General features: G+C 60.1%; 204 protein-coding genes, 2 tRNA genes and 3 rRNA genes (1 of these 209 cut by a window edge). 123 read left to right on the top strand and 86 right to left on the bottom strand.

Translation table 11 applies throughout. The features are described 5' to 3' along the window. The first annotated feature begins 124 nt into the window (after positions 1-124). The 5 genes from ACEN93_RS08635 to ACEN93_RS08615 all read left to right on the top strand — a co-directional run bounded on the left by ACEN93_RS08635 (position 125) and on the right by ACEN93_RS08615 (position 5,593). Positions 125-1,564, top strand: coding sequence for an aminotransferase-like domain-containing protein (locus ACEN93_RS08635; RefSeq protein ID WP_039770612.1), 1,440 nt, complete (start codon positions 125-127; stop codon positions 1,562-1,564). A gap of 74 nt (positions 1,565-1,638) precedes the next feature. Then, complete coding sequence (locus ACEN93_RS08630; RefSeq protein ID WP_039770611.1) at positions 1,639-2,118, top strand: hypothetical protein; 480 nt, start codon at positions 1,639-1,641, stop codon at positions 2,116-2,118. 166 nt (positions 2,119-2,284) lie between these two features. Beyond that, positions 2,285-2,539, top strand: a complete 255-nt coding sequence (locus ACEN93_RS08625; protein ID WP_007950870.1) for a YkgJ family cysteine cluster protein — start codon at positions 2,285-2,287, stop codon at positions 2,537-2,539. A gap of 41 nt (positions 2,540-2,580) precedes the next feature. After that, positions 2,581-3,186 carry an START domain-containing protein gene (locus ACEN93_RS08620; protein ID WP_039770609.1) on the top strand — a complete coding sequence of 202 codons (606 nt, stop codon included), beginning with the start codon at positions 2,581-2,583 and terminating at the stop codon, positions 3,184-3,186. Positions 3,187-3,499: 313 nt separating this feature from the next. Beyond that, the gene (locus tag ACEN93_RS08615) at positions 3,500-5,593 is read left to right on the top strand and encodes an LTA synthase family protein (protein WP_074688062.1); all 2,094 of its coding nucleotides are present in this window, start codon (positions 3,500-3,502) and stop codon (positions 5,591-5,593) included. Positions 5,594-5,654: 61 nt separating this feature from the next. Here ACEN93_RS08615 and ACEN93_RS08610 read toward each other — a convergent pair whose 3' ends face one another. Then, entirely contained in the window at positions 5,655-5,813 is a 159-nt protein-coding gene (locus tag ACEN93_RS08610; protein WP_169432680.1) for a DUF3309 family protein, read from the bottom strand. 256 nt (positions 5,814-6,069) lie between these two features. Here ACEN93_RS08610 and ACEN93_RS08605 point away from each other — a divergent pair, with 256 nt between their 5' ends. The 3 genes from ACEN93_RS08605 to csrA all read left to right on the top strand — a co-directional run bounded on the left by ACEN93_RS08605 (position 6,070) and on the right by csrA (position 7,606). After that, positions 6,070-6,885 carry an SDR family oxidoreductase gene (locus ACEN93_RS08605; RefSeq protein ID WP_039770605.1) on the top strand — a complete coding sequence of 272 codons (816 nt, stop codon included), beginning with the start codon at positions 6,070-6,072 and terminating at the stop codon, positions 6,883-6,885. 64 nt (positions 6,886-6,949) lie between these two features. Beyond that, positions 6,950-7,282 carry a YnfA family protein gene (locus ACEN93_RS08600; RefSeq protein WP_007950874.1) on the top strand — a complete coding sequence of 111 codons (333 nt, stop codon included), beginning with the start codon at positions 6,950-6,952 and terminating at the stop codon, positions 7,280-7,282. Between the two features lie 138 nt (positions 7,283-7,420). Continuing rightward, a complete protein-coding gene (gene csrA, locus ACEN93_RS08595; protein WP_039770603.1) occupies positions 7,421-7,606 on the top strand; it encodes a carbon storage regulator CsrA in 186 nt (61 codons plus the stop codon). Between the two features lie 6 nt (positions 7,607-7,612). Here csrA and ACEN93_RS08590 read toward each other — a convergent pair whose 3' ends face one another. From ACEN93_RS08590 to ACEN93_RS08575, 4 genes are all read right to left on the bottom strand, one after another. After that, positions 7,613-7,840 carry a YheU family protein gene (locus ACEN93_RS08590; RefSeq protein WP_003192759.1) on the bottom strand — a complete coding sequence of 76 codons (228 nt, stop codon included), beginning with the start codon at positions 7,838-7,840 and terminating at the stop codon, positions 7,613-7,615. A gap of 59 nt (positions 7,841-7,899) precedes the next feature. Continuing rightward, a complete protein-coding gene (locus ACEN93_RS08585; RefSeq protein WP_039770599.1) occupies positions 7,900-9,090 on the bottom strand; it encodes an osmoprotectant NAGGN system M42 family peptidase in 1,191 nt (396 codons plus the stop codon). A gap of 61 nt (positions 9,091-9,151) precedes the next feature. Beyond that, complete coding sequence (gene ngg / locus ACEN93_RS08580; RefSeq protein WP_495611307.1) at positions 9,152-10,897, bottom strand: N-acetylglutaminylglutamine synthetase; 1,746 nt, start codon at positions 10,895-10,897, stop codon at positions 9,152-9,154. Positions 10,898-10,900: 3 nt separating this feature from the next. Beyond that, positions 10,901-12,673: an N-acetylglutaminylglutamine amidotransferase gene (locus tag ACEN93_RS08575; protein WP_490841083.1), complete on the bottom strand. Its 1,773-nt coding sequence runs from the start codon at positions 12,671-12,673 to the stop codon at positions 10,901-10,903. A gap of 296 nt (positions 12,674-12,969) precedes the next feature. On the opposite strand from ACEN93_RS08575, the gene ACEN93_RS08570 reads away from it, so the two are divergent. Then, entirely contained in the window at positions 12,970-17,802 is a 4,833-nt protein-coding gene (locus ACEN93_RS08570; protein ID WP_495611306.1) for an NEL-type E3 ubiquitin ligase domain-containing protein, read from the top strand. Between the two features lie 18 nt (positions 17,803-17,820). Here the strand turns inward: ACEN93_RS08570 and mnmC are convergent, their stop codons facing one another. Continuing rightward, the gene (mnmC, locus tag ACEN93_RS08565; RefSeq protein WP_495611305.1) at positions 17,821-19,800 is read right to left on the bottom strand and encodes a bifunctional tRNA (5-methylaminomethyl-2-thiouridine)(34)-methyltransferase MnmC2/FAD-dependent 5-carboxymethylaminomethyl-2-thiouridine(34) oxidoreductase MnmC1; all 1,980 of its coding nucleotides are present in this window, start codon (positions 19,798-19,800) and stop codon (positions 17,821-17,823) included. A gap of 172 nt (positions 19,801-19,972) precedes the next feature. On the opposite strand from mnmC, the gene pap reads away from it, so the two are divergent. Both pap and ACEN93_RS08555 read left to right on the top strand, forming a co-directional pair. Beyond that, the gene (pap, locus tag ACEN93_RS08560; protein WP_064598472.1) at positions 19,973-21,487 is read left to right on the top strand and encodes a polyphosphate:AMP phosphotransferase; all 1,515 of its coding nucleotides are present in this window, start codon (positions 19,973-19,975) and stop codon (positions 21,485-21,487) included. 102 nt (positions 21,488-21,589) lie between these two features. Further along, positions 21,590-22,774, top strand: a complete 1,185-nt coding sequence (locus tag ACEN93_RS08555; RefSeq protein ID WP_102686488.1) for a thiolase family protein — start codon at positions 21,590-21,592, stop codon at positions 22,772-22,774. Positions 22,775-22,910: 136 nt separating this feature from the next. Here ACEN93_RS08555 and ACEN93_RS08550 read toward each other — a convergent pair whose 3' ends face one another. Beyond that, the gene (locus tag ACEN93_RS08550) at positions 22,911-23,105 is read right to left on the bottom strand and encodes a DUF6316 family protein (RefSeq protein WP_039770586.1); all 195 of its coding nucleotides are present in this window, start codon (positions 23,103-23,105) and stop codon (positions 22,911-22,913) included. A gap of 213 nt (positions 23,106-23,318) precedes the next feature. On the opposite strand from ACEN93_RS08550, the gene ACEN93_RS08545 reads away from it, so the two are divergent. Then, a complete protein-coding gene (locus ACEN93_RS08545) occupies positions 23,319-24,278 on the top strand; it encodes a DMT family transporter (protein ID WP_085668120.1) in 960 nt (319 codons plus the stop codon). A 36-nt stretch (positions 24,279-24,314) separates the two neighbouring features. Here the strand turns inward: ACEN93_RS08545 and ACEN93_RS08540 are convergent, their stop codons facing one another. Next, the gene (locus ACEN93_RS08540) at positions 24,315-25,709 is read right to left on the bottom strand and encodes a class II fumarate hydratase (RefSeq protein WP_085668121.1); all 1,395 of its coding nucleotides are present in this window, start codon (positions 25,707-25,709) and stop codon (positions 24,315-24,317) included. Positions 25,710-25,902: 193 nt separating this feature from the next. On the opposite strand from ACEN93_RS08540, the gene ACEN93_RS08535 reads away from it, so the two are divergent. From ACEN93_RS08535 to ACEN93_RS08505, 7 genes are all read left to right on the top strand, one after another. Next, positions 25,903-26,421: a DUF2059 domain-containing protein gene (locus tag ACEN93_RS08535; protein ID WP_085668122.1), complete on the top strand. Its 519-nt coding sequence runs from the start codon at positions 25,903-25,905 to the stop codon at positions 26,419-26,421. Between the two features lie 12 nt (positions 26,422-26,433). Beyond that, entirely contained in the window at positions 26,434-26,733 is a 300-nt protein-coding gene (locus ACEN93_RS08530; protein WP_007950896.1) for a BolA family protein, read from the top strand. Positions 26,734-26,850: 117 nt separating this feature from the next. After that, positions 26,851-27,792 (top strand): oxygen-dependent tRNA uridine(34) hydroxylase TrhO, encoded by a 942-nt coding sequence (trhO, locus tag ACEN93_RS08525; protein WP_011335384.1) that lies wholly within the window; start codon positions 26,851-26,853, stop codon positions 27,790-27,792. 35 nt (positions 27,793-27,827) lie between these two features. Then, positions 27,828-28,430, top strand: a complete 603-nt coding sequence (locus tag ACEN93_RS08520; protein ID WP_170928299.1) for a DsbA family protein — start codon at positions 27,828-27,830, stop codon at positions 28,428-28,430. Next, the gene (locus ACEN93_RS08515) at positions 28,423-30,240 is read left to right on the top strand and encodes an ABC transporter ATP-binding protein (RefSeq protein WP_039770577.1); all 1,818 of its coding nucleotides are present in this window, start codon (positions 28,423-28,425) and stop codon (positions 30,238-30,240) included. The genes ACEN93_RS08520 and ACEN93_RS08515 overlap by 8 nt, the downstream gene beginning before the upstream one ends. A gap of 361 nt (positions 30,241-30,601) precedes the next feature. After that, positions 30,602-33,064: an EAL domain-containing protein gene (locus ACEN93_RS08510; RefSeq protein WP_039770576.1), complete on the top strand. Its 2,463-nt coding sequence runs from the start codon at positions 30,602-30,604 to the stop codon at positions 33,062-33,064. A 46-nt stretch (positions 33,065-33,110) separates the two neighbouring features. After that, positions 33,111-33,905 carry an iron-containing redox enzyme family protein gene (locus tag ACEN93_RS08505; protein WP_039770573.1) on the top strand — a complete coding sequence of 265 codons (795 nt, stop codon included), beginning with the start codon at positions 33,111-33,113 and terminating at the stop codon, positions 33,903-33,905. A gap of 61 nt (positions 33,906-33,966) precedes the next feature. Here the strand turns inward: ACEN93_RS08505 and ACEN93_RS08500 are convergent, their stop codons facing one another. From ACEN93_RS08500 to ACEN93_RS08480, 5 genes are all read right to left on the bottom strand, one after another. Beyond that, a complete protein-coding gene (locus ACEN93_RS08500) occupies positions 33,967-34,893 on the bottom strand; it encodes a GGDEF domain-containing protein (protein ID WP_074688038.1) in 927 nt (308 codons plus the stop codon). Positions 34,894-35,255: 362 nt separating this feature from the next. After that, entirely contained in the window at positions 35,256-35,996 is a 741-nt protein-coding gene (locus tag ACEN93_RS08495; RefSeq protein ID WP_039770568.1) for a YciK family oxidoreductase, read from the bottom strand. Positions 35,997-36,085: 89 nt separating this feature from the next. Continuing rightward, a complete protein-coding gene (gene mupP, locus ACEN93_RS08490) occupies positions 36,086-36,757 on the bottom strand; it encodes an N-acetylmuramic acid 6-phosphate phosphatase MupP (RefSeq protein ID WP_039770566.1) in 672 nt (223 codons plus the stop codon). 4 nt (positions 36,758-36,761) lie between these two features. Further along, positions 36,762-37,460, bottom strand: coding sequence for a bifunctional 2-polyprenyl-6-hydroxyphenol methylase/3-demethylubiquinol 3-O-methyltransferase UbiG (ubiG, locus tag ACEN93_RS08485; protein WP_039770564.1), 699 nt, complete (start codon positions 37,458-37,460; stop codon positions 36,762-36,764). A 57-nt stretch (positions 37,461-37,517) separates the two neighbouring features. Continuing rightward, positions 37,518-38,852, bottom strand: coding sequence for a TRZ/ATZ family hydrolase (locus ACEN93_RS08480; protein ID WP_495611304.1), 1,335 nt, complete (start codon positions 38,850-38,852; stop codon positions 37,518-37,520). Between the two features lie 108 nt (positions 38,853-38,960). Here ACEN93_RS08480 and mtnA point away from each other — a divergent pair, with 108 nt between their 5' ends. The 32 genes from mtnA (at position 38,961) to fabF (ending at position 76,419) form a co-directional block, all read left to right on the top strand. Then, on the top strand, positions 38,961-40,037 hold the full coding sequence (gene mtnA, locus ACEN93_RS08475) for an S-methyl-5-thioribose-1-phosphate isomerase (protein WP_085668126.1): 1,077 nt from the start codon (positions 38,961-38,963) through the stop codon (positions 40,035-40,037). A gap of 425 nt (positions 40,038-40,462) precedes the next feature. Beyond that, positions 40,463-43,126: a DNA gyrase subunit A gene (gene gyrA / locus ACEN93_RS08470; RefSeq protein ID WP_039770558.1), complete on the top strand. Its 2,664-nt coding sequence runs from the start codon at positions 40,463-40,465 to the stop codon at positions 43,124-43,126. A gap of 64 nt (positions 43,127-43,190) precedes the next feature. Continuing rightward, positions 43,191-44,276, top strand: coding sequence for a 3-phosphoserine/phosphohydroxythreonine transaminase (gene serC / locus ACEN93_RS08465; RefSeq protein ID WP_085647505.1), 1,086 nt, complete (start codon positions 43,191-43,193; stop codon positions 44,274-44,276). After that, complete coding sequence (gene pheA, locus ACEN93_RS08460) at positions 44,276-45,370, top strand: prephenate dehydratase (RefSeq protein WP_007950913.1); 1,095 nt, start codon at positions 44,276-44,278, stop codon at positions 45,368-45,370. Before serC ends, pheA begins: the two co-directional genes overlap by 1 nt. A gap of 12 nt (positions 45,371-45,382) precedes the next feature. Next, positions 45,383-46,495 carry a histidinol-phosphate transaminase gene (gene hisC, locus ACEN93_RS08455; RefSeq protein WP_007950914.1) on the top strand — a complete coding sequence of 371 codons (1,113 nt, stop codon included), beginning with the start codon at positions 45,383-45,385 and terminating at the stop codon, positions 46,493-46,495. A 28-nt stretch (positions 46,496-46,523) separates the two neighbouring features. After that, positions 46,524-48,731: a bifunctional prephenate dehydrogenase/3-phosphoshikimate 1-carboxyvinyltransferase gene (locus tag ACEN93_RS08450; protein WP_239065558.1), complete on the top strand. Its 2,208-nt coding sequence runs from the start codon at positions 46,524-46,526 to the stop codon at positions 48,729-48,731. Further along, positions 48,728-49,417 (top strand): (d)CMP kinase, encoded by a 690-nt coding sequence (cmk, locus tag ACEN93_RS08445; RefSeq protein ID WP_495611303.1) that lies wholly within the window; start codon positions 48,728-48,730, stop codon positions 49,415-49,417. Before ACEN93_RS08450 ends, cmk begins: the two co-directional genes overlap by 4 nt. Positions 49,418-49,536: 119 nt before the next feature. After that, a complete protein-coding gene (gene rpsA, locus ACEN93_RS08440) occupies positions 49,537-51,222 on the top strand; it encodes a 30S ribosomal protein S1 (protein ID WP_039770554.1) in 1,686 nt (561 codons plus the stop codon). 208 nt (positions 51,223-51,430) lie between these two features. Then, on the top strand, positions 51,431-51,709 hold the full coding sequence (locus ACEN93_RS08435; protein WP_039770553.1) for a hypothetical protein: 279 nt from the start codon (positions 51,431-51,433) through the stop codon (positions 51,707-51,709). 151 nt (positions 51,710-51,860) lie between these two features. Continuing rightward, complete coding sequence (ihfB, locus tag ACEN93_RS08430; RefSeq protein ID WP_039770552.1) at positions 51,861-52,151, top strand: integration host factor subunit beta; 291 nt, start codon at positions 51,861-51,863, stop codon at positions 52,149-52,151. A gap of 30 nt (positions 52,152-52,181) precedes the next feature. Beyond that, complete coding sequence (locus ACEN93_RS08425) at positions 52,182-52,421, top strand: LapA family protein (RefSeq protein WP_039770550.1); 240 nt, start codon at positions 52,182-52,184, stop codon at positions 52,419-52,421. Positions 52,422-52,645: 224 nt separating this feature from the next. Then, positions 52,646-53,722: a dTDP-glucose 4,6-dehydratase gene (gene rfbB, locus ACEN93_RS08420; protein WP_495611302.1), complete on the top strand. Its 1,077-nt coding sequence runs from the start codon at positions 52,646-52,648 to the stop codon at positions 53,720-53,722. Further along, positions 53,719-54,612: a dTDP-4-dehydrorhamnose reductase gene (gene rfbD / locus ACEN93_RS08415; RefSeq protein ID WP_039770545.1), complete on the top strand. Its 894-nt coding sequence runs from the start codon at positions 53,719-53,721 to the stop codon at positions 54,610-54,612. The genes rfbB and rfbD overlap by 4 nt, the downstream gene beginning before the upstream one ends. Next, entirely contained in the window at positions 54,609-55,529 is a 921-nt protein-coding gene (rfbA, locus tag ACEN93_RS08410) for a glucose-1-phosphate thymidylyltransferase RfbA (protein ID WP_052266588.1), read from the top strand. The genes rfbD and rfbA overlap by 4 nt, the downstream gene beginning before the upstream one ends. A 61-nt stretch (positions 55,530-55,590) precedes the next feature. Then, complete coding sequence (locus ACEN93_RS08405; RefSeq protein WP_039770543.1) at positions 55,591-56,553, top strand: UDP-glucose 4-epimerase family protein; 963 nt, start codon at positions 55,591-55,593, stop codon at positions 56,551-56,553. Next, positions 56,550-57,560, top strand: coding sequence for an MraY family glycosyltransferase (locus ACEN93_RS08400; RefSeq protein WP_039770541.1), 1,011 nt, complete (start codon positions 56,550-56,552; stop codon positions 57,558-57,560). The genes ACEN93_RS08405 and ACEN93_RS08400 overlap by 4 nt, the downstream gene beginning before the upstream one ends. Before the next feature lie 527 nt (positions 57,561-58,087). Next, positions 58,088-58,942: a dTDP-4-dehydrorhamnose reductase family protein gene (locus ACEN93_RS08395; RefSeq protein WP_074688022.1), complete on the top strand. Its 855-nt coding sequence runs from the start codon at positions 58,088-58,090 to the stop codon at positions 58,940-58,942. Positions 58,943-58,958: 16 nt separating this feature from the next. Continuing rightward, positions 58,959-59,969, top strand: coding sequence for a polysaccharide biosynthesis protein (locus ACEN93_RS08390; RefSeq protein WP_039770539.1), 1,011 nt, complete (start codon positions 58,959-58,961; stop codon positions 59,967-59,969). Continuing rightward, positions 59,962-61,083: a non-hydrolyzing UDP-N-acetylglucosamine 2-epimerase gene (gene wecB, locus ACEN93_RS08385; protein ID WP_039770538.1), complete on the top strand. Its 1,122-nt coding sequence runs from the start codon at positions 59,962-59,964 to the stop codon at positions 61,081-61,083. Before ACEN93_RS08390 ends, wecB begins: the two co-directional genes overlap by 8 nt. 152 nt (positions 61,084-61,235) lie before the next feature. Beyond that, a complete protein-coding gene (locus ACEN93_RS08380) occupies positions 61,236-62,414 on the top strand; it encodes a methyltransferase domain-containing protein (RefSeq protein ID WP_495611301.1) in 1,179 nt (392 codons plus the stop codon). Next, the gene (locus tag ACEN93_RS08375) at positions 62,411-63,625 is read left to right on the top strand and encodes a glycosyltransferase family 4 protein (protein ID WP_495611300.1); all 1,215 of its coding nucleotides are present in this window, start codon (positions 62,411-62,413) and stop codon (positions 63,623-63,625) included. The genes ACEN93_RS08380 and ACEN93_RS08375 overlap by 4 nt, the downstream gene beginning before the upstream one ends. Beyond that, positions 63,622-64,845, top strand: coding sequence for a glycosyltransferase (locus ACEN93_RS08370; RefSeq protein WP_039770534.1), 1,224 nt, complete (start codon positions 63,622-63,624; stop codon positions 64,843-64,845). Before ACEN93_RS08375 ends, ACEN93_RS08370 begins: the two co-directional genes overlap by 4 nt. Then, a complete protein-coding gene (locus ACEN93_RS08365) occupies positions 64,842-65,639 on the top strand; it encodes an ABC transporter permease (protein ID WP_039770532.1) in 798 nt (265 codons plus the stop codon). The genes ACEN93_RS08370 and ACEN93_RS08365 overlap by 4 nt, the downstream gene beginning before the upstream one ends. An 8-nt stretch (positions 65,640-65,647) precedes the next feature. Beyond that, a complete protein-coding gene (locus ACEN93_RS08360) occupies positions 65,648-67,030 on the top strand; it encodes an ABC transporter ATP-binding protein (protein ID WP_490841091.1) in 1,383 nt (460 codons plus the stop codon). A 6-nt stretch (positions 67,031-67,036) separates the two neighbouring features. After that, positions 67,037-68,083: an acyltransferase gene (locus ACEN93_RS08355; protein ID WP_490841092.1), complete on the top strand. Its 1,047-nt coding sequence runs from the start codon at positions 67,037-67,039 to the stop codon at positions 68,081-68,083. 167 nt (positions 68,084-68,250) lie between these two features. Beyond that, positions 68,251-69,273, top strand: coding sequence for a glycosyltransferase (locus ACEN93_RS08350; protein WP_495611299.1), 1,023 nt, complete (start codon positions 68,251-68,253; stop codon positions 69,271-69,273). A gap of 5 nt (positions 69,274-69,278) precedes the next feature. Next, entirely contained in the window at positions 69,279-70,298 is a 1,020-nt protein-coding gene (locus ACEN93_RS08345; protein WP_495611298.1) for a glycosyltransferase, read from the top strand. Further along, positions 70,295-71,521, top strand: a complete 1,227-nt coding sequence (locus ACEN93_RS08340; protein WP_039770525.1) for a glycosyltransferase family 4 protein — start codon at positions 70,295-70,297, stop codon at positions 71,519-71,521. Before ACEN93_RS08345 ends, ACEN93_RS08340 begins: the two co-directional genes overlap by 4 nt. 147 nt (positions 71,522-71,668) lie before the next feature. Then, complete coding sequence (locus tag ACEN93_RS08335) at positions 71,669-73,663, top strand: polysaccharide biosynthesis protein (protein WP_039770523.1); 1,995 nt, start codon at positions 71,669-71,671, stop codon at positions 73,661-73,663. Positions 73,664-73,773: 110 nt separating this feature from the next. Then, complete coding sequence (locus ACEN93_RS08330; protein WP_039770521.1) at positions 73,774-74,109, top strand: ComEA family DNA-binding protein; 336 nt, start codon at positions 73,774-73,776, stop codon at positions 74,107-74,109. Between the two features lie 214 nt (positions 74,110-74,323). Further along, positions 74,324-75,118, top strand: coding sequence for an SDR family NAD(P)-dependent oxidoreductase (locus tag ACEN93_RS08325; RefSeq protein ID WP_085668130.1), 795 nt, complete (start codon positions 74,324-74,326; stop codon positions 75,116-75,118). Between the two features lie 26 nt (positions 75,119-75,144). After that, positions 75,145-76,419, top strand: a complete 1,275-nt coding sequence (gene fabF, locus ACEN93_RS08320; protein WP_495611297.1) for a beta-ketoacyl-ACP synthase II — start codon at positions 75,145-75,147, stop codon at positions 76,417-76,419. Here fabF and ACEN93_RS08315 read toward each other — a convergent pair. Then, complete coding sequence (locus ACEN93_RS08315) at positions 76,416-76,973, bottom strand: TetR/AcrR family transcriptional regulator (protein WP_085668132.1); 558 nt, start codon at positions 76,971-76,973, stop codon at positions 76,416-76,418. The genes fabF and ACEN93_RS08315 overlap by 4 nt on opposite strands. A 175-nt stretch (positions 76,974-77,148) precedes the next feature. Here ACEN93_RS08315 and ACEN93_RS08310 point away from each other — a divergent pair, with 175 nt between their 5' ends. Then, the gene (locus ACEN93_RS08310) at positions 77,149-78,000 is read left to right on the top strand and encodes an urea carboxylase-associated family protein (RefSeq protein WP_495611296.1); all 852 of its coding nucleotides are present in this window, start codon (positions 77,149-77,151) and stop codon (positions 77,998-78,000) included. A gap of 43 nt (positions 78,001-78,043) precedes the next feature. Here ACEN93_RS08310 and ACEN93_RS08305 read toward each other — a convergent pair whose 3' ends face one another. Together ACEN93_RS08305 and eat are read right to left on the bottom strand one after the other, a co-directional pair. Then, positions 78,044-78,211 carry a DUF2897 family protein gene (locus ACEN93_RS08305; RefSeq protein ID WP_007950938.1) on the bottom strand — a complete coding sequence of 56 codons (168 nt, stop codon included), beginning with the start codon at positions 78,209-78,211 and terminating at the stop codon, positions 78,044-78,046. Between the two features lie 119 nt (positions 78,212-78,330). Then, a complete protein-coding gene (gene eat / locus ACEN93_RS08300) occupies positions 78,331-79,695 on the bottom strand; it encodes an ethanolamine permease (protein WP_064598376.1) in 1,365 nt (454 codons plus the stop codon). Positions 79,696-79,997: 302 nt separating this feature from the next. Between eat and kdpF the strand changes: the two genes are divergently transcribed. The 6 genes from kdpF (at position 79,998) to ACEN93_RS08270 (ending at position 87,964) form a co-directional block, all read left to right on the top strand. Next, on the top strand, positions 79,998-80,087 hold the full coding sequence (kdpF, locus tag ACEN93_RS08295; RefSeq protein WP_007950940.1) for a K(+)-transporting ATPase subunit F: 90 nt from the start codon (positions 79,998-80,000) through the stop codon (positions 80,085-80,087). 8 nt (positions 80,088-80,095) lie between these two features. Further along, on the top strand, positions 80,096-81,790 hold the full coding sequence (gene kdpA / locus ACEN93_RS08290; RefSeq protein ID WP_039770510.1) for a potassium-transporting ATPase subunit KdpA: 1,695 nt from the start codon (positions 80,096-80,098) through the stop codon (positions 81,788-81,790). 10 nt (positions 81,791-81,800) lie between these two features. Beyond that, the gene (kdpB, locus tag ACEN93_RS08285) at positions 81,801-83,867 is read left to right on the top strand and encodes a potassium-transporting ATPase subunit KdpB (protein ID WP_414882186.1); all 2,067 of its coding nucleotides are present in this window, start codon (positions 81,801-81,803) and stop codon (positions 83,865-83,867) included. A gap of 57 nt (positions 83,868-83,924) precedes the next feature. Beyond that, on the top strand, positions 83,925-84,470 hold the full coding sequence (gene kdpC, locus ACEN93_RS08280) for a potassium-transporting ATPase subunit KdpC (RefSeq protein ID WP_414882187.1): 546 nt from the start codon (positions 83,925-83,927) through the stop codon (positions 84,468-84,470). A gap of 95 nt (positions 84,471-84,565) precedes the next feature. Continuing rightward, positions 84,566-87,217, top strand: coding sequence for a DUF4118 domain-containing protein (locus ACEN93_RS08275; protein WP_495611295.1), 2,652 nt, complete (start codon positions 84,566-84,568; stop codon positions 87,215-87,217). A gap of 48 nt (positions 87,218-87,265) precedes the next feature. After that, positions 87,266-87,964, top strand: a complete 699-nt coding sequence (locus ACEN93_RS08270) for a response regulator (protein WP_039770498.1) — start codon at positions 87,266-87,268, stop codon at positions 87,962-87,964. Here ACEN93_RS08270 and ACEN93_RS08265 read toward each other — a convergent pair. Beyond that, a complete protein-coding gene (locus tag ACEN93_RS08265; protein WP_011335324.1) occupies positions 87,961-88,998 on the bottom strand; it encodes a patatin-like phospholipase family protein in 1,038 nt (345 codons plus the stop codon). The two genes, ACEN93_RS08270 and ACEN93_RS08265, sit on opposite strands and share 4 nt — an antisense overlap. Positions 88,999-89,215: 217 nt before the next feature. Here ACEN93_RS08265 and ACEN93_RS08260 point away from each other — a divergent pair, with 217 nt between their 5' ends. The 3 genes from ACEN93_RS08260 (at position 89,216) to ACEN93_RS08250 (ending at position 91,255) form a co-directional block, all read left to right on the top strand. Further along, positions 89,216-89,494, top strand: coding sequence for a hypothetical protein (locus ACEN93_RS08260; protein WP_007950948.1), 279 nt, complete (start codon positions 89,216-89,218; stop codon positions 89,492-89,494). A gap of 77 nt (positions 89,495-89,571) precedes the next feature. After that, positions 89,572-90,339 carry a CHAD domain-containing protein gene (locus tag ACEN93_RS08255; RefSeq protein WP_495611294.1) on the top strand — a complete coding sequence of 256 codons (768 nt, stop codon included), beginning with the start codon at positions 89,572-89,574 and terminating at the stop codon, positions 90,337-90,339. A gap of 121 nt (positions 90,340-90,460) precedes the next feature. After that, on the top strand, positions 90,461-91,255 hold the full coding sequence (locus ACEN93_RS08250) for an acyl-CoA thioesterase (protein WP_074688002.1): 795 nt from the start codon (positions 90,461-90,463) through the stop codon (positions 91,253-91,255). Position 91,256: 1 nt separating this feature from the next. On the opposite strand, the gene ACEN93_RS08245 is transcribed toward ACEN93_RS08250, so the two are convergent. The 3 genes from ACEN93_RS08245 to ACEN93_RS08235 all read right to left on the bottom strand — a co-directional run bounded on the left by ACEN93_RS08245 (position 91,257) and on the right by ACEN93_RS08235 (position 94,139). After that, positions 91,257-91,622 (bottom strand): Mpo1-like protein, encoded by a 366-nt coding sequence (locus ACEN93_RS08245; RefSeq protein ID WP_039770492.1) that lies wholly within the window; start codon positions 91,620-91,622, stop codon positions 91,257-91,259. Between the two features lie 120 nt (positions 91,623-91,742). After that, positions 91,743-93,224 carry a methyl-accepting chemotaxis protein gene (locus ACEN93_RS08240; protein ID WP_210709606.1) on the bottom strand — a complete coding sequence of 494 codons (1,482 nt, stop codon included), beginning with the start codon at positions 93,222-93,224 and terminating at the stop codon, positions 91,743-91,745. Positions 93,225-93,332: 108 nt separating this feature from the next. Continuing rightward, positions 93,333-94,139 carry a TatD family hydrolase gene (locus ACEN93_RS08235; protein ID WP_495611293.1) on the bottom strand — a complete coding sequence of 269 codons (807 nt, stop codon included), beginning with the start codon at positions 94,137-94,139 and terminating at the stop codon, positions 93,333-93,335. 235 nt (positions 94,140-94,374) lie between these two features. Here ACEN93_RS08235 and ACEN93_RS08230 point away from each other — a divergent pair, with 235 nt between their 5' ends. The 3 genes from ACEN93_RS08230 (at position 94,375) to ACEN93_RS08220 (ending at position 96,897) form a co-directional block, all read left to right on the top strand. After that, positions 94,375-95,796 carry an MltF family protein gene (locus ACEN93_RS08230; protein ID WP_074687998.1) on the top strand — a complete coding sequence of 474 codons (1,422 nt, stop codon included), beginning with the start codon at positions 94,375-94,377 and terminating at the stop codon, positions 95,794-95,796. Positions 95,797-95,903: 107 nt separating this feature from the next. Further along, complete coding sequence (locus ACEN93_RS08225; RefSeq protein WP_007950955.1) at positions 95,904-96,338, top strand: DoxX family protein; 435 nt, start codon at positions 95,904-95,906, stop codon at positions 96,336-96,338. Positions 96,339-96,588: 250 nt separating this feature from the next. Further along, positions 96,589-96,897 (top strand): hypothetical protein, encoded by a 309-nt coding sequence (locus ACEN93_RS08220; protein WP_011335317.1) that lies wholly within the window; start codon positions 96,589-96,591, stop codon positions 96,895-96,897. A 3-nt stretch (positions 96,898-96,900) separates the two neighbouring features. Here the strand turns inward: ACEN93_RS08220 and greB are convergent, their stop codons facing one another. Genes greB through ACEN93_RS08205 form a run of 3 tightly spaced genes read right to left on the bottom strand, consistent with a single transcriptional unit; the run spans position 96,901 to position 100,620 of the window. Next, positions 96,901-97,398 carry a transcription elongation factor GreB gene (gene greB, locus ACEN93_RS08215; protein ID WP_039770483.1) on the bottom strand — a complete coding sequence of 166 codons (498 nt, stop codon included), beginning with the start codon at positions 97,396-97,398 and terminating at the stop codon, positions 96,901-96,903. A gap of 34 nt (positions 97,399-97,432) precedes the next feature. Continuing rightward, positions 97,433-99,937: an ABC transporter permease gene (locus ACEN93_RS08210; protein ID WP_495611292.1), complete on the bottom strand. Its 2,505-nt coding sequence runs from the start codon at positions 99,935-99,937 to the stop codon at positions 97,433-97,435. Next, positions 99,937-100,620: an ABC transporter ATP-binding protein gene (locus tag ACEN93_RS08205; protein ID WP_495611291.1), complete on the bottom strand. Its 684-nt coding sequence runs from the start codon at positions 100,618-100,620 to the stop codon at positions 99,937-99,939. Before ACEN93_RS08205 ends, ACEN93_RS08210 begins: the two co-directional genes overlap by 1 nt. A 10-nt stretch (positions 100,621-100,630) precedes the next feature. On the opposite strand from ACEN93_RS08205, the gene ACEN93_RS08200 reads away from it, so the two are divergent. The 3 genes from ACEN93_RS08200 (at position 100,631) to ACEN93_RS08190 (ending at position 102,668) form a co-directional block, all read left to right on the top strand. Next, positions 100,631-101,236, top strand: a complete 606-nt coding sequence (locus tag ACEN93_RS08200; RefSeq protein ID WP_007955652.1) for an arylesterase — start codon at positions 100,631-100,633, stop codon at positions 101,234-101,236. 57 nt (positions 101,237-101,293) lie between these two features. Then, positions 101,294-101,587: a hypothetical protein gene (locus ACEN93_RS08195; protein WP_003226812.1), complete on the top strand. Its 294-nt coding sequence runs from the start codon at positions 101,294-101,296 to the stop codon at positions 101,585-101,587. A gap of 109 nt (positions 101,588-101,696) precedes the next feature. Next, positions 101,697-102,668, top strand: coding sequence for a L,D-transpeptidase family protein (locus ACEN93_RS08190; RefSeq protein ID WP_039770479.1), 972 nt, complete (start codon positions 101,697-101,699; stop codon positions 102,666-102,668). Positions 102,669-102,791: 123 nt separating this feature from the next. Here the strand turns inward: ACEN93_RS08190 and oprI are convergent, their stop codons facing one another. Continuing rightward, entirely contained in the window at positions 102,792-103,043 is a 252-nt protein-coding gene (gene oprI / locus ACEN93_RS08185; RefSeq protein WP_025113130.1) for an outer membrane lipoprotei OprI, read from the bottom strand. 637 nt (positions 103,044-103,680) lie between these two features. Here oprI and ACEN93_RS08180 point away from each other — a divergent pair. Next, positions 103,681-103,962 (top strand): GNAT family N-acetyltransferase, encoded by a 282-nt coding sequence (locus ACEN93_RS08180; RefSeq protein ID WP_007955658.1) that lies wholly within the window; start codon positions 103,681-103,683, stop codon positions 103,960-103,962. Between the two features lie 68 nt (positions 103,963-104,030). Here the strand turns inward: ACEN93_RS08180 and ACEN93_RS08175 are convergent, their stop codons facing one another. Then, positions 104,031-105,107: a 3-deoxy-7-phosphoheptulonate synthase gene (locus tag ACEN93_RS08175; protein ID WP_007908583.1), complete on the bottom strand. Its 1,077-nt coding sequence runs from the start codon at positions 105,105-105,107 to the stop codon at positions 104,031-104,033. Positions 105,108-105,237: 130 nt separating this feature from the next. Further along, positions 105,238-105,681 carry a PilZ domain-containing protein gene (locus ACEN93_RS08170; protein ID WP_039770477.1) on the bottom strand — a complete coding sequence of 148 codons (444 nt, stop codon included), beginning with the start codon at positions 105,679-105,681 and terminating at the stop codon, positions 105,238-105,240. Here ACEN93_RS08170 and ACEN93_RS08165 point away from each other — a divergent pair. The 5 genes from ACEN93_RS08165 (at position 105,680) to cysB (ending at position 109,638) form a co-directional block, all read left to right on the top strand. Further along, complete coding sequence (locus ACEN93_RS08165) at positions 105,680-106,066, top strand: thioredoxin family protein (RefSeq protein ID WP_039770475.1); 387 nt, start codon at positions 105,680-105,682, stop codon at positions 106,064-106,066. The two genes, ACEN93_RS08170 and ACEN93_RS08165, sit on opposite strands and share 2 nt — an antisense overlap. Then, a complete protein-coding gene (locus ACEN93_RS08160; protein WP_495611290.1) occupies positions 106,066-107,019 on the top strand; it encodes a putative 2-dehydropantoate 2-reductase in 954 nt (317 codons plus the stop codon). The genes ACEN93_RS08165 and ACEN93_RS08160 overlap by 1 nt, the downstream gene beginning before the upstream one ends. Before the next feature lie 23 nt (positions 107,020-107,042). Further along, entirely contained in the window at positions 107,043-107,948 is a 906-nt protein-coding gene (locus ACEN93_RS08155; RefSeq protein ID WP_039770472.1) for a 5'-nucleotidase, read from the top strand. A 98-nt stretch (positions 107,949-108,046) separates the two neighbouring features. Continuing rightward, positions 108,047-108,550 (top strand): universal stress protein, encoded by a 504-nt coding sequence (locus ACEN93_RS08150; protein WP_007955683.1) that lies wholly within the window; start codon positions 108,047-108,049, stop codon positions 108,548-108,550. A 113-nt stretch (positions 108,551-108,663) separates the two neighbouring features. Further along, the gene (gene cysB / locus ACEN93_RS08145) at positions 108,664-109,638 is read left to right on the top strand and encodes an HTH-type transcriptional regulator CysB (RefSeq protein WP_003183769.1); all 975 of its coding nucleotides are present in this window, start codon (positions 108,664-108,666) and stop codon (positions 109,636-109,638) included. A gap of 8 nt (positions 109,639-109,646) precedes the next feature. Here cysB and ACEN93_RS08140 read toward each other — a convergent pair whose 3' ends face one another. Then, positions 109,647-110,129: a GreA/GreB family elongation factor gene (locus ACEN93_RS08140; RefSeq protein WP_074687988.1), complete on the bottom strand. Its 483-nt coding sequence runs from the start codon at positions 110,127-110,129 to the stop codon at positions 109,647-109,649. Positions 110,130-110,131: 2 nt separating this feature from the next. Then, positions 110,132-110,539, bottom strand: a complete 408-nt coding sequence (locus tag ACEN93_RS08135; protein WP_039770468.1) for a hypothetical protein — start codon at positions 110,537-110,539, stop codon at positions 110,132-110,134. Between the two features lie 124 nt (positions 110,540-110,663). Here ACEN93_RS08135 and earP point away from each other — a divergent pair, with 124 nt between their 5' ends. The 3 genes from earP (at position 110,664) to ACEN93_RS08120 (ending at position 113,762) form a co-directional block, all read left to right on the top strand. Then, on the top strand, positions 110,664-111,806 hold the full coding sequence (earP, locus tag ACEN93_RS08130; RefSeq protein WP_039770466.1) for an elongation factor P maturation arginine rhamnosyltransferase EarP: 1,143 nt from the start codon (positions 110,664-110,666) through the stop codon (positions 111,804-111,806). 48 nt (positions 111,807-111,854) lie between these two features. Continuing rightward, complete coding sequence (locus ACEN93_RS08125) at positions 111,855-112,424, top strand: elongation factor P (protein ID WP_007955690.1); 570 nt, start codon at positions 111,855-111,857, stop codon at positions 112,422-112,424. A 112-nt stretch (positions 112,425-112,536) separates the two neighbouring features. Then, positions 112,537-113,762 (top strand): IS3 family transposase gene (locus ACEN93_RS08120; protein WP_495611289.1). Its coding sequence is split into 2 segments (ribosomal slippage): positions 112,537-112,888 and positions 112,888-113,762, totalling 1,227 coding nucleotides; the frame shifts between segments, so codons are not numbered across the junction. A 40-nt stretch (positions 113,763-113,802) separates the two neighbouring features. On the opposite strand, the gene ACEN93_RS08115 is transcribed toward ACEN93_RS08120, so the two are convergent. From ACEN93_RS08115 to ACEN93_RS08100, 4 genes are all read right to left on the bottom strand, one after another. After that, positions 113,803-114,816: an alpha/beta hydrolase gene (locus ACEN93_RS08115; RefSeq protein WP_163976060.1), complete on the bottom strand. Its 1,014-nt coding sequence runs from the start codon at positions 114,814-114,816 to the stop codon at positions 113,803-113,805. Positions 114,817-114,849: 33 nt separating this feature from the next. After that, entirely contained in the window at positions 114,850-115,269 is a 420-nt protein-coding gene (locus ACEN93_RS08110; protein WP_034155242.1) for an organic hydroperoxide resistance protein, read from the bottom strand. A gap of 271 nt (positions 115,270-115,540) precedes the next feature. Further along, positions 115,541-116,005: a MarR family winged helix-turn-helix transcriptional regulator gene (locus ACEN93_RS08105; protein ID WP_085668139.1), complete on the bottom strand. Its 465-nt coding sequence runs from the start codon at positions 116,003-116,005 to the stop codon at positions 115,541-115,543. Positions 116,006-116,088: 83 nt separating this feature from the next. After that, positions 116,089-117,045: a LysR family transcriptional regulator gene (locus ACEN93_RS08100; RefSeq protein WP_074687984.1), complete on the bottom strand. Its 957-nt coding sequence runs from the start codon at positions 117,043-117,045 to the stop codon at positions 116,089-116,091. Between the two features lie 112 nt (positions 117,046-117,157). On the opposite strand from ACEN93_RS08100, the gene ACEN93_RS08095 reads away from it, so the two are divergent. Further along, a complete protein-coding gene (locus tag ACEN93_RS08095; protein ID WP_103386349.1) occupies positions 117,158-117,907 on the top strand; it encodes a sulfite exporter TauE/SafE family protein in 750 nt (249 codons plus the stop codon). Here ACEN93_RS08095 and ACEN93_RS08090 read toward each other — a convergent pair. Then, complete coding sequence (locus ACEN93_RS08090) at positions 117,897-118,751, bottom strand: LysR substrate-binding domain-containing protein (RefSeq protein ID WP_170844876.1); 855 nt, start codon at positions 118,749-118,751, stop codon at positions 117,897-117,899. The two genes, ACEN93_RS08095 and ACEN93_RS08090, sit on opposite strands and share 11 nt — an antisense overlap. Positions 118,752-118,848: 97 nt before the next feature. Between ACEN93_RS08090 and ACEN93_RS08085 the strand changes: the two genes are divergently transcribed. After that, positions 118,849-119,064, top strand: coding sequence for a DUF1127 domain-containing protein (locus ACEN93_RS08085; protein WP_039770454.1), 216 nt, complete (start codon positions 118,849-118,851; stop codon positions 119,062-119,064). Between the two features lie 64 nt (positions 119,065-119,128). Next, positions 119,129-120,355, top strand: coding sequence for a winged helix-turn-helix domain-containing protein (locus tag ACEN93_RS08080; RefSeq protein ID WP_039770452.1), 1,227 nt, complete (start codon positions 119,129-119,131; stop codon positions 120,353-120,355). A gap of 130 nt (positions 120,356-120,485) precedes the next feature. Here the strand turns inward: ACEN93_RS08080 and ACEN93_RS08075 are convergent, their stop codons facing one another. Then, a complete protein-coding gene (locus ACEN93_RS08075; RefSeq protein ID WP_039770450.1) occupies positions 120,486-121,832 on the bottom strand; it encodes a class II 3-deoxy-7-phosphoheptulonate synthase in 1,347 nt (448 codons plus the stop codon). 150 nt (positions 121,833-121,982) lie between these two features. Between ACEN93_RS08075 and ACEN93_RS08070 the strand changes: the two genes are divergently transcribed. Then, entirely contained in the window at positions 121,983-122,738 is a 756-nt protein-coding gene (locus ACEN93_RS08070; protein WP_039770449.1) for a spermidine synthase, read from the top strand. 3 nt (positions 122,739-122,741) lie between these two features. Here ACEN93_RS08070 and ACEN93_RS08065 read toward each other — a convergent pair whose 3' ends face one another. Further along, positions 122,742-123,533 (bottom strand): crotonase/enoyl-CoA hydratase family protein, encoded by a 792-nt coding sequence (locus tag ACEN93_RS08065; protein WP_495611288.1) that lies wholly within the window; start codon positions 123,531-123,533, stop codon positions 122,742-122,744. Positions 123,534-123,955: 422 nt separating this feature from the next. Between ACEN93_RS08065 and ACEN93_RS08060 the strand changes: the two genes are divergently transcribed. Further along, on the top strand, positions 123,956-125,629 hold the full coding sequence (locus ACEN93_RS08060) for a DEAD/DEAH box helicase (RefSeq protein WP_007955707.1): 1,674 nt from the start codon (positions 123,956-123,958) through the stop codon (positions 125,627-125,629). 77 nt (positions 125,630-125,706) lie between these two features. Here the strand turns inward: ACEN93_RS08060 and ACEN93_RS08055 are convergent, their stop codons facing one another. Beyond that, on the bottom strand, positions 125,707-126,474 hold the full coding sequence (locus ACEN93_RS08055; protein WP_074687976.1) for a DODA-type extradiol aromatic ring-opening family dioxygenase: 768 nt from the start codon (positions 126,472-126,474) through the stop codon (positions 125,707-125,709). 102 nt (positions 126,475-126,576) lie between these two features. On the opposite strand from ACEN93_RS08055, the gene ACEN93_RS08050 reads away from it, so the two are divergent. Beyond that, the gene (locus ACEN93_RS08050; RefSeq protein ID WP_103386346.1) at positions 126,577-127,233 is read left to right on the top strand and encodes a thiopurine S-methyltransferase; all 657 of its coding nucleotides are present in this window, start codon (positions 126,577-126,579) and stop codon (positions 127,231-127,233) included. Positions 127,234-127,289: 56 nt separating this feature from the next. Here the strand turns inward: ACEN93_RS08050 and htpX are convergent, their stop codons facing one another. Further along, positions 127,290-128,177, bottom strand: coding sequence for a protease HtpX (htpX, locus tag ACEN93_RS08045; RefSeq protein WP_074687972.1), 888 nt, complete (start codon positions 128,175-128,177; stop codon positions 127,290-127,292). 303 nt (positions 128,178-128,480) lie between these two features. Next, positions 128,481-129,692 (bottom strand): pyridoxal phosphate-dependent aminotransferase, encoded by a 1,212-nt coding sequence (locus ACEN93_RS08040; RefSeq protein WP_007955711.1) that lies wholly within the window; start codon positions 129,690-129,692, stop codon positions 128,481-128,483. A 225-nt stretch (positions 129,693-129,917) separates the two neighbouring features. On the opposite strand from ACEN93_RS08040, the gene msrB reads away from it, so the two are divergent. From msrB to ACEN93_RS08025, 3 genes are all read left to right on the top strand, one after another. After that, a complete protein-coding gene (gene msrB / locus ACEN93_RS08035) occupies positions 129,918-130,313 on the top strand; it encodes a peptide-methionine (R)-S-oxide reductase MsrB (RefSeq protein WP_495611287.1) in 396 nt (131 codons plus the stop codon). Positions 130,314-130,415: 102 nt separating this feature from the next. Continuing rightward, a complete protein-coding gene (locus ACEN93_RS08030; RefSeq protein ID WP_495611286.1) occupies positions 130,416-130,901 on the top strand; it encodes a glutathione peroxidase in 486 nt (161 codons plus the stop codon). Continuing rightward, positions 130,898-131,359 (top strand): MarR family winged helix-turn-helix transcriptional regulator, encoded by a 462-nt coding sequence (locus ACEN93_RS08025; protein ID WP_039770440.1) that lies wholly within the window; start codon positions 130,898-130,900, stop codon positions 131,357-131,359. Before ACEN93_RS08030 ends, ACEN93_RS08025 begins: the two co-directional genes overlap by 4 nt. Here ACEN93_RS08025 and ACEN93_RS08020 read toward each other — a convergent pair. Further along, a complete protein-coding gene (locus ACEN93_RS08020; protein WP_039770438.1) occupies positions 131,343-133,664 on the bottom strand; it encodes a hybrid sensor histidine kinase/response regulator in 2,322 nt (773 codons plus the stop codon). The two genes, ACEN93_RS08025 and ACEN93_RS08020, sit on opposite strands and share 17 nt — an antisense overlap. Before the next feature lie 166 nt (positions 133,665-133,830). Here ACEN93_RS08020 and ACEN93_RS08015 point away from each other — a divergent pair, with 166 nt between their 5' ends. Together ACEN93_RS08015 and ACEN93_RS08010 are read left to right on the top strand one after the other, a co-directional pair. Beyond that, on the top strand, positions 133,831-134,721 hold the full coding sequence (locus ACEN93_RS08015) for an ATP-binding protein (RefSeq protein ID WP_007955716.1): 891 nt from the start codon (positions 133,831-133,833) through the stop codon (positions 134,719-134,721). Continuing rightward, positions 134,718-135,200, top strand: a complete 483-nt coding sequence (locus ACEN93_RS08010) for a GAF domain-containing protein (protein ID WP_039770434.1) — start codon at positions 134,718-134,720, stop codon at positions 135,198-135,200. The genes ACEN93_RS08015 and ACEN93_RS08010 overlap by 4 nt, the downstream gene beginning before the upstream one ends. Here ACEN93_RS08010 and ACEN93_RS08005 read toward each other — a convergent pair whose 3' ends face one another. The 8 genes from ACEN93_RS08005 to ACEN93_RS07970 form a co-directional block, all read right to left on the bottom strand. After that, positions 135,201-138,143: an HD domain-containing phosphohydrolase gene (locus ACEN93_RS08005; protein ID WP_495611285.1), complete on the bottom strand. Its 2,943-nt coding sequence runs from the start codon at positions 138,141-138,143 to the stop codon at positions 135,201-135,203. 49 nt (positions 138,144-138,192) lie between these two features. After that, the gene (locus ACEN93_RS08000) at positions 138,193-141,837 is read right to left on the bottom strand and encodes a transporter substrate-binding domain-containing protein (RefSeq protein ID WP_495611284.1); all 3,645 of its coding nucleotides are present in this window, start codon (positions 141,835-141,837) and stop codon (positions 138,193-138,195) included. A gap of 8 nt (positions 141,838-141,845) precedes the next feature. Next, a complete protein-coding gene (locus ACEN93_RS07995; protein WP_039770429.1) occupies positions 141,846-142,472 on the bottom strand; it encodes a response regulator transcription factor in 627 nt (208 codons plus the stop codon). Positions 142,473-142,831: 359 nt separating this feature from the next. Then, on the bottom strand, positions 142,832-144,160 hold the full coding sequence (locus ACEN93_RS07990; protein ID WP_495611283.1) for a deoxyguanosinetriphosphate triphosphohydrolase: 1,329 nt from the start codon (positions 144,158-144,160) through the stop codon (positions 142,832-142,834). Positions 144,161-144,228: 68 nt separating this feature from the next. Continuing rightward, entirely contained in the window at positions 144,229-145,392 is a 1,164-nt protein-coding gene (locus tag ACEN93_RS07985; RefSeq protein WP_039770425.1) for an EAL domain-containing protein, read from the bottom strand. Between the two features lie 123 nt (positions 145,393-145,515). Next, positions 145,516-145,854: a hypothetical protein gene (locus ACEN93_RS07980; RefSeq protein WP_039770424.1), complete on the bottom strand. Its 339-nt coding sequence runs from the start codon at positions 145,852-145,854 to the stop codon at positions 145,516-145,518. Beyond that, on the bottom strand, positions 145,851-146,237 hold the full coding sequence (locus tag ACEN93_RS07975) for a phage holin family protein (RefSeq protein WP_074687963.1): 387 nt from the start codon (positions 146,235-146,237) through the stop codon (positions 145,851-145,853). The genes ACEN93_RS07980 and ACEN93_RS07975 overlap by 4 nt, the downstream gene beginning before the upstream one ends. Before the next feature lie 2 nt (positions 146,238-146,239). Next, positions 146,240-146,554 carry an ElaB/YgaM/YqjD family protein gene (locus tag ACEN93_RS07970; protein ID WP_007955729.1) on the bottom strand — a complete coding sequence of 105 codons (315 nt, stop codon included), beginning with the start codon at positions 146,552-146,554 and terminating at the stop codon, positions 146,240-146,242. A gap of 318 nt (positions 146,555-146,872) precedes the next feature. Here ACEN93_RS07970 and ACEN93_RS07965 point away from each other — a divergent pair, with 318 nt between their 5' ends. Continuing rightward, on the top strand, positions 146,873-148,081 hold the full coding sequence (locus tag ACEN93_RS07965; RefSeq protein ID WP_103386342.1) for an ammonium transporter: 1,209 nt from the start codon (positions 146,873-146,875) through the stop codon (positions 148,079-148,081). Here the strand turns inward: ACEN93_RS07965 and ACEN93_RS07960 are convergent. Next, the gene (locus tag ACEN93_RS07960) at positions 148,078-149,790 is read right to left on the bottom strand and encodes a cation:proton antiporter (RefSeq protein WP_495611282.1); all 1,713 of its coding nucleotides are present in this window, start codon (positions 149,788-149,790) and stop codon (positions 148,078-148,080) included. The genes ACEN93_RS07965 and ACEN93_RS07960 overlap by 4 nt on opposite strands. Positions 149,791-149,981: 191 nt before the next feature. Between ACEN93_RS07960 and ACEN93_RS07955 the strand changes: the two genes are divergently transcribed. The 3 genes from ACEN93_RS07955 (at position 149,982) to ACEN93_RS07945 (ending at position 151,664) form a co-directional block, all read left to right on the top strand. Next, positions 149,982-150,218, top strand: coding sequence for a glutaredoxin family protein (locus tag ACEN93_RS07955; protein ID WP_007955734.1), 237 nt, complete (start codon positions 149,982-149,984; stop codon positions 150,216-150,218). A gap of 165 nt (positions 150,219-150,383) precedes the next feature. Continuing rightward, positions 150,384-150,701 carry a hypothetical protein gene (locus tag ACEN93_RS07950; RefSeq protein ID WP_007955735.1) on the top strand — a complete coding sequence of 106 codons (318 nt, stop codon included), beginning with the start codon at positions 150,384-150,386 and terminating at the stop codon, positions 150,699-150,701. Positions 150,702-150,770: 69 nt separating this feature from the next. Beyond that, the gene (locus ACEN93_RS07945; protein WP_103386340.1) at positions 150,771-151,664 is read left to right on the top strand and encodes a pseudouridine synthase; all 894 of its coding nucleotides are present in this window, start codon (positions 150,771-150,773) and stop codon (positions 151,662-151,664) included. A gap of 81 nt (positions 151,665-151,745) precedes the next feature. Here the strand turns inward: ACEN93_RS07945 and ACEN93_RS07940 are convergent, their stop codons facing one another. Both ACEN93_RS07940 and mobA read right to left on the bottom strand, forming a co-directional pair. Then, a complete protein-coding gene (locus tag ACEN93_RS07940; protein ID WP_039770418.1) occupies positions 151,746-151,967 on the bottom strand; it encodes a YgdI/YgdR family lipoprotein in 222 nt (73 codons plus the stop codon). Between the two features lie 78 nt (positions 151,968-152,045). Next, positions 152,046-152,648: a molybdenum cofactor guanylyltransferase MobA gene (gene mobA / locus ACEN93_RS07935; protein ID WP_414881444.1), complete on the bottom strand. Its 603-nt coding sequence runs from the start codon at positions 152,646-152,648 to the stop codon at positions 152,046-152,048. Positions 152,649-152,729: 81 nt separating this feature from the next. Here mobA and moaB point away from each other — a divergent pair, with 81 nt between their 5' ends. Together moaB and ACEN93_RS07925 are read left to right on the top strand one after the other, a co-directional pair. Continuing rightward, positions 152,730-153,269: a molybdenum cofactor biosynthesis protein B gene (gene moaB / locus ACEN93_RS07930; RefSeq protein WP_064598275.1), complete on the top strand. Its 540-nt coding sequence runs from the start codon at positions 152,730-152,732 to the stop codon at positions 153,267-153,269. After that, positions 153,253-154,479, top strand: coding sequence for a molybdopterin molybdotransferase MoeA (locus ACEN93_RS07925; RefSeq protein ID WP_414881443.1), 1,227 nt, complete (start codon positions 153,253-153,255; stop codon positions 154,477-154,479). The genes moaB and ACEN93_RS07925 overlap by 17 nt, the downstream gene beginning before the upstream one ends. A 56-nt stretch (positions 154,480-154,535) precedes the next feature. On the opposite strand, the gene ACEN93_RS07920 is transcribed toward ACEN93_RS07925, so the two are convergent. Beyond that, positions 154,536-154,844 (bottom strand): hypothetical protein, encoded by a 309-nt coding sequence (locus ACEN93_RS07920; RefSeq protein WP_170844867.1) that lies wholly within the window; start codon positions 154,842-154,844, stop codon positions 154,536-154,538. 314 nt (positions 154,845-155,158) lie between these two features. Between ACEN93_RS07920 and yegS the strand changes: the two genes are divergently transcribed. Further along, positions 155,159-156,076 (top strand): lipid kinase YegS, encoded by a 918-nt coding sequence (gene yegS / locus ACEN93_RS07915; RefSeq protein ID WP_039770721.1) that lies wholly within the window; start codon positions 155,159-155,161, stop codon positions 156,074-156,076. Here the strand turns inward: yegS and ACEN93_RS07910 are convergent. The 3 genes from ACEN93_RS07910 to ACEN93_RS07900 all read right to left on the bottom strand — a co-directional run bounded on the left by ACEN93_RS07910 (position 156,060) and on the right by ACEN93_RS07900 (position 158,561). Next, positions 156,060-156,719: a response regulator transcription factor gene (locus tag ACEN93_RS07910; protein WP_039770409.1), complete on the bottom strand. Its 660-nt coding sequence runs from the start codon at positions 156,717-156,719 to the stop codon at positions 156,060-156,062. The two genes, yegS and ACEN93_RS07910, sit on opposite strands and share 17 nt — an antisense overlap. Beyond that, positions 156,716-157,609 carry a sensor histidine kinase gene (locus tag ACEN93_RS07905; RefSeq protein ID WP_039770407.1) on the bottom strand — a complete coding sequence of 298 codons (894 nt, stop codon included), beginning with the start codon at positions 157,607-157,609 and terminating at the stop codon, positions 156,716-156,718. Before ACEN93_RS07905 ends, ACEN93_RS07910 begins: the two co-directional genes overlap by 4 nt. 481 nt (positions 157,610-158,090) lie before the next feature. Further along, complete coding sequence (locus ACEN93_RS07900) at positions 158,091-158,561, bottom strand: hypothetical protein (protein WP_039770405.1); 471 nt, start codon at positions 158,559-158,561, stop codon at positions 158,091-158,093. A 453-nt stretch (positions 158,562-159,014) separates the two neighbouring features. Between ACEN93_RS07900 and ACEN93_RS07895 the strand changes: the two genes are divergently transcribed. Then, positions 159,015-159,950 (top strand): chemotaxis protein CheV, encoded by a 936-nt coding sequence (locus tag ACEN93_RS07895; protein ID WP_495611281.1) that lies wholly within the window; start codon positions 159,015-159,017, stop codon positions 159,948-159,950. A 90-nt stretch (positions 159,951-160,040) separates the two neighbouring features. Then, positions 160,041-160,847, top strand: a complete 807-nt coding sequence (locus tag ACEN93_RS07890; protein WP_074687955.1) for an MOSC domain-containing protein — start codon at positions 160,041-160,043, stop codon at positions 160,845-160,847. Between the two features lie 71 nt (positions 160,848-160,918). Here the strand turns inward: ACEN93_RS07890 and ppnP are convergent, their stop codons facing one another. The 8 genes from ppnP to ACEN93_RS07850 all read right to left on the bottom strand — a co-directional run bounded on the left by ppnP (position 160,919) and on the right by ACEN93_RS07850 (position 170,211). After that, entirely contained in the window at positions 160,919-161,203 is a 285-nt protein-coding gene (gene ppnP / locus ACEN93_RS07885; RefSeq protein WP_007940055.1) for a pyrimidine/purine nucleoside phosphorylase, read from the bottom strand. Positions 161,204-161,284: 81 nt separating this feature from the next. Next, the gene (locus tag ACEN93_RS07880; protein WP_039770400.1) at positions 161,285-161,827 is read right to left on the bottom strand and encodes a 3'-5' exonuclease; all 543 of its coding nucleotides are present in this window, start codon (positions 161,825-161,827) and stop codon (positions 161,285-161,287) included. A 69-nt stretch (positions 161,828-161,896) separates the two neighbouring features. Then, a complete protein-coding gene (locus ACEN93_RS07875; protein WP_495611280.1) occupies positions 161,897-163,858 on the bottom strand; it encodes an acetyl/propionyl/methylcrotonyl-CoA carboxylase subunit alpha in 1,962 nt (653 codons plus the stop codon). 79 nt (positions 163,859-163,937) lie between these two features. After that, entirely contained in the window at positions 163,938-164,735 is a 798-nt protein-coding gene (locus tag ACEN93_RS07870) for an enoyl-CoA hydratase/isomerase family protein (protein WP_495611279.1), read from the bottom strand. Next, positions 164,732-165,889, bottom strand: a complete 1,158-nt coding sequence (gene atuD / locus ACEN93_RS07865) for a citronellyl-CoA dehydrogenase (protein WP_007908685.1) — start codon at positions 165,887-165,889, stop codon at positions 164,732-164,734. Before atuD ends, ACEN93_RS07870 begins: the two co-directional genes overlap by 4 nt. 29 nt (positions 165,890-165,918) lie before the next feature. Beyond that, positions 165,919-167,535, bottom strand: coding sequence for a geranyl-CoA carboxylase subunit beta (gene atuC, locus ACEN93_RS07860; RefSeq protein WP_495611278.1), 1,617 nt, complete (start codon positions 167,533-167,535; stop codon positions 165,919-165,921). A 3-nt stretch (positions 167,536-167,538) separates the two neighbouring features. After that, positions 167,539-168,408 (bottom strand): SDR family oxidoreductase, encoded by an 870-nt coding sequence (locus tag ACEN93_RS07855; protein WP_039770395.1) that lies wholly within the window; start codon positions 168,406-168,408, stop codon positions 167,539-167,541. 12 nt (positions 168,409-168,420) lie between these two features. Beyond that, on the bottom strand, positions 168,421-170,211 hold the full coding sequence (locus tag ACEN93_RS07850) for an acyclic terpene utilization AtuA family protein (protein WP_495611277.1): 1,791 nt from the start codon (positions 170,209-170,211) through the stop codon (positions 168,421-168,423). 194 nt (positions 170,212-170,405) lie between these two features. Between ACEN93_RS07850 and ACEN93_RS07845 the strand changes: the two genes are divergently transcribed. The 4 genes from ACEN93_RS07845 (at position 170,406) to ACEN93_RS07830 (ending at position 173,977) form a co-directional block, all read left to right on the top strand. Then, positions 170,406-171,029 carry a TetR/AcrR family transcriptional regulator gene (locus ACEN93_RS07845; RefSeq protein ID WP_039770393.1) on the top strand — a complete coding sequence of 208 codons (624 nt, stop codon included), beginning with the start codon at positions 170,406-170,408 and terminating at the stop codon, positions 171,027-171,029. 91 nt (positions 171,030-171,120) lie between these two features. Then, positions 171,121-171,915 (top strand): substrate-binding periplasmic protein, encoded by a 795-nt coding sequence (locus ACEN93_RS07840; protein ID WP_495611276.1) that lies wholly within the window; start codon positions 171,121-171,123, stop codon positions 171,913-171,915. 149 nt (positions 171,916-172,064) lie between these two features. Further along, positions 172,065-172,874 carry a carbohydrate binding domain-containing protein gene (locus ACEN93_RS07835; RefSeq protein WP_039770391.1) on the top strand — a complete coding sequence of 270 codons (810 nt, stop codon included), beginning with the start codon at positions 172,065-172,067 and terminating at the stop codon, positions 172,872-172,874. A gap of 89 nt (positions 172,875-172,963) precedes the next feature. Further along, the gene (locus ACEN93_RS07830; RefSeq protein WP_163976030.1) at positions 172,964-173,977 is read left to right on the top strand and encodes a GNAT family N-acetyltransferase; all 1,014 of its coding nucleotides are present in this window, start codon (positions 172,964-172,966) and stop codon (positions 173,975-173,977) included. Between the two features lie 72 nt (positions 173,978-174,049). Here the strand turns inward: ACEN93_RS07830 and ACEN93_RS07825 are convergent, their stop codons facing one another. After that, entirely contained in the window at positions 174,050-174,604 is a 555-nt protein-coding gene (locus ACEN93_RS07825) for an RNA polymerase factor sigma-70 (RefSeq protein WP_011335256.1), read from the bottom strand. 380 nt (positions 174,605-174,984) lie between these two features. Between ACEN93_RS07825 and ACEN93_RS07820 the strand changes: the two genes are divergently transcribed. Together ACEN93_RS07820 and ACEN93_RS07815 are read left to right on the top strand one after the other, a co-directional pair. Further along, complete coding sequence (locus ACEN93_RS07820) at positions 174,985-187,974, top strand: non-ribosomal peptide synthetase (protein ID WP_495611275.1); 12,990 nt, start codon at positions 174,985-174,987, stop codon at positions 187,972-187,974. Between the two features lie 159 nt (positions 187,975-188,133). After that, positions 188,134-188,946 (top strand): alpha/beta fold hydrolase, encoded by an 813-nt coding sequence (locus tag ACEN93_RS07815; RefSeq protein WP_074687936.1) that lies wholly within the window; start codon positions 188,134-188,136, stop codon positions 188,944-188,946. A 31-nt stretch (positions 188,947-188,977) separates the two neighbouring features. Here the strand turns inward: ACEN93_RS07815 and dsbG are convergent, their stop codons facing one another. Genes dsbG through dsbD form a run of 3 tightly spaced genes read right to left on the bottom strand, consistent with a single transcriptional unit; the run spans position 188,978 to position 192,326 of the window. After that, a complete protein-coding gene (dsbG, locus tag ACEN93_RS07810) occupies positions 188,978-189,748 on the bottom strand; it encodes a thiol:disulfide interchange protein DsbG (protein ID WP_074687934.1) in 771 nt (256 codons plus the stop codon). Continuing rightward, positions 189,724-190,596 carry a TlpA disulfide reductase family protein gene (locus ACEN93_RS07805; protein ID WP_074687932.1) on the bottom strand — a complete coding sequence of 291 codons (873 nt, stop codon included), beginning with the start codon at positions 190,594-190,596 and terminating at the stop codon, positions 189,724-189,726. Before ACEN93_RS07805 ends, dsbG begins: the two co-directional genes overlap by 25 nt. After that, positions 190,596-192,326, bottom strand: a complete 1,731-nt coding sequence (gene dsbD, locus ACEN93_RS07800) for a protein-disulfide reductase DsbD (protein WP_495611274.1) — start codon at positions 192,324-192,326, stop codon at positions 190,596-190,598. Before dsbD ends, ACEN93_RS07805 begins: the two co-directional genes overlap by 1 nt. A gap of 153 nt (positions 192,327-192,479) precedes the next feature. On the opposite strand from dsbD, the gene ACEN93_RS07795 reads away from it, so the two are divergent. The 5 genes from ACEN93_RS07795 (at position 192,480) to ACEN93_RS07775 (ending at position 196,937) form a co-directional block, all read left to right on the top strand. Further along, on the top strand, positions 192,480-193,160 hold the full coding sequence (locus ACEN93_RS07795; RefSeq protein WP_011335250.1) for a response regulator: 681 nt from the start codon (positions 192,480-192,482) through the stop codon (positions 193,158-193,160). Then, a complete protein-coding gene (locus ACEN93_RS07790) occupies positions 193,160-194,482 on the top strand; it encodes an ATP-binding protein (protein ID WP_103386324.1) in 1,323 nt (440 codons plus the stop codon). Before ACEN93_RS07795 ends, ACEN93_RS07790 begins: the two co-directional genes overlap by 1 nt. A 107-nt stretch (positions 194,483-194,589) precedes the next feature. Beyond that, positions 194,590-195,075 (top strand): GNAT family N-acetyltransferase, encoded by a 486-nt coding sequence (locus tag ACEN93_RS07785; RefSeq protein ID WP_285413665.1) that lies wholly within the window; start codon positions 194,590-194,592, stop codon positions 195,073-195,075. A gap of 142 nt (positions 195,076-195,217) precedes the next feature. After that, positions 195,218-196,630 carry an aspartate aminotransferase family protein gene (locus ACEN93_RS07780; RefSeq protein ID WP_074687924.1) on the top strand — a complete coding sequence of 471 codons (1,413 nt, stop codon included), beginning with the start codon at positions 195,218-195,220 and terminating at the stop codon, positions 196,628-196,630. A gap of 82 nt (positions 196,631-196,712) precedes the next feature. Next, a complete protein-coding gene (locus ACEN93_RS07775; protein ID WP_038364139.1) occupies positions 196,713-196,937 on the top strand; it encodes an MbtH family protein in 225 nt (74 codons plus the stop codon). Positions 196,938-197,121: 184 nt separating this feature from the next. On the opposite strand, the gene ACEN93_RS07770 is transcribed toward ACEN93_RS07775, so the two are convergent. From ACEN93_RS07770 to ACEN93_RS07725, 10 genes are all read right to left on the bottom strand, one after another. Beyond that, positions 197,122-198,021 (bottom strand): metal ABC transporter substrate-binding protein, encoded by a 900-nt coding sequence (locus ACEN93_RS07770; RefSeq protein ID WP_163976016.1) that lies wholly within the window; start codon positions 198,019-198,021, stop codon positions 197,122-197,124. Beyond that, complete coding sequence (locus ACEN93_RS07765; RefSeq protein WP_003226663.1) at positions 198,022-198,921, bottom strand: metal ABC transporter permease; 900 nt, start codon at positions 198,919-198,921, stop codon at positions 198,022-198,024. Continuing rightward, a complete protein-coding gene (locus ACEN93_RS07760) occupies positions 198,921-199,664 on the bottom strand; it encodes a metal ABC transporter ATP-binding protein (protein ID WP_103386320.1) in 744 nt (247 codons plus the stop codon). The genes ACEN93_RS07765 and ACEN93_RS07760 overlap by 1 nt, the downstream gene beginning before the upstream one ends. Continuing rightward, entirely contained in the window at positions 199,661-200,590 is a 930-nt protein-coding gene (locus ACEN93_RS07755) for a metal ABC transporter substrate-binding protein (RefSeq protein WP_039770367.1), read from the bottom strand. The genes ACEN93_RS07760 and ACEN93_RS07755 overlap by 4 nt, the downstream gene beginning before the upstream one ends. Positions 200,591-200,624: 34 nt before the next feature. Beyond that, complete coding sequence (locus ACEN93_RS07750) at positions 200,625-201,191, bottom strand: DUF6162 family protein (protein ID WP_074687918.1); 567 nt, start codon at positions 201,189-201,191, stop codon at positions 200,625-200,627. Beyond that, a complete protein-coding gene (locus ACEN93_RS07745; RefSeq protein ID WP_039770363.1) occupies positions 201,188-201,529 on the bottom strand; it encodes a hypothetical protein in 342 nt (113 codons plus the stop codon). Before ACEN93_RS07745 ends, ACEN93_RS07750 begins: the two co-directional genes overlap by 4 nt. Continuing rightward, positions 201,526-202,065: a PA2404 family protein gene (locus ACEN93_RS07740; RefSeq protein WP_074687916.1), complete on the bottom strand. Its 540-nt coding sequence runs from the start codon at positions 202,063-202,065 to the stop codon at positions 201,526-201,528. The genes ACEN93_RS07745 and ACEN93_RS07740 overlap by 4 nt, the downstream gene beginning before the upstream one ends. Then, a complete protein-coding gene (locus ACEN93_RS07735) occupies positions 202,062-203,264 on the bottom strand; it encodes a PepSY-associated TM helix domain-containing protein (RefSeq protein WP_039770359.1) in 1,203 nt (400 codons plus the stop codon). The genes ACEN93_RS07740 and ACEN93_RS07735 overlap by 4 nt, the downstream gene beginning before the upstream one ends. A 252-nt stretch (positions 203,265-203,516) precedes the next feature. Continuing rightward, a complete protein-coding gene (locus ACEN93_RS07730) occupies positions 203,517-204,392 on the bottom strand; it encodes an alpha/beta fold hydrolase (RefSeq protein ID WP_210709576.1) in 876 nt (291 codons plus the stop codon). Positions 204,393-204,533: 141 nt separating this feature from the next. Next, a complete protein-coding gene (locus tag ACEN93_RS07725) occupies positions 204,534-204,992 on the bottom strand; it encodes a VOC family protein (RefSeq protein ID WP_074687912.1) in 459 nt (152 codons plus the stop codon). 283 nt (positions 204,993-205,275) lie between these two features. Between ACEN93_RS07725 and ACEN93_RS07720 the strand changes: the two genes are divergently transcribed. The 3 genes from ACEN93_RS07720 to ACEN93_RS07710 all read left to right on the top strand — a co-directional run bounded on the left by ACEN93_RS07720 (position 205,276) and on the right by ACEN93_RS07710 (position 208,003). Continuing rightward, a complete protein-coding gene (locus tag ACEN93_RS07720; protein ID WP_495611273.1) occupies positions 205,276-206,490 on the top strand; it encodes an SfnB family sulfur acquisition oxidoreductase in 1,215 nt (404 codons plus the stop codon). 2 nt (positions 206,491-206,492) lie between these two features. Beyond that, entirely contained in the window at positions 206,493-207,158 is a 666-nt protein-coding gene (locus ACEN93_RS07715) for a methionine ABC transporter permease (RefSeq protein WP_064598205.1), read from the top strand. A 74-nt stretch (positions 207,159-207,232) separates the two neighbouring features. Beyond that, positions 207,233-208,003 carry a MetQ/NlpA family ABC transporter substrate-binding protein gene (locus ACEN93_RS07710; protein ID WP_039770347.1) on the top strand — a complete coding sequence of 257 codons (771 nt, stop codon included), beginning with the start codon at positions 207,233-207,235 and terminating at the stop codon, positions 208,001-208,003. 31 nt (positions 208,004-208,034) lie between these two features. Here ACEN93_RS07710 and soxR read toward each other — a convergent pair whose 3' ends face one another. Continuing rightward, a complete protein-coding gene (soxR, locus tag ACEN93_RS07705) occupies positions 208,035-208,493 on the bottom strand; it encodes a redox-sensitive transcriptional activator SoxR (protein WP_039770345.1) in 459 nt (152 codons plus the stop codon). Positions 208,494-208,583: 90 nt separating this feature from the next. Between soxR and ACEN93_RS07700 the strand changes: the two genes are divergently transcribed. Next, complete coding sequence (locus ACEN93_RS07700) at positions 208,584-208,949, top strand: antibiotic biosynthesis monooxygenase (protein ID WP_085668152.1); 366 nt, start codon at positions 208,584-208,586, stop codon at positions 208,947-208,949. Here ACEN93_RS07700 and ACEN93_RS07695 read toward each other — a convergent pair. The 4 genes from ACEN93_RS07695 to msuE are packed head-to-tail and all read right to left on the bottom strand — an operon-like array spanning position 208,946 to position 212,991. Beyond that, positions 208,946-210,049 (bottom strand): sigma-54 interaction domain-containing protein, encoded by a 1,104-nt coding sequence (locus tag ACEN93_RS07695; RefSeq protein WP_039770342.1) that lies wholly within the window; start codon positions 210,047-210,049, stop codon positions 208,946-208,948. The genes ACEN93_RS07700 and ACEN93_RS07695 overlap by 4 nt on opposite strands. A 24-nt stretch (positions 210,050-210,073) precedes the next feature. Then, positions 210,074-211,261: an acyl-CoA dehydrogenase family protein gene (locus ACEN93_RS07690; RefSeq protein ID WP_495611272.1), complete on the bottom strand. Its 1,188-nt coding sequence runs from the start codon at positions 211,259-211,261 to the stop codon at positions 210,074-210,076. 10 nt (positions 211,262-211,271) lie between these two features. Continuing rightward, entirely contained in the window at positions 211,272-212,417 is a 1,146-nt protein-coding gene (ssuD, locus tag ACEN93_RS07685) for an FMNH2-dependent alkanesulfonate monooxygenase (protein WP_108562874.1), read from the bottom strand. 10 nt (positions 212,418-212,427) lie between these two features. Then, the gene (gene msuE / locus ACEN93_RS07680; protein ID WP_039770717.1) at positions 212,428-212,991 is read right to left on the bottom strand and encodes an FMN reductase; all 564 of its coding nucleotides are present in this window, start codon (positions 212,989-212,991) and stop codon (positions 212,428-212,430) included. 389 nt (positions 212,992-213,380) lie between these two features. On the opposite strand from msuE, the gene ACEN93_RS07675 reads away from it, so the two are divergent. The 4 genes from ACEN93_RS07675 (at position 213,381) to ACEN93_RS07660 (ending at position 217,603) form a co-directional block, all read left to right on the top strand. Next, positions 213,381-213,650, top strand: coding sequence for a hypothetical protein (locus ACEN93_RS07675; RefSeq protein WP_103386315.1), 270 nt, complete (start codon positions 213,381-213,383; stop codon positions 213,648-213,650). Between the two features lie 101 nt (positions 213,651-213,751). Next, positions 213,752-214,366, top strand: coding sequence for a LysE family translocator (locus ACEN93_RS07670; RefSeq protein WP_039770336.1), 615 nt, complete (start codon positions 213,752-213,754; stop codon positions 214,364-214,366). A gap of 206 nt (positions 214,367-214,572) precedes the next feature. Further along, on the top strand, positions 214,573-215,739 hold the full coding sequence (locus tag ACEN93_RS07665) for an aminotransferase class V-fold PLP-dependent enzyme (RefSeq protein WP_495611271.1): 1,167 nt from the start codon (positions 214,573-214,575) through the stop codon (positions 215,737-215,739). A gap of 55 nt (positions 215,740-215,794) precedes the next feature. Then, the gene (locus ACEN93_RS07660; protein ID WP_495611270.1) at positions 215,795-217,603 is read left to right on the top strand and encodes an aminopeptidase P family protein; all 1,809 of its coding nucleotides are present in this window, start codon (positions 215,795-215,797) and stop codon (positions 217,601-217,603) included. A gap of 89 nt (positions 217,604-217,692) precedes the next feature. On the opposite strand, the gene ACEN93_RS07655 is transcribed toward ACEN93_RS07660, so the two are convergent. Together ACEN93_RS07655 and ACEN93_RS07650 are read right to left on the bottom strand one after the other, a co-directional pair. Beyond that, a complete protein-coding gene (locus ACEN93_RS07655) occupies positions 217,693-218,283 on the bottom strand; it encodes a 2-hydroxychromene-2-carboxylate isomerase (RefSeq protein WP_039770330.1) in 591 nt (196 codons plus the stop codon). A gap of 33 nt (positions 218,284-218,316) precedes the next feature. Beyond that, positions 218,317-219,045, bottom strand: coding sequence for an SDR family oxidoreductase (locus ACEN93_RS07650; protein ID WP_495611269.1), 729 nt, complete (start codon positions 219,043-219,045; stop codon positions 218,317-218,319). 90 nt (positions 219,046-219,135) lie between these two features. On the opposite strand from ACEN93_RS07650, the gene ACEN93_RS07645 reads away from it, so the two are divergent. After that, a complete protein-coding gene (locus tag ACEN93_RS07645; protein WP_495611268.1) occupies positions 219,136-219,705 on the top strand; it encodes a TetR/AcrR family transcriptional regulator in 570 nt (189 codons plus the stop codon). Positions 219,706-219,715: 10 nt separating this feature from the next. Here ACEN93_RS07645 and ACEN93_RS07640 read toward each other — a convergent pair whose 3' ends face one another. After that, positions 219,716-219,997, bottom strand: a complete 282-nt coding sequence (locus ACEN93_RS07640) for a hypothetical protein (RefSeq protein WP_007955851.1) — start codon at positions 219,995-219,997, stop codon at positions 219,716-219,718. A gap of 168 nt (positions 219,998-220,165) precedes the next feature. Continuing rightward, positions 220,166-221,053, bottom strand: a complete 888-nt coding sequence (gene rhtA, locus ACEN93_RS07635) for a threonine/homoserine exporter RhtA (RefSeq protein WP_039770325.1) — start codon at positions 221,051-221,053, stop codon at positions 220,166-220,168. Positions 221,054-221,710: 657 nt separating this feature from the next. Between rhtA and ACEN93_RS07630 the strand changes: the two genes are divergently transcribed. The 6 genes from ACEN93_RS07630 to mrdA all read left to right on the top strand — a co-directional run bounded on the left by ACEN93_RS07630 (position 221,711) and on the right by mrdA (position 229,049). Continuing rightward, positions 221,711-223,247 (top strand): 16S ribosomal RNA (locus ACEN93_RS07630). Positions 223,248-223,370: 123 nt separating this feature from the next. After that, a tRNA-Ile gene (locus ACEN93_RS07625) sits at positions 223,371-223,447 on the top strand. Positions 223,448-223,457: 10 nt separating this feature from the next. Continuing rightward, positions 223,458-223,533 (top strand) — tRNA-Ala (locus ACEN93_RS07620). 238 nt (positions 223,534-223,771) lie between these two features. Next, positions 223,772-226,662, top strand: a 23S ribosomal RNA gene (locus tag ACEN93_RS07615). A 156-nt stretch (positions 226,663-226,818) separates the two neighbouring features. Beyond that, positions 226,819-226,934 (top strand): 5S ribosomal RNA (gene rrf, locus ACEN93_RS07610). The 16S, 23S and 5S rRNA genes sit together here with 2 tRNA genes alongside, the layout of an rRNA operon. Before the next feature lie 222 nt (positions 226,935-227,156). Then, on the top strand, positions 227,157-229,049 hold the full coding sequence (gene mrdA / locus ACEN93_RS07605) for a penicillin-binding protein 2 (RefSeq protein WP_039772833.1): 1,893 nt from the start codon (positions 227,157-227,159) through the stop codon (positions 229,047-229,049). Between the two features lie 12 nt (positions 229,050-229,061). Here mrdA and ACEN93_RS07600 read toward each other — a convergent pair whose 3' ends face one another. Next, positions 229,062-230,021 (bottom strand): LysR family transcriptional regulator, encoded by a 960-nt coding sequence (locus ACEN93_RS07600; RefSeq protein ID WP_064381145.1) that lies wholly within the window; start codon positions 230,019-230,021, stop codon positions 229,062-229,064. A gap of 144 nt (positions 230,022-230,165) precedes the next feature. Between ACEN93_RS07600 and ACEN93_RS07595 the strand changes: the two genes are divergently transcribed. Next, on the top strand, positions 230,166-230,686 hold the start of the coding sequence (locus tag ACEN93_RS07595; protein ID WP_495611267.1) for an MFS transporter. 781 nt of this gene lie beyond the right edge of the window; 521 of the gene's 1,302 nt are visible here — the first part of the coding sequence; its start codon is at positions 230,166-230,168; its stop codon lies off the right edge, out of view.

Genomic DNA, 230,686 nt, shown 5'->3' with positions numbered 1-230,686 from the left:
TACAGATTTAACCGACACAGCACTGTATGGTTGACTAATATGGCAACTGTCCCAGTACACTTCCAAACTGTTCCGGTATTGTTTCACACAAGAATAAAACGCCCGTGAAATCGAGTGCTGCGTCATGACCAATCTCTTGCTCTACCAACGTATTGCTCAACAGCTGGCCGAAGATATCCGCCGTGGCGTCTATCAACCGGGCGAGCGCGTGCCTTCGGTGCGCAAGATGAGTTCGCAGCTCAACGTCAGCCATGCCACGGTGTTGCAGGCTTACGCCAATCTCGAGGATCAGGGCCTGATCCGCGCGCGACCGCAGTCCGGCTACTACGTGCACCAGACTCCCGCACTGACCGCGCCCACACCGGACATTGCCCGGGTGGAACGGCCAGGCCTTGTCACCCGCAGCAGCATCATTCAGCAAGTATTGGTCGAATCCCGTCGTGAAGGCGTGTTCCCGCTGGGTGCGGCGGTGCCGAGTGTCGATTATTTGCCGGTGCGCGCCCTGCATCAGCAGTTGGCCAAGGTCACCCGGTTTCACAGTCCCAGGGCGTTCAGCTACATGTTCAGCCCCGGTTTCGAGCCGCTGCGCCGGCAGGTGGCGATCCGCATGCGCGATGCAGGCGTGGTGGTTGATCCCTCGGAAGTGGTGATCACCCACGGTTGCGTCGATGCATTGCAGATGTCGTTGCGGGTGCTGACTCGCCCCGGCGACCTGATCGCCGCCGAGTCACCGACCTATTACGGCCTGTTGCAATTGGCGGATCTGCTGGGCCTGAAAGTCATCGAGATCCCCAGCGACCCCGCCACCGGCATGAGCCTCGAAGCCCTGCAACTGGCGGCGAACCAATGGTCGATCAAGGCGCTGGTGCTGACCACGCGCCTGAGCAATCCACTCGGCGGCACCATGCCCGAAGAGCGGCAGAAACAACTGCTGCGCCTGGCTTCGGACTTCGATATCCAGATCGTCGAAGACGACATCTACGGCGAGTTGATGTTCGAGCAGGGCCGCACCAAGTCGCTCAAGGCCTACGACCGGCTCGACCGGGTGATCTATTGCTCGAGTTTCTCCAAGACGTTATCGCCCGGTGTGCGCATCGGCTGGATGATCGCCGGCAAGTACCAGCAGGAAATCCAGCGCTTGCAGACTTTCAGCACCCATTCCGCGTGCAGCGTCACCCAAATGGCTATCGCGGCCTACCTGGAAAACGGCGGCTATGACCGGCATTTACGGTACATCCGCCAGGAATACCGGAAAAATCTCAGCGCATTCCAGCTGGCGGTTCAGCAGCACTTTCCCGAAGGCACACAGATGACCCGGCCGACCGGCGGATTCATTCTGTGGGTCAGCCTGCCAGGACGGGTCAACACCCAGGAATTGCACGTGCGGGCGCTGCAACAGGGCATCAGCATTGCGCCGGGGTTGATCTTCAGCAACACCGAGCAATTCAACCACTGCATCCGGTTGAACTGCGGCATCCCGTGGAATCGCGAGGCGGAACGGGCGCTGATGACCCTCGGCATGTTGGCAACGCAGCTCTGCCAGGAGATGGCCGGCGGATTTTGAAACAATGGCGGAGCTTGTCATGTGACGTCCAACAGGCGAGCATATGGCCCTCTGCCGTTAGCTTCGTTGGGTTCATGAAAGCGAAATTTTCTGCCGCCTGGGTTGTGCTCTGCCTGTTGATGATGGGTCATGTGCCTGGTGCGATGGCGGCCGCGGCTCAGGAAAAGACACCGGCCACGGCCACCGCGAAAAAACCGGTCACGGCCAAGAAAACCGTTCCAGCGAAGAAAGCACCGCAGAAAAAGGCTGCTCCCGCCAAGAAGCGCGCCCCGGTAGCCTCCAAGTCGAAATCGGCGAAGGAGGTGGCCAAGACGCCGCTGCCGCCTGCGAAGCTCGATTTGAGCCTGCCGAAAGACATGGTTCAGGAATTGAAGCCTCCCGGTTCCGTGACGCTGCCCAAGCGTGAGCCGATCCTGCCGCAGATGTTCGGCGACAAGAACAGCGGGTTCCAGCTCAACGGCCGTTTGCTCAGCAACGAAATGCAGTTGCAGCTGCGTAACGAAGAGCGCCGCGAAGTCGAGGGCGCGGCGCTGGATTTCGAGTTCAAGCAATAAATCGTCCCCGTCGGTGACCCGCAGACCAGACGCTTTGTCGGAGACTGGTCAGTCACTTTCGTTTCTGCGTAAAAACCCCGGTTCAGGCAATTTAAAACAGCCGTTTAAGCGGTTACCCTGTTCGGCGTCCCTTTAACACATTGCCCGCTGCGAGGAACGCGTCGTCATGAAATGCCGTGAAGGCTGTGGCGCCTGCTGCATTGCCCCTTCCATCAGTTCACCGATTCCAGGCATGCCCGATGGCAAACCTGCCGGTGAACGCTGCGTGCAGTTGTCGGTCGATAACCTGTGCAACATTTTCGGCCGACCGGAACGCCCGGCGGTCTGTTCAGGATTCAAGGCCGATCCCGAAGTCTGCGGCAGCAGCCAGGAAGACGCGATCAGACTGCTCGGCTGGTGGGAGCAGATGACGGCGGCGTGATGTGTCAAACGAACGGAACTTCAACAATAAGGAATAAGACTATGGGTTCGCTGCATCGTATCGCTGTGTTGTGTGGTTTGACTGCCGTGCTGGCCACCTCGGCCGCCCAGGCTGAAGACTGGAAAGTCGCCAAGAACGAGGACGGCATCAAGGTCTCTCTGAGCGAAGTGCCGGGTTCGGACTACAAGTCTTATCAGGGCGTGACCATGATGAAGACCACCATCGCCAAACTGCGCGCCTTGCAGGAAGACGTTTCCGGTGCGTGCGCCTGGATTCACGAGTGCAAGACCCAGAAACTGCTCAAGCACGAAGGCGACCAGAGCTGGACCTACACCCAGTTCAACACGCCATGGCCGGTTACCCCGCGTGATTCCATCCTGCATGTCACCACCGTTGAAGGTGCCGATGGCAGCCTGACCCGTAATCTGGAAGGCGTGCCGAAATACCTGCCTGAAGAAAAGGGCTTTGTGCGGGTCGCTCAGGTCAAAGGCTTCTGGAAGTTCGTGCCAAAGGGCGATCAGGTTGAAGTGACCTATCAGGTTCACACCGAGCCGGGTGGCAGCGTGCCTTCCATGATCGCCAACAAGTTTGTGGTCGACGCACCGTTCAATACCCTGAAAGCCTTGAAAGAACGCGCCGAGAAGTAAACATCGCGTTCATCTGTAAACGCCCCGAAGAACTCGGGGCGTTTTGTTTTGCAGGTTTATTGTGTTTCCGAATATGCGTTGAACGAAATTTTCACAAAGTCTCCAAGACAATTCGCCCGCGCTGTTTGTACCTGTCCCGCCGCGCTGTGCCTTGAATGAAAGTGTCCGGCAGCGGGTACTAATCAATGGCAATGCCGCCGGTGATCGTGCAACATTTGCGCTCCGCGCAAGCCCCGGGGCCTGGAATGGCCAACAGAGGGCAGGGCGCAGCTGAATTTTTGCAACTTCAACTTCCAATGGGTCCTAAAACGACATGGCAAACCCGGACGCCCTGAGTCAGCAGCGATCTTCCAGTCGCCTGCTGCAACCGACCGTCAAATCGCATCTGGCCTACACGCTTCTGTGCGCGCTGGTCATGATGGTGATGTTTTCCGTGCTGCGCCTCGCGCTGCTGGTCTACAACCGCGAGATGATCCTCGACACCCCGGCCTCGACTTTCCTCGAAGCCTTCGCCAACGGCCTGCGCTTCGATATTCGCCTGGTGGTGTACGTCTGCATTCCGCTGGTGCTGGCGCTGTTCAGTGCCCGGGCCATGGCGGCGCGCGGGTTCTTCCGTCTGTGGCTGACCGTTGCTTCGAGCATCGCGCTGTTCCTCGGCCTGATGGAGATGGACTTCTATCGCGAGTTCCACCAGCGCCTCAACGGCCTGGTGTTCCAGTACGTGAAAGAAGACCCGAAAACCGTGATGAGCATGCTCTGGTACGGTTTCCCGGTGGTGCGCTACCTGCTGGCGTGGGCCGTGGGCACGCTGATCCTGACCCTGGCGTTCAAGGGCGCCGATCGTCTGACCCGTCCGCGTGGCCCGTTCAGCGGCGGTAACGTCGGCACCCGTCAAGTGGCGCCATGGTATGCGCGTCTGGCGGTATTTGTGGTGTGCCTGCTGATCTGCGTGGTCGCCGCTCGCGGCACCCTGCGTCAAGGCCCGCCGCTGCGCTGGGGTGACGTGTACACCACCGATTCGAACTTCGCCAACCAGCTCGGCCTCAACGGCACGCTGTCGCTGATCGCGGCGGCCAAGGACCGGATGGGCGAGGATCGTGACAACATCTGGAAAGCCACGCTGCCGCAGGATCAGGCGCAGAAAGTGGTGCGCGAGATGCTGGTGATGCCGGACGACAAACTGGTGGATGCCGATATCGCCGCCGTGCGTCGTGAATACACGCCGCCTGCCGACAAGACCCTGCCGATCAAGAACGTCGTCGTGATCCTGATGGAAAGCATGGCCGGTCACTCGGTGGGCGCACTGGGCGCGCCGGGCAACATCACGCCGTACCTCGACAAGCTGTCGAAGGAAGGCCTGCTGTTCGACCGCTTCTTCTCCAACGGCACGCATACCCACCAGGGCATGTTCGCCACCATGGCGTGCTTCCCGAACCTGCCGGGTTTCGAATACCTGATGCAGACCCCGGAAGGCAGCCACAAGCTGTCCGGCCTGCCGCAGTTGCTCAGCGCTCGCGACTATGACGACGTGTACGTCTACAACGGTGACTTTGCCTGGGACAACCAGTCCGGTTTCTTCAGCAACCAGGGCATGACCAACTTCGTCGGCCGCAACGACTTCGTCAACCCGGTGTTCTCCGATCCGACCTGGGGCGTGTCCGACCAGGACATGTTCGACCGTGGTCTGGTGGAGCTCAAGGCGCGGGAAAACGGCAAGCCGTTCTACGCGCTGCTGCAGACCCTGTCCAACCACACGCCGTACGCCTTGCCGACGCCGTTGCCGGTCGAGCGCGTCACTGACCGTGGCCCGCTCAACGAGCACCTGACCGCCATGCGTTACGCGGACTGGGCGCTGGGCCAGTTCTTCGAGAAGGCCCGCAAGGAGCCGTACTTCAAGGAAACCCTGTTCGTCATCGTCGGCGACCACGGCTTCGGCAACGAGCGTCAGATCACCGAAATGGATCTGGGCCGCTTCAACGTGCCGATGCTGATGATCGCACCGGGCATCCAGGAAAAATTCGGTACCCGTGACCACACCGTGGGCACTCAGATCGACATCGTACCGACCATCATGGGTCGCCTCGGTGGGGAAGTGCGCCATCAGTGCTGGGGCCGCGATCTGCTGAACCTGCCGCAGGGTGACACCGGTTTCGGTGTGATCAAACCGTCGGGCAGCGAGCAGACTACTGCCATCGTCACCGCTGACCAGATCCTGGTGCTGCCGAAAGAGAAGGAAATGGCGCCGAAGATCTATCAATACGAACTGGGTGCAAACCCGCACGCCGAAGTGGTACCGGATGCACCGCGCACTGCCGAGCTGAAACTCAAGCTCGAAGCGTTCCTGCAAACGGCCACCAAGAGCCTGATCGACAACACCGCCGGTGTGGTTAACGGCAAGCCGGACTGATCAGTCGGCACAATAAAAAAGAGGCCCTTCACAGGGCCTCTTTTTTTTGTCGGTCAAACAGTCATATCCGACCGAGTAACAACAGCACCAACAGGACTACCAGCACTACGCCGATAATGCCCGAAGGGCCATAACCCCAACTTCTGGAGTGCGGGAAGACCGGCAGACCACCGATCAGCAACAGGATCAGGATGATGATTAGAATTGTGCCCATGTCTATTTCCTTGTTGATAGTGTCTGTGAAGTCTTGGTGTTCAAGGGCAGCTGGAAGTTGAACTAAATCCAGCCGGCTTACAAATTCCGACTGGTGCGCATGAAAGAAAATTCAATGTTTTTTTAAGGTATTTGGCTCGCTCGCTTATTTCGTTTGTTGTCGCGGTTTGCCCTCGCCATTCAGCAATCTGATGGAGCGTGGGTCGCTGCGTATCCTTCGCTACACTCCGCGCATCTTCCCCGGAACAACAAGGCTGTCTGCTATGCAAAATCGCATGATGATCACTGGCGCGGGCTCTGGCCTGGGTCGCGAAATCGCGCTGCGCTGGGCGCGTGAAGGCTGGCAACTGGCCTTGTCCGACGTCAGCGAGCCCGGTTTGCAAGAGACCCTGAAATTGGTTCGCGAGGCCGGTGGCGACGGCTTCATCCAGCGCTGCGACGTGCGCGATTACAGCCAGCTGACGGCGTTCGCCCAGGCCTGCGAAGTGAAACTTGGCGGCATCGACATCATCGTCAACAACGCCGGTGTGGCCTCGGGCGGTTTCTTCAGCGAGCTGTCGCTGGAAGACTGGGACTGGCAGATCGCGATCAACCTGATGGGCGTGGTCAAGGGCTGCAAGGCGTTCCTGCCGCTGTTGGAGCAGAGCAAGGGCAAGATCATCAACATCGCCTCGATGGCCGCGCTGATGCAGGGCCCGGCGATGAGCAACTACAACGTGGCCAAGGCCGGAGTGGTGGCGCTGTCGGAAAGCCTGTTGATCGAACTGGCCCAGCAGGAAATCGGTGTGCATGTGGTCTGCCCGTCGTTCTTCCAGACCAATCTGCTGGATTCTTTCCGTGGCCCGACACCGGCGATGAAAGCCCAGGTCGGCAAGTTGCTGGAAAGTTCGCCAATTACCGCCAGTGACATTGCCGATTACATCTACAAGCAGGTCGCAGCCGGCGAGTTCATGATCCTGCCCCACGAACAAGGGCGCATGGCCTGGGCGCTCAAACAGAAGAATCCGCAGTTGCTGTACAACGAAATGACCGCGATGGCGGAAAAGATGCGCGCCAAGGCCAAACAGAACAACGGCTGAACTTGCCCGGGGTTCGCCGCATCGTTAGGGTGGCCGCAACAGTCACCCTGACGAGATGTCTTGCATGCTCAATTACCTGTGGTTCTTCCTCGCCGCGCTTTTCGAAATCGCCGGCTGTTTCGCGTTCTGGATGTGGCTGCGCCAGGGCAAGAGCGCCTTGTGGGTGATCCCGGCACTGATCAGTCTGACTCTCTTTGCGCTGCTGTTGACGCGCGTCGAAGCGACCTACGCCGGTCGCGCCTACGCCGCTTACGGCGGCATCTACATCATTGCTTCGATTGGCTGGCTGGCGGTGGTCGAGCGCATCCGCCCGTTGGGTTCGGACTGGATCGGTGTAGCGCTGTGTGTGATCGGGGCGAGTGTGATCCTGTTCGGGCCGCGGTTTTCCGCGAGCTGAATATTGCAGGCCTGAAGGAAACGTCTGAAGGCTGGCGCGCCTTGGCGCGTAGGGAATGACTGAATTGCCCGGCATGCATTGTAGGGCGCTCGAAAGCCGCGCATCTTCAAGGCTCGCAAACCTTGAAGGACACCTCCCATGCTTGTACTCAGCCGTGTTGTCGGGGAACTGATTTCCATCGGCGACAACATCACTCTGCGCGTTCTGGCGGTCAACGGATCCAGCGTGCGGTTCGGCGTCGAAGCGCCGGAGCAGATCGGCGTGCATCGCGCCGAGGTCTACGAACGGATCCAGCGCAAACAGGCCAGCGGCAAGGGCCGCTGACCGTTTTCAGTCGAACAGGTGCTTGGGCACGTCGTGCTTGAGCATCAACTGGCATTGCTCGCTTTCCGGATCGAAGACAATCAATGCCTGGCCTTTGGTCAGCGCCTGGCGAACCCGCAGTACGCGGGTTTCCAGCGGCGTATCGTCACCGTTGTCGGTACCGTCGCGGGTGACGAAATCCTCGATCAGGCGGGTGAGGGTGTCGACTTCGAGCGCGTCGTAGGGAATCAGCATGGGCACCTCGGCTAAATCAATGTCGGGATGCTACGGCGAATGACCGCCGAGGGCCAGACTCAACTGTCCGAGCGTTGCCCCACCAGGCTGTCCACCGACGGCACACGGGTGTCGCTCTCCATCTGCGTTTCGTGTTCGATCTGGTGACTGAAGCGGTCCAGTGATCCGGTGGCCGGTTGTGCATCGCTGGCGAACACCGGCGGACTCAGAATGTACGCCCCCAGCAAACGACTGAGCGCCGCCAGGCTGTCGATGTGCGTGCGTTCGTAGCCGTGGGTTGCGTCGCAGCCGAAGGCGAGCAGGGCGGTGCGGATGTCGTGGCCGGCAGTCACTGCCGAATGGGCATCGCTGAAGTAATAGCGAAACAGGTCGCGGCGCACTGGCAGTTCGTGCTCACCGGCCAGACGCAACAGGTGCCGCGACAGGTGATAGTCGTATGGCCCGCCGGAATCCTGCATTGCCACACTCACCGCATGTTCGCTGGAGTGCTGACCGGGCGCGACCGGGGCGATGTCGATGCCGACGAATTCGCTGACGTCCCACGGCAACGCTGCCGCCGCGCCGCTGCCGGTTTCCTCGGTGATGGTGAACAGCGGATGGCAGTCGATCATCAACTCCTGACCGCTGTCGACGATGGCTTTCAACGCCGTCAGCAGCGCGGCGACACCGGCCTTGTCGTCCAGATGTCGGGCGCTGATGTGGCCGCTTTCGGTGAACTCGGGCAAAGGATCGAAGGCCACCACATCGCCGACGCTGATGCCCAGCGAATCGCAATCGGCGCGGGTCGCGCAGTAGGCGTCCAGACGCAGCTCGACGTGATCCCAACTGATCGGCATCTCATCCACGGCCGTGTTGAACGCATGCCCGGACGCCATCAGCGGCAACACGCTGCCGCGAATCACACCGTTGTCGGTGAACAGGCTGACGCGGCTGCCTTCGGCGAAGCGGCTTGACCAGCAGCCTACCGGCGCCAGGGTGAGACGCCCGTTGTCTTTCACCGCGCGCACGGCGGCGCCGATGGTGTCCAGGTGCGCCGACACTGCACGGTCGGGGCTGTTTTTCTTGCCCTTGAGGGTGGCGCGGATCGTGCCGCGACGGGTCATCTCGAAGGGAATGCCGAGTTCTTCCAGACGTTCGGCGACATAACGCACGATGGTGTCGGTGAACCCGGTAGGGCTGGGAATGGCGAGCATTTCCAGCAGGACTTTCTGCAGGTAATTCAGATCCGGTTCGGGAATTTGGATGGTCATGGAAACTCCTGTTGCGGGGCGTCATTCGCGCGTTGAACGCGGGAATGACGCTGAAGAGAGATCAAACGGCCGGCTGACTGTGCGGAAACAACAGATCGACAAACCGCTCGGCTGTCGGTTGTGGCTCATGGTTGGCAAGACCCGCCCGCTCGTTGGCTTCGATGAACACGTACTCTGGTTGATCCGCCGCCGGCACCATCAGGTCGAGGCCGACCATGGGTATTTCCAGGGCGCGGGCCGCACGCACGGCGGCCTCGGCCAAGGTCGGATGCAGAATCGCCGTGACGTCTTCCAGCGTGCCGCCAGTGTGCAGATTCGCCGTGCGCCGCACGAACAGATGCTCACCGGCCGGCAGGATGCTGCTGTAGTCGTAACCGGCTGCGTGCAGGGTGCGCTGGGTTTCGTGATCCAGCGGAATCTTGCTTTCCCCGCTGGTCGCCGCCTGCCGGCGCCGACTCTGGGCTTCGATCAGGGCGCCGATGGAATGATGGCCGTCGCCGACCACTTCCGCCGGCCGGCGGATCGCCGCTGCAACCACCTCGAAACCGATCACCAGAATCCGCAGGTCGAAGCCTTCATGGAAGCTTTCGAGCAATACGCGAGTGTCGAACTGCCTGGCCGCTTCGATGGCTTGCTGCACCTCCTCGATGGTCTGCAGATCCACCGCCACGCCTTGGCCCTGTTCGCCATCCAGCGGTTTGACCACCACTCGCTGGTGTTCATCGAGGAACGCCAGATTGTCGTCCGCGTTCCCTGCCAACTGCTGCGACGGCACATTCAACCCGGCGGCTTTCAACACTTTGTGGGTCAGGCTTTTGTCCTGGCACAGGTTCATGCTGATGGCGCTGGTCAGGTCGCTCAGTGATTCGCGGCAACGCACCCGGCGCCCGCCGTGACTGAGGGTGAACAGCCCGGCATCGGCGTCATCCACTTGCACGTCGATGCCACGTCGATGGGCTTCCTCGACGATGATCCGCGCGTAAGGGTTGAACTGCGCCTCCGGGCCGGGGCCGAGAAACAGCGGCTGATTGATGCCGTTCTTGCGCTTGATGGCGAACGTCGGCAGGTTGCGAAAACCGAGTTTGGCGTAGAGGTTTTTCGCCTGCCGGTTGTCATGCAGCACCGACAGATCGAGGTAGCTCAGACCCCGGCTCATGAAATGCTCGATGAGATGGCGCACCAGCACTTCGCCGACCCCGGGGCGCGAACACTGCGGATCGACCGCCAAACACCACAGGCTGCTGCCGTTTTCCGGATCGTTATAGGCCTTGTGGTGATTGAGGCCCATGACGCTGCCGATCACCGCGCCGCTGTCGTCGTCTTCTGCCAGCCAGTACACCGGGCCGCCCTGATGGTGCGGGGTGAGCAGGGTGGCGTCGATCGGCAGCATGCCGCGCGCCTGATACAGCTGATTGATCCCCTGCCAGTCCGCGTCACTTTGCGCACGACGGATGCGGAAGCCGCGAAACACGCGGGTGGCCTGACGATAATCGCTGAACCACAAGCGCAGGGTATCGGACGGGTCGAGAAACAATTGAGTCGGTTCCAGCCCGAGAATCTGCTGCGGCGCGGCAACGTACAAAGCAATGTCGCGCTCGCCCGTCTGCTCGTTGAGCAGTTCCCGGGCAAGGCTGGCCGGATCGGGGAAGGTGTGACCGATGAGCAATCGGCCCCAGCCGCAATGCACCGCGATCGGTTCGGCGGCAGGCTCGCTGCCATCTTCGGCCAGGCGCGCCTGCAAGCGTTCGTAGGACGGCGTCTGACCGCGCAGCAGGCGTTGGCTGTAAGCCGTGGCGTGAGGTTTCATCGATCAGATTCCTTGTTCGCTGAGCCACAGGTTCAGGGCTGCCAGTTGCCACAGTTTGGAACCGCGCAGAGGCGTGAGTTGACCTTGTGGATCAGTGAGTAATTTGTCGAGCATCGCCGGGTTGAACAGGCCGCGATCCTGACTCGGGTCGAGCAGCAGTTCGCGCACCCAGTTCAGAGTGTCGCCCTGCAAATGCTTGAGTCCCGGCACCGGGAAGTAACCTTTCTTGCGGTCGATCACCTCGCTCGGAATCACCTGTCGCGCGGCTTCCTTCAGCACCTGCTTACCGCCGTCCGGCAGTTTGAACTGGCCCGGAATGCGAGCCGACAATTCCACCAGTCGATAGTCGAGAAACGGCGTGCGCGCCTCCAGGCCCCAGGCCATGGTCATGTTGTCGACGCGTTTGACCGGGTCGTCCACCAGCATCACCGTGCTGTCCAGGCGCAGAGCCTTGTCGACCGCCGCATCGGCGCCAGGCTGTGCGAAATGTTCCTTCACGAAGTCGCCGGCGGCGTCATTGGCAGTCAGCCATTTCGGCTGCACGGTCGCGGCGTAATCGTCGTAGCTGCGGTCGAAGAACGCCTCGCGATAGGCCGCATATGGATCGGCCGCGCCGTCCACCTGCGGATACCAGTGATAACCGGCGAACAACTCGTCGGCTCCCTGGCCGCTTTGCACAACCTTGCAGTGCTTGGCCACTTCGCGGGACAGCAGATAGAAGGCGATGCAATCGTGGCTGACCATCGGCTCGCTCATGGCGCGGAACGCGGCGGGCAATTGCTCGATGATTTCTTTTTCGTCGATGCGCAGTTGATGGTGCTGGGTGCCGTAGTGCTTGGCGATCAGATCGGAATACTGGAATTCGTCACCGCGCTCGCCCCCGGCATCCTGGAAACCGATGGAAAAGGTCGACAGGTTCTCCACGCCGACTTCGCGCAGCAGGCCGACGAGCATGCTCGAATCGACACCGCCGGAAAGCAGCACGCCGACATCCACCGCTGCCCGTTGGCGGATCGCCACGGCTTCGCGGGTGCTGTCGAGCACGCGGTCACGCCAGTCTTCCAGGGTCAGATTTTTTTCGTCGTCGTGTGGGCCGTAGGGTAGGGTCCACCAGGTTTTCTGCTCGGTGGTGCCGTCCGCTTCAATGCGCATCCAGCACGCTGGCGGCAGCTTTTCGATGCCCGCCAGCAAGGTGCGCGGCGCTGGCACCACGGCGTGGAAATTCAGGTAATGGTTGAGCGCCACCGGATCGAGGATCGGGTTGATGTCGCCGCCCTTGAGCAACGCCGGCAGGGCCGAGGCAAAGCGCAGGCGCTGACCGGTGCGCGACAGGTACAGCGGTTTCACACCGAGGCGGTCGCGAGCGATGAACAGGCGCTGGGCATCGCGCTCCCAGATGGCGAAGGCGAACATGCCGTTGAGTTTCGGCAGCAGCGCCTCGCCCCAGGCGTGATAACCCTTGAGCAGCACTTCGGTGTCGCCGCCGGAATAGAACGCATAACCCAGCGCTTCGAGTTCGGCACGCAGTTCCGGGAAGTTGTAGATCGCGCCGTTGAAGGCCAGGGACAGGCCCAATTGGCTGTCGATCATCGGCTGCGCCGAGCCGTCCGACAAGTCCATGATTTTCAGGCGTCGATGGCCCAGGGCAATCGGCCCCTGGGCATGAAAGCCCCACGCGTCGGGGCCGCGAGGCGCCAGGTGATGGGTGATTCGCTCGATGGCTGCAAGGTCTGCAGGTTGTTGATCAAAACGTAACTCGCCAGCTAATCCGCACATAAGGTCCTTACCGGTTTTTCCGTTGGGGAAGGTGTCGCAGTACCGCGCCGAAATGGCCGGTACCCAGAAACTGACCCGGTGCGGATGTGGGAGTTTTAGAACGATCAGTTATAAGTGCATCGGCCTGACCGATGGGCCATTAGCTTCCCGCTTCAGTTCATGGGTAGTAGATAAATATTGAAAACATGCAGATGTCTGCTTGTTTGCCGGCTTGATCACGTAGTTTTTCGTGTTTTTTTTCCAAGGGCCGGACCGGTAGGGTAATTGTTCCGAAGCGCAATAAAGGAATATTGCCCATGTCGAGTACGAAGTCGGACACCCCGACACCGTTGACCCAGAAACAGATACTGAGTTTTTTGCTGGAAGCTACCGGCGATCTGGATACTGCCCAGGCCTTGCAGAAAATCCTGCCCCCCAGCCTTCTCAAAGGTTCCAGCTCTACACTCGCCACGCTGGACCAGACCGCGCGTGAGTTACACGCCGCTCAGGCGAAGGTCGAAGCCGATCTTGGCCGCTTGCAACCTTTGAACAGCTTTTGCGCCGCGCTGTTGACCAGCGCCCTGAAAGCGCGCTGGCCAGTGGCGTTCGATGTTGAAAAAGACTACCTGGAGTTGCCGGGGGACTACTGCGGCTGTGAGCCCGTCACCCCGCCCGGCGGAGGACCACCGGTCACGCCGCCGGCAACCCCGACGCTGCTGGAAGCGGCGATGCAGAACTTCACCAAGCGTGAGGCGCAGGACGATTTCTTCCCCGCAGCCAGTGCGGTGCGCATCTCTGGACAGCCTGCAGGAATTGCGGGACTGACACCGACAGCGTTCGCCGCACTCTGTCGCGAGCTCGATCTGGGGAAAAAATACCAACAGCATTTTCAGCAGGTTTTCGGCATCAGTGAGGTTGATGGCAAAGCGGTTGCCACCGGTCCCATGGTCCGCGACATCACTGCCCTGAAAAAACAGTTGCTGCAACTGGATCTGCATCTGGCGCTATTGAAAGAGCACATCAGCCAGGACGCGTACGAAAGTCTGGAGCGCCTGCTCGCGGCCGGGGGTATCGCTGATGCAAAAAGCCTGAACTACAAGGGCCGGCCGTTGATCATGCAAGGCATCGAACTGCTCGACTGTTGCATCTGGGGTGTCGTGGTATTTTCCGAGCGCTCGGTCGAGTCGGACCCGGATCAATGGTGCTTGGTGTACATGCCCGGCGAGCCCTCTCAACCGTTGTACGAGTATGCGAGTTTCTCGGCGTTCCTCGTGTACCTGGAATATCAATTGGGGGTGGCCAGCTACAAGAGCTACTTCACCCATTGCATCGGCGAGGTCGACAAGGCGGATTTCTTCAAAAACTTCGCGGACGCTCGCAGCCTGGATCGCGCCAAATATTTGCCGATCAACGTTTCGCTGCTCGACTTCATGTACCAGAGCCATATCGGCAAACTGCAGATCGATGCTCGCGCGCTCGCTGTACCGACTGCCGATGTGGATGAGGAGGCACGCAAGAAGCGCCTGCTCGAGTATCTGGAAATCGGCCTGACGGTCGCCAATGTGGCCGGGATTTTCATACCGGTCGTAGGGCAACTGATGATGGGTGTTGCCGTGGGGCAAATGCTTGCGGAAGTTTATGAGGGCGTTGAGGACTGGTCGCGGGGAGATCGTGAGGAGGCGTTTTCGCACCTGCTCAGCGTGGCTGAAAACATCGTGCTGATGGTCAGCGTGGGGGCCGGTATCAGGGGATTGAAAACACTGGCGATCAAGACGGTGCGCAAGCATCCGGATTTCTTCCAGCCGTTCATGGCCATATTGGACCGTGACGGTCAGCCTCGATTGTGGAAACCGCAGTTACTCGGTTATGAACAGCCGCTTCCGACAGGTGCCGAACCAGAACCCGATACTGCAGGCTTGTTCCGGGCGAACGACAAACAGTTTGCCCATTTCGACAATCGGGCTTACGAGGTAGCGCTGGAGCCTGCATCCAATACCTGGGAAGTCCGACACCCTGTGCGTGCACAGGCTTATCAGCCGGTATTGAAGCGCAATGATCGCGGAGGCTGGCGTCATGACTTCGAACAGACCGAACGATGGAGCGGGGCGTACACGCTCAAACGCATTGATCCTGGTCTTGAGGGTTGGGAAGACAGTCGTCTGGAGATGGCCCGTCGGTTGACCGACACCCGGATCGATGAGCTGCATCGCCTGAGCGATGACAACCGACCGCTGCCGCCTCGCTTGCTGGACATGATCGAGCGTTTTGGAATCGAACGCAGAGTGCGCGACTACATTGCCGCCATGGAGCGTGGCGAGGCGAGCGATCGGCGTTACGTCAACGAACAGCTGCATGCATTACCCCGGCTTGCCAACTGGCCGGCCGATCGCTACGTCAAAGTCGTGGATGAACAAGGGCGGATCACCGCGACCTATCCGCCCGGATCGATTGACGACGATACCGTGAGCGTCATTGTGAAGCATGCGCGACTGGAGAAGGGCGAGCTGCTGCAAGCGGTCATCGATGTTCTGCATCCCAAAGAAGTGGATGCCTTGGTGGGGGCTGACGTAGCCCCGGCCGATGCCAGTCAGCAGTTGGCGAAAGTGATCGGGGCGGCGATCAAGGCCGATCGAAGGTCGACTTTCGACCATCTCTACAGCCGATACGATCAAGACGTTACCGGAGAGTTTCTCAAGTTGCGCAAGGCCTTTCCCGATTTGCCGGTGCGCGCTGCCCGAGAGCTGCTCAAACGGACGCCAAGCGTTGAACGGATGCACCTGCGCAGCTCCGGGCGGGTGCCCATGGGGTTGGCGCAGCGGGCGCGTCAGGCTTTGAGCGATGGGCGAGTGGATCGGGCATTGGCAGGTTTTTACCTGGCCGACATTGCCAATGCCGATACCGGGAAACTGGCGATCGGTTTGCTACCCCGTCTTGCTGGTTGGGATCCTGAGTTCTATCTGGAACTGCGGGCGAAATCCTTGAGCGGTCAGGTCCTGGAAACGCTGGGCGAAAAACCACTGGTTACGTCGAGTTCATGCACGCTGGTCAGAATCGACAATGGTTACGAGGTGTTTGGCAGCGACAGGAAGTCACTCGGCAAGATCGCGTCCGGACCGGAAGATTTCTATCAGGCGATTCTCAAAGGTCTTTCAGCGCAGCAGCGCAAGGCCATCGGATTTGTGCAACCGACGCCGGAAAATGGCGGGCGCCTGCGCGGCAAACTGTTGGAGAGTGCTCTGGATGAACGTGAGGCATGCGCCCGGGTGTTGGCAGGCGGTCAGGGGCAAACGGCGACCGCCGAGCCTGTGTGCACGCCTGCCGACTCTCCCGCCGGGTCGAACACTCATTCGCGTCGTTTATTGCGGCAGGTGAAAAAGCTCTATCCCTTGTTTACCGACGTACAAGCCAATGAGTTTCTTGACCAGTTGGGTAGCGACCATCTGACCAGGGCGATCCGGGTTCGGCAGTTGCGGGAGGATCTGAGCCGACTACAGGGCGTGATGGATACCTGGATCCAGGATGAGGCAGCCATGAAGGCCCTGGGCGGTGATCTGAACGAAATTCGTGAATGCCGGCAAATCGTTGCGTTTGAAATCGAAGACTGTTTTCGCCGTTTGATCTCCCTGCCCGATGAAGCGGGGCATCTCGTCTATGGTTTGAAGCTCGATGGCATGCGCTTCGGCAAGTTTCCGACCTTGCCGGTCGGTTTGACCTTTGATCATGTCAGGCAATTGTCTCTGCAAGACATGTTGCTGGATGACGATGCCGCTTATTTCCTCAAAGCGTTCACGAACGTCGAGTCCCTCGAACTGGATCGTAATCAGATCACCCGATTGCCCGAGATCATTTCGCATATGCCGAACCTCAGGCGGCTGAGCCTGGCCGGCAATCGGCTTCAACTCACCGAGCACGCCCTGGTGAAGCTGGCCGGGTTGCGCACCTTGCAAAGACTGAATCTGAGCGGGAACCCCCTCGGCGCTACGGTGGATGTGGGCAACCTGTTCGATCTGACTTACCTCTCCTTGCGTAATACCCGCGCCACGGAGCTGCCAAAAGGCCTGCAGTTTCTACCCAATCTGGATCGGGTGGATCTGCGGGATAACGAAATCCGTGAACTGCCTGCCTGGCTTTTTGAAACGCCCAGACGCTTCAGTGAAACGATCAATTTGCGGCGTAACCCGATTTCCGAAGTCAGCCGAACGTACCTTGAAAACTACCGCACGACGGTCGGCGTCGGCATGGGTTACCTGGATAACGATATCGCGCGACTGGACGAAAACCAGGCACGTACGATCTGGCTGACCCAAACGGGAGGAGAAAAGGGCTCCCGGCATCTGCAGATGTGGAACGCACTCAAGGATGACCCAAGGGCCGAAGGCCTGTTCGCGCTGCTGGCGGAGTTGGGCAATTCTGCCGAGTCAGCCAATGTGCGCGAGGATATGCACCGGCGGGTCTGGACGGTTCTGGATGCAACGCAGACCGATGCCGAATTGCGGGAGCAGATTTTCGATCTGGCGGCCAACCCGATCAATTGCACGGACAATGCGGCGTTGAACTTCAGCCACCTGGAAGTTGCAGTGCACGTCCACCATGTGACCCGTGGTCCCAGGGGGCAACGCCCTTCGACGAAGGCGCTGATGAGGCTGGCGAGGGGACTGTTCCGGCTTGAGCAGATTGACCGGATCGCCGCGGAACATGCGCAGGTCCGTGCGGCACCTGACCCGCTGGAAGTGACCCTTGCCTACCGCTCCGGTCTGGCGCAGGCACTCGAATTGCCCGGGCAACCTTCGCACATGCATTACGCCTCACTCGCGGACGTGACAGGGGCGGATCTGGTGGAGGCCATCAATCGAATCCAGACTGCTGAACTGTCTCCCGAGTGGCTGGCGTTTCTCGTTCGCCAGCCCTGGTGGAACGAATACATGAAAAGCAGTTTTGCCCAACAGTTCGACGATGCGCGCGCGCCTCACCAGGAAGAAGCCCTTGCGTTGTTCGAGAAAGCTGAAGAACTCAGCTCGGCCGACTATCTCAGCGAAATGAACCTGTGTGCCGCCCGGCAGGAACAGACGGAAAGCGCCTTGCTCGAGCGGTTGACCGAGCAAGTGCTACGACTGGTCGAGGGCAATGTCTGCCTGTTGCCCGGTGGTTGATTGCGATCCCGGATTCGGTCATTTGCCCCGGATCAGCCACCGCAAGGCAAACCGGTTCGGATGACACGCCTCTGCGACACCTCTGGGCAGGGGCAGCGGTTCGTTGTCCAGCCAGGCCGCCAGCAGTTCACCGGACAGTGGCGCGGTGATCAGCCCCCGGGAACCGTGGCCACTGTTGACGTACAGACCGTCCAGCCATGGGCAGGCAATGTCCGGCACTTGCCGGGCATCCTTGCTCAAGGCGCGATAGGCCTCGGAGAAGGCTTCGCGATCGGCGAGCGGGCCGACGATCGGCAGGTAATCGGGGCTGGTGCAACGGAAGGCTGCCCGGCCCTGAAGACTTTCGGCGTCGAGCTCGCTGACGTGCAGGCGCGCGACCAGATCGGTGGAGATCTCTTCGAGCATCGCCAGATTGCCCAGGTGTTCGGCGGTGGTCGGAGTCAGGTCGTCGCTGTTGAAATCGAAACTGGCGCCGAGGGTGTGTTCGCCCAGGCGTGCCGGTGCGACATAGCCTTCGGCGCAGACCACCGTGGTCAGTGCCTGGCTGTGCGTGGTCTGCGCCAGTCGAGTGATCTGCCCGCGAATGCGCTTGAGGGGCAGGTCGGCGCTCTGGGGGAAACGCTTGATGTCGGCGGCGCCGGCCAGCACCACGACGGGCGCTGTTGCGATCAATCGTTCATTGTCGAAGGCTTGCCACTGACCGTCGATCTTGCGCAACTCCACGGCTTCCTGATGGGGCAGCAGCGTGACGCCCGGTTGTGTCGATTGCGCCTGACACAACGCCGGCGGATGCACCCAGCCGCCCTCGGGGTAATACAAACCGCCATGAGCCAGACCGATCCCGGCGCGGGCCTGTGCTTCGGGTTGATCGAGCCACTGCAGAAGATCCTCGGGAAACGCGGCCGCCAGCTGCGCCTGACGCTCGCGTTCCTTTTCATTGAACGCCAGTTGCAGCACGCCGCAGTCATCCCAGTCGGTGCCGCGCTGCAGGGTTTCCAGCAGACGTCGGGTGTAGCCAAAACCGCTGACGATCAACTGCGACAGTGCGGTGCCGTGGGCGGACAGTTTCAGGTACAGCACGCCTTGCGGATTGCCAGAGGCTTCCTGCGCCACCGCGCCATGCCGTTCCAGCAGACTGACCTGCCAGCCCCGCGCCGCGAGGCTGGCCGCCGTGGCGCAACCGGCCAGACCGGCACCGATCACCAAAGCTCGACGGTCACCTGTCAACGGCGTCGGGCGGGCGAACCACGGTTTTGCCGCCGCAGGTGGTGCAACACCCTCGGGCCAGCCGAGAAATTCGCCGCGCAGGATCTCCCACTTGTGGCCGATGCCCGGCGTGCGTTTCATCTTGAAGCCGGCGGCATTCAGCAGACGCCGCACCCAACCGGTGCTGGTGAACGTGCTGATGGTCGAGCCGGGCGCCGCCAATCTCGCCAGCTCGGCGAACAGTTCGGCGGTCCACATTTCCGGGTTTTTTGCCGGGGCGAAACCATCGAGAAACCATGCGTCGATCTGCCCGTCCAGTTGCGGCAACTGCTCCAGCGCGTCACCGATCAGCAGCGTCAGGGTCACGCGACCGTTATCCAGAACAATGCGCTGAAAGCCTTGATGGATGGCGACGTAATGCTTGAGCAACTGATCCGAGAACGGCTTTAGTTCCGGCCACAGCGCCAGCGCCCGCTGCAGGTCGGCGGGGCTCAACGGAAACTTTTCGACGCTGACAAAATGCAGCCGCGCACCGGCCACCGCATGCTGTTCGAACAACTGCCAGGCGCAGAGAAAATTCAGCCCGGTGCCGAAGCCGGTTTCACCGATCACCAGTCGCCCACCCGCCGACAGCGCGGCAAAACGCTCGGCCAGACGGTTCTGTTCGAGGAACACGTAGCGGGTTTCATCCAGCCCCGACTGATCGGAAAAATACACATCGTCGAACACTCGCGAACGCGGGCGTCCCTGGTCATCCCAGTCGAGTTGGGCGTGGGGCATTACAGGTTTCATGGCAGGCTCGGCAACGGCAAGGCGGCCATTCTAGCCGATCACGCAGGCGGCGCTTGATCCATGGCAAGCCTTGCCGACGATCCCTCAAGGACAATCCGCCGCCGGCGGGAATTTCTGTGCCGCGTCAGAGCCCAATCCGCTAGTCTTGCTGAATCCTGGAAGGAGCCGTCCCATGTTCGAATCCGCTGAAATCGGTCACGCCATCGACAAAGACACCTACGAAGCCGCCGTGCCCGCCCTGCGTGAAGCCTTGCTTGAAGCCCAGTTCGAGTTGCAGCAGCAAAAGCGTTTCCCGGTGATCATTTTGATCAACGGCATCGAAGGCGCCGGCAAGGGCGAGACGGTCAAGTTGCTCAACGAGTGGATGGATCCGCGCCTGATCGAAGTGCGCACTTTCGACCAGCAGACCGATGAAGAGCTGGCGCGGCCACCGGCCTGGCGCTACTGGCGGATGCTGCCAGCCAAGGGGCGGATGGGGATTTTCTTCGGCAACTGGTACAGCCAGATGCTACAGGGCCGGGTGCATGGTTTGTTCAAGGATCCGCGACTGGATCAGGCGATTGCCGGCGCCGAGCGCATGGAAAAGATGTTCTGCGATGAAGGCGCGCTGATCTTCAAGTTCTGGTTCCACCTGTCCAAGAAACAGATGAAGGCGCGGCTCAAGGCGTTGGCCGACGACCCGCTGCACAGTTGGCGCATCAGCCCACTGGACTGGCAGCAATCTCAGACTTACGACAAGTTCGTCAAATACGGCGAGCGTGTGTTGCGTCGCACCAGCCGCGATTACGCGCCGTGGCATGTCATCGAGGGTGTCGACCCGCACTACCGCAGCCTGACGGTCGGCAAGATCCTGCTCGAAGGCCTGCAAAATGCCTTGAAGCGTCCCGATGTGCATCCCCATGAGGTCAACGCTGCCCCGCTGGGGACTTCCGTCGACCAGTTGAACCTGCTCGACAGCCTCGACCTGACCCAGCGTCTGGACAAAAAAGATTACGAAGAACAACTGATCACCGAGCAGGCGCGGCTGTCGGGTTTGATGCGTGACAAACGCATGCGTCGGCATGCACTGGTGGCGGTGTTCGAAGGCAACGATGCGGCGGGCAAGGGCGGTTCGATCCGTCGGGTGGCGGCGGCACTCGATCCGCGTCAATACAGCATCGTGCCGATTGCCGCGCCGACCGAAGAGGAACGGGCGCAGCCGTATCTGTGGCGGTTTTGGCGACATATTCCGGCGCGGGGCAAATTCACCGTGTTCGACCGCTCGTGGTACGGCCGGGTGCTGGTGGAGCGGGTCGAGGGCTTTTGCAGCACTGCCGACTGGATGCGCGCCTATGGCGAGATCAATGACTTCGAGGAGCAACTGGCCGATGCCGGAGTGATCGTGGTCAAGTTCTGGCTGGCGATCGACAAGGACACGCAGATGGAACGCTTCCAGGAGCGCGAAGAAATCCCGTTCAAGCGCTTCAAGATCACCGAAGACGACTGGCGCAACCGCGACAAGTGGGACGCCTATCGCGCCGCCGTCGGCGACATGGTCGACCGCACCAGTACCGAAATCGCGCCGTGGACCCTGGTCGAGGCCAACGACAAGCGCTGGGCCCGGGTCAAGGTGCTGCGCACGATCAATCGGGCGCTGGAAGACGCTTTCGAGAAATCCGACAAGCGAGCCAAGAAGCACAAGGACTGAACCGATGGGCCCGCATACGCGAGGTGAATGATTGTCGCGGTCGGCGATTGGGTGGACTTATGCTCGGTTCACTCTCAACCGACTGCAACAATGAGGTATGCCATGCGTGAAGTGGTGATCGTCGACAGCGTACGGACCGGCCTGGCCAAGTCCTTTCGCGGCAAGTTCAACCAGACCCGTCCCGATGACATGGCGGCCCATTGCGTCAATGCGTTGCTCTCGCGCAACGACATCGACCCGGCCAGCGTCGAGGATTGCATCGTCGGCGCCGGCTCCAACGAGGGCGCCCAGGGCTATAACATCGGCCGCAACGTGGCGGTGCTCTCGCAACTGGGCACCGGCACCGCCGGCATGACCCTCAATCGTTTCTGTTCGTCGGGTTTGCAGGCGATTGCGATTGCCGCCAACCAGATCGCGTCGGGTTGCAGCGACATCATCGTTGCCGGCGGCGTCGAGTCGATCAGCCTGACCCTGAAAAGCGTCAACACCGATCACCTGATCAACCCGTTGCTCAAGCAGCAGACGCCGGGCATCTACTACACCATGGGTCAGACCGCCGAAGTGGTGGCGCGCCGTTATGGCGTCAGTCGCGAGGCGCAGGATCGCTACTCGCTGCAAAGTCAGATCCGTACCGCCCAGGCGCAGGCTGCCGGCCTGTTCAACGATGAAATCGTGCCGATGGCGGTGAAGTACCGTGTTGAAGACAAGAACAGTGGGGAGGTGCAGATCCTCGACGGCCTCGTCGATCGCGACGACTGCAATCGCCCGGACACCACCTATGAAAGCCTCGCCGGGTTGAAACCGGTGTTCGCCGAGGACGGGTCGGTGACTGCGGGCAACTCGTCGCAGTTGTCCGATGGTGCCTCGATGACGCTGGTGATGAGCCTGGAAAAAGCCCTGCAACTGGGGCTCAAGCCAAAAGCGTTTTTCCGTGGGTTCACCGTGGCCGGGTGCGAGCCGGACGAAATGGGCATCGGCCCGGTGTTTTCGGTGCCGAAGCTGCTCAAGGCCAAAGGCCTGCAGGTGGCGGATATCGATCTGTGGGAATTGAACGAAGCGTTCGCCTCGCAGTGTCTGTACGCCCGTGATCGTCTGGAAATCGACAACGAGAAGTACAACGTCAACGGTGGCTCGATTTCCATCGGTCACCCGTTCGGCATGACCGGGTCACGGCAGGTCGGGCATCTGGTGCGCGAGTTGCAGCGGCGCAATCTGCGCTACGGGATCGTGACCATGTGCGTGGGCGGGGGGATGGGGGCGACCGGGTTGTTTGAGGCTGTGCGCTAGGCCTTGAACGATGCGTTGACCGGCAAATCGTAATCGCGGGCAAGCCCGCTCCCACAGTGTTCGAGTGTGCTCACAATTCAGTGGCCAACCCGGAACCTGTGGGAGAGGGCTTGCCCGCGATTGGGTTCAGCACGGCTTATCTGCCGGAATCCAGCAATTGCATCCGCGCGATGTACGCGCGGATTTCCTGCTCGGCTTTCTCGTGGCTGTCGAATGGCCCTTCGAGGGTGTTTTCCCGGGTGCTGAAATACAGTTCGCCGTTGACCCGGCACACGCGGTCGCTGCGAAAGTGCGTGGCGGGGGCGGTGTCCTGGGCGCGCATGCCTAACATGACGGGTCTCCTTGGTGAGTGATGTCCCGGGCTGGATCCAATGAGCTTATGCCTGAACCACTTATCCCGCCCGGCCAGCCGATCAACGGCCCAGCGTCAATTTTCTGCTGCGACCTGCACAGTTTCATTTGCGGCTGAAACGCAACTGTCCCTGTGTAGGGCTGGTCCGTACGCCTAGAATGAGCGCTCCTGTCTCTGGCGCTTGGGGTTCTCATGCACGTTTCATCGGGTCGTTGGGTGTACGGCATGTTCCTGGCGTTATTGACGGCGTTTCTCTGGGGAATCCTGCCGATCAAGCTCAAGCAGGTGCTGGTGGTGATGGACCCGGTCACGGTGACCTGGTTTCGCCTGCTGGTGTCCGGCGGTTGCCTGTTCATTTATCTGGCCGCGACCAAACGCTTGCCCAGTCGCAAGGTGCTCGGGCGGAAGGGCGGCTGGCTGGTGCTGATGGCGGTGCTCGGGCTGGTGGGCAATTACGTGCTGTACCTCATGGGCCTGAACCTGCTCAGCCCCGGCACTGCGCAACTGGTGGTGCAGATGGGGCCGATCATGTTGCTGATCGCCAGTCTGTTTGTGTTCAAGGAACGCTTCAGTATCGGTCAGGGCATTGGCCTGGCGGTGCTGCTGATCGGGTTCGCGCTGTTCTTCAATCAGCGTCTGGCGGAATTGCTCACGTCTTTGTCTGATTACACCGCTGGTGTGTTGCTGGTGCTGCTCGCTTCGACCGTCTGGACCTTCTATGCGCTGGGCCAGAAGCAATTGCTGACGGTGTGGAATTCGTTGCAGGTGATGATGGTGATCTACCTGTTCTGCGCCCTGTTGCTGACACCTTGGGTGCATCCGCTCGAAGCACTTTCGCTGAACCCGTTGCAGGGCTGGCTGCTGCTGGCGTGCTGCATGAACACCCTGATCGCCTACGGCGCATTTGCCGAGGCGCTGGCGCATTGGGAAGCTTCGCGGGTCAGTGCGACGCTGGCGATCACGCCGTTGGTGACGTTCGGTGCGGTGGCCGTGGCGGCGGGGGTGTGGCCCGAGTATGTGCATGCCGAGCAAATCAATCTGCTGGGGTATGGCGGGGCGGTGCTGGTGGTGCTGGGGTCGGCACTGGTAGCGCTGGGGCCTTCGCTGATTGCCGGGCTCAAGGCCCGGCGGGCGAAACTGTTGGTCGGATGACCTTCCCATGCCGGGCACGGGAAGGATCGGCATGACTCAGCCCTTGGCCCCGGCCTCGATCATGTTTTCCGGCCGCACCCAGGCATCGAACTCTTCATCGGTCAGATAACCCAGCTCCAGCGCCGCTTCGCGCAAGGTTTTGCCTTCGCTGTAGGCCTTCTTGGCGATTTCCGCCGACTTGTCGTAGCCGATGTGCGGGTTCAGCGCCGTCACCAGCATCAGGCCGCGTTCCAGATGTTTCGCCATGACTTCGGCGTCCGGCTCAAGACCGGCGATGCAATGCTGCTGGAAGTTGCTGCAGCCATCAGCGAGCAGGCGAATCGATTGCAGCAGGTTGTGGATGATCACCGGTTTGAACACGTTCAGTTGCAGGTGACCCTGACTGGCGGCGAAACCGATCGCCACGTCATTGCCCAGCACCTGACAAGCTAGCATCGACAACGCCTCGCACTGGGTCGGGTTGACCTTGCCGGGCATGATCGAACTGCCCGGTTCGTTGGCCGGCAAGCGCACTTCGGCAAACCCTGCGCGAGGGCCGGAGCCCAGCAGGCGCAGGTCGTTGGCGATTTTCATCAGCGCCACGGCGAGGGTTTTCAGGGCGCCGGAGAGGGTGGTCAGCGGTTCATGGCCGGCGAGGGCGGCGAACTTGTTCGGTGCGGTGACGAATGGCAGACCGGACAACGCCGCCAGTTCAGCGGCAATCGCTTCGCCGAAACCGTGGGGCGAGTTGAGCCCGGTACCGACGGCCGTGCCGCCCTGCGCCAGTTCGCAGACTGCGGGCAGCGCCGCGCGGATCGCCCGTTCGGCGTAATCCAGTTGCGCTATGAATCCGGAGATTTCCTGGCCGAAGGTAATCGGCGTGGCGTCCATCATGTGGGTGCGGCCGGTCTTCACCAGTTTCATGTGCCGCGCCGACAGCTCGGCCAGACCGCCCGACAGCTCGGCAATGGCTGGCAGTAGTTGCGTCTGCACCGCTTGCGCGGTGGCGATGCTCATGGCCGTGGGGAAGCAATCGTTGGAGCTCTGCGAGCGGTTGACGTGATCGTTCGGGTGCACCGGCGTCTTGCCGCCGCGCGGGTTGCCGGCCAGTTCGTTGGCGCGGCCGGCGATCACTTCGTTGGCGTTCATATTGCTTTGCGTACCGCTGCCGGTCTGCCAGACCACCAGCGGGAACTGGTCGTCGTGCTGGCCGTCGAGCACTTCGTCGGCGGCCTGTTCGATCAGGCGGGCGATGTCGGCAGGCAGGTCGCCGTTGCGGTCGTTGACCCGGGCCGCGGCTTTCTTGATCAGGGCCAGGGCGTGCAGTACCGGCAATGGCATGCGTTCCTGACCGATGGCGAAGTTGATCAGCGAGCGTTGCGTCTGAGCGCCCCAGTAAGCGTCGTCCGGGACCTCGATCTGGCCCAGGCTGTCGGTTTCGATACGGCTCATCGTGCACACTCCTGTTGGTCTGTTTGCGCAGTTTAGGCCGGTGTCGGCCCGGGTGGTTCCATCCGGTCGATTGTTGACCGGCAAATCCCCGCCAATCAAGCGCGGCAAGGGCCGGGGGTTGAGCCGCAGCGTTATTCAGGCGCAGAATGGTCGCCCTTGGGGTTTTACCTCGCCTAGCTGAAAAGGAAACTCGATGACTCGTCTTCGTGCCATCTGCACCGCGGTTGCCCTGGTCTGCGCCAGCGGCCAGGTGCTTGCCGATACCGCCAGCCACAACGCCAGTGCCGAAGCTTTCCTGACCCTGGCGCACGCTGACAAGCTGGGCACTCCGGTGTACATGCAGGTTCAGCAGATGTTCGCCCAGCGTTTTGAACAGACCAAGGCGCCGGAATCCAAGAAAGCCGTACTGGATACCTACCAGGCCAAGGCCAACGCCGCCCTGGACCAGGCCATCGGCTGGAACAAGCTGAAGCCGGACATGGTCAAGCTCTACACCAGCAACTTCAGCGAACAGGAATTGAAAGATCTGGTCGCGTTCTACCAGTCGCCACTGGGCAAGAAAGTCCTGGAAAAAATGCCGCAGCTGACCCAGCAATCGGCCCAGATGACCCAGGCCAAACTGGAAAGCGCCGTACCGGTGGTCAACAAGCTGCTGGACGACATGACCAACGAGCTGGCTCCGAAAGGCGCGGCTCCGGCCAAGAAGAAGTAAGCGGAGTTCGTGATGACCATGCAACAACGCATCGAATCGACGCTGGCGCTGCTTCAGCCTGAGCATCTGCAAGTGCTGGACGAAAGCCACATGCACAGTCGCGGGTTGCAGACCCACTTCAAGGCAGTGGTGGTCAGTGCGCAGTTCGAAGGCCTGAACCGGGTCAAGCGCCACCAGAAAGTCTACGGCACGCTCGGCGAGCTGATGGGCGAGTTCCATGCGTTGGCGCTGCACACTTACACCCCGCAGGAATGGGCAGAGACAGGCGTCGCTCCGGCGTCGCCGACCTGTGCCGGCGGCAGCAAGCATTGAGCCTTGCAGCAATGAACTGAGGTTTTTTGCTAGAATCCGCAACGCGCCGCTCACCCGGCGCGTTTTTTTTCGCATCCGGTTCACCCTTTACGAGGGTAGCCACCTGGAGAAATACCCATGACACAACCGATTGTCGTGGCGGCACTGTACAAGTTCGTCACCCTCGAAGATTACGTCAACCTGCGCGAGCCGCTGCTGCAAGCGATGGTCGACAACGGCATCAAAGGCACCCTGCTGATCGCCGAAGAAGGCATCAACGGTACGGTTTCCGGCAGCCGTGAAGGCATCGACGGCCTGCTGGCCTGGTTGCGCAACGATCCGCGCATGGTCGATATCGATCACAAGGAATCGTACTGCGATGAGCAGCCGTTCTACCGCACCAAGGTCAAGCTCAAGAAAGAGATCGTGACCCTGGGCGTCGAAGGCGTCGACCCGAACAAGAAGGTCGGCACCTACGTCGAGCCCAAGGACTGGAATGCGCTGATCAGCGACCCGGAAGTGCTGCTGATCGACACCCGCAACGATTACGAAGTGTCGATCGGCACCTTCGAAGGCGCCATCGATCCGAAAACCACCAGTTTTCGCGAATTCCCCGACTACATCAAAGAACACTTCGATCCGGCCGTGCACAAGAAGGTCGCGATGTTCTGCACCGGCGGCATTCGCTGCGAAAAAGCCTCGAGTTACATGCTCGGCGAAGGTTTCGAAGAGGTTTACCACCTCAAGGGCGGCATCCTGAAGTACCTCGAAGAAGTGCCGCAGGAAGAGACCAAATGGCAGGGCGACTGCTTCGTCTTCGACAACCGTGTGACCGTGCGTCATGACCTGAGCGAAGGTGACTACGATCAGTGCCACGCCTGCCGCACCCCGGTCAGCGTTGAAGATCGCGCTTCCGAGCATTACGTGGCCGGCATCAGTTGCCCGCACTGCTGGGATACCCTGAGCGAGAAGACTCGCCGCAGCGCCATCGACCGCCAGAAGCAGATCGAACTGGCAAAAGCGCGCAACATGCCGCACCCGATCGGCTACAACTATAAGCAAGCATCCACCGAGGCTTAATCATGTCTGCACGCCTGCTCTATGTGATGGATCCGATGTGTTCGTGGTGCTGGGGATTTGCCCCGGTGGCCAAGGCATTGGTGGAGCAGGCGCAGGCCGCCGGGGTGGAACTGCACCTGGTGGTCGGCGGGTTGCGCACCGGTAGCGGTTCGGCACTGGAGCCAACCACCCGGCGCTACATTCTCGAACACTGGCAGGCGGTCACCGAGGCCACCGGCCAGCCGTTCAAGTTCGAAGGCGCGTTGCCCGACGGTTTTGTCTACGATACCGAGCCTGCCTGCCGGGCCATCGTTACGGCGCGCAGCCTGGCGCCGGATTGCGCGTGGAAACTGGTCGGGCTGATCCAGCACGCGTTTTACGCTGAAGGTCGCGATGTCACCCAGGCCAGCGTTCTGGTGGAGCTGGCGGAGAAGGCCGGCGTCCCGCGTATCGAATTTGCTGCCCTGTTCGATCATGCCGATCAACACAAGGCGACCCAGGCCGATTTTACTTGGGTCCAGGATCTGGGCATCGCCGGATTCCCGACCCTGCTCGCCGAACGCAACGGCCAACTGGCGTTGCTGACCAACGGTTACCAGCCGCTCAGTGAACTGTCGCCGTTGCTCGGTCGATGGCTGGAGCGCGCGGCCTGTGTCTGACCCGGCCGATGACACGCCAGCCGTCAAGCGTGTCGACCGGCTGAGCTGGGCTGAAGTCCGGCGATTGGCACTTCATCACAAAAAATCCCTGTGGATTGCCAACGGCGTGGCCGTACTGGCGACGCTGTGCAGCGTGCCGATTCCGCTGCTGTTGCCGTTGCTGGTGGACGAAGTCCTGCTCGGCCATGGCGATGCTGCGCTGAAAGTCATGAACCACGTGCTGCCCTCAATGTGGCAGCAAGCGGCGGGCTACATCGGCCTGATGCTGGTGGTGACGCTGACCCTGCGCTGCAGCGCCCTGTGTTTTGGCGTGTTGCAGGCGCGGTTGTTTGCGCGGCTGGCCAAGGACATCGTTTATCGCATTCGCGTGCGTTTGATTGAACGACTCAAACGGATCTCCCTCGGCGAATACGAAAGCCTGGGCAGCGGCACGGTCACCACGCACCTGGTCACCGACCTGGACACCCTCGACAAGTTTGTCGGCGAAACCCTCAGCCGTTTTCTGGTGGCGATGCTGACGCTGGTCGGCACCGCCAGCATCCTGATGTGGATGCACTGGAAACTGGCGCTGCTGATCCTGCTGTTCAACCCGCTGGTGATCTACGCCACGGTGCAGTTGGGCAAACGGGTCAAGCATCTGAAGAAACTGGAGAACGACAGCACCTCGCGCTTCACTCAGGCGCTGAGCGAAACCCTCGATGCGATCCAGGAAGTGCGTGCCGGCAACCGTCAGGGCTTCTTCCTGGGGCGCCTTGGCCTGCGGGCTCAGGAAGTGCGCAACTACGCGGTCAACTCGCAGTGGAAGACCGACGCTTCGAACCGCGCCAGCGGCCTGTTGTTTCAGTTCGGCATCGATATCTTTCGCGCGGCGGCCATGTTGACGGTGTTGTTCTCCGACCTGTCGATCGGGCAGATGCTCGCGGTGTTCAGCTATCTGTGGTTCATGATCGGCCCGGTCGAACAGCTGCTGAACCTGCAATACGCCTACTACGCCGCCGGCGGAGCGCTGTCGCGGATCAACGAACTGCTGGCCCGCGCCGACGAGCCGCAATACCCCGGCGGCGTCGATCCGTTCAAGGGTCGCGATACCGTCGGGATTCAGGTGCAGGGTCTGAGCTTCGGTTATGGCGACGAACTGGTGCTGGATCAATTGAACCTGTCCATCGCCCCCGGTGAGAAAGTAGCGATTGTCGGTGCCAGTGGCGGCGGCAAAAGTACCCTCGTGCAATTGCTGCTGGGCCTGTACACACCGCTGGCCGGGACGATCCGTTTCGGTGGGTCGACCCAGCAGGAAATCGGCCTGGAAACGGTTCGGGAAAATGTCGCGGTGGTGCTGCAGCATCCGGCGCTGTTCAACGACACCGTACGCGCCAACCTGACCATGGGCCGTACCCGCAGTGACGAAGCCTGCTGGCAGGCACTGGAAATCGCCCAGCTCGAACCCACCATCCGCGCCTTGCCGGACGGCCTGGACAGCATCGTCGGCCGCTCCGGCGTGCGTCTGTCCGGCGGCCAACGGCAACGTCTGGCCATCGCCCGGATGATCCTCGCCGAGCCCAAAGTGGTGATCCTCGACGAGGCGACATCAGCCCTCGACGCCGCCACCGAATACAACCTGCACCAGGCCATGGCGCGCTTCCTCCATGGCCGCACCACGCTGATCATTGCCCACCGCCTGTCAGCGGTAAAGCAGGCGGACCGGGTGCTGGTGTTCGACGGCGGGCAAGTGGCCGAGGATGGCGACCATCAGCAACTGATTGCCGATGGTGGGTTGTACGCCAAGCTGTATGGGCATTTGCAGCGGTTGTAGGTCAGCCCTGCAACACCTTGAGTCTTTGACATATCGTTCGCATTACGCTTTTTTTGGTGTGCTGGCATTGGCGTGTGCCTGCCTGTCGAGCAATAACGAAGTGCTGATGCTGCGTCTGGGTGCGCAGCTCTGCCCGGGTAGTTTTGCGTGTAATTGAAGCTCGGTATGAGCGCCTGTAACGAAGGTCTGAAGTACCTGGTGAATCGTTCTCACCAGTGACCATGGCCATGCATAAGTCTATTCTGCGTTTGTCCTGAACTGAGGCGGATCCGTCGCTTGCCGGAACCCCGAACGCCTCCTAGTCTTGGGGGGATGCTCGCAAAGAGAAGGACGACCAGGCAGTGCTCATGCAAGGAATCCCATGAAGCAAAAGCGGACTCTCGGAACGCCACGGTTGTTGGGCATCGTCTGGCCATTCATTGCCGTCGTGTTGTTTCAAGCCTTGCTGGGGGGCGTGAGCCTTTACGTCCTGTCAGCCGTTCGCGGCTATGTCGCGGGCGAAAGTCTCTGGTCCAAGGGCCAGAAAGACGCGATCTATTACCTTAACCTGTACGCCGACAGTCGTGACGAGGCGATCTACCTCAAGTACCAGAACGCCATTGCCGTGCCTCAGGGCGGTCATCAATTGCGTCTGGCACTGGACAAGCAACCGCCCGACCTGCAGGCGGCACGCGAAGGCATTCTCAAGGGCGGCAACCATCCCGACGACGTTTCCAGCCTGATCTGGCTGTACCTGAATTTCCGTCACTTCAGTTATCTCGAAACCGCCATCGACCGCTGGACGCTGGGCGATGCCTATCTGGTGGAGCTCGATGGCGTGGCGCAGGAGATGCATCAGCGCATCACCGCCAATGCCGCCACCGAGGCCGATATCCGCCGCTGGAAGGACCGGATTTTTGCCATTAATGACGGGGTGACTCCGGCCGCCAAGGCGTTCAGCGATGCCCTGGGTGAAGGCTCGCGAATGATCCTGCGCCTGCTGCTGTTCACCAACCTCGCCACCGCGCTGGGCCTGATCGTGCTGGCGCTGCTGCGCACCCGCAAGTTGCTCAAGCAACGGCATGCCTTTGCCGAAGCGCTGCAACTGGAAAAGGACCGTGCGCACGTCACGTTGCACTCGATTGGCGACGGGGTGATCACCACCGACGTGAGCGGGGCCATCGAATACATGAACCCCGCCGCCGAAGCCCTGACCCACTGGAAAGCCGAACAGGCGGCCGGGCTGCCCCTCGCGGCACTGTTCAATCTGCTGGACGACAACGCCCAGACCGAGGGGCTGACCCTGATCGAGCATATTCTCAGCGGTCAGCTCAGCGGTGGCAGTGAACACTCCAAGCTGATTCAGCGGCTCGATGGCAGTACCGTGTCGGTGACTCTGGTCGGGGCTCCGATCCGCAATTCCGACAAGGTCAGCGGCACCGTGCTGGTGCTGCATGACATGACCCAGGAGCGGCAATACATCGCCAATCTGTCGTGGCAGGCCACCCACGATGCACTGACCGGGCTGGCCAACCGTCGCGAGTTCGAATACCGCCTCGAACAGGCCCTGCATAACCTGACGCGACAGGCCGGGCGGCATGCGCTGATGTTCCTTGATCTCGATCAGTTCAAACTGGTCAACGACACCTGCGGGCATGCGGCCGGCGATGAATTGCTGCGGCATATCTGCGCGTTGCTGCAATCCGGCTTGCGCGAGGGTGACACCCTGGCGCGGCTGGGGGGGGACGAGTTCGGCATCCTGCTGGAGAACTGTGCCCCGGAGGCCGCCGAGAAGATCGCGGAGAGTTTGCGCCAGACCGTACAGAACCTGCATTTCGTCTGGAAGGGGCGGCCGTTCCTGACCACGGTGAGCATTGGCCTGGTGCATGTGGCGCAGACGCCGACCACCCTCGAAGCCTCGTTGCGGGCTGCCGACATGGCCTGCTACATGGCCAAGGAAAAGGGCCGCAATCGGGTGCAGGTCTACCATGCCGACGACTCGGAACTGTCCCTGCGCTTCGGCGAGATGGCCTGGGTTCAACGTCTGCACATGGCACTGGAAGAAAACCGCTTTTGTCTCTACGCCCAGGAAATCGCGCCATTGGGCTCGGTTGCCGGTGGTACCCGCGGGCACATCGAGATTCTGCTGCGTCTGCATGATGAAGCGGGCCGGATGATTCTCCCGGACAGTTTCATACCGGCGGCCGAGCGTTACGGATTGATGACATCGCTGGATCGCTGGGTTGTGCAGAATGTATTTAAGGTTATTGCCCAATGTATTAACGATAAGTGTCAGGGTCCTCTGGCAATGTGTGCGATTAATCTTTCAGGCATTACTATCGGAGATGACGCGTTCTTGCACTTTCTGCGGGAACAGTTTGATAACTACGGCATACCGCCTGAAATGATTTGTTTTGAAATTACAGAAACCAGTGCCATTGCAAATCTGGGTAGTGCAATCAGATTTATCAATGAACTCAAAGGCTTGGGTTGTTACTTTTCCCTGGATGATTTTTGCGCCGGAATGTCTTCATTCGCTTATCTGAAACATTTGCCTGTAGACTTCCTGAAGATCGACGGGAGTTTCGTAAAGGATATGCTGGACGACCCGATTAACCGCGCTATGGTCGAAGTGATCAATCACATCGGGCATGTCATGGGTAAGCAGACAATTGCCGAGTTTGTCGAGACAGCGCAGATCGAGCAGGCATTGCTTGAAATCGGCGTGGATTACGCTCAGGGTTATGTTATTGAACGCCCGCAGTTGTTTACCTGTGACAGTTTGCAAAGTCGGCCCGCCAGACCGCAGCCGTTGTTGTTCAAGGCGCCTGGCACATTCCGTTGAAGTCTCTTGCCGATCCTTACAATCACAAATCAAAAGGAGCCGAACAGTGATCGACACATTCAACCGAACCGGACCACTCATGGAAGCTGCAAGTTATCCCGCCTGGGCGCAACAGTTGATCCAGGATTGCAGCGAGAGCAAACGCCGGGTTGTCGAACATGAACTTTATCTGCGCATGCGTGATAACAAGCTCAGCGCCAGAACCATGCGCCAGTACCTGATCGGGGGCTGGCCCGTCGTTGAGCAATTCGCGTTGTACATGGCGCAGAACCTGACCAAAACCAAATTCGCCCGCCACCCGGGCGAGGACATGGCGCGGCGCTGGCTGATGCGCAACATCCGCGTCGAACTCAACCACGCCGATTATTGGGTGCACTGGAGCCGGGCCCATGGGGTGAGCCTGGAAGACCTGCAAGCGCAACAAGTGCCACCGGAGTTGCATGCTCTGAGCCACTGGTGCTGGCACACCAGTTCGGCGGATTCACTGATCGTGGCCATCGCGGCCACCAACTACGCCATCGAAGGCGCAACCGGGGAGTGGTCGGCGCTGGTGTGTTCGACGGGTGTCTATGCCGCCGCTTTCCCTGAAGAAGATCGCAAGCGGGCCATGAAGTGGCTGAAGATGCACGCCCAGTACGATGACGCGCACCCGTGGGAAGCGCTGGAGATTATCTGCACCCTCGCCGGGCTAAACCCGAGCAAAGCCTTGCAGGCGGAACTGCGACAGGCCATCTGCAAGAGTTACGACTACATGTACCTGTTCCTTGAGCGCTGCATGCAGCTTGAGCTGTCGGAGCGGGTGTTGGTCGGGCGTGAGCGTCGGGCGCTGGTCGAGAGCTGATTTGGGCGACACCCATAAAAAACGGGAGCCTTGGCTCCCGTTTTTTGTTGGCGCAGAAAATCTAGCCTGCCATGGTCAGGCGATTGCGGCCTTCGCGCTTGGCGACATAGAGCGCGCTGTCGGCGCGACGCAACAGGCTGTCGGCGGATTCGCCCGGCAACAGGGTCGAGCAGCCGAGGCTCACGGTCAGTTCGATCAATTGATTATTGGCGTAGTAATCCTGGGTCTGCGCCGCCTGACGAAGGCGCTCGCCGACCATGGCGGCCGCATCGCGACCGGTGTTGGACAGCAGGATCAGAAATTCTTCCCCGCCATAACGGAACACCATGTCGACATTGCGCAACTGGCCCTTGATTGACGCGGCCACGGCTTTGAGGACGTCATCGCCGGCGCTGTGACCATGAAGGTCGTTGACCTGTTTGAAGTGGTCGATATCCAGCATCAGCACCGACAGTGGTTGCAGGTGCCGGCGCGACATTTCGATTTCTCGCAGCAGCGTCTGCTCCATCGCAATGCGGTTACCGGCTCCGGTCAACGGATCACGCAGGGCGCTCTGAGTGGCGGCGCGGTAAAGCAATGCATTGCGCATCGGGTACAGCAGGGCCGACAGCAGTGATTCGAGATAACCCAGTTCCTGTTCGTTGAAGCGCTGGTTGCGGCGGAACACCAACTCACCCATATGCTCGCCTTCGTGGCTGAGGCTATAGCTGGCCGAATGGTGCCCGCGAGCACCGAACTCCAGGCGCAGGTCGCTGCCGTCGTGCACGTAGGTCAGGGCGTCCAGGGGCACCAGGCGCTGAACTTCGCGGAAAAACAGACCGAGGATGCGTTGAGGCTCAAGGCTGGTTTGCAGTTGCAGGCTCATGTGCTGGCGCAATTGCGCCAGGCTGACAGGTCGCGCCAGCAGGGGAGGCTGCTGACCAAAGCCCAGGCGTTGCAATTTGGCACTGTCGAAGTCAATTGCAGTGGTCTGGGAGGGTGATTTCATATGGCGTGAGCCCCTAAGCAGTAAGTCTGTCTTACAGGCTGGGTGAGAGCGGCTATGGGCTGCGCGTCATACTGATCCATCAGTCCCGTAGGACATTTGGGGTAAGTTTAGTCTGCCCGATGACGATTAGTCAGCTATCGCATCAGGCCCTGCCCGGCTGCCTTCACACGGCGTGCTTTGAGGAGATGTAGAGCGAAAGTCATGCCATACGGTTCATATTTTTTGAAAACCGTTGAGAATCAATAGTTTGGATTTTTTAGAGCGGAGTAGGTGGTGGTTGTTTGACAGAGTTGGAGGTACTGAAGGCGGCAATTGCCTGCCGCGACGGGATTCCGTCACGGCAACAATTGCGACGTATGGCATTACTGGGCGTTGAAGGCCTGGCCATTGATACCCGTGCTGTCCGGGCCCATCAGGTACAGATAGACCGGCATGATTTCTTCCGGTGTCGGGTTGTTCAGTGGGTTCTCACCGGGGTACGCCTGTGCGCGCATGCTCGTGCGGGTGCCGCCCGGATTGATGCTGTTTGAGCGTACCGGCGCCACGCCGTCGATTTCATCGGCCAGAGTCTGCATCAACCCTTCAGTGGCAAACTTCGACACGCCATAAGCGCCCCAGTAAGCCCGGCCCTTGCGCCCGACGCTGCTGGAGGTGAACACCACCGAAGCATCCTGTGAAAGCTTCAGCAGCGGCAGCAGGGTGCTGGTCAGCATGAACATCGCGTTGACGTTGACCTGCATGACACGCATGAAGTTTTCACCGGACAACTGCTCGATCGGCGTGCGCGGCCCAATGATCGAGGCGTTGTGCAACAGGCCGTCGAGGTGGCCGAACTCGGTCTCGATCATCGCCGCCAGCTCATCGTATTGATGGGGCAGGGCGGTTTCGAGGTTGAACGGGATCACGGCGGGCTGTGGATGCCCGGCTGCTTCGATCTCGTCATAGACCTGGGTCAGATTGGCTTCGGTCTTGCCCAGCAGCAGCACGGTCGCGCCGTGGGCGGCGTATGTCCTGGCGGCCGCCGCACCGATGCCACGACCGGCACCGGTGACCAGAATGACCCGATCCTTGAGCAATTCGGGGCGAGCGGTGTAATCAAACATAAAAAACCTCATCAAGAGTCAGATCGTTCCCGCGCCGAACGTCGAACCGCCCGCGCGGGAATGCAGCCAACGACGCTCCGCGTCAGGTCTCAGCAGCTGCAGAGTGCGTTATCCAGCACCTTGCGCAATTCCAGCGGATGATCCACCACCACGTCCGCGCCCCAGTGCCGAGGGTTGTCGTCCGGGTGGATGTAGCCATAGGTCACGGCAGCGGTTTTGGTGCCGGCGTCACGGCCGGATTCGATATCGCGCAAATCATCGCCGATGAACAGGACGGTCGACGGATCCAGATCAAGCATCTTGCAGGCCAGGGTCAGCATCTCGGGATCCGGCTTGCTGTTCTTCACGTGATCCGGGCAGATCAGCAGTGCGGAGCGCTCGGCCAGCCCCAGTTGCTGCATGATCGGCTCGGCGAAGCGCAGCGGCTTGTTAGTGACCACGCCCCAGACCAGATTGGCCTTCTCGATGTCGGCCAGCAATTCGCCCATCCCGTCGAACAGCTTGCTGTGCACGGCACAGCCCTCCAGATAGCGCTCGAGGAACTCCAGGCGCAACTCCTCGAAGCCCGGCGACTCCGGATCCATCGAGAACGTCACCGCGACCATGGCCTTGGCGCCGCCGGAGATTTCATCGCGGATGTGTTTGTCGTTCATCGGCGGCAAGCCACGATCCGCGCGCATCGCCTGGCAGATGGCGATGAAGTCCGGTGCGGTATCGAGCAGAGTGCCGTCCATGTCGAAAAGGACTGCTCTGATGGCCATCGGCTTACTCCTCGCGCAGGGTCTGGATCATGTAGTTGACGTCAACGTCCGCCGCCAGCTTGTAGTGCTTGGTCAGCGGGTTGTAGGTCAGACCGATGATGTCCTTGACGGTCAGGCCGGCCATGCGGCTCCAGGCGCCCAGCTCGGACGGGCGGATGAATTTCTTGAAATCGTGAGTGCCCCGCGGCAGCAGCTTCATGATGTATTCGGCACCGATGATGGCGAACAGGTAGGCCTTCGGGTTGCGGTTGATGGTGGAGAAGAACACCTGGCCGCCGGGCTTGACCATGCGGAAGCAGGCGCGGATCACCGAGGACGGGTCCGGTACGTGCTCGAGCATTTCCAGGCAGGTGACGACGTCGAACTGCTCGGGCATTTCTTCGGCCAGGGCTTCGGCGGTGATCTGACGGTATTCGACGTTCACGCCGGATTCCAGCTGATGCAGTTGCGCGACCGCCAGAGGCGCTTCACCCATGTCGATACCGGTCACGGTCGCGCCGCGCTGGGCCATGGCTTCGCTGAGAATGCCGCCGCCGCAACCGACGTCGAGGACCTTCTTGCCGGCCAGATTGACACGCTCGTCAATCCAGTTGACCCGCAGCGGGTTGATGTCGTGCAGCGGTTTGAACTCGCTTTCGCGGTCCCACCAGCGATGGGCCAGGGCTTCGAATTTGGCGATTTCGGCGTGGTCGACGTTGCTCATGATTCAATCCTCTAAAACTTGAAAAAGGCTGTAGCCCCGGAGTTTGCGCCGGGGTGTTTACGATTCGGTGTGGCCGCTGATGCGTCGGCCCCAGGCCCGGGCGGTTTCGCCGAGCTGTTGTTCGTCCAGTCGGGTCAGGCGGCGGTCGTCGAGCAACTGCTTGCCGGCGACCCACAGGTGTTTCACGCAGTCGCGACCGGTGGCATATATCAGTTGCGAGACCGGGTCATAGACCGGTTGTTGCGCCAGGCCGGACAGGTCGAAGGCGACAATGTCGGCTGCCTTGCCGAGCTCCAGCGAGCCGGTCTCGGCTTCGATTCCCAGGGCTCGCGCGCCATTGAGCGTGGCCATGCGCAACGCCCGGTGGGCGTCCAGCGCGGTCGCCGAGCCGGCGACGGCTTTGGCCAGCAGCGCGGCGGTGCGGGTTTCGCCCAGCAGATCCAGGTCATTGTTGCTCGCCGCGCCATCGGTGCCGACCGCTACGTTGACCCCGGCCTGCCACAGACGCTCCACCGGGCAGAAGCCGCTGGCCAGTTTCAGGTTCGACTCCGGGCAGTGGATCACGCTGGTGTTGCTTTCTACCAGCAACGCCAGGTCGTCATCGCTGATCTGGGTCATGTGCACGGCCTGGAAGCGCGGGCCGAGCAGGCCGAGACGACCGAGGCGGGCCAGCGGGCGTTCGCCGTACTGTTCGAGCGCTTGCTGCACTTCGAAAGCGGTTTCGTGGACGTGCATGTGGATCGAGGCGTCCAGTTCTTCGGCGATCACGCGGATTTTTTCCAGGTTCTCGTCGCCCACGGTGTAGGGTGCATGAGGGCCGAAGGTGATCTTGATGCGCTCGTGATGCTTCAGGTCGCCGAACAGTTCGACGCCCTGACGAATGGCTTCATCGGCGCTGGCGGCACCCGGAATCGGGAAGTCGAGGATCGGAATCGCGATCTGCGCACGGATTCCGCTGTTGTGCACGCGCTCGCTGGCAACCTTGGGGAAGAAGTACATATCCGAGAAACAGGTGATGCCACCTTTTATCTGCTCGGCGATGGCCAGATCGGTGCCGTCACGCACAAAATCTTCATCGACCCATTTGCCCTCGGCCGGCCAGATGTGGTTTTCCAGCCAGGTCATCAGCGGCAAATCGTCGGCCAGACCACGGAACAGCGTCATCGCGGCGTGGCCGTGGGCGTTGATCAGGCCGGGGCTGAGCAGAACGTCCGGCAGTTCGCGGACTTCGGCGGCGTTACACTTCAGCGCTTCGGCACGCGGGCCGATGAACACGATGCGGCCGTCGCGAATGCCCAGGCCGTGCTCCTTGAGCACAACGCCTGCGGGTTCGACGGGTACCAGCCAGGTCGGCAGCAATAATAAGTCGAGCGCAATGGCAGGTTTCGGCATCGAGGGTCGGTTCCAGTGCTTTTGTAAAGGATGGCGAAGTATACCCGAGCGTCTTCGCGGGGGGATCGCTATAATCGGCGGCTTTTGTTCATGAGTGCGGGGTGAGGGATGCGCGATCGACTGTTGGCTGCGGAGAAAGTAAAGGCCATCGATTGGCGTGATGGCGCGCTCCACCTGCTGGATCAGCGCGTTTTGCCGTTCGAGGAAAACTGGGTCGCCTACACCAGCGCCGCCGGCGTGGCCGAAGCGATTCGTTCGATGGTGGTGCGCGGTGCGCCGGCTATCGGCATCAGTGCCGCCTACGGCATCGTGCTGGCGGCCCGTGCCCGGATTGCCGAGGGCGGCGACTGGTACGCGGCGCTGGAAGAGGATTTCATGCTGCTGGCCGATTCCCGGCCGACTGCGGTGAATCTGTTCTGGGCGTTGAACCGCATGCACGACCGGCTGGATCGTTTGAAGGAAAACGCCGATCCGCTGGCGGCGCTGGAAGCCGAGGCCATCGCCATCCATGAAAGCGATCGCGAAGCCAACCTGACCATGGCCCAGCTCGGTGTCGACCTGATCCGCAAGCATCAGGGCAATGCCCAGGCGATTCTGACGCACTGCAACACCGGCGCTCTGGCCACCGGCGGTTTCGGTACGGCGCTCGGAGTGATTCGCGCCGCGTTCATCGAAGGCATGGTCGAGCGCGTCTACGCCGACGAAACCCGGCCGTGGCTGCAAGGCTCGCGCCTGACCGCGTGGGAACTGGCCAACGAAGGCATTCCGGTGACCCTGAACGCTGACTCTGCCGCCGCGCACATCATGAAAACCAAAGGCGTGACCTGGGTGATCGTCGGCGCCGACCGGATCACCGCCAACGGCGATGTGGCGAACAAGATCGGCACCTATCAACTGGCGGTCAACGCCATGCACCACGGCGTGCGTTTCATGGTGGTGGCACCGAGTTCGACCATCGACATGAATCTGGCCAGCGGTGATGACATCCCGATCGAAGAACGCGACGGCGCCGAGTTGCTTGAAGTTGGCGGCAAGCGTGTCGGGGCCGACGTTGAAGCGTTCAACCCGGTGTTTGACGTGACCCCGGCGGATCTGATCGATGCGATCGTCACCGAAAAAGGCATCGTCGAACGCCCGGATACCGCGAAGATGGCGCAGTTGATGTGCCGCAAGCGCTTGCATTGATTGGCTTGATGTCCGCGTTGTCCTCTTCGCGAGCAGGCTCGCTCCCACTGGTTTTGTGATCGCCACAGAACTTTGTGGGAGCGAGCCTGCTCGCGATGGGGCCTTGTAAAGTCAATAAACATCCGCAATTTCGTCCCGAAATTTGCATTCAGGGAAGCTCTGAGCTTCTCTCGTCCCCGTTAAGCCTGTCATCGGTCATCTAACTATGCTCCATGCGCATCTGGGGGATAGGTGCGTGGCGGCTCTTGTGATAACATCCGGCGTTTTCCGAGGCAGTCCCACGGGGTTGTCTTCACTGCGCAAATCCAGGGTCAACTTGTCGATTTGTCGTAAGTCGGCGCATGGCACTCGGCCTGCATCGACGAGCTTCGTGCGTCCCCTATGGATATGGCGAAGTTTCACCAGAAAAAGGAATCAGGCTTCTCATGGGCGAACTGGCCAAAGAAATCCTCCCGGTCAATATCGAAGACGAGCTGAAACAGTCCTATCTCGACTACGCGATGAGCGTGATCGTCGGCCGTGCACTGCCGGATGCGCGCGATGGCTTGAAGCCCGTGCACCGTCGCGTGCTGTTCGCGATGAGCGAGCTGGGCAACGACTTCAACAAGCCGTACAAGAAATCTGCCCGTGTCGTCGGTGACGTGATCGGTAAGTATCACCCGCACGGTGATACCGCGGTGTACGACACCATCGTCCGCATGGCGCAGCCTTTCTCCCTGCGTTACCTGCTGGTCGACGGCCAGGGCAACTTCGGTTCGGTCGACGGCGACAATGCCGCGGCCATGCGATACACCGAAGTGCGCATGACCAAGCTGGCACATGAGCTGCTGGCCGATCTGCACAAGGAAACCGTGGACTGGGTGCCGAACTATGACGGCACCGAACTGATCCCGGCGGTCATGCCGACCCGCGTACCGAATCTGCTGGTCAACGGTTCCAGCGGTATCGCCGTGGGCATGGCGACCAACATTCCGCCGCACAACCTCGGTGAAGTCATCGACGGTTGCCTGGCCCTCATCGACAACCCCGAGCTGACCGTCGATGAACTGATGCAATACATCCCCGGCCCGGACTTCCCGACTGCCGCGATCATCAACGGTCGCGCCGGCATCATCGAAGCCTACCGCACCGGCCGTGGCCGCATTTACATGCGCGCCCGCTCGATCATCGAAGACATCGACAAGGTCGGTGGCCGTCAGCAGATCGTCATCACCGAACTCCCTTACCAGTTGAACAAGGCACGTCTGATCGAGAAGATCGCCGAGCTGGTAAAAGAGAAGAAACTCGAAGGCATCACCGAACTGCGCGACGAGTCCGACAAGGACGGTATGCGCGTCGTGATCGAACTGCGTCGCGGCGAAGTGCCAGAGGTGATCCTCAACAACCTCTACGCCCAGACCCAGCTGCAATCGGTATTCGGCATCAACATCGTTGCGCTGATCGACGGTCGTCCACGGATCCTCAACCTCAAGGACCTGCTGGAAGCCTTCGTCCGTCACCGCCGCGAAGTGGTTACCCGCCGTACCGTGTTCGAACTGCGCAAGGCGCGTGAGCGTGGTCACATCCTCGAAGGTCAGGCCGTTGCCCTGTCGAACATCGACCCGGTGATCGCCCTGATCAAGGCTTCGCCGACTCCGTCGGAAGCCAAGGAAGCGCTGGTCAGCACGCCGTGGGAATCCACTGCCGTGGTGGCGATGGTTGAGCGTGCCGGTGCCGATTCGTGCCGTCCGGAAAACCTCGATCCGCAATACGGTCTGCGCGACGGCAAGTACTTCCTGTCGCCAGAGCAGGCGCAAGCCATTCTGGAACTGCGTCTGCACCGCCTGACCGGTCTGGAACACGAAAAGCTGCTGGCCGAGTATCAAGAGATCCTCAACCAGATCGGCGAGCTGATCCGCATCCTCAACAGCGCCGTGCGCCTGATGGAAGTGATCCGCGAAGAGCTGGAAGTGATCCGCGCCGAATACGGCGACGTGCGCCGTACCGAAATCCTCGATGCCCGTCTCGACCTGACTCTGGGCGACATGATCCCGGAAGAAGAGCGCGTCGTGACCATCTCCCACGGTGGCTATGCCAAGACCCAGCCGCTGGCTGCGTACCAGGCCCAGCGTCGTGGCGGTAAAGGCAAATCGGCTACCGGCGTGAAGGATGAGGACTACATCGCTCACCTGCTGGTCGCCAACAGCCACACCACGCTGCTGCTGTTCTCCAGCAAGGGCAAGGTGTACTGGCTGAAGACCTACGAAATCCCTGAAGCATCCCGCGCCGCCCGTGGTCGTCCGCTGGTCAACCTGCTGCCGCTGGATGACGGTGAATACATCACCACCATGCTGCCGGTCGAGGAATACACCGAGGGTCACTACATCTTCATGGCGACCGCCAACGGCACCGTGAAGAAGACGCCGCTGGAATCCTTCAGCCGTCAACGCAGCGTCGGTCTGATCGCGCTGGAGCTGGACGAAGGCGACGTGCTGATTTCCGCAGCCATCACCGATGGCGAACGTGAAGTGATGCTGTTCTCCGACGGCGGCAAGGTGACCCGCTTCAAGGAATCCGACGTTCGCGCGATGGGCCGTACCGCCCGCGGTGTGCGCGGCATGCGTCTGCCGGAAGGACAGAAGCTGATTTCGATGCTGATCCCGGAAGAAGGCAGCCAGATCCTCACCGCTTCCGAGCGTGGCTACGGCAAGCGCACCGCGATCACTGAGTTCCCTGAGTACAAGCGTGGCGGTCAGGGCGTGATCGCCATGGTCAGCAACGAGCGTAACGGCCGTCTGGTCGGTGCGGTTCAGGTGCTCGACGGCGAGGAGATCATGCTGATTTCCGACCAGGGCACGCTGGTGCGTACCCGTGTCGACGAAGTCTCCAGCCTGGGTCGTAACACCCAGGGCGTGACCCTGATCAAGCTGGCCAAGGATGAAACCCTGGTCGGTCTGGAGCGGGTTCAGGAGCCTTCGGAAGTTGAAGGTGACGAGCTGGAAGGCGAAGAAGGTGTCGAGCTGGAAGAAGGCGTGATCGGCGCCGAACCGGACGATGCGGTCGACAACCTGCAGGCGGACGCCGCAGACGAAGAAGAGTCGCAAGACTAACCAAATCGTAGCAGGGCAGAGTGTTTGCTCTGTCCGCTACCGTGATTGCATAGCGAGAGTGGATGTGAGCAAACGAGCCTATAACTTCTGCGCAGGTCCCGCTGCGCTGCCTGAAGCTGTCCTGTTGCGTGCCCAGTCCGAGATGCTCGACTGGCACGGCAAGGGTCTGTCGGTCATGGAAATGAGCCATCGCAGTGATGACTACGTGGCCATCGCCGAGAAGGCCGAACAAGACCTGCGCGACCTGCTGTCCATCCCCTCCAATTACAAAGTGCTGTTCCTGCAGGGCGGTGCGAGCCAACAGTTCGCCGAGATTCCGCTGAACCTGCTGCCCGAGAACGGCACCGCCGACTATGTCGAAACCGGCATCTGGTCGAAGAAAGCCATCGAAGAAGCGCGTCGCTTCGGCAATATCAACGTTGCCGCCAGCGCCAAGCCTTATGACTACCTGGCCATCCCTGGTCAGAACGAGTGGAAGCTGACTCCGGGTGCGGCCTATCTGCACTATGCGTCCAACGAAACCATCGGCGGTCTGCAGTTCGACTGGGTTCCCGAGGCCGGTGACGTTCCGCTGGTGGTCGACATGTCCTCCGATATCCTCTCGCGTCCGATCGATGTGTCGCAGTACGGCCTGATCTACGCCGGCGCGCAGAAGAACATTGGTCCGAGCGGTCTGGTTGTCGTGATCGTCCGTGAAGACCTGCTGGGCCGCGCCCGCAGTTCGTGCCCGACCATGCTCGACTACAAGGTCTCGGCCGATAACGGTTCGATGTACAACACCCCGGCCACCTATTCCTGGTACCTCTCGGGCCTGGTTTTCGAGTGGCTGAAGGAGCAGGGCGGCGTCGCCGCGATGGAGCAGCGCAACAAGGCGAAGAAAGATCGCCTGTACGGCTTCATCGACAACAGCGATTTCTATACCAACCCGATCAGCACCAACGCCCGCTCGTGGATGAACGTGCCGTTCCGTCTGGCTGACGAGCGTCTGGACAAGGCTTTCCTGGCCGGCGCCGACGCTCGTGGCCTGCTCAACCTCAAGGGTCATCGTTCGGTGGGCGGCATGCGTGCCTCGATCTACAACGCCCTGGGTCTGGACGCCGTCGAGGCGCTGGTTGGCTACATGGCTGAATTCGAGAAGGAGCATTCCTGATGTCCGAGCAGGAGCTCAAGGCGCTGCGCGTTCGCATCGATAACCTGGATGAGAAGATTCTCCAGCTGATCAGTGATCGCGCGCGCTGCGCCGAAGAAGTTGCTCGAGTCAAGATGGCCAGTCTGGCCGAAGGTGAGCAGCCGGTGTTCTACCGTCCCGAGCGTGAGGCGCAGGTCCTCAAGCGCGTCATGGAGCGCAACAAGGGGCCGCTGGGCAATGAAGAGATGGCGCGTTTGTTCCGCGAAATCATGTCTTCGTGCCTGGCCCTCGAGAATCCGCTGAAAGTCGCTTATCTCGGTCCGGAAGGCACCTTCACCCAAGCGGCGGCCATGAAGCACTTTGGACACGCGGTGATCAGCAAGCCGATGGCGGCGATCGACGAAGTGTTCCGTGAAGTGGCGGCCGGTGCGGTGAATTTTGGCGTGGTGCCGGTGGAAAACTCCACTGAAGGCGCGGTCAACCACACCCTCGACAGCTTCCTCGAGCACGACATGGTGATCTGCGGCGAAGTCGAGCTGCGGATTCACCACCACCTGTTGGTCGGTGAAAACACCAAGACCGACAGCATCAGCCGCATCTATTCCCATGCCCAGTCGTTGGCGCAGTGCCGCAAGTGGCTGGACGCCCATTACCCGAATGTCGAGCGCGTGGCGGTGTCCAGCAACGCCGAGGCGGCCAAGCGGGTCAAGGGTGAGTGGAATTCGGCGGCGATCGCCGGTGATATGGCGGCCGGGTTGTACGGCCTGACCCGTCTGGCCGAGAAGATCGAAGATCGCCCGGACAACTCCACGCGCTTCCTGATGATCGGTAACCAGGAAGTGCCGCCGACCGGCGACGACAAAACTTCGATCATCGTGTCCATGAGCAACAAGCCCGGCGCGCTCCACGAGCTGCTGGTGCCGTTCCATGACAACGGGATCGACCTGACCCGGATCGAAACCCGTCCGTCGCGCAGTGGTAAATGGACCTACGTGTTCTTCATCGACTTCGTCGGCCATCACCGTGATCCGCTGATCAAGGGTGTACTGGAAAAGATCAGTCAGGAAGCAGTAGCACTCAAGGTGCTGGGTTCCTACCCGAAAGCAGTTCTTTAAGGGGTGGTAGCAATGAGTGGCAACTTCCTCGCTCTGGCACAGCCGGGCGTGCAACAACTTTCGCCATACGTACCGGGCAAACCCGTGGACGAGCTGGCTCGCGAACTGGACCTGGATCCGGCGAGCATTGTCAAACTGGCGAGCAACGAAAATCCGTTGGGCGCGAGTCCGAAAGCGCTGGCCGCAATCCGCGAAGCGCTGGACGAGCTGACCCGTTATCCGGACGGCAACGGTTTTGCCTTGAAATCCCTGCTGGCCGAGCAGTGCCGTGTCGAGCTGAACCAGGTGACCCTGGGTAACGGCTCCAACGACATTCTCGAGCTGGTGGCGCGCGCCTATCTGGCGCCGGGCCTGAATGCGGTGTTCAGCGAGCACGCGTTCGCGGTGTACCCGATCGCGACCCAGGCGGTCGGCGCTCAGGCCAAGGTCGTTCCGGCCAAGGATTGGGGGCATGATCTGCCGGCCATGCTGGCCGCGATCGACGCCAACACTCGCGTGGTGTTCATCGCCAACCCGAACAACCCGACCGGCACCTGGTTCGGCGCCGAAGCGCTGGACGAGTTCCTGCAGGATGTGCCGGAGCATGTGCTGGTGGTGCTGGACGAGGCCTACATCGAATATGCCGAAGGCAGCGATCTGCCGGATGGTCTGGATTTCCTCGCCGCTTACCCGAATCTGCTGGTCTCGCGCACGTTCTCCAAGGCCTATGGTCTGGCGGCGCTGCGCGTTGGTTATGGCTTGTCCACCCCGGTGGTAGCGGACGTGCTGAACCGCGTACGCCAGCCGTTCAACGTCAACAGTCTGGCCTTGGCTGCGGCGTGTGCGGCGTTGAAAGACGAGGAATATCTGGCGCAGAGCCGTCAGCTCAACGAATCCGGCATGCAACAGCTGGAAGCGGGTTTTCGCGAGCTGGGTCTGAGCTGGATTCCGTCCAAGGGCAACTTTATCTGCGTCGACCTCGGTCAGGTGGCGGCTCCTGTATTTCAGGGCCTGCTGCGCGAAGGCGTGATCGTGCGTCCGGTGGCCAACTACGGCATGCCGAACCATCTGCGGGTGACCATCGGTCTGCCGGCGGAAAACAGCCGCTTCCTCGAAGCGCTGCGCAAGGTTCTGGCTCGTGGGTGATGTCACTGCGCTGCAATCTGCTGCACCTATGATCGGGCGCCTGGTGGTGGTCGGTCTGGGGTTGATCGGTGGTTCGTTTGCCAAAGGCTTGCGTGAAAGCGGCGTGTGCCGCGAAGTGGTCGGGGTCGATCTCGACCCGCAATCGCGCAAGCTGGCGGTCGAGTTGGGCGTGGTGGATCGTTGCGAAGACGACCTGATGGCGGCTTGCCAGGGCGCGGACGTGATCCAGTTGGCGGTGCCGATCCTGGCCATGGAAAAAGTGCTGGCCCGTCTGGCCGGCATGGACCTGGGGCAGGCGATTCTCACGGATGTCGGCAGCGCCAAGGGCAATGTGGTGCGCGCGGCGACCGAAGCGTTCGGCGGCATGCCGGCGCGTTTCGTGCCGGGGCATCCGATTGCCGGCTCCGAGCAGAGCGGGGTGGAAGCCTCCAACTCAGAGCTGTTCCGCCGTCACAAAGTGATTCTGACCCCGCTGGAGCAGACCGATCCGGATGCGCTGGCGGTGGTGGATCGCTTGTGGCGCGAGCTGGGCGCCGACGTCGAGCACATGCAGGTCGAGCGTCACGATGAAGTGCTGGCCGCGACCAGTCATTTGCCGCACCTGCTGGCCTTCGGTCTGGTCGATTCGCTGGCCAAGCGCAATGAAAACCTTGAGATCTTCCGTTACGCTGCGGGCGGTTTCCGTGATTTCACAAGAATCGCCGGAAGCGACCCGGTCATGTGGCATGACATCTTTCTCGCCAACCGCGAGGCTGTCCTGCGCACTCTCGATACATTTCGCAGCGACCTCGACGCCTTGCGCGACGCGGTCGATGCAGGGGATGGGCACCAATTGTTGGGCGTCTTCACGCGCGCCCGGGTTGCCCGCGAGCATTTCAGTAAAATCCTGGCCCGCAGGGCCTATGTGGACGCTATGAATTCCAACGATCTGATTTTCCTGGCTCAACCTGGTGGCCGCCTGTCCGGTCGGATTCGCGTACCAGGTGACAAATCGATTTCCCACCGTTCCATCATGCTCGGTTCCCTGGCTGAAGGCGTCACTGAAGTCGAAGGCTTCCTCGAGGGCGAAGACGCTCTGGCGACCCTGCAGGCGTTCCGCGACATGGGCGTGGTCATTGAAGGCCCGCATCACGGTCGCGTGACCATCCACGGTGTCGGCCTGCACGGCCTGAAGCCTGCGCCGGGCCCGATCTATCTGGGCAACTCCGGCACTTCGATGCGCCTGCTGTCCGGCCTGCTGGCCGCGCAGGATTTCGACAGCACCCTGACTGGTGACGCTTCGCTGTCCAAGCGCCCGATGAACCGCGTCGCCAACCCGCTGCGGGAAATGGGCGCCGTGATCGAAACCGCTGCCGACGGTCGTCCGCCGATGACCATTCGTGGCGGTCACAAGCTCAAGGGCCTGACCTACACCATGCCGATGGCCAGTGCCCAGGTTAAATCCTGCCTGCTGCTGGCGGGTCTGTACGCCGAAGGCAAGACCACTGTCACCGAGCCGGCACCAACCCGTGATCACACCGAGCGTATGCTGCGCGGCTTTGGCTATCCGGTGAGCGTCAGCGGTGCCACGGCATCGGTTGAGTCTGGTGGCAAGTTGACCGCGACCCACATCGAAGTGCCTGGCGACATCTCGTCGTCGGCGTTCTTCCTGGTGGCCGCGTCGATCGCCGAAGGTTCGGAGCTGGTGCTCGAGCACGTCGGCATCAACCCGACACGCACCGGCGTGATCGACATCCTGCGTCTGATGGGCGCCGACATCACTCTGGAAAACCAGCGTGAAGTGGGTGGCGAGCCGGTTGCCGACCTGCGTGTGCGAGCAGCTAAACTCAAGGGTATCGAGATTCCGGAAGCGCTGGTTCCACTGGCCATCGACGAGTTCCCGGTGCTGTTCGTGGCCGCGGCCTGCGCCGAAGGGCGCACCGTGCTGACCGGCGCCGAAGAGCTGCGGGTCAAGGAATCGGACCGTATCCAGGTCATGGCGGACGGTTTGCTGGCGCTGGGCGTCAAGTGCGAACCGACCCCGGACGGCATCATCATCGACGGCGGCCAGATCGGCGGCGGCGAAGTGCATGGTCATGGCGATCACCGCATCGCGATGGCATTCAGCGTGGCCTCGCTGCGCGCCACGGCACCGATCCGCATCCATGACTGCGCCAACGTCGCGACATCGTTCCCGAACTTCCTGGCGCTCTGCGCGCAGGTCGGCATTCGTGTGGCGCAAGAGGCTCAGTCGTGAACAACATTGCACCGGTCATCACCATCGACGGGCCAAGCGGCTCGGGCAAAGGCACCGTAGCCGGGATTCTGGCCAAGCGTCTGGGCTGGAACCTGCTGGACTCCGGTGCGCTGTATCGCCTGCTGGCATTTGCTGCGCACAACCACGGTGTCGACCTGACCAATGAAGAGCTGCTGAAGAAACTGGCTGCTCATCTGGATGTGCAGTTCATCGCGGCGACCGACGGTCAACTGCAACGCATCATTCTGGAAGGTGACGAAGTCAGCGATGTCATCCGTACTGAAAGCGTCGGATCAGGCGCTTCCCAGGTGGCCGCATTGCCGGCTGTGCGCGAGGCGCTGCTGCAGCGCCAGCGTGCTTTCCAGGAATTTCCGGGTCTGGTGGCCGATGGTCGCGACATGGGCACAGTGGTGTTTCCCGATGCGCCGCTGAAGATTTTCCTGACCGCCAGTGCCGAGGAGCGGGCGCGCCGCCGATATTTGCAGTTGAAGGGCAAAGTCGAGGGTGTTAGTCTGTCGAGTCTGCTAGATGAGATCCGTGCGCGCGACGAGCGTGATACCCAGCGAGCGGTGGCCCCGCTCAAGCCGGCGGCTGACGCCATACAGCTGGATTCCACGGAGTTGTCCATCGATCAGGTGCTTGAACGCATCATGAGTGAGATCGCCATTAGCGATATCGCCGGGTGACCAAGAAGGCTGCAGGGGACCAGTCATAGTCCTGTGGCGCTTCTTTTAAATGAAACTAACCCACATTGTCTGGGATGTGGAGATGGGCGTATTTTTCGCCCTAATCAACAGGAATTAAAATGAGCGAAAGCTTTGCGGAACTCTTTGAAGAAAGCCTAAAGACCCTGAACCTTCAGGCAGGCTCCATCATCACCGGTGTTATCGTTGATATCGATTACCAGGCTCGCTGGGTAACCGTTCACGCTGGCCTGAAGTCCGAAGCACTGATCCCGCTGGAGCAGTTCTACAACGACGCTGGCGAACTGAACATCAACGTCGGTGACGAAGTTCACGTTGCTCTGGACTCGGTTGAAGACGGTTTCGGTGAAACCAAGCTGTCCCGTGAAAAAGCCAAGCGCGCTGAATGCTGGATCGTTCTGGAAGCAGCCTTCGCAGCTGAGGAAGTGGTCAAGGGCGTTATCAACGGTAAGGTTAAAGGCGGCTTCACTGTCGACGTTAACGGCATCCGTGCGTTCCTGCCAGGTTCCCTGGTTGACGTCCGTCCAGTGCGCGACACCACGCACCTGGAAGGCAAAGAGCTGGAATTCAAGGTCATCAAGCTGGACCAGAAGCGCAACAACGTTGTCGTTTCCCGTCGCAGCGTCCTGGAAGCCGAGAACTCCGCCGAGCGTGAAGCTCTGCTGGAATCCTTGCAGGAAGGCCAGCAAGTCAAAGGTATCGTCAAAAACCTCACCGATTACGGCGCATTCGTCGATCTGGGTGGCGTGGACGGCCTGCTGCACATCACCGACATGGCCTGGAAGCGCATCAAGCATCCTTCCGAGATCGTCAACGTTGGTGACGAAATCGACGTCAAGGTTCTGAAATACGATCGCGAACGCAACCGTGTTTCCCTGGGCCTGAAGCAACTGGGCGAAGATCCATGGGTTGCTATCAAAGCTCGTTACCCAGAAGGCACTCGCGTTACCGCTCGTGTAACCAACCTGACCGACTACGGCTGCTTCGCTGAGCTGGAAGAAGGCGTTGAAGGTCTGGTACACGTTTCGGAAATGGACTGGACCAACAAGAACATCCACCCTTCGAAAGTCGTACAAGTCGGCGACGAAGTGGAAGTCATGGTTCTGGACATCGACGAAGAGCGTCGTCGTATCTCCCTGGGCATCAAGCAGTGCAAGTCGAACCCATGGGAAGACTTCTCTGGCCAGTTCAACAAGGGCGACAAGATCTCCGGCACCATCAAGTCGATCACCGATTTCGGTATCTTCATTGGTCTGGACGGCGGCATCGACGGTCTGGTTCACCTGTCCGACATCTCCTGGAACGAAGTGGGCGAAGAAGCCGTACGTCGTTTCAAGAAGGGTGATGAGCTGGACACCGTTATCCTGTCGGTTGACCCAGAGCGTGAGCGTATCTCCCTGGGTATCAAGCAACTGGAAAGCGATCCGTTCTCCGAGTACGTCTCGGTTAACGACAAAGGCGCAATCGTGACTGGCACCGTGAAAGAAGTTGACGCCAAAGGCGCCATCATCGTTCTGGCCGACGATATCGAAGCGACTCTGAAAGCCTCCGAAATCAGCCGTGACCGCGTTGAAGACGCGCGCAACGTTCTGAAAGAAGGTCAGCAAGTAGAAGCCAAGATCATCAGCGTTGATCGTAAGAGCCGCGTAATTCAGCTGTCGATCAAATCGAAAGACGATGCTGAAGAGAAAGAAGCCATCCAGAGCCTGAAAGCAGCTCCGGAAGGCGAAGCAGCCGACACCACCATGGCGGCACTGCTGCGTCAAGCAATGGCCAAACAGAACTGAGTTCTGTCTGATCATTAAAAAGGGCGACTTCGGTCGCCCTTTTTTGTGCCTGCTATTTGGTGGGGGGGAGGGCTGCTTTCCGGTCAATCGGTGAAACCATTTCCTTAGCCGGGAGGTCTGTTTCTTTAATCGGATCAATCGTCTATTCGCGTCTAGGCTTAGGCTGAAGATCGCAGTAGTCGGGCAGGCGCCTGGCATAAGGAAGTGAATGAACAAGTTTATAGTTCTGTTGGGTTTGCTGGTGTTGGCAGGCTGTACTACCAGCGCCAAGACCCATGCGGTGCGCGGAGTGAGTGGCATCGAGGTTGACTGCTCCGGCTTGGGTTCAGGCTGGGAAAGGTGTCAGAAACGCGCTGCCAAGGAGTGCAAGGGGGCGGGTTACAAGGTGATCACGCGGTCTGATGATGCCCGGGAAGAGGATGAGTTTCCCTTTGGCTTCAATCCGGCAGGCTACGTCACCCGAACCATGTTGGTGATTTGTCGGTGAGGGAGCGTTGGCAGGCTTGTGATCCGATGCCCTGAAAATGGGCGTTTCGGCGAACGGAAAGATATGTCAAGCCCTGGGCTGTTCAAAATCTTCCGGGCGTGCTAAAACCTTTCAAGCGCTGACCTAGCTGCTTGAAAAAGAAGGGAAAAATATGACGAAGTCGGAGTTGATCGAACGAATTGTCACCCATCAAGGGCTGCTCTCATCCAAAGATGTGGAGTTGGCCATCAAGACTATGCTTGAGCAAATGTCCCAATGCCTGGCTACTGGAGATCGTATCGAGATCCGTGGTTTTGGCAGCTTTTCCTTGCACTATCGTGCTCCGCGGGTAGGGCGCAACCCCAAGACTGGCCAGTCTGTCAGTCTTGACGGCAAGTTTGTTCCGCATTTCAAGCCGGGAAAGGAATTGCGTGATCGTGTTAACGAAGAGGAGGAGGCGTGATCGCCGCCGTCAATAATCAAGGAGTCGCGCATGCGTAACCTCAAACGCATTCTTCTTGGCGTGCTTGTTCTTTTGCTGATGCTGGTAATACTGGCATTTGTTCTTGAAAACCAGCAGTCGGTTTCGTTGCTGTTTCTCGGCTGGGCTGGTCCACAATTGCCCGTGTCCCTGGTGATGGTCCTGGCGCTTTTGGCAGGGATGCTGATTGGTCCCGTGCTGGGGTGGTTTTTAGGGCGATCCTCCAGAGCTGCGCGCAAGCGCCTTGTCTGATGGGGCGGTTGGGGCGCACCCCTGAAATTGCGCCGCTTCCTGTCTGCATCCATTAGTAAAACGTTCATTAAGCTGTAAAATGCAACCCTTGTTCGATAGTGGCTAAATCCCACTTCGGCACAGACTGATTCCGGCAATGGCCCTCATCTCCAGACGGCTTGCGCATCCATGGATTAGACGGTGCTCCGATCGGTGCCGTCAGTGACTCAAGGGTATGTTCTTTCGTGAAAATTCTAGTGACTGGTGGTGCTGGATTTATCGGCTCGGCAGTAATTCGGCATATTATTGCCAATACTTCTGATGCGGTTGTAAACGTCGATAAGTTGACCTACGCCGGCAATCTCGAGTCATTGGCCGAAGTTAGCGATAGTCCCCGTTATGCGTTCGAGCAGGTCGATATCTGTGATCGGGAGCAGATTGACCGTGTTTTTCGTGAGCATCAGCCTGATGCGATCATGCACCTCGCTGCAGAGTCCCATGTAGATCGTTCGATCTCCGGTCCTTCGGAGTTTATTCAGACCAACATTATCGGCACTTACAATCTGCTCGAAGCGTCGCGTCTGTATTGGCAATGCCTGGAGCAGGGCCGCAAGTCGCTGTTTCGCTTTCACCATATTTCGACCGATGAAGTGTACGGTGATCTTGAGGGGGTGGATGATCTGTTTACTGAAACCACACCTTATCAGCCAAGTTCTCCTTACTCTGCCAGTAAGGCAAGTTCCGATCATCTGGTGCGCGCATGGAGTCGCACCTATGGGTTGCCGGTTCTAATTACCAATTGCTCGAACAATTATGGGCCTTGCCATTTTCCGGAAAAACTTATTCCACTGGTTATTCTCAATGCCCTTGAAGGCAAGGCGTTGCCTGTTTACGGCAAAGGTAATCAAGTGCGTGATTGGTTGTATGTCGAGGATCATGCTCGAGCGTTGTACAAAGTTGTGACTGAAGGTGTTGCAGGGGAGACCTATAACATTGGTGGGCACAATGAGAAGCAGAATATCGAAGTCGTTAAAATACTCTGCGCGTTGCTCGACGAGTTGTGCCCGGAGTCGCCACATCGTCCTCACGCTGGCTTGATCACCTACGTCCAGGATCGCCCGGGGCACGATCAACGCTACGCGATCGACGCAAGCAAGATCCAGCGCGAGTTGGGCTGGGTGCCATCGGAAAGTTTCGAAAGCGGTATTCGCAAGACTGTCGAGTGGTATCTGAAAAATACCCAGTGGGTCGCGAACGTGAAGAGCGGCAGCTATCAGCAGTACATCGACCAGCATTACCGTAACCGCCCGGTTCAAGCATGAAAATTCTGTTGCTCGGAAAAAATGGTCAGGTCGGTTGGGAGTTGCAGCGTTCTCTTGCCCCATTGGGGGAACTGATCGCGCTTGACCGGCTTGGCCAGGCTGGCTTGTCCGGGGATCTTTCGGATCTGCAGGCTCTGCGCGCAACGATTCGCCAGGTGGCTCCCGATGTTGTGGTCAACGCCGCGGCCTATACCGCAGTGGACAAGGCTGAATCCGATACTGAAATGGCTGACAGGATTAATGCGCGTGCAAGTCAGGTCATTGCCGAAGAAGTTGCATCCCTGGGCGCCTGGCTGATTCATTACTCTACCGACTATGTATTTGACGGGCAGGGTGATGCACCTTGGCGCGAGGCGGATCAGACAGCCCCTCTCAACTACTACGGCTTGAGCAAGTTGAACGGTGAGAACGCCATTATCGCCAGTGGCTGCCGCTATCTGATTTTTCGCACGAGTTGGGTTTACGCGGCACGAGGCAATAACTTCGCGAAAACCATGCTTCGGCTGGCCGCAGAGCGAGAGACGTTGAACGTTGTCTCTGACCAGATCGGTGCGCCTACAGGGGCTGACCTGATTGCCGACGTGACGGCCTTGGCGCTGCAAAAAGCACTGCGGCAGCCAGAATTGGCAGGTATCTATCACCTGGTGGCTGCCGGTCAGACGTCATGGCGCCAATATGCCAGCTATGTAATCGATTTCGCCCGGGCCCACGGCGAGAATGTTCTGGTCAAAAGCGTTGCCCCAGTGCCAAGTACTTCATTTCCGACTCCCGCTCGACGTCCCCTTAATTCCCGTCTGGATACTCAGAAAATCCGGGAGAATTTTTCTCTGAACTTGCCGGAATGGGAAGTCGGAGTTACTAGAATGCTGATGGAAGTTCTGAATAAATGATGGCTACAACTCGTAAGGGAATTATTCTGGCCGGTGGCTCGGGCACTCGTTTGCACCCACTGACGCTCGGTGTATCCAAACAGATGCTACCGATTTACGACAAGCCGATGATCTTCTATCCGCTTTCAGTGCTGATGCTTGCGGGGATGCGCGAGATCCTGATTATTTCCACGCCTGAAGATTTGCCGAGTTTTCGCAAGTTACTGGGCGATGGTAGTCGATACGGTATTTCGCTTTCATTTGCCGAACAGCCTAGTCCTGATGGGTTGGCGCAGGCTTTCATCATCGGCGAGGAGTTCATTGGTGATAGCCCGTGTTGCTTGATCCTCGGCGACAATATTTTTTACGGTCAGCATTTCTCCGACAAACTGCGTTCGGCAACCCATCAGGAGTCGGGAGCGACGGTATTTGGTTATCACGTTTCTGATCCGGAGCGTTTCGGTGTGGTCGAGTTCGATGCCGAAGGTCGTGCGCTGAGCATTGAAGAAAAGCCGGCCCAGCCAAAGTCCAATTACGCGGTCACCGGGTTGTATTTCTATGATAATCGGGTCGTTGAAATCGCTAAAAACATCCAGCCTTCTGCGCGTGGTGAACTTGAGATCACTGATGTCAACCTGGCTTATCTGCACCAGGATGCGTTGAAAGTCGAGTTGCTGGGGCGTGGTTTTGCCTGGCTGGATACCGGAACTCATGATTCGTTACTGGAAGCCAGTCACTTCGTTCATACCATCGAGCAGCGCCAGGGTTTGAAAGTGGCCTGTCTGGAAGAGATTGCCTACTACAACGGTTGGATTAGTGCCGATCAATTGCGGAGTCAGGCACAGACACTCGGTAAAACCGGTTACGGTCAATATTTAAGCAAGCTCCTGCCTCCTGCTGGAAATAAGGAAAATGCCCCGCCGAAAACCTCGAATTGATTGCATGTCGATTCGGGGCAGACACAAGCGCAGTTTCAGGATGAATATAAAGGGGAATTGAGTGAATAAATCCAGGGTGCTTGTGACAGGTGCAAGCGGATTTGTAGGGCGTGCGCTGAGCGAAAAACTGCTGGCGAGTGAAAGTTTCCTCCCTGTTTGCGCTGTTCGTGACCTGGCTTCGGGACCCTTGCAGGCCGAGCGAATTGTTTACGAGTTGGAAAGTGGGCTTTCGGTTGAGGCGATGCGTGGCGTCGACACTATCATTCATGCCGCTGCGCGCGTACATGTCATGAAGGCGGCGCAGTCCGATGATCTGACTGCGTTTCGCAAGGCAAATGTCGAAGGCACTTTGAAGCTCGCGCGCAGTGCTGCGCAGGCGGGGGTTCGACGGTTCATTTTTATCAGCTCGGTCAAGGTCAACGGTGAGCAGACCCTTCCCGGTAAACCTTATCTGGCCACTGATGTGCCCGCACCAGTAGATGCATACGGCATTTCCAAGTCGGAAGCGGAAACCGCGTTGCGCGATTTGGCCGCAGAGACCGGACTGGAAGTCGTGATTATTCGACCGCCCCTGGTCTATGGGCCTGGTGTGAAGGCCAACTTTCAAAAGATGCTGGGTTGGGTTGATTCCAGGCTGCCATTGCCGTTCGGCTCGATTACCAATCAGCGCAGTCTCGTTGCGCTGGAGAATCTGCTGGACCTGATCGTGCATTGCATCAGGCATCCGGGTGCGCCGGGCAACACCTTTCTTGTCAGTGACGGCGCAGATTTGTCCACGACTCAATTGCTTCAGGGCGTGGCTCGAGCGCTGGGCGTGCGTTCGGCATTGGTACCCGTTCCTCAGCGGCTGTTAGCCGCCGGGCTGATCCTTCTGGGTCGGCGAGCGCTGGCGACACGCTTGTGTGGGTCGCTGCAGGTCGATATCAGGCACACCTGCGAACTGTTGGGATGGGCGCCGCCGGTTGGAAGTCAGCAGGCGTTGGATCGTGTAGCCAAAGACTATCTGGAAACTAAAAAGAAATGAGTTGGTTATTGCTGGTTGGGGTATTCCTCGCTTCTTGGTCGCTCACGTTCGTCCTGCGCAGCTACGCACTGCGCAACAAACTCATGGATGTACCCAATGCGCGCAGTTCCCACAGCATCCCGACGCCCAGAGGCGGCGGTGTTGCCATCGTGGTTTCATTTTTGGCGGCGTTGTCGGTCTGTGTGCTGACTGGAGTGTTGCCTCAAGGGCAGTTCATTGGTTTGTTTGGTGCGGGTATCGCTGTCGCCCTGATTGGTTTTGCCGATGATCATGGGCACATTGCCGCGCGCTGGCGATTGCTTGGGCATTTTGCTGCGGCTATCTGGATTCTGATTTGTTTTGGTGGGTTGGCCCCGCTGGATATGTTCGGTTTCAAAATCGACCTCGGATGGTTTGGGGCGGTTCTGGCATCGATTTATCTGGTCTGGGTGCTCAATCTCTACAATTTCATGGATGGCATTGATGGCATCGCCGGCGCCGTGGCGATTTGCGTGACGGTGGCCGGAGCCATTCTGTATTGGTTGTGTGGGTTCACTCAGGAAGTCTGGGCGCCGCTGCTGCTCGCGAGTGCCTGTGCCGGATTTCTGGTCTGGAATTTCCCGCCAGCGAAGATTTTCATGGGCGATGCAGGGAGTGGTTTTCTCGGCATAGTGCTCGCAGGCATGGCGCTTCAGGCTGGCTGGGTCGAGCCGCAACTATTCTGGAGCTGGCTGATATTGATGGGGGTGTTCATCGTTGATGCCACCTACACCATGCTGCACCGACTGATTCGTGGTGAGAAAATCTACGAGGCTCATCGCAGTCATGCCTATCAATATGCTTCTCGCCAACACCTCAGCCACAAGAAGGTAACGGTGGCGGTCATTCTGATCAACGTCCTTTGGCTGACGCCTCTGGCTTTTTGGGTGGGGAAGGGCGGAATGGATGGCGTAAGCGGCCTTTTGCTCGCCTATCTGCCATTGATTGTGCTCGCGATCCGATACAGCGCTGGCAAAGCGGAAGCTTGACTGGGAGCGACGGGCTTGGCCGCCTATTCTTAAAGCGCTGCAATGGGTGTAACCACCGTGCAACACGGTGTGCTGCATGAATGGCAAGCGGTCGCCCGGCGCTCAATAATGGAAAATTGTATGGTAAACTTCGCTGGTTTTTATAAGGTGATGGCATAAGGCTAGCAGCTGGTGCGATTTTTTCCTTGTAAGACCCCGGCAGCGCCGCTGCCGGCATGGGTTTGTGTGTGTATTCGGCAGTACCTCTTTGCAGGCGTACTCGAAGCCTGAACCGCATTTCCTGGGCTGCATGGATGAACAGCGGGTTCCTGGCAGGCGTTTCCGGGGCGTGATTGACCTGAGTTCTGGTGTTTCCGGAGCCGGGTCGATTTTTTTGGTTACCGGATTTGCCGAGGGGGCTCTGCCTCGCATTGAGTAGAGATTCGCGATACGCCCTCCTTTGGAAGCAGCGCATCAAGACGTCCAACTGATGAGTAGGAACCAGGTCACGAACAGCAGTTCTGGCCTGGGAAGTGAGGAGTAAGGTAATGAAAGTTTTGGTGTTGGGTGTTTCCGGAATGCTGGGTAACGCAGCCTACCGAGTTTTGTCCGCTAATCCCGAGTTGAGGGTTTTCGGTACGGCTCGAAGTGAAGGTGCCCGCAAGTTTTTTTCACCGGCCTTGGCCGAGAACATCGTACTGGGCGTTGACGTCGAAAGTCAGGACTCTCTTATCAAGGCTTTCGGTACGGTCCGTCCCGATGTCGTGATCAACTGCGTAGGTCTGGTCAAGCAACTGTCCGATGCCAACGATCCACTGATGGCCGTGCCGATCAATACGCTGCTCCCGCATCGTCTGGCCGCATTGTGCAAGGCCGGTGGCGCCCGACTGGTGCACATCAGTACCGATTGTGTCTTTTCCGGGAAGAAGGGCGGCTATCTCGAATCCGATTTTCCGGATGCCTATGACCTCTATGGTCGCTCCAAATTGTTGGGCGAAGTGGATTATCCACACGCGATTACTTTGCGCACATCGATCATCGGTCGCGAATTGTCCGGCGCCCGCAGCCTTGTCGGCTGGTTCCTCGCGCAGCAAGGCAAGGTTGACGGTTTTACCGGTGCCGTGTTCTCCGGTCTGCCGACCATGGAGCTGGCGCGAGTGATCAACGAGTTCGTCCTGCCACGACCGCACTTGCACGGCTTGTACCATGTAGCCGCCAAACCGATTAATAAGTACGACTTGCTAAAGCTTGTAGCGAGCACTTATGGGAAAGACACGGAGATTGTCCCTTCCGATAGGCTGACAATTGATCGTTCGTTGAATGCAGACCGTTTTGCGGAGGCGACAGGCTACGTTGCCCCGGAATGGCCTGTATTGATCAAAAACATGCATGACTTCAATTAAGCGCAAGGTTTAGACAATGTTTGATAATAAAGTATTGATGATTACCGGTGGCACAGGCTCATTCGGTAATGCTGTTCTTAATCGTTTTTTGAAAACCGACGTCAAAGAAATCCGTATTTTCAGTCGTGACGAGAAAAAACAAGAGGATATGCGGATTGCGCTGAACAATCCGAAGCTCAAGTTCTACATTGGTGACGTTCGCAACTTCGACAGCATTCGTGGCGCGATGAAGGGCGTTGACTACGTTTTTCACGCAGCAGCATTGAAACAGGTCCCATCGTGCGAGTTTTACCCGATGGAAGCTGTGCGCACCAACGTACTCGGTACCGAAAACGTCATGCAGGCAGCGATCGAGAACAATGTCGAGCGCGTTATCGTGCTCAGCACGGACAAGGCTGTCTACCCGATCAATGCGATGGGCATTTCCAAGGCAATGATGGAAAAGCTCATGGTTGCCAAGGCGCGCATGCAGTCGGAAGGCGAAACCGTTTTCTGCGCTACCCGTTACGGCAACGTCATGGCTTCCCGCGGCTCGGTAATTCCGCTGTTTATCGAGCAACTGCGCGATGGCAAGCCGATCACCATCACCGATCCGACCATGACGCGCTTCCTGATGTCCCTGGAAGACTCCGTCGATCTGGTACTGCATGCATTCGAACACGGCGAACAGGGCGATATCTTCGTTCAGAAAGCGCCTGCATCGACCATTGAAGTGCTCGCACAGGCACTTAAAGAACTGTTCCAGAAAGACAACGAAATTCGCATCATCGGCACTCGTCACGGTGAAAAACTGTTCGAGTCGCTGGTTGCACGTGAAGAGTTGGCGAAAGCCGAAGACATGGGTCAGTACTACCGTGTGCCGGCCGACAATCGCGATCTGAACTACGCAAAGTACTTCGTGGAAGGCGAGGCCGAGGTTTCCGCGCTCGAAGATTACACTTCCCACAATACCGAGCGCCTGGATATCGAAGGCGTGAAGAAGTTGCTGTTGAAGCTTTCCTACATTCAGGAGCAACTTAATGCTTAAGGTAATGACGATTGTCGGGACCCGTCCTGAACTGATCAAGATGTCGCGTGTGATCGCCGAATTTGACGAGCACACGAAGCATATCCTCGTCCACACCGGGCAAAACTTCGACTACGAGTTGAACGAGGTATTTTTCGAGGAAATGGGTATCCGCAAGCCGGATCACTTCCTCGGGGCCGTCGGCGCCAACGCCGCGCAAACCATCGCACGCGTCATCGAGAAAGCCGATGAAGTGCTGGAAGCCGAGAAGCCGGACGCCTTGATGCTCTACGGCGATACCAATTCCTGCCTGGCCGTCATTGCTGCCAAACGCAGAAAAATCCCCGTCTTCCACATGGAAGCCGGTAACCGCTGCTTCGACCAGCGTGTTCCGGAAGAGCTGAACCGCAAGGTTCTCGACCATTTGAGCGACATCAATCTGGTGTTGACCGAGCATGCTCGTCGCTATCTGCTCGACGAAGGCATTCCACCGGATCGCATCATCAAATCCGGCTCCCACATGGAAGAAGTGCTTAATCACTTCATGCCACAGATCGAGGCATCGCCGATTCTCGACGAGCTGGGTCTGAAGTCGAAGCAATTCTTCGTCGTGAGCACTCACCGCGAAGAAAACGTCGACACGCCGGCAAACCTGCAGGATCTGCTGGACACCCTGAAGGCGCTGGTTGAAACCTACGACATGCCGGTTATCGTTTCCACCCACCCGCGTACTCGTCAGCGTCTGGAGGCTCTGGGCCTGGACGGCCTGGATTCGCGAATCCGGTTCCTCAAGCCGTTCGGTTTCTTTGCCTACATCAAGCTGCAGAAGGAAGCGTTCTGCATCCTGTCCGACAGCGGCACCATCACCGAAGAAGCTTCGCTGCTCGGTTTGACCGCAGTGACCATCCGCAACGCCCACGAGCGTCCGGAAGGCATGGACCAGGGCACGCTGATCATGAGCGGCCTGAAGTCGGAGCGGGTTCTCGATGCCGTGCGTATCGTGACCAGCCAGGATCAGGCAGGTGCCGTGCGTCGCGTGGTTCCAGACTACGAAGGTGGCCTGGTATCGCAGAAAGTTTTGCGAATTGTTTTGAGTTATACAGATTTTATCAATCGGACTGTTTGGTCGAAGTAAACGTGGGGGCATCTACTCCTGCTGTACATGTGACGTTGTAGATGCCCTGGTTTTTTGTTTGATGAGTTTGTACCGATCAACACTGATTAATAAGCAGCTCGGCAAGCGGTAGTGTTTGTTAAAGCTTGTTAGATGCTAAAGGATGAAGAAACGTGAATACGACTGTCGATGCAAGTGTTGTCTGGTGTGATCGGGATGAGTTCCATAACAAAGCTGCCGGTTTTATCAAGCCGGTGTCCACCGTGCTGGATATTGGTTGCGGTATCCGCCCGCAACAGTACATCACCCCAGAATTGCTGATCTGTGTTGAACCGCATCTTGAGTACGTTGAAGTGCTCAAGACAAGCCTCAAAGACGCGAATGCAGTCATTATTCCGCTGGACGCCAGCAAAGCGTTGGCCGGGATGCCGGATCGCTCGATCGATTCGATTTTTCTCATCGACGTTATCGAGCACATGGACAAAGACGTGGGCGCTCAAGTGCTGCTTGAGTGTCAACGTGTGGCGCGTCAGCAAGTCATTATCTTCACTCCCTTAGGCTTCATGCCTCAGGAAATTCACGCTGGCGATGTGGATGGCTGGAACCTTCACGGCGGTGAGTGGCAGGATCACAAATCCGGTTGGTACCCTGAAGAGTTCGCTGGCTGGGATGTCATTGCCTGCAAGCATCTTCATCTGCAGGATTACCTCGGACAGGACATTACTCCTCCGTATGGCGGTTTCTACGCTGTTAAAAATATCCAGAAAGTGGCCAATCACTTCAACGATCTTTATTCCAATGATGTGGTGGATAGTCAAACTTCTAACCTGCCTTGGTTGCTGGAGTCCTTTCCGCTTCTGGGTGAAAAGGTCGTGGCCCGTGACATCAGCACCAGCCATCTGAAATGTGGGATTGCATCCTGTCAGCGCACGACTGAGCTGTTCATAGAGCTCGGTGCAACCGAGCCTCAGGATGTCATTTTCGCGAAGGCCGCTCAGGAAAAATCTGAAGCGCTATTGCGAGAGACTCGTCAGCACAACGAACGTATCAAGGCGTTCTCCGAGCAATTCGCACGTTTGAATGACTTGGGGGCCGAATTCGCTGGTTTGTCTGCTCAGGCTGCAGAGTTGTCTGCTCAGGCTGCAGAGTTGTCTGCTCAGGCTACAGAGTTGTCTGCGAAGAGCGAAGAGCTTGCATTCAAAGAGAGTCAAATTCAGGCAAGAGAGAGTGAACTCCAGCAACAGACAACTGCATTGTCTGCACGCGCCGAGCAGTTAAACGCTTTGGAACGAGGCATTACTGAAAGCCTGTGTGGCAAGGTCAGCCGTAAAGTAAGAGCTCTGTTTAAATGAAAGTTCTTCAAGTCAATGGCTACGAGTCCCCTGGTCGTCGTTTTAATGGTCTTTCCATTACGCCGCTTCTAAAAAAATACGATGTCGAATCCCGGCATCTTATTTGGGAAAAGGACACTCAGAACCCGGACGTGCTGACGTTCGAGGGGAAAAATACAAGGAAAATCAACCGGATCCTCAATCGGGTTGAGCGTTTGACCTCGATGCAATCAGTGCTTTACACGAATGCCAGGCAGATGATGAAAATGCCAGCGTTCGAGGAAGCGGATGTGCTGCACCTGCACATTATCCACTCGGGCTATCTGAGCCTGGGCGACTTGCCCGAGATCACTCGGCGCAAGCCTACAGTGTGGACACTGCATGACCCGTGGGCCATGACAGGACATTGCGTCTATCCGTTCGAGTGCAAACGCTGGATGACCGGTTGTGGCAAGTGCCCCGACCTGGACATCCACTTCCCGCTGTTGATGGACACCACACGTTTTCTTTTTCAGTATAAAAAACGTGCGTACAACAAATCGAAGTTCGATGTCATCGTGGCCTCCAAATGGATGCGCGATATGGTCGAGGCTTCTCCTCTTTTCGAGGATGTTGATATCCATCAGGTGCCTTTTGGCCTGGATCTGGACTTTTTCAATCCGAATGCTTCGCCGGATGCACGCAAGCGCTTCGGCATTCCCGATGATGCCTTGGTCATTTGTTTCCGGGCGGTCGATAACCAGTTTAAGGGCTTGCCTTACATCATCCAGGCGCTGGAGCGCATCAGCGCCAACCAGCCGGTATGTCTGTTGACTCTCAACAGCAAAGGTTTGATGGAGCAATTCAAGGATCGATTCCAGCTTGTTGAGTTGGGTTGGACCAATGATGAAGAACTGGCCCGTGATGCGTTCGTTGCATCCGACATCTTCCTCATGCCTTCGATTGTGGAAGCCTTTGGCGTCATGGCCATTGAAGCGTTCGCCTGCGGCAAGCCGGTGATCGTGTTCGAAGGCACATCGTTGCCGGAAGTGACGTTTGCACCGGAAGTCGGGGTGTCGGTGCCGATGCACGATGGCGAAGGGCTTTATCGCGCTCTGCAGCATCTGATCGACAATCCGGCGGAGCGTGAAGAACGCGGTCGCAAGGGACGAGAGATCGCCGAAAAGCATTATGGCGACGACTTGTACGCACAGCGGCTGGCGGAGATCTATAAAACGGTTGCTGCTAAATGAAAGTACTGCTTTTAACTGATATACCACCGTGCCGTAACTTTACAGCAGGTCTGGTGCTGGATCGGTTGGTCGGCTTTTTGCCCAAGGATCAGGTTGCCATCTGCGCAGTGGTTAACCCTGCGCTGAACCCGGAGATTCCTGCGGAGCTCGACGAAGTCCCCAAGCTTCTTCTTCGCAAGCCGCGGGAAGCCGCGGTACGTGTATTGCCGCGCAAGGCCGGGATTCTCTCGGCTTTTCCGTTCGAGCTGGTCCAGGCCAATCGTGTTCAACGCGAGCTGCTTCCGCAGATCGTCGAATTTGCCAAAACGCAGAAAGTCGATGCTGTGTGGGTTGTTCTGCAAGGGCAGACCATGGTGCGCCTGGCTCGCCAGGTGACCCAGGCACTCAATGTGCCACTCCTGACTCAGGTCTGGGACCCGTTCGGCTGGTGGCTGCAAGCGAATCTCATCGACGGTTTTACCCGTCGCCGCTTGCTCAAGGAGTTCGACCAGGTCATCAAAGGCAGTGCGTCCTGTGCGACCGCATCGTGGGCGATGTCCGAGAATTACACGAACAAATACCGTGTCGTGAATGCTCCGGTTATTGCGGGGTTGCCTCGTGAACTGGCCTTGCAGCCGGCTACGAAAGTGCATGATCGCGATGAGTTCATCATTGCCATGGCCGGTCAGTTCTACGCGCAGACGGAATGGGAATGCCTGCAACACGCATTGAATGCCTGTAACTGGAAAGTTGCAGGCAAGCGTATTCGTGTGCGGGTGATGGGGGGCGCGTTCAAGGTGTTTACCCAAAGTCCTTCGAATTTCGAGTATCTGGGCTGGCAAACTCAGGACGAGACGATTCGACTGCTGGCCGATTCTGATCTTCTCTACATGCCTTACTGGTTCTCCGGTGAGTACCACGAAGAGTCGAGCAACAGTTTTCCATCGAAGCTTGTTACTTATTTCGCTTCAGGCCGGCCGGTGTTTTGTCATGCGCCGAGTTACGCCTCTCCGGCGAAGTACATCAAGGCCAATGATGCCGGTTTCCTGTGCGAGTCGCTGGATACCTCCGTCATCATCAGTCAGTTGGAAAGGGCTGTGCAGGACAGCGAGGCTTACGCTCGTTTTGCCGCCAACGGCTATTCATGCTTCATGAAGGATTTCACGCTGGAGCGCATGAAAGAGTCATTTCTTGCGTTTCTGGGAAATCACACCAAAGCATCAATAGGGCTTTCTAATTGAGTCAGAATATCTTTACTGCTCATTTCCGGCATTTCGATCTCATCAAGCAACTCATCAAACGCGATGTGGACATGCGATTCAAGGGCGCCCTGCTGGGTGTCCTGTGGCCGCTGATCACGCCGCTGCTGACGTTGGCGATGTACGCGGTGGTGTTCGGATATTTCCTGCCTTCTCGCTGGCCTGGCGTTGAGGGAATTACCGGTTTTGCATTAATGCTGTTTCCCGGTCTGATTGTCTTTACGTTCTTTGCCGAATGCGTAAACCGTGCGCCCAACCTGATCACGTCGAATCCCAATTTCGTCAAGAAAGTGGTGTTCCCGGTCGAATTGCTGGTCTGGGTTCCTATCGGCTCGGCGGTTTTTCAGTTGTGCCTCAGTATCGTTGCATGGGCGGCCATTGCACTGTTTGTAAACGGTAGCCTTCAGTGGACCATCGTATTTCTGCCAGTCGTCATTGCGCCGCTGGTGCTTTGCCTGTTGGGCATTACCTGGTTCCTGAGCGCGCTTGGTGTGTTCCTGAGAGATATTGCGCAACTGACGATTGTTATCACCCAGGCATTGATGTTCTTCTCGCCGGTTCTGTATCCGCTCGACAAGCTGCCGCAATGGGCCAGTCGTCTGATCATGCTCAATCCGCTGTCGTTCATTGTTGAACAGGCGCGGTTGGTGATGATCAACGGTGCGATACCCAATTTCCCGGGCCTGTTGATCTACACCTGTGTCAGTCTGGTCGTTTGCTGGCTCGGCCTGCGTTTCTTCAGATCTGTCAGACACGGCTTTGCGGACGTTTTATGAGTATGGACATGACTACAGAAGTAAAGCCGCAGCCGGTCATCGAAGTGGTTGGTCTGGAAAAGGCATACCACATCTACGATGCGCCACATGATCGTCTGAAACAGATCTTTCTGGGCTGGAAGCGCAACTACTATCGAGACTTCCTGGCGCTCAAAGATGTCAATTTCGAAGTCCTCAAAGGGCAGTCGGTGGGTGTTATCGGTCGAAATGGTGCCGGTAAAAGTACTCTCTTGCAGCTGTTGACCGGCACCCTGACACCCACGAAGGGCTCGGTGAAAATCAACGGTAAAGTTGCAGCAGTCCTTGAGCTGGGTTCGGGTTTCAATCCTGAATTCAGCGGGCGCGAGAATATTTATCTGTATGCCAGCCTGTTCGAGCTGAAGAAGTCGTGCATCGAAGAGCGCTTTCAGAAGATTGTCGATTTTTCTGAACTTGGCGACTTCATCGATCAGCCGGTAAAGGCTTATTCCAGTGGCATGCAGGCGCGTCTGGCGTTTTCGGTAATTGCCCATGTCGATGCCGATATTCTGATCATTGACGAAGCGTTGTCCGTAGGGGACGCATTTTTCGCACAGAAGTGCATGCGTTTCCTGCGTCAGTTCCAGGAGCGCGGCACCATTCTTTTCGTCAGCCATGACCTGGCCGCTGTCACCGCTTTCTGCGATCACGCGATCTGGCTGGAAGGTGGGGTTGTGCGCGATGCAGGCTCCGCGAAAGATGTCTGCGAAAAGTACTTTGCCCAGCTTTACATGCAGCATACCGGCGCCGAGGGCGCAGCTCCCGTTGCAGAAGTTGCAGTAGAAGATGAGGAGTTTGAAGAGGTCATCGAGGAGGAGCCGGAAGGCGAGATCATTGAGCAGCGAATCGTCATGCAGGATGATGAGACGATTTGCAACGGTGCTCAGGAAATTGAATCTTTCGGATTCAATCCGCAGTCATCGACGTTTGGCACAGGTGGCGCAGAAATTCTCAACGTCAGCTTTACCAATGCAAAAGGTCGTCAGCTGACCGTTTGTGAAGGTGGTGCGGACGTTGTGGTGAAAGTTACGGCCAAGGCCATTCACGACGTTGATTTGCCGATTATTGGTTTCATCATTAAAGATCGGCTGGGGCAGCCATTGATCGGTGGTAACACTTATCACTCCTACAAGGAGTCGCCTGTCAGAGTCCGGGCCGGCAAGCGGGTCGACGCTGCGTTTCATTTCAAGTTGCCAATACTGGCGGTGGGTGATTATTCGATCGTTGCAGCGATTGCCAACGGCACGTTGCATGAGCATGTGCAGCTGCACTGGATGCATGACGCGATCCTGTTCAAAGTAGTTGCTACCAGCATCGACGGCGTGATCGTCGGGGCGCCGCTGGAAAAAATCATTCTTACCTCTAAGGCTTAACAACGAATGACACAACAACAAGATTTGGGACGGTTAGCTTGGGCGGATGTTTGTCGACTGATCGCAACGTTTGGGGTTGTTGTCATTCATATAGCCGCGCCCCTGTTTTATAATTATAAAAATACCGGTCAGTTTGATTTTCTAATGGCGACCGTAATTGATAGTTTTGTAAGGGTTTCAGTTCCCTTGTTTGCGATGTTGTCAGGGGCGTTGTTGTTGGGGCGTGATACTTCCAAGGCTTTAGGGGGGGTATTTGGCAGGGTAATGAGGGTTGCTATCCCTCTCGCTCTCTGGAGTGTTATCTATGTATTCTGGATGAATCATTGGGAAGGTCGACCCTTAAGCTTTTTTGGTGCTTTAAAGCAAGCGTTGAATGGTCCCGTGATCTACCATCTCTGGTTTGTCTATATGATTATTGGGGTTTATTTGATTTTCCCTATAATTCAAGTTTTATCTGTCGCCATGTTAAATAACAAGCGATGGGCTGCTTACTTTTTTGGCGTTTGGTTTGCGATTAACTCGGTAACGATTTATTTTCCGCTAGAGGTTGTTCCTCATCTTACCCTGCTTGAGTTTCTGAGGTGGCCTGGATATTTTTTGCTTGGTTTCTATTTGGTAAAGTCTGATTTTCTTGATTTTTTAACTGCTAGGGCAAGTTTTTGCTTGTATGTGTTCGCGAGCCTTGCGACATTCTTGATTACTTGGAAGCTGAGTGAGGCTTCTGGCAGTGCTTCGGAAACAGCCTTCGAATATACCAGTCCCAATGTTTTGATAGCGGCTATTTTTGCATTCCATGCGATAAAGAAAGTTAAGTTGCATCCAGTACTGTATCGGCCGGTGGCATTCCTTTCCAGTATCATGTTTCCTGTTTATCTGATGCATTTGCTGGTGATTGAACTCATCAAGGGTGGCATGCTCGGATTTACCTTGAATCTTGCGTCGATGTCGGCATTCTCGGCGATTTTCAGCCTGTCCTTGTCCACGTTTGCGGTGTGCCTGATTTTGGCTGCACTGACTCGTGTGATACCGTACTCGGCAAAATTAGTTGGTTAGCTATTCGATCTGGCGAAAGCCGCGGTTAAGCGGCTTTATTTGAGAGAGCAATGTCCATAAATAAAACTATCATTGTTCTAAAAAACTGCCAGGCACCGTGCGCGGATGCACTCATATGAGTATTGGGCGCACTGGTTTCGAAGTATTGTAAAAATACGGGTAGCATGATGAGTTTTTCTGATGACGATAATTTGATAGCTGAAGAGTTTAACCCTCGGGTTTCAATTGTTATTCCCGTCTATAATGGCGCAGATTTTTTAGCCGAATCAATTCAGAGCGCTCTCGATCAGACGTATGCTGATGTTGAAGTGATTGTTGTCAATGATGGTAGCAACGATGCTGGTGCGACCGAGCGGATCGCTCGGTCTTTTGGCGATTCCATTCGTTATCTTGAGAAAAGCAATGGCGGCGTAGCGTCTGCGCTGAACCTGGCAATCCAGCATATGACGGGAGAGTATTTTTCCTGGTTGAGTCATGACGATTTATATGCCGAAGATAAAATCGCCAGGCAGATTGCTTTCTTGTCGAGGCATGAGCCCGAGCGAACGATTGTCTATTCAGACTATTTCATTTTCACAGGTGTTGAAAAGAACAAGGCCGTCCGGATCGACATGTCGACTGTGCAGCCGGAGTTTTTTCGATACTGGATCACTGCACAAAGTACATTACATGGTTGCAGTCTGCTGATTCCCCGCGAAGCGTTTGAGGTGGCCGGTTCATTTCACGAAGGATTGCGAACCACTCAGGACTACGAGTTGTGGTTTCGGATGGCGGGTATGTATCGCTTCCTTCATCTACCCGAAGCACTTGTCAGTGCCCGCAGTCATGTGAATCAGGATACCCACAGAATTGCCGATGTAGCGTTCGCGGAGGCGGGGGATCTGTACCTTGGTTTTGTTAAATCGTTGGTGCCTGCAGAGATTCCAGGGCAGTCGGCTTCAGAGATCGGGGCCAGTTATTTGCGCCTGGCCTCGAGTCTCTGGCAGCGTGGTTTTAATGATGCGGCGGCCTACAGTGTCAAGATGGCTCGTCAATACGGTGTTTCTTTCACCGAGGTGCTGGGTTCACAATTGGTGGCGGTGTTCGCCAGGACCTTGCGGCGATACGCCCGTGCCATGCTTACGCCTCAGAGCCGGCAGGTCATTCGCAAGGCCGTCACGTGTTTAGTGCCCTCCCACAGAGGCCGTTAGTTCTCTTGAATATTCCTAAAAGACTGTTTCTTCATGCACCGAATGTTCATGTCGGCGGGGGCCTGAACTTATTGCAGGCGTTCTATGGCGCGGCGGAGTCGAGTATTGATTTCGAGCAACTGGATGTCCGGGCAAAAGCCGGCCTGAAAGCGGGGCGCGCTGAACGGCATTGGGTGCGCCCGACGTTGTTTTCCCGGTTGGCTGCTGAGTGGCGTCTGCGCAACCGCGTGAAAGCGGGCGATGCAGTCTTGTGCTTTCACGGGTTGGTTCCGCTGTTTCCTTTGAAAGGGCAAGTGACGGTCTTCCTGCAAAACAGGATCCTTCTCTCCTCAGACAGCCTCAAATCCTATCCGATCAAAACGAGGGTTCGCCTCTGGGGCGAGCGCTTGATGCTGAGGGCGTTTACCACGCGTATCGACAAATTCGTTGTACAGACGCCATCCATGGCGGAGCAGGTTCGCGGGTTTCTGGGGGAGCAAACCCCGGTGGTCGTCTGCCCGTTTGTGCTTGCTGAAGTTGATCAGGCTGATGTGCCTGCTGAAAAAATCTACGATTTTGTCTATGTGGCCAGTGCGGAACCCCATAAAAATCATCAGAAACTGATTGCCGCGTGGTGCCTGCTGGCAGAACAAGGGCTGCGCCCGAGCCTGGCGTTGACCGTGCCGTTCGATACTGCTTTGTCATTCCAGATCGAGGAGTTGAAGCGGAAGTGGGACTTGAATGTTTTCAATCTTGGCCAGTTGAGTTCCAGCGAAGTTTGCGCGTTATACGACCAGTCGAGCGCATTGATTTATCCCTCTACCACCGAGTCCTTGGGATTGCCGCTGATCGAAGCCAATGCACGTCAGCTGCCGATCATCGCCGCCGAACTGGATTATGTCCGGGATATCGTCGAGCCAGTGCAAACATTCGATCCATCTTCGCGCACGTCGATTGCCCGGGCGGTAAGACGCCACCTCGAGTCTGACGAGCCTGCACAGTTGATACATGGGCCCGAGGTGTTTCTGAGAGAAGTCATGCAATGAAGGTTCTGGTATGGACACAGTATTTCTGGCCAGAAAACTTCCATATAAATGAAGTGGTGGCGGAGCTGACAAGCCAGGGAGCGGAAGTCACTGTGCTGACAGGGAAGCCCAACTATCCCGAAGGCAGGATTTTTCCCGGATATCGTTCGCTGGGTTGTCAGGCCGAGGACTACAAGGGCGCGAAGGTCATACGCTTGCCCCTTTTTCCGCGCGGGAAAAATTCGGCCAAGGGACTGATACTGAATTATCTGTCCTTTATTCTTTCCGGCTACTTGCTGGCTCCTTGGGTATTGCGCGGATTGAAGTTCGACGTTGTCTTCGTTTATGCGCCGTCTCCTTTGTTGCAGGCGTTGCCGGCCATTTACGTGTCATGGCTCAAACGTGCACGTCTGGCCTTGTGGGTTCAGGACATCTGGCCCGAATCCTTGAAGGCGACCGGGTTCATTAACAATGACAAGGTCCTCAAGGGTATTGAGTACGTTGTACGTTACATATATCGATACTCCGACTCGATCCTCATCCAGTCAGAAGGCTTTCGTGATTCTGTTCAACGCCTCTGCCGTGATTGGTCGAAGATCAGGTTCTTCCCTAACTCTGCGCTGGAACCGGTTACCTCAAAGACGCCGGATAACTTCAATGTCAGTCGTCTCTGCGGTCACTTTTCGGTGGTCTTTGCCGGCAATATTGGCGTGGCACAGTCTTGCCAGACGATTGTCGAGGCGGCGAAGATTTTGCGGGAATACTCCGATATTCGCTTCTTTCTGGTCGGAAGCGGCAGTATGGAAGCCACCATTGCGGAAAAGATTCGTGATGAAAGGCTGGATAACGTCGAGTTGACGGGGCGTGTTTCTTCTGAAGAAATCACCAGCGTTTATGCTGCGTCTTCTGTTTTGCTGCTAACGCTGCGAGACGATCCTATTTTCGCCCAAACCATCCCCAGCAAGTTCCAAAGCTACCTCGCCGCCGGCAAACCCATTATTGCCAGTTGCAATGGTCAGACCGCTTTGATGCTGGCCGAGGCGGACGCCGGTTTGAGTTGTACCGCGCAGGATCCACAAGCGCTGGCTGATGCGGTTCTGGCGCTCTATAACACCAATCAGCAACGCCTTGCCGAGATGGGGCAGCGCGGACGCGAGTTTTTCCTCAACCACTTTTACCTGCCCGGTCGGGTCTCCGAACTGATCGAGTACTTCAATGACCTTTCGCTGCGCAGGTCCCGCTGAGCTTCGAGTTTTGCTCTGCTTGTTCGAATGGCGGAATAACGGCGACCTCGACCTCTTGTCATAATATATCTGTGACGTCGATCCTTACCTACGTACAATGCGTTCACCGATTGATGCAAGGAGTGGGGCACATTGGAACAGGGGCTTATGGATAGACTGCGCATGTTTTTGCTGAAACTACCGCGGCGACAAAAGCGGTTGATCCAGGTGCTGACGGACGTCGTTCTTGTCTGGCTGGCGCTGTGGATGGCATTTATCGTGCGTTTGGGCATTGATGAAATGATCAATCCCTTCAAGGTCCATGTCTGGCTGTTTATCTGTGCGCCGATCGTCGCGATCCCCCTGTTTATCCGCTTCGGCATGTACCGCGCAGTGATGCGCTACTTCGGCAATGATGCGCTGGTGGCCATTATCAAGGCTGTCAGTCTGTCATCGCTGATTCTCGCGTTGGTGGTGTATTGGTACAGCAACCACGAAGCCGTGGTTCCGCGCTCGATCATTTTCAATTACTGGTGGCTGAGCCTGGTCATCATCGGCGGCTTGCGCCTGTGCATGCGACAGTACTTCATGGGTGACTGGTTCACGGCTGCCCAGCATGTGCCTTTCACCAATCGCGATGACGGGCTGACCAAAGTGGCGATCTATGGTGCAGGCGTAGCTGGCAACCAGTTGGTGGCGGCATTGCGTATGGGGCGGGTCATGCGTCCTGTCGCCTTCATCGATGATGACTCGAGTATTGCCGATCGCTCCATTTCCGGATTGCAGGTCTACAAACCCAAGCATATCCAGCAGATGATCGATGTCACCGGCGCGCAGGAAATTCTCCTCGCATTGCCATCTTCCACCCGCGCGCGGCGCAGGGAAATTCTCAATCTGCTGGAAGGCTTTCCGCTCCACGTGCGCAGCGTGCCCAACTTCACCGATTTGGCTAGCGGCCGAGTCAAGGTGGAAGATATCCAGGAAGTCGATATTGCCGACTTGCTCGGCCGCGATGCGGTGCCCGCGCAACATGATCTGCTGGAACACTGCATCAAAGACAAGATCGTCATGGTGACAGGGGCCGGCGGCTCGATTGGCTCGGAACTTTGCCGACAGATATTTTCACTGAACCCGACCACGTTGATTTTGTTCGAGCACAGTGAGTTCAATCTTTACAACATTCTTTCCGAACTGGAGCAGCGCGGGATTCGTGAATCGATAGGTGTTCGGTTATTGCCGATCCTCGGTTCCATTCGGCACGCGGACAAGTTACACGATGTCATGAAGACCTGGCGGGTCGATACTGTTTATCACGCCGCCGCTTATAAACATGTACCGATGGTTGAGCACAACATTGCCGAAGGCGTGTTGAACAATGTCATTGGCACTTTGAATACTGCGCAGTCGGCCCTCAAGAGTGGCGTTGCCAATTTTGTGTTGATCTCCACTGACAAGGCGGTACGTCCGACCAATGTCATGGGAAGTACCAAGCGATTGGCCGAACTCACCCTGCAGGCGTTGAGCCGTGAAATCGCTCCTGTGCTGTTCGGCGACAAGGCCAATGTGTCCAGGGTCAACAAGACCCGTTTCACCATGGTCCGTTTCGGCAATGTTCTGGGATCTTCCGGGTCGGTGATCCCGCTTTTTCACAAGCAAATCCGCTCCGGTGGGCCATTGACGGTCACCCATCCGAAGATTACCCGATACTTTATGACGATCCCGGAAGCCGCGCAGTTGGTGATTCAGGCAGGCTCCATGGGACAGGGTGGAGATGTTTTCGTCCTGGACATGGGCGAGCCGGTGAAAATTGTCGAACTCGCGGAGAAAATGATCCATCTTTCAGGTCTGAGTGTGCGCTCAGAGCGCAATCCTCAGGGCGATATCGCGATCGATTTCACAGGATTGCGTCCGGGGGAGAAGCTCTATGAAGAGCTGCTGATCGGCGATAACGTGTCTGCCACTGATCACCCTATGATCATGAGCGCTAGTGAGGATTACCTTTCCTGGGAAGTGTTGAAGGGCCGTTTGAGCGAATTGCTCGATGCCGTGGAGCTCGATGATTATGCGCGTGTCCGCCAGCTCCTGCGCGAAACCGTCAGCGGCTATACCCCCGACGGCGAGATCGTCGACTGGATTCACCAGCAGCGCCGTCTCGAACCCTGATTGTTTCACATCCTGTAACGGACGCATTTTTGACTTGTCCCGATCATCGCCTAAGTTTGGAGAGCAGCTTCGGAAAAGCTGCTTTCTCAATTGATGATGGAGCGTCACTTATGCGTACCGGATATTTCTACTCCCTGATTTTTGCCCTGCTGACCAGCGCCTCTATTGCTGCCATTGCTGCGCCTCTGGCTTCTTCAGAAGCGAACAAGGCAGCCGTGGTGATGGACGCGTCAGCCACTTCTGAAAATCAGAAGGTCGATCTGAACGGTGCCGACGCGGCCACTCTGCAAAAGGAATTGGCAGGCGTGGGCGAGGCCAAGGCGAAAGCGATTGTTGCTTATCGTGAAACAAATGGGCCATTTGCGTCCGTGGATGAACTGCTCGAAGTGAAGGGTATCGGCAAGGCGATTCTGGATCGTAATCGCGACAAGCTGGAAGTGAACTAAGCTGATTGTTCAACGCCAAGGGGCCGGTCATTGACCGGCCCTTTTTGCTTCCAGGTGGAGCACAACACAGGAGGGCTACAGCCTTTCCGTCGGGAAATAGAAAATTATGGCTGTCATATTGCCTTGAGATTATGCCTATAATAATTTCAGTCGCCACTGAAGCCTTCTGCTTTTCAGCGGTCGTTCATTCCTCACGCATCCCAGGAGTATCGTCATGAATTCCCCGAAATCCCAAGGCACGGCGCTGGTCACGGGCGCTTCTTCCGGCATTGGTGCGGTGTACGCCGAGAGACTGGCGGCGCGTGGTTTCGATCTGCTGCTGGTCGCTCGTGACAAGGCGCGTCTGGAATCGGCTGCGAGCAAACTGCGAGACGTCCATGGCGTTGAAGTTGAAGTGCTCAAGGCCGATCTGACGCAAAAGGATGATGTGATCAAGCTTGAGCAGCGTCTGCGCAGCGATTCCAGCATCACGCTACTGGTCAACAATGCTGGCGTAGCGTCCAACGGATTGCTGGCCAACGCCGATCCCGATGAACTGGAGAAGCTGATCCAGCTGAATGTCACGACCCTGACCCGACTGGCTTCGGCCGCCGCCGCTGCTTTCACCAGCGCCGGGCGCGGCACGATCATCAACATTGCATCGGTGGTTGCCCTGTTTCCTGAGCGTTTCAATGCCACCTACAGTGCCAGCAAGGCTTATGTATTGAGCCTCTCCCAAACGCTGAATGCGGAACTCGAAGGCACTGGTGTCAAGGTGCAGGCGGTTCTGCCCGGAGTGACGCGCACCGAAATCTGGGAGCGTTCGGGTCTGGATGCCACCAATATTCCGGCGGAAATGGTCATGGAGGCGGGCGAGATGGTCGATGCCGCGTTGTCCGGTCTGGATCAGGGCGAGCTCGTCACGATTCCTTCGCTGCCCGATGCCGGGGAATGGCAAGCCTTCGTCGCCGCACGCCATGTGATGGCGCCCAATCTGTCCCATAGCTCGGCCGCCAGTCGTTACAAGTAAAATAAGTCGAGAGAGGTCAACCCGATATGGATCAGCGTCGAGTAGTTGTCACGGGTATGGGCCTGGTATCGCCCTTGGGAAGCAGCGTCGAAGTGGTCTGGCAGCGCTTGCTGGCCGGGCGTTCGGGATTGCGAAACCTGCCGGACGCGGTCATCGCCGATCTGCCGACCCGGGTCGGCGGCGTGGTGCCGACGATGGAGGAGGACGCCGAAGCGGGTTTCGATCCTGACCGCGCCACGCCACCCAAAGAGCAGAAGAAAATGGACCGTTTCATTCTGTTCGCGATGGAGGCTGCGCGGCAGGCGCTTGAACAGGCCGGCTGGCACCCGACCGAATCCGGCGCTCAGGAACGCACCGCCACGATCATCGGCTCCGGTGTCGGCGGCTTCGGCGCTATCGCCGATGCGGTACGCACCACCGACAGTCGTGGTCCGCGACGGTTGTCGCCGTTCACCATTCCCTCGTTTCTGGTCAATCTCGCCGCAGGGCATGTCTCGATCCAGCACGGTCTCAAGGGCCCGCTCGGTGCGCCGGTCACCGCGTGTGCCGCCGGCGTGCAGGCGATCGGTGATGCGGCCCGGCTGATTCGTGCCGGTGAGGCCGACATCGCGGTGTGCGGCGGTGCGGAAGCCTGCATCGATCGGGTCAGTCTTGCCGGATTTGCGGCGGCGCGGGCTTTGTCCAGCGGCTACAACGACACCCCTGAACGCGCCTCGCGTCCATTCGACAGCGGACGTGACGGGTTCGTGATGGGCGAGGGCGCCGGGCTGCTGGTGATCGAGTCCCTGGAGCACGCATTGGCACGGGGGGCGCAGCCATTGGCTGAACTGGTCGGATATGGCACCAGCGCCGATGCCTATCACCTGACCGCCGGGCCGGAAGACGGCAGCGGTGCACGGCGGGCAATGGAATTGGCGTTGGCCCAGGCCGGTATCGCGCCGGATCAGGTGCAGCATCTGAACGCACATGCGACCTCGACACCGGTGGGCGACCTCGGTGAACTGGCCGCAATCAAATCAGTATTTGGTGTGCAAAACAGGATCGCCGTGACCTCGACCAAATCCGCGACGGGGCATTTGCTGGGGGCGGCTGGAGGTCTGGAAGCGATCTTCACGCTGTTGGCGATCCGCGATCAGATCGTTCCGCTCACCCTTAATCTGGAAAATCCCGATCCGGCCAGCGAAGGCGTGGATATCGTCCACTGTCAGGCGCGGTCGATGCCGATCGAGTATGCGTTGTCCAACGGGTTCGGCTTCGGTGGGGTCAATGCCAGCGTGCTGTTCAAGCGCTGGCAGGCTTAGTCTTCCGAGCGTTTGAGGTGTTCGCGGGTGACGTCCAGAATCTGCTGCGCAAATTCAGGATCCGCGACACTGCGTGACAGCAGGAGCGCCCCGGCCAGTGTCGCCATGATGACGATGCTGCGCTCGGCGGTGCTCTCGCCTTCAAGGGTGCCTTCGATCTGGCCCAGGCGCGCCTTGAGCACTTCATCGCTGGTCGGGCTCGGCTGGCCGCGCAACCCCAGCTCCGATGAAATGGTAACCAGCGGGCAGCCTTCATGCGGCGTGGTCTGATGCCACTCGGACAGGTAGGTGTCGATGAACAGCTCCAGCGGGTTTTCCTGGGCGAAGATCTCCGCACACAAGCCGGCCACTTGATCTCCGGCCGCTTGCAGTGCTTTTTCAACGAGTTCGTCCTTGGACTTGAAGTGCGAGTAGAAACCGCCGTGCGTCAGGCCCAGCGCTTTCATCAATGGCTGCAGTCCGGTCGCACCGATGCCGTCCTTGCGAAACCGCTCGGACGCTTCCTTGATAATGCGCTGATGGGTCTGGGCTTTATGATCCTGCGAGTAACGCATTTAAACTCTCCGCAACAAGATCGCCATCTTAACCAATGCAAATTGAATGGTGACTGTACTTCTACTTCTAAAAAAACGGCCGGTGACTCCGACATGTTCGTAACAGCCACTCGCGGTTGGCACGGATAGTGGTTGCAGCTTGCAAAGTTGCCATCGCTTGAGGAGCAGGAGAATCATGTACAAAGACTACCCGGCCGCCTATCAGGTCAGCAAAGGCTCGGCGTTACAGGTCAATACACCTTTCTACGAACGGATTCGCGACCGCAAGGACGGGCGCACGCTGATCGAACAATTCGAAGTGCCGATCCGCACCGGGCGGGCCTGGCACGTGCCGGCGGGGCATGTGTTTCGTGTCACCACACCGGTCGGGCCCCAGGTGGGCGATTTCAATGTGTGGAACGCACACGATCCACGTGAACGGATGTGGGCGGCGCGCACCCGGCAGCTGCAGGGCGCGCATGTCAGCACTCATGACCGGTTGTGGTCGAACCTGCCTTTTCTGCGTCCGCTGGTGACCATCACCGATGACAGCCTGGCCGACTATGGCATCGACGAGCACGGCGGGCGCCTGCACGATTTGCTCGGCACCCGTTGCGATCCTTATGTGAACAAAATGCTCACCGGCGAGGATTTCCATCATCACTGCCATTCCAACCTGACCCGCGCCGTGTTGCCCCATGGCCTCACCGAGTTCGATGTGCATGACGTGCTGAACATCTTCCAGTGCACCGGCCTGAATCACGATGACCTGTATTTCATGAAGGCCTGCCCAGCACAGAAGGGCGATTATCTGGAGTTCTTCGCCGAAATCGACTTGCTGTGCGCGTTGTCGACCTGTCCGGGTGGTGACTTGTCATTGGCGATGTGGGGGCCGGACGCGCAGGATCCGCTGACCGTGTGCCGCCCGCTCGGTGTGGAAATTTATCGTCTGGACGATACGTTGCTCGAAGGCTGGAGCCAGCCGGAACGTGCGGCGTACAAAGGCCTGCATGGCTTGCACATCGCCAAGGCCGACTGGGAAAAGTAATCGCCACAAAAACAAACCCCGCCAATTCAGGCGGGGTTTTCGTTCAGCGGTCCTGCGCGTCCTTGATGTCCGCTTCGGCATTGCGTTCAGCGACGCGCTTGCGTTGTTCATCGGTCAGTTCGACCTTGTTGGCGGTGTCACGCAACATCATCAAACCGCCGACGATCGAGCCGATTGCAACGACCAGAATCAACCAGGCATACCAGGGCATAACGGCTCTCCTTAAAGGCAGGTTGACGGGCGAGGGTTTCGCCGTGCAACGCTGCATACCACTTTGAGCGAAGTGCATTCGCAGTGGTTCCATTCTAGGCCGGTTATGCCCGTCGCGGTTTACAGTCCGGTGAGCATGGCGTCTGCCGGGGCGTTGGCGCGCAACTGGCCGGTCAACAGGAAGTAGCCGAAACCGACCGCCATGAAGCCGAGAAAGATCAGCCCGATCAGCGCATTGAACCAGGCCATCGCAACCAGGCACACCACGGCCAGCACCAGTGCAATCAGCGGAATCAGCGGATAGCACGGCGCACGGAAGGTGCGCTCCAGATTCGGTTCGGATTTACGCAGTTTGAACAGGCTGAGCATGCTCATGATGTACATCACGATCGCGCCGAACACCGCCATGGTGATCATCGCGGCAGTGAGGGTCATGCCGCCGAGGTTGATCAGGCCGTCGCTGTAGATCGCCGCGATGCCAATCACGCCGCCGGCGATGATCGCCCGATGAGGGGTCTGGAAGCGCGACAGTTTCGCCAGCGAGGCGGGCAGATAACCGGCGCGGGCCAGGGCGAAGAATTGCCGCGAATAGCCAAGGATGATCCCGTGGAAACTCGCCACCAGCCCGAACAGACCGATCCACACCAGCATATGCAGCCAGCCGGAGTTGTCGCCGACCACCGCTTTCATTGCCTGAGGCAGCGGGTCGTTGATGTTCGACAGGGTGCGCCAGTCGCCGACGCCGCCTGCAAAGAACATCACGCCCATGGCCAGCAACACCAACGTCAGAATGCCACTGATGTAGGCCTTGGGAATCGTGCGTTTCGGGTCCTTGGCTTCTTCGGCCGCCATGGCTGCGCCTTCGATGGCGAGGAAAAACCAGATCGCAAACGGAATCGCCGCGAACATCCCGGCAATCGCCGGAGCGCCGAAGATGTCCGAACCGGCCCAGCCGTTGAGGGCGAAGTTGCTGAAGCTGAACGCCGGGGCGACCACGCCCATGAACACCAATAGCTCGGCGACGGCCAGGACGCAGACGATCAACTCGAAGGTCGCGGCCAGTTTCACGCCAAGAATATTCAGACCCATGAACACGATGTACGCGCCGACCGCCGCGTGTTTCGGATCGAGGGCCGGAAACTGCACGTTCAGGTACGCACCAATCGCCAAGGCAATCGCCGGCGGGGCGAAGACGAACTCGATCAGCGTCGCCAGTCCGGCGATCAATCCGCCTTTTTCACCGAAGGCGCGGCGACTGTAGGCAAACGGCCCGCCCGCGTGGGGGATCGCCGTGGTCAGTTCGGTGAAGCTGAAGATGAAACAGGTGTACATGGTCGCGACCATGAACGAAGTCACCAGGAAACCCAGGGTTCCCGCGACGCCCCAGCCGTAACTCCAGCCGAAGTACTCCCCGGAAATCACCAGCCCCACCGCGATGCCCCACAGGTGCAACGTGCCCAGTGTGGGTTTGAGTTGTGTGTTCATGCGTTTGCTCCCTGAACGGTTTGGAAAGCTCGGGGAAGGGCGTGTGCAGTGGGCGTGCCATTTTGTATTGGCGGGTCGTAATGGGATGAAAGCTGTCGTATCGGGGATGTTCGCGGCTCGATGGCCACATTTGCGTGCGCCAGTCAGGTGCGCCGCCAGCCGGATACAGTCGTAAAGAAGGCATAAACCCACTCTTTACGCTTTCTTTATGCCCCGCCCACACCCTCGCTCTCGTTCCTTTACAGCCTCCTTTCCGACAATGCCTCCACACGCGGCAATACGCCGTAACACGGAGATCTTCCATGAGCGTTCTGGACGGGGTGTCACTGCTGCTGGCAGTGGGGCTGTTCATTTATCTGTTGGTTGCGCTGTTGCGCGCGGATCGGACTTAGGAGCGGCTATGCACAGTTATGACTATTGGCTGATCCTCGCTTTCTTCGCGGTGGTCTTGCTGCCGGCGCCGTTCCTCGGGCGCTTCTACTACAAGGTGATGGAGGGCCAGCGCACCTGGCTGACGCCGATTCTCGGCCCGGTCGAGCGCGGCTGTTACCGCATCGCCGGGGTCAATCCGCAGGACGAACAGAGCTGGCAGAAGTACACGCTGGCGCTGCTGGCGTTCAACCTCGCCGGTTTTCTGCTGCTGTTCGCGATCCTGCTGTTCCAGGATCACCTGCCGCTGAACCCGCAAAACCTGCCGGGTCAGGAGTGGACCCTCGCGTTCAACACCGCCGTCAGTTTCATGACCAACACCAACTGGCAGGCCTACAGCGGCGAAGCGTCGCTCAGCTACCTGAGCCAGATGGTCGGCCTCACCGTGCAGAACTTCGTCAGCGCCGCCACCGGCCTCGCCGTACTGGTTGCGCTGTGCCGTGGCATCGGGCGCAAGTCCACCAAAACCCTCGGCAACTTCTGGGTCGACATGACCCGCGCCACCCTCTACGGCCTGCTGCCGCTGTGCCTGCTGCTGGCGCTGTACCTGGTGTGGCAGGGCGTGCCGCAGACCTTCGCCCAATATGTGAATGCAGTGACGATGCAGGGCGTTGATCAGGTGATCCCGCTCGGCCCGGCCGCCAGCCAGATTGCGATCAAGCAACTGGGCACCAACGGCGGCGGATTCTTCGGCGTCAACTCGGCGCATCCGTTCGAGAACCCGACCGCCTGGAGCAACCTGTTCGAAGTCGCGTCGATCATCCTGATCCCGGTCGCGCTGGTGTTCACCTTCGGCCACTACGTGAAGGACCTGCGTCAGAGCCGCGCCATCATCGGTTGCATGCTCGCGCTGTTCATCATCGGCGGCGCCACTTCGCTGTGGGCCGAATATCAGCCGAACCCGGCGCTGAACAACGTTGCCGTCGAACAGACCGCACCGCTGGAAGGCAAGGAAGCACGCTTCGGCACCACTGCCACCGTGCTCTGGTCGGTGACCACCACGGCGGCGTCGAACGGTTCGGTCAACGGCATGCATGACAGCCTCAACCCGCTCAGCGGCATGGTCGCGCTGGTCAACATGATGGTCGGCGAAGTGATCTTCGGCGGCGTCGGCGCGGGGCTCTACGGCATGTTGCTGAACGTGCTGATCGCGGTGTTCCTCGCCGGCCTGATGATCGGCCGCACCCCGGAATACCTCGGCAAGAAACTCCAGGCCCGTGAAGTGCAGTTGCTGGTCGTCACCCTGCTGGTGATGCCGGTCGGCGTGCTGGTACTCGGCGCGATCGCTGCGAGCCTGCCCGGCCCGGTGGCGGCGGTGAGCAACCCCGGCCCGCATGGTTTCAGTCAGTTGCTCTACGCCTACACCTCGGCCAGCGCGAACAACGGCTCGGCGTTCGGCGGTTTCGGTGCCAACACTGCGTTCCACAACCTGATGCTCGGCCTGGGCATGTTGATTGGTCGCTTCGGTTACATCCTCCCGGTACTGGCCCTGGCCGGCAGCCTGGCGATGAAGAAAACCGCACCGATCGGCCAGAACAGCTTCCCGACCCACGGCCCGCTTTTCGTGACCCTGCTGACCGTGACCATTTTGCTGGTGGGCGGCCTGACCTTCTTGCCGACCCTCGCACTGGGCCCAATCGCTGAACACCTGAGCATGGGCTTCTAAGGAATCCATCATGAATATGCATGTTCCAGCTTCAAAACCAGCGGCAGCTGCCAAGTCGACAGAGGCGCCCAAAACCGCGATCAGCGCCCTGTGGCGTCCGGCGCTGGTGCAAGCGTTCGTCAAGCTCGACCCGCGCCAGTTGCAGCGCTCGCCAGTGATGCTGGTGGTCGAACTGACAGCGATCCTGACCACCGTGCTGTGCTTCATTCCCGACAGCAGCGTGCCGACCTTCGTTGCCGCGCAAATTGCCCTGTGGCTGTGGTTCACCGTGCTGTTCGCCAACTTCGCCGAAGCGCTGGCCGAAGGTCGCGGCAAGGCCCGCGCCGACAGCCTCAAGGCTGGCAGCGAAGGCCTCAGCGCCCGACGCAAACTGGCCAACGGCAGCTTCCAGGTCGTGCCGGCCACCAGCCTGCGCAAGGGTGATGTGGTGCGCGTCGAAGCGGGGGAGATGATCCCCGGTGACGGCGAGGTCATCGAAGGCATCGCGGCGGTCAACGAAGCGGCGATCACTGGCGAATCGGCGCCAGTGATTCGCGAGTCCGGTGGCGATCGTTCCGCCGTCACCGGCAACACCCGGCTGGTGTCCGACTGGCTGCTGGTGAAGATCACTGCCAACCCCGGTGAATCGACCCTTGACCGCATGATTGCGCTGGTCGAAGGCGCCAAACGCCAGAAGACCCCGAACGAAGTGGCGCTGGACATCCTGCTGATCGGCCTGACCCTGATCTTCCTGCTGGTGGTCGTGACCCTGCAGCCGTTCGCCCACTTCGCCAACGGCAGCCTGCCGCTGGTGTTCCTGGTGGCGTTATTGGTCACGCTGATTCCGACCACCATCGGTGGTCTGCTGTCGGCGATCGGGATTGCCGGGATGGATCGTCTGGTGCGCCTGAACGTGATCGCCAAGTCCGGTCGCGCGGTGGAAGCGGCGGGTGACGTGCACGTGTTGCTGCTGGACAAGACCGGCACCATCACGTTCGGTAACCGTCGTTGCAGTGCGGTATATGCCGCGCCGGGTGTGAACGCCCGTGAGCTGGCCGAAGGCGCGCTGTTCGCCTCGCTGGCTGACGAAACCGCTGAAGGCAAGTCCATCGTCGAGTACCTGCGCGGCACCAATCCGCAGCCGGAACCGGCGCCGGAAACCCTGACTGCCGTGCCGTTCAGTGCGGAAACCCGCTTGTCCGGTGTCGACTACCAGGGCCGTGTATTCCGCAAGGGCGCGGTGGATTCGCTGCTGGCGTTCCTTGGTCAGCAACGCAAGGATCTGGCCCCGGCGCTGTCCCGGGAAATCGACAAGATCGCCCAGAGCGGCGGCACCCCGTTGCTGGTTTGTGCCGACGGCAAATTGCTCGGTGCGATTCATCTGAAAGACGTGGTCAAGCCAGGCATCCGCGAGCGTTTCGCCGAGCTGCGCAAGCTGGGGATCCGCACGGTGATGGTCACCGGTGACAACCCGCTGACTGCTGCCGCGATTGCCGCTGAAGCAGGCGTCGATGACGTACTGGCCGAAGCCACCCCTGAGAAAAAGCTGGCGCGCATCCGTCACGAGCAGAACGACGGTCGGCTGGTCGCGATGTGCGGCGACGGCGCCAACGATGCCCCGGCACTGGCCCAGGCTGACGTCGGCATGGCGATGAACGACGGCACGCAAGCCGCGCGCGAAGCGGCCAACATGGTCGACCTCGACAGCGACCCGACCAAGTTGCTGGACGTGGTGCAGATCGGCAAGGAATTGCTGGTGACTCGCGGCGCGCTGACGACCTTTTCCATCGCCAACGACGTGGCCAAGTATTTCGCGATCCTGCCGGCCCTGTTTGCCGCGATCTACCCGCAGCTCGGCGTGCTGAACATCATGCAGTTGAGCAGTCCGCAGAGCGCGATCCTGTCGGCCATCGTGTTCAACGCTTTGATCATCGTGGTGCTGATTCCGTTGGCCCTGCGTGGTGTGCGGGTGCAGGCGGCGAGCGCGGCGGCGCTGCTGCGTCGCAATCTGCTGATCTATGGCCTGGGCGGGATTCTGGTGCCGTTCGTGGGGATCAAGGCGATCGACATGCTGTTGACGGCGTTGCATCTGGTTTGAACCTGAACAGCGGTGTGCCGGGCACACCGCTTCAAGCACGAATTCGAGGATTTTGAAATGTCCACACTGTTACGTCCGGCCCTGAGCCTGCTGGTGCTGATGACCCTGGTCACCGGCGTTGCCTATCCACTGGTGGTGACCGGCGTTGCCCAGGTCGCCTTCCCCGAGCAGGCCAACGGCAGCCTGGTGCGCGATGCCGAAGGCAAGGTGCGCGGCTCCTCGCTGATTGCTCAGGATTTTGTCGGCGATGCCTGGTTCCATCCGCGTCCATCGGCCGGTGCCTTTGCCACCGTTTCGAGCAGTGCGAGCAACCTGTCGCCAAGCAATCCGGCGCTGGCCACTCGGGTGATCGATGACGCCAACAAGCTGCAGGTGCCCGGTCAGGGCCCGGTGCCGCTGGCGCTGCTGACCACCTCCGGCAGCGGTCTCGATCCGCACTTGCCACCGGCCGCGATTGCCTATCAACTGGCGCGTGTCGCGGCAGCGCGCAATCTGCCGGTGGCGACCCTGCAGCAACTGCTCGACACGCACATCGAACAGCCGCTGGTAGGCCCGCCCGTGGTGAATGTGCTGGCGCTGAACATGGCGCTGGAAAAGTTGTAATGGATGGGACGCAGAGCGTCCCGGGCTGCATTCCCACGCAGACGGTTCGACGCCTCGACGTGGGAACGATCAACTTCAGGAAGAGAGCTTCAAGCATGAGTGACTCCGGCCGCGCCGACGCGCTGTTAGCAGACTTGCCCCGCGATGGACGCGGCCGGCTCAAGGTTTTCCTCGGCGCCGCGCCGGGCGTGGGCAAGACCTACGCGATGTTGCAGGCGGCTCACAGCCAACTGCGTCAGGGCGTGAAAGTCATCGCCGGGGTGGTCGAAACCCACGGCCGCGCCGAAACCGAAGCGCTGCTCGGCGGCTTGCCGCAACTGCCGCTGGTACGCTCTGAATATCGCGGCGTGACGCTTGAAGAAATGGACCTCGACGGCCTGCTCGCCGCCAAGCCGAAACTGGTGCTGGTCGACGAACTCGCCCACAGCAACGCTCCCGGCAGTCGCCACGCCAAACGCTGGCAGGACATTCAGGAGCTGCTCGCCGCCGGCATCGACGTCTACACCACGGTCAACGTCCAGCACCTGGAAAGCCTCAACGATCAGGTGCGTGGCATCACCGGTGTGCAGGTACGCGAAACCCTGCCGGACTGGGTGCTGCAAGAGGCTTACGAACTGCTGCTGATCGATCTGCCGCCCCGCGAACTGCTCGAGCGCCTGCGCGAAGGCAAGGTCTACGTGCCTGAGCAGGCGCGCGCCGCGATCGACGCATTTTTCACCCAGACCAACCTCACCGCGCTGCGCGAACTGGCGATGCAGACCGCTGCCGCGCAGGTCGATAACGATCTCGCTCAAGGCTATCGCCAGCTCGGTCAAGCCGCGCCGGCGGTACGCGGGCGCTTGCTGGTCGGCGTCGATGGCGATGCCCAGGCGGAACGGCTGGTGCGTCACGCCAGTCGCGTCGCCCAGCGTCGGCATCTGCCGTGGAGTCTGGTGCATGTCGACAACGGCAGCGTGCGCGACGAGCAATCGCGGCTGCGTCTGCAAAGCGCCCAGCAACTGGCCGAACGCCTCGGCGGCGAAGTGGTGCTGCTGCGGGCCGGTGAAGTGGCGAAAACCCTGATCCAGCATGCCGCTGAACGTCGGGCGAGTCTGGTGCTGGTCGGCCAGTCGCGGCCACGCCTGCGTAGGCATCTGTTCGGTGGCGGGCTGGCGGCACGTTTGCTGCGTCAGGCCCATGGTCTGGAAATCAACGTGCTGGACAGTGATCAGGAACAGCATCAACCGCGCCCGCGTGTAGCGCCGACGCTGGTGTGGTTCGACTATGCGCTGGCGCTGGTGGCGACAATTCTGGCCAGTGCGCTGGCGTGGGCGGTGTCCAGCGTGCTGCCGCTGCCGAATATCTCGCTGGTGTTCCTTGCGGCGGTGTTGCTGGTGGCGGTGCGCAGCAGTCTCGGCCCGGCGCTGGCCTGTGCGGCATTGTCGTTTCTGACCTATGACTTTCTGTTCATCCCGCCGAATTTCTCCTTCAGCATCCAGCGCGAAGAAGACGTGCTGACCTTGCTGTTCTTCCTGCTGATGGCGGCGCTTACCGGCAACCTCGCGGCGCGTCAGCGGCGGCAATTGCAGGCGCTGCGCGATACCCAGGAAGAAACCACCGAGCTGCTCGACCTGTCGCGCAAACTCACCGCCGCCACCGACCGTCAGGCCGTGGTCAGCGCCGCAGCCCAACACCTCAATGGCTGGAGCGATCTGCAACTGTGCCTGCTCAATCGCGACGGGCAGGGCGGCTGGAAAGTCGAAACCGGCGGGCCGCTGCAATTCACTGAATCCGAACGCGCCGCCGCCGACTGGGCCTGGCAACACGATCAGCCGGCGGGCATGGGCACCGGCACGTTGCCGTTCGGCCGCTGGTGGTGGTGGCCATTGTCGGTGGAAGACGGTCCGCTGGCGCTGCTCGGTGTGTGCGCCAAAGAGGGCCAGACCCTGAGCGGCCAGCGCCGTCGCTTGCTGACCGCGTTGAGCCAGCCTTTGGCTCAAGCATTGGCCCGGGCGCAACTCGCCGATGACCTGGAAGCCGCGCGCCTGCACGGCGAAACCGAACAACTGCGCAGCGCCTTGCTGGCCTCGGTGTCCCACGATCTGCGCACGCCGCTGACCTCGATGCGCGGCAGCATCGACAGCCTGCTGGCCCTCGGCGAAGCGATCCCGCTGGAGGATCGCCGCGAGCTGCTCGAAGGCACCCGCGATGAAGCCGAACGTCTCGACCGCTACATCCAGAACCTGCTGGACATGACTCGTCTCGGCCACGGCGCCCTGAAGCTGGCGCGGGATTGGGTGTCGCCGGCGGACATCGTCGGCAGTGCGCTCAATCGTCTGCGGGCGGTGTTGTCGTCGTTGCAAGTGAGCACCGATGTACCGGCCGAGTTGCCGCTGTTGTACGTGCATGCCGCGTTGATCGAGCAGGCGCTGGTCAACGTGCTGGAAAACGCCGCACGCTTCTCGCCATCCCACGGTCGTTTGCAACTGCGCGCCGGGGCGGATGACAGCGAAGTGTTTTTCTCGGTCAGCGACGAAGGGCCGGGGATTCCGGTGGATGAGCGAGCGAAGATTTTCGACATGTTCTACACCGCCGCCCGGGGTGATCGGGGCGGGCAGGGCACCGGCCTCGGGCTGGCGATCTGTCAGGGCATGGTCGGCGCCCATGGCGGGCGGATCAGTGTCGGCGACGGCATCGACGGGCGCGGCACCTGTATCACCTTGCACCTGCCGTTGCAGACGCAACCGGGGATGGACGGTGAAGCCTGATCCGCGCTGCGCTACTCTCTTGCCACTCTTTTGTGTTGATGTGAATTCATGAGCCAGACCGCGACCATTTTGGTCATCGATGACGAACCGCAGATCCGCAAGTTCCTGCGTATCAGCCTCGCTTCCCAGGGCTACAAAGTGCTGGAGGCCGGCACCGGCGCCGAGGGCCTGGCCCAGGCGGCGCTGAATAAACCCGATCTGCTGGTGCTCGACCTCGGCCTGCCGGACATGGACGGCCAGCAAGTGCTGCGCGAGTTTCGCGAATGGGCCACGGCGCCGGTGCTGGTGCTGTCGGTGCGCGCCAGCGAAGGGCAGAAGGTCCAGGCGCTGGATGGCGGCGCCAATGACTACGTGACCAAGCCGTTCGGCATTCAGGAATTTCTCGCCCGGGTGCGCGCGTTGCTGCGTCAGGCACCGGCCGGGGAAGCGCAGCAGGCCGCGTTGAATTTCGGCCCGCTGACCGTGGACCTGGCGTATCGCCGGGTGCTGCTGGACGGCGTTGAAGTTGCCCTGACCCGCAAGGAGTACGCGGTGCTGGCGCAACTGGCGCGGCATCCGGGGCGGGTAATCACCCAGCAGCAATTGCTCAAGGACATCTGGGGCCCGACTCACACCGAGGACAGCCACTACCTGCGGATCGTGGTCGGGCATTTGCGGCAGAAGCTGGCAGACGATCCGACCCGGCCACGCTTTATCGTGACCGAGGCGGGTGTCGGTTATCGGTTGTTGAGCGAGAGCAGTCTTTAGTTCTGCTCGCTCTCGTAGCGATCCAGCGTATCCCGGGCAATCTCCCGGCCCAGCGCGATCAATTCGGGCGCCTTGTAGAACTCGAAGAACCGGCACACTCGCTTCGGCACGTTGATCAGGATGTCCGGCGGATACCCGGCGATCTTGTACTGCGCCAGCGAGGTCTGCATCACCTCGAAACTCTGGTTGATCAGATCGAGCAATGAAGCCGGCCCGACGTTATCGACGATGAACGATCCGGTGGCGGATTTCGGTGCGCCGTCGCGTTCAGGCGCGGCGGCGGGTTGCTGGGCTTCCGGCTCGGCACTTTCGACCCACGGATTGATTTCCGCCGCTTCGGCACGCAACGCTTCCTGTTCCAGCAACAGCAATTGCTCGGCCTGTTTGCGGCGGAACGGCATCTTCGAACCGAGTGAACTGATCAGACTGTCGAAGCGCGTGCGGAACGCGGCGGGGCGCTGGATCACCGGCAATTTGTAATGGCGCTGGTTGGTCGAGTTGAGATTGACCGCGATGATCAGGTCGCAATGGCTCGACACCACCGGCACGATCGGCAACGGGTTGAGAATGCCGCCGTCCACCAGCATCCGGTTGCCCTGCATCACCGGAGTGAACAGGCTGGGAATCGCCGCCGAGGCGCGCATCGCCTGATGCAGGCAGCCTTCCTGGAACCAGATTTCCTGTTGATTGGTGAGGTCGGCGGCCACCGCCGTGTAGGGGATGCGCAGGTCTTCGATGTTGATTTCGCCGACGATCTTGCGGATCTGGCCAAAAACCTTTTCGCCACGGATTGCGCCGAGACGAAAGCTGACGTCCACCAGGCGCAGCACGTCGAGATAATCCAGGCTTTCGATCCAGTTGCGATACTCGTCGAGCTTGCCGGCGGCGTAGATTCCGCCGACCACGGCCCCCATGGAACAGCCGGCAATACAACTGATGTCATAGCCCCGTCGTTCGATCTCTTCAATGACCCCGATATGGGCATAGCCCCGGGCGCCACCGGAGCCCAGCACCAGTGCGACACGCTTTTTCATCAAACTTCCTCCCGGCAAGGTTGCACAATGCACCCATCGAGGGCCGGGCGACAATCGCCGGGGTCGTTCGGGGCGGCGATGGCGTCGTTTTTTCGATACTTCATGACCCGTCGGCGTTATCTTTTGCAGTGCGGTGCAATTGCGGGACGCAAGGCACTTTTTCCCTGCCGCACCGTCTTACCTGCACGACTGTTGACCTATCTCTGAGGTGTGAGTGATGAAAGCCTGGATCTGTGTGCCGTTGATGGCTCTGGCATTGGCCGGTTGCGCCGGCAAGACCGCTTATCGTGACAGCTGCGGCAGCCAACTCGACGCGGCGTGGCATGAACTGGATCTGGCCAAGGCCGAAGGTTTTGCCGGCACCGTCAGCTATTCCAAGGCGCTGTCGCTGTTGACGGCGGCCAAGACCCAGCAGCAATTCGAAGGCTTCGAAGGCTGCACCAAGAAAGCCGAAAAAGCACGTTTCTACATTCGCGAGTCCCGCGCCGGGCGCTAAGCTGCTGACGTAGCGCAAGGGCAGGTCGCTTGCGCCGGCGCACACTCGTGCAAAGTCATTGAATTCAGGAGCAAGCGATGTCTGCGTTGGTTGATCGGCTGGTGGCCCATGTCCTGAGCCTGGAAGTGCGGCTGCTGGCCTGTCAGGCGCGTCTGACCGCGCGGACCGACCCTGAAGCGCTGCACGACCTGCGCACCACCGTGCGGCGCTTGCGCAGTCTGTTGCGACCGTTACGCGGCTTGCCCGGTGTCGAACAACTGGAAAGCGCGGGGGCCAGCGTCGGGCAATTGACCACGCCGTGGCGCGACCGCGAGGTGCTGGCGGCCTGGCTGATCAAGCATGATCAGCCGGAAGCTGCACAGCGCCGGATGGCGCAAATGGCCGAGGCGTACCCGACGCTGGCGGCCAGCGCCGAAGTGGCGTCGCTGCTGATGATCCTCGATGCCTTTCCGCGTTTCCTGCGCGCGTCCCAGCGCCAGGGATTGCTCAAGCGCCTGGACAAGCGCATCGAAAAACGTCTGGGCAAACAATGGAAGCACCTCGACGTGGCGCTGCACGACCCGGCCCACGACCGCCATCGCCTGCGCCTGCTGATCAAGCGTGTGCGTTACGGCATCGAGGCCTATCCTGAACTGGATCGTTTGCCCGAAGCCGCATTACCCCGATTGAAATCCGCACAAGGCGCCCTCGGTGACTGGCACGATTGCTGGCAATGGCTGGCACGCGCCGAACTGGAGCAGGATCTGCAACCCTGCGTCGCCACGTGGCAGGCAACCATGGCCAAGGCCGAAATCAAGGCCGACCGGGTGCTGGATAAGCTCAGCGCGGCCTGCTTCAAGTCCTGAAACCCGCTGGCGCGCAGCACCGCTGTCTTATCTGTCAGTCTCTTTGACCGGAATGGACGCTGCGCCGCTCTGCGGCGCTGGTTAAGATCCGGTCATTCCCTTTTTCGTGTCCGAGGTTTCCATGCGCTTTTGCGATCTGATCGATGCTGTCCGTCGTCAACCGGAGGTCACGATTCCGGCGGAGTGGGGGCAGGGCCGGGCCAGTTTTGGCGGCTTGGTGGCCGCGCTGCAATTTGAAGTGATGCGAACCAGGGTGCCTGCCGATCGGCCGGTGCGTTCGCTGGCGATCACTTTCGTCGGCCCGGTGGAGCCCGAAGTGCCAGTGAGCTTTGAAGTCGAGGTGCTGCGCGAAGGCAAAGCGGTCAGCCAGGTGCTGGGGCGCGCCGTGCAGAACGGTCAGGTGGTGACGATGGTGCAAGGCAGCTTCGGGGCTTCGCGGTCGTCGGAAGTGGCGGTTGAAGCCTATCCCGCACCGGAGATGAAACACTGGGACGACTGCCAGGAGCTGCCGTACATCAAAGGCGTAACCCCCGAGTTCATGCGTCATCTGGCGATGCGCTGGAGTGTCGGCGGCATGCCGTTCACCGGCACTCAATCGCGGCTGATGGGCGGCTGGGTGCGTTTGCGTGGGGATGTGAAAGAAGAGCCGGTCAACGAGGCGCACCTGCTGGCGCTGGTCGATGCCTGGCCACCCGCGCTGTTGCCGTACCTGAAGAAACCGGCACCGGGCAGCACCCTGACCTGGACCATTGAATTCGTTCAGCCGTTACGGGATTTGAGCACGCTGGACTGGTGCCAGTATCTGGCGGACATCGAGTATGCGGCTGACGGTTACGGTCACGTCGCCGCCAAGCTGTGGAGCGCGAAGGGTGAACTGATTGCCATGAGTCGGCAGACGGTGACGATCTTCGCCTGACTTAATGGCGGCGATGGCGTTCACGCCAGGCGCGATACCAGCCGCCACTGAGGAAGAACCGCGGAAACGTCAGAAACTGCTCGACCAGCAGCCGCGAGACAGCGTCCTTGCGATCACTGAACGGCTCGGAGGCTTGCGCCTCCAGGCTGTGACCGTGACGCTGCAGACCCAGCGCCGCGATGATGCCGATCACGCCGATCGCAACGCTGGCCAGACTCAGGCTGAACACACCTGAGACGATCAACAGAAACGCAACGATGAACAGCGGCACGGCAATCAGGTGCAGCACCAGATTGGTTGGGTGCTGATGGTTGTTCGGGTACGCGCGCCATTGCCACGCGGGAAGGTTGGGGTGACGTTTGCCCATGTTGCTGCTCCTCGATCCATGTTCAGTACATGGTTGAAGAATAGGCCCGGGCAGCGAGGGCGGCGAATCAAGGTTGGCTATTGAAGTGATAGGGACAATGGCCAATCTTGATGTTGTCTCCTAGAGCTTCAATTGGCCGATCGCCTTGTTCAGTTCCCCGGCCAGCGTCGCTAACTCGTTACTGGTAGTCGCCGAATCCACGGTCTGTTGCACGGTGTTCTCGGTCACATCGCGAATGCTCACCACCGCGCGGTTCATCTCTTCAGCCACCTGGCTCTGCTGCTCCGCCGCCACTGCAATCTGCGTGTTGCTCTCGCGCATTTGCGCCACCGCTCCGGTAATTTCCGCGAGCGCTTCTCCCGCCTCTTGCGCCTGCTGCACGCAGTCGTCGGCCTTGTACGAACTCTCCTGCATGAAGTCCACCGCATCGCGGGTGCCCGCCTGCAATGCCGAGACCATGGTGGTGATTTCATCGGTGGAGGTCTGTACGCGTTTGGCGAGGTTGCGCACTTCATCGGCGACCACCGCGAACCCGCGACCCATTTCCCCGGCACGGGCCGCTTCGATGGCGGCATTGAGCGCCAGCAGATTGGTCTGCTCGGCGATGCTGTGGATCACGCTGACCACGCCGTTGATCTTTTGGCTGTCCTCGGCCAGGCGCTGGATCATCTCGGCAGTCTGCTGCACGCCGCTGGACAGGCCGGCAATCGAATGCTGGACGCGGGTCACCACTTGCTGGCCGCTGCCGGCCAGGCCGTCGGCGGTCTGCGACAGGTCGCGTGTGGCGCCGGCGTGCTGGGCGATGTGGTAGACGGTGGCGGTCATTTCGTTGATCGCCGTGGCGGCCTGATCGGTTTCGCTCTGCTGGCCGAGCATGCCGTGACGCACCTCGTTCATGCTCGATGCCAGTCGCGCGGCGCCGACGTCCAGTTGCCGCGCAGTGTTGGCCACGGTGGTCACCACGCGCTGATAACCGGCCTGCATCGCATTGAACGCGTTAGCCATCTGCCCGACTTCATCCTTGCAGGCCAGCGGCACCCGGGCGGCGAGGTCGCCGGTTTGCTCCACGTGCAGCATCACGTCCTTGAGGGTATTGAGCTGACTGAGCAGAAAACGGATCAGCAATTGCGAGGCACCTAGCATTGCCAGCATCAGGATGAACACCGCCACCGCGTAGTTGGCGAATCGCTCGCTGAACACCTGGCTGAGGCTGGGGGCGTAGGCGATCACGGCGACTTGCTGGCCATCGGCGCGGCTGAAGACCTCGGCGCCGAGCAGCGGGTTTTCGCCGAACAACGGCAAGTGACTGATCTCGATCCAGCCGCTGCTGTCGGTGATTTCCAGCAGTGGCTGATCGTTGAGGCGCGGCGCTTCACCCCGTTTGAAGGTCAGTACCTGATCGGATTTGGGCAGCGGCTGCCCGGCCGGCCAGGCCTTGAGCAATTGCGCCTGGGCCTGGGCCGAGGTTTGCGCGGCGTGGCTGCGGGCCTGTTGTTCGAGCTGCACGGCGTACAGCACCAGCAACAGGGTGGTGACAAAGGCGACCGCGTTGACCGCCCAGAATTTGTATTTCAGCGAGATATTGCTAAGCCAGGCACCCATGGAGGTCTTCTCTGATAGCGGAAACAGTTTTGGCAAGGTGCCATTATTGTGCCGCTACCCAGGTGCCCGGTTCTTGATGTGCATCAACAACCGATGCATCTGCCTCTTTCAGGGCAGGGTAGGTAAACCGTAGAACGCCCGCGCGCTGGCGGTGGTATGGGCCGCCAGATCTTCCTCGGTTTCGCCTCGATGCAGCGCAACCTCACGCAGCACTTCGGTCAGATACGCCGGCTCGTTGCGCCCGTTCTTCGGCTTTGGCCGCAGTGTGCGTGGCAGCAGATACGGCGCATCGCTTTCCAGCATCAGGCGACCGCGCTTGATCTCCTTCACAAGCGGATGCAAATGCGTGCCGCGACGCTCGTCGCAGATCCAGCCGGTGATGCCGATGTGCAGGTCCAGATCGAGGTAGCTGAACAAGGCTTTCTGCTCGCCGGTGAAGCAATGCACCACGGCGGCAGGCAATCGGTCGCGGAAGTCACGGAGGATTTCCAGCAGGCGCTGGCTCGCATCACGCTCGTGCAGGAACACCGGCAATTGCAGTTCGGCGGCCAGCGCCAGATGTTCTTCGAGGACTTTTTCCTGCTGCGGGCGCGGCGAGAAATCGCGGTTGAAATCCAGTCCGCATTCGCCCACCGCCACCACGTTCGATTCCAGCAGCAGACTGCGCAGACGCCGTGCGCTGTCGGCGTTCCAGTCGCTGGCCGAATGCGGGTGAATGCCGGCAGTGGCGAACATTCGCCGGCCGTCCGGATCCAGTTGCTGGCACAGTTCCAGCGCCTGTTCGCTGCCCTCGACACTGGTGCCGGTCAGCACCAGTTGGCAGACCCCGGCAGCGTAGGCGCGGTCGAGCACGGCCTGGTGTTTGTCGGCGAAACTGGGGTTGGTCAGGTTGACGCCGATATCGATGAGTTGCATGGTGCTACCTCGGGCCGAAGGCCGGAAAGCATATCAGAGCTGTAGATTTATAAGAAAAGCCAAGAACTACAACGGCTTATGGCTGTCTGTTGAGGCCGCGTAGCAGGCCGGGTTGGCAGAATTGCGATCACTGTGCCAGTCTCTCGCACTTTATCAGCGCTCCAGGCGCTCTGTTTTCGTCGGTGTTTTACGACCGCTCAGCGGTGAAACGCCCCGTATTCTTTCCGGAGAGTGGATGATTCGTCCCTCGGTTTTGCTCCTGCTGTGTGGTTCGCTGCTGTTGCCGATGACGGCGGTCGCGCGGCTGCCCGGACCACTGCAAGCCGTGCCGGCCGCCAAGGTTCGCGACCTGACCGAAATCCGCAGCAGCCGCGTCTTGCGGGTGCTGGTCAACCAGAGCCGCAACAGTTCCGGCGAAGTCCAGGGCCAGGCCATCGGCATCGAATACCACCGGCTGCGCGCCTTCGAGCAATACCTCAACGGCCACGCTCGCGACGGCCAGGAAATCACCCTCAAGATCATCCCCAAAGCCAAGGATCAATTGCTCGGTGCGTTGCAGCGTGGCGAAGGCGATCTGGTGGCGCCGGGCGAACTGCTCGAGCTGCAACCGGGCCACGCAGTCGCCAGCAGCGAGCCGATTGCCAGCAACGTGCCGCTGGTGCTGGTCGGCATCAAGGGTGAAAAGCGCTACACCAAGGTCGAGCAACTGGCCGGTAAAACCCTGGCGTTGCCCACGGGCAGTGCGGCGGGGGAGGCGGTCAGCCAGCTCAACCAGAAACTGGCGCTGCACAAACTGGCGCCGATCAAGATCGAATGGGTCGATCCAACGCTGGCGGTCGAGGATGTGCTTGAGATGGTTCAGGGCGGGATTTTCCACCTGACCATCGTCGAGCAACCGATTGCCGAGCGTTGGGGCAAGATCCTGCCCAAGCTGCGTTTCGACCGGCAGGTGATGATCAACGAGCCGGGCGAGGAATACTGGTTCGTGCGCCGTGATGCGTCGATGTTGCGGGCGAGCATCGACCGCTTCCTCACCGGCTACAAGAAGCCGGCGAACGAAGATGCGGCCTTCCTGCGGATCTACCGCCGTCTCTATCAAGTGCACTATCCGTTGGCCAAGGCTGACCGTCAGCGTCTGGAAAAACTGCGACCGACCCTGCAGAAGCACGCCGAAGCGCAAAACATGGACTGGCTCAACCTGGCGGCGCTGGCCTTCAAGGAATCGGCGCTGCAGCCCAACGCGCGCAGCGGCAGCGGGCCGACCGGGCTTATGCAGATCACCCCGTCGGCGGCACAGCGGGTTGGCGTCAACAACATCCAGAATCTCGATGCGAATGTGCAGGCCGGGGCCAAGTACCTGGCGATGATCCGCCGCAAGTTCTTCAACAGTCCGAAACTCAATGAGCGCGAGCGCATGGCGTTCACCCTGGCGGCCTACAACATTGGTCCGGAGCGAGTGCAAGGCATGCGTGCCGAAGCGCGGCGTCGCGGCCTGAATCCCAACCAGTGGTTCTTTCAGGTCGAGCGCATCGCCATGGAGCAGGTGGGAATGGGCCCCGTCAGCTATGTTAATAGCGTGAACAAGTATTACTTGGCGTTCGACCGGGAGCGGGAGTCGTTGGAGCCCGGGGGGCAGAAAGTTGTCTCACGCAAATGATCAAATAAGTTGATTGTTATGGCGGAATTTTTGCGCTTTTAACATGAAAATAACTGATTAATATAGCGGCCAACCAACAAGCACTTCTGACAACAAGGAAACGCAACATGAGCTCTCTGATCAACAAGGTTCTGTTCACCCGCGCCGGCTACGGTCTGACCATTCTGCGCATTGCCGTCGGCGTGATCTTCGCTGCCCACGGCTCGCAGAAACTCTTCGGCCTGTTCGGTGGCTACGGTCTGGCGGGCACTGCGCAATACATGGAAAGCATCGGCCTGACCCCGGGTTACCTGATGGCCACTCTGGCCGGCGGTACCGAGTTCTTCGCCGGTCTGGCGCTGATCATCGGCCTGCTGGTTCGCCCGGCGGCGCTGGGTCTGACCTTCCTGTCGCTGGTGGCGATCTTCACCGTACACATCAGCAACGGTCTGTTCATGGCCAACAACGGTTACGAGTTCGCCCTGGCTCTGCTTGGCGGCAGTCTGGCAGTACTGATCGAAGGCGCCGGCAAGCTCTCGGTGGATCGCGCCATCGCCGGTTGACCGCTCTGGCTCAAGCAAAAGGCCCGCATTCTGCGGGCCTTTTTTGTTGCGGCTGATTCTTGACACTGGCCGGTCACGTTCTCTAGGATGCCGCCCATGCGCCGATTTAAACAGCTACTTGCGGGGCGCCAGGTGACTATTCTTCAGTTGCCGTCAGAAGCCGGAACAGGGCTTCGAAATACCGCTAAAGCGCTGGTTCGGTGTTGCCTCTCACCTGCCATGCAGACTTTTGAGGCAGAGACACGACACGATGAATGCACTACGCCCTCCAGCACGTCCCGCGCCGATCACGGCACATATCACCCAGCGCAATCCGAAAATCCTGCTTGGCGGCAAACATCAGCCGACGCTGTTGCGTTATCTCGATGGCTGGCCACGTCGCAGCGGCGGTCCTGCCGCATTCCTGATCCAGTTCGTTGAAGACGGTGAGTCGCTGGCGCGTTTTGCCGATGACAGTTTCGATCTGGCCGTCATTCAGGCCCCGAGCCGTGAAGAGGCGCCGGAAATGATTCGCCAATTAACCCGCGTCGCACGCCAGGGCCTGATCACCCGGCGCTGAGTGTCAGGGATATTCGATCGCCACGATGTAGACGAACTGTTCGCCGGTTGGCGTCTGTACCCGAACTTCGGCATCCAGCGCCTTGCCGATCAGGGCGCGGGCCAGCGGTGAGTCGATGCTGATCAGGCCGAGTTTCAGGTCCAGCTCGTCCGGGCCGACGATGCGATAGCGCGACTGTTTGCCGTCTTCGTCTTCGATGGTCACCCACGCGCCGAAGTAGACCTTGTTCGGATCACTGGGTTTTTCGCTGACCACTTTCAACGCCTCAAGGCGTTTGGTGAGAAAGCGCACGCGGCTGTCGATCTCGCGCAGCATTTTCTTGCCGTAGGTGTACTCGGCATTTTCCGAACGATCACCCTGAGCCGCCGCTTCGCTGACCGACTGCGTCACCTGCGGACGGCGCACATGCCACAGCTCATGGAATTCGGCGCGCATCCGCGCTTCACCCTCGGGGGTGATCAGCGCGGTGCCGGCGGTGCGGGGAGGGCGATAACGGCTCATGGCAACTTCTTTTGATTAAGACGGCTGGAGTCTATCAACCCTCGCGCAACACTGTCAGCGGGCTGGCGTTCAGCGCACGTCGCGTGCCGAACACGCCGGCGCCACCGATCAGCGCCGCGCCGATCAACGGCAACAGCAGCAACCACGGATGGGGATGCCATGGCAGGTCGAAGGCGAAGCGATACAGCACCAGACTCACCACTTCCGAACCGATCGCCGCGAGCAACCCGCTGACCGCTCCGAGCAAGCCGAACTCGATTCGTCGCGCCTTGATCAGCAACTGGCGCTCGGCACCCAGCGCACGCAGCAGTGCGCCCTGGCGAATGCGTTCGTCCAGCGTTGCCTGCAACCCGGAAAACAGCACCGCCATCCCCGCCGCCAACACAAACAGCAACACATACTCCACCGCCAGGGTGACCTGGGCGAGGATGCTGCGCAGCTGTTCGAGCAAGGCTTCGACCTGCAGGATGGTCACCGCCGGGAATGTTCGCGACAGCTCGACGATCTGCTGATCGTGACCGGGCGCCAGATAGAAGCTGGTCAGGTAAGTCGCCGGCAGATCCTTCAGAGTGCCGGGCTGGAAGATCATGAAGAAGTTCGGCTGGAAGTTGTCCCAGTTGATCTCCCGCAGGCTGGTGACCTTCGCTTCACGATTGACCCCGCCGACGCTGAACACCATGTGATCGCCCAGTTTGAGCTTGAGGCTTTCGGCCACCTTGCCTTCCACCGAGACGCCCGGAACATCGTCCGAAGGCCGGCCGGTCCACCACGAACCGGCGGTGATCTTGTTGCCCGCCGGCAGATCCGCCGCCCAGGTCAGGCTCAGGTCGCGCTGGATCGCGCGGTCGCCGGCCGAATCCTTGCTGACAATTTGCTGCACCGCTTCGCCATTGATGCTGATCAGCCGTCCCGGTACCACCGGATACAACGGCGCGGCCTGGGCCGAGACATTGATCAGGTGATCGGTGAAGGCCTGTTTGTCCGCCGGCAGGATGTTCAGCGCGAAGTAGTTGGGTGCGTTTTTCGGCAACTGGTTTTGCCAGGTGTCGAGCAATTCGCCGCGCAGCAAGGCGATCAGCGCCATGGACAGCAGGATCAGCCCGAAGGCCAGTGACTGGCCGGCTGCCGCCAAAGGATGGCGCAACAACTGACCCAACCCGAGGCGCCACGGCAGAGACGCGCGTGCGAGCAGGCGACGCAGACTCTGCAGCAGCAAAAGCAGCAAGCCGCCGAGTACCAGCGCGGCGACCATACCGCCGCCGAGCAGGGCGAACGTCAGCAGCAGGTCCAGACTCAGGCGCCACATGATCAACCCGAGCGCGCCGAGTGCCGCGCCATAGACCATCCAGGTGCTCGATGGAATCGGCAGCATGTCCCGACGCAATACCCGCAACGGCGGCACGCGGCCCAGTGCGGCGAGCGGTGGCAGGGCGAAACCGGCCAGCGCCACCAGCCCGGTGCCGATGCCGGCCAGTGCCGGCAGCAAGCCACCCGGCGGTACGTCGGTCGGCAGCAGATCATGCAGCAGCGCGAACAAGCCCAATTGTGCGAGCCAGCCGAGCAGGGCGCCGCTGAGGCTGGCGAGCAGGCCGAGCACCGTCAATTGCAGACTGAACAGCACCAGGGTTTCCCGGCGTGACAGGCCCAGGCAACGCAGCAGGGCGCTGGCATCGAAGCGGCGACTGGCGAAGCGGTTGGCCGACAACGCCACCGCCACCCCGGCCAGAAGCACGGCGACCAGACTGGCCATGTTCAGATAGCGTTCGGCCTTGCCCAGTGCACCGCCGATCTGCCGGTTGCCATCGCGGGCATCTTGAATTCGCTGGTTGGCGGCAAGGCCCGGTTTGATCAGTTGGCGATAGGTTTCCAGCGCTTGCGGCTCACCGCGCCAGAGCTCGCGGTAGCTCACCCGGCTGCCGGGTTGCACCACGCCGGTGGCGGCGAGGTCGTCGAGGTTGATCAGCACCCGTGGCGTCAGGCTGTAGAAGTTACCGGCGCGATCCGGTTCGTAAGTCAGCACTCGCGTCAGTTTCAGCGTCTTCATGCCGACGTCGATGCTGTCGCCGATCTTCAGGTCCAGCGCTGTCAGCAGGCGCGCTTCGACCCAGGCTTCACCGGGCTGCGGCTCGCCACCGGCCTCCTCTGTTGCGTAAGGGGCGGGGGCGCTTTTCAGCTCGCCGCGCAGCGGATAGGCACGGTCGACAGCTTTGATACTGGAGAGCTGAATGCCGTTGTCCGTGGCGATGACGCTGGAAAACTCCACCACCTGCGCATGATCCAGACGCAGCTCGGTGCCGCTCCGGATTTGTTCCGGACGAGCCGGCGAGCTGCCTTCGAGCGACAGGTCGGCCCCGAGAAACTCGGTGGCGCGCAGCATCATCGCGCCGTTGAGGCGGGCGCCGAAATAGCCGATCGCGGTACTCGCCGCGACCGCCACCACCAAGGCGAAAAACAGCACCCGCAGTTCACCGGCGCGGGCATCGCGCAGCAGTTGGCGCAGGGCGAGACTGAACAGACGCAACAGCGGCAGACGTGCCATCAAGGCTCCAGAGGGGCGACCAACAGGCCGGCTTCAAGACGGATCAGGCGCCGGCAACGATGGGCCAGGCGTTCGTCGTGGGTCACCAGCACCAGGGTGGTGCCGCGTTCCTTGTTCAATTCGAACAGCAAGTCGCTGATGCGCTCGCCGGTGTGACTGTCTAGGTTGCCGGTGGGTTCGTCGGCGAACAGCACGTCCGGCTCGGCGGCGAAGGCCCGGGCAATCGCCACGCGCTGTTGTTCTCCACCGGAGAGCTGACGTGGCGAGTGAGTCAGGCGCTGGCCGAGGCCGACCCGTTGCAGCAGTTCGGTGGCGCGACTTCGGGCGTCTTTGCGGCCGTCGAGCTCCAGCGGCAACATGACGTTTTCCAGCGCGTTCAGACTGTCGAGCAATTGGAACGACTGAAAGACGAAGCCCACGTGCTCGGCGCGAATGCGCGCGCGCAGGTCTTCGTCGAGATTGCTCAGGCCTTGCCCGGCGAGTGTCACTTCGCCGCTGCTTGGCAGATCAAGACCGGCGAGCAGGCCCAGCAGGGTGGATTTGCCGGAACCGGACGCGCCGACGATGGCCAGGCTGTCGCCCTTGTTCAGTTCCAGGCTGAGTTCGTGCAGGATGGTCAGTTCACCTTCCGCGCTGGGAACCACTTTGCTAAGGTTCTTCGCGGTGAGAATGCTTGCGCCCATGGAGAATCCGATGCGTGTGTGGTTTTTGAGTGCTGGCCTGGCCTTGATGTGCATGGCCCAGAACGCAGCGGCGGGTACAGTCCTGATCGTTGGCGATAGTATCAGCGCCGGTTTCGGGCTGGATACCCGGCTGGGGTGGGTGTCGTTGCTCGAACAGCGGCTCAAGACCGAAGGTTTTGACGATAAGGTGGTCAATGCGTCCATCAGTGGCGACACCAGCGCCGGAGGCCAGGCGCGGCTGCCGGCGCTGCTTGCAGAGCACAAGCCGGAACTGGTGATCCTCGAATTGGGCGGCAACGACGGCCTGCGCGGAATGCCGCCGACGCAATTGCAACAAAATCTTGCTTCGATGATCGACAGCTCTCGCCAGAGCGGTGCCAAGGTGCTGTTGCTCGGCATGCAATTGCCACCCAACTACGGCAAGCGCTACACCGATGCCTTTGCCGAGGTCTACGGCAAGCTCGCCGAGGAGAAAAAAATCCCGCTGGTGCCGTTTTTCCTCGACGGCGTGGGCGGGCATCCGGACCTGATGCAGGCCGACGGTCTGCACCCGGCGGCCGGGGCTCAGGGCAAGTTGCTGGAAAATGTCTGGCCGACGCTAAAACCGCTGCTATGAGGCTTTTCTAGCGGCAGGCTTTCGGCTAATGTGGCGCCCCCTTATTTGGAGCCCCCGATGCCGCGTCCTGCCTGGTCCCTGTTCGCCTACCAACTGATCGAGCCTGACGAACAGCTGGATCTGTTCGCCTGCCAGGAAGTGCGGGTGCATCTGGTGACCCGTCAACTGGAGCTCGGTGGTTCGGCGGACCGCACCCTGTGCGGCAGTCTGCTGCCGGCGCAACCGCGCTGGTCGAGCGTGGATCGCCGGGTGTTCCAGGATCAGCGCCTGTGCTCGCTGTGCCGGGCAATCCTCGAATCGCAGAAGCGCGGCACCTCGCCGATCTGGCCTGAGCTGCGTTTCGAGCTCTGAGTCCTTTTTCGTCGATATCGCGGTCTATCGGCGCATCTCCCCGAATTCCCTGGGCGCGGTGTACAATCGCGCTCTTATACCCTTGTCGATCTTGCGAAGGATTCTCCGGATGTTGCCGCGTTTTCCTGCCGTCACCCGCTGCCTGTCTCTTGCCGCCCTGTGTGTGGCCGGTCCCGTTGCCGCACTGGAGTTTCCCCTGCCACCACCCGGTGAGGACATCATCGGCCAGGTGCAGGTGATCAAGGCCAAGTACGAAGACACTTTTGCCGATCTGGGCACCACCTACGATCTGGGTTATTCGGAGATGGTCGCGGCCAACCCGGGCGTCGATGCCTGGTTGCCGGGTGCCGGTACCGAAGTGGTTTTGCCGACCCGCTTCATCCTGCCGCCGGGGCCGCGTGAAGGCATCGTGATCAACCTGGCCGAATACCGTCTCTACTACTACCCGAAGGGCCGGAACGTGGTGTACACCTTCCCATTGGGAATTGGTCGTGAGGGCTGGGGTTCGCCGATTGCCCACACTTCGATCACTGCCAAGACTCCGAACCCGACCTGGACGCCGCCTGCCTCGATCAAGGCCGAGCACGCCGCCGATGGCGATCCGTTGCCGAACGTGGTGCCCGCCGGTCCCGACAACCCGCTGGGCCCGTTCAAGTTCACCCTGGGGACTCCAGGCTACCTGATCCACGGTTCGAACAAGAAGTTCGGCATCGGCATGCGCACCAGCCACGGTTGCTTCCGCATGTTCAACAACAACGTGCTGGAAATGGCCAGCATGGTGCCGGTGGGTACGTCGGTGCGGATCATCAACGATGCGTACAAGTTCGGTCGCAGTGGCGGCAAGGTCTATCTGGAAGCGCACACGCCGATTGATGACAAGGGCAACCCGTCGGTAGTCGACAAGCACACCGCTGTGATCAATGCGATGCTCAAGCGCGAAGACATCACCAACAATCTGCGCATGAACTGGGATGTGGTGCGTGATGTGGTGGCGGCCGAAGATGGCCTGCCAACTGAAATCGGCACGCCGAACACTTCGGCGCCGATGGTCTCCAGCGCACCGATCGACCTCCAGCAATAAGCTGTAAGACAGAACCCGCCGAGGCTATTGCATCGGCGGGTTTTTTGTCGCCCGTAGAAAACAGCGGGCACAAAAAAGCCGACCCAAAAAATGGGTCGGCTCGATAACAATCCCGGAGGATTATTACTTGCGGCTAGCTTTGTCCAGCATGCGCAGAGCACGCTCGTTAGCTTCGTCGGCGGTCTGTTGTGCTTTTTGAGCAGCAGCCAGAGCTTCATCAGCTTTACGGTAAGCTTCATCTGCACGAGCCTGGGCGCGAGCAGCTGCGTCTTCAGTAGCGGTCAGACGTGCTTCGGTTTCTTTCGATGCGCTGCTGCAACCGGTAGCCAGAACTGCGGCCAGAGCCAGAGCAGAGAATTTCAGAACGTTGTTCATCGTGTTCCCCTTCAAGGACTTTCAATTAAGTGGCTGTCTCCTCCGATTGAGGAAATAGCCGGCGTACATACTACCCATTACTTGTAGTAAGTAAACTGACGTAAGGCAAGAAGCAAAAAAAATTGTAGGCGTTGATTCTTTTTCGAGCAACTTTTAACTGCGCTGTATAAAAAATATCCAGCTGTAAGCCGCGAGATGAGCGAGTTAATGAGAAAAAGTTCCCGGTGCCGTGCGCTGTTTTGCAGGTAGTGGCCAAAGTCTGTCTATATGGATTCGTCCACACTTTTGTTGCGAATTTGCGCAGCGCCTCGCATATCTTTGTCCATGTTGAGGTGACTTTAAAACAGGCGGCTCGTCTTAAGTCTCAACATCCGGCGATGTTCAGCCTTTCGGCTCGGGAAGATCGTCTCCCGAACCGGCCCTGAGTCCACCGGAACTGCCCCGTCAATTCGCACGATGACGAGCGTACCTTGAGCATTTTCGCCAATGGTGCCTACTATTTGATACGTGCTCGGGTTGCGCGAGATCGGTGCAGTTCTTCTCGGTGTCCATCAGGCACGGGGTGGCGTAGATGTTCCTTCGCCGGGAAAACATCGGTAAGGTAGGGGTCAGAATTCGAGACCCGCGAGGAGTAGTGATGAGCGAGGCGTTGTCCATCCACCATGACCAGGCTGGTCATCAGTTCGAGACCAATGTGGACGGTCATCGTGCCTACCTGACCTACATGGATCTGGGGAAACAGACCCTGGATATCTACCGCACCTTCGTGCCCAACGCGCTGCGTGGCCGAGGCATTGCGGCAGCCCTGACCGAGCGGGCGCTGCAATACGCCGATGAAATGGGCTACACGGTCATTCCTTCGTGCTCCTACGTGGAGCGCTACATGGAGCGTCATCAGCGGCGCACCGCCAAGATCTGACTGACCTCACCGCACACACAAAAACGCCGGGCAATGCCCGGCGTTTTTTTATGCCTGCGAAACGGCTCTCAGCTGCGCTGACGTTTCGGCAGTACATCCTTGAGCTTGGCGTGCATGCTGCGCAAGGTGTTCTCGGTAGCAGACCAGTCGATGCAGGCATCAGTGATCGACACGCCGTATTGCAGGTCGGCGAGGTCTTTCGGGATGGCCTGGCAGCCCCAATTCAGGTGACTTTCGACCATCAGGCCGATGATCGACTGGTTGCCCTCGAGGATCTGGTTGGCGACGTTCTCCATCACCAGCGGTTGCAGGGCCGGATCCTTGTTGGAGTTGGCGTGGCTGCAATCGACCATGATGTTCGGCTTGATCTTCGCCTTGTTCAGCGCCTGCTCACACAGGGCGACGCTCACCGAATCGTAGTTCGGCTTACCGTTGCCGCCGCGCAGCACCACGTGGCCGTAGGCGTTGCCCTTGGTGGTGACGATCGACACGCCACCTTCCTGGTTGATGCCCAGGAAACGGTGCGGGCTGGAGACCGACTGCAAGGCGTTGATCGCCACGGTCAGGCCGCCGTCGGTGCCGTTCTTGAAGCCGACCGCCGAGGACAGGCCGGAAGCCATCTCGCGGTGGGTCTGGGATTCGGTAGTCCGTGCGCCGATGGCCGACCAGCTGATCAGGTCCTGCAGATACTGCGGGGAGATCGGGTCGAGGGCTTCGGTCGCGGTCGGCAGGCCTTTCTCGGCCAGGTCCAGCAGCAGCTGGCGACCGATGTGCAGACCGTCCTGGATCTTGAACGAGTCATCCAGGTACGGGTCGTTGATCAGGCCTTTCCAGCCTACGGTGGTCCGTGGCTTCTCGAAATACACGCGCATGACCAGATACAGGGTGTCCGAGACTTCTGCCGCCAGCACCTTCAGGCGATCGGCATATTCATGGGCAGCCTTGATGTCGTGGATCGAGCAGGGGCCGATCACCACGAACAGACGATGGTCGGTGCCATCGAGAATGTTGCGGATGACTTCGCGACCCTTGGTGACGGTGCGCAGGGCCGCGTCGCTCAGAGGGATATCACGCTTGAGCTGATCGGGAGTGATCAGGGTCTCGTTGGAAGCGACGTTCAGGTCGTTGATCGGTAAATCAGCCATCGTTTACTCGTCAGGTCACGGGTGCCGGCCGCCAGCGATCCCCGCGCGGCGGAGCACAGCGGATTTAAGCGCGTCGGGGAGCCGAACCTTATCGCGTTAGGCGCCTGCTAGACAATGGGCAAGTCACTGTTCAGTCCAGCACAGGCTGCGCGAAAGCCTTGCGAACGGTGTCGTGGGAGAACTCGTCGGCGTGTTGTTCGACCCATTGCAGGGCCAGGGCCTGAATATCCTGGAGGTCTTCGTGGGCGTAGTTGAGTCGGCAATAGCGTTCGATCTGACACACCTGCTCACCCATTCGGGCGCTGAACAGCGTCTGTTCGTCGGTGAAGGCGATGCCCACCAGATAGCCTTTTTTACGTCGCAGGCACCAGGCCACGTAGCCCGGATAACAGATGTCGGCGTTGAGGGTGGGCATGCGCACTTGCAATGCGGTGCCATGGCGCCAGGCACGGTGGTAATTGCAAGCGATGCCGCCGAGGCTGATAGTGTGCAGCCGTTGACGCGAAATACACTCCGGTGTGAGCAAGGTCAACTCAACGGGTACTTCATCCGGATGAGGAATAAACCGTCCCATGAGCACAGACTCCCTGTGTCGGCCATTTGACATTGTTTCCCCCAGTATAGTGGTCGAATCGCAGCTGACCGATTTCGACGCCGACCAGCGGCTGCTGACGATGAGCGGCGTTTCGCTGGTGATTTTCACCAGCGTCGGCTGCGCCAGTTGCCGCTATGCCCGCGAAGTGTTGCCGGGGCTCGATCTGGTCGTCGATCGCGTGTGCTGGATCGATGCCGGTGACAACGGCGGACTGGTCGAGCGTTATCAGGTCTTTCATTTGCCGGCGCTGTTTGTGGTGCGCGACGGCGAGTTCTTTGGGGCGGTACACACGCGCCTGAATGCCGATGAGCTGAACGCAGCCGTGGCGCAGGCGCTGGGTCGAATTGCAGAGGAGTTGCCGTAATGGGAGCAGTGAACAAACCGGTGGTGGGGATCATTGGCACCGGCGCCATCGGCGGGTTTTACGGGGTGATGCTCGCCCGGGCCGGGTTCGATGTGCACTTTCTGTTGCGCAGTGAATTTTCCGCAGTCGCCGAACGCGGCTTGCAGGTGGACAGTGCCGTGCATGGTGCGTTGACGCTGAGCCCGGTGCAGGCCTATTCGTCGGCTGAAGACATGCCGCCCTGCGACTGGCTGCTGGTCGGCGCCAAGACCACCAGCAATGCCGGGCTGGCGCCGTCGATCATTCAGGCGGCGAAACCCGGCGCGAAAGTGCTGGTATTGCAAAACGGCCTCGACGTCGAAGACAGCTTGCGGGCGTTGCTGCCCGATTCACTGCATTTGCTGGGCGGCCTGTGCCTGATCTGCGTCCACCGCGAAGGGCCGGGCCAGATCACCCACCAGGCGCTGGGGGCGGTGAACGTCGGCTATCACAGCGGCCCGGCAGCGGATGACGCGGCGCGCATGGCAATTGTCGAGGAGGGCGCCGGTCTGTTCCGCGCCGCCGGTCTCGATTCCCAGGCGATGCCGAACCTGCATCAGGCGCGCTGGCAGAAACTGGTGTGGAACATTCCCTATAACGGGCTTTCGGTATTGCTCGGCGCCGGCACCACGCCGTTGATGGCCGACAATGACAGTCGCGCATTGATTCAGGCACTGATGGCTGAAGTGGTGCAGGGCGCCAAGGCCTGCGGCCACGACATGCCGCCCGGTTACGCCGAATACCTGTTCATGATGACCGAGAAAATGCCCGACTATTGGCCGAGCATGTATCACGATTTCCTGCACAAGCGACCGCTGGAGCTGGAGGCGATCTACGCTCGTCCTTTGGCGGCGGCAAAAGCGGCAGGCTGCGAGTTGCCGCGTATCGAATCGTTGTATCGCACATTGAGCTTTATCGACCGGCGCAACGTTTAAACCGGTCGCATTGGGGGAAAGGCATGGCCAAGAACATCGATGACAAACTGGTGCTGGCGATCTCGTCCCGTGCCCTGTTCGACCTCAGTGAGAGTCACAAGGTCTACCTGTCGAGCGGCGTCGAAGCCTATCGGCAATATCAGATCGAACACGAAGACGAAATCCTCGCGCCGGGTGATGCCTTTCCGCTGGTGGAAAAACTGCTCAATCTCAACAGTCGCCTCGGTCGCGCCCGGGTCGAGGTGATTCTGGTGTCGCGCAACAGCGCCGACACCGGCCTGCGCGTTTTCAACTCCATTGGTCACTACGGCCTGGCGATCTCCCGTGCGGCGTTCGTTGGCGGGCGCAGTCCTTATCCGTACCTGAAGGCTTTCGGTTGCGACCTGTTTCTCTCCACCCATGCCGAAGACGTACGCGCCGCGCTGGATGCCGGTTTCGCGGCGGCGACCATTCTGTCCGGCGGCGCCAGTCGTGCGGCCAGCGACGAATTGCGCATCGCCTTCGACGGTGATGCGGTGCTGTTTTCCGACGAGTCGGAGCGCGTCTATCAATCCGGTGGCCTCGAAGCCTTCCAGGCCAAGGAGCGTGAATCCGCTCGCGAACCGTTGCGCGGCGGGCCGTTCAAGGGCTTTCTCGCGGCGCTCAATCTGTTGCAGCGCGAGTTCTCCGATGAGGAGTGCCCGATCCGCACCGCACTGGTCACCGCGCGCTCGGCTCCGGCCCACGAGCGGGTGATCCGTACCTTGCGCGAGTGGGACATTCGTCTGGACGAGTCGCTGTTCCTCGGCGGCCTGACCAAATCGGCGTTCCTCGAAGCCTTCGCCGCCGACGTGTTTTTCGACGATCAGGCCGGCCACTGCGAGCTGGCCCGGGAAGTGGTGGCGACCGGTCACGTGCCTCATGGCATCAGCAACGAACCGGCGGTCTAAAGCCCTCGTGGTTCAAGACGTTGCGCCGCACGTCGTACTCGCCAAGGCACTGCTAAGCTGAATCAAATCTCCGCCATGTTGGCACGCGAGGAGGTCATATGATTCGTTCGATGCTGTATGCCACTGACCTCGGTCTGTACGCACCGTTAGTGATGCAGCATGCCCTGGCGATGGCGCGAACGTTCAATGCCGATCTGTACGTGGTGCACGCAGTGGAGCCCATGGGGCTGTTTGCCGAATCGGTGTTGCAGAGCTATCTCGACGAACAGGCATTGAACGAATTTCACAGTCAGGGTCTGAAAACGGTCATTGCCAATATCGAGCAGCGGGTGCTCGACAGTTTTCGCGAAGAACTGGGGGACGAGGGCGAGCAGGACCTGCAGCGGATACGCGCAGTACGGGTGCTGCAGGGCGATCCGTCACAGGTGATTCTCGATCAGGTGCAGAAACTCTCTGTCGATTTGCTGATCGTAGGAAGTCACAGCCACGGGGTCGGGGCGGAAACACCTTTGGGGCGAACGGCGGCCCGGCTGCTGCAATTGTCCAAGGTGCCGGTTTATCTGGTGCCGCTGGTGGAGCGTCGGCGTCGAGAGGATCGCTGAAGCAGGAATAATGGCACTTTGATAAAAAAGTTCTAGATTTATTCTTCAAACCATTAATATAGTTATATACCGTCGCTGATGCCCGTGGCGTCTACCTGCTTTGAGGGATTCATATGAAGCTTCAACAACTGCGCTACATCTGGGAAGTGGCGCACCACGACCTCAACGTTTCCGCTACAGCCCAAAGCCTCTACACCTCGCAACCGGGCATCAGTAAACAAATCCGTCTGCTGGAAGACGAACTGGGCGTCGAAGTGTTCGCCCGCAGCGGCAAGCACCTGACCCGTGTCACGCCGGCCGGCGAGCGCATCATCACCACTGCCGGTGAAATTCTGCGCAAGGTCGAAAGCATCAAGCAGATCGCCCAGGAATTCTCCAACGAGAAGAAGGGCACCCTGTCGATCGCCACCACTCACACCCAGGCACGCTATGCGCTGCCGCCGGTGATCAGCAATTTCATCAAGCAATACCCGGACGTGGCGCTGCACATGCACCAGGGCTCGCCGATGCAGATCGCCGAGATGGCCGCTGACGGCACCGTCGATTTCGCCATTGCCACCGAAGCGCTGGAGCTGTTCGGCGATCTGGTGATGATGCCGTGCTATCGCTGGAACCGTTGCGTGGTCGTGCCTCAGGGCCACCCGCTGACCAAACTGCCGAAGCTGACCCTCGAAGCGCTGGCCGAATACCCGATCGTGACTTACGTGTTCGGTTTCACCGGCCGTTCGAAACTTGACGAAGCCTTCAGCCATCGCGGCCTGACGCCGAAAGTGGTTTTCACTGCTGCCGACGCCGACGTGATCAAAACCTACGTACGGCTGGGCCTGGGTGTTGGCATCGTGGCGAAAATGGCGGTCGACACCAAACTGGATAACGATCTGGTGGTGCTCGATGCCAGCGAACTGTTCGAGTCCAGCGTGACCAAGATCGGTTTCCGTCGCGGCACCTTCCTGCGCGGCTTCATGTGCGACTTCATCGAGAAGTTCGCGCCGCACCTGACCCGCGAAGTCATGGCCAAGGCCATTCAGTGCCACAACAAGCAGGAACTGGAAGAGCTTTTCGATGGTGTCGAACTGCCCGTCCACTAAGTCCCCGTCTACAGCACCTCGGTGACAGCAAACTGTTGCCGGGTGCCCGCCACCAGAATCTCCACCTCGTCACCCTCGAACTTGCCCAGCAGGCTTTTGCCCAGCGGCGAGCGCGGGGTGATGACGGTAATCGGCTGACCCACCACATCGACTTTCAGACCCGCCGCATCCGGCGCCAGAAACAGCCATTGCTCGCGACCCTTTTCGTCTTCCAGACCGAGCAGGGCGCCGATCTCAATCCCGCGTTGATCGTCATACGCGCGCAGCGTCAGGTTCTGGCACAGCGCCAGTGACTGACGAATTTCCTCGACCCGTTTCGCCTGGCCCGCCGCCAGATACGACGCCTCGAGGCCCAGAGTGTCGTACTTGTTTTCGGCGATGTTCTCTTCGTGGGTCGCGGTTTCGTAAGCGGTTTGCGCCGCGCGTTCGGCGATGTCGAGATCGACGCGCAGCTTGTCGAGAATCAGTTGGTGAACCGTCTGTTTATTCATGATCAATCGCAGAATTGCAGGACGTTGGCGCGGCTCTTTTCGCTGGGGGCCGTCTGATCCTGTTGCAGCCAGAACTGGCATTTGGGGTTCGACAGATTACGTGTGCTGCCACGGGCCTGGTCCAGGCGTGCCTGCTGTTCGTTCTTGCGCAGGTTTTCTTCGTACTGTTCGAACAGGCGGTTTTGTGGCTCAGGTTCTGGCTGCGGCTGGGCGGCTACCGGAGGCTTGCTCAGTTGTTGCACCGCTTCCGCCACCGGCTGCAATTGACGGCTGAACAACAGCGAGGCGAGCCAGCAAGTCAGTGCAATGGCCAGGAAACCCAGCCACAGACCCAGGGCAATGCTGCCAGTCAATTGCAGCGCGCTAAGCTGAACAGGTAACGGGCGACGCGGGTTGGGACGATAGGGCATGGCTGCCTCCTGGCGGATGTATGCGGGCGAGCAGCGATTGTCGCACGAAGATTAATTGCCGTCGGCTCTTCTGCGCGAAGACATTTATGCGGACAATCGGCGCTTTTGCCAACGGGAGCCTTGAATGCCGCCACTGAACACCCGCTGGGACATTTTTTGTACGGTCGTCGATAACTACGGCGACATCGGCGTGACCTGGCGTCTGGCCCGGCAACTGGTCAGCGAGCAGGCAATGACGGTGCGATTGTGGGTCGATGACCTGCGCGCTTTCGAACGCATTTGCCCGGAAATCGACATCGGCCTCGATCAGCAATGGCAGCAGGGCGTCGAAGTCCGGCACTGGCCGGCTGAGTGGCAGGAATCAGCAGCGGCCGACGTGGTGATCGCGGCTTTTGCCTGCCAGTTGCCGAGCATTTACATGGACGCCATGGCCGCACGGGAACAGTCGCCGTTGTGGATGAACCTCGACTATCTCAGCGCTGAAGACTGGGTGGTTGGCTGCCACGGTCTGCCGTCGGTGAAGTACAAGTCGGTGCAGAAGTACTTTTTCTTTCCGGGATTTCAGCCGGGGACCGGCGGCTTGCTGCGTGAGAGCGGTTTACTGGAGCGGCGTCAGCAGTTTCAACAGAATCCCGAGGCGCAGCGACAATTCCTGCACGCTCTGGGAATAGCTCCTGCGCCCGGTGCGCAGCTGATTTCGCTGTTTGCCTACGAGAATGCCGGACTCGCCAGTTGGCTGGATGTGCTCGCGGCGGACGCTACGCCTATCCATCTGCTGGTGCCGGAAGGACGGATTCTCGGCGATGTCGCCCGTTGGCTCGGAGTCGAGTCGCTGCCGGTCGGGGCAATGCACGTTCGTCAGTCGCTGACCTTGCAGGTGCTGCCGTTCGTCCGTCAGGATCAATACGATCAATTGCTCTGGTGCTGCGATTTCAATGCGGTGCGCGGCGAGGACTCGTTCGTTCGGGCGCAGTGGGCGGGGCGGCCGATGCTGTGGCACATCTATCAGCAGGACGAAGACATCCACCTCGACAAGCTCGATGCCTTCCTTACGCTTTACACAAAACGCCTTTCGCCCGCTGCCGCCGAGGCGATGAACGGTCTCTGGCGCGCTTGGAGTGCCGGCCAGCCTATCGGCGACCACTGGCTTGAGGCCCGTAAACACTGGCCCGAACTGCAGGAAAATGCCCGCGCGTGGTGTCTGGAACAAGCCTTGCAGGCCGATCTTGCGACGGCGCTGGTACAGTTTTACCGAAATTGGATATGATACGCGGCCTAGATTTTTGTAAATCCCATCCAAATTCGGATATTCGCAATGAAAACTGGTAAAGAACTCAAACCCGGTACCGTGATCCGTATCGACAACGATCCTTGGCTGGTTCAGAAAGCTGAATTCACCAAGTCGGGCCGTAACAGCGCGATCATGAAGACCAAGCTGAAGAACCTGCTGACCGGTTACAAGACCGAAACCGTTTACGGTGCGGACGACAAGCTGGACGACGTGATCCTGGACCGCAAAGAAGCGACCCTGTCCTTCATCAGCGGTGACTCCTACACGTTCATGGACACCACCGACTACACCATGTACGAGCTGAACGCCGAAGACATCGAAAGCGTTCTGCCATTCGTGGAAGAAGGCATGACCGACGTTTGCGAAGCCGTATTCTTCGAAGGCCGTCTGGTTTCCGTAGAGCTGCCGACCACCATCGTGCGTCAGGTTGACTACACCGAAGGTTCCGCTCGCGGCGACACTTCCGGCAAGGTGATGAAGCCTGCCAAACTGAAGAACGGTACCGAGCTGTCGGTTGCTGACTTCATCGAGATCGGCGACATGATCGAGATCGATACCCGCGAAGGCGGTTCCTACAAAGGCCGTGCCAAATAAGCACTGCTTTTTGCGGAAAGAAAAAGCCCGACCATTGAGTCGGGCTTTTTTATGCCTGATGTCTCGTCCTGAATAAGGTTTACACCTTCTGGCTTCTTATCAGGAGGGTGCAATGGATTCGGGCGCAAAACGCAGTCAGCGCGATTACACGCTGACTTTTAAATTGTCGGTTGTCGACCAAGTCGAAAAAGGCGAGTTGAGTTATAAAGAGGCTCAACGGCGCTACGGAATTCAGGGTCGGTCGACGGTGTTGGTTTGGTTACGCAAGCATGGTCGGCAAGACTGGAGCCAAGGCGCCTCCATTCGTTCCCAAAGGAACCGACCGATGGACGAGCCCACTTTGCCCTTAACTCCCGAGCAGAGAATCAAAGAGCTTGAGGAGCAGTTGGCGCTGGCGAATCAGAAAGCCAAGTTTTTTGAAGACGTGGTGGATGTACTGAAGAACGACTACGGCGTCTCTGTCGTAAAAAAGCGGCCCGGCAAGTCGTTGCGCAGACCCAAACCCTGAGTGTCAGCAGGGCTTGCCAGTTTATGGGGATCAGTCGCCAAGCCTTTTACAAACGTAATCGCGTCTATCGGGCTCGCATCGAGCAAGATCAGAAACTCATCCAGTTTGTGCAGACAATCCGAGTACGCCAACCCTGCATTGGCGCCCGCAAATTGCACTCGTTGATGCACGCGGAGCGTGAGAAACAGGAGCTGCATGTCGGCCGCGATCGGTTATTGGCGGTCTTGCGTGATTACCGCCAACTGGTCCGCAGGAAGCGGGCTTATCACAAAACGACCGACAGTCATCATCACTTCCGCTGCCATCCCAATCTGCTCAAACCAGGCCCGTCGCAAGTTGTCGCTACCGGTCCGGAACAGGTCTGGGTGGCCGATATCACTTATCTGTCCACCAAGCGTGACGATCCGGTTTATTTGAGTCTGGTGACGGATGCCTTCTCGAGAAAAATAGTCGGCTATCACGTGCATGGCAGCTTACATGCCGACTCGGTGGCTCAAGCCTTGCGCATGGCTTTGAAGACGCGTCGAACATGCCAGAAACTGGTTCATCACTCGGATCGAGGTGTGCAGTACTGCTCGGCGCTTTATCAAAAGCTCCATGCCAAGCATGGCATCACGTGCTCAATGACTGATGGCTACGACTGCTACCAAAACGCCCTGGCAGAGCGGGTCAACGGCATCTTGAAGACAGAGCTCTTGCTCCACCGGCCGACAGACTTGGCGCAAGCGGAGCAAATGGTGCGGGAGGCGATCTTGATCTACAACCGGGAGCGCCCGCACCTGTCCTTAAAATACAAAACGCCCGATGCAGTGCATCGGGCGTTAGGGTGAAACAGGTGTAAACCTATTTCAGGACTAGACATGATGAAAATTACTTCTTCAGGTGCTGCTTCAGTTCTTCCGAGGCCTGCAGCATCGCCGAGCGCACCGCCGGCACCTGGCTGACCACGTTGAGCAAACCGTAGTCGTGGATCATGCCGTTGTAGCGCACCGAGGTCACCGGTACGCCGGCTTCGTCGAGTTTGCGGGCATAGGCTTCACCTTCGTCACGCAGCACGTCGGCCCCCGCAGTCTGGACCAGCGCAGGCGGCAGACCTTTCAACTGCGCAGTGGTTGCCCGCAACGGTGAGGCGTAGATCTCGTTCCGCTGTTTGGCGTCGGTAGTGTAGTTGTCCCAGAACCACTTCATCATGTTGCGAGTGAGGAAGTGCCCCTCGGCGTACTGGTTATACGAACCGGTATCGAAATTGGCATCGGTCACCGGCCACAGCAGCACCTGGAATTTGATCGCTGGCGTGCCTTTGTCTTTGGCCATCAGGGCGACGACTGCCGCCATGTTGCCGCCGACGCTGTTGCCCGCCACCGCCAGACGCTTGCCGTCGACGTTGATTTCTTTGCCGTGTTCGGCCACCCATTTGGTAGCGGCATAAGCCTGGTTGATCGCCACCGGGTAATGCGCTTCCGGCGAAGGGGTGTAGTTGACGAACACCGCCGCCGCCCCCGAGCCGACCACCAGATCCCGCACCAGACGTTCGTGGGTCGGGAAATCTCCCAGCACCCAGCCGCCGCCGTGGAAGAACATGAACACCGGCAGCTCTCCCTTGACTCCGGCCGGCCGGACGATGGTCAGGCTCAACGGTTGGCCATCGACCTGGATGGTTTTCTCGCTGACGTCCGCTTTGGGTAGCGTCAGTTTGACCCCGGACTGCGCGCCCGTCAGCACGGCGCGGGCATCCTTGGGCGTCATCTGTTCCATCGGTTTGCCGGTGCCGGCATTCAGCACATCAAGGAACGCCTGGGTGTTGTGTTCAACCTCCCCGGCGAATGCGCTGTGGATGGACAGGGCGAGAAGAGTACCGGTCAAGACTTTGCTGAAAGTGTTCATGTTCATTTCCTGTACGGGCCTGAGTGTCAGTGATTACACGGTGACGTGCAGACGCACATCGACGTTGCCGCGAGTGGCGTTGGAGTACGGGCAGACCTGGTGAGCCGCGTCGACCAGGCTTTGTGCGTCAGCCTGTTCCAGGCCCGGCAGACTGATGTGCAGGTCGATGTCCAGACCGAAACCGCCAGGGATCTGGCCGATGCCGACGTGAGCGGTGATCGAGGCGTCGTCCGGGATTTTGCGTTTGGTCTGACTGGCGACGAATTTCAGGGCGCCGATAAAGCAGGCCGAGTAGCCGGCGGCGAACAGTTGCTCAGGGTTGGTGGCTGCGCCGCCAGCACCGCCGAGTTCTTTCGGAGTGGCGAGTTTGACGTCGAGGATGTTGTCGCTGGAAATCGCACGACCGTCACGGCCGCCAGTGGAGGTTGCGATTGCGGTGTAGAGAGTTTGCATGGTGTGAGCCTCAGTAAGTGTGGTTTGTTGCGCTAATTGTTTGCGCGCTAACTAGGTGCGAAGTAAATGTACTTCGCTAATATTTAGCGCGCAAGATAAATTTTTGAAGAAAGCGGGAATTAGCGCTTGAATTGGGATGTGGCGTGATCTCAAGCTTTTGATATTGAAGGATTTTTTGAATGTAAAACGAGATGAAAAATTTTTCGGTGATAAGCGGGGAAGGGGCGATACGCCTGCAGGCGCAAGGCTGCGCCCACAGGGAAGGAGAGTCTTAAGCGAGGCTGTCCTGCAAATGACCACGCAAGGCCTGCAACTCGGCTTGCAGATTTTGCAGGCGCTCCAGTGTGAAACCACTGGCCCCGAGGATGCATTGCGGGACGGTTCGGGCCTTGTCCTTCAAGGCGCGTCCCTGTGCAGTCAGTTCAACGATCACCACACGCTCATCCTCACGGCTCCGCGTACGGCTGAGCAAACCTTCACCTTCCAGCCGCTTGAGCAACGGGGTTAGTGAACCCGGATCGGTCAGCAGGCGCGTGCTGATTTCTCCGACGGTCAAACCATCCTTCTCCCACAGCACCATCATCGCCAGGTATTGCGGATACGTCAGGCCAAGCGCTTGCAACAGCGGCTTGTAGACCTTGGTCATCATCAGCGAAGTGGAATGCAGGGCGAAGCAGGCCTGATTGTCGAGCAGCAGGTCTTCGCAGTGATCGGAGGTGTTGCGGTCGGTGGTCATGTCAGTGCCTTGAACGGTGATGCAGATGAATCTAGCGCTCGAATCTTTAATGCGCCAGACAATTGTGCCCGGTGGCGAACCGATCAATGCCGGCCCAGTTCTCGTTGCAGGGCCAGATCCCACAGCGGCACGGGGCTGAACCGGGTTTTGAGGTATTCCAGCAGCAGGCGGCTGCGGGAGCTGGCCTGTTGCTCCAGTCGCAGCGCATAGATGCCGGTGCTCTCCGGTTTTGGCAGGCCGTTTTCACAGAACAGCGGCAGCAACTCGCCGCGCAACAGGTATTCGCTGGCCAGCCAGGTCGGTAGATGCGCGATCCCGAGTCCCGCCAGCGCGCCGCACACCAGCGCCTCGGCGTTGTTGGCGCTCATGCGCACCCGCGCCGGGCGGTGCAGTTGCATCTGCCCGTTCTGTTCGAAGCGCCAGGCGAAGGGCGGGGCGAGGCCGTCCCAATCGAGGCCGTCATGCTCGCTCAATTGCGCGGGTTCGCTCGGCACACCGCGGCGCTTGAGATAGTCGGGGCTCGCGCAGGCGATGCGGACCATGCTCGCCAACGGTGTGGCCACCAACCGGGTGTCAGCCATTTGCCCGGCGCGCAACACCAGATCGACCTTGCCCAGGTTTGAACCGTCCATGTCGACGAAGCTGTCGATCAGATGCAGTTGCACATCCAGCCCCGGGTACAGCACCAGAAAATCGGCAATCACCGGCGCCAGATGCCGACGCCCGAACGCTGCTGGCGCATCCACCCGAATCAGTCCCTCCGGCGCGCTGCTCAGGGACACCGCTTCAGCCCGGGCAAGTTGCAACTCCGCCACAATCCGCCGCGCCCGTTCGGCAAACGCCAGACCTGCCGGCGTGGCGCGCACCGCGTGAGTGCTGCGGATGAACAACTGGCTGCCGACCGCGCTTTCCAGACTGTCGATACGCCGGGCAACGGCGGAGGGCGTCAGCGGATGCCGGCGCGAAGCCGCAGAAAAGCTGCCGCTCTCGAGTACATCGAGAAACAGCCCCAGTTGTTCGGTCAATTGATTGGGATTCATGAATCAGCTCAGTGCCTATGCGGATTTAGCACAGCCATTGTGCGTTGCTGTGCGTTTCCGTGCCAGCGCCGACTGCGTAGGATGAGTCGCTTGACGTATGAGGAATTCTGCTGTGATCGAGTTTTTGCTGTACCTGTTGTTTGGCGCCGCCCTTGGCACTCTGGGTGGGATTTTCGGCATCGGCGGCGGCTTGATCGCCATTCCGCTGCTGGGCGTGTGGTTTGGGCTCGATCAGCAGATCGCCCAAGGCACGGCGCTGGTGATGGTGGTGCCGAACGTAATGTTGGCGCTGTGGCGTTATCACCAGCGCAACCGCATCGAACTCCGCCATGCGTTGCCGTTGGCGGTGATGGGATTCTGCTTCGCGTGGATCGGTTCGATCTGGGCCGTGGGCATCGACGCGCAGACCATGCGCATCGGGTTTGTCGCGTTCCTTGTGGTGCTGTCGGCTTACAACCTGGTGCGCATGTTTGGTGCGCGTCCGGCGGCCACCTCCGAGATGCGTTATTCATGGCCGTGGCTGGGCGTGCTCGGCGCGGCGTCAGGCGCCATGGGTGGTTTGTTTGGTGTCGGCGGGGCGGTGGTGGCGACGCCGGTGCTGACCAGTCTGTTCGGCACTACTCAAGTGGTCGCTCAGGGGCTTTCGCTGGCGCTGGCACTGCCGAGCACCGGCGTCACGCTGGTGACGTACGCGGTGCACCACGAAGTGGACTGGATGATCGGCCTGCCGCTGGCCATCGGCGGTCTGGCCAGCATCAGCTGGGGCGTGAAAGTGGCCCACGCGATGCCGGAAAAACTCCTGCGCGGGCTGTTTTGCGGGTTTCTGGTGCTGTGTGCGGTGATGCTCGCCTTTAAAGTTTGAAGCCTTCAACGATGTGCTCGGCCAGGCATTCGGTGATCGGCGAGGGGTTGTTGAGGTTGCGGATCAGCATGATGCTGGCCTCGGGCAGCAGCGGCAGATTTTCGGCATCTCCAAGAATCCGCATGTCGGGGGTAATCAGGCTTTCCAGTTGCGCGGTGATCGCCAGACCTGCGCTCACCACCGCCATCAATGCCGACAGGCTGGTGCTGTTGTAAGCAATCCGGTATTCGCGGCCCATCGCATCCAGTGCATTGCACGCCCACAGGCGGCAGAAGCAATCACTGTTGAACATCGCCAGCGGCAACGGCGTCTGCTCGTGGGCGCTGAAATTCTGCGCCTCGGCCCACACGAAGCGCTCCTTGCGCAGCAACTGGCCGATCTCGTTGCCCGGCTCGCGGGTGACGATCGACAGATCCAAGTCGGTGCGCTGCAGCAATTGTTTGGTCGACTCGCAATGCACTTCGATCTGGATCAGCGGATAGAACTGCGCAAAACGCGACAGAATCCCCGGCAGAAAGCGCATCACGTAATCGTCCGGCGTGCCGATCCGCACTGTGCCGACCATGTGTGGCTCGCGCAGGGTGTTGAACACTTCGCTGTGCAGTTTCAGGATGCGCCGCGCATAGCCAAGCAACACCTGGCCTTCAGCGGTCAGGCGCACCTGACGCCCGTCGCGCTCGAACAACTGCCGCTGCAATACGTCCTCTTCCAGACGCTTCATCTGCATGCTCACGGCCGATTGGGTGCGGTTGACCATTTCGCCGGCGCGGGTAAAACCGCCCTGATCGGCAATTGCGACAAAGGTGCGCAGGACATCGGTATCGATACTGGGATATGCCGACAATTGATGAATCTCCGTGATGCATGCCATCAGAAACATTCGTTGGATTGATCGTAGCTGTGGCGGGAGACTTGAGCCATCCCAAAAAGGAGGCAACACGATGAAAGGTCAAAGAGAGTACGCAGGCGAAGAAAAATTTTCCGGCCATATCGTTTCCGATCTGTTGCACAAGTTTAGCCGGTGGTACGAATTGCACCGTGAGCGCGAGCTGCTCGCCAGCCTGAGCGACGAAGCGCTCAAGGACATCGGGGTCAGCCGTGCCGATGTCGAACATGAGTCGGTGCGGCCGTTCTGGGACGATCCGATGCATAAATGATGAGGCCATTGCTACACAAACCACTTTCAGGTGAGGTAGGTTGCGAGCAGACATGGAGGTACACATGCCCGCGACATTGTCCTTTTCCCTTAAACAGGCTCGACGTCTGGCACTGGCTGCCCAAGGGTTTCACGGGCGCCAGCCGCCGGCTGTCAAGGCCATGCACCTCAACCGGCTGATCGAACGCCTCGGTCTGTTGCAGATCGACTCCGTCAACGCCGTGGTGCGCTCGCACTACCTGCCGCTGTTTTCCCGTCTTGGTTCCTACTCTGCTGACTTGCTCGACCAGGCTGCCTGGAGTTCGGGGCGACGTCGTTCGCTGTTCGAATATTGGGGCCATGAGGCGTCGTTGCTGCCGCTGTCGATGTACCCGCTGATGGGCTGGCGCATGCAGCGGGCCAGGCGCGGTGAAGACATCTATCAACAACTGGCGCGGTTCGGCCGCGAGCAGCAGGACACCATTCGCCGGGTACTGGCGTCGGTCGAGGAGCAGGGTGCACTGGGCGCCGGCAGTCTGTCGACCCGCGAGGAAAAGGCCGGGCCGTGGTGGGACTGGAGCGCGGAAAAGCACGCACTGGAATGGCTGTTTGCCGCTGGCGAAGTCACCGTCGCCGGACGCCGTGGTTTCGAGCGATTGTATGACTTGCCGGAACGGGTGATTCCGGCTTCCGTGCTGCAACAGCCATTGCCCGATGAGGCTGAGTCGCAGCGCGGTTTGCTGCTGCATGCAGCGCAGGCGCTCGGTGTCGGCACGGAAAAAGACCTGCGTGATTACTTCCGACTGAATCCTTCCGATGCCCGCCCGCGTCTGGCTGAACTGGTCGAGGACGGGCAGCTGCTGACTTGCGAAGTCGCCGGATGGCGGCAGATCGCTTATTGCCTGCCCGAGCCGAAAATCCCTCGAAAAGTCGAAGCCAGCGCGCTGCTGTCACCTTTCGATTCACTGATCTGGGAGCGCAGCCGGACCGAGCGGCTGTTCGATTTTCGCTATCGGCTGGAGATCTACACGCCGCAGGACAAACGTGTCTACGGCTATTACGTGCTGCCGTTCCTGCACAACGAACGGATCGCTGCGCGAGTTGACCTGCGCGCCGAACGGGCGGCGGGGCGGTTGGCTGTGCATGCGGTGCACGAGGAAGAAACGGGGCTGGACGAGGCGGGGATGCTGGCGCTGGCGCTGAACCTGCGGCGCATGGCGGACTGGTTGGGGCTCGCGCGGGTGCAGCTCAATTGTCAGCGGGAAAGTGCCGGTCGGCTCCGGATGGCTATGGTTCAGATCGGCTGCGACTGAACCGGCCTCATCGCTGGCAAGCCAGCTCCCACAGTGACCGAGTCGTTCACAAACCAAATGTACGACGTCGATCCTGTGGGAGCGGGCTTGCCCGCGATGAGGCCAACTCAGACGCTAAAGATATCGAACCTTAGCGACGAACCTGCTTCAGGGTTTCGGCGATCAGAAACGCCAGTTCCAGCGACTGATCGGCATTCATCCGCGGATCGCAGTGGGTGTGATAGCGATCCGACAAACCATCTTCAGTGATCGGCCGCGCGCCACCGATGCACTCGGTGACGTTCTGCCCGGTCATCTCGATGTGGATGCCGCCGGCGTAGCTGCCTTCCGCTTCATGAACCTGGAAGAATTGCTTCACCTCACCAAGAATCTGCGCGAAGTCGCGAGTCTTGTAACCGCTGCTGGCCTTGATGGTGTTGCCGTGCATCGGGTCGGAACTCCACAGCACCTGCTTGCCTTCACGTTGCACCGCACGGATCAGCGCCGGCAGGTGATCGCCGACCTTGTTCGCGCCCATCCGCGCGATCAGGTTCAGACGGCCCGGATCGTTGTCCGGATTGAGCACGTCGATCAGACGGATCAGGTCGTCGGGGTTCATGCTCGGGCCGACTTTCACCCCGATCGGGTTGTTCACCCCGCGCAGGAATTCGACGTGGGCGCCGTCGAGCTGACGGGTGCGGTCGCCGATCCACAGCATGTGCGCCGAGCAATCGTAGTAATCGTTGGTCAGGCTGTCGCGGCGTACGAAGGCTTCTTCGTAGTTCAGCAGCAGCGCTTCGTGGGCGGTGAAGAAACTGGTCTCGCGCAGTTGCGGCGAGCTGTCCATGCCGCAGGCGCGCATGAAGGCCAAGGTTTCATCGATGCGGTCGGCGAGGTGGCTGTACTTCTCGGCCAGCGCCGAGTTGGCGATGAAGTCCAGGTTCCACTTGTGCACCTGATGCAGGTCGGCAAAACCGCCTTGGGCGAAGGCGCGCAGCAGGTTGAGGGTGGCGGTGGACTGGTGATAGGACTGCAGCAGACGCTCCGGGTCCGGTACGCGGCTGGCGGCGTCGAAACCGATGCCGTTGACGATGTCGCCCCGGTAGGCCGGCAGGGTCACGCCGTCGATGGTCTCGTCGTTGGCCGAGCGCGGCTTGGCGAACTGGCCGGCCATGCGCCCGACCTTGACCACCGGGCAACCGGCGGCGAAGGTCATGACGATTGCCATTTGCAGCAGCACTTTGAAGGTGTCGCGAATCTTCGCGGCGGAGAACTCGGCGAAGCTTTCGGCGCAGTCGCCGCCCTGCAGCAGGAACGCCCGGCCCTGGGTGACTTCGGCAAACTGACGGCGCAGCTCGCGCGCTTCGCCGGCAAACACCAGCGGCGGATAGCTGGCCAGCGTCTGCTCGACCTGGCGCAGATGCGCGGCGTCGGGGTATTGGGGTTGTTGCTGGATCGGCAGGGCGCGCCAGCTGTCAGGGCTCCAGGGTTGGCTCATCACGGTCTCTAAGGTTCTACGCACGGACGGCCATGTTAGCAGCAATTAGTGCGTGACCTGCTCCCGCCGCTTCGCCGACAATCGCCGCTTTGCCACGGCACCGCAGCGGTGCCATCGCGTCACCGCGCCCGGTGACCACCAGGAGACGAAATGACTGAGGAGCGCGTCGAGCTGTTGCTCGCCGAGGTACAGGATGAGTTCGGCGTGATTCGCGTGCTGGAAGTGGCCGACTACCGCTTTCTGGAGTTCGGCGATGCGATCGAGCAAAGCTGTGTGTTTACCGCCGACCCGAGCTGGCTGGAGTACGACTACACCCGGGCGATGCTGATCGGCGCGTTGTGCCATGAGCAGCCGGAGAGCGCGCTGTTCCTCGGCCTGGGCGCGGGCACGCTGACCCAGGCCTGCCTCAAGTTCCTGCCGCTGGAAGACGTCGAAGCCATCGAGCTGCGCCCGGACGTGCCGCGTCTGGCCATCGAATACCTCGGGCTGGATGACGATCCACGGCTGTACATCCGCGTCGGCGATGCCCTCGAACTGCTGCCGACCGCTGAACCGGCGGATCTGATCTTCGTCGACCTGTACACCGATGTCGGCCCCGGCGCCGGGCACCTTGCGTGGAATTTCCTCGGGGACTGTCAGAAACGTCTGAATCCCGGTGGCTGGCTGGTGATCAACCAATGGGCCACCGACGACGGCAAACCGTTGGGCGCGGCGCTGTTGCGCGGGCTCTATCACCGGCATTACTGGGAGCTGCCGGTGAAGGAGGGCAATGTGATTCTGATCGTGCCGGCAGATCTCGATCAGGCGCTGGACATGCAGGCGCTGACGGCACGAGCTGAAGCGCTGGCGCCGAAGCTGGGCTACTCGTTGCAGTCGTTGATCAACTGCATCCGTCCGGCAACCTGATCTTCAAAGGCCTTTGAAAATCCCCGGTCTGCGCTCCACCAGCGAGCGCACACCTTCCTTGGCATCTTCGGTGGCCAGCAACTTCTTTACCAGCGGCGGCAAGCTCTTAGCCGCCGCAGTTTCGCCTTCATAGCGTGCCTGACGCGCCGACATCAGCGTCGCCTGCACGCCCAGCGGCGCCTGCCGGGCAATCCGTTCGGCCAGTTCGATGGCGCGCGGCAGCAGATCCTCGCTGGCCATGACCTCTTGCACCAGACCCAGGCGCAACGCATCGTGGGCATCGAATTCGTCGCCGGTCAGCAGCCAGCGCATCGCGTTGCCCCAACCGGCGATCTGATGAAAGCGTAACGTCGCGCCGCCGAATGGAAAGATCCCGCGCTGCACTTCCATCTGCGCGAAGCGGGTGTTGCTCGCGCACAGGTTGATGTCGGCGGCGAGCATCAGCTCGATGCCGATGGTCAGGCAATAACCCTGCGCGGCAACAATCACCGGTTTGCTGCCCCGTGGCCCGACGAACACGCCCCATGGATCGCAGCCGCCGGGCGGCACTTGCCAGCCTTGAGCGAGAGCGGAACTGGCATTCACCAGATCGAGCCCGGCGGTGAAATGCTCGCCATGCCCGAACACCACCGCCACCCGTGCGTCGCTGTCGGCCTCGAATTCGCCGTAGGCCAGGGCCAGGTCGTTGAGCAGGGCGAGGTCGAAGGCATTGCGCTTGGCGACGCGGTCCAGACCGATCAAATGCACGTGGCCGTGACGCGCACGGCTCACGCGGCCGGGGCAGGGCTGATTCATGGGTGTTTCCTCGCAGGGGAAGAAAGGGTGCAGCGACCAGATGCCGCACATCGGTGAATCGTTTAAGCGCCATCGCCCGCAGGGCCGGGGTGTTTGAAAAATAGACCTTTGCCCGATTATCCGCAAAACCCCATTACACAGCGGTGACAACTGTATTTCTCCGATAAAAAAAGCTCCCTTTTTGGGCAAATTCCGGTATAGTGCGCGCCGGCCTTTAACCGGGCCGCGTTTAGGTAGCGCAATTCCCCGAAGTCAGCTTCGGCTGCACGTCCGCACTGCGGGCTCTTCCTTGACGATTCTTTTTCATTCATTCGTTTTCGCAAATCCCCGCCGACAAAGCTGCCAGGGCGACTCTTGAGTCTCAACACGGCATGTGCAGCTTTGGAGCATGGGTCTTTGCGGATGCACTTAGAGGCAGACCCATGACCCAGGAAATCGGCGGCTTCGCCGCTCTTGAACTTCATCCCAATATTGTCGCTGCAGTAGTCGCTACCGGCTATGAAGAGCCTTCGGCCATTCAGCAGCAGTCGATCCCGATCATCCTCGCCGGTCACGATATGATTGGTCAGGCGCAAACCGGTACCGGTAAAACCGCTGCCTTTGCCCTGCCTATCCTGCACCGCATCGATCCGTCCAAGCGCGAGCCGCAAGCTCTGATCCTGGCCCCAACTCGTGAGTTGGCGCTACAAGTTGCAACCGCTTTCGAAACCTACGCCAAGCAAATGCCGGGCGTAACTGTTGTGGCTGTCTACGGCGGCGCGCCGATGGGCCCACAATTGAAAGCAATCCGTAATGGCGCACAGATCGTTGTCGCCACTCCGGGCCGTCTGTGCGACCACCTGCGTCGCGACGAAAAAGTGCTGCAGACCGTGAACCACCTGGTTCTCGACGAAGCAGACGAAATGCTCAAACTGGGCTTCATGGACGACCTCGAAGTGATCTTCAAGGCCATGCCGGAAACTCGTCAGACCGTATTGTTCTCGGCGACCCTGCCGCAATCGATCCGTGCCATCGCCGAGCGTCACCTGCGCGATCCAAAGCACGTGAAGATCCAGAGCAAGACCCAGACCGTTACCGCGATCGAACAGGCTCACCTGTTGGTTCACGCTGACCAGAAGACCTCTGCCGTTCTCAGCTTGCTGGAAGTGGAAGATTTCGACGCTCTGATCATGTTCGTGCGCACCAAGCAAGCGACCCTGGATCTGGCCAGCGCCCTCGACGCCAAAGGCTACAAAGCCGCCGCGTTGAACGGCGACATCGCCCAGAACCAGCGTGAGCGCGTCATCGACTCGCTGAAAGATGGCCGTCTGGACATCGTTGTAGCGACCGACGTTGCCGCCCGTGGTCTGGACGTTCCGCGCATCACCCACGTGTTCAACGTGGACATGCCGTACGATCCGGAATCCTACGTGCACCGTATCGGCCGTACCGGCCGTGCCGGTCGCGAAGGCCGCGCGCTGCTGCTGGTGACGCCACGTGAGCGCCGCATGCTGCAGGTAATCGAGCGTGTAACCGGTCAGAAAGTTGCCGAAGTGCGTCTGCCGGACGCCCAGGCCGTTCTTGATGCCCGCATCAAGAAGCTGACCAACAGCCTGTCGCCGCTGGTGGCTGACGCCGAATCGACTCACGGTGATCTGCTGGATCGCCTGACCGCCGACATCGGTTGCACCCCACGCGCCCTGGCTGCCGCTCTGCTGCGCAAGGCCACCAATGGTCAGGCGCTGAACCTGGCAGCGATCGAGAAGGAACGTCCACTGGTGCCGAACAGCGCACCGCGTGGCGACCGTCCTGAGCGTTCCGGTGATCGTCCGGACCGTGGTGACCGCGAGCGTCGTGCGCCAATGCCTTTGGGCGAAGGCCGTGCCCGTTGCCGTACCGCGCTGGGCGCGCGTGACGGTATCGCGGCGAAAAACCTGCTGGGCGCCATCCTCAACGAAGGTGGTCTGGCACGTGAAGCCATCGGTCGCATTCAGGTGCGTGACAGCTTCAGCCTCGTCGAGCTGCCGGAAGATGGTCTGGACAAACTCCTGACCAAGCTGAAGGACACTCGCGTTGCCGGTAAGCAGTTGAAGCTGCGTCGCTACCGCGAAGATTGATCCGCCTCTGGGCTGATTGATCGAACATAAAAAATCCCCGACTGGTTCGGGGATTTTTTATGCCTGCGATTTGGGTATCAGCCGAAGCGGTAGATGTCCATGCCCAGCGCACCCATGGTGAAGCCTTGATGGGCAATGCTGAAATCACCGCCAGCGCCGCGGGCGAAGTACAGCGGCAACAGGTGCTCGTCGCTTGGATGGTTGCGTACTGCGTTCGGTGCCTGCTGACGGTAATCGTGCAGGGCGGCTTCGTCGTTGGCGGCCAGCTTGTCGACTATCCAGTCACGGAAGTCCCGCGCCCACGGTTCGACGCTCTCCGGGCCGGCGTGCCAATCCAGTTCTCGCAGGTTGTGGGTGATGCTGCCGGAGCCGATCAACAGAATGCCCTGTTCGCGCAGCCTGGCCAGCGCCTGGCCGACGCGGTTCTGTAGCGCCGGACCGCCACGACTCGGTAGGGAAACCTGCACCACCGGGATGTCAGCCTGCGGGTACATCAGCGACAGCGGCACCCACACACCGTGATCGAACGGTCGTTGTGGATCGAGGCGTGCCGGCAGGTCGTTGGCGGTCAGCAGATCGGCAACCCTACGGGCGAGTTGCGGATCGCCCGGGGCCGGATACTGCACTTCAAACAGCGCGCGGGGGAAACCGCCGAAGTCGTGCCAGGTTTCCGGTTGCGGATGGCCGCTGACCAGCAGCTCATGGCTTTCCCAGTGGGCGGATACGATGACGATGGCTTTCGGGCGTGGCAGTTCGGCCGCCAACCGCGCCAGGGCCGGGCCGCTGGCGCCGGGCTCAAGTGCCAGCATGGGCGAGCCATGGGAGATAAACAGGCTGGGAAACATGGAAAGGTTCCTGAGCGTTAAGATGGTTCATCTTCAGTCAGTTCATTGATCTAATTCCAATATAAGTTTTAACGCCTTTTGATCGAATTCTTTGGAGGATGCATGCAGTCGGAGTTTTGGCACAAGAAGTGGGAATCGAACCAGATCGGCTTTCACCAGCCGGAGGTGAACCCGTATTTGCAGCGGCACTGGCCCGATCTGGCCATCCCGGCGCAGGCGCGTGTGCTGGTGCCGTTGTGTGGGAAAAGCCTGGATCTGCTGTGGCTTGCCGGGCGTGGGCATCGGGTGCTCGGCGTCGAGCTGTCGGAGAAGGCCGTGGAAGACTTCTTCCGTGAGCAGCAATTGCAGCCGCAGATCAGTGAAGAGGGCAGCTTCAAGGTTTATCGGGCCGGCGCGATCGAGTTGTGGTGCGGGGATTTCTTCGCCTTGTCTGCGAACGATGTGGCCGATTGTACGGCGTTGTATGACCGTGCGGCGCTGATCGCCTTGCCGGCGCCAATGCGTGAGCGCTATGCGGCGCATTTGTTGAGCATCCTGCCGACGGGGCTGCGTGGTTTGCTGATCACGCTGGATTACGATCAGGCTCGGATGTCCGGGCCGCCGTTTGCGGTGACAGATGCCGAGGTGCAGCAGCTGCTCGGTGGCGACTGGGCGGTGCAGGCGCTGGAAGAACAGGACGTACTGAGCGAAAGCGGGAAGTTCCTGCAGGCGGGTGTGACACGGCTGGAAGAGCGGGTGTACCGCCTGACTCCTCAGTAACAGAACAACAAAAAAGGCCCGCATCGCTGCGGGCCTTTCTGTTGGAGCGGGGCTGATCAGCCGCGACGACGCAGGGCGTCGATACGATCTTCCAGCGGCGGGTGGCTCATGAACATGCGAGCAAACCCCTGTTTGATACCGCCGTTGATGCCGAAGGCATTCAGGGTGTCAGGCATGTGCACCGGCAGGCCCTGTTCGGCGCGCAAGCGTTGCAAGGCGTTGATCATCGCCCCCGTACCGGCCAGGCGGGCGCCGGCATCATCGGCACGGAACTCGCGTTTGCGCGAGAACCACATCACGATTGCGCTGGCCAGAATGCCCAATACCAGTTCGGCGAAAATGGTCGCGATGTAATAGGCCATGCCCTGGCCTTCTTCGTTCTTGAAAATCACCTTGTCGACGAAGTTGCCGATGATCCGCGCGAAGAACATCACGAAGGTGTTCACCACGCCCTGTATCAGCGCCAGGGTGACCATGTCGCCGTTGGCCACGTGGCCGATCTCGTGGGCCAGCACGGCCCGCACTTCATCTTCCTTGAAACGCTCGAGCAAGCCCTGGCTGACCGCGACCAGTGCGTCGTTCTTGTTCCAGCCGGTGGCGAAGGCGTTCGCTTCATAGGCCGGGAAAATACCGACTTCGGGCATCTTGATCCCGGCTTCCCGGGACAGTTGCTCGACGGTTTGCAGCAGCCACTGCTCGTGACGAGTACGTGGCTGGGTGATGATCTGGGTGCTGGTGCTCATTTTCGCCATCCACTTGGAGATGAACAGCGAGAACAGGGAACCGGCAAAACCAAAGACTGCACAGAAAACCAGCAGCTGACTGAGGTTGAGATCAACCCCGTTGGCCGCCATGAACCCGTTGAAGCCGAAAAGGCTCAGGGTGATGCTGGCTATCAGCACGACCGCCAGGTTAGTGGCCAAAAACAGCAGGATGCGCATCATGGTTGTAGAAGTCTCCTCAAGCTAAAGATGTAGCGTACTGCGGGGTATATAAGGTGCGGCACCTGGCGATTCAACCGAGTGACTATTTCAAACTGTGTCCTACACCGGATTCGTCGGACATGGGATATTTCCCACTGCCGAATCCGCTATGGATGACAGGCACGCGGCACCCGGTCTCATTGCGTCAGGCACGCATGATTCGTATGACTCGCAAGTGTAGAAGGTGCTGGAGGAGGGGAGCAGCAGAAGTGTTGCTGAATCAGACAGTGCGCAACGTTCGGGCCGTTGCGCACTGAGCGCCGGTTACTGGCGGTACGACTTGAGGAAGTTGCCAATGCGACCGATGGCCATGTCCAGGTCATCGACCCGCGGCAGCGTGACCACGCGGAAGTGGTCAGGCCACGGCCAGTTGAACGCCGTGCCTTGCACCACCAGCAGCTTCTCGGAGAGCAGCAGGTCGAGCACGAATTTCTCGTCGTTGTGGATCGGACAGACTTTCGGGTCGATCTTCGGGAACGCGTACAGCGCACCCATCGGCTTCACGCAGCTCACGCCGGGAATGTCGTTGAGCAGTTCCCAGGTACGGTTGCGTTGTTCCAGCAACCGGCCTTGCGGCAGAACCAGATCGTTGATGCTCTGATAGCCACCCAGGGCGGTCTGGATCGCATGCTGGCTCGGCACGTTGGCGCACAGGCGCATGTTGGCCAGCATGTCGATGCCTTCGATGTAGCTGTGAGCGTTGTGTTTCGGACCGGAAATGGCGATCCAGCCGGAGCGGAAACCGGCCACGCGATACGACTTGGACAGACCGTTGAAGGTCAGGCACAGCAGGTCCGGGGCCAGCGAAGCGGTGCAGATGTGCACGGCGTCGTCGTAGAGGATCTTGTCGTAGATTTCGTCGGAGAACACCACCAGGTTGTGCTGACGGGCCAGTTCCAGCATGCCCAGCAGTACTTCCTTCGAATACACCGCGCCGGTCGGGTTGTTCGGGTTGATGATCACCATCGCCTTGGTGTTCGGGGTGATCTTGGCCTTGATGTCGGCCAGGTCCGGGAACCAGTCGGCACCCTCGTCGCACAGGTAATGCACCGCGTTACCGCCGGCCAGGCTCACGGCGGCGGTCCACAGCGGGTAGTCCGGCGCCGGCACCAGCACTTCGTCGCCGTTGTTGAGCAGCGCCTGCAGCGACATCACGATCAGCTCGGACACGCCGTTGCCCAGGTAAATGTCTTCGATGCCGACACCTTCGACCTGCTTCTGCTGGTAGTACTGCATCACCGCCTTGCGCGCGCTGAACAGGCCTTTGGAATCGCTGTAGCCCTGGGCGGTCGGCAGGTTGCGGATCACATCCTGGAGAATTTCATCCGGCGCTTCGAAACCAAAGGGTGCCGGGTTGCCGATGTTCAGCTTGAGGATGCGATGGCCTTCCTCTTCCAGTCGTTTGGCGTGCTTGAGCACCGGGCCGCGAATGTCGTAGCAGACGTTGGCGAGCTTGTTCGATTTGCTGAACTGCATGGCGATGTGATCCCGAAAATGAACGATCCAGGCGGCGGGTGGACAACCGTGCTGGGAATCCTGCGTCTTCACACAGGCAAGTGTCTCGAGCGGCGGTTTCCAACAATCCGTTTGAATGCGCAGGAACCCGCTGCCAGACTGGCGTGTGACGAGGCGCAATCATACGTGCCGCCCGATCCGTGGAAAAGGTACAGATCGGGCTTTTTCAGCCGCTGAGGTGTGATGATGCAAAAGATTGAAAAGACCCTGGAAGAATGGCGGGCGATGCTCGACCCCGAGCAATACAACGTGTGTCGTCTCAGTGCCACCGAGCGACCGTTCTCCGGTAAATACAACGCCACCAAGACTGACGGTGTCTATCACTGTGTCTGCTGCAACGAGCCGTTGTTTGATTCCAGGACCAAATTCGATTCCGGTTGCGGCTGGCCAAGCTTCTACGCGCCGATCGGCGACAGCGCCATGACCGAAATCCGTGACACCAGCCACGGCATGATCCGCACCGAAGTGAAATGCGCCAGGTGCGATGCACACCTTGGCCACGTCTTCCCTGACGGCCCGCCGCCGACCGGCTTGCGTTATTGCATCAACTCGGTGTGCCTGGACCTGGTGCCGCGCGAGTAACCGATACGGGCGATCCTCGGGTCGCCTTTCGAACAATTAAATTGCACACAATTCAATTGCTCGCTATTTTTGCCGTCTATCCATTTCTCAAGAGTGCGCACCATGAGCGATAACCTGCTGAATATTCCGTGCACCACCATCAAGGGCGAGCAAAAGACCCTCGCCGATTTCGCCGGCAAGGCGGTGCTGGTGGTCAATACCGCGAGCAAATGCGGTTTCACGACGCAGTACAAAGGCCTTGAGGAGCTGTGGCAGACCTACAAGGATCAGGGCCTGGTGGTGCTGGGCTTCCCGTGCAACCAGTTCGGCAAGCAGGAGCCGGGCAACGAGGGCGCCATCAGTGAGTTCTGCGAACTGAACTACGGCGTCAGCTTCCCGCTGTTCAAGAAGATCGAAGTCAATGGGACCGGTGCGCACCCGCTGTTTGTGCAATTGAAGAAACGCGCGCCGGGCGTGCTGGGCTCCCAGGGCATCAAGTGGAATTTCACCAAGTTCCTGATCGGCAAGGACGGCCAGTTGGTCAAGCGCTTCGCCCCGGCCACCAAGCCGCAGGATCTGAGCCGCGAGATCGAAGCGTTGCTCAAATGAACAGCCTGTCCGCCGATTCGCTGAAGCTCGACAGTCAGCTGTGCTTCAAGTTGTATGCCGCGTCGCGGGCGGTGATCCGTGGCTACAAGCCGATGCTCGATCAGCTCGGCCTGACTTACCCGCAATATCTGGCGATGCTGGTGCTGTGGGAATGGCAGCAAGTCGCACCGGAGCAACCAACGGTCAAGGCGCTGGGTGAGCGGCTGGCGCTGGACTCCGGGACGCTGACGCCGCTGCTCAAGCGTCTGGAGCAACTTGAGCTGGTCCAGCGTCAGCGCTCGGCCCGGGACGAGCGTGAGGTCCATCTGAGCCTCACGCTGCAAGGGCAGGCGCTGCGTGAACAGGTCGGGCCTTTGAAGGAGCGGCTGTTGTGCGACAGCGGGGTGGACCTTGACCGGCTCAACGAGCTGCGTGAGGGACTCGATCACCTGCTGGGCCAGATCAAAGCGTTGTCGTAGTCGGTATCCACTGATCCAGCAGCGCCGCCAGTTCTTCACGGCGAAACGGCTTGGCCAGATAATCGCTCATGCCCGCCGCCCGGCAACGCTCGCGCTCTTCGGCCATCGCGTTTGCGGTCAGGGCGACAATCGGCAAGTGCGGCCAGCGACCGCTCTGACGAATCTGGCGGCTGGCTTCATAGCCGTCCATCACCGGCATGTTGCAGTCCATCAGCACCAGATCGAACTCGTCGTGTTCCAGCTGATCCAGCGCTTCCACACCATGGGCTGCGACCACGACATCACAGCCGAGCTTGCCCAGCATGCCTTTGGCCACCAGTTGATTGACCGGGTTGTCCTCCACCAGCAGCACCCGACCGCGCCGCTGAGACGAGACGCTCTCAAGGCGAGCGCGGTCGTTGGTGGTGAGGTCCGGCAACAGCGTTCGGCGCAGATTCTGATACAGCGCGTTGCGGGCCAGCGGTCGCGCCTGCTGCTGCAGCGGGGCGAGGGCGGCGGCTTCTTCACCCGGCAGGAAGCTGCCATACGCGGTCACCAGCAGAATCGGTGCCGTCATCGCCGGGCGCAGGCCGAACAGGCATTCGGGGCAATCGGTGATGATGACGTCGGGGGATAGGCCGAGCAGCGGGTCGTCCAGGGTTCGCTGCTCATAGGTCAGCCCCCAGACCGGCAGCAGGCTTTCCAGCAGTTCCGCCAGGCCGCTGACCGCGTTGGTGATCGCGAGCACTTTGCCGTGCAACGCTGGTGGAATCACCGCGCGGGTGTGGCAGGGCAGCGGCAGTTCGGCGCAGAACTGACTGCCGAAACCCACTTCGGAGCTTATGGTCAGGCGCCCCTGCATGGCTTCGCACAGGTTGTAGGTCAGCGCCAGCCCGAGCCCGGTGCCGCCGTATTGGCGGGTGATGCCGGCGCCCGCCTGGGTAAACGGCTGGAAAATCTTCACCTGCGCTTCCTGAGCGATGCCGATACCGGTGTCGCAGACTTCGATGCGTACCCCTTCCTTCCAGGTGGACAATCGCACATCGACGCGGCCGAAGCGGGTGAATTTCAGCGCGTTGGACAGAAGATTGCTGACGATCTGCCTGACCCGGGTAGGATCGCCGAGCACCAGCGCCGGGAAGTAAGGATCGATCAGGCAGGTCAGCTCGACACTCGGTGCGGCGTTCTGTGACAGCAGGTTGGCGGTGTCTTCGATCAGTGAGCCGAGATCGAAGGGAATATGTTCCAGCTCAAGTTGTCCGGCATCGAATTTGGACAGGTCGAGAATGTCGTTGAGCAATTCCACCAAAACCTTGCCCGAGTCGTGGGCGATGGACAGTTGCTGCTGCTGTTCGGCGTTGAGCGGGCCATCGAGCGAGAGAGCGATCATCCCCAGCAGGCCGTTGAGCGGAGTACGGATCTCGTGGCTCATGTTGGCGAGAAATGCCGAGCGTGCCTCGGCCATGTCCAGTGCCGTGCTGCGGGCCACTTCCAGTTCCTGGTTGGACTGGCTGAGTCGTGCATTGATCGCCTTGAGCTCTGCGGTACGCGCCGACACGATGTCTTCGAGTTGCGCGAGGTAGTCAGTGAGGCGGTTTTCCGCATTGCGTCGCTGCTGGATTTCCGTGGCGATGTTCTCGAACTGCTGGTTGGCGACCTTGACCAGCACGCCGATCTCGTCATTGGCATGCCCGGCTGGACATTCCAGGGTGGTCGGCTCGGCGCTGCGCGGGTCGCGACCGCTGAGTTCGCGGATTACCCGTACCAGCGGTTTGGTCAGCATCACGTAGAACAGCGCGAGCAGAATTCCGGTGAGAATCAGGCTGCGGGCGAAGCCGTTGAGCAACGTGACCTCGGCACGGCGCAGGAAGCGGCTGCCGAACGCGTAGGTGTCGACTTCCAGTTTCAGGGTGCCGAGGGATTCGTTGGGCAAGTGATCGAGATAGAGGCGGTCTTCAAACTGACGTTTGGCGCCGAACAGGAAGTCGCTGATCATCCGGTAGCCGCTTTGCAGCTCCGGCCGTTTGACGTTGGCCAGCACCGTCTGATTGTTGTCGGTCAGTTGCGCCGAGATGATCGCTGGCGAGCGCAGCAGGCCCAGGGTCAGTTCTTGCGCCAGTTCGGCGTCGATGTTGTAGGCGATGCGCGAGGCCGGGTTATGGCTGATTTCCAGCAACGACAGGATTTCACGGTTGATGGACGCGTCTTCACTGGCATAATCGATGCCGATTTGCAGCAGGCTGAGCAGCGTGCCCAGAATGAACCCGACCAGCACGGTAAGCCGGGCCTGTTTGTACGACAGCCGGTGGGTGAATTTGATATCCATGGGGTGTTGAACCACTTCCGTTTCCCTTCGCTGCTCAAGCATAGTCGATCATGCACGGATTCCGGGGTTCCCGAAGCGCCTTGTAACAAGGCCCGGGACAGGTTTCGAACGCTGTCTGTCGTCGCTGCACCGCCATCATTACTGTGAACGAGCCCGAGGAGAAGACGTGGATTCCCGATTGAATGCTTTTCTTGAGCGCGCCGAGTCGGTTCTGGCGCGGATCGAACCACTGCTGCCGGCTCCACGCCCGGTCATCGACTGGGGCACCTGCCTCGCCGCACGCTGGCAACGTGACGGTCGCAGCGGTTATCTGCTGCCGCTGGAAGTCAGCCTCGACATGCGCCTGTCGGACCTGATCGGCGTCGACCGGCAGCTGGAGCAACTGGGCCGCAACACTCAGCAATTTCTCGACGGCATGCCGGCCAACCATGCGCTGCTGTGGGGGTCGCGCGGTACCGGTAAATCGTCGCTGGTGCGCGCGTTGCTGGCTGAACACGCCAAGGCCGGTTTGCGTCTGATCGAAATCGAGCGTGATCACCTGGCGGACCTGCCACGGGTGGTGGAGCAGATCGCCAAGCTGCCGCAACGTTTTGTGCTGTTCTGCGATGACCTGTCGTTCGAGTCCGGCGAAGGCGACTACCGCGTGCTGAAAAGTGTGCTGGACGGCTCGCTCGAACAGGCGCCGGACAACGTGTTGTTGTACGCCACCTCCAACCGCCGCCATCTGGTGCCGGAGAAGGAAAGCGACAACGAAAACTGGAAGCGCGTCGATGGCGAACTGCATCCGAGCGAAGCGGTGGAAGACAAGATCGCGCTGTCGGATCGCTTCGGCCTGTGGCTGTCGTTCTATCCGTTTACCCAGGAACATTTCCTCAACGTCGTCGAGCACTGGATCGGCCAGTTGGCCGCCAAGGCCGGCCTGAGCTGGGAACGCGACGAACAACTGGACATCCTCGCCGTGCGCTGGGCAACCGGCCGCGGCAACCGCAACGGACGTTGCGCGTACCAATTCGCCCGTTATTGGGTGGGACTGAAATTGTTGGAGCACAAGGCATGATTGATTTGCAGCAGAGCGGCCAGGGTCTCGAAGGCTATGGCATGTTGGCCGCGCAACTGGAGTCGCTGCTGGCGGACGAGCGCGATTTCATCGCCAACGCCGCGCAGTTTTCGGCGTTCCTGTTCAACCAGCTCGATGACCTGAACTGGGCCGGTTTCTACCTCAATCGCAACGAAGAGCTGGTGCTCGGCCCGTTCCAGGGCCAGATCGCCTGCGTGCGTATTCCGTTCGGTCGGGGCGTTTGCGGCGCGGCGGCTGCCAGCCTGCAGACGCAGCGGGTCGAAGACGTTCATGCGTTCCCCGGCCATATCGCCTGCGACAGCGCGTCGAACAGCGAACTGGTGGTTCCGTTGGTCAAGGACGGTCGCCTGATCGGTGTGCTCGACCTCGACAGCCCGAAGCTCGCGCGTTTTGGTACCGACGATCAGGCCGGGATCGAACAGCTGGCGGCGATCTTCCTGCGTCTGACCGATTGCTGATCACGTCGTCAGGCCTGCCTTGAGCAGCACGGCCGCCGGGTCCACGGCATCGATCTGCCGTGGATCGAGAAAACGCGTGGCGTATTGCAGATACACGCCATCGCGAATGAACAGCTCGAACAGCTCGGCATCGATGTGTGCGTCGCGGCACATGGTGGCCATGATCCCCAGTGCTTCGCTCAGGGACTTGGCCTTTTTGTAAGGGCGATCGGCGGCGGTCAGCGCTTCGAAGATGTCGGCAATCGCCATCATGCGCGCCGGCAGGCTCATGTCTTCGCGCTTCAGGCGCTTGGGATAACCGGTGCCGTCCATTTTTTCGTGATGCCCGCCGGCGATTTCCGCGACGCTGTTCAGATGCCCGGGGAAGGGCAGGCGACTGAGCATCAGGATCGTCTGCACCATGTGGTGGTTGATGATGTAGCGTTCTTCGCGGGTCAGCGTGCCCCGGGGGATGCAGAGGTTGTACAGCTCGCCGCGATTGTATTTGTAGGGCGGCACGTCGAGTTTGAACCCCCACGGATTATCTTCCGGGATCAGCTCGCTTTCGGCGCGCTCCAGCAGATGTTCGGGCTTGTCCGCCAGCAGCGGTTCGGTGACCGGCAGGGTCGGTGCCGGGGTGCGTGCCTGACGCCGGTTCTCCTCCCATGACAGGCCCAATCGATCATCCAGCGTGCGCGTCCAGGTGCGTTGCGCGATGTCTTGCAGACGTTGCAGGTCACCCTCGAGCATGGTTTCACTGCCCAGATTGCAGCGGGCGACGAACGCAAAATCATCATCCAGTGCCGTCAGGGTGGCCTCGCGCAGACCGGCCAGTTGCTGTTCTTCACCACCCAACGCCAGGGCTTGCCAATAGTTGATCCAGGCGTCGCGCTTGAGCACTTCGAAGCGGGTGCGGATTTCGTGAAGGCGATCGTTCAGGGTCTCCAGCTTGGTGGCTTTGTCGACCACGTATTCCGGGGTCGTGACCTTGCCGCAGTCGTGCAGCCATGCAGCGATGTGCAAGGCTTCCCATTCGTCTTCGCTCGGCTGGTAATCGCTGAAGGCCGGAGCCTGACTGGCTGCAGCGGCACGGGCGAGCATCAGGGTCAGTTCCGGCACGCGCTGGCAATGCCCGCCGGTATAAGGACTCTTGGCATCAATGGCGCCGGCCAGCAGTTGAATGAACGCATCCAGCAGTTGTTTCTGTCTGGCTTGCAGGCGTTGACTCTCGATACTCACCGCGGCCGCCCCGGACACCGCTTGCAGAAAGGCGATGCGATCTGGCCGGAGTTTTTCCAGGTCACTCGGCGTGCCGCCATCGTCGATCAGCAGCACCAGCAGGCCGACGGTTTCGTTGTGCCGGTTATGCAGACGGATTCCAACCAAATGCACCCTCGGTGAACCCATGGCCAGCAGCACTTTCTGCAGGTCGGTGGCCTGTTCGAAACCCAGGTTGCTCACGACCGTGTCGGCGTTGGCCAGTTGCCGGAACCATTCGGGGCTTTGCGAGGCATCAAGACTGCGGCTTTGCAGATCGAATGCCGCCAACGGTTGAGACGAGTCTGCGACCACCAGGCCGTAGGGCTCCATGCGATTGCCATCGTTCTCACGCAGATAAATCAGCCCCGCCTGGGCCTGGGCGATCTGCACTGTCTCGAACAGTACCCGTTCCAGCAGCGGGTCGAAGCGGGTTTCGGCGGTCAGGCTGTCAGTGATGCGAAAGAAGCTGGCCAGGGTGTCTTTCATGCGAGCCATCGACAGGCTCAACTGGTCAATCTCCAGCACCAGCGATCGGCGGGTCACCGGGAAGTTGAAGTCGAAGCTGCGAATTGCATCGGCTTCCTTGACCAAGGCATGCAAGGGCGTCACCAGAACCCGCGAGATCAGCCAGCCCAACGGCAGACATAGCAGCAAGGTAGCCAGCGTGATGAGCGCTCCTTGCCAGCGCAGGCGATAGGCGTCGACCAGCAGTTCGTCTTCGGGCACCAGTAAAGCCATCTGCAAACCTTTCGGCCCGCCTTCCTGCAGCTGGCTGCGGGCGACGATCCATTGTCGGCCATCCACTTCGAGCCGATTGCCCTGGTGCCCGGACAACAAGGTGTGCAAGGCGGGGCTCAAATCGGCGGCCTTGGCCAGGCGCGCCGTGCGGTCATCGACGATCAGCCGGCGGCTGTCGGGATAAGCCACGGCGTTGCCGTCGGCGTCGAACAGGACGATTTCCGTGGCCGGTGTCACCACGTGTTTGATCAGGGTCGCGGAGAGTGCATCAAGGGTCAGGTCGGCGCCGATCACGGCGTCTTCACCGCTGCGTCGGGCCAGCGTCGTGCCAACGTTGTGGGTGGAGAAAAAGACGTAGGGTTCGGTGGTGATCTGTTCGGCCTGCTGCCGTGCGTTGATGTACCACGCCCGGCTGCGAGGATCATAAGGTTCGTCGGGGTGGTCCTGTCGGCCGACCGGGGACAGTGCCTGGTCGAAGAACAGTGATTGTGAATGTGTCTGACCGCTGGCGTCATGTTCGATGCTCCAGACTTGAAACGCTGCTGCGTCCGGTGCCTTTAGCAGGGTTTTCAGCGCTGGCGTGCGCAAGGGGCGGACCATGAAAAAGTCGCCGTTTTCATAACCCAGGTAGAGCGAGGCCAGATCCGGATTGTCCATCAGGGACTGACTGAACGGCTTGAGCAGCGGCATGCGCGATTCAAGGCTGGGAGATCCGGCGGCGGGGGTCTCTGCCAGCAGGCTCAGCAGGTGCCGGATCGGTGCATAAGTGGCCTGCAGGTCGAGACGTACATCCTGTTCGATCCGGCTGAACAGCTTTTCACTACTCGACAGAATGATGTGTGTGGTCTGGTGGTAGTTGAACAAACCCAGCACCACTCCGGTGAGCAACAGCAGAAAGGTGAACATGACGCTGATGTGCACATGCAGCGGAAACCGGCGTTGTTCCGGGCGCAGTGGGCTGGGCATTGCAGACTCTCCGTGTAGGTTAAGCACACTGCTCAGCCTCCAAGCATAGTTAAGCCCCGGCCATTTTGCTTTTGGCGATCCGAGCCAGTTGCTGTTCCAGTGCCTGCTCCAATTCCAGGATGGCGAGGTGGCTGGCCTGGCAATGACGCTCGATTTCTTCCCACGGCAGTACTTGCAGGCAGGCCTGCTCAAGCGCATCACAGCAGTTGATCAGGCGCGAGGCCTGGGCAATGCGTGCGGCGCCTTTGATCTTGTGTGCGATGACGGCCAGCGCGGAGGGATCCCGGGTGAGGCACAGGGCCTGCAACTCCTCCCGATCAAGGCGACTGCTGTTGAGCAGTTCTGCCAGCAATCGGTGGGTTTGAGAGGGGTTGTCACCGGTCAGCAGCGTCAGCCCCTGCAGGTTGAAAGCCGGAGCGGCGAACACCGGCTGAATGCTCTTGATCCATTGGCTCAGGCTGTTGAGGCTCAGGGGCTTGAACAGACATTCGTTCATGCCTGCCTGCTTGCAGCGCAGGATCTCTTCGGGCTGGGCATTGGCGGTGAACCCCAGCACCGTGCAAGCCGGGCGGCTGGTAAGCTTTTCGTGCTGACGAATCGCGCGGGTCAGCTCGTAGCCGTTCATGACGGGCATGTTGCAATCGGCAATGACCAGATCGAACTCCCCGCTCTTCCATTCATCCAGCCCGCGCAGGCCATCTTCCGCGATACAGAATCGATGGCCGAGGTATTCCAGCTGCTGACACATCAGCAGTCGATTGGCCGGATGGTCATCGACCACCAGAACCGTTAACGGGATGAGGGATGGCTGAATCTGTGATTCATCTTCAGCTCTCGCCACTTGTGCAGGCAGAATGGTCACCGGTAGCGATACCCGAACCTGGGTGCCAATTCCGGGCAGGCTGCTCAACCGCAGTTTTCCACCCATCATTTCGCACAGGTTGCGGCTGATGACCAGCCCGAGCCCTGCGCCGCTGACGGTCCGTTGCCCATCGTTGCCGGCCTGGGCAAAAGGTTCGAACAACCGCAACTGATCCTGCGTCGTGATCCCGATGCCGCTGTCCTGTACGGTCAGCTGCACCATTGAACCTTCGGGGTCATCCGTGGGAAGAACATCCAGCGTGATTCTGACCTGCCCCGCGTCGGTGAACTTGATGGCATTGCTGATCAGATTCGACAGCACCTGTTTGAAGCGCAGAGGGTCGAGTTGCACATCGACATTCAGCTCAGGGGGGGAGACGGACACAGTCAGTGAAAGCTGTTTTTGTCGGGCGAGCCCTTCGAAGATTCTGACCACCGAACCCACGGTGTCGATCAGGTTGATTCGCTCGGGTTTCAGACTCAGTCGCCCGGATTCAATGCGCGCAATGTCCAGTATGTCGCCGATCAGGCCCAGCAAGTCCCTGGCCGAATGGTAGGCTGTTTCGATGCCGGAGCGATCCGGGTGTGCCTGATCCATGCGCTTGAGTGTCAACTCGAGCATGCCGATCACTGCGTTCATCGGCGTGCGGATCTCATGACTCATCGTTGCCAGAAACGTACTCTTGGCCCGGTTGGCATCGTCTGCCCGTTCCTTGGCTGCGCGAAGTTCATCGAGCAGTTCGCGGCGCTCACTGATGTCGATCCAGCCGCCGATGATTCCCCGGACGTCGCCACTGGAGTCTCGGTAGGGCAGAATCCAGTGATAGATCGTCAGTCGTCGGTTGCCGATATGCAACGGTCGGTCAAGCACAAGCGGTTTGCCTTCAGTCACTACCCGCTGATAGTCGGCCTGGTACGCCTGTGCCTCGAAAGCGTTGTTCAGCGCACCCTGCATGACATCTTTGCCGATGACGTCTTCGCGCCGGGCATTGAACGCCTGGAGATAACTGTCATTGCAGCTTTGCAGCAGGCCCTGTCGGTCACGCACGTAGATTGGGTGGGGCGTCCCGTTGACCAGTGAACTCATGAATTCCAGCTGGTCGTTCAAGGCCCGTTCCGCCGATTTACGCTGTTTGATCTGGCGGCGCATGTAGGCATTCCAGAGCAGCGACAGCAGCAACAGCAGGCAGGCGCCGCCGATCAGCTGATAAAAGAAACGCCGGTACTGATGCCAGGTGCCTTGCGAAATGTTTGAGTAGCCCCGCCAGCGACCATTGATAATGCCCAGTTCTTCGGGTGTGATGCTCATCAGCGTCTTGTTGATGATCGAGTTCAGTTCTGTGTTGTCCCGGGCTGTCGCCAGAGAAAAAGCCGCCTGACGTGTGCCGATGGTGGTGGTGATCTGCAGGGGATGTTCGAAGGTTCGTGATGCAATGAAGTAGTTTGCGATGACCAGCGAGTTCACTGCGCCTTCGACCTGACCTTCATCGAGCAGCGCCACAGCACTGTAAGTATCCGGCGTCTCGATCAGCTGAATGCGGGGAAACTCGGTGCGCAGGTACTCGATCATCGGATTGCCTTGAGCGATCGCCAGACGTTTGCGTTTCAGTTGCCCCAGGTGCGTAGGGCTGTCGGCGGCCTTTCGGGTCAGCAACACGTATGAATTTTCCAGATAGGGACGGCTGAATTGCAGGGTTTCCTCACGCTGGGCGGTCGGCAGCAAAGCTGCGATCAGGTCAGCCTGGTGGTGTTCGACCTGCTTGATCATTTCGGCATCGCTGCGGCTGCGGCGGATTTCGAAGCGCAGTCCGGTGCGCAAACGAATGAGTTCAAGCAAGTCGGCGCTGATGCCGCGAAAATTGCCGTCACTGTCAAAGAATGTCAGGGGCGCGAAAGCCTCGTTGACCAGTACGCTCACCACCGGATGATTTTTCAGCCACTGCTCTTCGCGTCTGGTCAATTGCAGCTTCTGGTCGGTTAAAAGTGTGTCGCTGCCCACGCTCCAGCGTTTGGCGATATTTTCGCGCTCGCTGCCCGGTACGGCCTTGAGCGCCGTATTGATGATAGCGAGCAGCTGTGGATTGTTGCGATCTACGGCGAAGCTGAAGCCGTGGGCCTCATGCTTGCCGAAACTGGCCATGCGAATATTGTTCAGGTAACCCTTGTTGATCATGTAATGGGTGGAAATGGTGTCGCCGAGAAACACGTCCGCCTGATCGAACGCTACGGCGTTGATTGCGTTCTGGTAGGACGGATAAGAGGTGATGAGGGCTTTGGGATACATCGCCTTGACATCATCCAGCGGGAGGTAGTGATACAGCATGCTCAGCCGCAGTCCTGCCAGGCCTTCGGTCAACGTGCGGGTTTCGCCCTCGCGTGTGACGAGGACCGGTTGATCGATGGCGTAAGGCCTGGACAGTACTATATTGGCGTTTTCTGCTTCGAATCCGTTGGCAGTACCGAGCATGTCGATGTGGCCGTCCATCAATGCCTTGATGGCGGCCTCCCGCGAGGCGAAACGTTTGACCCTGATCGGCAGACCGGTTGCCTGACCAATCAGTGAAGCGTAATCCGCCGTGAAGCCTTCGTAGTCTTGTCCGCTGGGCGTCATGTCGAACGGAGGGTAATCCGGAGCTGAAGTCCCCAGAACCAACTCATTGCGAGCGTGCAGCCACGCCACTTGCGATGGATCGAACAAGGCCTGCACCGTTGGTTCGACCGAACGACCGAGCAGGGTGAGGTCTTTCGAGGTGGGTGATGCGGCTGTTGCAGAGATGCAGAAACCCAGACATGCACTCAATGCAATCAGGAGACTCACTAAACGGCTGGACATGTTGGCTCTCACACGAGTGCGTTACGTTTGGCCATTTCGATAAGTTCTACGAGAGACTTGGCCTTCAGTTTTTGCATCAGTCGTTTCTTGTAAGTGCTGACTGTCTTGTTGCTGAGAAACATGCCTTTGGCAATTTCCTTGTTTGTACGGCCTTGGGCGAAAAGTTGCAAAACCATGAGTTCCCGATCATTGACTGATTTGAAAAGTTCCAGTTCTGCATAGCGCACGTCGTCATGACGAACAGGGTTCAAGGCCTGGCTGGGGAAGTAGTTGTAACCGGAAAGAACAGCTTTGATCGCACTGACCAGTTCACTCAGGTCTTCCTGCTTGCACACGTAACCCGATGCACCTGACTGCATACAGCGAATGCCGAACAGAGTCGGGCATTGCGCAGTCAGTACCAGCGTCTTGAATGGCGAGCTCATGGCATTGAAGCGGGCCAGGACTTCCAGGCCATCGAGCTTGGGAATGCTGATGTCGAGAATGATCAGGTCGGGCATGCATTCGCGAATCATCTGCATGGCATCGACACCGTTATCGGTTTCTCCGACGACTTTATAACCTTCATGCTCAAGCAGCATTCGAACGGCGAGGCGGATGACCGGGTGATCGTCGACAATAAAAACGGAGTTCATAATCAAATCCCATACGAGCGCAAATAAAGGGCGAACCTTAGCTCAATCGAATGAACAGCCGCATGAACCCTCAGGGCGTTAGCGGCAATCTAGGATAAGTCCTACAAATAAAGAGGAATCAGACTACGGGTTAACTAGGTTTGGCGTAGGTAAGCGCGTGAGATGTTCAATGGCGGGAATTTATAAAGTTTATGGCGGCCAGAGAAAGTTTACCGGCTAAAGGCTTTCAATGAGTGTCATTAGTTGACTTCTGGTTATCTTTGTCCCTTGCAACTGAATACACCTGCAGAGGGAAAATGATCGGCATATGCGTCTGCGTTGCCCGACCGCCCTATTGCGGATCGGCCGGGCAGCAGGCGTCAATGGCTGGAGCGTCCGGTCATTTCCAACGCCATGTCACTGGCGTAGCTGTCGGTCATGCCGGCGATGAAGTCGATCATGCGCAGGAACGACGCGTGCAAGGGGCCGTGCGGATCCGGTGCGTTGTTGCCCAGCAGATCGAGAATCCGGCGGCTCTTGAACGACGGCGTGCGGCCGTTGTGCTGTTCCAGGGCCGCACCACAGAAGGCGTTGAGCAGAATCTCCAGGGTCGTGTAGGCGCCGATCTCGTGCAGGGTCTTGCGCTTGTCCTGGAAGATTTTCTTGCGGGCGATGTCCTTGGCGTTCAACACGCAACGCTTGGCCGGGCCGTGCATGTGTTCCACCAGATCCCCCGACAGCGTACCGGCCAGCAGTGCGTCCTGTTGTTCGACGAAGGCCCGGGCGGCGGCGTTGGTCAGGTGTTCGATGGCCTTGCCGCGCAGGATCGCCAGTTTGCGCCGGCGCGAATCCTGCGGGCCGAGCTGGCGATAGGTTTCCGGCAGGTCATCACCGACCAGACCGAGCAGCAGCGACTCGACTTCGGCGTAATCGAGCAGCTCCATTTCCAGGCCATCCTCCAGATCGATCAAGGCGTAGCAGATGTCGTCCGCCGCCTCCATCAGATACACCAGAGGATGGCGCGCCCAACGTTGCTCTTCCAGTTGCGGCAGACCCAGCTTGTGGGCGATCTGCTCCAGCAACGGCAGCTCGCTCTGGTAGCAGCCGAACTTATGCTTCTTGTAACCGAGGGAGTCGGCGTGACGGGCTGTCCAAGGGTATTTCAGATAGGTCCCGAGTGTGGCGTAGGTCAGCCGGGTCCCGCCGTCGAACTGGTGATACTCCAGTTGCGTGAGTACCCGGAAGCCTTGGGCGTTGCCTTCGAAGTTCAGGAAATCCCCTCGTTCGGCATCGCTCATCGCATCCAGCCAGCCGCGGCCCGCAGCCTGCTGGAACCAGTGACGGATCGCGTCTTCGCCGGAATGGCCGAACGGCGGGTTGCCGATGTCGTGTGCCAGACAGGCCGATTGAACCACCATGCCCAGATCGCTCGGATCGCACCATTCAGGCAAGGCGCGACGCAGGGTTTCGCCGACGCGCATGCCCAGAGAGCGGCCGACGCAACTGACTTCCAGCGAGTGGGTCAGGCGGGTGTGAATGTGGTCGTTGCTCGACACCGGATGCACCTGGGTCTTGCGCCCCAGACGGCGGAAGGCGCCGGAGAAGATGATGCGGTCATGGTCTTTATGGAACGGGCTGCGGCCAAGTTCCTGCGGGCTGTGCAACGGTTTGCCGAGACGTTCGCGGTTGAGCAGGGTATGCCAATCCAAGGCTGATTCTCTCCGTCTGGTGACTGATTCCCTAGCTTCCCGGTTCAGGCTGGCATCTGCAAGCGCAACTACAGCCCCGCCGCATCGATGTCGATCAACAGCAGGCGCTCGCCGTTATCGAAAAACTGTCCGGCGGTCAGGCAATACTGGTTGCTGGTGGCGTCGCGGTAGGTGTTGGAAAGGGTCAGGCGCCGTTCCTCCCAGCCTTCGGCCAGCAGGTGATAGAAGTAGGGGCGCCACGACCAGTTGTGACCCAGATAGCGATTGTCGGCGACCCAGCCGCTGGGGCGCCACTCCAGGTTTGGCGTCAGTTGGGTGCCGTGGCGGTCACATTGATAAAAACGCAGCAGCCAGGGGAAGGCGTCGAGCTGTGGCAGGGCGCTGAGCGGAGCGCGGGCCTGGGCCCAGGTTTGGAGGATGGTCATGAGTTCGCTGAGCTGCTGGCGCATGAACATCAGCTTGCTGCGCTCGGCCAGCTTCTGACGCACGTAAGACTGGCGCAGCTCGGCAAAGCGCTCCACGAAGTCATTCGTACCGAAAAGCGCCTCCTGCGCCCGGGCGAACAGAAAACCCTGCACGTAGCGCGATCCGCATTCCAGCGCGAAATTCAGTTGCGCCGCAGTTTCCACGCCTTCGGCAATGATCCAGCAGCCGGTCTTTTCGGCCATTTGCGCGAGGGCCTTGACCACGTCACTGCTCGGCCCGCCCAGTGCGGCCGCCTGGAACAGACGCATGTCGAGTTTGAGAATGTCCGGTTGCAACGCCAGCACGCGATCGAGCTGCGAATAACCGGCGCCGAAATCGTCGATAGCGATCCGGGCGCCGGCATCGCGGTAGCGCGCCACGACTTCGGTCAGGCGCTGGCTGTTACCGCCCAGTTCAGTGATCTCGAAAACAATCCGTTGCGGGTCGATACCGTGCCGCGCGAGTTGCTTCAGGCTGGGCAGTGCTTGGTCGGCACGCAAGCGGCTGATCCAGCGCGGTGACATGTTCAGGCTGAGAAACCAGTCCGGCGGCGCCTCGTGCAGTCGACTCAGCGCGTTGTCGCGGATCTGCCGGTCCATGCGGCGCAGCGCGATGGCCGGGGTGCGCGGGTCGGCGAACAGCGGTCCGACCGACGCCAGTTGGCCATCGGCCTGGCGCAGACGGCCCAGTGCCTCGACCCCGGCAATGCGTCCGGTGGCGGTATCGATGAAAGGTTGAAAGCAGGCGAGCGGTTGCCCGTCGATCACGGGGCCTCCTTGTCGTTCTTGTTCTGGTCGAATTCTGCCGGCCGGACAGGCAAGCGGGATTGAACCTCCGGATAAGAGATTCAATCCCGCTGGTATTGCAAGAATGCAGCCAGATGCGAAGGTTCAGCGCTTGCTCGAACTCTGCATGACCAGCTTGATCAGCGGAGCGAGGCTGGTGCCCAGGCGGATCAGTCGGGTCAAACCGCCTACGCCACCGCTTTTGGCCCCTTTACCGGTGATGAAGCCCAGCAGCGTCACGGCCGCCACGCCCCACAACGGCGCGTGCTTGATGCCGAAACCGCCCTGCAGGTTTTGCGTCATGCCACGCATGCGTTGCAGAGGTTGCAGGACCTGGCCGGTTTCATGGCGGATTTCCTGACGGTGCATTTCCATGCGCAGGCGGATCAGTGCCTTGCGCATTTCCCGGCGTGAGCTGTTGTGCGGAAGTTCAGGCAGGTTCATGGCAACAGTCGCTCCCGATCATTGGCCAGTTCTTCCAGCGTGCCGTGGAAAGGCGAGGATTCATCGAAGATCGCGGCTTTGAGACGCAGCGCGCAAAAGATTGCCGCCAAGGTGTAGAACACGCACAGACCAATAATTGCGGCCAGGCGATACGTGTCCCAGAACACGATCAGGACAAGCGTCGACAGGCCGACCAGCAACAGCAGCGCAAACACCAGTGCCAGGCCGGCGAACAGCAACAGGCTGACGGTGCGTGCTTTCTGTTCCTGCAGTTCGATGCCGAACAATTCGACGTGGCTGTGCAGCAGGCCGAGAACGGCAGCACCCAGGCGACGCGTGGAAGAGGCGGTGCCCGCATTCGGGCCAGATTCACCGATCGACATGATCAGCGCCGAGTGGCCAGCAGGCCGATCAGAAAGCCGACGCCGGCGGCGATGCCCACCGATTGCCACGGGTTGGCCGATACATATTCCTCGGTGGCGGTGACCGCCGCCTGACCGCGCTCGCGCAGGGTGTCTTCGGTCAGCTTCAGGGTTTCCCGAGCGCGCAGCAGGCTTTCGTGGATCTGTTCGCGCAGCTCGTCAGCCTGATCACCGGCCAGCGTGGCGGTGTGTTCCAGCAAGCGTTCAGTGTCGCTGACCAGAGTCTGGAAGTCGTTCATCAGGATTTCTTGAGCAGTCTTTGCCTTGATGCTGGCCATGGGGGATCTCCGTAAGTGGCGTTCTGAAGCGGTGTTCTGAAGCGTTCGAGTATGAGCCAAGAGTGAAGGTTCAGTACAAATGACTGGTACAAACTTTGCTGTGTCGTGGTGCGTCGATCGGTGGCAGTGCGCTGTTGCCGGGCGTAAAACCGGGCAAACGTTGGCCCGGATGATGAAGGTTCATGTCAGCCCATCGACCTTGTGCGCCAAAGCGGTTCACCGACCTGCCGGATCAGTGACTGCATGGTCGCAACTTGGTGCATGAAATGTGCGCATGAACCGCTTTGGTGCCTTTTTCAGCCTCGGGTCTGCCTCCTCATGGAAAATCTGCAAAGCGCTGTGGACACGCTGGTTCACAGTTCCAACACGTTGTTCATTCTGATAGGTGCGGTCATGGTGCTGGCCATGCACGCCGGTTTCGCGTTTTTGGAGGTCGGAACGGTTCGCCAGAAAAACCAGGTCAATGCGCTGTCGAAGATTCTCAGCGACTTTGCGGTGTCGACCCTGGCCTATTTCTTTATAGGTTACTGGCTTTCGTACGGGGTGACCTTCCTGCAACCGGCGGCGGTACTCAGTGCCGATCATGGTTATGGACTGGTGAAGTTTTTCTTCCTGCTGACCTTTGCGGCGGCGATCCCGGCGATCATTTCCGGCGGCATCGCCGAGCGAGCGCGGTTTGTGCCGCAACTGTGCGCCACGGCGCTGATCGTTGCGTTCATCTACCCGTTTTTCGAAGGCATGATCTGGAACGGCAACTACGGTGTGCAAGCCTGGCTGACCGCACAGTTCGGCGCTGGTTTCCATGATTTTGCGGGTTCGGTGGTGGTGCATGCCATGGGCGGCTGGTTGGCGTTGGCGGCAGTGCTGCTGCTCGGGCCGCGCAACGGACGCTATCGCGATGGCAAGCTGGTGGCGTTCGCGCCGTCGAGCATTCCGTTTCTGGCATTGGGGTCGTGGATTCTGATCGTCGGCTGGTTTGGCTTCAACGTGATGAGCGCGCAAACCCTGCAGGGGGTCAGCGGGCTGGTGGCGGTCAACTCGCTGATGGCCATGGTGGGCGGAACGGTGGCGGCGCTGATCGTCGGTCGCAACGACCCGGGCTTTCTGCACAACGGTCCGCTGGCCGGTCTGGTGGCGGTGTGCGCCGGTTCCGATCTGATGCACCCGGTTGGCGCGCTGGTGACCGGCGCGATTGCCGGCGCCCTGTTTGTCTGGTGCTTCACGGCGGCGCAGGTCAAATGGCGCATCGATGACGTGCTGGGTGTCTGGCCGTTGCACGGTCTGTGTGGCGTGTGGGGCGGCATTGCCTGCGGGATCTTCGGCTCGACCGCGTTGGGCGGGCTCGGTGGCGTCAGCCTGATCAGCCAGTTGATCGGCACCGCCCTCGGTGTGGCGGTGGCGTTGACCGGCGGTTTCGCCGTCTATGGCTCGATCAAGGCGCTGCATGGTCTGCGCCTGAGCCAGGAACAGGAGTACTACGGCGCCGACCTGTCGTTGCACAAGATCGGCGCGGTAAGCCAGGACTAGGTCTCCTCATCGTCGGCTCCGGGGTAAAAGCCGTGAAGCAGGCGATAACGATCGATGCGCACCTGATCGACTTTCTCCTGCACCCGGTGCGCAGGAAACCCCAGCAGGATCAGTGCATGGGAACCGAGCATCAGGCTCGACTCCAGCAGTTCCGGCACCACTTCGCTGGCGCCGGCTGCTTTCAACTCGGCCGACTGGCTGTCGTCCCGGGTGCGCACCAGGATCGGCACTGTCGGGTTGAGGCGTCGGGCCTCCTTGAGAACCCGCAAGGCCACATCGGCCTGATCCACGGCAATCACCAGCAATCTGGCGCGCAGCAAACCAACGGCGATCAACAGATCGCCGCGGGTTGAATCGCCATAGTGGACGTCGCGTTCGGCGGTGGCGGCCTCCTGAATTCGCACCGGATCGTTGTCCAGCGCGACGTAGGATTGCCCGGCATTGCGCATGAAGCGTCCGATCGACTGACCGACACGGCCGTAGCCACAGATCACCACATGCCCGTCGAACCCGGCATTGAGGGCGCTGATTTCCTCGATCTGCGCTTCCTGATTGGGTTTGCGGTGCAGGGCGGCGGCGATTCGCGGTGCGGCGCGTAACAGCAGGGGCGTCAGCAGCATCGAGCAGAAGGTGGCGGCGAGCAGCAGGGCGCCGATCTCGGCGGGGAGCAACCGGCTCTGCTGCATCTGCGCCATCAGGGCGAAGCAGAATTCACCGCCCTGGGCGAGGGCGAGACCGCTGCGCCAGGCCGTTTCACTGTCGCTGCCGCGCCATTTCACCAATAGCGCCACCACCAGGCCTTTGATCACCAGCAAACCCAGGGTCATCCCGATAATCAGCAGGCTGTGGCTGGCGAACAGTTGCAGGTCGATCAGCATGCCGATGCTGACGAAAAACAGTCCCAGCAGAATGTCGCGAAACGGCCGGATATCGGCCTCGATCTGATGCCGGTAATGGCTCTCGCCCAGCAGCATGCCCGCGAGGAACGCGCCGAGGGCCGGAGACAGGCCCAGCAGGTGGGTCAGCCAGGCCGTCAGCAACACGATCACCAGTGCCAGCAGCACGAACAACTCTGCTGAGCGGGACGCCGCGACTTCCTGAAACAGGCGGGGCAGTAGCCAGCGGCTGGCCAGCAACAAACCGAAGAACAGCAAGACGGTCTTCAACAAGGTCAGGGGCAACGCCCAGTACCAGGCCTGATCACTGCTGCCGGCGAACACCGGCACCAGCGTTAGCAGCAACACGGCCACCACGTCCTGGAACAACAGGACACCCACCGCGTTCTGGCCATGGCTGCTGAAGATTTCGCCGAGGCTGCTCAGTTCCTTGGTCACAATCGCCGTGGATGACAACGACAGACCAGCGCCCAGCAGCAAGGCCGGTGTAGCAGGCATGCCCAACAGCATCAGCACGCCTCCCAGCAGGAATGTGGTGATCAGCACCTGCTGGCTGCCCAGTCGGAAAACCACCTGGCGCAGGGCAATCATTTTCGACAGGGAGAACTCCAGCCCCAGGGAAAACAGCAGAAACACCACGCCCAGTTCGGCAAGATCCGGCAGATGTTCGCTTTCATTGATCCAGTCGAATGCCTTCGGCCCGACCATCAAGCCCACGCACAGGTAGCCCAGCACAGGCGGCAGGCGCAGGCGACGGAACAGGGCAATCATCACCAGGGACGACGCCAGAATGATCAGCAGATTGGCAAACACAAGGCACTCCGGGACAGGTCAGGCTCTTCAAGCGTAGAGGTAAAAAAACACCGGAGCATCGCGTAAATGGCGATTTTGTGGGCTGATTTACATCAGGGTTTTACGAGGGACGGGATCGAACCCGGTGGGTGGGTCGACGGGCTTTGCGGGCAGGCCTAGAATGATCACTCGATTTTTGGGGTTGAGCGCACATGCTTCCTGAATGCCAGTTGTTCGGCACCCTGGGGTGCCATTTGTGTGAAGTCGCGGAGGCCGAACTGATGCCTTTCGTCGAGCATGGTCTGCTGGTGGAGCTGGTGGATATTGCTGACGATGAGTCGTGGTTCGAGGCCTACAGCCTGCGAATCCCGGTCTTGCGCAGGGTCGATACCGGCGCGGAACTGGGATGGCCGTTCAGCGCCGATCAGGTAGTGGCATTCCTGCGGTAATGGTCTTTTTCCTTCTGCATTGATGGCGCTCGTCACCTTCGCTCAATCACGGCTTGGCACTTTTCGGGTTATTCGGTTACTGTATGTGCATACAGTAATTGAGTTGGCCTGCCATGCCGTTTTCGGGCATTCGCCAGGGCAAGCCGGATGTCAGAGGGAGTCACCGTGGTCAATGTCGAACAGTTGAAAAGCAGCGTGAACGGGATGTCGGTTGACGTGGTGCGCGAGGCCGTCCACGAATTGCGCCTGGACGGTCTGGTCACGGAAGGCAAGACTCCCTTCAACAAGCTGCATTTCAATACGTGCTTTGCCGAGATCGAGGCCTTGTTTCAGCGCGCCGGTTATCACAAGCAACTGGATGTGGTCGGTTATCAGGGATTGTTGTACGCCTTGTACGATCCGGGCCGTTGGGACGCCGTGGATGTGTTGCGCTGGCTCAAGGAATTCACCGAGGCGGCGGCGCTCAAATCGATCCCCGCCTGATTCCGCGCTAGGTCTGCTGCGCCGGGTGTTGGATAATGCCGCTCTGCTTTGAAGGTTCGAGTTTTCCGTATGTCCAGCACACCCACATTTTCCGCCGCACAGAATCAGGCCAGCACGCTGTATCTACCCCCCGGTAGCTGGCGGACAGTGCTCGACTGCCTGTGTGAGCATTTCAGTGCCATCGGGCGCGATCAATGGCTGGATCGGATCGCTCGGGGCCGGGTGCTCGATGGCGAGGGGCAGCCGATTGCGCTGGACTTGCCCTACAAGGAAGGGCTGCGCATTCACTACTTTCGTGAAGTACCGGATGAAAAGCCGATCCCGGTGGTCGAGTCGATCCTGTATGCGGACGACCATCTGGTGGTGGCGGACAAGCCGCATTTCCTTCCGGTGACCCCGGCAGGCGAGTACGTCGAGCAGACGTTGCTTCGCCGATTGATCCGGCGCCTGAACAATCCCCATCTGGTGCCGCTGCATCGGATTGACCGGCACACGGCCGGGCTTGTGATTTTCTCGGCCAACCCACAGACGCGGTCGGCGTATCAGTCGCTGTTCCCGACGCGGCAGATTGAAAAACGCTATGAAGCCATTGCGGCTGCGTTACCTGGGCTGGACTTTCCGTTGGTACATAAAAGTCGTCTCGTCGATGGCGAACCTTTCTTCCGCATGAAGGAGGGGGCGGGTGCAAGTAACACCGAAACGGCGGTGGAGGTGCGTGAAAGGAATGGTGATCTCTGGCGCTACGGCCTGTATCCGGTGACCGGCAAGAAGCATCAACTGCGGGTACACATGACGGCGCTGGGGGCGAGCATCTGCAATGATCCGTTTTATCCCGACGTGCTCAAAGACGTTGAGGATGACTACGCCAATCCGCTGAAACTTCTGGCGCAAGGCCTGCGATTCATCGATCCGGTTACGGGGCAGCCCCGCGAGTTCGAGAGCCGCATCACGCTGGACTGGTGATCCCGCTATCGATTGTTTTCGGTCAGACACGAAAAAGCCCGCATATTGCGGGCTTTCTGTATCGGGTGCCGAACTGAAGAATTAAAGCTCTTTGACAGTACGAACCTGATCCTTGTTGATGCGGGTGTGCTTGCCGTCCAGTTGTTCGAACTCGTAGAAGCCCGAATCTTCATCATACTTGGGGGCGTCGACAGCCTGGATTTCGCGACCGTCATTCAAGGTGATCACTGTTGGCGAAGCGCAACCGGCGAGGGTGGCGAGGCCCAGTGCGAGCATGAAAGTGGCGAGGGTCCGTTGAGTCATGAGTGTGTCTCCGAAGGGAAATTCTTTTGGTTACTGAGCTTGAGACGTATACAAGGCGTGCAAGTTCCTTGAATGCTGTCAGTCTGACACAGTGTTGTGCGAACTCAACAGTTCAGGGGTGTTGAGATTGGCCAGGCGTGGGTCGTTGTCAGGGCAAACCAGGGCTTGGGCATCAAGCGTGCGCATTAGCCGGCCAGGGCTGCGTTCTCCGGCGCTCCAGGCGTTTTCGAAGGCGGGCAGGAGTGCCACGGGGATTACACAAAGCAGCGGTTCCCAGTGATCGTCATGTCGCAACATTAAAGGTTTTTCAGAATTCAGACTGGCCGCCTCGCGCATGCTCTGCAGCAACGCAAGATCGATGCGCGGGACATCGCAGGGCAGTACCAGCAGGTGGGTGTGGCGCGCGGCTTTCAAGCCGGCGCGAATGCCGGCCAACGGACCGGGGAAATCTCCCTCGTCATCGCATACCAACTGGTCGGCAAATGGCGCATAGCGTTCACGATTGCGGTTGCAGGAGATGATCAGATCATCGGTCAACGACCGAACTTTACGATGAAGATGCGCGATCAACGGTTCACCGTGCCATTCCACGAGCCCCTTGTCCTTGCCGCCCATGCGCTGGCCGCGCCCACCTGCCAGTAACAGAATGGAGCAAGGTGGTAATGGCGTGTTCGAGGTCATGGCAACTCTCCGCAGGGGCGGCGAAAAAAGGGGGCGCTGTGATATAACACCGGGCTGTTTCTCCTACAACTGGACGAGCCTATGAAAGCCAAGGCTGATGTACCTTTCGCACCGCTCAATATCGCAGTGCTGACGGTCAGCGACACCCGAACCCTGGAAACCGATACCTCCGGCCAGGTCTTCGTCGACCGTCTGACGGCCGCCGGCCACCATCTGGCGCAGCGCGTGCTGCTCAAAGATGACCTGTACAAGATCCGTGCGCAAGTTGCCCACTGGATTGCCGAAGACGTCGTGCAAGTGGTGCTGATTACCGGCGGCACCGGTTTTACCGGCCGTGACAGCACCCCGGAAGCGGTTGCTTGCCTGCTGGACAAGCAGGTCGATGGTTTTGGTGAGCTTTTTCGTCAGATATCGGTTGCCGACATCGGCACTTCCACCGTGCAATCTCGGGCTTTGGCGGGACTGGCCAACGGCACGCTGGTCTGCTGCCTGCCTGGTTCGACCAATGCTGTGCGCACCGGTTGGGATGGCATCCTCGCCGAGCAACTGGACTCACGTCACCGCCCATGCAATTTCGTTACTCATTTGAAAAAGGCAGCGCCTTGTGAATCCCGTGGGTAAGCCGGGCAAGACCGGCAGCCTCATGCCTGTTGAAGAGGCATTGACGCGATTGCTGGAAATGGCCGAGAGCTCGCGGATTGTCGAGTACGAGTTTTTGCCACTGGCGCAGGTTCAGGGGCGAGTGCTGGCGAAGGATCTGATTTCGACGCTGGATCTGCCACCTTGGCCGAACAGCGCCATGGACGGTTATGCCTTGAGTCTGGCCGACTGGACCGGTGAGCCGTTGCCAGTCAGTCAGAAGATCTTCGCTGGACAGGCACCGGAACCTTTGAAACCAGGCACCTGTGCCCGGATCTTTACCGGCGCGCCGGTGCCTGCGGGGGCCGACTGTGTCGAAATGCAGGAAAACGTCGAGATTCATGCCGATGAGCGCGTGAGTTTCATCGAGACGATGGTGGCCGGGCAGAACATTCGCCCGCAAGGCCAGGAAACGACCGTCGGTGAACTGGTCTTGTCTGCAGGAACTCGGCTCGGTCCGATCGAGCTGGGGCTGGCTGCCTCGCTGGGTTGTGCAGGGCTTGAGGTCGTTCGCCAGGTTCGTGTGGCGGTTTTGTCCACCGGAGACGAGTTGGTCGAGCCGGGCACGACGTTGGGGCCGGGACAGATCTACAACAGCAACCGGGTGCTTTTGTGCAGCTGGTTGCAGCGCCTGGGATATGAAGTGGTTGATGCCGGCATTCTGCCTGATGATCTGGCCACTACCCGCGCGCGACTTGGGGAACTGCAGGATGTAGACCTGATTCTGTCGACCGGTGGCGTATCGGTCGGAGAGGCGGATTTCCTCGGAATCGCATTGAGGGAGGAGGGCGAACTGACACTCTGGAAGCTGGCAATCAAACCCGGCAAGCCATTGACGGTCGGGCATTTTCGCGGTGTTCCGGTGATTGGGTTGCCGGGTAATCCTGCCTCGACACTGGTGACTTTCGCCTTGTTGGCCCGACCTTATCTGTTACGTCGCCAGGGCGTGCAGGATGTCGAGCCGCTGAAAGTTTCGGTGCCCGCAGGATTTGTCTGGCCTCATGCCGGAAACCGCCGTGAATTTCTGCGAGGGCGCCTGGAGCAGGGGCAAGCGATTATCTACCGTAACCAGAGTTCGGGCGTTCTGCGCAGCGCTGCCTGGGCCGAGGGGCTGGTGGAGGTACGGGAGGGCCGAGTCCTGGCCGTAGGAGACCAGGTGCCATTCATTCCACTCAGCGAGCTTCTCGGTTGATCGCAGGTATTTAAAAGGCAGGCACAGTGGTTACACGATGCCTGCCTTTCTGCCAGTCAACGACTGATCAGTGCAACGAGCTGGTCGAACCGGCTATTGGCGATCCAGCCCACCAGTCCGAGCACCATCGCTGTCGCACCTGCCGAGTAGGCAAGGCGGTGCTTGATGGCTTTGACGTCTCCTCTGACTTCGTCCATGTCGCGTCGAATGTACTTGAGGTGAGTTTCCAGCTCGGTGACACGAGGTTCCATATTGTTTTCTCCGGTATTTCTGGCGCTGCATTTGAATTCGTCTTTGAGGCTGGCGCGACTTTCGGAGAGAGAGGCAACCGGACTCACGGCTAGTCCTGCTTCACGGCTTTGCATGGAAACGTCCACCTGCTGCCGTGGGGCTCTCTTGGCAAATGCCGAAATGCAAAATATCGAAAGTCCTGAAACTGTTTCCACTCATTACATGCACATCCTTGTGTAATTGAATTGAAGATCGCTAACGCCGACACACGTTGTACCAATGGCCGGGCTGGGTCAATTGAGCCGATTCCTTACGTTCTGTACGAAAAAGTACCGGTATGTAGGACGAGGAGGGCGAGCTTCAGGAATTAATCAGAAGAAGTACGACTTTTTTATCGATCTAGAGGGTCAAGATGTCGCGTACCAATTTGATTCCGGGAGTGACCGCAATGAGTGAACGCAAGGCATTGTTGATTCTGCATGGCAAGCAGGCACTCAACGAGGCGGTTCGTGCCGCTGTCGAGAACAAGCGAGAGCAAGGCTGGGAGCTGGCTGTGCGTCTGACCTGGGAGGCCGGCGATGCGCAGCGGTTGGTGGAAGAGGCGCTGGCGGCGGGATACCGCCAGATCATCGCCGGCGGTGGGGATGGCACCCTGCGTGATATCGCCGAAGCGCTGGCGGCGCAGCCAGGCAAAGCCGGTCTGGTGCTTTTACCGCTGGGAACTGCCAACGACTTTTCCCACGCGGCAGGTATTCCGATGGAGCCGACCGAGGCGCTTGAGTTGCTTGAAGCGCCCGCCCACGACATCGATCTGGGTGAAGTCGGTGGGCAGATCTTCCTGAACATGGCGACCGGAGGATTCGGCAGCCAGGTAACGGCCAACACGTCGGAAGATCTGAAAAAGGTATTGGGTGGCGCAGCTTATTTGTTCACCGGTTTGACGCGGTTCAGTGAACTGCATGCCGCGTACGGTGAGTTGCAGGGGCCGGATTTCCATTGGCAAGGCGAGTTGCTGGCCCTCGGGATCGGCAATGGCCGTCAGGCCGGCGGCGGACACGTGTTGTGCCCCGAAGCGCTGGTGGACGATGGTCTTTTGGATATCAGCATCCTGCCGGCGCCGCAGGAGTTGGTTGGCACACTGAAAAATCTGCTCAGCGACGGCTTCGGCATTGACAACATGTTTGTGCGCGCCCGTTTGCCATGGGTTGAAATCAAGGTCGCCGAAGGGCTTTACATCAATCTCGACGGCGAGCCCCTGGAGGGCGAAAGTTTACGGTTTGCGGCGCGCCCCGGGGCGTTGCGTGTGCATCTGCCGAAGGACTCACCGCTGCTGAGCGTCACTCCCAGGCTCAATCGTCCAGACTAATGATCTGTTCTCGCACGGCAAACAGCACCAGGCCCGCCACATCGTAGATCTGCAGGCGTTTCATGATCTGCGAGCGGTGGGTTTCGACCGTCTTGATGCTCAAGCCCAGGCCGTTGGCGATTTCTCGCGTGGATTTGCCACGCACGATCAGGCGCAGGATTTCCAGCTGGCGTGCGGTCAGGTTGTGCGACTCGGCGACTTCCGGCTGTTGTTTCAGGTTGCGGGTCAGTGCCTGATTGATCACGGTATGGGCGATGGCAGGGCTCAAGTAGCGCTCGTTGTTGCGCAGGGCTTCGAGTGCATGTTCGAGCTCGGTGGCCGTGGTGTCCTTGAGCAGGTAACCGTGAGCACCGGACTCCAGTGCCTGCATGATCAGCGCGGGGTCGGTGTGCATCGACAGAATCAGCACTTTGCTCTGTGGGCGTACTCTTCTGAGTCGCTGCAGGGCTTCCAGCCCGCCGGTTTCTTTCATGGAAATGTCCAGCAATACGATATCGGGGGACAGCAGCTCGACCATCTCGAGCAGCTGCGAGCCATCATTGGCCTCGCCGATGACTGCATAGCCGGGAATATCCAGCACCAGGGCACGCACGCCGGCCCTGATCAGCGAGTGGTCATCCACCAGAAGTAAGTTACAAGTCAACGCATAACCTTATTCGTACTGGCCCGCTCGAGTGCCCGGGGCGCCCAGGGGAATAGTGCTTCGATTTGAGTACCTTTGCCGGGCTCGCTGGTCACACTGAGTGTACCGCCCAGTTGCTCGATGCGTTCTGCCATCCCGGCCATGCCGCGCTGTCCTTCGCGACCAGGGTTCGCCGCCGGGGAAAAACCCAGGCCATCATCGCTGATCAGCAGGGTCAGGCCCTGTGGCAGACGTTGCACGCGGATCAACAGGTTTTTGGCCTGCGCATGGCGAAGAATGTTGGTCACCGCTTCCTGAGTGATGCGAAACGCTGCGACGGCCATCTCTTCGGGGATTCCATTCAGGCGCTGCTGGCAGTCCAGGCTCCAGTGCACCGAAGTATTGGCCAATACCTTGAGCAGGTGTGCACGCAGGCTCGCTTCCAGACCAAGGCTGGTCAATTGCCGCGGGTTGAGAATGGCCGAAACGTCGCGCACCTTGTTGAGGGTTTCTTCCAGCGTCTCGCAAAGTACCGAACAGTGTTCCTGCATATCCGCGGGCAAGCGGCGCTTGAGCCATTCGCTTTGCAGTTTGGCGGCGGTCAACAACTGGCCGATATCGTCATGCAGTTCGCGACTCAGGCGATGGCGCTCGTTTTCCTGGACTTCCAGCAAACGGTCGGCCAGTTCCTGAGGCTGGAACTTGATGGATTTGCGCGACAGGCGATGTTGTGTCCAGACGCAGCCTGCAGCCGCCACGTTGATCAACAACAGGCCGAGCGACAGCTGCGCGGACAATCCATAGGTCAACACACTGCCCAGAGCCGAGCCTGTACACAGCAGGAGGGTAATCCTGCGGGCATTTTCTCGGGAGGGAGGCCATGTGGTGATTGACTTGAGACTGGCGTACATAGCGGATGGAGCCAATGGATGTTCGCTGCGGGCAGACCGGTCAGAAGGACTGGCGGTCTCTGTCTGGAAAACGTTCATTCAGGTTGTTGATTTCAAAATGGTTCAGTGATCAATAATTGAGCGCCAACTTCGGTGGAGACCGATCATTGAAGTCACAATGCCATTAATTGAAACAACTAACGGCCGGCATAATACCACTTAACATACCGTTGGTCGCGTTTGCCCTATATGTCCAAAGAGTCAGGAAACAGGCCATGTTGGACGAAGGTTCCATAATGGAAAGTTGAAATACCTGACCCGATAATTATCGATGCGGTCGCAAGTTTTCTTTTACACAGGAAAACCCTGATATCAGCAGAGGGTAGTCTGCATTCAGCGAGTGTAATTATTTATCGGGAGGGTCGCAGGCAGGCATGAACTATTCATTTGCGACATTCGACTGCGAAAGCTGACCGGCTCAAGCGGCCCAAGGTGTGCCCGATTACGCTTGCCGTTCCGACCAGGCTACGAGGGTCAGGGACTTGCCGTTGTGCGGCAATTGAAAGTGTGTCTGGCCGACCTGGCAGGCAAAGGCTTCGATGAGCGACACCTGCTCGCTTTCATCCAGACCCAATTGCCCGGTACTTGGATCAACCAGCTCCAGTTGCCAGGCCATCAGGGTGAAGCAATCCTTCAGTGCTTCCAGGGCCTGTGCATGCAAATCCACGTGACCCTGCACCTGGGTGAGCAAGCCATGCAGGTGCAGGGAGAATTCGGATACCGCCTCCAGCCCCAGGGCATCGGCCTTGTTCGCCAGCTTGAGGAGGGTGCTGAGCATGCAGTCGATGGCGTCCTTGTCATTGCTGATCAGCTGCAGATGGCTGAGGCATTCTTCAGACTTGGCCAGGAGCGTTTCAGCCTCGACGAGAAATTCGGGGAAGCGCTGCGCCCATTCACTACGGTCGTTCGGCATGCTTATCTCCACCACGTCATGTCTGATGAGGGAATGCCGTGTGTGTCGACGATCATGAACCGTCGCGAGACCGCGCCCCGGTGTGCATTGGCACAGACCTGGGGTTTCAAGAGGATGTGTTTCCACTGAACTGCGATCGCACACAATAGCCTGACTCCGTTCATGCAATGAGAATGGCGTCACATTAATGGCTATTGGATATCGCGAACATCAGGTTGGGCCTGATTGTCACTAGGGGATTCCCTTACGCATGGGAACCTGTGGCGCAAATCAGGGTCGCGCCGAAGAGAATGTAGCAGATGATTTCTGCGGAGCCAGTAAAGCATGATGTTAATGTGACATCAATGCCTGTTCATGGCATTTTGTTGGCGATTTTTGACGGGATCAAGATCCGCCAGATTCAGCCGATACCCCCCAATAGTGAATTCATCAGAACAAGCCCAGGAGTCATTGATGGCCGGCATTCTCGACACGGTAGACCAACGCACGCAACTGGTGGGTGAGAATCGCCTGGAAATTCTCATGTTTCGACTGGCGGGACGCCAATTGTTCGCGATCAACGTGTTCAAGGTTCAGGAAGTCCTGCAGTTGCCGAAACTGACCCTGATGCCCCAGCGTCACCCGTTTGTCTGCGGTGTGGTCAATCTGCGCGGCCAGACGCTGCCGGTGATCGACCTGTCCCAGGCGATCGGCATGCGCCCGCTGGTGCCAGGCCCGAACAGCACGATCATCGTCACCGAGTACAACCGTTCGGTGCAGGCGTTCCTCGTCGGTGGCGTGGACCGCATCGTCAACATGAACTGGGAAGCCATCCTGCCGCCGCCGACCAGCGCCGGTCGCCAGCATTACCTGACGGCCATCAGCAAGGTCGACGATCAACTGGTGGAGATCATCGACGTCGAGAAAGTCCTCGCCGAAATCGTGCCGTACAACGCCAAGGTTTCGCGCGACAAACTGGACGATCCGGTGCTGGAACGCGCCCGTGGCCGCGAAGTATTGCTGGTGGACGACTCCAACGTGGCGCTCTCGCAATTGCGCGACACCCTCGGCCAGTTGGGCGTGAAGATGCACATCGCCAGCGACGGCCTGAAAGCCCTGAACATGCTCAAGGCCTGGGCGGACACCGGGGTGAACATGACCGACAAACTGCTGATGGTGTTCACCGACGCGGAAATGCCGGAAATGGACGGCTATCGCCTGACCACCGAAATCCGCAACGACCCGCGCCTGCGTGGCCTGTATGTGGTGCTGCACACTTCGCTGTCCGGCAGCTTTAACGATTCGATGGTGAGGAAGGTCGGGTGCGACAATTTCCTCTCCAAGTTCCAGCCGGACAAATTGGTCGACGTGGTGCGCCAGCGTCTGATGCTCGACGAAGTACCGGCCTGATCAACCTGTCGAGGCTGACCTCGCGTCAGCCTTTGATTCGCTGACAAAGCTCGTATAGGGTGGCGTTTTTGACCCACCAGGGAGCTGGCCATGCTGCGTCTGAGCGCGCTTTATCGTTACCCGTTGAAATCCGCCAAGGGCGAGGTCCTGCAAGGGATCGGCCTGGACAAACTGGGGCTTGAGGGTGACCGACGCTGGATGCTGGTGGACGAGGCCAGCGGGCGGTTCCTGACCCAGCGTGCCGAAGCGAAAATGAGCCAGCTCTCGGCGCTGTGGAACGCCAGCGGTGGCCTGACGCTCAGCGCGCCGGGGCATTCGGCAATCGATGTTGCCTTGCCCGGCAGCGACGACAACCTGCGTGGCGTGACCATTTGGCGTGACACCCTGCGTGTGCCGGATGCCGGTGAAGAGGCGGCCCGCTGGGTCAGCGATTTCATTGGCAAACCGACGCGCCTGGTGCAAGTGCCGCTGGATCGCGCCCGGACGACTCAGGCCGGGTACGGCAATGACGACGATCAAGTGGCATTCGCCGACGGCTTTCCACTGCTGCTCATTGGTGAGGCATCGCTGCAACACCTGTCGCAGGCGGTCGGGCGTCCGCTGGAAATGCTGCGGTTCCGGCCGAATCTGGTGATCGAAGGCAGTGATGCTTACGCCGAGGATGGCTGGAAGCGGATTCGAATCGGCGATGTCGAGTTCCGCGTGGTCAAGTCCTGCTCACGCTGCATTCTCACCACGATCGATCCGCAGACCGGTGAGCGCAGCGCTGACCGCGAACCACTGGCGACCCTGCAGAAGACCCGTGCCCAGGCCGACGGCGCGATGTTCGGCCAGAACCTGGTCAACGACAGCAACGGTCGACTCGAAGTTGGCATGCCGGTGGAAATCCTCGAATAACCCGCCCTGAAACGAAAAATGCCCGTGTCCTTGGACACGGGCATTTTTCATGACCGCAGGAAACCGGGGTTTCAGCCGCGGTATTCGCACAGGTAAGCGGTGTCGACGGCCACTTTCAGCTGGAACTTGCTGTTGGCTGGCACATTGAACTGGCTGCCCGCGGCGAAAGTTTCCCAGTCGCTGCTGTCCGGCAGTTTGACGGTCAAGGCGCCCGAAACCACGTGCATGATTTCACGCTGGCTGGTGCCGAATTCGTATTCGCCCGGGGCCATGACGCCGATGGTCGCAGGGCCTTCAGCGGTGCCAAAAGCGATCGACTTGACGGTGCCGTCGAAGTACTCGTTGACTTTAAACATGGGCGATTCCTCTCGAAAAGGGCTTAAAAGGGTCAAAAAGGGGCGGCCAGTATGCACAAGGCTCCGGGCGTCGTCATCTGTCTAGAGTGGCAATACCAGTGGCAACAGGCGTGCGGTATTGCGCGCATCCTCCAGTGCCCGGTGTTGTTGACCGCTGAATTGCATCCCCGCCAGTTGCAACGCGCCATTGAGGCCCAGAGGCCGTTCGAGGCGCCGGGCCTTGGCAAAGCGCTGTTTGAGGTTCATGTGCGGCACCCGGCTCAGGGCGCTGTCGAGTTGCAGGCGCTGCCATTCCTGAAGCAACTGCTTGCGGTCGTAATCGCCCCAGCTGGCCCAGCCTTCAAGGCGCGTCTGGTGCTGACCGAGCCAGCGCTCGAACGCAGGCCACACTTCGCTCAACGGCTGCGCCGCGTCGATGTTGGCCTGGGTGATGTGCGTGAGTTCGCGGCAAAAGGGCGTCAACAAGGGGCGCCGCGTCGGTTTGACGAAGCGCTGAAAGTGATCCTGCTCGCGACCCGCGCGATCCACCAGGGTCGCGCCGATCTCGATGATCTCCATTTCCGTAACCGGCCAGCCACCCTCATCGGTGGTGGCTTCCAGATCTATGACCAGCCAATGGGGCATCGCAGGGTTCCTGATTTCCGCGTCCTGATTATTCAGAGCGTAGTCAAACCTTGCGGATGCGCGCGGCGACTACTCGACCTGCAACAGAACCTGACGATTTTTTACCTGATCGCCGACCTTGACCTGCACCCGCTTGAGCACGCCGTCGATGCCGGCCTTGAGCGGATGCTCCATTTTCATCGCTTCCAGCACCACCAGCAGTTGGCCCTTGCTGACCGGGCTGCCTTCGCTGACGAGCACATCGATGATGGCGCCATCCATCGGCGCTTTCAATGTGCCGGAACTGACGCTGGTCTGACTGTCGATCACCGCTTGAGTTCGGTCCACCAGATGCAGGCTGCCGGGGTGGGTGAACAGCCAGAGCTGGTCGTCGCGCAGGCGACAGGCATGGCGCTGACGCAGGCCATCGATTTCCAGTGTCACGGCCACGGCGGTGTGCTCGACCAGCGTGAGTTTGATGACACGTTCGGCGACCTGCACTTCAAACGTGTTGTCCGGTCTGGCGCGCAGTTGCACGTTCCATTCGCGGGCGTCGAGGCCGATGCGATAGAGCAACGGCGCGCCGGCGTTGTTGCGCCATCCGGACAACAGGGCGCGATGTTGTTGCGCGGCGGATTGGTAAAAAATCACCGCCGCGATGGCCAGCTCTTCGGCACTGGGCGAATAGGCGTGCAGGCAATCGTGATCGGCGAAATGTTGAGGGATGAAGCCAGTGCCGAACTCACCGCTGATGAATTGCGGATGCTGCAAAAGGCTGGCGAGCAAGCGCTGATTGCTCTGCACGCCAAGCAACACGCTGTCCTGCACGGCGCGCAGCAGTTTGCGCCGTGCCTCTTCACGGGTCGCGCCGTGGGCGATCAGTTTGCCGAGCATCGGGTCGTAGAACGGTGAAATCGACTGTCCTTCGATCAGGCCGTGATCGACCCGCGCGCCGCGATCCAGCGCCGGCACCCAGGCTTCGACGCGCCCGGTCTGCGGCAGAAAACCCTGGGCCGGATCTTCGGCGTAGAGACGCACTTCCATCGCGTGGCCATCGAGTTTCACCTGCGCCTGGGTCAGCGGCAGCAGCTGACCTTCGGCGACCGACAGCTGCCATGCCACCAGATCCAGCCCGGTAATCAGTTCAGTCACCGGGTGTTCGACCTGCAACCGGGTGTTCATCTCCAGAAAGTAGAACCGGCCATCGGTATCAAGCAAAAACTCCACGGTGCCGGCACCTACGTAGTTCACCGCACGCCCGGCCTTGAGTGCCGCTTCTCCCATCGCCTGGCGCAGTTCTTCGTTCATCACCGGGCAGGGCGCTTCTTCAATGACTTTCTGATGGCGGCGCTGAATCGAACAGTCGCGCTCGCCGAGGTAGATCAGGTTGCCGTGATGGTCGCCGAACAGCTGCACCTCGACATGTCGCGGCTCGATCAACGCCTGTTCGAGGATCAGTTCATCACTGCCGAAACCGTTCAATGCTTCCGAACGGGAGGTGCGCAATTGCGCTGGCAATTCCTCGACGCTGTGCACCAGACGCATGCCGCGCCCGCCACCGCCGGCGCTGGCCTTGATCATCAACGGGTAACCGATGCGTTCGGCTTCGCGGGTCAGCGTCACGTCGTCCTGCTCGGCGCCTTGATAGCCGGCGATGCACGGGACGCCGGCGGCGAGCATGGCGATTTTCGACTGTCGTTTGCTGCCCATCAGTTCGATGGCTTCGACGCTGGGGCCGATGAAGGTCAGGCCGGCCTGTTTGCAGGCGCGGGCGAATTCGGCATTTTCCGAGAGAAAACCGTAGCCCGGATGGATGGCGTCGGCGCCGCTGCGCCGGGCGGCGTCGAGAATGGCCGGGATGTTCAGGTAGGACTGCTGCACGGGTGCCGGGCCGATGTTCACGGCCTCGTCCGCCATTTGGACATGCAGTGCGTCAGCGTCGGCATCGCTGAAAACGGCGACCGTGCGATAACCGAGGGCCTGGGCGGTGCGCTGGATGCGGCAGGCGATTTCACCGCGGTTGGCGATCAGGATTTTGTGGAGGGCTGGCATGATAATTTTCCTGAGTTTTTGGCGGTGAATTGAAGGGCCTCATCGCGGGCTTGCTCCGGGCGGCGTTCCGACGAAGCTTTCAGGAGGCCCACCTCGGTTTGCGCTTTTGCACAAACGCCATCGTGCCTTCGATGCCTTCGGCGCCGGTCACCGCTGCGCTGAACCACTGCGCCGCTTCATCCAGCAACTCACTCGACGGCTGGCCGGCGCTGGCCAGCAGCAGTTTTTTCGTCACAGCATTCGCCTCGGGGGCACAACACAAGACATGATCGAGCACTTCATCCAGTCGCTCGGCGAGCGCCTGTGGATCCTGTTCGACAAAATGCACCAGCCCCAGACGCCGGGCCTGATGGCCGTCGAAGCGGGCGGCGGTCAGGGCCAGGCGTCGGGTCTCGGTCAGGCCGATGCGCTGCACCACAAACGGTGCGATCTGCGCCGGCAGCAGGCCGAGGCTGGTTTCCGGCAAACCGAATTGCGCTTGATGATCGGCGATGGCGATATCGCTGACACAGGCCAGGCCGAAGCCGCCCCCGAGCACCGCGCCTTGTAGCACCGTGATCAGCACTTGCGGTGCGTGCTGTGCTTCTTCCAGCAACGATCCGAAGACTCGGTTCAATTCGCGATAGGCATCACTGCCCTGAGCGCGGGCGTTGGCCATGTCCTTGATGTCACCGCCGGCGCAGAAATGCCCGCCGGCGCCGCTGAGCACCAGCGCGCGAATACTGCGGTCATCGCGCACGTTGGCCAGCACCGCGCGTAACTCGGCGACCATTTGCAGGCTCATGGCGTTGCGGCTGTCCGGGCGATTGAGGGTGATGTGCAACACGCCGTTGTGCCGCTCCAGCAGCAGCGTCTGGCAATCGGGCAGGGCGCTCATTTCTTTTTCCCCGGCAGGATGCCCATCAGTTTGCAGATGATCCCCAGCATGATTTCATCGGCGCCGCCGCCAATCGACACCAGCCGCACGTCGCGGTAGGCGCGGGCTACCGGGTTGTCCCACATGAAGCCCATGCCGCCCCAGTATTGCAGGCAACTGTCGCTGACTTCACGGCCGAGGCGCCCGGCCTTGAGCTTGGCCATCGAGGCCAGTCGGGTGACGTCCTGGCCTTTGACGTATTGCTCGGTGGCCTGATAGACCAGCGCCCGCAGGCATTCGATTTCGGTCTGCAATTCGGCGAGGCGGAAGTGGATCACCTGGTTGTCGATCAGCGCGTTGCCGAAGGTTTTGCGTTCCTTGCAGTACTCGATGGTGCTGTCGACGCAGTATTCCAGGCCCTTGATCATGTTGGCCGCGCCGAACAGACGTTCCTCCTGGAACTGCAGCATCTGCATCATGAACCCGGCGCCTTCATGGCCGATGCGATTGCGCTGGGGCACGCGCACGTTGTCGAAAAACACCTGAGCGGTTTCCGAGCTGCGCATGCCGAGCTTGTCCAGATGCGAACTGAGGCTGATGCCCGGCGTGTTCATCGGCACCATGATCAGCGATTTGTTGATATGCGGCTTGTCGTCCGATGTGTTGGCCAGCAGGCAGATGAAGTCGGCGCTCGGCGAGTTGGTGATCCACATTTTGCTGCCGTTGATCACATAGTCGTCGCCATCCTTGCGCGCGGTGGTCTTGAGCCCGGCGACATCGGAGCCGGCGCCGACTTCCGAGACGCCGATGCAACCGACCTGCTCGCCGGTGATCGCCGGACGCAGGAATTCTTCGCGCAGTTCATCGGAGCCGAAACGGGCGAGGGCGGGGGTGCACATGTCGGTCTGCACGCCGATCGACATCGGAATGCCGCCGCAGTGGATGGTGCCGAACTCTTCGGCGGCGACGATCGAATAGCTGTAATCCAGGCCCATGCCGCCGAATTTTTCCGGCTTGGAAATCCCCAGCAGACCGAGGTCGCCGGCCTTGCGGAAAATCTCGTGGATCGGAAAGCGCCCGGCCTTTTCCCATTCATCGACATGGGGGTTGATCTCGTGCTCGACGAACTGGCGGACGGTGCGGCGCAGAGCTTCGTGTTCCGGGGTGAAGATCATTTTTATTGTTCTCCTTTAATCCGTGGCGGTCAGAACCGGCTGACGCCGAAGCTGTTGGGTTGCAGCGTGCGCACGTCGGCTTCGTGGCAGATGTCCAGCAGGTAACCGAGCAGGGTGCGGGTGTCGCGTGGATCGATCAGCCCGTCGTCCCACAGGTTGGCGCTGCCGTAGAGGGCGGTGGACTGGCTGTCGAGTTTCTGCGCGGTGACCTGCTCCAGCATGTCGAGCATTTTCGGGTCGGGCACCAGGCCGTCCTTGAGCTGTTTGGCTTCGGTGACGATGCGCAGCACCTTGCCGGCCTGGGCGCCGCCCATCACCGCCGTGCGGCTGTTGGGCCAGGCGAAGATGAAGCGCGGATCGAGCCCGCGTCCACACATCGCGTAGTTGCCCGCGCCGTAAGAACCTCCGACCACGATCGTCAGTTTCGGCACCCGCGCATTGGCCACGGCCTGGATCAGTTTCGAGCCGTGCTTGATCACGCCGTGCTGTTCCGATTCGGTGCCGACCATGAACCCGGTGGTGTTATGGAAAAACAGCAGCGGCGTCTGGCTCTGGTCACACAGTTGAATGAACTGCGCCGCCTTGCTCGCACCATTGGGCGTGATCGGGCCGTTGTTGCCGATGAAGCCGCAGGCGCGACCCTGAATCTTCAGGTGGCCACAGACGGTCTGCTGATCGAACTCGCCCTTGAACTCCAGGAAGCGCGACTCATCGGCGATCCGCGCAATGATTTCGCGTACGTCGTAGGGTTTTTTCGGGTCGTCCGGGATCAGGCCGAGCAGTTCGTCGATGGGGTACAGCGGCTCTTTGAATTGCGGCTCGGGCAGCCACGGCAGTTGCTCGTTCCAGTTCAGCAGGCTGACGATTTCCCGCACCTGACGCACGCCATCAGCGTCGTTTTCGGCCAGGTATTCGGCGGTGCCGGCGACTTGCGCGTGCATCTCGGCGCCGCCCAGTTCTTCGTCGGTGGCGACTTCACCGGTCGCCGCTTTAAGCAATGGGGGACCGGCGAGAAACAGCTTGGCCTTGCCGCGCACCACCACCACGTAATCCGACAGCCCCGGCTGATAGGCACCGCCGGCGGTGGCCGAGCCGTGCACCACAGTGATCTGCGGCAAACCCATGGCCGACATCCGCGCCTGATTGGCAAAGCTGCGTGCGCCTTCGACGAAAATTTCTGCCGCGTAATTGAGGTTGGCGCCGCCGCTTTCGGCGAGGGTGATGACCGGCAGTTTGTTTTCCTGGGCGATCTGTTGCAGGCGCAGGGATTTTTTCAGACCCGACGGGGAAATCGTCCCGCCCTTGATTGCGCTGTTATTCGCCACGATCAAGGCGCGCACACCGGACACGTAACCGATGCCGGCGATCAAGCCGCCACCGGCCGAACTGCCGTCCTTGTCGTCGTGCAGTTTGTAGCCGGCCAGGCTCGCCAGTTCGAGGAACGGCGCGCCGGGGTCGAGCAACAGATTCAGACGTTCACGGGGCAGCAGTTGCCCGCGCTTGTCGAATTTCGGTTTGGCCTCGGCCGCCTTGTTCAGCAGGTTCTGTTCGAGTTGCTGGACTTGCTCGATGGCGGTGAGCATCGCTGCGCGGTTGCGGGCGAAGGCTTCGCTGTGTGGGTCGAGTCGGGATTGAATGACCGGCATGGCTTACTCCTTGTCCTTCAAGACATCCGGCATGTAAGCCCGGTGAAAACCGTTGAAGGATTCGCTGTGGGTCGCCTTGTGCAACGGCCACGCACGACTGCCCAGACTGGCCGCGCCGTCGATGCGCAAGGTGCTGCCGCTGATGAACGCGGCAGCGGGGCTGAGCAGAAACACGATCGCCGCGCTGACTTCCGATTCGGTGCCGATGCGCTTGAGCGGCACGTGTTCGCGCAAGGTCGGGATCACCGCTTTGAACGCGCCTTCGTAAGTGTCCATGCCGCTGGAAGCGATCCACCCCGGGGCTACCGCATTCACTCGAACGCCGGCATAACCCCATTCGAACGCCGCTGTTTTGGTGAAGTTGTCCATGCCCGAACGCGCGGCGCCGGAGTGGCCCATGCCGGGCATGCCGCCCCACATGTCGGCGAGCATGTTGACGATGTTGCCGCCGTGTTTGCTCATCGACTGGTTGAACACTTCCCGGGCCATCAGGAAACCGCCGACCAGATTGGTGCGCAGTACGGTTTCGAAGCCTTTCTGATTGATCGAGGCCAGGGGCGACGGGTACTGGCCGCCGGCATTGTTGACCAGCCCGTGGATCGGGCCGTGTTCGCGGATCAGTTCGCTGACCAGTGTCTTCACCGCTTCTTCGTCACGAATATCGCAGGCCTTCCAGTGGGCGCGACCGCCGTCCTCGGCAATCTCGGCGGCGACGGTTTGCAGCTTTTCCGGCTTGCGACCGACCAGCACCACGTTGGCCCCGAGCGCCGCGAGTTCATGGGCGGTGCAACGCCCGATGCCACTGCCGCCGCCGGTGACGATGACGGTCTGACCGCTGAACAGATCAGCCCTGAAAATCGATTCGAACGCCATGGTGCCAATCCTCTAGTCGAACTGTTCGGCGATGCTCTGCGGCACCGGGATCTGGATTTCCAGTAGTTGTTGGGCGAAGGCCTTGCCTTGCGGGTCGATGCGCAGGCTCGCCACGCCACCACCACCGAGGGCGTTTTCCAGCAGAAAGTTGAGGCTGTGGGTGCCCGGCAGATACCAGCGCTCGACCCGGCCGTGAATCGGGTCGAGGACATGGCTCATCCAGTCCACGACCACCGCCGGGGTCAGCGCTTCGGCGATCCACGGAAGGTATTCGGGACGGCGCGGCATGACGCCAATATTGCTGTGATTGCCCTTGTCGCCGGAGCGCGCCACCGCCAGCTTCACCAGTGGCACACTCGCGTCGGCGCGGCCCTGGGGTTTGGGCGTTTCGTGGGGCAGGGGCAGATCCTGACTGTCGAGGGCGGCGGGGACGGGCAGGGCGAGCGGGTGAGATTCGCCGGCGATGTCGATCTGCAAGGTGCAGGCGCTTTTGTCGATCAGGAACGAGAACAGCCGGATCAGCGGATACACCGTCGGCCGCCCGCCGACGATACCGGTGAGGCCCGGCGCCATGCCGGTGGCGGCCTGGGCGATCTCCCGGGAGAACAGGATCAAGGCTTGTTTGTTCGGGTGGCGCACGGCGAGTTTGATCACCACTTCGCGGCTGTCCCGACGCTGGCCGTGAGGACCGTAGGTGGCTTCGCTGCCGAGCAGTTCGACATCGGTTTCGGTGTAGGGACCGAGGCCTTTCTGTTCGAGCATTTCCGAGGTCTTGTCGAGGATCGCCTGGCTGACGCGCCGGGCTTTCTCCACGGCATCGATGCCGGCGATCAGGCAACTGGCGGTGCAACGGAATCCGTCCGGGTACGTTGCGCTGACCTTGTATTGGTCGCTGGGCGGCAAGCCTTTGGCACCGTGGACCCGGACGGCGTTCTTGCCTTGTTGCTGGAGTTTGACCTGGCTGAAATCGCAGACCACATCGGGCAACAGATAAGCCTGTGGATCACCGATTTCGTAGAGCATCTGCTCGCCGACAGTCAGCGGCGTGACCAGCCCGCCGGAGCCTTCGGGTTTGCTGACGATGAACTGACCGTCGGCGCTGACCTCGACGATCGGGAAACCGATGTGTTCGTAATCCGGGACGTCGCGCCAGTCGGTGAAATTACCGCCGGTGCACTGCGCGCCACATTCGATGATGTGCCCGGCCAGGGCGGCTTGCGCGAGTTTGTCGTAGTCGTGCCACGACCAGTCGAATTCATGCACCAGCGCGGCGCTGACCACTGCGCTGTCGACCACCCGGCCGGTGATGACGATGTCGGCGCCCAGGCGCAGTGCTTCGACAATGCCCGGCGCGCCGAGGTAAGCGTTGGTCGACACGCACATCGGCGGCAGCGGGGCGCCGCTGAACATTTCCGTAATGCCTTGGGAGGCGAGGTGTTTGAAGTGGGGTTGCAGGTCATCGCCCGACAGCACGGCGATTTTCAACGATACGCCGGCCTTGTCGCAGGCCGCTTGCAGCGCGGCGGCACAGGCCTTTGGATTGACCCCGCCGGCATTGCTGATAACGCGAATGTTCTGTTCGGCCAGTTGCGGCAGCAGGGGCGCGAGGACTTCGATGAAATCGCCGGCGAACCCGGCCTGCGGATCCTTCATGCGGGCGCCGGCCATGATCGACATGGTGATTTCGGCGAGGTAGTCGAAGACCAGATAATCCAGCTGTCCTGCGGCCACGAGCTGCGCGGCGGCGGTCGAGGTGTCTCCCCAGAATGCGCTGGCGCATCCGATGCGAACCGTGGTGGGCATTTTGATCTCCGACTCAGCAACCTGTGACAGAAGTGCATCGAGGCTACCAAGCAAGCGCTTGGTTTGTAAACAGCTGAAATTATCTTCTGCCCAAGCGCTTGCTTGGTCACCGCCGGCGGCTTAAATTGCCCGCGCAACCCCGCCGTTTCTGCGGCGTGCGGCGCATTTGACTGATCGACTGTAGGAGAGAACGGGTGGACGAGCAAAAAGCCCTGAGGGTCATGCGTGAACTGGTCGATGCCGGCCAGCTGACCGATCCGGACAGCGCTCGCGGCAAATTGCTGCAAGTGGCGGCCCACCTGTTCCGCAACAAAGGCTACGAGCGCACCACCGTGCGCGATCTGGCCGGTGCCGTGGGGATCCAGTCCGGCAGCATCTTTCATCACTTCAAGAGCAAGGATGAAATCCTGCGGGCGGTGATGGAGGAAACCATCCGCTACAACACCGCGCTGATGCGCGCAGCCCTTGCCGATGCCGCCGATGTGCGTGAGCGGGTGCTGGCGCTGATCCGCTGCGAATTGCAGTCGATCATGGGCGGCAGCGGCGAGGCGATGGCGGTGCTGGTGTATGAGTGGCGCTCGCTGTCCGAAGACGGTCAGACCAAAGTGCTGGCGCTGCGCGACATCTACGAAGACCTCTGGCTGCAAGTGCTGGGCGAAGCCAAAGAGGCGGGGTTCATCCGTGGCGACGTGTTCATTACCCGACGTTTTCTCACGGGCGCATTGTCCTGGACCACCACATGGTTCCGTGCCGGCGGCAGTCTGAGTCTGGATCAACTGGCCGAAGAGGCGCTGATTCTGGTGCTCGAAGAGCGCTAGGCGCTTTCTATCGGGTCGGGAAACTGGCTAACTTGGCGAAACCGCCTAGCTTGAATGCAATGATCGGTACTTTTTCGGGGAGTGGGGTGTTTTGAAGTCTTCGCCAATTCGGACGGCCGCCGGGCTGATGCTCGCAGCGCTGGCTGCATTATGGGTATTGCCTGCTCCGGCGGCGCAAGTGGTTCGGGTGGGCGCGGCGCATTTTCCGCCCTACACCATTCGCCCGGAAAATGGCGCCGACACCGGCCTGCTGCCCGAGTTGGTCGCGGCTTTGAACAGCGCTCAGAGCGACTATCGCTTCGAACTGGTGCCCACCTCGATTCCTCGCCGGTTCGGCGATTTCAAGGACAGCCGCACTGACATGGCGATCTTCGAAAACCCTGAGTGGGGCTGGAAAGACATTCCCCACATCACCGTCGACATGGGGCTTGAGGACGCAGAGATTTTCGTCGCCCAGAACAAGCCCGGTCGCCAGCAGAATTACTTCGCTGATCTCAAGGGCAAACGGCTGGCGCTGTACAGCGGCTATCACTACGAATTCGCCAACTTCAACGCCGATCCCAAGTACCTCGCTGAAACCTACAGCGCCACACTGACCTATTCCCACGACAGCAACCTGCTGATGGTCTTGCGCGGGCGCGCGGACATTGCGTTGGTGACCCGCTCGTACCTGTTCGATTACCTGCTGCGCAACGAAAAGGTGCGCGACGAGTTGCTGGTGTCCCAGCGCATCGACCAGATCTACCACCATTACGCGATTCTCAGTCCGAAAGCGCCAATCACCGGTGAGGCGTTCGGCAAGTTGCTGCAAGGGCTGCGCGACAGTGGGCAGATGCTGAAGATCTTCGATCCGTACAAGATTGCGGTGGTGCCGGTCCCTAAATAGCCAGTGCACTGCGATCGCAGGGACTGCCGTTTATCGGTTTTGCGTTGTCACCTGTCAGATCTGACAGTAGACGGCCCGTGTCTGCCGGGGGTTTGATTCCTGTCAGGTTCTACTCGTTGTGAGGAGGACCCCACACAGAGGAATACCTCATGCCGGCCCCATATCCTGTTTCCCTGCATTGCGTGCCCACGCCCGTAGCCGAACAAGCTGTCGGCGATGTCCTGACTCTGAACAGGCCTGAGGAATCGACCGGTGTGAAGGTTGAAGTCTCGCGATGGCCGTTCATGACCGAGAACCAATTGGCGACATTGCATGCCTGTGGGCAGAACACGGATGGCACTGCGCTGATGTTGTGCGTCGCTGATGCCGAGCCAGTTACTCGGAAAGAGTATGAAGAGGGCTGGCATAGAACGATTGAGTGGAGTTATCTGCAGGATCTGAAACACAACAGCCATCTGGTGTTTGTTTTTCAGGTCGCATTGAATAGTGTTGGCTGTGATTGCCCACTGTTGTTTCCGCCACTGAGTCTTCAGATACGGGAGCCCATCGATGATATGACTACATTCGAAAATGGTGACTGGAACAATTGGGAGGTTGGTTCGGACATGCGTCTGGGAGATGTGATTCTGAGGAATGGAATTCTGATTTCGGATACCGCGTCTAAGCCCGCTGGCGAGCTCCTTGTTAAGAAGTTAACCGGTCTCGCAGTAGGTCACAGGTATGATTTCAGCTTGTCGGTAAGACGTAGAAATAGCATCGCACCTGTCCCTATCCTGTCACTTGAAGCCGGTTCTAATTCGGTGACAGAACAGACTCCCTTCGCTCTGACAAGTTGGCAAATTCTTTCCGGTACTTTTGTCGCGACAGAGCAAGATACGACGCTTCGGGTAAAAAGTTATGCATCCGGCAATGATGGAAACGATTTCGAAATCGACAACATTCGCGTCAGAGAGCTGTGAGTCGTCTGATTTCAATCGCAAAGACTAAATTTTCATAAACGGCTCACGTCCCATCGTTGAACTGTCGACGATTATCGTGAGCCCGACCCATGTCCAATCTGAATGACCTGACTGCCCTGGCCTTGCCTTCGGGCAGTCAACTGATAGCCGATGCCACTGAAAGCCGTCTGAGCCTGAGCCTGGACGGGCAACCGCTGATTCGCCTGCGCCTCGATCGTGAAGGCCGGGGGCCGATCCAGATCGATGAACGCTTTGCATTGCCACCAGGCCAGGCGCTGTGGGCCGCCTGCTATTGGCTGTTTGCCCGGGATCCGGCGCGCCAGCAATTGATCTGGCAACTGGATCAGCCGCCGACCGAAGCCTTGCTCAGCGGTTTGCTGGTGAGTACTGAAGTGGCGGGTGAATATCGCTGCGAGCGCACGCTGTTCTGGCAACTGCCGCAACCCTGGCTTGGGGCTTCGCTGACTGGCAGCTACCCGCAGCAGATGGTCATCAGCAACGGCAAACGCCATCCGCTGCGACCGGTGAAACCGAGGGGTGAGGTTTATCGGCGTTTCGATGCGCGTCTCGGTGCGTGGATTTCCCTGCGTACGGTTGAGATCGAGCAGGATCTTGCGCGTTTCAATCGCTGGCAGAACAGTCCGCGAGTCGCCAGTTTCTGGCAGGAGGAGGGCAGCCTCGAGCAGCATCGCGAGTACCTGAGCAAGCTCGAGGCCGATCCGCACACGCTGACGTTGATTGGCTGTTTCGACGACCAGCCGTTCGCTTATTTCGAAGCCTACTGGGCCAAGGAAGATCGCATCGCGCCGTTCTACGATGCTGACAATTACGACCGCGGCATCCACATGCTGGTCGGGGAAGAAAACCATCGCGGGCCGCACAAAGTGGCGAGCTGGCTGTCGGCGTTGGTGCACTACCTGTTCCTGGATGATCCTCGCACTCAGCGAGTGGTCGCCGAACCGCGCGCCGACAACGCGAAGATGATCGGCCATATGCACAACCAGTGCTTCCACTGCGAGAAGGAATTCGACTTCCCGCACAAGCGCGCGGCGCTGATGATTCTCGGTCGCGAGCGGTTCTTCGACCGGTGCACGCTGGTGTGACATTGCGCTGAAAACAAAAAAGATCGCAGCTCTTCGACGAAGGCTGCGATCTTTTTTTGCGACCGGTTTTTATCAGCGACGGTTTGCGGTCACTGCATCAGCGCGACTGCTCGAGACCTTGCGGCAGTGCACCAGCGCATCACGAATCATGAAGTTGACCAGGGTCGGCGAAACGCCGAGTTCCTTGGCGATGTCCTTCTGCGGCACGCCGTGCAGACGGTACATCTCGAACGCATAGCGGGTGCGGACCGGCAGCTCGGTCAGCGCGTCGGCGATGTGTTCCAGGGTCGAGAAGTTGATGTGTGAGGTTTCCGGCGAGGCGCCCTGAATGACCACGTTCAACCCTTCCTCCTCGGGGCCGGCGTACTTCTGCTCCAGCGCCTGCTTGCGGTAGTGATCGATGGCCAGATTGCGCACGATCTGGAACAGATAACTCAGCTGGGCCTTGATCGACGACGTGATCGGCGGCGCCGATTGCAGTCGGAAGAACGCATCCTGCACCACATCTTCGGCGCGTGACCGGCAGCCGGTAATGCGGGCTGCAATCTTGACCAGAATCAGTCGATTGTCGACGAATGCCTGAAGTAGCGGTGAATCGCACCTGCTTGTGGATACTTGTTCCGTCATGGAAATCACCTTGCTGCCAATAGGTTAGTGGGACGCCTGGGGGACGGGGCCGTCCTACACATCGAGCGACAAATTATGTTGAATGATAATGATTGTCAATTGAGAAAGAGAACTAATGATCCATAACAGTGCTATCTGAGAACTGCGACACGCCGCCGCACTCGCCCAAGCGCCCAGCCCCGTTGGCGATCCAGCCTGCCGACTAATTATTTCAAGACGTCATCCGTTCTCATTGGTGAATGGCTCCGGGTGCGCAGCTCCGGACCTACCGCATTCCAATGCCTTGCACGGTCGGCGAAGACCGTGTCCCGCATGCCTTGCACGGGCATGCCGCAGCCAACCCGATTCCACCAGCAAGCCGAATTCAGGCAGGAAACCTCATGACCGACGCGTTCGAACTCCCCAGCACCCTGGTCCAAGCCCTTCAGCGCCGTGCGGCCCTGACGCCGGATCGGCTGGCCCTGCGCTTTCTCGCTGAAACCGAGGAGCAGGCTGTGGTGCTCAGTTATCGCGAACTCGATCAACGCGCACGCGCCATCGCCGCCGCGTTGCAGACCGAGGCCGGATTCGGTGATCGCGCGGTATTGCTGTTCCCGAGCGGTCCGGATTACGTCGCGGCGTTCTTCGGTTGCCTGTACGCGGGCGTGATCGCGGTGCCGGCTTACCCGCCGGAGTCCGCCAAGCGTCACCATCAGGAACGCCTGCTGTCGATCATCGCCGACGCCGAGCCGCGCCTGCTGCTGACCAGCGACGCCCTGCAGCAAATCGAAGGCGCGCCGCCGCTGTTGTGCGTCGATACCCTCGACGCTTCGCTGGCCGAGCGTTGGGTCGAGCCGGCCCTTCCGACAGACCATATTGCTTTCCTGCAATACACCTCCGGCTCCACCGCGCTGCCCAAAGGCGTGCAGGTCAGCCACGGCAATCTGGTGGCCAACGAACTGCTGATCCGCCACGGTTTCGGTATCGACGTAAACCCCGACGACGTGATCGTCAGCTGGCTGCCGCTGTACCACGACATGGGCCTGATCGGCGGTCTGCTGCAACCGATCTTCAGTGGCGTGCCGTGCATCCTGATGTCGCCGGCGTACTTTCTCGGCCGGCCGTTGCGCTGGCTTGAAGCGATCAGCCAATACGGCGGCACCATCAGCGGCGGGCCGGACTTTGCCTATCGTCTGTGCAGTGAGCGGGTCAGCGAATCGGCGCTGGAACGCCTCGACCTGAGCCGTTGGCGCGTCGCCTATTCCGGCTCCGAGCCGATCCGTCTCGACACCCTAGAACGCTTCGCGGAGAAATTCACCGCGTGCGGTTTTTGCGAAGACAGCTTCATGGCCTCCTACGGTCTGGCCGAAGCGACCCTGTTCGTCGCCGGCACACCGCGTGGCAAAGGGATTCCTGCACTGCGCGTCGACGATCAAGCCCTGGCGCAGAACCGTGCCGAGCCGGGCGAGGGCAGCCCGATAATGAGCTGCGGCATCAGCCAGCCGGAACATGCGGTGCTGATTGTCGAGCCGAACACCCTTGAAGAACTGGCCGACAACGCCGTGGGTGAAGTCTGGGCTGCCGGCCCGAGCATCGCCCTCGGCTACTGGCGCAACCCCGAGGCGACGGCCAAGACCTTCGTCCAGCACGCGGGCCAGACCTGGCTGCGCACCGGTGACCTGGGCTTCATTCGCGACGGTGAACTGTTCATCACCGGTCGCCTGAAAGACATGCTGATCGTGCGCGGCCACAATCTCTATCCGCAGGACCTCGAAAAGACGGTCGAGAACGAAGTGGAGGTGGTGCGCAAGGGCCGTGTCGCGGCGTTCGCGGTCAATCAGAATGGCGAGGAGGGCATCGGCATCGCGGCGGAAATCAGCCGCAGCGTGCAGAAAATCCTCCCGCCTGAAGCGCTGATCAAAGCCATTCGCCAGGCCGTGGCCGAGGCGTATCAGGAAGCACCGAGCGTGGTTGTGCTGCTCAATCCGGGCGCGTTGCCGAAAACTTCCAGCGGCAAGCTGCAACGTTCGGCCTGCCGCAATCGTCTGGCTGATGGCAGCCTCGACAGCTACGCCGTATTCCCCTCAGCCACTGCTGAAACCGCTCAGGACTCGACCGCGTCCGCCTCCGAACTGGAAGCGTTGATCGGCAAAGTCTGGGCCGAGCAACTCAACGTCAAACAGGTCAACGCCGACGATCATTTCTTCCTGCTCGGCGGCAACTCGATCGCCGCCGCCCAGGTGATCGCCAAGGTCCGCGAAGAACTGAGCCTGGAGCTGAACCTGCGCCTGCTGTTCGAAGCACCGACCCTGTCCGCGTTCGCCGCAGCCGTGGCACAGCAGCAACAGGACGGCGGCAGCGCCCAAGGCGAAATCACCGCACTGTCGCGCAACGAAGCCTTGCCGCAATCCCTGGCGCAAAACCGACTATGGATCACCTGGCAGCTCGATCCACAAAGCAGCGCCTACAACATTCCCGGTGCCTTGCGTCTGCGTGGTGAACTGGACGAAGACGCATTGCGCGCCAGTTTCCAGCAACTGATCGAACGCCACGAATCCCTGCGCACGCGCTTCTTCGAACGCGACGGAGTAGCGCTGCAACAGGTCGAGGCAGCGGGGGAGTTCAACCTGCAACTGATCGACATCAGCGACCTGCCGGCTAGTGAGCGTGAAGCCCGCGCACAACAGATCCGCGAAGACGAAGCCCGCACGCAGTTCGACTTGGAGAAAGGCCCGCTGCTGTGGGTGACGCTGGTGCGCCTCGAAGACGAAGATCACCAGTTGCTGGTGACCCTGCACCACATCATCGCCGACGGCTGGTCGCTGAACGTGCTGATCGACGAGTTCTCGCGTCTGTACGCCGCCGCGTCCCAAGGCCAGCGCGCGGAACTGGCGCCGCTGCCAACCCAATACGCCGACTACGGTAGCTGGCAGCGCCAATGGTTGGCGCAGGGCGAGGGCGAGCGGCAACTGGCGTACTGGAAAGCGCAGTTGGGCGATGAGCATCCGACTCTGGAACTGGCGACCGACCATCCGCGTTCTGCCAAACAAATTCACAGCGCCGCACGCCACAGCGTTCGTCTGGGGATGAGCCTCAGCGACGCGATCCGCCAGACGGCACAGGCTTATCAGTCCACCCCGTTCATGCTGCTGCTCTCGGCGTTCCAGAGCCTGTTGCATCGCTACAGCGGCCAGCGCGACATCCGCATCGGTGTGCCCAACGCCAACCGTCCGCGTCTGGAAACCCAGGGCCTGATCGGCTTCTTCATCAACACTCAGGTGCTGCGTGCCGACGTCGATTCACGACTGCCGTTCACCGAACTGCTGGCGCAAACCCGTCAGGCGGTACTCGGTGCCCAGGCGAATCAGGACCTGCCGTTCGAACAACTGCTGGAAGCCTTCCCGCAGGCCCGCGAACAAGGCCTGTTCCAGGTCATGTTCAACCACCAGCAACGCGACCTGAGTGCGCTCAAACGTCTACCGGGCCTGCTCGCCGAAGAACTGTCGTGGCACAGCCGCGAGGCCAAGTTCGATCTGCAACTGCACAGTGAAGAAGACCGCAACGGTCGCCTGACGCTGTCCTTCGACTACGCCGATGAGCTGTTCGACGCGGCAACCATCGAGCGCCTCGCCGAGCATTTCAGCAACCTGCTGCGTGCTGTCTGCGAACGTCCGCAACAATCCATCGGCGATCTGCAACTGCTGACCGCCGCCGAAAATACTCAGCAAAGCGAATGGAGCATCGCTCCGTGCACCCCGGCGCAACAATGGCTGCCGGAGCTACTGAATGAACAGGCCCGTCAGACCCCGGAACGCACGGCATTGGTGTGGGACGGCGGCAGCCTCGACTTCGCCGAACTGCACGCGCAGGCCAACCGTCTGGCCCATTACCTGCGCGACAAAGGCGTCGGCCCGGACGTCTGCGTGGCCATCGCCGCCGAGCGTTCGCCGCAACTGCTGATCGGGCTGCTGGCGATCATCAAGGCTGGTGGCGCCTACGTGCCGCTGGACCCGGATTACCCGGCCGAGCGTCTGGCCTACATGCTCAGCGACAGCGGCGTCGAACTGCTGCTGACCCAGACGGCATTGCTCGACCGCTTGCCGGCCAGCGAAGGCGTCAGCGTGATCGCCATGGACACCCTGCACCTGGAGAACTGGCCGAGCCAGGCACCGGGTCTGCATCTGCACGGCGACAATCTCGCCTACGTGATTTACACCTCCGGCTCCACCGGGCAGCCGAAAGGTGTGGGCAACACGCATGCGGCGCTGGCCGAGCGCCTGCAATGGATGCAAAACACCTATCGCCTGAACGACACCGACGTGTTGATGCAAAAGGCACCGATCAGTTTCGACGTGTCGGTGTGGGAATGCTTCTGGCCGCTGATCACCGGTGCGCGCCTGCTGATCGCCGGCCCCGGCGAACACCGCGATCCGCACCGCATCGCGCAGCTGGTTCAGCAGTACGGCGTGACCACGCTGCACTTCGTGCCGCCGCTGCTTTCGCTGTTCATCGACGAACCGTTGAGTGCCGAATGCACCAGCCTGCGCCGCGTGTTCTCCGGCGGTGAAGCGCTGCCGGCGGAACTGCGCAACCGCGTGTTGGCGCAACTGCCGGCGGTGCAGCTGCACAATCGTTACGGCCCGACCGAAACCGCGATCAACGTCACTCACTGGCATTGCAGCGTGGCGGATGGCGAGCGTTCGCCGATTGGCCGTCCGCTGGGCAACGTCGTTTGCCGGGTGCTCGACAGCGATCTCAATCCAGTGCCGGCCGGTGTGCCGGGTGAACTGTGCATCAGCGGCATCGGTCTGGCTCGTGGTTACCTCGGCCGTCCGGCGCTGACGGCCGAGCGTTTCGTGGTCGATCCGCTGGGCGAGCAGGGCGCGCGTCTGTACCGCACCGGTGACCGCGCACTCTGGACGAACGATGGCGTGATCGAATACCTCGGCCGTCTCGATCAGCAGATCAAACTGCGTGGCTTCCGCGTCGAGCCGGAAGAAATCGAAGCCCGTTTGCTCACTCAGGATGGCGTCGCTCAGGCCGCCGTGCTGGTGCGTGAAACCGTCGCCGGCCCGCAACTGATCGGCTACTTCACCGCCACCGACACCAGTGAAGATCAAGACGGGCAAATCGCTCGCCTGAAAACCGCACTGGTCGCCGAGCTGCCGGAATACATGGTCCCGGCGCAACTGATGCGTCTGGACGCAATGCCCCTGAGCCCGAGCGGCAAACTCGACCGCCGCGCCTTGCCCGAGCCGCAATGGCAGGTGCGCGAACACGTCGAGCCGGTTACCGAGCTGGAACAACAAATCGCCGCCATCTGGCGTGAAGTGCTGGGCTTGAAACAGGTCGGCCTGCGCGACGACTTCTTCGCCCTCGGCGGTCACTCGCTGCTGGCCACGCAAATCATCTCCCGCACCCGTCAGGCCTGTGACGTCGAGCTGCCGTTGCGTGCCTTGTTCGAACACAGCGAGCTCGGTGATTTTGCCGAGCAGATCCGCCAGATCCAGGCCAGCGGTCGCACCAACAAACAGCCGCCGATCAACAAGGTTGATCGCAGCCAACCGGTGCCGCTGTCCTACTCGCAACAGCGCATGTGGTTCCTCTGGCAGATGGAGCCGGACAGCCCGGCGTACAACGTCGGCGGCATGGCGCGCCTGCGTGGCGTGCTGGATGTCGGGCGTTTCGAGGCCGCGCTGCAAGCGTTGATCCTGCGTCACGAAACCCTGCGTACCACGTTCCCGAGCGTCGATGGCGTGGCCCGTCAGCAAGTGCATGCCGAGACCGGCGTGCGCATGGGCTGGAAGGATTTCTCGAAACTCGCCGCCGATGTGCGCGAGCAGAAGGTCCAGCAACTGGCCGACGACGAAGCGCACCTGCCGTTCGATCTGGAAACCGGTCCGCTGCTGCGCGCCTGCCTGGTCAAGACCGCCGAGCAGGAGCATTACTTCGTCCTGACCCTGCACCACATCGTTACCGAAGGCTGGGCGATGGACATCTTCGCCCGTGAGCTCAGCGCATTGTACGAAGCGTTCGTCGATGACCGCGAATCGCCGCTGGAACCGCTGCCTGTGCAGTACCTCGACTACAGCGTGTGGCAGCGCAACTGGCTGGAATCCGGTGAGCGTCAGCGTCAGCTCGACTACTGGACCGCACAACTGGGCCGCGAACATCCGCTGCTGGAACTGCCGGGCGACCGTCCGCGTCCGCCGGTGCAAAGTCATCAGGGCGAGCTGTTCCGTTTCGACCTCAGCGACGATCTCGCCGCGCGGGTGCGGGCCTTCAACGCGCAGAACGGTCTGACCCTGTTCATGACCATGACTGCTGCACTCGCGACCTTGCTTTACCGCTACAGCGGCCAGACCGATCTGCGGATCGGCGCGCCGGTGGCCAACCGGATCCGCCCGGAAAGCGAAGGTCTGATCGGTGCGTTCCTCAACACCCAGGTGCTGCGTTGCCAGCTCGACGGCCAGATGTCGGTCGGCGAATTGTTCGAGCAGGTGCGCCACACCGTGATCGAAGGTCAGTCCCATCAGGACCTGCCGTTCGACCATCTGGTTGAAGCGTTGCAGCCACCGCGCAGTGCCGCGTACAACCCGTTGTTCCAGGTGATGTGCAACGTGCAGCGCTGGGAGTTCCAGCAGAGCCGCATGCTCGCCGGCATGACCGTCGAGTACCTTGCCAACGATGCGCGGGCGACCAAGTTTGACCTCAACCTGGAGGTCACCGACCTCGACCATCGCCTTGGTTGCTGCCTGACCTACAGCACCGATCTGTTCGACGAGCCGACGATTGCGCGCATGGCCAGGCACTGGCGCAACCTGCTGGAAGCGCTGATCGCCGACCCGCAGCAACGCCTCAGCGAATTGCCACTGCTCGATGCGCCTGAGCAACAGCAATTGCTCGACAGCCTTGGCGTCGAGCCGGGCGAGCGTCGTCTCGACCAGTGCATTCATCATCTGTTCGCCGAGCAGGCGCTGGCGCGCAAAGATGCGCCGGCCCTGACTTTCGCCGGGCAGACCCTCAGCTACGCCGAACTCGACGCTCGCGCCAATCGCCTGGCCTGGGCCCTGCGTGAGCGCGGTGTCGGCCCGCAAGTGCGGGTCGGTCTGGCGCTGGAGCGTTCGCTGGAAATGGTCGTCGGCCTGCTGGCGATCCTCAAGGCCGGCGGCGCCTACGTGCCGCTGGACCCGGAGTACCCGCTCGACCGTTTGCATTACATGATCGAAGACAGCCGCGTCGGCCTGCTGCTCAGCGACCGGGCGATGTTCAAAGCCCTCGGCAAACTGCCGGCGAACGTGGCGCGCTGGTGCCTGGAGGATGACAGCGCCGCGCTGGCCGATTATCCGGCCACCGAGCTGCCCTTTATCAGCCTGCCGCAGCATCAGGCGTACCTGATCTACACCTCGGGTTCCACCGGCAAGCCGAAAGGCGTGGTGGTGTCCCACGGGGAAATCGCCATGCACTGCCAGGCGGTGATCGAACGCTTCGGCATGCGTCCGGACGACTGCGAACTGCACTTCTATTCGATCAACTTCGACGCCGCCACCGAGCGTCTGCTGGTGCCGCTGCTCAGCGGTGCGCAGTTGGTGCTGCGTGCGCAAGGTCAGTGGGACGCGGAAGAAATCTGCGGCCTGATCCGTGAACACCGGATCAATATTCTCGGTTTCACCCCGAGCTACGGCAGCCAGTTGGCACAATTCCTCGCGACGCAAAACGAGGTTTTGCCGGTGCGGATGATCATCACCGGCGGCGAAGCACTGACTGGCGAACACCTGCAACGGATTCGCGCAGCGTTCAAGCCGAGTCTGTTCTTCAACGCTTACGGCCCCACCGAAACCGTGGTCATGCCGCTGGCCAGCCTTGCGCCGGAAGTGCTGGAAGAGGGCGCCGGCAGTGTGCCGATCGGTAGCGTGATCGGTGAACGCGTGGCCTACATTCTCGACGCCGATCTGGCCCTGGTGCCGCAAGGCGCGACCGGTGAATTGTTCGTCGGCGGAGCCGGTCTGGCGGTGGGGTATCACGAGCGTGCAGGCATCACTGCCGAACGTTTCGTCGCCGACCCGTTTGCCGCCGCTGGCGGGCGCATGTACCGCACCGGCGACCTGGTGCGCCAGCGCGCCGACGGTCTGGTGGAATACCTGGGGCGGATCGACCATCAGGTGAAGATCCGTGGTTTTCGCATCGAGCTGGGCGAGATCGAAACTCGCCTGCTCGATCACGACTCGATCCGCGAAGCCGTCGTGCTGGCGCTGGATGCCCCGAGCGGCAAGCAACTGGTCGGCTATCTCGTGACCGAGGTCGCTTCGCGAAGCGAAGCCGAGCAGGCCGAACTGCGCGACGCGCTGAAGGCGCACCTGAAGACGCAATTGCCGGATTACATGGTGCCGACGCATCTGATTCTGCTGGCGAGCATGCCGCTGACCGCCAACGGCAAGCTCGATCGCCGCGCCTTGCCGGCGCCGGATCCGGAGCTCAATCGTCAGGATTACGTGGCGCCGAGCAACGAGCTGGAGCAGACCCTGGCGCAGATCTGGTGCGAGGTGCTCAACGTCGAGCAGGTCGGTCTCAACGACAACTTCTTCGAGCTGGGCGGCGACTCGATCCTGTCGATTCAAGTGGTCAGCCGTGCGCGTCAGCAAGGCATTCACTTCAGCCCGCGTGACCTGTTCCAGCACCAGACCGTGCAGACCCTGGCGGCTGTTGCCAGCCGCAGTGAAACCGTGACCGCCGAGCAAGGTCTGGTGACGGGCGAATCGCGTCTGACACCGATCCAGCACTGGTTCTTCGACACCGAGATTCCCGAGCGTCAGCACTGGAACCAGGCGTTGCTGCTGGAGCCGACGGTGGCGCTGGAACCGCACCGTCTGGAACAGGCGTTGCTGGCCGTGATCGAGCAGCACGATGCCCTGCGTCTGCGCTTCAGCGAGGTCAACGGCGCATGGCAGGCGACCCATCAACCGGTGACCGATGCCGCCGTGCTGTGGCAGGTTCGCGTGCCGTCGATGGACAAGTGCGCGGCGCTGTTCGCCGATGCCCAGCGCAGCCTCGACCTTGCCCAAGGCCCGCTGCTGCGCGCAGTTTTGGTCGATGGGCCGGACGCTCAGCAACGACTGTTCATCGCGATCCATCACTTGGTCGTCGACGGTGTGTCGTGGCGCGTTCTGCTCGACGATCTGCAAACCGTGTATCGCCAGCTCGACGCCGATCAGTCGGTGAAACTGCCGGCCAAAACCAGTGCCTTCAAGGACTGGGCGGCGCGTTTGCAGGCTTACGCCGGCAGCGAATCCCTGCGTGAAGAACTGAGCTGGTGGCAAGCGCAACTGGCCGGTCCGACTGCCGATTTGCCGTGCGAACGTCCTGAGGGCGGTCGCGAGAATCGCCATGCGCAAACCGTCAGCGTGCGTCTGGATGCCGAGCGCACCAAGCAACTGCTGCAACAGGCACCGAGCGCCTATCGCACGCAGGTCAACGACCTGTTGCTGACTGCGCTGGCCCGCGTGCTGTGCCGCTGGAGCGGTCAGCCGTCGGCACTGATTCAACTGGAAGGTCACGGCCGCGAAACCCTGTTCGACGAGATCGACCTGACCCGCACCGTCGGCTGGTTCACCAGCGCTTATCCGCTGCGCCTGACCCCGCACAATATCGAAGAGGCTGCGGGGCAGGGCGCTTCGATCAAGGCGATCAAGGAGCAACTGCGCGCCGTGCCGCACAAAGGTCTCGGTTATGGCGTGCTGCGTTATCTGGCCGATGACGCCAGCCGTCAGAGCATGGCGGCGTTGCCGAATGCGCCGATTACCTTCAACTACCTCGGCCAGTTCGACCAGAGTTTCGGCAGCAACGCGCTGTTCCGGCCACTGGATGAGTCGGTCGGCGCCGCCCACGATCCGCACGCACCGTTGCCGAACGAGTTGAGTGTCGACAGTCAGGTGTATGGCGGGGAACTGCTGCTGCGCTGGACCTTCAGCGCCGAACGCTACGACGCGCAGACCATCAACGAGCTGGCCGATGCCTACGTCGGCGAGTTGCAGAGCCTGATCGAACATTGCCTGCAGGACGAGGCCGGTGGCCTGACGCCGTCGGACTTCCCGCTGGCGAAACTGACCCAGGCGCAACTTGACGCACTGCCGGTGCCGGCGGCGCACATTGAAGACGTGTACCCGCTGACGCCGATGCAAGAAGGCATGCTGTTGCACACCTTGCTCGAGCCGGGCACCGGTCTGTACTACATGCAGGATCGCTACCGGATCAACAGCGAACTCGATCCCGAGCGTTTCGCCCAGGCGTGGCAAGCGGTGGTCGCCCGTCACGAAGCGCTCCGTGCCTCGTTCTGCTGGAACGTCGGCGAAGACATGCTGCAAGTGATTCATACGCCGGGGCGCACGCCGATCGAGTACCTGGACTGGAGCGCCATCGCTGACGCCGAGCAAGAGCCGAAACTGCAAGCGCTGCTCAAGGCCGAGCGCGAGGCCGGGTTCGATCTGCTCAATCAGGCACCGTTCCACCTGCGTCTGATCAAGGTCGGCGCGGCGCGTTACTGGTTCATGATGAGCAACCACCACATCCTCATCGATGCCTGGTGCCGCTCGCTGCTGATGAACGATTTCTTCGAGATCTACACGGCCCTCGGCGAAGGTCGCGAAGCACAATTGGCGGTGCCGCCGCGTTATCGCGATTACATCGGCTGGCTGCAACGCCAGAGCCTGGCCGAAGCGCGTCAGTGGTGGCAGCAGAACCTGCAAGGGTTCGAGCGCACCACGCCGATCCCGAGCGACCGTCCGTTCCTGCGTGAACACGCCGGCGAAAGCGGCGGCATGATCGTCGGTGACCGCTACACCCGACTGAATGTCGAGGACGGCGCCCGTCTGCGTGAGCTGGCCCAGGCCCATCAACTGACCATCAACACCTTCGCCCAGGCGGCGTGGGCACTGGTGCTGCGCCGCATGAGCGGTGATCGCGACGTGCTGTTCGGCGTGACCGTGGCCGGACGCCCGGTGGAGATGCCGGAGATGCAACGCACCGTCGGCCTGTTCATCAACAGCATCGCGCTGCGGGTGCAGATCCCGGCGGACGATCAGCGTGTCAGCGTGCGCCAGTGGTTGAGCGGTCTGCTCGACAGCAACATGCAACTGCGCGAGTACGAATACCTGCCGCTGGTGAACATTCAGGAGCAGAGCGAACTGCCGAAAGGCCAGCCGCTGTTCGACAGCCTGTTCGTGTTCGAAAACGCCCCGGTGGAAGTCTCGGTGCTGGACCGTGCGCAGAGCCTCAACGCGACCTCGGACTCGGGCCGTACCCACACCAACTTCCCGCTGACCGCCGTTTGCTATCCGGGTGATGACCTCGGTCTGCATCTGTCCTACGACCAGCGTTACTTCGACGAGTCGACCATCGAGCGCATGCTCGCTGAGTTCAAGCGTCTGTTGCTGGCGCTGGTCGATGGCTTCCATGGCGACATGGCCGACCTGCCGCTGCTGGGCCATGAGGAACAGGACTTCCTGCTCCACGGCTGCAACCAGAGTGAGCACGACTATCCGCTGGAGCAGAGCTACGTCGAGCTGTTCGAAGCCCAGGTCGCCGCGCATCCGCAACGCATCGCCGCCAGTTGCCTCGATCAGCAACTGAGCTATGCCGAGCTGAACCGGAACGCCAACCGTCTCGGTCATGCACTGGTCGCGGCCGGGGTGCAGATGGATCAACCGGTGGCGCTGCTGGGCGAACGTAATCTCGATCTGCTGGGCATGATCATCGGCAGCTTCAAGGCCGGTGCCGGTTACCTGCCGCTGGATCCGGGCCTGCCGAGCCAGCGTCTGCAACGCATTATCGAGCTCAGTCGCACTCCTGTTTTGGTGTGCACCGAGGCTTGCCGTGAACAGGCGACGACCTTGCTGGATGAGTTCAGCTGCGCCAACCGCCCACGCTTGCTGGTGTGGGAAGAGGTTCAGGCCGGTGCGGTATCGTCGGCGAATCCGGGCCTCTTCAGCGGCCCGGACAATCTGGCCTACGTGATCTACACCTCGGGCTCCACCGGGTTGCCGAAAGGCGTGATGGTCGAACAGCGCGGCATGCTCAACAACCAGTTGAGCAAGGTGCCGTACCTGAACCTGAGTGACGCCGATGTGATCGCCCAGACCGCTTCGCAAAGCTTCGACATTTCGGTCTGGCAATTCCTCGCCGCGCCGCTGTTCGGGGCGCGGGTGGACATCGTGCCGAACACCATCGCCCACGATCCGCAAGGCTTGCTGGTGCATGTGCAACAGCAGGGCATCACCGTGCTGGAAAGCGTACCGTCGCTGATCCAGGGCATGCTCGCTTCGGATCGTCTGAGCCTCGACGGGCTGCGCTGGATGTTGCCGACCGGTGAAGCAATGCCGCCGGAACTGGCGCACCAATGGCTGCTGCGTTATCCGGAGATAGGTCTGGTCAACGCCTATGGCCCGGCGGAGTGCTCGGACGACGTGGCGTTCTTCCGTGTCGACCTGGCCTCGACTCGCGGCAGTTACCTGCCGATCGGTACGCCGACCGACAACAATTTGCTGTACCTGCTCGATGGCGCGCTGGAGCTGGTGCCGCTGGGTGCGGTGGGTGAGTTGTGCGTGGCGGGCACCGGGGTCGGTCGTGGTTATGTCAGCGATCCGCTGCGCACCGCGCCGGTGTTTGTGCCGAATCCGTTCGGTGCGCCGGGCGAGCGTCTGTACCGCACCGGCGACCTGGCGCGTCGTCGCAGTGACGGGGTGCTGGAGTACGTCGGTCGGGTCGACCATCAAGTGAAGATCCGCGGTTACCGGATCGAACTGGGTGAAATCGAGGCGCGTCTGCACGAGCAACCGGAAGTCCGTGACGGCGCGGTTGGCGTGCAGGAAGGCGTCAATGGTAAGCATCTGGTCGGCTACCTGGTGGCCGCGGATTCCGCACTGAATCAGAGCGAACGCCTGGAGCGGATCAAGCAGCGCCTGCGCGCCGAACTGCCGGAATACATGGTGCCGCTGCACTGGTTGTGGCTCGACCGGTTGCCGCTCAACGCCAACGGCAAACTCGATCGCAAGGCCCTGCCGGCGCTGGAGATCGGCCAGTTGCAGAGCCAGGATTACCTGGCGCCGCGCAGCGAACTGGAACACACCCTGGCCGATATCTGGGCCGAGGTGCTGAAGGTCGAGAAGGTCGGGGTACGCGACAACTTCTTCGAACTCGGTGGCCACTCGTTGCTGGCCACGCAGATTGCCTCGCGGGTGCAGAAAGCCTTGCAGCGGGATGTGCCGCTGCGAGCGATGTTCGAGTGCAGCACCGTGGAGGAACTGGCCGGGTACATCGAAGGACTGGCGGCCAGCGACATTACCGAGGAGAAGGTTGATCGTCTCAATGACCTGATGGCAGAGCTGGAAGGCTTGTAGTTTTCAGCGTCTGTACCGGCCTCATCGCTGGCTTGCCAGCGATGGCGTCGGTGCGTTCAACGCAATTGCGTCTGTGCATGGATGTACGTTTGTATAGTTGACGATCGAGATCCGGCAGCCCAGTCTGCCGGTTCTCTTTTTTTGTCGCGGGGGTGATCGATGGCTTTCTTCGAAGTTGACGGACAGGCGCTTCACTACATTGATCAAGGCACGGGCCCGGCGGTGCTGCTGGCTGGCAGCTACCTGTGGGACCAGGCCATGTGGGCCCCGCAGATTGCTGCACTGTCGGCGAACTACCGGGTGATTGCCCTGGATCTGTGGGGCCATGGTGAATCCGGTCGTTTGCCGCAAGGCACCGCTTCGCTGGACGACATCGCCCGTCAGGCACAGGCGTTGCTCGATCATCTGGACATCGACCGGGTGACCCTGGTCGGGCTGTCGGTTGGCGGCATGTGGGGTGTGCGCCTGGCACTGTCGGCGCCGCAGCGGCTCAACGGTCTGGTGCTGATGGACACTTACGTCGGCGTCGAGCCGGAGCCGACCCGTCAGTACTATTTCTCGCTGTTCAAACAGATCGAGGAAAGCGGCGGGATCTCCGAGCAACTGCTGGATATCGTGGTGCCGATCTTCTTCCGCCCGGGCATCGATCGGGCGTCGGCGCTGTATCAGGATTTCCGCGCAAAACTCGCCGGCTATTCCGCCGAACGCCTGCGCGACAGCATCGTGCCGATGGGGCGCATCACCTTTGGCCGTGACGATCTGTTGCCGCGTCTGGGCGAGCTGAATGCGGCGACCACGCTGGTGGTCTGTGGCGATCAGGACAAACCACGTCCGCCGTCGGAAGCACGGGAAATGGCTGAGCTGATTGGCTGTCCGTGTGTGCTGGTGCCGGAGGCGGGGCATATCTCCAATCTGGAGAATCCGTCGTTCGTGACCGACACGCTGCTGAAGTTTCTGACTGAGCTGAAGTAACGAAAACGCCCACGCATTGCGTGGGCGTTTTTTATTTCGGGCCGAGAATCTTCGCCAGCTTGTCCGGCGTCGGTGCACCTTGCTGCTGTTGCAGCTCGCTTTTGTCGTCCATGTAGAAGATCGCCGGGGTGGCCTGCAAGTCCAGGTCTTCCATCAACTGCATGTTCGCCGCGAGTCTGGTCTGCACGGCGACCGGAATGTCCTTCAAGGCCTTGAGGGTGCTGGCCTTGCCGGCCTTCTCGTGATCTTCCAGGGCTTTGCTCGGATCCTTGGCGGCGAGCAGGGCGGCGGCTTTGGCCGGGCTGTCTTCGCGGATGATGCCGACCATGATGTGTCGCAGCTGCACCTTGCCGGCCTTGACCCATGGGCGGGCCTGTTCCCAGAACATGTTGCAGTACGGGCAGTTCGGGTCGCTGAACAGGTACACGGTGCGCGGGGCATCCTTGTCGCCGTCCTGAATCCAGTTGCTCGCTTCGAACTTGGCCCAGATTTCCTTGGCCATCGGCGCGTAGACCAGTTTTTGCAGTGGCGCGCTGCTCAAGTCGTTGCCGTCGGCGTCGTACAGGTTGCCCAGCAGCACGTGCTTGCCGTCCGGCGTCAGGTACAGCGCCATACCGCGGTTCTGGTATTGCGCGGCGTAACCGCGCAAGCCGTCCGGCGCGTCGAACTGGCCGACGATCCTGGCGCCCTTGGCTTCGATCTTCTTGATCGCTTCAGGCAGTTCTTCAGCAGCCTGGACCGACGGCAAGTGCAGCAGGGCGGCGCCCAGGGTCAGCGTCAGCAGGTGGCGGAGGCGGGGCATGGCAGTTTCCTTGAAGAAGAGGTGGCCGGATTCAGGCTGGATGCCGGGGTGTCGAAGCTTTCCAGAGCACGGGCCAGGCTGGCGTTGGACAATTCGCCCAAATGGCTGCCCAGCAGGCGACCGTCCGGGCTATAGAACAGCGTAGTCGGCAGGGCCATGGAGCCCACGGCCTGGCCGAGGCGTCCGCTGCGGTCGAACAGCACGTTGTTCAGGCTCAAACCCTGGGTTTCGAGAAACGTGGCGACGCTTTGCATGCTTTCGGCCTGGTTGACGAACAGGAATGTCAGGTCCGGGCGTTGTTGCTGGGCGTTTTCCAGCACCGGCATTTCCCGGCGGCACGGCGGACACCAGGTGGCCCACAGATTGATCACCAGCGGCCCGCCCTGATAGTCGGTGAGTTTCACGGTTTCCCCGGCGGCGTTGCGCAGAGTGATGTCCGGCAGGCGCGTGCCTTGCTCGTAGATATTCAGCGACAGGGTCGCCAGCACCCAGAACGCCACACCGCTGACCACACCGAAACCCAGCGGTCGACGCAAACCCGGCCGGCGCCAGCCGCGATAGAGTGCCGCGAGCAACAGCACGATCACCCCCGGCCAGGCGAGAAAACCGCCGTCGCGCAGGTCGATGATCTGCCACAGATCGTTGCGATAGTGGCCCCAGTACACAGCGACAAACGCAATGCGCGCCGCCAGCATGCCGAGCAGAAACAGGCTGAACAGCGCCGACTCGGGGTTGTCACCGCCGCGCTTGGCCACCCGCCAGCCGACGAAGGTCGCCAGCGCCAGCGCGCTGATCAGCAGCAGGTGGTTGAGGGCGATGGCAAAGGTGCCGAGGGTGAAGGTCAGCATTAACGGGCGTCTCGGGTGGTGGTCCAGCGTTGCAGGAAAGTATCGGCATCGACCTCGCCGGTGATGCGCTGGCTGCGGCGCTCTTCACCGTCGGCGCCGATCCACACGAAACTCGGTGGCCCCGGCACTTTATAACGGCCGAGCAGTTCGCGGCTGGCGGCATTGTCGGCGGTGACGTCGAGCCGTAGCAAGCGCACATCGCTCAGGGCCTGCATCACCCGTGCCTGGCCGAACACCTGTTTCTCCATGATTTTGCACGACGTGCACCAGTCGGCGTAGTAATCGAGCAACACCCACTGGCCTTGCGCTTTGGCGGCGTCGAGCTCGCGCTGCAGGGCAGCGGGATCCTTGATCGTCGTGAAGGCTTCGTGGCCGCTGGGCGCCGCAGATCCGACGCGGCCGGCGCTGTACACCTGCAACGGCTGATACGGATCGTCACTGCCACCCGCCGCCCCGACCACCAGCAGACTGCCCCACAGGCCCAGCAACAGCGAACCGGCACCGAACAGTTGCGCCACGCGACCAAAGCCCTCGGACTGTTTCCAGGCACTGTAAGCGGCGATCAACAGCAGCGCGCCGCACAGACCCAGCCACAGCGACGGATCCAGCACCGGGCGCAGCATCAGCAGCGCGGTGGCAAGGAACAGGAAACCGAACACGCCCTTGAGCAGGTTCATCCACGCGCCGGGCTTGGGCAGGAAGCGATTGCCGACCGTCACCAGCAACAACAGCGGGACGCCGATGCCGATGCCCAGAGCAAACAGGATCAGACCGCCGTGCAGCGCGTTGCCACTTTGCGCGATGTAGAGCAGGGCGCCGGCCAGCGGCGCGGTCATGCACGGGCCGACCAGCAGACCGGACAGCGCGCCCAATACGCCGGCGCCGATCAGGCTGCCGCCGCGCTGGCTGCGCGAGGCGTGTTCCAGTCGATCTCGCAGGGCCACCGGCAATTGCAGTTCGAAGAAGCCGAACATCGGCAGCGCCAGAACCACAAACACTGCCGCGAACGTCCCGAGCAGCCACGGGTTCTGCAACCACGCCTGCAGGTTGGCACCCAGCAGCGCGGCAATGACGCCCATCGCCGCATACACCAAAGCCATGCAAACCACATAACTGCCGGCCAGCGCGAAACCGCGACGCGGCGTGGCGCCGCTGCCCACGACCATGCCCGCCAGAATCGGCAGCATCGGCAACGAGCACGGCGCAAACGCCAGCAGCAGACCGAGACCGAAGAACACCAGCAGACTCCAGCCCAGCGAATGCTGTTGCAGACCGCTGGCCAGTGCCTGATCCGGCGCCTCATCTGTCGTTGCTGCGGCTTTGCCGCCGAGGTCGATCACTCGGGTCTGCGGGGGATAGCAAAGACCGGCGTCGGCACAGCCCTGATAACTGACCTTGATCTGGCCCTGGGCGGCAGGCGGGATTTTCAGCTCGAGGCCCTGACGATAAACCGGTTGCTCGCCGAAATACTCGTCGCTGTGGGACTCGCCTTCGGGCAGGGCCGGGACGCTTTCCGTCGCCAGCCCGTCGAATTTCAGACGCTTCTGATACAGGTAATAGCCATCGGCGATTTGCCAGAACAGCTGGGTCTCGCCGGAATCCAGACGCTCCGAGGTCAGCACGAACGCCTTGTCGACCGGCAAAAACTCCGGTTTTGACGCAAAAGGATCATTCCCTGCCTGGGCCAGACTCGAAATCAACAGTGCAAAAAACAGCAAAAACTGACGCATGGAGGAGCCTTGTCCCTGTGCAATTGAGGGGCACAATGGGCGGCGGCGATTAACCGATGATTAACCGCGACGCCCTTGTCGCGGTGGCGTTCGGGGCATAATGTCGGCTTAATCGGCCAGCGGCCTAATCAGCACTTTTCCACGGGACTCACCATGCACGTACTGGTTTGCGAAGACGATGAGTTGATCGCCAGCGGGATCGTCGCCGGGCTGACGGCGCAGGGCCTGACCGTCGAGCACGTCAACACCGCCTCCAAGGCACGGGCGATCCTCAAGGTTGCCGAATTCGACGTGATGGTGCTCGATCTCGGCCTGCCGGACGAAGATGGCCTCAAGTTGCTGCAACAACTGCGTCAGCAAGGCCTGGAGATTCCGGTGCTGATCCTGACGGCGCGTGATTCGGTCACCGACCGTGTCGACGGTCTGCAGTCCGGTGCCGACGACTACCTGCTCAAGCCATTCGACCTGCGCGAGTTGTTCGCCCGCCTGCAAACCCTGCTGCGCCGGGTGGCCGGACGCAGCGTCAATCTGATCGAACACGGCGCGCTGACTTACGATCCGAGCAGTCGCGAAACCACCCTGGCGGGGCGTCCGGTGGATCTGTCGCGGCGCGAGCAGTCGTTGTTGCAAGCCTTGCTGCACAACCGTGGCCGGGTGCTGTCCACCGAGCAGTTGAAGGACAGCGTCTATGGTTTCAACGATGAACTGGAGAGCAACGCGCTCAACGTGCACATCCATCACCTGCGCAGCAAGCTGGGCAAAGGCATCGTCGAAACCGTACGCGGTCTGGGCTATCGCCTGGGCCCGGCCGATGGCGGAGAACCCGACAAGTGATGAGCCTGCGCCTGCGCCTGAGCCTGACCCTCGGCGCCGCATTCGCGCTGATCTGGGCATTGGCGGCCGCCTGGATGCTCAGCGACCTGCGCAACCAGATGATGTTTTCCCTCGACCAGCGCCTGGTGGCGTCGGCGCGGATGGTCGCCGGGTTGCTGGAACAATTGCCGGCTGTCCCGAGCAAAGGCGAGGGCACTCATTTCAGCGCCGAGCAGTTGAACATTCCCGGCGGCATGGCCTGTCAGGTCAGCTCGCTGCGCGGGGAAATCCTCGCACGCAGCCACAACAACCCGGAACAGGCGCTGGAAGCCCAGAAAATGGGCTTCCACGATCAAATGATCGACGGTGCGCCATGGCGCAGCTTCACCCTGGCTCGGGGCGATGTGCGGATCACCACCGCCGACCGGGTGATCGAGCGTGAAGCCCTGAACATGTCGATTCTGCTGGCGGCCTCGGTGCCGGTCGGCGTGGCGTTGCTTGGCTGCCTGTGCCTGTTGTGGCTGGGGATCGGCCAGGGGTTGGCGCCGCTCAACCGCTTGCGTGAAGCCTTGATGCGCCGCAACGCCGACTCGCTGGAGCCGCTGCAGTTGCAGTCATTCCCCAGCGAACTGAAACCGCTGCTGGAAACCCAGAATCAGCTGTTCCAGCGCATCGGCAAGACCATCGAGCGCGAGCGTCGCCTGACCGGCGATGCCGCCCACGAACTGCGCAGCCCGCTGACGGCGATCAAGACCCACCTGCAAGTGGCGCGCATGACCGATGGCAGCGCCCGCGATCAGTCTCTGGCCCGGGCCGAGGAGGGTGCCGACCGCCTGCATCGGACCCTTGAGCAGTTACTGTTGCTGGCGCGGGTCGAAGGCAGTCTGTCGTTCGACGACGGTGTGCAGTGCAGCGCCGAGCAGGTAGCGAAACTGGCGATCCAGGACTCGGCCGGCGACCAGCGCCAGCGGATAAGACTGCACCTGCCCGAGCGTTTGTCCGAAGCTCCACTGCAAATGCCGGCCGTGCTGTCGATCGCGGCCCTGCGCAATCTGCTTGACAATGCCCTGCGTCATACGCCGACGGACGGCGCGGTGGATCTGAGCCTGGATACTACCGCCAATCGCGTGCGTTTCGTGGTGCGCGACCATGGGCCGGGGATTGCCCCGGACGATCTGCAACACCTGACCCAGCGCTTCTGGCGCAACGGCCAGAGCACCGGCTGCGGACTGGGGCTGGCGATTGTCCAGGCGATCGTTCAGCGCTGCGCCTGCACCCTGCATTTCGACAGCCGTCCGGATGGTTTGCGGGTCGAGCTGAGCATGCCGCTGCAACCGGTCTGACAGTTTGCCGGGCACATCAAATGTAACCTCTCTCCATTAGTCATCCGCCGGCCGCGACGTTATTGTCGCCCCAGCCTTTGACTCAATGGATTGAGGGAAACAGCGCCATGGAAGCACCCATTCACATCTGTCCCGCCACCCCCGCCGACGCCGGCGTCATCAGCCGGATTCTCGAACGCTCGATCCGCGTCGGTTGCGCGCTTGACCATCGCAACGATCCACAACTGGTCGATCGCTGGGTCCGCCGACAATCGGCGGAGCACATCAGCGCGTGGCTCGCCGATCCCCGTCATTATCTGAATATTGCGCTGTTGCAGGACAAACCGGTTGGCGTCGGCATGGCCGCGGCCAATGGCGAGATCACGTTCTGTCATGTGCAGCCGGAGTGGTTTCGTCGCGGTGCGGGTCGCGCATTGATGGGCGATCTCGAAGGCTGGTTGAGAATTCGTGGCCAGCCTCGCGTCAGGCTCGCCAGCACGCGAACCGGCGAGGCGTTCTATCGGCGTCTGGGTTATCGCGAAGCGGCGTCTCCCTTTGCACATCACGGCATTTTGGCCCTGCCGATGCACAAGGCGCTGGCATTGTCGGCCTGACATTCGATCAAGGGTGTAAATCCTCGACACGCTGGTGCGTTTCCAGAACAGGAAAACCTGCATGTGCGCCCCGCGACCGGAACGCGCACCTGCCCGGTGTGCAGTTTTGGTCACTATCCATAGCGTATTGAGGGGTCGAAAGATGTCAGTCGCCACCAGCCTTATCGAAGAGCCGTCGGCCCGGATCGCCTCCGCGTCGGCTGAAACGCTGTATCAGTTCAATGAGTCGCCGTTGCTGGCCCGTCAGAGCCAGCAGGAATCCAATGCTCGCAGCTACCCGCGCCGGATTCCCCTGGCGCTCAAGCGCGCCAAAGGCCTGTACGTCGAAGACGTCGAGGGCCGCAGCTTCATCGATTGCCTGGCCGGCGCCGGCACCCTCGCGCTGGGGCATAACCATCCGGTAGTGATCGAGGCCATTCAGCAGGTACTGGCCGATGAGTTGCCACTGCACACCCTGGATCTGACCACGCCGGTGAAAGACCAGTTCGTGCAGGACCTGTTCGGCCTGCTGCCTCCGGCATTGGCCAAGGAAGCGAAAATCCAGTTCTGCGGCCCGACCGGCACCGACGCCGTGGAAGCCGCGCTGAAACTGGTGCGCACCGCCACCGGGCGCAGCACCGTGCTGTCGTTCTCCGGCGGTTACCACGGCATGAGCCAGGGCGCCTTGAGCCTGATGGGCAGCCTGGGGCCGAAAAAACCGTTGGGCGCATTGCTCAGCAACGGCGTGCAATTCATGCCGTTCCCTTACGACTACCGTTGCCCGTTCGGCCTCGGTGGCGCGGCCGGTGTGAAAGCCAACCTGAGCTACCTGGAAAACCTGCTCAATGATCCAGAGGCTGGCGTGCAATTGCCGGCAGCGGTGATCGTCGAAGCGGTGCAGGGCGAGGGCGGCGTGATCCCGGCGGACATCGAGTGGCTGCGTGGTTTGCGCCGCATCACCGAAAAGGCCGGTGTTGCACTGATCGTCGACGAAATCCAGAGCGGTTTCGCCCGCACCGGCAAGATGTTTGCCTTCGAACACGCCGGCATCACGCCGGATGTGGTGGTGCTGTCCAAGGCCATTGGCGGCAGCCTGCCGCTGGCCGTGGTGGTTTATCGCGACTGGCTCGACACCTGGCAACCGGGCGCTCACGCCGGTACGTTCCGTGGCAACCAGATGGCGATGGCCGCCGGCTCCGCGGTGATGCGTTACCTGGTCGAGCACAAGGTCTGCGAACACGTTGCCGCCATGGGCGAACGCCTGAGCGAACACCTGCGCATTTTGCAGCGCGATTTCCCGCAACTGGGCGACATTCGTGGTCGTGGCCTGATGCTCGGTGTCGAACTGGTCGATCCGAACGGCGCACCGGATGCGCTGGGGCATCCACCGACCTTCGCACGTCTGGCGCCGCTGGTTCAGCGCGAATGTCTCAAGCGTGGGCTGATTCTGGAGCTGGGCGGGCGGCATGGTGCGGTGGTGCGATTCCTGCCGCCGCTGGTGATCACCGCCGCGGAAATCGACCGCGTCGCCGAGATCTTCGGCCGTGCGTTGAGCGCCGCGACCGCCGGCCTGTAAATTTTTCGCCGCGTCGAACGTTCTTTCTACATACCCGGCTGCACCGTCGTGCAGCCCACCCTTACAGCGATGGAGACACAGCATGACGTCAGTATTCGACCGCGAGGACATCCTCTTTCAAGTCGTGGTCAACCACGAAGAGCAGTACTCGATCTGGCCGGACTACAAGGCCGTGCCGCAAGGCTGGCGCACCGTTGGCAAGAGCGGCCTGAAGAAGGAATGTCTGGCCTACATCGAAGAAGTCTGGACCGACATGCGTCCTCTGAGCCTGCGCCAGAAGATGGAAGCGCAAGCGGCTGCCCAGTAAGGCGCCGGACAAAAAGAAACCCGCTGGACTGGAATCAGTCAGCGGGTTTTTTCATGTCCGGCATTCGATCGTTCCCACGCTCTGCGTGGGAATGCAGGCCGGGACGCTCCGCGTCCCTTCCGAAGCGGACGCGGAGCGTCCAATGAGGCATTCCCACGCAGAGCGTGGGAACGATCACTGAACCTCAGGCGCCGCTCAAGCCCTTGAGCAGCACATCCACATTGCCTTCCAGCTCTGCCACCGGATCCGCTGCATCGGTGCTGAGCACCAGCAGTTGACTGCCCGATTCGGCAATCGCCGCTTTCACCGCATCCGAAGGCTGGCGATGGTGCAGCACCACTGCTACGTCGTTGTCTTTCAAAGTCGCGGTCAGTTTTTTCAGCTCCTCCGGCGTCCATTCGGCATCCGGTCGAGCGTCCTGTCCGATCAACTCCAGATTGAGGCTGCCGATCAGGTAACCGAAGTGATCGCTCAGGCTCATCACGCTCAGGTTGTCGGCACGGGCCAGACGCGCTTCGCTGTCGGCACTGAGTTTCAGCAGACGCTGTTTCAGCGCCGCCAGATTGGCCTCGATCTTCGGTTTGTCCTTCGGTGCCAGGCGCACCAGATCCGCCGCCATCACGTCAGCCATACGCCCCATGTTGTTGCTCGCCAGCCACGGCTGACTGTTCAGGCCGTCGACCTTGAGCCCCGGTTGCACGGCAATGCCGGGCAGGGCGCCGTCCACCGGGCGGGCAGCATCGACTTCGACGATGCGGATGTTGCTGCGGCGGGCGATCGGATACAGCGGGTCATCGGCCCACAGCGAGCGCACGCCGATCACGGCATCGGCGCCAGTGGCCAGTTTGCTCAGCGCCGGGGCGCCGCGACCGGTGAAGTAGGCGGTCTGGCGGCTGCCTGGCAGGTTGGCCGGTGCTGCGCGTTCGAGGCTGATGTCGGTGCCTTTGATCAGGACTTCGCCCAGACCATAAGTGATCGGCAGCGAGGCCAGCACCCGCAATGGTTTCTCGGCAGCCAGCAGAGGGCTCGAAACCACGCCGCTTAGGGCAATGGCCAGAGCAAGTTGTCGTAATGAAAAAGCCATTTATCCAAGGTTCCCTTTCAGACTGGGGACGACGCCCCGGGCAATTGCGGCGAGGGCGAAGGCGATACCGGCGACCAGAATGATCGCGGCGCCGGACGGAATCGGCAGGTCGAACACGATCGGCGCAAGAATCCCGCACAGCGTGCTGACCGTGGCGATCAGCACCGAACACCAGAAAAAGCCCTTGAGCGACTGGCTGAGCAAACGAGCCGCCGCCGCCGGAATCACCAGCAGCGCACCGACCAGAATCGCGCCGATGACTTTCACCGCGGCAACCGTAATCAGTGTCACCAGAATCACGAACAGATAATCCAGGGTCTTCACCGCGACGCCGCGCACCGCCGCCAGTTGCGGGTTGAAGCTGGCGAGCATGATCCGGTTGTACAGCGGCAGGGCCAGCGCCATGACCAGTGAGCCGACAATCGCCAGCACCAGCAGGTCGTTACCGTTGACCGTCAGCACCGAGCCGAACAGCACGTTTTCCAGAATGTGCACGTTGATCTTGCCTGCCAGAATCAGCAGCAGGCTGGCACCCAGAGCGAGAGACACCGACAGGAATACGCCAATCAATGTGTCCGGGGCCAGCCCGGTACGGTTGCGCAGGTAATTGAGCAAAATCCCGAACAACAGGCAGTAGCCGAACAGGCTGCCGTAAGGCCCGGTGTAGGGTTCGCCGAGCAGAATGCCGATGGCCACCCCGGTCAGTGCCGCGTGGCCGACCGCCTCGGAGAAAAACGCGAAGCGCTTGACCACCACCAGCGTGCCGAGGCCACCCAGTACCGGGCCGATCAGCAGACCGGCGAGCAAGGCATTGACCACAAATCCATAGGCCAGGGCTTCCGGCAGGTAACCGGATGAGGCCCAGCCTTGCACCATCAAACGAAAGGCTTCGTAACTCATCAGGCAGCGCTCCGTGGATGGGTCGAGAACAGGGTCAGCAGGCGCTCCGGAGTCAGGGCCTGTTGCGGCGTGGCGTCGAACAGCACCCGGCGGTTGAGGCCGGTGACGCGATTGGCCAGACGCCCGACCGCTTCTAGATCGTGCTCGATCCACAGCACGGTGATGCCCGCCGCACGCCAGTCACCGAGCAAACGTTCGAACACCTGGATCCCGGCTTCGTCGAGGGCTGACATCGGTTCATCCAGCACCAGCAATTGCGGCGCTGGAATCAGGCCCTGAGCAAGCAGTACCCGCTGGCGTTCGCCACCGGACAGCGCACCCATCCGGCGCTTGCGCTTGTCCTGCATGCCGACCCGCTCCAGCGCATCACCGATAGCGCCGGCGTAGCGTTTACTCAAGCCGAGGAAGGCCGGGCGACGCTGACACATGGCAGCCATGAAATCATCGACGGTCATCGGCAGACCCCGATCGAACTCCAGCGCCTGCGGCACGTAGCCGATGGTGCCGGGCTCGCCGGGCCATTGCAGGCTGAGCCGGCCCTGATGGGGCATCTGCCCGAGCAGGGTTTTGATCAGCGAGCTCTTGCCGCCGCCGTTGGGGCCGACCAGCGCATGCACGCTGCCGGGCTGAACTTGAAAGGTGACCTTGTCGAGGATCGTCGTGCGGCCGAGGGTCAGGCTGACGTCCGCGAAATCCAGGGTCGGGCCGTTAAGGGTGATTGAGAGGTTTTCCTGAGCCGTCATGCGCCGGACTCCTGAATCGCCCGCACTACGGTGTTGAGGTTGCCGGTCATTTCCTTTTCGTACTTGTCGGCGGTGTATTCGCCATAGGAAATGTGCGACAGCGGGTACAGCTTCACACCGGATTCACGCTGGATGGTTTCGACGTAGGTGGACGGGAAATCCATCTCGGAGAAGATCACTTTCACGTCCAGCTCGCGCAGTTGGTCGATGGTTTTCTTCAACTGGCTCGGGCTTGGCTCGATGCCGTGGGCCGGCTCGACCACCGCGGTGACTTCCAGGCCGAATTCACGCAGCAGGTAGTCATAAGCGGCGTGCACCGTGGCCACTCGCAGTTCGGCGTTCGGCGCCTGGGTCAGCTTGGCCAGGGCGTCGGCGCGCATCTGCCGCAGGCGTTTGCCGTAGGCGCGGGCGTTCTGGGTGTAAGCCTTGGCATTGTCCGGGTCGAGCTTGCCCAGCTCACGGGCGATGTTGTTGACCTGGGCAATCGAGGCGCTGATCGAAAGGAAGGTGTGCGGGTTCACCACTTTGCCGGCACCGCGCGCGGCAACCCCGGTGGCGGCCAGCAACGGCACGTTTTCGTTGGCTTCGATGGTCTTGATGTTCGGCGTTTCGCTGGCGGCGATCATGCGATCGGCGAAGTCGTCATGGCCAACGCCGTTGAGCACGATCACATCCAGCCCGCTGATGCGCTTGATGTCTTCGGCGCGCGGCTCGTAGGCGTGCGGGTTGAAGCCGGCGGGAATCAGCGGCACGACCTCGGCCTTGTCGCCGACGATGTTCGCCACATAGCTGTAATACGGATGCAGGGTGATGCCGATGCGCAGGCGCTTGGCCTGATCGGCGCTGGCCAGCGGGCTCAGCAGGCAGGCGCACAGACCGATCAGCAGCAGGCGCAGGAAAGGACGGCGTTGAGATGAACTAGGCATGGGCAAGCGGTCTTCTCTCGGTAAAGGCGAGGGTTCAATGGCGATGTTCGCGGGTCACCCCGGCATCGAATTGCGCGACGATCTGTTTCCATCCGGCAGCGGTCAGCGCTGCGTCTGACAGGTCTTTCGGCGCTTGCAGGTCGGTGGCGCGGTTGAGCCAGATGTCCGGCGCGGCGTCGTTCAGGCGCATCAGAAACGAACCGGCCACGGCTGGTGCCTGGCTGTGGCCGAAGTAGGCGCGGTCCGCCAGCAACTGCCAGGCGTGACCGCCTCGACTGACCGAGCTGGCGTCCTGGGCGAACGGTGCAAAACCTTCATCGGCCAGGTTCTGCGGGCTTGGCAGCGTTTGCTGTTCTTCACGCAGCAGGCGGATCTCGTCGAGGGTCACGCGCAGATCCGCATAGATGCCCTGCTCGCTGGCGCCAAGGTCGCGACGGGCGTCCAGTTGATGGCTTGAAACCGGCTCCGGTTCGCGGGAAACGCCGCGCCATGTCACTACCGAGCCGGCAACCGCGATGATCAGCAGGCACATCAGCAGCACATTGAGGGTTTCGTGCCCGGCACCGGCCGGGCGTACAACCTGGGTGGTCGGCGTGGTCATGGGGCTTCGATATCCGCTTGGTCGATTTCGACCACGTGGCCAGGGCCGGCGTCGAACAGCACGTAGAACTCGGCGCCGGGTTTCTTGAAGGTCAGGGTCGAGTCGGCGCCGAGCTTGCCCGGCACCAGGATGGTTTCGTCGTAGCCGATCACATCGAGGGTCACCCCCGGCGCGCCGCTGCCGTCGGAGAAACCGCCGGTGCACTTGATCTGCTCGGCATCGATGGCCTTGCACTCGCACATCGGATTATGGGCCAGGACGCCGGCGCTGAAACCGGCAGTCAGCACCAGCAAGGTATTGCTCAGGAGCAAGCGGAAGGGGCGTTGGGCATGACTCATGGTTTGGCTCCTTGTTTGTTCAGCCAGGCGAGGGTGGCAGGCGAGGCCTGGCTCAGCGGAATCGAGGCTTGGTGCATGCTGCCGTCCCAGCCTTCCATGGTGATCCACAGTTCGGCGTCGGCAGCGGTCTTTTCCGGAACCGGCAACTGGGTACCCATGCGGTACGGCGTGCCGAAGAAAATCACCCCGGCCGCGCGCAGGCTGCGAGGTTTGCCGATGCGCAGGTACGTCGCCTTGACGTGGTCGACACAGGCGTCGCAGAGGGCGGCGCTGAAATCTTTCATGTAGCCGGCCGGGCCGGTCAGGGTCGGTGCCTGATTACGCAGTTCGGCCAGTCGCAGGCTCCAGGGACCGACCTGGATTTCGCCGATCTCCCGTTCACCCAGTCCGCTGTCACCGCGAAACAGCGAAGCATCGGCGAAGTATTTGGGCATGAAGCCGAGCGGGATCAGCAATAACAGGACATTGAGGTGGAAACGCCATTTGTGCCAGAACCGGTTCAGGCGCGACGTTGGTGTTATTCCAATGTGGCTCACGGACGCACCTCCGAAGGTTCATGTCGGGACGTCGATCGTGACGCGACCTTGCGGTTTCTCTTGTCTTCGCGCTTGAGTGCGTTGAGCGTGGCCAGTGCGGTGCGCTTGGTCCAGATCAGCAGGCCGCTGAGAACCATCATGCTCAGCAGCAGGCCGAAGAAGAACCAGATCAGCTTGATCCAGATTCCGCCGAAATCGCCGGTGTGCAGCGGACGCATCGATTCGGTGACGAACTCCAGGGCGGAGCGGTCGGACAGCAGGCGCGAGGCGGCAATGTCACCGTTGTAAGGATTGAGCGTGGCGGTCTGGAACATCAGCGGATACCAGCCACGACCACCGACACTCATGTGGCTGTAGGCGTTGCCGGGCAGGCTGACGAAACTGGCTTCCAGCCCCGGGATCTTTTGTTGAGCGATCTCGATGGCCGAGTCGAGACTGATCCGCGGTGGAGGTGTGCCGTCGGCGGAGATCGGCACACTTTCCCGGGACATCGCCGGGATGACCGGCTCGCTGGAAATGGAAATCTGGAAATCGAACAGCAGGGCGCGGATCAGGAACCACACGCCGGTAATGGAAATCACCGCGATGAACCAGATCGACCAGATGCCGCTGAGGCGGTGAAAGTCGCCCCAGAAAATCCGCGCACCGTGACGAATGCGCAGGGTCGGGCGGAAAAAGCCTTTCCAGAAGCGCTTGTACACCACCAGCCCGGTCACCAGCGAAGCGAGCATCGGCAGGCCGAGGAACGACACCAGATACCAGCCCCAACTGAAGCCGTTGGTGAACGGCACCAGCCACCAGCCATGCAGTGCGCGGGTGAACGCCTTGAAGTTGAAGGTTGGCGCGGGGCCCTGGATGACGCCGGTGTACGGGTTGACGTAGACCGTCAGCGAACGCCCGTCGGGGTAGCTGACCTCGACGTCGAGGGCAAAGTGCGATTCGTCCGGACGACTGATGCTTTGCACCACTGTCTGCGGTTCGGCCTTCTTGATCGCGGCCAGGACCTGATCATAGCTGAGCAATGGTGCGTCGTCCGAAGGGGCGCTGGCGCGCATCTGCGGGTTGGCCAGCCAGACGATTTCCTGGCTGACCACCGCCAGGGTGCCGGTGACGCAGACGATCAGAACGAAAAACCAGATCGGCAACGCCAGCCAGCTGTGTACCAGGAACCACAGTTTCGAGCGGGATTTCTTCGACATGATGACGGGTCTTGATTCAGTGAGAGGGAGCGGTACTACGGGCTTCGCAGCACGGGAGTCCCCTGAAAGGCCGGTCGTGGCTTTTGCCTACGCGACCGGCCCGCATCTCTATAAGACGGATGACCGAAGCAAATCCCGATGAACGATATGAAAGTAAATGTTTCGCGATTGCAGTTCGCTGTCGCGTGGGCGGATTTCTGCGGGGGAGGCGAAGCAGTCCGACGGCGCGTGCCGCCGGATTGAAGGAAAGGATCAGCGTAGAAAGTCGAGCGCTTCGGTCAGTAACAGCTCAGGGACTTCTTCGGCAAGGTAATGCCCGGCCGGCAAAGCCTTGCCCCGTACATCAGTGGCAACTTGTTGCCATTCCCTCAGCGGATCGAAGCAGCGACCGACGGTGCCCTCGGCGCCCCACAGCACCAGCAACGGCAGGTTCAGGTGGCGACCAGTCGTGATGTCGGCGCGATCATGTTCCAGGTCGATGCCGGCACTGGCACGGTAATCCTCGCAGATCCCACGAGCACTGCCGGGACGTTCCAGGCAACGCCGGTATTCGCTGAACGCCTCGTCGGTGAAGGGTGCGAGCCCGGCGCTACGGCTGCCCATGACACTGCGCAGGTAACCTTCAGGATCGGCTTCGATCAGGGTTTCCGGCAACGGTGCCGGGCGGATCAGGAAGAACCAGTGCCAGTAGGCCCGGGCGAAGGCTTCATTGGTCTGGCTGTACATCGCCAGCGTCGGCGCGATGTCGAGCAGGACCATGCGCTGCACAACCGCGGGATGATCGAGCGCCAGGCGATGGGCGACTCGCGCGCCACGGTCGTGGGCAAGGATCGAGAACTGCTCGAAACCCAACGCCTTCATCAATTCCACGCCGTCGCGGGCCATCTCGCGTTTCGAGTAATTGAGGTGAGCCTCATCGGCCGGCGGGCGACTGCTGTCGCCATAACCGCGCAGGTCGGCGGCGATCACCGTGAAGTGCTCCGCCAGTTGCTCGGCGATCTTGTGCCAGATGACGTGGGTCTGCGGGTGCCCGTGCAACAGCAGCAGGCCCGGGCCGCTGCCTTTGATGCGGTAGCTGATGTCCACACCGTTGACGTGGCGCTGATCTTTGACGAATCCGGCAAACATCGGGTGATCCTTTATTCAGGCGAGTGGCCTGCATCCTGAAATCGCCGGGCGTTCATGACAAGACGTGAAGCGTGGTTCGACGGTTCATGAATCGTGTTCGCCCATCCCCGCGCGCTGCGCGGGAATGGACACTCGGCGTTGCTAACCCTGCTGAAACATCTCCTTCGCCCGCTGCTCGATCTGCGCCTGGGTCAGATCCTCCTTGCGCGTGGCCAGGAACCACAGATGCCCGTACGGATCTTTCAACGTCCCGCTGCGGTCGCCGTAGAACTGATCCTTGACCTCGGACACCGAGGTGGCGCCGGCCTCCAGCGCACGCTGAAAGGATTTGTCGACATCGGTCACGTACAGATGCAAACCGACGGACACGGCTTTGTCCGGATTGCTCAACGGACCTTGATCGCACGGCGAGCCGAGCATGATCGCGCTGTCGCCGATGCGCAGTTCGGCGTGGCCGATGCCGCCGTCGGGCATGCTCAGGCGCATGACTTCGGTGGCACCGAACGCCTTTTTATAGAAGTCGATGGCTTCGGCAGCTTTGTGAATGCCGAGGTACGGGGTAATGCTGTGATACCCCTCGGGAATGGGTTTGACGCTCATGGCGGTACTCCCTGTTATTTGTTGCCTGGTTTTTATTAGAGGTTGAAGGTGTGCCTTCGCCGGGGTTGCCGGTCGCTCAACTATAGATCCGTGCCGCCGCCGTGACCGAGTAGCCGACGAGCAGGCCTCCCACTGTTCAGCCATCGACAGCGAAGCAGCAGAATGCGCAAGTTTTCATCGCCAGACGCCCTGAAGTTCCGCTGCAGCCCCCGTAAAACAAGGCCTTTGCGTCAGGCACAGAAGCTGCAATGACCCGGTACAACACCGATACCGAGAGTCATCCATGTCTGAATCTGCCGTTTATCCGATCAACCCGCCGGCCGCCCACCGGATCGCCGACGACGCCGAAGCTTTGCGCGTGGCTGTGCAGGTCGCCGCCGTCTTGCAGGAACACGCCGCCGAGCGTGACCGCAGCCGCGAAGTGCCGGCCGAGATCGTCGACCTGTATTCCAACAGTGGCCTGTGGGGCATCACCGTGCCGAAGGAGTACGGTGGCGCGCAGGTGTCCCTTGCGGTGCTGGCGCAGGTGATCGCGATCATTTCCGCCGCCGATCCGTCCCTCGGGCAGATTCCGCAAAACCATTACTGCCTGCTCGAAGACATCCGCCTGCAAGGCACTCCGGCCCAGCAGGCGCATTTCTTTAAGCTGGCGCTGCAAGGTCATCGCTTCGCCAATGCGCTGTCGGAAACCGGCGGCAAGAACGTGCAGGACATTCAGGCGACCCTCCGCCGTTATGGCGACGGCTTCGTGATCAACGGCCGCAAGGGCTACTGCACCGGTTCGCTCTACGCCCACTGGCTGGCGGTGCTGGCGCTGGATGAAGAGCAGAAGGGCCAGTTGGCCTTCGTCGAGCGCGGTACGAAAGGGCTGGTGATCGTCGACGACTGGGACAGCATCGGTCAGCGCACTACTTCCAGCGGCACGGTGCTGGCGGAAAATCTGCAAGTGGCGCCCTTCAATCTGTTTCCGACGTACCGTTCCTACGAGAGCCCGACCCTGGCCGGGCCGTTCGCCCAGTTGACCACCGCCGCCATCGACGCCGGCATCGCCCGGGCAGCCTTGCGCGATACCGTAGAATTTGTCCGTCAGTTCGCCCGACCGTGGATCGATGCGGGTGTGGAAAAGGCCAGTGAAGATCCGCTGACGATCATCCAGATCGGTGCGCTGGAAATCCGCCTGGAAGCCGCCGAAGCCTTGCTCGAACGCGCCGGTTGGGCGCTCGACGCGGCACGTCCTGCACCGGATGAAGACAACGTCGCACTGGCGTCCCTGGCCGTGGCCAAGGCCAAAGTGCTGACCACCGAAATCGCCATCGAGGCCAGCAACAAGCTGTTCGAACTCGGCGGTACCCGCTCGACCCTGAAAAAGCACAACTTCGACCGCCACTGGCGCAATGCTCGGGTCCACACCCTGCATGACCCGGTGCGCTGGAAATACCACGTGGTCGGCAACTGGCTGCTCAACGGCGTCAAACCACCGCGCCACGACTGGTCCTGACCATGGCCGAGTGGTTCAAACACATTTACTGGGCCGACATCGCCCAAGCCTGTCTCGACACCCTGAGCATGCTCGGCGCGGCGCTGCTGTTCACGGTGTTGCTGGGCCTGCCGCTGGGGCTGCTGCTGTTTCTCACCGGCAAGCGCCAGCTGCATGAAACCGTCGGCGTCTATCGGGTGCTGTCGGTGATCGTGAATATGCTGCGTTCGCTGCCGTTCATCATTTTGCTGATCGTGCTGATTCCGCTGACCACGTTGTTGGTGGGGACGTCACTGGGCGTGCCCGGAACCATTCCGCCGCTAGTCGTCGGTTGCACACCGTTCTTCGCGCGGCTGGTGGAAACCGCTCTGCGCGAAGTCGATCGCGGCGTGGTCGAGGCGACCCAGGCCATGGGCGCCAACACCTGGCAGATCATCCGCCACACCCTGTTGCCGGAAGCCCGCGGCGGGTTGCTGGCGGCGGTGACGGTCACCGCCATCGTGCTGGTGGACTACACGGCGATGGCCGGCGTGATCGGTGGCGGCGGGCTCGGCGATCTGGCGATCCGCTACGGCTATCAGCGTTTTCAGACCGACGTGATGGTGGTCACCGTGGTGTTGCTGCTGATTCTGGTGCAGGCCCTGCAAATGACCGGCGACCGCCTGGTGGCGCACTACAGCCGACGCTGACAAAACAGTTTCAACCCATAAAAGGCCCCACGTTCACCCCACGACGGCCACTCAAGTCTGCCTTGGAGCACAGCATGAAAAAGACCCTGGCCGTACTGGCTGCCGTTCTGTCGTTCGGCGCCCATGCCAACGAAAAACTGATCGTCGGCGCCACCCCGGTGCCGCATGCGGAAATCCTCGAGTTCGTCAAACCGACCCTGGCCAAGGAAGGCGTGGATCTGGACATCAAGGTCTTCACCGACTTCATCCAGCCCAACCAGCAACTGGCGCTGAAAAACCTCGACGCCAACTATTACCAGTACCGGCCGTTTCTCGATGATTTCAACAAGACCCGCCACACCGATCTGGTGCCGGTGGTCGGTGTGCACATCGAACCGTTCGGCGCCTACTCGACCAAAATCAAGAACATCTCGGAGCTGAAGGACGGCGCCAGTGTGTCGATCCCCAATGACCCGGTGAACACCGGTCGCGCCCTGGTGCTGTTGCACGAGGCCGGGCTGATCAAACTCAAGGATCCGAGCAACACCCTGGCCACCCAGCGCGATATCGTCGAAAACCCCAAACACCTGAAAATCCGTGAACTGGAGGGCGCGTTGCTGGCCCGTTCAGTGAGTCAGGTGGATCTGGCATTCGTGTTCGCCAACTACGCGCTGGAAGCCGGGATCGACACCAACAGCGCACTGATCGTCGAGAAGGGCAAGAGCCTGTACATCGAGTTTCTGGTCGCACGGCCTGACAACATCAACGACCCGGGCCTGCAGAAACTGGCCAAGGCGTTGAATTCCGATGAAGTGCGTCAGTTCATTCTGACTCGCTACAAAGGGCAGATTGCGCCGGGTTTCTGATCGATCAATCCGAGGGTTCCTCTGGGAACCCTCACTTGGGAACATCGAGGAAATGTGCTCCCGGCCCTTGCTCGCCCAACACATCGCCCTGATTGCGCAGCGGGCAGGCCTCCATCGACAGGCATCCGCAACCGATGCAACCGGTCAGCCGGTCCCGCAGCAGCATCAGCTGATTGATCCGTTCGTCCAGCTCACGCCGCCACTGCTCCGACAACACTTTCCAGTCCGCCGCCGTTGGTGCGCGGTTGTCCGGTAGCTGTTTCAACGCCTCGCCGATTTCTGCCAGTGGAATGCCCAGGCGTTGCGCCACCTTGATCAGCGCCACCCGCCGCAGTACTTCCCGTGGATAACGCCGCTGGTTGCCGGCATTGCGCTGGCTCTTGATCAACCCTTTGGATTCATAAAAGTGCAGGGCGGTGACCGCCACACCGCTGCGGGCCGCAACTTCGCCGACGGTCAGTTGCTTGTGCAGATTTTTCGCAGTGATCATTTGAAAAATGCCCCTTGACCTCTAGTTAACTCGAGGTTTTACCCTGCAGGCCTTCGAATCGCAAGATTCGCCTGACCGAGTGGGGATCTCATGCAAGCACCAGCGAAAAACCGCAGCTTTACCCAATTGATCGAATTTGAAATCGAACCCGGCCAGCAACCGGCGCTGGTCTCGGCGCTGGCGCTGCAGACCGAACGTCTGGCCCAGCGTTACGCCGGCTTCGTCAGCGCCAGCGTCCAGGCCAGCGACGACGGGCGGCGAGTGTTGAGCTTCCTGCAATGGCAGTCCCGCGAGGCGGGGGAGGCGGCGTTCCAGAGTTTCGAAACCGGCGAGCAGGACTTCTGGCAACTGATCCGCACCCATCAGGCGCGCACCGTGACCTTCGGTTCATTCCAGGTGCTGAGCAGTATCGCTCGCAGTCACGACGATGGCTTGCACTGTCAACTGGTTGGTTAGATCGACAGCTGGATCAAGCGCTCGCCTTGCAGGTTTTCCGTGGGCCGGCGCTTGTTCACCGCCAGTTCGCCGATTTTGATCAGTCGCGTGCGGGTGACGTTGCGGCTCAGGCCGAGCAAGGACGCGGTGTGCACTTGGTTGTAATGGCAGAAGCGATAGGCCGCGCGCAGCAACGCGTCTTCGACTTTTTCATGCAGGGCGCCGGCCTGTTGCTCGAACAGTTTCTGGAAGGCGCGTTCCAGCAGCGCTTCCGGTGAGTCGTCGGCGGCCGCGTGTTGATCGTCGGGACGGTCGATGCGCAGGTTGGATAGACGTAGATCGTCGCGTTCGATCACGCCGTTACGGCAGATCAGCAGCGTGTGATGGATGACGTTTTCCAGCTCGCGAATGTTGCCCGGCCAACTGTAGCCGCGCAGCTTGTGCTCGGCGCCGGGGCTGATGGTGATGCGCCCGTAACCCAGGCGCTGACTGTAGGCCTCGATGAAATGCCGGGTCAGCGGCAGGATGTCGCCGGGCCGATCGCGCAATGGGCTCAGCTCCAGATTGACCACGTTCAGCCGGTAATACAGATCCTCGCGGAAATGCCCGGCGTTGATGGCTTTCTCCAGTTGCACGTTGGTCGCCGCCAGCACCCGCACATCGATGGGAATGCTTTTGCGCGAACCCAGGCGCACCACTTCACGCTCCTGCAACACCCGCAGCAATTTGACCTGAATGGCCATCGGCAGATCGCCGATTTCATCGAGGAACAGAGTGCCGCCATCCGCCTCTTCAAACCACCCGGCCTTGGCACTGAGGGCGCCGGTGAAGGCGCCTTTTTCATGGCCGAACAATTCGGCTTCCACCAGCGATTCGGAAAACGCCCCGCAGTTCACCGCAATGAACGGCCGGTTGCGCCGGTTGCTCAGGTTGTGGATGTGCCGCGCTACCAACTCCTTGCCGGTGCCGGTTTCGCCGATGATCAGCACGCTGGCTTCGCTCGGTGCGACCTGTTGCAAATGCGCGAGCAGGGCCTGGGATTTCGGGTCTTCGAACACCTGAGCGGTGGCGCGGATTGAGGTGGCCAGGGCGGGTGAAGGCGGCAGGGTCAGCAGTTGCATGGGGTCTCGCTCCACGAAAGAAAATCAGGAATAGAACGTTGGCACCGGCAGGGACTGGTTCAGCGCCCAGTCGCCCAGCTCGTGGAGCTTGTAATCCAGCGGGTCGTGCAGGGTTTGCGTGCGCAGGTTGCGCCAGTGTCGATCCAGACGCAGCGACGCGTGAGTCGAACGGGCGCCGGTGACTTCGAACAATCGGCTGCAGATATCCAGACCCTGACGACTGGCGGCGACCTTGGCCGTGGCAATTGCCGTGGCCAGGTGACCGCGTTCTTCGGCACTGAGGTTCGGGCCTTTGGCCCAGGCCTCGTCGAGCAACGCGGCGGCGCGTTCTACCAGCAGACGAATACCTTCGAGGGCGACCCAGAACTCGCCGTAATGGGCCAGCACATACGGATCTTCGCGCACCTCGCGCACCGAGGATTTGTGCCAGACACGGGTTTCGCTGAGGGTGTATTGCCGCGCCTCTTCAAAGGCCCCTTCGGCAATGCCGAGAAACATGTGGGTGAACGTCAGTTGCGCGATCAACGGGCGCAAGCAGGCGAACGGTGTGCTCAACGGACCGGGATCCAGCAGCAGTTCCGACTCTTCGACCCGCACCCGTTCGAACGTGGCGCTGCCGCTGTCGGTCTGGCGCTGGCCGATGTTGTTCCAGTCGTTATGCAGGGTGATGCCGCTGCGGCCGCTGGGGATCGCCGCGATCAACAGTTTGCCGCCGTTGCTTTCGTCCACTGCCGAGGCGATCAGCATCTGCGAATCGCTGGCGCCGGAGCAGAAGCTCTTCTTGCCGGAAAACTCGCGCCAGCCGCCCAGATTCTTGACCACGGTGCGGGTGTCCAGCGGGTTGAGCGCGTTGCCCCAGAACCAGTTCTGCCGCGCGGTCTGTTCGAACCACGGTTGCCATTGTTCGGGGCGGGAAAACAGGCGCACGGTGGCAAGCATCAAATGATGAAAGCCGAAGACGTGGGCGATCGAGCTGTCGACCTTGGCGAATTCGCGCACGACTTCCAAGGTTTCGCTCCAGCGCGCGCCGAGGCCGCCGTAACGGGTGGGAATGCTCAGGGCCAGCAGACCGCTGTCGCGCAGGGCGTCACGTTCGGCTTTCGGTGTGCCGCCACGCTCGTCGCGCTCGACGGCGGTCAGGGCAAGTTCGGCGGCCAGTTGGCGGGCGGTCTGCAACGGGGAGAGCAGGGTGCTTTGCGGTTTGGCAGTCACTCGGTCTTCCTCAGGCGTTGGCTTTGGCGGGCAGTACATCGTTGGCGATCATTTCGCCAAACGGCCCGGTGAGGTTGGTCACGCCGCGTCCGGCTAGGCTTGCATACGGCTCGGGCAACAGCGGGAAGACCAGCTCGGCAAAGCGGTAGGCCTCTTCGAGATGCGGGTAGCCGGAGAAGATGAAACTCTCGATGCCGAGGTCTGCGTACTCCTTGATTCGCGCTGCCACTTGCTGCGGATCGCCGACCAATGCGGTACCGGCACCGCCACGCACCAGTCCGACGCCGGCCCACAGGTTGGGGGCGATTTCCAGGTTGTCGCGGCGCCCGTCGTGCAGGGCAGCCATGCGTCGCTGGCCTTCGGAGTCGAAACGGGAGAAGGATTTCTGCGCAGCCTCGATGGTTTCGTCGCTGATGTGTTCGATCAGTTTGTCGGCGGCTTTCCAGGCTTCTTCGGCGGTCTCGCGCACGATCACGTGCAGGCGAATGCCGAACTTCACCTTGCGTCCGTGGCGGGCGGCGCGCTCACGCACGTCGGCGAGTTTTTCGGCGACGGCGGCGGGAGGTTCGCCCCAGGTCAGGTACACGTCGACCTGCTCGGCGGCCAGATCGTGGGCCGCGTCGGAGGACCCGCCGAAGTACAGCGGCGGATAGGGTTTCTGCACCGGCGGATACAGGGCTTTGGCGTTCTGTACCTTCAGGTGTTTGCCTTCGAAATCCACCGCTTCGCCTTGCAGCACCCGGCGCCAGATCTTGAGGAATTCATCGGTGACTTCGTAGCGTTCGCTGTGGCTGAGGAAGCTGCCGTCGCCACGGTTTTCGTCCGGGTCACCGCCGGTCACGACGTTGATCAGCAAGCGGCCGTTGGACAGTCGATCCAGGGTCGCGGCCATGCGCGCCGAAACGGTCGGCGAGATGATCCCCGGACGGATCGCCACCAGATAACGCAGGCGTTCGGTGAGCGGCACCAGCGCCGAGGCGATCACCCACGAGTCTTCGCAAGAACGCCCGGTGGGGATCAGCACACCGTGGTAACCGAGGCTGTCGGCGGCTTGCGCCACCTGTTTCAGGTAATTGAGGGTGACCGGGCGCGCGCCTTGGGTGGTGCCCAGAAAGTGACCGTCGCCGTGGGTCGGCAGGAACCAGAAAACATCCATGAACAGCTCCTCAGGCGATTTTCAGCAACGGTTTGATGTGAGTGCCAAACAGCGGCGCGGCGCGTTCAGCCGCCAGGCGGATACGTGCCTTGAGCGGTTCGCTGGTGATCTGGTAGTCGGCGAAATCGGCTTCGGTGGCGTACACGCCAATCGGCAGGGTCACGGCCTGGAAGAAACTGAACAGCGGGCGCAACTGGTGATCGAGTACCAGCGCATGGCGTTCGCTGCCACCGGTGGCGGCGAGCAGCACTGGTGTGTCGATCAGCGCATTCAGGTCGATCAGGTCGAACAAATGCTTGAGCAATCCAGGATAGGAACCGCGATAGACCGGCGCGGCGACGATCAGCAGGTCAGCCTGTTCGATGGCTTGCAGCTCGGCTTCGATCTCGGCCGGTAACTCCTGGCGGGACAGTGCGCCGCCAAGTGGGCGGGCGATGTCGCCGAGCTCGATCAGATGACTCTCGACCGGCAAGTGCCCGGACAATTCGGCCAGCAGGGCCTGGGTCAGCACCAGGGTGCGGGACGGACGCCAGGTTCCGCCGGACAGGGCGACGACTTTCAGTGGACGCGACATGGTCAGTTCCTTTTTCAACAGTTGCTCGGCGAGCAGTGAGTAGTCACTGGAGCAGAGCAAGCGCTGTACCAATTCCTGTAAGGCCCGTATTCCGGGGCTTTGAGCGTTGTCGGCGGCTGTGCTCGTGTGACTTTCAGGCGGGTTTGTTGAACCGCTGTTGCCTGGGAAACAGTTGCTGGAGCAACAGTGCCGAACGCGATGAAGGATTTATAAAGGCTGACTTTTATTCCGTAAAAGACTGTTAATTGATATTGATAGGTCTTTTGAGAATATGCAGAGCGAATCCTGCCCGAATTCTGATAGCCACTATTGAGAGCGTTGATTTCTGCCAAAGCGTGCCCGGGCGTAGCCTTTCTCCATCGACCCACACTGCTCGCCAGGACGCTCCCATGAATCGTTTACTGACTGTTTCGCTGATGCTCGCTGTCTCTGTTCTCGCCGGTTGCGCGAGCCATGGTTCCCCGGAACTGCGCCCTTACACGGCGGAGGAAACCCGCGAACTGGCGCTTGAATCGCTGAACCGTCGCGGTCTGTCCTTCGAGGAATACCACGCGAAAAAAGCCGAATTGCTCGGCCAGCCACAGAAGACATTCGGTTTCGATACCAAGGGTGAAATGAGCGCCGAGCGGGCCGTACAGCTGCACGGTCGTCCAAGCTGATAGCAAACTGTACTGCTCGAAGTTTTACCCAACTGTCCGTGGGTTTGCGCGGCGCCGTGGGATAGGGTCAACACCTGAATGACCCTGACGGACTGCCTGCCATGACCCTCTCGCTCGACCTGTTGCTGGGCTTTGCCCTGTTTGCCCTTGTCACCTCGATCACACCGGGGCCGAACAACACCATGTTGCTGGCATCGGGCGTGAACTTCGGTTTCAACCGCACCATCCCTCATATGCTTGGCATTACCTGCGGCTTCTTCGTGCTGGTGGTGGCGGTGGGTTTTGGCCTGGGCGCGGTATTCCAGACCTATCCGCTGCTTTATACGATCCTGCGTTATGTCGGCGCGGCGTACTTGCTGTACCTGGCGTGGAAAATCGCTCACTCCGGCCCGGTCGGCGACAGCGAGCAGGGCGAGGCGAAACCGATCAGCTATCTCGGAGCGGCCGCTTTTCAGTGGGTCAACCCCAAGGCGTGGATCATGGCCATTGGTGCCATCAGCACCTACACGCCGATGCAGGGCTATTTCACCAACGTGATCGTGATTGCGGCGGTGTTCGCCATCATCAACCTGCCAAGCGTCGGCGTCTGGGCGGCGTGCGGGACCTTGCTGCGCAACGTGCTCAAGGATCGCCGCTGGTTGCGGCTGTTCAACTGGGGCATGGCAGCGCTGCTGGTGATTTCGCTGTATCCGTTACTCCTTGAAAGCTTTAGCTGACGCAGCGCTACAACCGCCGGCCCGATGCCTGTTAAAGTCGCGTTCAGGAGCGTTCCTACGCACTTTTAAATGAAGTTGTTCTTCTTTAACGGCCTCCGATCAGGTATTGATGACGCTCTCGAACCCGGACGCAGCTCACAAGGCTGCGTCGTGCCGTTTGCAGACACGAGCCTCCTGATCCCGGAACACGCTCTGCGAGTCTTTTTATGAACACACGTCCGCTGTATTTCGATTACGCCGCCACCACCCCGGTGGACGAGCGGGTCATCCAGGTGATGATCGAGTGTCTGGGTTTCAACGGTAATTTCGGCAACCCGGCTTCCAGTTCCCACGCCTTCGGCCAGCAGGCCCGGCAAGCGGTCGAGAACGCTCGCCGGCAAGTCGCCGAACTGGTCGGCGCCCAGGCGCAGCAGATCGTCTGGACCTCCGGCGCCACCGAATCCAACAACCTTGCACTGAAAGGCGTGGCCCAGGCCCGTGGTGTGTCCGGCGGGCACATCATCACCAGTCAGATCGAACACAAAGCCATCCTCGACACCGCCCGGCAATTGCAGGACGCCGGTGTCGCCGTGACCTATCTGGTGCCGGACGCCGAAGGCCTGATTACCGCGCAAGCGGTCAGCGAAGCGATGCGTGAAGACACCTTTCTGGTGTCGCTGATGCTGGTCAACAACGAACTCGGTACCGTAAACGACATCCCGGCCATCGGCGAAGTGGTGCGTGGGCGCGGGGCGTTGTTCCACGTCGATGCGGCCCAGGGCGCCGGCAAGGTCGCGATCGATCTGGCGCAATGGCCGGTCGATCTGATGTCGTTTTCGGCGCACAAACTCTACGGGCCCAAAGGCATCGGTGCGCTGTACGTCGGCCCGCGTGCGCAACAGCGTTTGCAGGCGCAGATTCACGGTGGCGGGCACGAGGGCGGCTTGCGTTCCGGTACGCTGGCGACTCACCAGATTGCTGCCATGGGCTCGGCGTTTGCCCTGGCCGCCGACGCTTTCGATGACGAGAAGAAAACCATCGTTGCGTTGCGCGAACGACTGCTCGAACAACTCTTGAGCCTGCCCGGCGTGCGCCTCAATGGCAGCAGCACCCAACGTATCCCGCACACCTTGAGCCTGACCTTCAGCGAAGGCGAGTTCAACCCGGCAGCGCTGAGCCATTCGATCGCGTTTTCCGCGACCTCGGCCTGCAATTCCGCGAGCAACACACCGTCCCACGTTTTGCTGGCATTGGGGCTCGACGCGCACCTGGCGGGACGCACGATTCGCCTGAGTCTCGGCCGTTTCACCACCGCCGAAGACATCGACAAGGCTGTAGATCTGATCAAGACCGCCTGCGCCAGTGCTCCGGCATTCTGGGCGACAGGACTTTAACCAGCCGACCTGACGGCTACGAACAATAACGATGAAGTGATTGGCAGGAGACATGATGAGTACCCAGACTTTGACCGAAGGAACGGTTCCCCAGCGCCTCGCGCACACCCGTGAATTGATGCGTCGCGAAGGTATCCATGCGTTGCTGGTGCCGTCCGCCGACCCGCACCTGTCGGAATACCTGCCGGGTTACTGGCAGGGCCGGCAATGGCTTTCGGGTTTCCATGGCTCGGTCGGCACGTTGATTGTCACCACCGATTTCGCCGGGGTCTGGGCCGATAGCCGTTACTGGGAACAGGCGACCAAGGAACTCAAGGGCAGCGGCATCGAACTGGTGAAACTGCAACCGGGTCAGCCGAGCCCGCTGGACTGGCTGGCCGAGCAGACGCCGGAAGGTGGCGTGGTTGCGGTCGACGGCGCGGTGATGGCCGTCGCGTCGGCGCGTACGCTGGGCAGCAAGCTCGAAGCGCGGGGCGCCAGTCTGCGTACCGATATCGACTTGTTGAAGGAGGTCTGGAGCGATCGCCCGGCGCTGCCGAATGCGCCGATCTACCAGCACCTGCCGCCGCAGGCGACTGTCAGCCGTGGCGAAAAACTCGGCAAACTGCGCGAAACCTTGCAGGAACGCGGCGCCGATTGGCACTTCATCGCCACCCTTGACGACATCGCCTGGCTGTTCAACCTGCGCGGCGGCGATGTGTCGTTCAACCCGGTATTCGTTTCCTTCGCGCTGATCAGCCAGCAACAAGCCACGCTTTTTGTGGCACTGAGCAAGGTCGATGCTGAGCTGCGCGCAGTGCTGGAAAAAGACGGCGTGGCCCTGCGCGATTACAGCGAAGTCGCTGACGCCTTGCGGGCGATCCCGAGTGGCGCGAGCCTGCTGGTGGATCCGGCGCGGGTCACCAGCGGTCTGCTGGATAACCTCGACACTGGCGTGAAACTGGTCGAAGGCCTGAACCCGACCACACTGGCCAAGTCGCAGAAGAGCCTGGCGGACGCCGCACACATCCGTCAGGCGATGGAGCAGGACGGCGCGGCGCTGTGCGAGTTTTTCACCTGGCTGGATTCGGCCTGGGGTCGTGAGCGCATTACCGAACTGACCATCGACGAAAAACTCACCGCCGCCCGGGAGCGTCGCCCGGATTATGTGTCGCTGAGTTTCAACACCATCGCTGCGTTCAACGCCAATGGTGCGATGCCGCACTACCACGCCACTGCGGAAGAACACGCGGTGATCGAGGGTGACGGCTTGCTGCTGATTGATTCCGGTGGCCAATACCTGGGCGGTACCACCGACATTACGCGGATGGTGGCGGTCGGTACGCCGAGTGAAGAGCAGAAACGTGACTGCACTCGGGTGTTGAAGGGCGTGATCGCCTTGTCCCGCGCGCATTTCCCGAAAGGCATTCTGTCGCCGCTACTGGATGCGATTGCCCGTGCGCCGATCTGGGCCGAAAACGTGGACTACGGTCACGGCACCGGTCACGGCGTGGGCTACTTCCTCAACGTGCATGAAGGTCCGCAGGTGATCGCCTATCAGGCGGCGCCGGCGCCACAAACCGCCATGCAGCCTGGAATGATCACCTCCATCGAGCCGGGCACTTATCGTCCGGGCCGCTGGGGTGTGCGGATCGAGAACCTGGCGATGAACGTTGAAGCGGGGAGCAGTGAGTTCGGCGAATTCCTCAAGTTCGAAACCCTGACCCTGTGCCCGATCGACACTCGCTGCCTGGAGCCCTCGTTGCTGACGCAGGAAGAGAAGCAGTGGTTCAACGCCTATCACGCCGAAGTGCGCGAGCGTCTGAGCCCGTTGCTTGAGGGCGCGGCGCTGGATTGGTTGAACACCCGTACTGCCGCTATTTAACAGGTTGAAGCTCGGGCGCTGCGGCCAGCGCCTGGGTCATGAAGTCGACAAACGCGTTGACCCAGGCGGACTGGTGTGGTTGTGGAGATTTAACGCAGGGCTTCCACAACGAAGTCGAGCCGGTCCTGACCGAAGAACAACTGGTTGTCGATGAACATGCTCGGCGCACCGAAGACGCCACGCTTCACGGCGGTTTCGGTGTTGTCCTTGAGCGCAGCCTTGACCGCTTCATCGTTGGTCAACGCCAGTACTTCTTCAGGATTGAAGCCATGTTCGGTCAGCACGGCGGCAACTGTTGCCGGCTCATCGAGGGCGCGGCCTTCAACCCACAGCGCTTTGAACAGGCAATCGATGAATGCCAGGAAGCGATCCGGATAACGCAGTTGAATGCCGGTGACCGCGCGCATCAACATCAGGGTATTGATCGGGAAATGCGGGTTGAATTTCAGGGGCACGCCGTAGCGTTTGGCGTAGCGGTCCAGGTCCTGAAACATGTAACGACCCTTGGCCGGGATCATTGCCGGCGACGCGTTGCCGGTGGCTTTGAAGACGCCGCCCAGCAATATCGGAATGTAGATCAACTGGCTGCCGGTTTCAGCGCAGATTTTCGGCAGTTGGGTATACGCCAGGTAGGTGGCGGGGCTGCCGAGATCAAAATAGAACTCCACGGTTTTGCTCATGTTCGCTGCACTCTGTTTTTGTTCTTGGTGGGATTACCAGCGTTCGTTCCACGGACGCAGATCCAGTTCGAACGTCCAGGCGTCCCGTGGCTGGCTATGCAGATACCAGTAGTTCTCGGCAATGTGTTCGGGGTCGAGGATACCGTCCTGATCTTTGGTGGCATATTTGTCAGGGAAGTTGTCGCGGATGAAATCGGTATCGATGGCACCGTCGACCACAACGTGGGCGACATGAATGTTCATCGGGCCGAGCTCTCTGGCCATGCTTTGTGCCAGAGCCCGGATACCGTGCTTGGCTCCCGCGAATGCGGCAAAACCCGAGGCGCCCCGCAGACCAGCGGTGGCACCCGTAAACAGGATCGTGCCGCGACGGCGGGTCACCATCCGTTTGGCGACTTCCCGGGCATTGAGAAACCCGGAGAAACAGGCCATCTCCCAGATTTTGAAATACTTGCGGGCGGTTTCTTCAAGAATGCTGCAGGGCACGTTAGCGCCGATGTTGAAAACGAACGCTTCAATCGGTCCGAGGCGGGTTTCGATATCTTCAATCAGTGCAATTACGTCTTCTTCCTTGCGCGCATCGCAGGCAAAACCGTGGGCTTCACCGCCGTCCATCTGAATGGCTTCCACCAAGGGCTGCAATTTGTCGGCGCTGCGCCGCGTGACGCAAGCGATGAAACCTTCTTTGGCAAACCGCTTGGCGATGGCGCCGCCCGTGGCATCACCTGCACCGACAACCAATACGACCTTCTTGTTATTCATGGGTGGATCCCTTTAGTAAACGATCGTTAAGTGAACGAACGTTATGTTAGGATTTGCTCAGCGTCAAGGCACTCGATGTGAGGACAAAACATGCGGTATTCCGCCGGTCACAAGCTGGAAACCAAAGAAAAGCTCCTGCAAAGCAGCTCGTTGTCTGCGAAAAAAAATGGGTTTTCATCAATGGGCGTCGATGGTCTGATGAAGGCGATCGGCTTGAGCGGGGCGGCGTTCTACAGTCATTTCTCGTCCAAGGACGCCTTGTTCGCGGCGATCGTCGAACGCGAGTTGGGCCAGAGTCTGGAGCGCTTGGGCGGGCAGGGTACGCAGGATCGCGAACGGTTGGAGCGATGCTTGAAACTGTATCTGAACATGGACCATGTCGAGCAGCCTGATCTGGGCTGCGCATTGCCTGCGTTGGGCGCCGAGATCGCGCGGTCCGATATTGTTGTGCGGGAGCAGGCCGAGCTGTGGATTTGCAAACTTCAGGAGAATTGGGCGCAAATTCTGGAAAGTGACAGCCTGGCCTGGGCAATTCTGTCGCAATGCGTCGGAGCACTGGTGGTGGCGCGTATGCTGGCGTCGCCCAGGATTCAGCAGCGGGTGCTGGATTCATGCCGTGAAGAGATCGGGATCCAGCTCGCCGCTTCGCGAACGCAGTAGGGGCGATGATTTATTTGCAGATGACGATCATGCTACGGCTGGTATAGCCGGCGGGGTTGAGGCCAAAGGGATAATCACCTGGCTCTTCCACGGTGTCGCCAGATTTTGCAATGACTTTGTAGCCCTTCGGCGCGCAAGAGTTCGCGGCACTGGCGTAGCACTTGTCCCAAGAGGAGGACAACCCCGAACAGTTGATGTGCAGCCCTTTTTTGCCGTGTTTGACCTGGGTCTTCGACGTCGCCGCGCAGCCCGCAACGGCGAGTATGGCGATCAGTATCAAAATTCGTTTCATTACCGTCCTTATGGCCGCCTCGAGTCTGACGCTCGGGTCTGCCTGTATGCGCTCTCGCTTGAAGCGTTCCGATATCCCTATCCGAAAAAATCCATGTCTGGCACTGGGTTGCGAGGCTAAACATGGCCTAAATGAACGCCAATTGCCAGACCTTCGTAAAATCCTCTTTCAATCTGCCGCGATGGCGGGTTTAGAGGTGCTGCCCATCGTCATGGTTGCTCCTACGGAGGCCAGAATAATGCACAGGATCGCCATCCATTGTGACAAAGAGAGGTATTCCTGAAGGAAAAACAGACCCGAGAGTGCGCCGAAGGCCGGTTCGATGCTCATCAGCGTGCCGAAGGTGCGGGCGGGCATGCGGGTAAGGGCGACCATTTCCAGTGTGTAGGGGAGAGCTGTGGACAGGATCGCGACCCCGATAGCGATCGGGATCAATGCGGGTGTCAGCAGTGCGCTGCCGGCGTGGACGATGCCTATGGGGGCGACGAACAGGGCTGCGATCATCACGCCAAGCGCCGCGGTGGTCACGCCATTATCTGCTCCAGCCTTCTGGCCAAACAGGATATACAAGGCCCAGCACGCGCCGGCTCCCAGCGCATAACCTGCACCGATCAGATCGATACCCGTTGTCGTGGCGCCGGTCGGTATCAACAGCAACAAGCCGATAGCAGCCAGGGCAATCCAGAGAAAATCGATCGCGCGACGCGAGGCATAGATAGCTACTGCCAGCGGACCCGTGAACTCCAGCGCGACTGCGATGCCGAGCGGAACGGTGCGCAACGACATGTAGAAAAGGAAGTTCATGCCGCCTAGCGCCATCCCGTAGATAATCACTGTGCGCAGTGATTTGGCTGTCAGCTTCGCTCTCCAGGGTTTGAGCAATAACAGCATGATCACGCTGGCGAAGATCAGGCGAAGGGTAGTAGTACCTTGGGCTCCAACGATAGGGAACATGCTTTTGGCCAGCGAAGCGCCTGACTGGATTGATGCCATGGCTATTAATAGCAGGCCAACCGGGAACAGAGTTGAGGCAAGGCTGCGAGGTTGATCGTTCATTGCGTGGCATCATCCGAAGAGTAGCTGTTGTATTGGGCAATATAGTGCGCACTCGCCAAGTCCCCGTCTATATAGAAGCGGTCTTTTTCCTTCTCTTGATAGAAAATTCAAATTAAGGGTTGACGGCAGATTCTGAGTCTCTATAATTCGCCCCACTTCCGGCGCAGTCGAAACGGAAAACTCCTTGAGATTCAATGAGTTAAGTAGGTTTCGAAGGCGGGTCGCTTCAGTTCATCGAAGCCTGGAAGGAGTTGGAAATGCCGGTTCTTTTGGTGCTTTCAACGATTCGATCTTCTCGGTCGAAAGCGGAGAAAAAGAGGTGTTGACAGCAGCGTGTAACGCTGTAGAATTCGCCTCCCGCTAACGAGAGATCGGAAGCGCAAGTGGTTGAAGTTGTTGAAGAAATCTTCGAAAACTTCTGAAGATAATCACTTGACAGCAAATGAGGCTGCTGTAGAATGCGCGCCTCGGTTGAGACGAAAGATCTTAACCAACCGCTCTTTAACAACTGAATCAAGCAATTCGTGTGGGTGCTTGTGGAGTCAGACTGATAGTCAACAAGATTATCAGCATCACAAGTTACTCCGCGAGAAATCAAAGATGTAACCAACGATTGCTGAGCCAAGTTTAGGGTTTCTTAAAAACCCAAAGATGTTTGAACTGAAGAGTTTGATCATGGCTCAGATTGAACGCTGGCGGCAGGCCTAACACATGCAAGTCGAGCGGATGAAGGGAGCTTGCTCCTGAATTCAGCGGCGGACGGGTGAGTAATGCCTAGGAATCTGCCTGGTAGTGGGGGACAACGTTTCGAAAGGAACGCTAATACCGCATACGTCCTACGGGAGAAAGCAGGGGACCTTCGGGCCTTGCGCTATCAGATGAGCCTAGGTCGGATTAGCTAGTTGGTGAGGTAATGGCTCACCAAGGCGACGATCCGTAACTGGTCTGAGAGGATGATCAGTCACACTGGAACTGAGACACGGTCCAGACTCCTACGGGAGGCAGCAGTGGGGAATATTGGACAATGGGCGAAAGCCTGATCCAGCCATGCCGCGTGTGTGAAGAAGGTCTTCGGATTGTAAAGCACTTTAAGTTGGGAGGAAGGGTTGTAGATTAATACTCTGCAATTTTGACGTTACCGACAGAATAAGCACCGGCTAACTCTGTGCCAGCAGCCGCGGTAATACAGAGGGTGCAAGCGTTAATCGGAATTACTGGGCGTAAAGCGCGCGTAGGTGGTTCGTTAAGTTGGATGTGAAATCCCCGGGCTCAACCTGGGAACTGCATCCAAAACTGGCGAGCTAGAGTATGGTAGAGGGTGGTGGAATTTCCTGTGTAGCGGTGAAATGCGTAGATATAGGAAGGAACACCAGTGGCGAAGGCGACCACCTGGACTGATACTGACACTGAGGTGCGAAAGCGTGGGGAGCAAACAGGATTAGATACCCTGGTAGTCCACGCCGTAAACGATGTCAACTAGCCGTTGGGAGCCTTGAGCTCTTAGTGGCGCAGCTAACGCATTAAGTTGACCGCCTGGGGAGTACGGCCGCAAGGTTAAAACTCAAATGAATTGACGGGGGCCCGCACAAGCGGTGGAGCATGTGGTTTAATTCGAAGCAACGCGAAGAACCTTACCAGGCCTTGACATCCAATGAACTTTCCAGAGATGGATTGGTGCCTTCGGGAACATTGAGACAGGTGCTGCATGGCTGTCGTCAGCTCGTGTCGTGAGATGTTGGGTTAAGTCCCGTAACGAGCGCAACCCTTGTCCTTAGTTACCAGCACGTTATGGTGGGCACTCTAAGGAGACTGCCGGTGACAAACCGGAGGAAGGTGGGGATGACGTCAAGTCATCATGGCCCTTACGGCCTGGGCTACACACGTGCTACAATGGTCGGTACAAAGGGTTGCCAAGCCGCGAGGTGGAGCTAATCCCATAAAACCGATCGTAGTCCGGATCGCAGTCTGCAACTCGACTGCGTGAAGTCGGAATCGCTAGTAATCGCGAATCAGAATGTCGCGGTGAATACGTTCCCGGGCCTTGTACACACCGCCCGTCACACCATGGGAGTGGGTTGCACCAGAAGTAGCTAGTCTAACCTTCGGGAGGACGGTTACCACGGTGTGATTCATGACTGGGGTGAAGTCGTAACAAGGTAGCCGTAGGGGAACCTGCGGCTGGATCACCTCCTTAATCGACGACATCAGCTGCTCCATAAGTTCCCACACGAATTGCTTGATTCATTGAAGAAGACGATAGAAGCAGCTTTAAGCTCCAAGCTGATAGCTCACAGCTAGCAGTTACAAGCTCGAAATTGGGTCTGTAGCTCAGTTGGTTAGAGCGCACCCCTGATAAGGGTGAGGTCGGCAGTTCGAATCTGCCCAGACCCACCAATTTTGTTATGGGGCCATAGCTCAGCTGGGAGAGCGCCTGCCTTGCACGCAGGAGGTCAGCGGTTCGATCCCGCTTGGCTCCACCATAAACTGCTTCGAAAGTTTGAGAGTTTAGAAATGAATATTCGAGTTGAATATTGATTTCTAGTCTTTTGATTAGATCGTTCTTTAAAAATTTGGGTATGTGATAGAAAGATAGACTGATGGCCACTTTCACTGGTGGTGATCAGGCTAAGGTAAAATTTGTGAGTTCTCTTAGTTGAGAAATTCGAATTTTCGGCGAATGTCGTCTTCACAGTATAACCAGATTGCTTGGGGTTATATGGTCAAGTGAAGAAGCGCATACGGTGGATGCCTTGGCAGTCAGAGGCGATGAAAGACGTGGTAGCCTGCGAAAAGCTTCGGGGAGTCGGCAAACAGACTTTGATCCGGAGATGTCTGAATGGGGGAACCCAGCCATCACAAGATGGTTATCTTGCACTGAATACATAGGTGCAAGAGGCGAACCAGGGGAACTGAAACATCTAAGTACCCTGAGGAAAAGAAATCAACCGAGATTCCCTTAGTAGTGGCGAGCGAACGGGGACTAGCCCTTAAGTGGCTTTGAGATTAGCGGAACGCTCTGGAAAGTGCGGCCATAGTGGGTGATAGCCCTGTACGCGAAAGTCTCTTAGTCATGAAATCGAGTAGGACGGAGCACGAGAAACTTTGTCTGAATATGGGGGGACCATCCTCCAAGGCTAAATACTACTGACTGACCGATAGTGAACTAGTACCGTGAGGGAAAGGCGAAAAGAACCCCGGAGAGGGGAGTGAAATAGATCCTGAAACCGTATGCGTACAAGCAGTGGGAGCAGACTTTGTTCTGTGACTGCGTACCTTTTGTATAATGGGTCAGCGACTTATTTTCAGTGGCGAGCTTAACCGAATAGGGGAGGCGTAGCGAAAGCGAGTCTTAATAGGGCGTCTAGTCGCTGGGAATAGACCCGAAACCGGGCGATCTATCCATGGGCAGGTTGAAGGTTAGGTAACACTGACTGGAGGACCGAACCGACTACCGTTGAAAAGTTAGCGGATGACCTGTGGATCGGAGTGAAAGGCTAATCAAGCTCGGAGATAGCTGGTTCTCCTCGAAAGCTATTTAGGTAGCGCCTCATGTATCACTGTAGGGGGTAGAGCACTGTTTCGGCTAGGGGGTCATCCCGACTTACCAAACCGATGCAAACTCCGAATACCTACAAGTGCCGAGCATGGGAGACACACGGCGGGTGCTAACGTCCGTCGTGAAAAGGGAAACAACCCAGACCGTCAGCTAAGGTCCCAAAGTTATGGTTAAGTGGGAAACGATGTGGGAAGGCTTAGACAGCTAGGAGGTTGGCTTAGAAGCAGCCACCCTTTAAAGAAAGCGTAATAGCTCACTAGTCGAGTCGGCCTGCGCGGAAGATGTAACGGGGCTCAAACCATACACCGAAGCTACGGGTATCACGCAAGTGATGCGGTAGAGGAGCGTTCTGTAAGCCTGTGAAGGTGAGTTGAGAAGCTTGCTGGAGGTATCAGAAGTGCGAATGCTGACATGAGTAACGACAATGGGTGTGAAAAACACCCACGCCGAAAGACCAAGGTTTCCTGCGCAACGTTAATCGACGCAGGGTTAGTCGGTCCCTAAGGCGAGGCTGAAAAGCGTAGTCGATGGAAAACAGGTTAATATTCCTGTACTTCTGGTTATTGCGATGGAGGGACGGAGAAGGCTAGGCCAGCTTGGCGTTGGTTGTCCAAGTTTAAGGTGGTAGGCTGAAATCTTAGGTAAATCCGGGGTTTCAAGGCCGAGAGCTGATGACGAGTTGCCTTTAGGCGACGAAGTGGTTGATGCCATGCTTCCAAGAAAAGCTTCTAAGCTTCAGATAACCAGGAACCGTACCCCAAACCGACACAGGTGGTTGGGTAGAGAATACCAAGGCGCTTGAGAGAACTCGGGTGAAGGAACTAGGCAAAATGGCACCGTAACTTCGGGAGAAGGTGCGCCGGTGAGGGTGAAGCACTTGCTGCGTAAGCCCACGCCGGTCGAAGATACCAGGCCGCTGCGACTGTTTATTAAAAACACAGCACTCTGCAAACACGAAAGTGGACGTATAGGGTGTGACGCCTGCCCGGTGCCGGAAGGTTAATTGATGGGGTTAGCTAACGCGAAGCTCTTGATCGAAGCCCCGGTAAACGGCGGCCGTAACTATAACGGTCCTAAGGTAGCGAAATTCCTTGTCGGGTAAGTTCCGACCTGCACGAATGGCGTAACGATGGCGGCGCTGTCTCCACCCGAGACTCAGTGAAATTGAAATCGCTGTGAAGATGCAGTGTATCCGCGGCTAGACGGAAAGACCCCGTGAACCTTTACTATAGCTTTGCACTGGACTTTGAATTTGCTTGTGTAGGATAGGTGGGAGGCTTTGAAGCGTGGACGCCAGTTCGCGTGGAGCCATCCTTGAAATACCACCCTGGCAACTTTGAGGTTCTAACTCAGGTCCGTTATCCGGATCGAGGACAGTGTATGGTGGGTAGTTTGACTGGGGCGGTCTCCTCCTAAAGAGTAACGGAGGAGTACGAAGGTGCGCTCAGACCGGTCGGAAATCGGTCGTAGAGTATAAAGGCAAAAGCGCGCTTGACTGCGAGACAGACACGTCGAGCAGGTACGAAAGTAGGTCTTAGTGATCCGGTGGTTCTGTATGGAAGGGCCATCGCTCAACGGATAAAAGGTACTCCGGGGATAACAGGCTGATACCGCCCAAGAGTTCATATCGACGGCGGTGTTTGGCACCTCGATGTCGGCTCATCACATCCTGGGGCTGAAGCCGGTCCCAAGGGTATGGCTGTTCGCCATTTAAAGTGGTACGCGAGCTGGGTTTAGAACGTCGTGAGACAGTTCGGTCCCTATCTGCCGTGGACGTTTGAGATTTGAGAGGGGCTGCTCCTAGTACGAGAGGACCGGAGTGGACGAACCTCTGGTGTTCCGGTTGTCACGCCAGTGGCATTGCCGGGTAGCTATGTTCGGGAAAGATAACCGCTGAAAGCATCTAAGCGGGAAACTTGCCTCAAGATGAGATCTCACTGGAACCTTGAGTTCCCTGAAGGGCCGTCGAAGACTACGACGTTGATAGGTTGGGTGTGTAAGCGCTGTGAGGCGTTGAGCTAACCAATACTAATTGCCCGTGAGGCTTGACCATATAACACCCAAGCAATCTGTAGACTCGAAAGAGACCAGATTGCGGTGTGTGAAGACGCAATGAACCGAAAGTTCGACGCTCACAAAACACCGACAGCTGTCACATACCCAATTTGCTGAAGCGAGGCCATCTGGTCACGAGTCAGTACCCGAATTTCTTGACGACCATAGAGCGTTGGAACCACCTGATCCCATCCCGAACTCAGAAGTGAAACGATGCATCGCCGATGGTAGTGTGGGGTTTCCCCATGTGAGAGTAGGTCATCGTCAAGATTAAATTCCGAAACCCCAATTGCGAAAGCAGTTGGGGTTTTGTTTTGCCTGCAGGAAAGTGCCTGGAGGAAGCTGAAGCTCCAACCGTCACGATCACAACCATTGGGGAAATCCCTCTGAAATGACCGCCCGGTTTTTGGTATGGTGCAGCTCGTTTTTTAACGGACTGATGTCACGCCCAAGGATCGGCGCTCATTTTTTTGTCAAAGAGTGGCTGCAGAAATGCCCGAACCCATCCCAATCAAAGATCACGAAAAAGAGACGCGGCTGGTCAACAAACGCCTGATCGCCTGTGCCTTGTTTGTGTTCGCCATTAGTTGCGCCCTGGTGGTGCGCCTGTACATCCTGCAAGTCGTCGAGTTCGACTACCACTCGACCATCTCCGAAAACAATCGCGTCCATGTCCTGCCGATCCCGCCGACACGCGGCCTGATCTACGATCGCAATGGTGTGTTGCTGGCCGACAACCGTCCCAGCTACAACCTGACGATCACAAGAGAGCGCGCGACTGACGTCAACCAGGAGCTGGATGAAGTCATCAACCTCCTGCACCTGCCCGCCGAAGACCGCACAGTCTTCGATAAGGCCATGAAGCAGTCGCGTCACCCGTTTACACCCGTAACGCTGTTCTATGAGCTGACCGAAGAACAGATCGCCGTGCTGGCAGTTAACGAGTTCCGTCTGCCAGGCCTGGATGTCGAGCCACAATTCGTCCGTAACTACCCTTTGGGTGCGCACTTTGCACACTCGATCGGCTACGTCGGCCGTATAAACGAAAAAGAATCCAAAACCCTCGATTCCGTCGAATACCGTGGTACCCAATCCATCGGCAAGACCGGGATCGAACGCTTTTACGAGCCACAACTGCACGGCCACGTCGGTTACGAGGAAGTAGAGACCAACGCTCAGGGCCGCGTACTGCGCGTGCTGAAACACACCGATCCGATACCAGGCAAAAACATCGTCCTGAGTCTCGACGTCAAACTCCAGGAAGCCGCCGAAGCCGCACTGGGCGACCGTCGCGGCTCAGTGGTTGCGCTGGACCCCTCGACCGGCGAAGTGCTGGCCATGGTCAGCAACCCGAGCTTCGACCCCAATCTGTTCGTGACCGGCATCAGCTCCAAGGAATATTCCGCGCTGCGCGATTCCATCGACCGCCCGCTGTTCAACCGCGTTTTGCGCGGTCTGTATGCGCCCGGTTCGACGATCAAGCCAGAGGTGGCGATTGCCGGTCTCGATGCCGGCGTGGTCACGCCTCAGACCCGCGTCTTCGATCCTGGCTACTACCAACTCCCGGACTTCGACCACAAATACCGCAACTGGAACCACAGCGGCGATGGCTGGGTGGACATGGACGCGGCGATCATGCGCTCCAACGACACCTACTTCTACGACCTGGCGCACAAGCTCGGCATCGATCGCCTGCATGACTACATGGCGATGTTCGGTCTCGGCGAGAAAGTCTCGCTGGACATGTTCGAGGAGTCACCCGGCCTGATGCCGTCCCAGGCATGGAAGCGCGCCACGCGCCGACAAGCCTGGTTCCCCGGCGAAACCGTGATCCTCGGCATCGGTCAGGGCTACATGCAGGTCACGCCGTTGCAACTGGCTCAAGCCACCGCACTGATTGCCAACAAGGGCATCTGGAACCGTCCGCACCTGGCCAAGACCGTCGACGGAGTGGCACCGGTGGACGAGCACCCGATGCCGAACATTCTGCTCAAGGATCCCCGTGACTGGGAGCAGGTCAACCACGGCATGCAGATGGTGATGCACGACGCCCGAGGCATTGCCCGTGCGGCGGCGGCCGGTGCGCAATATCGCATCGCCGGCAAGAGTGGTACGGCGCAGGTGGTGGCGATTAAGCAGGGCGAGCGCTACAACCGCGAGAAAACCCTTGAGCGCCATCGCGACAACGCCTTGTTCGTCGGCTTTGCTCCGGCCGAGCATCCGAAGATCGTGATTTCGGTGATGATCGAAAACGGCGAGGCCGGTGGCCGCGTCGCAGGTCCCGTAGTGCGGCAGATCATGGACGCCTGGCTACTCGACCAGGACGGTCACCTCAAGCCGCAATATGCGGCGCCTACCAAAGCGCCGGGCGATCCCCACGTGTAACTCGCTCCAGCTTCACAGCACAGGCTCACGCAAGCTGAGCATGTGCTGGAAGCTGTCGAGGAACACCGTTTCCGCCTGAGTCATCTTCTGTTCGCGATTCCACAGCAGCTGGATATCGAAATCCACCACCCCATCCTCCGGCGGCAAACGCCACAGCAAACCCTGTTCGACATCCCGTCGAACAAGGTGAATCGGCAAGCAACCAATCCCGAACCCTGCACAGATCAGGCGGTAAATCTCTTCAAAACTGGTGGAAGAGGCGACAATCTTGCCGGTAAAGCCCTGCTGGTCACGAAACAGCGTCAACGGCGAAAGATTGCCGCCGAGCTGATCGCTGGTGAAACTGACAAAGTTCTCCGCCGCCAGTTGCTCCAGCGTCAGATTCTGTTGTCCGAACAGTCGATGCCGTTGCCCGCAAAAGTAGGCGTAGCGCTCTCGGAACAGTACCCGCTGCTCCAGCCGAGGCTGTGGTAGACGACACAGTCCGACTCCGACCGTAGCGGTCTTTTGCAGCAATGAACTGATGATGTTCGAGCTGCCCATCACCTCGACTTCCAACTCGATTTTCGGGTGAGTTTCGTGGAAATCCGCAAGAAACTCATCGTAATGCCGCGCCTGCACGCCACTGACAGTCAGGATGCGGATCTTGCCGACAACGTCGTCATGGCGGTTCTCGACCACCGTGCCCAAACGGGAAATATCGCCGTAGATATCCGCCGCAATCCGCAGGACTTCTTCCCCGGTTTCCGTCAGATCAAAGCGCCGTCCACTGCGCGCAATCAACACACAATCCAATTGTTCTTCTAGACGTTTCAACGCCTGACTGACCGCCGACTGGGTGATGTGCAATCGCGCTGCGGCGCGACTCATGCTGCCTTCCTGCCCGATCACCAGATACGTGCGAAGCAGGTTCCAATCCAGCCGGTCATTGAGAAAACGCCTGCCAATCCAGGGATTTGCGGAGGAAGTCATGTAGTAGCCACGCTAATAGTAAAGATAAGTTTTTGAAAATTGACTAATCCTTTCACGGAAGCGATAAAGCCCACAAGCGCCACAGAGCGCGACCGTCAGCCGCTTCGACACCTGCCCAAAACTATAAATACACAGGGTTCTTGCATGCACACCACCGCTCAGCCGCGTCGCGCCGCGGCCGCTGCCTTCATTGGCACGACCATCGAGTTCTACGATTTCTACATCTACGCCACCGCCGCCGCACTGGTGCTCGGGCAAGTGTTCTTTCCCAGCAGCGACCCGGTGACTAGCACCCTCGCCGCGTTCGGCAGTTTCGCCGTAGGCTTCATCGCCCGTCCGATGGCCGGCATGGTGTTCGGCCATTTGGGTGATCGCCTCGGCCGCAAGAATATGTTGCTGGTGACCATGGCACTGATGGGCTTGGCCACGGCGGGTATCGGTCTGTTGCCGAGCTACGCCAGCGTCGGCATCTGGGCGCCGATCGGGTTGATCGTATTGCGCCTGATTCAGGGCATTTCCGTCGGCGGCGAGTGGGGCGGGGCAGTGTTGATGGCCAGTGAGCACGCCCCGGCCAAGCGTAAAACCTTCTATGCCTCCTTTGCACAACTCGGCAGCTCGGCGGGTTTGCTGCTGGCGTTGATCGCGTTTCGACTGGTGACGTCGCT

The organism is Pseudomonas sp. Pseusp21, assembly GCF_059492145.1.
This window is presented reverse-complemented; position numbering and strand designations above follow the sequence as displayed.

Bases quoted from the DNA above. Each gene is read 5' to 3' on its own strand.
- ACEN93_RS08635 (WP_039770612.1), top strand. From the start codon at position 125: ATGACCAATCTCTTGCTCTACCAACGTATTGCTCAACAGCTGGCCGAA.
- ACEN93_RS08630 (WP_039770611.1), top strand. From the start codon at position 1,639: ATGAAAGCGAAATTTTCTGCCGCCTGGGTTGTGCTCTGCCTGTTGATG.
- ACEN93_RS08625 (WP_007950870.1), top strand. From the start codon at position 2,285: ATGAAATGCCGTGAAGGCTGTGGCGCCTGCTGCATTGCCCCTTCCATC.
- ACEN93_RS08620 (WP_039770609.1), top strand. From the start codon at position 2,581: ATGGGTTCGCTGCATCGTATCGCTGTGTTGTGTGGTTTGACTGCCGTG.
- ACEN93_RS08615 (WP_074688062.1), top strand. From the start codon at position 3,500: ATGGCAAACCCGGACGCCCTGAGTCAGCAGCGATCTTCCAGTCGCCTG.
- ACEN93_RS08605 (WP_039770605.1), top strand. From the start codon at position 6,070: ATGCAAAATCGCATGATGATCACTGGCGCGGGCTCTGGCCTGGGTCGC.
- ACEN93_RS08600 (WP_007950874.1), top strand. From the start codon at position 6,950: ATGCTCAATTACCTGTGGTTCTTCCTCGCCGCGCTTTTCGAAATCGCC.
- csrA (WP_039770603.1), top strand. From the start codon at position 7,421: ATGCTTGTACTCAGCCGTGTTGTCGGGGAACTGATTTCCATCGGCGAC.
- ACEN93_RS08590 (WP_003192759.1), bottom strand. From the start codon at position 7,840: ATGCTGATTCCCTACGACGCGCTCGAAGTCGACACCCTCACCCGCCTG.
- ACEN93_RS08585 (WP_039770599.1), bottom strand. From the start codon at position 9,090: ATGACCATCCAAATTCCCGAACCGGATCTGAATTACCTGCAGAAAGTC.
- ngg (WP_495611307.1), bottom strand. From the start codon at position 10,897: ATGAAACCTCACGCCACGGCTTACAGCCAACGCCTGCTGCGCGGTCAG.
- ACEN93_RS08575 (WP_490841083.1), bottom strand. From the start codon at position 12,673: ATGTGCGGATTAGCTGGCGAGTTACGTTTTGATCAACAACCTGCAGAC.
- ACEN93_RS08570 (WP_495611306.1), top strand. From the start codon at position 12,970: ATGTCGAGTACGAAGTCGGACACCCCGACACCGTTGACCCAGAAACAG.
- mnmC (WP_495611305.1), bottom strand. From the start codon at position 19,800: ATGAAACCTGTAATGCCCCACGCCCAACTCGACTGGGATGACCAGGGA.
- pap (WP_064598472.1), top strand. From the start codon at position 19,973: ATGTTCGAATCCGCTGAAATCGGTCACGCCATCGACAAAGACACCTAC.
- ACEN93_RS08555 (WP_102686488.1), top strand. From the start codon at position 21,590: ATGCGTGAAGTGGTGATCGTCGACAGCGTACGGACCGGCCTGGCCAAG.
- ACEN93_RS08550 (WP_039770586.1), bottom strand. From the start codon at position 23,105: ATGTTAGGCATGCGCGCCCAGGACACCGCCCCCGCCACGCACTTTCGC.
- ACEN93_RS08545 (WP_085668120.1), top strand. From the start codon at position 23,319: ATGCACGTTTCATCGGGTCGTTGGGTGTACGGCATGTTCCTGGCGTTA.
- ACEN93_RS08540 (WP_085668121.1), bottom strand. From the start codon at position 25,709: ATGAGCCGTATCGAAACCGACAGCCTGGGCCAGATCGAGGTCCCGGAC.
- ACEN93_RS08535 (WP_085668122.1), top strand. From the start codon at position 25,903: ATGACTCGTCTTCGTGCCATCTGCACCGCGGTTGCCCTGGTCTGCGCC.
- ACEN93_RS08530 (WP_007950896.1), top strand. From the start codon at position 26,434: ATGACCATGCAACAACGCATCGAATCGACGCTGGCGCTGCTTCAGCCT.
- trhO (WP_011335384.1), top strand. From the start codon at position 26,851: ATGACACAACCGATTGTCGTGGCGGCACTGTACAAGTTCGTCACCCTC.
- ACEN93_RS08520 (WP_170928299.1), top strand. From the start codon at position 27,828: ATGTGTTCGTGGTGCTGGGGATTTGCCCCGGTGGCCAAGGCATTGGTG.
- ACEN93_RS08510 (WP_039770576.1), top strand. From the start codon at position 30,602: ATGAAGCAAAAGCGGACTCTCGGAACGCCACGGTTGTTGGGCATCGTC.
- ACEN93_RS08500 (WP_074688038.1), bottom strand. From the start codon at position 34,893: ATGAAATCACCCTCCCAGACCACTGCAATTGACTTCGACAGTGCCAAA.
- ACEN93_RS08495 (WP_039770568.1), bottom strand. From the start codon at position 35,996: ATGTTTGATTACACCGCTCGCCCCGAATTGCTCAAGGATCGGGTCATT.
- mupP (WP_039770566.1), bottom strand. From the start codon at position 36,757: ATGGCCATCAGAGCAGTCCTTTTCGACATGGACGGCACTCTGCTCGAT.
- ubiG (WP_039770564.1), bottom strand. From the start codon at position 37,460: ATGAGCAACGTCGACCACGCCGAAATCGCCAAATTCGAAGCCCTGGCC.
- ACEN93_RS08480 (WP_495611304.1), bottom strand. From the start codon at position 38,852: ATGCCGAAACCTGCCATTGCGCTCGACTTATTATTGCTGCCGACCTGG.
- mtnA (WP_085668126.1), top strand. From the start codon at position 38,961: ATGCGCGATCGACTGTTGGCTGCGGAGAAAGTAAAGGCCATCGATTGG.
- gyrA (WP_039770558.1), top strand. From the start codon at position 40,463: ATGGGCGAACTGGCCAAAGAAATCCTCCCGGTCAATATCGAAGACGAG.
- pheA (WP_007950913.1), top strand. From the start codon at position 44,276: ATGTCCGAGCAGGAGCTCAAGGCGCTGCGCGTTCGCATCGATAACCTG.
- hisC (WP_007950914.1), top strand. From the start codon at position 45,383: ATGAGTGGCAACTTCCTCGCTCTGGCACAGCCGGGCGTGCAACAACTT.
- ACEN93_RS08450 (WP_239065558.1), top strand. From the start codon at position 46,524: ATGATCGGGCGCCTGGTGGTGGTCGGTCTGGGGTTGATCGGTGGTTCG.
- rpsA (WP_039770554.1), top strand. From the start codon at position 49,537: ATGAGCGAAAGCTTTGCGGAACTCTTTGAAGAAAGCCTAAAGACCCTG.
- ACEN93_RS08435 (WP_039770553.1), top strand. From the start codon at position 51,431: ATGAACAAGTTTATAGTTCTGTTGGGTTTGCTGGTGTTGGCAGGCTGT.
- ihfB (WP_039770552.1), top strand. From the start codon at position 51,861: ATGACGAAGTCGGAGTTGATCGAACGAATTGTCACCCATCAAGGGCTG.
- ACEN93_RS08425 (WP_039770550.1), top strand. From the start codon at position 52,182: ATGCGTAACCTCAAACGCATTCTTCTTGGCGTGCTTGTTCTTTTGCTG.
- rfbD (WP_039770545.1), top strand. From the start codon at position 53,719: ATGAAAATTCTGTTGCTCGGAAAAAATGGTCAGGTCGGTTGGGAGTTG.
- rfbA (WP_052266588.1), top strand. From the start codon at position 54,609: ATGATGGCTACAACTCGTAAGGGAATTATTCTGGCCGGTGGCTCGGGC.
- ACEN93_RS08400 (WP_039770541.1), top strand. From the start codon at position 56,550: ATGAGTTGGTTATTGCTGGTTGGGGTATTCCTCGCTTCTTGGTCGCTC.
- ACEN93_RS08395 (WP_074688022.1), top strand. From the start codon at position 58,088: ATGAAAGTTTTGGTGTTGGGTGTTTCCGGAATGCTGGGTAACGCAGCC.
- ACEN93_RS08390 (WP_039770539.1), top strand. From the start codon at position 58,959: ATGTTTGATAATAAAGTATTGATGATTACCGGTGGCACAGGCTCATTC.
- wecB (WP_039770538.1), top strand. From the start codon at position 59,962: ATGCTTAAGGTAATGACGATTGTCGGGACCCGTCCTGAACTGATCAAG.
- ACEN93_RS08375 (WP_495611300.1), top strand. From the start codon at position 62,411: ATGAAAGTTCTTCAAGTCAATGGCTACGAGTCCCCTGGTCGTCGTTTT.
- ACEN93_RS08370 (WP_039770534.1), top strand. From the start codon at position 63,622: ATGAAAGTACTGCTTTTAACTGATATACCACCGTGCCGTAACTTTACA.
- ACEN93_RS08360 (WP_490841091.1), top strand. From the start codon at position 65,648: ATGACTACAGAAGTAAAGCCGCAGCCGGTCATCGAAGTGGTTGGTCTG.
- ACEN93_RS08355 (WP_490841092.1), top strand. From the start codon at position 67,037: ATGACACAACAACAAGATTTGGGACGGTTAGCTTGGGCGGATGTTTGT.
- ACEN93_RS08350 (WP_495611299.1), top strand. From the start codon at position 68,251: ATGAGTTTTTCTGATGACGATAATTTGATAGCTGAAGAGTTTAACCCT.
- ACEN93_RS08340 (WP_039770525.1), top strand. From the start codon at position 70,295: ATGAAGGTTCTGGTATGGACACAGTATTTCTGGCCAGAAAACTTCCAT.
- ACEN93_RS08335 (WP_039770523.1), top strand. From the start codon at position 71,669: ATGGATAGACTGCGCATGTTTTTGCTGAAACTACCGCGGCGACAAAAG.
- ACEN93_RS08330 (WP_039770521.1), top strand. From the start codon at position 73,774: ATGCGTACCGGATATTTCTACTCCCTGATTTTTGCCCTGCTGACCAGC.
- ACEN93_RS08325 (WP_085668130.1), top strand. From the start codon at position 74,324: ATGAATTCCCCGAAATCCCAAGGCACGGCGCTGGTCACGGGCGCTTCT.
- fabF (WP_495611297.1), top strand. From the start codon at position 75,145: ATGGATCAGCGTCGAGTAGTTGTCACGGGTATGGGCCTGGTATCGCCC.
- ACEN93_RS08315 (WP_085668132.1), bottom strand. From the start codon at position 76,973: ATGCGTTACTCGCAGGATCATAAAGCCCAGACCCATCAGCGCATTATC.
- ACEN93_RS08310 (WP_495611296.1), top strand. From the start codon at position 77,149: ATGTACAAAGACTACCCGGCCGCCTATCAGGTCAGCAAAGGCTCGGCG.
- ACEN93_RS08305 (WP_007950938.1), bottom strand. From the start codon at position 78,211: ATGCCCTGGTATGCCTGGTTGATTCTGGTCGTTGCAATCGGCTCGATC.
- eat (WP_064598376.1), bottom strand. From the start codon at position 79,695: ATGAACACACAACTCAAACCCACACTGGGCACGTTGCACCTGTGGGGC.
- kdpF (WP_007950940.1), top strand. From the start codon at position 79,998: ATGAGCGTTCTGGACGGGGTGTCACTGCTGCTGGCAGTGGGGCTGTTC.
- kdpA (WP_039770510.1), top strand. From the start codon at position 80,096: ATGCACAGTTATGACTATTGGCTGATCCTCGCTTTCTTCGCGGTGGTC.
- kdpB (WP_414882186.1), top strand. From the start codon at position 81,801: ATGAATATGCATGTTCCAGCTTCAAAACCAGCGGCAGCTGCCAAGTCG.
- kdpC (WP_414882187.1), top strand. From the start codon at position 83,925: ATGTCCACACTGTTACGTCCGGCCCTGAGCCTGCTGGTGCTGATGACC.
- ACEN93_RS08275 (WP_495611295.1), top strand. From the start codon at position 84,566: ATGAGTGACTCCGGCCGCGCCGACGCGCTGTTAGCAGACTTGCCCCGC.
- ACEN93_RS08270 (WP_039770498.1), top strand. From the start codon at position 87,266: ATGAGCCAGACCGCGACCATTTTGGTCATCGATGACGAACCGCAGATC.
- ACEN93_RS08265 (WP_011335324.1), bottom strand. From the start codon at position 88,998: ATGAAAAAGCGTGTCGCACTGGTGCTGGGCTCCGGTGGCGCCCGGGGC.
- ACEN93_RS08260 (WP_007950948.1), top strand. From the start codon at position 89,216: ATGAAAGCCTGGATCTGTGTGCCGTTGATGGCTCTGGCATTGGCCGGT.
- ACEN93_RS08255 (WP_495611294.1), top strand. From the start codon at position 89,572: ATGTCTGCGTTGGTTGATCGGCTGGTGGCCCATGTCCTGAGCCTGGAA.
- ACEN93_RS08250 (WP_074688002.1), top strand. From the start codon at position 90,461: ATGCGCTTTTGCGATCTGATCGATGCTGTCCGTCGTCAACCGGAGGTC.
- ACEN93_RS08245 (WP_039770492.1), bottom strand. From the start codon at position 91,622: ATGGGCAAACGTCACCCCAACCTTCCCGCGTGGCAATGGCGCGCGTAC.
- ACEN93_RS08240 (WP_210709606.1), bottom strand. From the start codon at position 93,224: ATGGGTGCCTGGCTTAGCAATATCTCGCTGAAATACAAATTCTGGGCG.
- ACEN93_RS08235 (WP_495611293.1), bottom strand. From the start codon at position 94,139: ATGCAACTCATCGATATCGGCGTCAACCTGACCAACCCCAGTTTCGCC.
- ACEN93_RS08230 (WP_074687998.1), top strand. From the start codon at position 94,375: ATGATTCGTCCCTCGGTTTTGCTCCTGCTGTGTGGTTCGCTGCTGTTG.
- ACEN93_RS08225 (WP_007950955.1), top strand. From the start codon at position 95,904: ATGAGCTCTCTGATCAACAAGGTTCTGTTCACCCGCGCCGGCTACGGT.
- ACEN93_RS08220 (WP_011335317.1), top strand. From the start codon at position 96,589: ATGAATGCACTACGCCCTCCAGCACGTCCCGCGCCGATCACGGCACAT.
- greB (WP_039770483.1), bottom strand. From the start codon at position 97,398: ATGAGCCGTTATCGCCCTCCCCGCACCGCCGGCACCGCGCTGATCACC.
- ACEN93_RS08210 (WP_495611292.1), bottom strand. From the start codon at position 99,937: ATGGCACGTCTGCCGCTGTTGCGTCTGTTCAGTCTCGCCCTGCGCCAA.
- ACEN93_RS08205 (WP_495611291.1), bottom strand. From the start codon at position 100,620: ATGGGCGCAAGCATTCTCACCGCGAAGAACCTTAGCAAAGTGGTTCCC.
- ACEN93_RS08200 (WP_007955652.1), top strand. From the start codon at position 100,631: ATGCGTGTGTGGTTTTTGAGTGCTGGCCTGGCCTTGATGTGCATGGCC.
- ACEN93_RS08195 (WP_003226812.1), top strand. From the start codon at position 101,294: ATGCCGCGTCCTGCCTGGTCCCTGTTCGCCTACCAACTGATCGAGCCT.
- ACEN93_RS08190 (WP_039770479.1), top strand. From the start codon at position 101,697: ATGTTGCCGCGTTTTCCTGCCGTCACCCGCTGCCTGTCTCTTGCCGCC.
- oprI (WP_025113130.1), bottom strand. From the start codon at position 103,043: ATGAACAACGTTCTGAAATTCTCTGCTCTGGCTCTGGCCGCAGTTCTG.
- ACEN93_RS08180 (WP_007955658.1), top strand. From the start codon at position 103,681: ATGAGCGAGGCGTTGTCCATCCACCATGACCAGGCTGGTCATCAGTTC.
- ACEN93_RS08175 (WP_007908583.1), bottom strand. From the start codon at position 105,107: ATGGCTGATTTACCGATCAACGACCTGAACGTCGCTTCCAACGAGACC.
- ACEN93_RS08165 (WP_039770475.1), top strand. From the start codon at position 105,680: ATGAGCACAGACTCCCTGTGTCGGCCATTTGACATTGTTTCCCCCAGT.
- ACEN93_RS08170 (WP_039770477.1), bottom strand. From the start codon at position 105,681: ATGGGACGGTTTATTCCTCATCCGGATGAAGTACCCGTTGAGTTGACC.
- ACEN93_RS08160 (WP_495611290.1), top strand. From the start codon at position 106,066: ATGGGAGCAGTGAACAAACCGGTGGTGGGGATCATTGGCACCGGCGCC.
- ACEN93_RS08155 (WP_039770472.1), top strand. From the start codon at position 107,043: ATGGCCAAGAACATCGATGACAAACTGGTGCTGGCGATCTCGTCCCGT.
- ACEN93_RS08150 (WP_007955683.1), top strand. From the start codon at position 108,047: ATGATTCGTTCGATGCTGTATGCCACTGACCTCGGTCTGTACGCACCG.
- cysB (WP_003183769.1), top strand. From the start codon at position 108,664: ATGAAGCTTCAACAACTGCGCTACATCTGGGAAGTGGCGCACCACGAC.
- ACEN93_RS08140 (WP_074687988.1), bottom strand. From the start codon at position 110,129: ATGAATAAACAGACGGTTCACCAACTGATTCTCGACAAGCTGCGCGTC.
- ACEN93_RS08135 (WP_039770468.1), bottom strand. From the start codon at position 110,539: ATGCCCTATCGTCCCAACCCGCGTCGCCCGTTACCTGTTCAGCTTAGC.
- earP (WP_039770466.1), top strand. From the start codon at position 110,664: ATGCCGCCACTGAACACCCGCTGGGACATTTTTTGTACGGTCGTCGAT.
- ACEN93_RS08125 (WP_007955690.1), top strand. From the start codon at position 111,855: ATGAAAACTGGTAAAGAACTCAAACCCGGTACCGTGATCCGTATCGAC.
- ACEN93_RS08115 (WP_163976060.1), bottom strand. From the start codon at position 114,816: ATGAACACTTTCAGCAAAGTCTTGACCGGTACTCTTCTCGCCCTGTCC.
- ACEN93_RS08110 (WP_034155242.1), bottom strand. From the start codon at position 115,269: ATGCAAACTCTCTACACCGCAATCGCAACCTCCACTGGCGGCCGTGAC.
- ACEN93_RS08105 (WP_085668139.1), bottom strand. From the start codon at position 116,005: ATGACCACCGACCGCAACACCTCCGATCACTGCGAAGACCTGCTGCTC.
- ACEN93_RS08100 (WP_074687984.1), bottom strand. From the start codon at position 117,045: ATGAATCCCAATCAATTGACCGAACAACTGGGGCTGTTTCTCGATGTA.
- ACEN93_RS08085 (WP_039770454.1), top strand. From the start codon at position 118,849: ATGAAAGGTCAAAGAGAGTACGCAGGCGAAGAAAAATTTTCCGGCCAT.
- ACEN93_RS08080 (WP_039770452.1), top strand. From the start codon at position 119,129: ATGCCCGCGACATTGTCCTTTTCCCTTAAACAGGCTCGACGTCTGGCA.
- ACEN93_RS08075 (WP_039770450.1), bottom strand. From the start codon at position 121,832: ATGAGCCAACCCTGGAGCCCTGACAGCTGGCGCGCCCTGCCGATCCAG.
- ACEN93_RS08070 (WP_039770449.1), top strand. From the start codon at position 121,983: ATGACTGAGGAGCGCGTCGAGCTGTTGCTCGCCGAGGTACAGGATGAG.
- ACEN93_RS08065 (WP_495611288.1), bottom strand. From the start codon at position 123,533: ATGAATCAGCCCTGCCCCGGCCGCGTGAGCCGTGCGCGTCACGGCCAC.
- ACEN93_RS08060 (WP_007955707.1), top strand. From the start codon at position 123,956: ATGACCCAGGAAATCGGCGGCTTCGCCGCTCTTGAACTTCATCCCAAT.
- ACEN93_RS08055 (WP_074687976.1), bottom strand. From the start codon at position 126,474: ATGTTTCCCAGCCTGTTTATCTCCCATGGCTCGCCCATGCTGGCACTT.
- ACEN93_RS08050 (WP_103386346.1), top strand. From the start codon at position 126,577: ATGCAGTCGGAGTTTTGGCACAAGAAGTGGGAATCGAACCAGATCGGC.
- htpX (WP_074687972.1), bottom strand. From the start codon at position 128,177: ATGATGCGCATCCTGCTGTTTTTGGCCACTAACCTGGCGGTCGTGCTG.
- ACEN93_RS08040 (WP_007955711.1), bottom strand. From the start codon at position 129,692: ATGCAGTTCAGCAAATCGAACAAGCTCGCCAACGTCTGCTACGACATT.
- msrB (WP_495611287.1), top strand. From the start codon at position 129,918: ATGCAAAAGATTGAAAAGACCCTGGAAGAATGGCGGGCGATGCTCGAC.
- ACEN93_RS08030 (WP_495611286.1), top strand. From the start codon at position 130,416: ATGAGCGATAACCTGCTGAATATTCCGTGCACCACCATCAAGGGCGAG.
- ACEN93_RS08025 (WP_039770440.1), top strand. From the start codon at position 130,898: ATGAACAGCCTGTCCGCCGATTCGCTGAAGCTCGACAGTCAGCTGTGC.
- ACEN93_RS08020 (WP_039770438.1), bottom strand. From the start codon at position 133,664: ATGGATATCAAATTCACCCACCGGCTGTCGTACAAACAGGCCCGGCTT.
- ACEN93_RS08010 (WP_039770434.1), top strand. From the start codon at position 134,718: ATGATTGATTTGCAGCAGAGCGGCCAGGGTCTCGAAGGCTATGGCATG.
- ACEN93_RS08005 (WP_495611285.1), bottom strand. From the start codon at position 138,143: ATGCCCAGCCCACTGCGCCCGGAACAACGCCGGTTTCCGCTGCATGTG.
- ACEN93_RS08000 (WP_495611284.1), bottom strand. From the start codon at position 141,837: ATGTCCAGCCGTTTAGTGAGTCTCCTGATTGCATTGAGTGCATGTCTG.
- ACEN93_RS07995 (WP_039770429.1), bottom strand. From the start codon at position 142,472: ATGAACTCCGTTTTTATTGTCGACGATCACCCGGTCATCCGCCTCGCC.
- ACEN93_RS07980 (WP_039770424.1), bottom strand. From the start codon at position 145,854: ATGAACCTGCCTGAACTTCCGCACAACAGCTCACGCCGGGAAATGCGC.
- ACEN93_RS07975 (WP_074687963.1), bottom strand. From the start codon at position 146,237: ATGTCGATCGGTGAATCTGGCCCGAATGCGGGCACCGCCTCTTCCACG.
- ACEN93_RS07970 (WP_007955729.1), bottom strand. From the start codon at position 146,554: ATGGCCAGCATCAAGGCAAAGACTGCTCAAGAAATCCTGATGAACGAC.
- ACEN93_RS07965 (WP_103386342.1), top strand. From the start codon at position 146,873: ATGGAAAATCTGCAAAGCGCTGTGGACACGCTGGTTCACAGTTCCAAC.
- ACEN93_RS07955 (WP_007955734.1), top strand. From the start codon at position 149,982: ATGCTTCCTGAATGCCAGTTGTTCGGCACCCTGGGGTGCCATTTGTGT.
- ACEN93_RS07945 (WP_103386340.1), top strand. From the start codon at position 150,771: ATGTCCAGCACACCCACATTTTCCGCCGCACAGAATCAGGCCAGCACG.
- ACEN93_RS07940 (WP_039770418.1), bottom strand. From the start codon at position 151,967: ATGACTCAACGGACCCTCGCCACTTTCATGCTCGCACTGGGCCTCGCC.
- mobA (WP_414881444.1), bottom strand. From the start codon at position 152,648: ATGACCTCGAACACGCCATTACCACCTTGCTCCATTCTGTTACTGGCA.
- moaB (WP_064598275.1), top strand. From the start codon at position 152,730: ATGAAAGCCAAGGCTGATGTACCTTTCGCACCGCTCAATATCGCAGTG.
- ACEN93_RS07920 (WP_170844867.1), bottom strand. From the start codon at position 154,844: ATGCAAAGCCGTGAAGCAGGACTAGCCGTGAGTCCGGTTGCCTCTCTC.
- yegS (WP_039770721.1), top strand. From the start codon at position 155,159: ATGAGTGAACGCAAGGCATTGTTGATTCTGCATGGCAAGCAGGCACTC.
- ACEN93_RS07905 (WP_039770407.1), bottom strand. From the start codon at position 157,609: ATGTACGCCAGTCTCAAGTCAATCACCACATGGCCTCCCTCCCGAGAA.
- ACEN93_RS07900 (WP_039770405.1), bottom strand. From the start codon at position 158,561: ATGCCGAACGACCGTAGTGAATGGGCGCAGCGCTTCCCCGAATTTCTC.
- ACEN93_RS07895 (WP_495611281.1), top strand. From the start codon at position 159,015: ATGGCCGGCATTCTCGACACGGTAGACCAACGCACGCAACTGGTGGGT.
- ACEN93_RS07890 (WP_074687955.1), top strand. From the start codon at position 160,041: ATGCTGCGTCTGAGCGCGCTTTATCGTTACCCGTTGAAATCCGCCAAG.
- ppnP (WP_007940055.1), bottom strand. From the start codon at position 161,203: ATGTTTAAAGTCAACGAGTACTTCGACGGCACCGTCAAGTCGATCGCT.
- ACEN93_RS07880 (WP_039770400.1), bottom strand. From the start codon at position 161,827: ATGCCCCATTGGCTGGTCATAGATCTGGAAGCCACCACCGATGAGGGT.
- ACEN93_RS07875 (WP_495611280.1), bottom strand. From the start codon at position 163,858: ATGCCAGCCCTCCACAAAATCCTGATCGCCAACCGCGGTGAAATCGCC.
- ACEN93_RS07870 (WP_495611279.1), bottom strand. From the start codon at position 164,735: ATGAGCGCCCTGCCCGATTGCCAGACGCTGCTGCTGGAGCGGCACAAC.
- atuD (WP_007908685.1), bottom strand. From the start codon at position 165,889: ATGATCTTCACCCCGGAACACGAAGCTCTGCGCCGCACCGTCCGCCAG.
- atuC (WP_495611278.1), bottom strand. From the start codon at position 167,535: ATGCCGGTCATTCAATCCCGACTCGACCCACACAGCGAAGCCTTCGCC.
- ACEN93_RS07855 (WP_039770395.1), bottom strand. From the start codon at position 168,408: ATGGCGTTCGAATCGATTTTCAGGGCTGATCTGTTCAGCGGTCAGACC.
- ACEN93_RS07850 (WP_495611277.1), bottom strand. From the start codon at position 170,211: ATGCCCACCACGGTTCGCATCGGATGCGCCAGCGCATTCTGGGGAGAC.
- ACEN93_RS07835 (WP_039770391.1), top strand. From the start codon at position 172,065: ATGCCGGCCCCATATCCTGTTTCCCTGCATTGCGTGCCCACGCCCGTA.
- ACEN93_RS07830 (WP_163976030.1), top strand. From the start codon at position 172,964: ATGTCCAATCTGAATGACCTGACTGCCCTGGCCTTGCCTTCGGGCAGT.
- ACEN93_RS07825 (WP_011335256.1), bottom strand. From the start codon at position 174,604: ATGACGGAACAAGTATCCACAAGCAGGTGCGATTCACCGCTACTTCAG.
- ACEN93_RS07820 (WP_495611275.1), top strand. From the start codon at position 174,985: ATGACCGACGCGTTCGAACTCCCCAGCACCCTGGTCCAAGCCCTTCAG.
- ACEN93_RS07815 (WP_074687936.1), top strand. From the start codon at position 188,134: ATGGCTTTCTTCGAAGTTGACGGACAGGCGCTTCACTACATTGATCAA.
- dsbG (WP_074687934.1), bottom strand. From the start codon at position 189,748: ATGCCCCGCCTCCGCCACCTGCTGACGCTGACCCTGGGCGCCGCCCTG.
- ACEN93_RS07805 (WP_074687932.1), bottom strand. From the start codon at position 190,596: ATGCTGACCTTCACCCTCGGCACCTTTGCCATCGCCCTCAACCACCTG.
- dsbD (WP_495611274.1), bottom strand. From the start codon at position 192,326: ATGCGTCAGTTTTTGCTGTTTTTTGCACTGTTGATTTCGAGTCTGGCC.
- ACEN93_RS07795 (WP_011335250.1), top strand. From the start codon at position 192,480: ATGCACGTACTGGTTTGCGAAGACGATGAGTTGATCGCCAGCGGGATC.
- ACEN93_RS07790 (WP_103386324.1), top strand. From the start codon at position 193,160: ATGAGCCTGCGCCTGCGCCTGAGCCTGACCCTCGGCGCCGCATTCGCG.
- ACEN93_RS07785 (WP_285413665.1), top strand. From the start codon at position 194,590: ATGGAAGCACCCATTCACATCTGTCCCGCCACCCCCGCCGACGCCGGC.
- ACEN93_RS07780 (WP_074687924.1), top strand. From the start codon at position 195,218: ATGTCAGTCGCCACCAGCCTTATCGAAGAGCCGTCGGCCCGGATCGCC.
- ACEN93_RS07775 (WP_038364139.1), top strand. From the start codon at position 196,713: ATGACGTCAGTATTCGACCGCGAGGACATCCTCTTTCAAGTCGTGGTC.
- ACEN93_RS07770 (WP_163976016.1), bottom strand. From the start codon at position 198,021: ATGGCTTTTTCATTACGACAACTTGCTCTGGCCATTGCCCTAAGCGGC.
- ACEN93_RS07765 (WP_003226663.1), bottom strand. From the start codon at position 198,921: ATGAGTTACGAAGCCTTTCGTTTGATGGTGCAAGGCTGGGCCTCATCC.
- ACEN93_RS07760 (WP_103386320.1), bottom strand. From the start codon at position 199,664: ATGACGGCTCAGGAAAACCTCTCAATCACCCTTAACGGCCCGACCCTG.
- ACEN93_RS07755 (WP_039770367.1), bottom strand. From the start codon at position 200,590: ATGCCTAGTTCATCTCAACGCCGTCCTTTCCTGCGCCTGCTGCTGATC.
- ACEN93_RS07750 (WP_074687918.1), bottom strand. From the start codon at position 201,191: ATGACCACGCCGACCACCCAGGTTGTACGCCCGGCCGGTGCCGGGCAC.
- ACEN93_RS07745 (WP_039770363.1), bottom strand. From the start codon at position 201,529: ATGAGTCATGCCCAACGCCCCTTCCGCTTGCTCCTGAGCAATACCTTG.
- ACEN93_RS07735 (WP_039770359.1), bottom strand. From the start codon at position 203,264: ATGTCGAAGAAATCCCGCTCGAAACTGTGGTTCCTGGTACACAGCTGG.
- ACEN93_RS07730 (WP_210709576.1), bottom strand. From the start codon at position 204,392: ATGTTTGCCGGATTCGTCAAAGATCAGCGCCACGTCAACGGTGTGGAC.
- ACEN93_RS07725 (WP_074687912.1), bottom strand. From the start codon at position 204,992: ATGAGCGTCAAACCCATTCCCGAGGGGTATCACAGCATTACCCCGTAC.
- ACEN93_RS07720 (WP_495611273.1), top strand. From the start codon at position 205,276: ATGTCTGAATCTGCCGTTTATCCGATCAACCCGCCGGCCGCCCACCGG.
- ACEN93_RS07715 (WP_064598205.1), top strand. From the start codon at position 206,493: ATGGCCGAGTGGTTCAAACACATTTACTGGGCCGACATCGCCCAAGCC.
- ACEN93_RS07710 (WP_039770347.1), top strand. From the start codon at position 207,233: ATGAAAAAGACCCTGGCCGTACTGGCTGCCGTTCTGTCGTTCGGCGCC.
- soxR (WP_039770345.1), bottom strand. From the start codon at position 208,493: ATGATCACTGCGAAAAATCTGCACAAGCAACTGACCGTCGGCGAAGTT.
- ACEN93_RS07700 (WP_085668152.1), top strand. From the start codon at position 208,584: ATGCAAGCACCAGCGAAAAACCGCAGCTTTACCCAATTGATCGAATTT.
- ACEN93_RS07695 (WP_039770342.1), bottom strand. From the start codon at position 210,049: ATGCAACTGCTGACCCTGCCGCCTTCACCCGCCCTGGCCACCTCAATC.
- ssuD (WP_108562874.1), bottom strand. From the start codon at position 212,417: ATGGATGTTTTCTGGTTCCTGCCGACCCACGGCGACGGTCACTTTCTG.
- msuE (WP_039770717.1), bottom strand. From the start codon at position 212,991: ATGTCGCGTCCACTGAAAGTCGTCGCCCTGTCCGGCGGAACCTGGCGT.
- ACEN93_RS07675 (WP_103386315.1), top strand. From the start codon at position 213,381: ATGAATCGTTTACTGACTGTTTCGCTGATGCTCGCTGTCTCTGTTCTC.
- ACEN93_RS07670 (WP_039770336.1), top strand. From the start codon at position 213,752: ATGACCCTCTCGCTCGACCTGTTGCTGGGCTTTGCCCTGTTTGCCCTT.
- ACEN93_RS07665 (WP_495611271.1), top strand. From the start codon at position 214,573: ATGAACACACGTCCGCTGTATTTCGATTACGCCGCCACCACCCCGGTG.
- ACEN93_RS07660 (WP_495611270.1), top strand. From the start codon at position 215,795: ATGAGTACCCAGACTTTGACCGAAGGAACGGTTCCCCAGCGCCTCGCG.
- ACEN93_RS07655 (WP_039770330.1), bottom strand. From the start codon at position 218,283: ATGAGCAAAACCGTGGAGTTCTATTTTGATCTCGGCAGCCCCGCCACC.
- ACEN93_RS07650 (WP_495611269.1), bottom strand. From the start codon at position 219,045: ATGAATAACAAGAAGGTCGTATTGGTTGTCGGTGCAGGTGATGCCACG.
- ACEN93_RS07645 (WP_495611268.1), top strand. From the start codon at position 219,136: ATGCGGTATTCCGCCGGTCACAAGCTGGAAACCAAAGAAAAGCTCCTG.
- ACEN93_RS07640 (WP_007955851.1), bottom strand. From the start codon at position 219,997: ATGAAACGAATTTTGATACTGATCGCCATACTCGCCGTTGCGGGCTGC.
- rhtA (WP_039770325.1), bottom strand. From the start codon at position 221,053: ATGAACGATCAACCTCGCAGCCTTGCCTCAACTCTGTTCCCGGTTGGC.
- mrdA (WP_039772833.1), top strand. From the start codon at position 227,157: ATGCCCGAACCCATCCCAATCAAAGATCACGAAAAAGAGACGCGGCTG.
- ACEN93_RS07600 (WP_064381145.1), bottom strand. From the start codon at position 230,021: ATGACTTCCTCCGCAAATCCCTGGATTGGCAGGCGTTTTCTCAATGAC.